General features: G+C 32.5%; 208 protein-coding genes, 8 pseudogenes, 2 riboswitches and 1 other annotated feature (1 of these 219 cut by a window edge). Of the genes and pseudogenes, 98 read left to right on the top strand and 118 right to left on the bottom strand.

The window, feature by feature from the left end; genetic code table 11:
* A protein-coding gene (locus I6L50_RS19605; protein ID WP_219302520.1) for an aldo/keto reductase family protein crosses the window boundary here: on the bottom strand, window positions 1-777 show its 5' portion. Its footprint begins 213 nt before the window's first position; only the first 777 of its 990 coding nucleotides appear in the window; its start codon is at window positions 775-777; its stop codon lies off the left edge, out of view.
* 512 nt (window positions 778-1,289) lie between these two features.
* On the opposite strand from I6L50_RS19605, the gene abc-f reads away from it, so the two are divergent.
* The 5 genes from abc-f (at window position 1,290) to I6L50_RS19580 (ending at window position 7,415) form a co-directional block, all read left to right on the top strand.
* Window positions 1,290-2,918 carry a ribosomal protection-like ABC-F family protein gene (gene abc-f / locus I6L50_RS19600; protein WP_219302518.1) on the top strand — a complete coding sequence of 543 codons (1,629 nt, stop codon included), beginning with the start codon at window positions 1,290-1,292 and terminating at the stop codon, window positions 2,916-2,918.
* A gap of 20 nt (window positions 2,919-2,938) precedes the next feature.
* Window positions 2,939-3,532, top strand: a complete 594-nt coding sequence (locus tag I6L50_RS19595; RefSeq protein WP_219302516.1) for a GNAT family N-acetyltransferase — start codon at window positions 2,939-2,941, stop codon at window positions 3,530-3,532.
* Window positions 3,533-4,000: 468 nt separating this feature from the next.
* The gene (locus I6L50_RS19590; RefSeq protein WP_002147481.1) at window positions 4,001-4,771 is read left to right on the top strand and encodes an ABC transporter ATP-binding protein; all 771 of its coding nucleotides are present in this window, start codon (window positions 4,001-4,003) and stop codon (window positions 4,769-4,771) included.
* Window positions 4,746-6,677 (top strand): FtsX-like permease family protein, encoded by a 1,932-nt coding sequence (locus tag I6L50_RS19585; RefSeq protein ID WP_113936349.1) that lies wholly within the window; start codon window positions 4,746-4,748, stop codon window positions 6,675-6,677. Before I6L50_RS19590 ends, I6L50_RS19585 begins: the two co-directional genes overlap by 26 nt.
* 54 nt (window positions 6,678-6,731) lie before the next feature.
* On the top strand, window positions 6,732-7,415 hold the full coding sequence (locus tag I6L50_RS19580; protein WP_088291903.1) for a lipoprotein BA_5634 family protein: 684 nt from the start codon (window positions 6,732-6,734) through the stop codon (window positions 7,413-7,415).
* 76 nt (window positions 7,416-7,491) lie between these two features.
* Here I6L50_RS19580 and I6L50_RS19575 read toward each other — a convergent pair whose 3' ends face one another.
* Window positions 7,492-7,833: a DUF3914 domain-containing protein gene (locus I6L50_RS19575; protein ID WP_219302514.1), complete on the bottom strand. Its 342-nt coding sequence runs from the start codon at window positions 7,831-7,833 to the stop codon at window positions 7,492-7,494.
* Window positions 7,834-8,112: 279 nt separating this feature from the next.
* On the opposite strand from I6L50_RS19575, the gene I6L50_RS19570 reads away from it, so the two are divergent.
* From I6L50_RS19570 to I6L50_RS19535, 8 genes are all read left to right on the top strand, one after another.
* Complete coding sequence (locus I6L50_RS19570; RefSeq protein WP_219302512.1) at window positions 8,113-9,354, top strand: esterase/lipase family protein; 1,242 nt, start codon at window positions 8,113-8,115, stop codon at window positions 9,352-9,354.
* A gap of 86 nt (window positions 9,355-9,440) precedes the next feature.
* Window positions 9,441-10,466 (top strand): homoserine dehydrogenase, encoded by a 1,026-nt coding sequence (locus I6L50_RS19565; protein WP_219302510.1) that lies wholly within the window; start codon window positions 9,441-9,443, stop codon window positions 10,464-10,466.
* Between the two features lie 96 nt (window positions 10,467-10,562).
* Window positions 10,563-12,011: a MocR-like pyridoxine biosynthesis transcription factor PdxR gene (gene pdxR / locus I6L50_RS19560; RefSeq protein ID WP_219302508.1), complete on the top strand. Its 1,449-nt coding sequence runs from the start codon at window positions 10,563-10,565 to the stop codon at window positions 12,009-12,011.
* 4 nt (window positions 12,012-12,015) lie between these two features.
* Entirely contained in the window at window positions 12,016-12,930 is a 915-nt protein-coding gene (gene ddlB, locus I6L50_RS19555) for a D-alanine--D-alanine ligase (RefSeq protein ID WP_002013134.1), read from the top strand.
* Window positions 12,931-13,003: 73 nt separating this feature from the next.
* A riboswitch (TPP riboswitch) is annotated at window positions 13,004-13,109 on the top strand.
* 124 nt (window positions 13,110-13,233) lie between these two features.
* Window positions 13,234-13,920, top strand: coding sequence for a thiaminase II (tenA, locus tag I6L50_RS19550; RefSeq protein ID WP_219302506.1), 687 nt, complete (start codon window positions 13,234-13,236; stop codon window positions 13,918-13,920).
* Between the two features lie 331 nt (window positions 13,921-14,251).
* A complete protein-coding gene (locus I6L50_RS19545; protein WP_219302504.1) occupies window positions 14,252-16,633 on the top strand; it encodes a pPIWI_RE module domain-containing protein in 2,382 nt (793 codons plus the stop codon).
* 210 nt (window positions 16,634-16,843) lie between these two features.
* The gene (locus I6L50_RS19540) at window positions 16,844-17,611 is read left to right on the top strand and encodes a DUF3959 family protein (protein ID WP_219302502.1); all 768 of its coding nucleotides are present in this window, start codon (window positions 16,844-16,846) and stop codon (window positions 17,609-17,611) included.
* 1,101 nt (window positions 17,612-18,712) lie between these two features.
* A complete protein-coding gene (locus tag I6L50_RS19535) occupies window positions 18,713-18,895 on the top strand; it encodes a hypothetical protein (RefSeq protein WP_219302500.1) in 183 nt (60 codons plus the stop codon).
* A gap of 127 nt (window positions 18,896-19,022) precedes the next feature.
* Here I6L50_RS19535 and I6L50_RS19530 read toward each other — a convergent pair whose 3' ends face one another.
* The 3 genes from I6L50_RS19530 to I6L50_RS19520 form a co-directional block, all read right to left on the bottom strand.
* On the bottom strand, window positions 19,023-19,301 hold the full coding sequence (locus tag I6L50_RS19530; RefSeq protein WP_219303758.1) for a hypothetical protein: 279 nt from the start codon (window positions 19,299-19,301) through the stop codon (window positions 19,023-19,025).
* Window positions 19,302-19,472: 171 nt separating this feature from the next.
* Window positions 19,473-19,928 carry a MarR family winged helix-turn-helix transcriptional regulator gene (locus tag I6L50_RS19525; RefSeq protein ID WP_002127658.1) on the bottom strand — a complete coding sequence of 152 codons (456 nt, stop codon included), beginning with the start codon at window positions 19,926-19,928 and terminating at the stop codon, window positions 19,473-19,475.
* Between the two features lie 237 nt (window positions 19,929-20,165).
* Entirely contained in the window at window positions 20,166-20,378 is a 213-nt protein-coding gene (locus I6L50_RS19520) for a hypothetical protein (RefSeq protein WP_002127657.1), read from the bottom strand.
* 286 nt (window positions 20,379-20,664) lie between these two features.
* Between I6L50_RS19520 and I6L50_RS19515 the strand changes: the two genes are divergently transcribed.
* From I6L50_RS19515 to I6L50_RS19490, 6 genes are all read left to right on the top strand, one after another.
* Window positions 20,665-21,672 (top strand): DUF1835 domain-containing protein, encoded by a 1,008-nt coding sequence (locus tag I6L50_RS19515; protein WP_219302498.1) that lies wholly within the window; start codon window positions 20,665-20,667, stop codon window positions 21,670-21,672.
* 150 nt (window positions 21,673-21,822) lie between these two features.
* Entirely contained in the window at window positions 21,823-22,227 is a 405-nt protein-coding gene (locus I6L50_RS19510; protein WP_061675032.1) for a hypothetical protein, read from the top strand.
* A gap of 160 nt (window positions 22,228-22,387) precedes the next feature.
* Window positions 22,388-23,623 carry a cytochrome P450 family protein gene (locus I6L50_RS19505; RefSeq protein ID WP_219302496.1) on the top strand — a complete coding sequence of 412 codons (1,236 nt, stop codon included), beginning with the start codon at window positions 22,388-22,390 and terminating at the stop codon, window positions 23,621-23,623.
* 267 nt (window positions 23,624-23,890) lie between these two features.
* Entirely contained in the window at window positions 23,891-25,174 is a 1,284-nt protein-coding gene (locus I6L50_RS19500; protein ID WP_219302494.1) for an MFS transporter, read from the top strand.
* Window positions 25,164-25,793, top strand: coding sequence for a Vat family streptogramin A O-acetyltransferase (locus I6L50_RS19495; RefSeq protein WP_219302492.1), 630 nt, complete (start codon window positions 25,164-25,166; stop codon window positions 25,791-25,793). The genes I6L50_RS19500 and I6L50_RS19495 overlap by 11 nt, the downstream gene beginning before the upstream one ends.
* Before the next feature lie 73 nt (window positions 25,794-25,866).
* Entirely contained in the window at window positions 25,867-26,022 is a 156-nt protein-coding gene (locus tag I6L50_RS19490) for a DUF1540 domain-containing protein (RefSeq protein WP_000046089.1), read from the top strand.
* 102 nt (window positions 26,023-26,124) lie between these two features.
* On the opposite strand, the gene I6L50_RS19485 is transcribed toward I6L50_RS19490, so the two are convergent.
* Window positions 26,125-26,529 (bottom strand): PadR family transcriptional regulator, encoded by a 405-nt coding sequence (locus I6L50_RS19485; RefSeq protein ID WP_257475419.1) that lies wholly within the window; start codon window positions 26,527-26,529, stop codon window positions 26,125-26,127.
* Window positions 26,530-26,747: 218 nt separating this feature from the next.
* Window positions 26,748-27,268: pseudogene (locus tag I6L50_RS19480) on the bottom strand (DinB family protein).
* Between the two features lie 256 nt (window positions 27,269-27,524).
* Between I6L50_RS19480 and I6L50_RS19475 the strand changes: the two are divergent.
* The 8 genes and pseudogenes from I6L50_RS19475 (at window position 27,525) to I6L50_RS19440 (ending at window position 37,026) form a co-directional block, all read left to right on the top strand.
* Complete coding sequence (locus I6L50_RS19475; RefSeq protein WP_000717614.1) at window positions 27,525-27,827, top strand: hypothetical protein; 303 nt, start codon at window positions 27,525-27,527, stop codon at window positions 27,825-27,827.
* 93 nt (window positions 27,828-27,920) lie between these two features.
* Window positions 27,921-28,787 (top strand): annotated as a pseudogene (locus I6L50_RS19470) (cytochrome P450); the annotation flags it as partial.
* 114 nt (window positions 28,788-28,901) lie between these two features.
* Window positions 28,902-29,480 (top strand): cysteine dioxygenase family protein, encoded by a 579-nt coding sequence (locus tag I6L50_RS19465; protein WP_219302488.1) that lies wholly within the window; start codon window positions 28,902-28,904, stop codon window positions 29,478-29,480.
* A 177-nt stretch (window positions 29,481-29,657) separates the two neighbouring features.
* Window positions 29,658-30,491 carry a Cof-type HAD-IIB family hydrolase gene (locus I6L50_RS19460; RefSeq protein ID WP_219302486.1) on the top strand — a complete coding sequence of 278 codons (834 nt, stop codon included), beginning with the start codon at window positions 29,658-29,660 and terminating at the stop codon, window positions 30,489-30,491.
* Window positions 30,492-30,842: 351 nt separating this feature from the next.
* Complete coding sequence (locus I6L50_RS19455) at window positions 30,843-32,630, top strand: PAS domain-containing sensor histidine kinase (protein WP_219302484.1); 1,788 nt, start codon at window positions 30,843-30,845, stop codon at window positions 32,628-32,630.
* A gap of 226 nt (window positions 32,631-32,856) precedes the next feature.
* Window positions 32,857-34,983, top strand: a complete 2,127-nt coding sequence (locus I6L50_RS19450) for a peptidoglycan D,D-transpeptidase FtsI family protein (RefSeq protein ID WP_219302482.1) — start codon at window positions 32,857-32,859, stop codon at window positions 34,981-34,983.
* Between the two features lie 77 nt (window positions 34,984-35,060).
* On the top strand, window positions 35,061-35,591 hold the full coding sequence (gene lepB / locus I6L50_RS19445; protein ID WP_219302480.1) for a signal peptidase I: 531 nt from the start codon (window positions 35,061-35,063) through the stop codon (window positions 35,589-35,591).
* 256 nt (window positions 35,592-35,847) lie between these two features.
* On the top strand, window positions 35,848-37,026 hold the full coding sequence (locus tag I6L50_RS19440; protein WP_219302478.1) for a macrolide family glycosyltransferase: 1,179 nt from the start codon (window positions 35,848-35,850) through the stop codon (window positions 37,024-37,026).
* A 49-nt stretch (window positions 37,027-37,075) separates the two neighbouring features.
* Here the strand turns inward: I6L50_RS19440 and I6L50_RS19435 are convergent, their stop codons facing one another.
* On the bottom strand, window positions 37,076-37,759 hold the full coding sequence (locus I6L50_RS19435; RefSeq protein WP_219302476.1) for an aspartate/glutamate racemase family protein: 684 nt from the start codon (window positions 37,757-37,759) through the stop codon (window positions 37,076-37,078).
* A 150-nt stretch (window positions 37,760-37,909) separates the two neighbouring features.
* Window positions 37,910-38,025: riboswitch (SAM riboswitch) on the top strand.
* Window positions 38,026-38,164: 139 nt separating this feature from the next.
* Here I6L50_RS19435 and I6L50_RS19430 point away from each other — a divergent pair.
* The 4 genes from I6L50_RS19430 to I6L50_RS19415 all read left to right on the top strand — a co-directional run bounded on the left by I6L50_RS19430 (window position 38,165) and on the right by I6L50_RS19415 (window position 41,451).
* The gene (locus I6L50_RS19430) at window positions 38,165-38,713 is read left to right on the top strand and encodes an ECF-type riboflavin transporter substrate-binding protein (protein ID WP_219302474.1); all 549 of its coding nucleotides are present in this window, start codon (window positions 38,165-38,167) and stop codon (window positions 38,711-38,713) included.
* A 10-nt stretch (window positions 38,714-38,723) separates the two neighbouring features.
* Window positions 38,724-40,424: an ABC transporter ATP-binding protein gene (locus I6L50_RS19425; protein ID WP_219302472.1), complete on the top strand. Its 1,701-nt coding sequence runs from the start codon at window positions 38,724-38,726 to the stop codon at window positions 40,422-40,424.
* Window positions 40,417-41,217 carry an energy-coupling factor transporter transmembrane component T family protein gene (locus I6L50_RS19420; protein ID WP_219302469.1) on the top strand — a complete coding sequence of 267 codons (801 nt, stop codon included), beginning with the start codon at window positions 40,417-40,419 and terminating at the stop codon, window positions 41,215-41,217. The genes I6L50_RS19425 and I6L50_RS19420 overlap by 8 nt, the downstream gene beginning before the upstream one ends.
* A gap of 135 nt (window positions 41,218-41,352) precedes the next feature.
* Window positions 41,353-41,451, top strand: a complete 99-nt coding sequence (locus I6L50_RS19415) for a YjcZ family sporulation protein (RefSeq protein ID WP_000007808.1) — start codon at window positions 41,353-41,355, stop codon at window positions 41,449-41,451.
* 99 nt (window positions 41,452-41,550) lie between these two features.
* Here I6L50_RS19415 and I6L50_RS19410 read toward each other — a convergent pair whose 3' ends face one another.
* Together I6L50_RS19410 and I6L50_RS19405 are read right to left on the bottom strand one after the other, a co-directional pair.
* On the bottom strand, window positions 41,551-42,870 hold the full coding sequence (locus I6L50_RS19410) for a sensor histidine kinase (RefSeq protein WP_219302467.1): 1,320 nt from the start codon (window positions 42,868-42,870) through the stop codon (window positions 41,551-41,553).
* Window positions 42,871-42,916: 46 nt separating this feature from the next.
* On the bottom strand, window positions 42,917-43,798 hold the full coding sequence (locus I6L50_RS19405; RefSeq protein ID WP_219302465.1) for a protein kinase family protein: 882 nt from the start codon (window positions 43,796-43,798) through the stop codon (window positions 42,917-42,919).
* 126 nt (window positions 43,799-43,924) lie between these two features.
* Here I6L50_RS19405 and I6L50_RS19400 point away from each other — a divergent pair, with 126 nt between their 5' ends.
* From I6L50_RS19400 to I6L50_RS19330, 15 genes are all read left to right on the top strand, one after another.
* Window positions 43,925-44,443, top strand: a complete 519-nt coding sequence (locus I6L50_RS19400) for a GrpB family protein (protein ID WP_002085248.1) — start codon at window positions 43,925-43,927, stop codon at window positions 44,441-44,443.
* 109 nt (window positions 44,444-44,552) lie between these two features.
* Window positions 44,553-45,083 (top strand): hypothetical protein, encoded by a 531-nt coding sequence (locus tag I6L50_RS19395; RefSeq protein WP_002085249.1) that lies wholly within the window; start codon window positions 44,553-44,555, stop codon window positions 45,081-45,083.
* A gap of 12 nt (window positions 45,084-45,095) precedes the next feature.
* Window positions 45,096-45,770 (top strand): response regulator transcription factor, encoded by a 675-nt coding sequence (locus tag I6L50_RS19390; protein WP_002032425.1) that lies wholly within the window; start codon window positions 45,096-45,098, stop codon window positions 45,768-45,770.
* Window positions 45,767-47,185, top strand: coding sequence for a HAMP domain-containing sensor histidine kinase (locus tag I6L50_RS19385; RefSeq protein ID WP_219302463.1), 1,419 nt, complete (start codon window positions 45,767-45,769; stop codon window positions 47,183-47,185). Before I6L50_RS19390 ends, I6L50_RS19385 begins: the two co-directional genes overlap by 4 nt.
* A gap of 145 nt (window positions 47,186-47,330) precedes the next feature.
* Entirely contained in the window at window positions 47,331-48,353 is a 1,023-nt protein-coding gene (locus I6L50_RS19380; protein WP_219302461.1) for a zinc-binding dehydrogenase, read from the top strand.
* Between the two features lie 240 nt (window positions 48,354-48,593).
* Window positions 48,594-49,193, top strand: a complete 600-nt coding sequence (locus I6L50_RS19375; RefSeq protein ID WP_002085252.1) for an undecaprenyl-diphosphatase — start codon at window positions 48,594-48,596, stop codon at window positions 49,191-49,193.
* A gap of 224 nt (window positions 49,194-49,417) precedes the next feature.
* A complete protein-coding gene (locus tag I6L50_RS19370) occupies window positions 49,418-51,556 on the top strand; it encodes a penicillin-binding protein (protein WP_219302459.1) in 2,139 nt (712 codons plus the stop codon).
* 191 nt (window positions 51,557-51,747) lie between these two features.
* Window positions 51,748-52,005 (top strand) — a binding site (T-box leader).
* A 65-nt stretch (window positions 52,006-52,070) separates the two neighbouring features.
* Window positions 52,071-53,309, top strand: coding sequence for an MFS transporter (locus I6L50_RS19365; protein WP_219302457.1), 1,239 nt, complete (start codon window positions 52,071-52,073; stop codon window positions 53,307-53,309).
* A 111-nt stretch (window positions 53,310-53,420) separates the two neighbouring features.
* On the top strand, window positions 53,421-54,446 hold the full coding sequence (locus I6L50_RS19360; protein ID WP_219302456.1) for a serine hydrolase domain-containing protein: 1,026 nt from the start codon (window positions 53,421-53,423) through the stop codon (window positions 54,444-54,446).
* Between the two features lie 64 nt (window positions 54,447-54,510).
* Window positions 54,511-55,041 carry a GNAT family N-acetyltransferase gene (locus tag I6L50_RS19355; protein WP_257475403.1) on the top strand — a complete coding sequence of 177 codons (531 nt, stop codon included), beginning with the start codon at window positions 54,511-54,513 and terminating at the stop codon, window positions 55,039-55,041.
* A 171-nt stretch (window positions 55,042-55,212) separates the two neighbouring features.
* Window positions 55,213-55,668: a CcdC protein domain-containing protein gene (locus I6L50_RS19350; RefSeq protein ID WP_016095464.1), complete on the top strand. Its 456-nt coding sequence runs from the start codon at window positions 55,213-55,215 to the stop codon at window positions 55,666-55,668.
* An 80-nt stretch (window positions 55,669-55,748) separates the two neighbouring features.
* Window positions 55,749-56,255 (top strand): DUF3189 family protein, encoded by a 507-nt coding sequence (locus tag I6L50_RS19345; protein WP_002085266.1) that lies wholly within the window; start codon window positions 55,749-55,751, stop codon window positions 56,253-56,255.
* Between the two features lie 196 nt (window positions 56,256-56,451).
* Entirely contained in the window at window positions 56,452-57,258 is an 807-nt protein-coding gene (locus tag I6L50_RS19340; RefSeq protein WP_219302455.1) for a DegV family protein, read from the top strand.
* A 146-nt stretch (window positions 57,259-57,404) separates the two neighbouring features.
* Window positions 57,405-58,628, top strand: coding sequence for a methyltransferase domain-containing protein (locus tag I6L50_RS19335; RefSeq protein WP_219302453.1), 1,224 nt, complete (start codon window positions 57,405-57,407; stop codon window positions 58,626-58,628).
* A 113-nt stretch (window positions 58,629-58,741) separates the two neighbouring features.
* A complete protein-coding gene (locus I6L50_RS19330) occupies window positions 58,742-60,046 on the top strand; it encodes an MFS transporter (RefSeq protein ID WP_219302451.1) in 1,305 nt (434 codons plus the stop codon).
* Window positions 60,047-60,251: 205 nt separating this feature from the next.
* Here the strand turns inward: I6L50_RS19330 and I6L50_RS19325 are convergent, their stop codons facing one another.
* On the bottom strand, window positions 60,252-61,121 hold the full coding sequence (locus I6L50_RS19325; protein ID WP_219302449.1) for an SDR family oxidoreductase: 870 nt from the start codon (window positions 61,119-61,121) through the stop codon (window positions 60,252-60,254).
* A 143-nt stretch (window positions 61,122-61,264) separates the two neighbouring features.
* On the opposite strand from I6L50_RS19325, the gene I6L50_RS19320 reads away from it, so the two are divergent.
* A complete protein-coding gene (locus I6L50_RS19320; RefSeq protein WP_002085280.1) occupies window positions 61,265-61,648 on the top strand; it encodes a winged helix-turn-helix transcriptional regulator in 384 nt (127 codons plus the stop codon).
* 91 nt (window positions 61,649-61,739) lie between these two features.
* On the opposite strand, the gene I6L50_RS19315 is transcribed toward I6L50_RS19320, so the two are convergent.
* Window positions 61,740-62,438 (bottom strand): hypothetical protein, encoded by a 699-nt coding sequence (locus I6L50_RS19315; protein ID WP_002085281.1) that lies wholly within the window; start codon window positions 62,436-62,438, stop codon window positions 61,740-61,742.
* 507 nt (window positions 62,439-62,945) lie between these two features.
* Between I6L50_RS19315 and I6L50_RS19310 the strand changes: the two genes are divergently transcribed.
* Both I6L50_RS19310 and I6L50_RS19305 read left to right on the top strand, forming a co-directional pair.
* Window positions 62,946-63,746, top strand: a complete 801-nt coding sequence (locus I6L50_RS19310) for a GNAT family N-acetyltransferase (RefSeq protein WP_219302447.1) — start codon at window positions 62,946-62,948, stop codon at window positions 63,744-63,746.
* Window positions 63,747-63,792: 46 nt separating this feature from the next.
* Window positions 63,793-64,665: pseudogene (locus tag I6L50_RS19305) on the top strand (glycerophosphodiester phosphodiesterase); the annotation flags it as partial.
* Window positions 64,666-64,771: 106 nt separating this feature from the next.
* Here the strand turns inward: I6L50_RS19305 and I6L50_RS19300 are convergent.
* Complete coding sequence (locus tag I6L50_RS19300; RefSeq protein ID WP_219302445.1) at window positions 64,772-65,239, bottom strand: DUF2306 domain-containing protein; 468 nt, start codon at window positions 65,237-65,239, stop codon at window positions 64,772-64,774.
* 175 nt (window positions 65,240-65,414) lie between these two features.
* On the opposite strand from I6L50_RS19300, the gene I6L50_RS19295 reads away from it, so the two are divergent.
* On the top strand, window positions 65,415-65,945 hold the full coding sequence (locus tag I6L50_RS19295) for a DUF4269 domain-containing protein (protein WP_219302443.1): 531 nt from the start codon (window positions 65,415-65,417) through the stop codon (window positions 65,943-65,945).
* Between the two features lie 45 nt (window positions 65,946-65,990).
* Here I6L50_RS19295 and pdxR (I6L50_RS19290) read toward each other — a convergent pair whose 3' ends face one another.
* Window positions 65,991-67,424 (bottom strand): MocR-like pyridoxine biosynthesis transcription factor PdxR, encoded by a 1,434-nt coding sequence (gene pdxR / locus I6L50_RS19290; RefSeq protein ID WP_219302441.1) that lies wholly within the window; start codon window positions 67,422-67,424, stop codon window positions 65,991-65,993.
* A gap of 152 nt (window positions 67,425-67,576) precedes the next feature.
* Here pdxR (I6L50_RS19290) and I6L50_RS19285 point away from each other — a divergent pair, with 152 nt between their 5' ends.
* The 13 genes and pseudogenes from I6L50_RS19285 (at window position 67,577) to I6L50_RS19225 (ending at window position 77,741) form a co-directional block, all read left to right on the top strand.
* Window positions 67,577-68,488, top strand: a complete 912-nt coding sequence (locus tag I6L50_RS19285) for a DMT family transporter (protein ID WP_219302439.1) — start codon at window positions 67,577-67,579, stop codon at window positions 68,486-68,488.
* Window positions 68,489-68,771: 283 nt separating this feature from the next.
* A complete protein-coding gene (locus I6L50_RS19280; RefSeq protein WP_219302437.1) occupies window positions 68,772-69,695 on the top strand; it encodes a nucleoside hydrolase in 924 nt (307 codons plus the stop codon).
* Window positions 69,696-69,772: 77 nt separating this feature from the next.
* A complete protein-coding gene (locus I6L50_RS19275; protein WP_219302435.1) occupies window positions 69,773-70,237 on the top strand; it encodes a GNAT family N-acetyltransferase in 465 nt (154 codons plus the stop codon).
* Between the two features lie 261 nt (window positions 70,238-70,498).
* Window positions 70,499-71,068 carry a DUF4256 domain-containing protein gene (locus I6L50_RS19270; protein WP_002085300.1) on the top strand — a complete coding sequence of 190 codons (570 nt, stop codon included), beginning with the start codon at window positions 70,499-70,501 and terminating at the stop codon, window positions 71,066-71,068.
* A gap of 372 nt (window positions 71,069-71,440) precedes the next feature.
* Window positions 71,441-71,887 carry an NUDIX domain-containing protein gene (locus tag I6L50_RS19265; RefSeq protein WP_219302433.1) on the top strand — a complete coding sequence of 149 codons (447 nt, stop codon included), beginning with the start codon at window positions 71,441-71,443 and terminating at the stop codon, window positions 71,885-71,887.
* A gap of 199 nt (window positions 71,888-72,086) precedes the next feature.
* Complete coding sequence (locus tag I6L50_RS19260) at window positions 72,087-72,338, top strand: heterocycloanthracin/sonorensin family bacteriocin (protein WP_219303726.1); 252 nt, start codon at window positions 72,087-72,089, stop codon at window positions 72,336-72,338.
* A 113-nt stretch (window positions 72,339-72,451) separates the two neighbouring features.
* Window positions 72,452-73,480, top strand: coding sequence for a serine hydrolase domain-containing protein (locus tag I6L50_RS19255; RefSeq protein ID WP_219302431.1), 1,029 nt, complete (start codon window positions 72,452-72,454; stop codon window positions 73,478-73,480).
* Window positions 73,481-73,511: 31 nt separating this feature from the next.
* Window positions 73,512-73,655 (top strand): hypothetical protein, encoded by a 144-nt coding sequence (locus tag I6L50_RS19250; protein WP_002013225.1) that lies wholly within the window; start codon window positions 73,512-73,514, stop codon window positions 73,653-73,655.
* A gap of 278 nt (window positions 73,656-73,933) precedes the next feature.
* Complete coding sequence (locus I6L50_RS19245; protein ID WP_219302429.1) at window positions 73,934-75,142, top strand: L-lactate MFS transporter; 1,209 nt, start codon at window positions 73,934-73,936, stop codon at window positions 75,140-75,142.
* A gap of 189 nt (window positions 75,143-75,331) precedes the next feature.
* Entirely contained in the window at window positions 75,332-75,775 is a 444-nt protein-coding gene (locus I6L50_RS19240; RefSeq protein ID WP_219302427.1) for an NUDIX hydrolase, read from the top strand.
* 30 nt (window positions 75,776-75,805) lie between these two features.
* Entirely contained in the window at window positions 75,806-76,936 is a 1,131-nt protein-coding gene (dnaN, locus tag I6L50_RS19235; protein ID WP_219302425.1) for a DNA polymerase III subunit beta, read from the top strand.
* A 22-nt stretch (window positions 76,937-76,958) separates the two neighbouring features.
* Window positions 76,959-77,456: pseudogene (locus I6L50_RS19230) on the top strand (NUDIX hydrolase).
* A 39-nt stretch (window positions 77,457-77,495) separates the two neighbouring features.
* Window positions 77,496-77,741: a hypothetical protein gene (locus tag I6L50_RS19225; RefSeq protein WP_219302423.1), complete on the top strand. Its 246-nt coding sequence runs from the start codon at window positions 77,496-77,498 to the stop codon at window positions 77,739-77,741.
* A gap of 58 nt (window positions 77,742-77,799) precedes the next feature.
* Here I6L50_RS19225 and I6L50_RS19220 read toward each other — a convergent pair whose 3' ends face one another.
* Window positions 77,800-78,762, bottom strand: a complete 963-nt coding sequence (locus I6L50_RS19220; RefSeq protein ID WP_219302421.1) for an MBL fold metallo-hydrolase — start codon at window positions 78,760-78,762, stop codon at window positions 77,800-77,802.
* A gap of 296 nt (window positions 78,763-79,058) precedes the next feature.
* On the opposite strand from I6L50_RS19220, the gene I6L50_RS19215 reads away from it, so the two are divergent.
* From I6L50_RS19215 to I6L50_RS19205, 3 genes are all read left to right on the top strand, one after another.
* On the top strand, window positions 79,059-80,060 hold the full coding sequence (locus I6L50_RS19215) for an LAGLIDADG family homing endonuclease (protein ID WP_219302419.1): 1,002 nt from the start codon (window positions 79,059-79,061) through the stop codon (window positions 80,058-80,060).
* 147 nt (window positions 80,061-80,207) lie between these two features.
* Entirely contained in the window at window positions 80,208-81,290 is a 1,083-nt protein-coding gene (locus I6L50_RS19210; RefSeq protein WP_219302417.1) for a hypothetical protein, read from the top strand.
* A 140-nt stretch (window positions 81,291-81,430) separates the two neighbouring features.
* A complete protein-coding gene (locus tag I6L50_RS19205) occupies window positions 81,431-81,826 on the top strand; it encodes a RidA family protein (protein WP_113769500.1) in 396 nt (131 codons plus the stop codon).
* A gap of 710 nt (window positions 81,827-82,536) precedes the next feature.
* Here I6L50_RS19205 and I6L50_RS19200 read toward each other — a convergent pair.
* The 6 genes and pseudogenes from I6L50_RS19200 to I6L50_RS19175 form a co-directional block, all read right to left on the bottom strand.
* Window positions 82,537-83,356: pseudogene (locus I6L50_RS19200) on the bottom strand (YwqG family protein).
* 78 nt (window positions 83,357-83,434) lie between these two features.
* Window positions 83,435-83,842 carry a DnaJ family domain-containing protein gene (locus I6L50_RS19195; protein ID WP_113936396.1) on the bottom strand — a complete coding sequence of 136 codons (408 nt, stop codon included), beginning with the start codon at window positions 83,840-83,842 and terminating at the stop codon, window positions 83,435-83,437.
* Window positions 83,843-83,863: 21 nt separating this feature from the next.
* The gene (locus tag I6L50_RS19190; protein WP_219302415.1) at window positions 83,864-85,060 is read right to left on the bottom strand and encodes an alpha/beta hydrolase-fold protein; all 1,197 of its coding nucleotides are present in this window, start codon (window positions 85,058-85,060) and stop codon (window positions 83,864-83,866) included.
* A gap of 79 nt (window positions 85,061-85,139) precedes the next feature.
* Window positions 85,140-85,505 carry a hypothetical protein gene (locus tag I6L50_RS19185; protein ID WP_113936397.1) on the bottom strand — a complete coding sequence of 122 codons (366 nt, stop codon included), beginning with the start codon at window positions 85,503-85,505 and terminating at the stop codon, window positions 85,140-85,142.
* A 283-nt stretch (window positions 85,506-85,788) separates the two neighbouring features.
* Window positions 85,789-86,160 (bottom strand): YxiJ-like family protein, encoded by a 372-nt coding sequence (locus I6L50_RS19180; protein ID WP_113936398.1) that lies wholly within the window; start codon window positions 86,158-86,160, stop codon window positions 85,789-85,791.
* Window positions 86,161-86,172: 12 nt separating this feature from the next.
* The gene (locus I6L50_RS19175) at window positions 86,173-87,024 is read right to left on the bottom strand and encodes a patatin-like phospholipase family protein (protein ID WP_219302413.1); all 852 of its coding nucleotides are present in this window, start codon (window positions 87,022-87,024) and stop codon (window positions 86,173-86,175) included.
* A 179-nt stretch (window positions 87,025-87,203) separates the two neighbouring features.
* On the opposite strand from I6L50_RS19175, the gene I6L50_RS19170 reads away from it, so the two are divergent.
* Window positions 87,204-87,581 (top strand): PH domain-containing protein, encoded by a 378-nt coding sequence (locus tag I6L50_RS19170; RefSeq protein WP_002065713.1) that lies wholly within the window; start codon window positions 87,204-87,206, stop codon window positions 87,579-87,581.
* A 121-nt stretch (window positions 87,582-87,702) separates the two neighbouring features.
* Here I6L50_RS19170 and I6L50_RS19165 read toward each other — a convergent pair whose 3' ends face one another.
* The 5 genes from I6L50_RS19165 to I6L50_RS19145 all read right to left on the bottom strand — a co-directional run bounded on the left by I6L50_RS19165 (window position 87,703) and on the right by I6L50_RS19145 (window position 91,470).
* Window positions 87,703-88,227 carry a GNAT family N-acetyltransferase gene (locus I6L50_RS19165; RefSeq protein ID WP_219302411.1) on the bottom strand — a complete coding sequence of 175 codons (525 nt, stop codon included), beginning with the start codon at window positions 88,225-88,227 and terminating at the stop codon, window positions 87,703-87,705.
* A complete protein-coding gene (locus tag I6L50_RS19160; RefSeq protein WP_219302409.1) occupies window positions 88,167-88,688 on the bottom strand; it encodes a YfiT family bacillithiol transferase in 522 nt (173 codons plus the stop codon). Before I6L50_RS19160 ends, I6L50_RS19165 begins: the two co-directional genes overlap by 61 nt.
* Before the next feature lie 23 nt (window positions 88,689-88,711).
* Window positions 88,712-89,233, bottom strand: a complete 522-nt coding sequence (locus tag I6L50_RS19155; protein WP_219302407.1) for a GNAT family N-acetyltransferase — start codon at window positions 89,231-89,233, stop codon at window positions 88,712-88,714.
* A gap of 63 nt (window positions 89,234-89,296) precedes the next feature.
* Entirely contained in the window at window positions 89,297-90,619 is a 1,323-nt protein-coding gene (locus tag I6L50_RS19150) for an NAD(P)-binding protein (protein ID WP_219302405.1), read from the bottom strand.
* A gap of 71 nt (window positions 90,620-90,690) precedes the next feature.
* Window positions 90,691-91,470, bottom strand: coding sequence for an undecaprenyl-diphosphate phosphatase (locus I6L50_RS19145; RefSeq protein ID WP_002085334.1), 780 nt, complete (start codon window positions 91,468-91,470; stop codon window positions 90,691-90,693).
* A gap of 132 nt (window positions 91,471-91,602) precedes the next feature.
* Here I6L50_RS19145 and I6L50_RS19140 point away from each other — a divergent pair, with 132 nt between their 5' ends.
* Window positions 91,603-91,809 (top strand): hypothetical protein, encoded by a 207-nt coding sequence (locus I6L50_RS19140; RefSeq protein WP_219302403.1) that lies wholly within the window; start codon window positions 91,603-91,605, stop codon window positions 91,807-91,809.
* Window positions 91,810-91,857: 48 nt separating this feature from the next.
* Here the strand turns inward: I6L50_RS19140 and I6L50_RS19135 are convergent, their stop codons facing one another.
* The 7 genes from I6L50_RS19135 to I6L50_RS19105 all read right to left on the bottom strand — a co-directional run bounded on the left by I6L50_RS19135 (window position 91,858) and on the right by I6L50_RS19105 (window position 101,456).
* Complete coding sequence (locus I6L50_RS19135) at window positions 91,858-92,238, bottom strand: nucleotide excision repair endonuclease (protein ID WP_002013261.1); 381 nt, start codon at window positions 92,236-92,238, stop codon at window positions 91,858-91,860.
* Between the two features lie 77 nt (window positions 92,239-92,315).
* Entirely contained in the window at window positions 92,316-92,879 is a 564-nt protein-coding gene (locus I6L50_RS19130) for a GNAT family N-acetyltransferase (protein ID WP_219302401.1), read from the bottom strand.
* 68 nt (window positions 92,880-92,947) lie between these two features.
* Window positions 92,948-93,520, bottom strand: a complete 573-nt coding sequence (locus tag I6L50_RS19125) for a YybS family protein (RefSeq protein ID WP_002013264.1) — start codon at window positions 93,518-93,520, stop codon at window positions 92,948-92,950.
* A 198-nt stretch (window positions 93,521-93,718) separates the two neighbouring features.
* The gene (locus I6L50_RS19120) at window positions 93,719-95,149 is read right to left on the bottom strand and encodes a PQQ-dependent sugar dehydrogenase (protein ID WP_219302399.1); all 1,431 of its coding nucleotides are present in this window, start codon (window positions 95,147-95,149) and stop codon (window positions 93,719-93,721) included.
* A 91-nt stretch (window positions 95,150-95,240) separates the two neighbouring features.
* Complete coding sequence (locus I6L50_RS19115) at window positions 95,241-96,959, bottom strand: alpha-keto acid decarboxylase family protein (protein WP_219302397.1); 1,719 nt, start codon at window positions 96,957-96,959, stop codon at window positions 95,241-95,243.
* A gap of 379 nt (window positions 96,960-97,338) precedes the next feature.
* On the bottom strand, window positions 97,339-99,213 hold the full coding sequence (locus I6L50_RS19110) for an ABC transporter ATP-binding protein (protein ID WP_219302395.1): 1,875 nt from the start codon (window positions 99,211-99,213) through the stop codon (window positions 97,339-97,341).
* Window positions 99,210-101,456, bottom strand: coding sequence for an ABC transporter ATP-binding protein (locus I6L50_RS19105; RefSeq protein WP_219302393.1), 2,247 nt, complete (start codon window positions 101,454-101,456; stop codon window positions 99,210-99,212). Before I6L50_RS19105 ends, I6L50_RS19110 begins: the two co-directional genes overlap by 4 nt.
* Before the next feature lie 802 nt (window positions 101,457-102,258).
* On the opposite strand from I6L50_RS19105, the gene pssA reads away from it, so the two are divergent.
* Complete coding sequence (gene pssA, locus I6L50_RS19100; protein ID WP_002085344.1) at window positions 102,259-102,750, top strand: CDP-diacylglycerol--serine O-phosphatidyltransferase; 492 nt, start codon at window positions 102,259-102,261, stop codon at window positions 102,748-102,750.
* Window positions 102,751-103,198: 448 nt separating this feature from the next.
* On the opposite strand, the gene I6L50_RS19095 is transcribed toward pssA, so the two are convergent.
* Window positions 103,199-104,314, bottom strand: coding sequence for an NAD(P)/FAD-dependent oxidoreductase (locus tag I6L50_RS19095; protein WP_219302391.1), 1,116 nt, complete (start codon window positions 104,312-104,314; stop codon window positions 103,199-103,201).
* 126 nt (window positions 104,315-104,440) lie between these two features.
* A complete protein-coding gene (locus I6L50_RS19090; RefSeq protein WP_219302389.1) occupies window positions 104,441-105,094 on the bottom strand; it encodes a YdeI/OmpD-associated family protein in 654 nt (217 codons plus the stop codon).
* A gap of 143 nt (window positions 105,095-105,237) precedes the next feature.
* Between I6L50_RS19090 and I6L50_RS19085 the strand changes: the two genes are divergently transcribed.
* Window positions 105,238-105,420, top strand: a complete 183-nt coding sequence (locus I6L50_RS19085) for a hypothetical protein (RefSeq protein ID WP_219302388.1) — start codon at window positions 105,238-105,240, stop codon at window positions 105,418-105,420.
* Window positions 105,421-105,439: 19 nt separating this feature from the next.
* On the opposite strand, the gene I6L50_RS19080 is transcribed toward I6L50_RS19085, so the two are convergent.
* The 3 genes and pseudogenes from I6L50_RS19080 to I6L50_RS19070 form a co-directional block, all read right to left on the bottom strand.
* Complete coding sequence (locus I6L50_RS19080) at window positions 105,440-106,207, bottom strand: arylamine N-acetyltransferase family protein (RefSeq protein WP_219302386.1); 768 nt, start codon at window positions 106,205-106,207, stop codon at window positions 105,440-105,442.
* A gap of 192 nt (window positions 106,208-106,399) precedes the next feature.
* Window positions 106,400-106,751 (bottom strand): annotated as a pseudogene (locus I6L50_RS19075) (DUF4180 domain-containing protein).
* A 171-nt stretch (window positions 106,752-106,922) separates the two neighbouring features.
* Complete coding sequence (locus tag I6L50_RS19070; protein WP_137077452.1) at window positions 106,923-107,597, bottom strand: HAD family hydrolase; 675 nt, start codon at window positions 107,595-107,597, stop codon at window positions 106,923-106,925.
* Window positions 107,598-108,059: 462 nt separating this feature from the next.
* Between I6L50_RS19070 and I6L50_RS19065 the strand changes: the two genes are divergently transcribed.
* Complete coding sequence (locus tag I6L50_RS19065; protein WP_000800741.1) at window positions 108,060-108,725, top strand: response regulator transcription factor; 666 nt, start codon at window positions 108,060-108,062, stop codon at window positions 108,723-108,725.
* The gene (locus tag I6L50_RS19060) at window positions 108,718-110,190 is read left to right on the top strand and encodes a sensor histidine kinase (protein ID WP_219303725.1); all 1,473 of its coding nucleotides are present in this window, start codon (window positions 108,718-108,720) and stop codon (window positions 110,188-110,190) included. The genes I6L50_RS19065 and I6L50_RS19060 overlap by 8 nt, the downstream gene beginning before the upstream one ends.
* 57 nt (window positions 110,191-110,247) lie before the next feature.
* Here I6L50_RS19060 and I6L50_RS19055 read toward each other — a convergent pair whose 3' ends face one another.
* Complete coding sequence (locus I6L50_RS19055) at window positions 110,248-111,540, bottom strand: hypothetical protein (RefSeq protein WP_219303724.1); 1,293 nt, start codon at window positions 111,538-111,540, stop codon at window positions 110,248-110,250.
* A gap of 469 nt (window positions 111,541-112,009) precedes the next feature.
* Between I6L50_RS19055 and bla (I6L50_RS19050) the strand changes: the two genes are divergently transcribed.
* Window positions 112,010-112,945, top strand: a complete 936-nt coding sequence (bla, locus tag I6L50_RS19050; RefSeq protein ID WP_219302385.1) for a class A beta-lactamase — start codon at window positions 112,010-112,012, stop codon at window positions 112,943-112,945.
* A 239-nt stretch (window positions 112,946-113,184) separates the two neighbouring features.
* Here bla (I6L50_RS19050) and gerXC read toward each other — a convergent pair.
* The 5 genes and pseudogenes from gerXC to I6L50_RS19025 all read right to left on the bottom strand — a co-directional run bounded on the left by gerXC (window position 113,185) and on the right by I6L50_RS19025 (window position 119,506).
* Window positions 113,185-114,344: pseudogene (gene gerXC, locus I6L50_RS19045) on the bottom strand (spore germination protein GerXC).
* On the bottom strand, window positions 114,331-115,809 hold the full coding sequence (gene gerXA / locus I6L50_RS19040) for a spore germination protein GerXA (RefSeq protein WP_219302381.1): 1,479 nt from the start codon (window positions 115,807-115,809) through the stop codon (window positions 114,331-114,333). The pseudogene gerXC and the gene gerXA overlap by 14 nt, the downstream one beginning before the upstream one ends.
* A gap of 56 nt (window positions 115,810-115,865) precedes the next feature.
* Window positions 115,866-116,945: a spore germination protein GerXB gene (gene gerXB / locus I6L50_RS19035; protein WP_002085360.1), complete on the bottom strand. Its 1,080-nt coding sequence runs from the start codon at window positions 116,943-116,945 to the stop codon at window positions 115,866-115,868.
* A gap of 441 nt (window positions 116,946-117,386) precedes the next feature.
* A complete protein-coding gene (locus I6L50_RS19030) occupies window positions 117,387-118,064 on the bottom strand; it encodes an ABC transporter ATP-binding protein (RefSeq protein WP_000447830.1) in 678 nt (225 codons plus the stop codon).
* An 11-nt stretch (window positions 118,065-118,075) separates the two neighbouring features.
* Entirely contained in the window at window positions 118,076-119,506 is a 1,431-nt protein-coding gene (locus I6L50_RS19025; RefSeq protein ID WP_219302379.1) for an ABC transporter permease, read from the bottom strand.
* A 513-nt stretch (window positions 119,507-120,019) separates the two neighbouring features.
* Between I6L50_RS19025 and I6L50_RS19020 the strand changes: the two genes are divergently transcribed.
* Window positions 120,020-120,481: a GNAT family N-acetyltransferase gene (locus tag I6L50_RS19020; RefSeq protein WP_002085364.1), complete on the top strand. Its 462-nt coding sequence runs from the start codon at window positions 120,020-120,022 to the stop codon at window positions 120,479-120,481.
* A gap of 394 nt (window positions 120,482-120,875) precedes the next feature.
* A complete protein-coding gene (locus I6L50_RS19015; protein WP_219302377.1) occupies window positions 120,876-121,877 on the top strand; it encodes an alpha/beta hydrolase in 1,002 nt (333 codons plus the stop codon).
* Window positions 121,878-122,265: 388 nt separating this feature from the next.
* Here the strand turns inward: I6L50_RS19015 and pulA are convergent, their stop codons facing one another.
* From pulA to I6L50_RS18990, 5 genes are all read right to left on the bottom strand, one after another.
* Window positions 122,266-124,836, bottom strand: a complete 2,571-nt coding sequence (pulA, locus tag I6L50_RS19010; RefSeq protein ID WP_219302375.1) for a type I pullulanase — start codon at window positions 124,834-124,836, stop codon at window positions 122,266-122,268.
* 482 nt (window positions 124,837-125,318) lie between these two features.
* Window positions 125,319-127,022, bottom strand: coding sequence for a M4 family metallopeptidase (locus I6L50_RS19005; RefSeq protein ID WP_219302373.1), 1,704 nt, complete (start codon window positions 127,020-127,022; stop codon window positions 125,319-125,321).
* Window positions 127,023-127,698: 676 nt separating this feature from the next.
* A complete protein-coding gene (locus I6L50_RS19000) occupies window positions 127,699-129,645 on the bottom strand; it encodes a bifunctional metallophosphatase/5'-nucleotidase (RefSeq protein ID WP_002085369.1) in 1,947 nt (648 codons plus the stop codon).
* 576 nt (window positions 129,646-130,221) lie between these two features.
* Window positions 130,222-130,737, bottom strand: coding sequence for a DinB family protein (locus I6L50_RS18995; protein ID WP_219302371.1), 516 nt, complete (start codon window positions 130,735-130,737; stop codon window positions 130,222-130,224).
* An 84-nt stretch (window positions 130,738-130,821) separates the two neighbouring features.
* Complete coding sequence (locus tag I6L50_RS18990; protein WP_181777901.1) at window positions 130,822-130,974, bottom strand: hypothetical protein; 153 nt, start codon at window positions 130,972-130,974, stop codon at window positions 130,822-130,824.
* A 299-nt stretch (window positions 130,975-131,273) separates the two neighbouring features.
* On the opposite strand from I6L50_RS18990, the gene secY reads away from it, so the two are divergent.
* The gene (gene secY / locus I6L50_RS18985; RefSeq protein WP_002069884.1) at window positions 131,274-132,578 is read left to right on the top strand and encodes a preprotein translocase subunit SecY; all 1,305 of its coding nucleotides are present in this window, start codon (window positions 131,274-131,276) and stop codon (window positions 132,576-132,578) included.
* Between the two features lie 97 nt (window positions 132,579-132,675).
* Here secY and I6L50_RS18980 read toward each other — a convergent pair whose 3' ends face one another.
* From I6L50_RS18980 to I6L50_RS18965, 4 genes are all read right to left on the bottom strand, one after another.
* Window positions 132,676-132,906 carry a hypothetical protein gene (locus I6L50_RS18980; protein ID WP_257475402.1) on the bottom strand — a complete coding sequence of 77 codons (231 nt, stop codon included), beginning with the start codon at window positions 132,904-132,906 and terminating at the stop codon, window positions 132,676-132,678.
* A gap of 161 nt (window positions 132,907-133,067) precedes the next feature.
* Window positions 133,068-133,733, bottom strand: coding sequence for a TetR/AcrR family transcriptional regulator (locus I6L50_RS18975; RefSeq protein WP_219302369.1), 666 nt, complete (start codon window positions 133,731-133,733; stop codon window positions 133,068-133,070).
* Window positions 133,734-133,757: 24 nt separating this feature from the next.
* Complete coding sequence (locus tag I6L50_RS18970; protein ID WP_219302367.1) at window positions 133,758-134,921, bottom strand: FAD-dependent oxidoreductase; 1,164 nt, start codon at window positions 134,919-134,921, stop codon at window positions 133,758-133,760.
* Window positions 134,922-135,147: 226 nt separating this feature from the next.
* Entirely contained in the window at window positions 135,148-136,065 is a 918-nt protein-coding gene (locus I6L50_RS18965; protein ID WP_219302365.1) for a DMT family transporter, read from the bottom strand.
* A gap of 148 nt (window positions 136,066-136,213) precedes the next feature.
* Here I6L50_RS18965 and pdxR (I6L50_RS18960) point away from each other — a divergent pair, with 148 nt between their 5' ends.
* The gene (pdxR, locus tag I6L50_RS18960; protein WP_219302363.1) at window positions 136,214-137,653 is read left to right on the top strand and encodes a MocR-like pyridoxine biosynthesis transcription factor PdxR; all 1,440 of its coding nucleotides are present in this window, start codon (window positions 136,214-136,216) and stop codon (window positions 137,651-137,653) included.
* Window positions 137,654-137,990: 337 nt separating this feature from the next.
* On the opposite strand, the gene I6L50_RS18955 is transcribed toward pdxR (I6L50_RS18960), so the two are convergent.
* The 5 genes from I6L50_RS18955 to I6L50_RS18935 all read right to left on the bottom strand — a co-directional run bounded on the left by I6L50_RS18955 (window position 137,991) and on the right by I6L50_RS18935 (window position 140,383).
* The gene (locus tag I6L50_RS18955) at window positions 137,991-138,413 is read right to left on the bottom strand and encodes a DUF3995 domain-containing protein (RefSeq protein WP_002085376.1); all 423 of its coding nucleotides are present in this window, start codon (window positions 138,411-138,413) and stop codon (window positions 137,991-137,993) included.
* Window positions 138,414-138,580: 167 nt separating this feature from the next.
* Window positions 138,581-139,114, bottom strand: a complete 534-nt coding sequence (locus tag I6L50_RS18950) for a TetR/AcrR family transcriptional regulator (protein ID WP_002032294.1) — start codon at window positions 139,112-139,114, stop codon at window positions 138,581-138,583.
* 242 nt (window positions 139,115-139,356) lie between these two features.
* Window positions 139,357-139,854, bottom strand: a complete 498-nt coding sequence (locus I6L50_RS18945) for a DUF421 domain-containing protein (RefSeq protein WP_002085380.1) — start codon at window positions 139,852-139,854, stop codon at window positions 139,357-139,359.
* Window positions 139,838-140,104, bottom strand: coding sequence for a hypothetical protein (locus I6L50_RS18940; protein WP_002085381.1), 267 nt, complete (start codon window positions 140,102-140,104; stop codon window positions 139,838-139,840). The genes I6L50_RS18945 and I6L50_RS18940 overlap by 17 nt, the downstream gene beginning before the upstream one ends.
* A gap of 75 nt (window positions 140,105-140,179) precedes the next feature.
* Window positions 140,180-140,383 carry a hypothetical protein gene (locus I6L50_RS18935; protein WP_000290880.1) on the bottom strand — a complete coding sequence of 68 codons (204 nt, stop codon included), beginning with the start codon at window positions 140,381-140,383 and terminating at the stop codon, window positions 140,180-140,182.
* 398 nt (window positions 140,384-140,781) lie between these two features.
* On the opposite strand from I6L50_RS18935, the gene I6L50_RS18930 reads away from it, so the two are divergent.
* Window positions 140,782-141,435 (top strand): CPBP family intramembrane glutamic endopeptidase, encoded by a 654-nt coding sequence (locus I6L50_RS18930; protein WP_219302362.1) that lies wholly within the window; start codon window positions 140,782-140,784, stop codon window positions 141,433-141,435.
* A 174-nt stretch (window positions 141,436-141,609) separates the two neighbouring features.
* On the opposite strand, the gene I6L50_RS18925 is transcribed toward I6L50_RS18930, so the two are convergent.
* Window positions 141,610-142,488, bottom strand: a complete 879-nt coding sequence (locus I6L50_RS18925; protein ID WP_219303723.1) for an SDR family oxidoreductase — start codon at window positions 142,486-142,488, stop codon at window positions 141,610-141,612.
* A gap of 345 nt (window positions 142,489-142,833) precedes the next feature.
* A complete protein-coding gene (locus I6L50_RS18915; RefSeq protein ID WP_219302360.1) occupies window positions 142,834-144,201 on the bottom strand; it encodes an aminotransferase-like domain-containing protein in 1,368 nt (455 codons plus the stop codon).
* A gap of 123 nt (window positions 144,202-144,324) precedes the next feature.
* Here I6L50_RS18915 and I6L50_RS18910 point away from each other — a divergent pair, with 123 nt between their 5' ends.
* Window positions 144,325-145,263, top strand: a complete 939-nt coding sequence (locus tag I6L50_RS18910; RefSeq protein ID WP_219302358.1) for a DMT family transporter — start codon at window positions 144,325-144,327, stop codon at window positions 145,261-145,263.
* 17 nt (window positions 145,264-145,280) lie between these two features.
* The gene (locus tag I6L50_RS18905) at window positions 145,281-146,972 is read left to right on the top strand and encodes a M3 family oligoendopeptidase (protein WP_219302356.1); all 1,692 of its coding nucleotides are present in this window, start codon (window positions 145,281-145,283) and stop codon (window positions 146,970-146,972) included.
* Between the two features lie 70 nt (window positions 146,973-147,042).
* Here the strand turns inward: I6L50_RS18905 and I6L50_RS18900 are convergent, their stop codons facing one another.
* Window positions 147,043-148,119: a helix-turn-helix domain-containing protein gene (locus I6L50_RS18900; protein WP_219302354.1), complete on the bottom strand. Its 1,077-nt coding sequence runs from the start codon at window positions 148,117-148,119 to the stop codon at window positions 147,043-147,045.
* 330 nt (window positions 148,120-148,449) lie between these two features.
* On the opposite strand from I6L50_RS18900, the gene I6L50_RS18895 reads away from it, so the two are divergent.
* On the top strand, window positions 148,450-149,427 hold the full coding sequence (locus I6L50_RS18895) for a phosphotransferase enzyme family protein (protein WP_219302352.1): 978 nt from the start codon (window positions 148,450-148,452) through the stop codon (window positions 149,425-149,427).
* 114 nt (window positions 149,428-149,541) lie between these two features.
* On the opposite strand, the gene I6L50_RS18890 is transcribed toward I6L50_RS18895, so the two are convergent.
* The 8 genes from I6L50_RS18890 to I6L50_RS18855 all read right to left on the bottom strand — a co-directional run bounded on the left by I6L50_RS18890 (window position 149,542) and on the right by I6L50_RS18855 (window position 156,671).
* A complete protein-coding gene (locus I6L50_RS18890; protein ID WP_219302350.1) occupies window positions 149,542-149,997 on the bottom strand; it encodes a cupin domain-containing protein in 456 nt (151 codons plus the stop codon).
* 246 nt (window positions 149,998-150,243) lie between these two features.
* Window positions 150,244-151,623: a dihydrolipoyl dehydrogenase gene (lpdA, locus tag I6L50_RS18885; RefSeq protein ID WP_219302348.1), complete on the bottom strand. Its 1,380-nt coding sequence runs from the start codon at window positions 151,621-151,623 to the stop codon at window positions 150,244-150,246.
* Window positions 151,624-151,826: 203 nt separating this feature from the next.
* Window positions 151,827-152,423 (bottom strand): TetR/AcrR family transcriptional regulator, encoded by a 597-nt coding sequence (locus I6L50_RS18880; RefSeq protein WP_219302346.1) that lies wholly within the window; start codon window positions 152,421-152,423, stop codon window positions 151,827-151,829.
* A 158-nt stretch (window positions 152,424-152,581) separates the two neighbouring features.
* The gene (locus tag I6L50_RS18875) at window positions 152,582-153,289 is read right to left on the bottom strand and encodes an aminoglycoside phosphotransferase family protein (RefSeq protein WP_219302344.1); all 708 of its coding nucleotides are present in this window, start codon (window positions 153,287-153,289) and stop codon (window positions 152,582-152,584) included.
* A 116-nt stretch (window positions 153,290-153,405) separates the two neighbouring features.
* Window positions 153,406-154,200 carry a VOC family protein gene (locus I6L50_RS18870; RefSeq protein WP_219302342.1) on the bottom strand — a complete coding sequence of 265 codons (795 nt, stop codon included), beginning with the start codon at window positions 154,198-154,200 and terminating at the stop codon, window positions 153,406-153,408.
* Window positions 154,201-154,317: 117 nt separating this feature from the next.
* Window positions 154,318-155,151 (bottom strand): alpha/beta hydrolase, encoded by an 834-nt coding sequence (locus tag I6L50_RS18865; RefSeq protein ID WP_219302340.1) that lies wholly within the window; start codon window positions 155,149-155,151, stop codon window positions 154,318-154,320.
* Window positions 155,152-155,287: 136 nt separating this feature from the next.
* Entirely contained in the window at window positions 155,288-156,040 is a 753-nt protein-coding gene (locus I6L50_RS18860) for a class I SAM-dependent methyltransferase (RefSeq protein WP_219302338.1), read from the bottom strand.
* A 292-nt stretch (window positions 156,041-156,332) separates the two neighbouring features.
* The gene (locus tag I6L50_RS18855) at window positions 156,333-156,671 is read right to left on the bottom strand and encodes a winged helix-turn-helix transcriptional regulator (protein WP_219302336.1); all 339 of its coding nucleotides are present in this window, start codon (window positions 156,669-156,671) and stop codon (window positions 156,333-156,335) included.
* 194 nt (window positions 156,672-156,865) lie between these two features.
* Between I6L50_RS18855 and I6L50_RS18850 the strand changes: the two genes are divergently transcribed.
* Window positions 156,866-157,582, top strand: a complete 717-nt coding sequence (locus I6L50_RS18850; RefSeq protein ID WP_219302334.1) for an SDR family oxidoreductase — start codon at window positions 156,866-156,868, stop codon at window positions 157,580-157,582.
* Between the two features lie 140 nt (window positions 157,583-157,722).
* Here I6L50_RS18850 and I6L50_RS18845 read toward each other — a convergent pair whose 3' ends face one another.
* The 13 genes from I6L50_RS18845 to yqeK all read right to left on the bottom strand — a co-directional run bounded on the left by I6L50_RS18845 (window position 157,723) and on the right by yqeK (window position 170,665).
* Window positions 157,723-158,535, bottom strand: a complete 813-nt coding sequence (locus tag I6L50_RS18845; protein WP_219302332.1) for a MerR family transcriptional regulator — start codon at window positions 158,533-158,535, stop codon at window positions 157,723-157,725.
* A gap of 130 nt (window positions 158,536-158,665) precedes the next feature.
* Complete coding sequence (locus I6L50_RS18840) at window positions 158,666-160,126, bottom strand: serine hydrolase domain-containing protein (RefSeq protein WP_219302330.1); 1,461 nt, start codon at window positions 160,124-160,126, stop codon at window positions 158,666-158,668.
* Window positions 160,126-160,638, bottom strand: coding sequence for a DUF1129 domain-containing protein (locus tag I6L50_RS18835; protein WP_088039424.1), 513 nt, complete (start codon window positions 160,636-160,638; stop codon window positions 160,126-160,128). The genes I6L50_RS18840 and I6L50_RS18835 overlap by 1 nt, the downstream gene beginning before the upstream one ends.
* A complete protein-coding gene (locus I6L50_RS18830) occupies window positions 160,635-160,976 on the bottom strand; it encodes a PadR family transcriptional regulator (RefSeq protein WP_219302328.1) in 342 nt (113 codons plus the stop codon). The genes I6L50_RS18835 and I6L50_RS18830 overlap by 4 nt, the downstream gene beginning before the upstream one ends.
* A 454-nt stretch (window positions 160,977-161,430) precedes the next feature.
* Window positions 161,431-164,601, bottom strand: a complete 3,171-nt coding sequence (locus tag I6L50_RS18825) for an ATP-binding cassette domain-containing protein (protein ID WP_219302326.1) — start codon at window positions 164,599-164,601, stop codon at window positions 161,431-161,433.
* A gap of 79 nt (window positions 164,602-164,680) precedes the next feature.
* Window positions 164,681-165,160, bottom strand: a complete 480-nt coding sequence (locus I6L50_RS18820; protein WP_219302324.1) for an SRPBCC family protein — start codon at window positions 165,158-165,160, stop codon at window positions 164,681-164,683.
* A 436-nt stretch (window positions 165,161-165,596) separates the two neighbouring features.
* Window positions 165,597-166,160: a class I SAM-dependent methyltransferase gene (locus I6L50_RS18815; protein WP_219302322.1), complete on the bottom strand. Its 564-nt coding sequence runs from the start codon at window positions 166,158-166,160 to the stop codon at window positions 165,597-165,599.
* A 190-nt stretch (window positions 166,161-166,350) separates the two neighbouring features.
* Window positions 166,351-167,199: a GNAT family N-acetyltransferase gene (locus I6L50_RS18810; protein ID WP_219302320.1), complete on the bottom strand. Its 849-nt coding sequence runs from the start codon at window positions 167,197-167,199 to the stop codon at window positions 166,351-166,353.
* Window positions 167,200-167,226: 27 nt separating this feature from the next.
* Window positions 167,227-167,967, bottom strand: coding sequence for a class I SAM-dependent methyltransferase (locus tag I6L50_RS18805; RefSeq protein WP_219302319.1), 741 nt, complete (start codon window positions 167,965-167,967; stop codon window positions 167,227-167,229).
* 14 nt (window positions 167,968-167,981) lie between these two features.
* Window positions 167,982-168,617 (bottom strand): SDR family oxidoreductase, encoded by a 636-nt coding sequence (locus I6L50_RS18800; RefSeq protein ID WP_219302318.1) that lies wholly within the window; start codon window positions 168,615-168,617, stop codon window positions 167,982-167,984.
* A gap of 16 nt (window positions 168,618-168,633) precedes the next feature.
* Entirely contained in the window at window positions 168,634-169,344 is a 711-nt protein-coding gene (gene mtnN / locus I6L50_RS18795; protein ID WP_002032255.1) for a 5'-methylthioadenosine/S-adenosylhomocysteine nucleosidase, read from the bottom strand.
* A gap of 24 nt (window positions 169,345-169,368) precedes the next feature.
* A complete protein-coding gene (locus tag I6L50_RS18790) occupies window positions 169,369-170,043 on the bottom strand; it encodes a DUF3885 domain-containing protein (protein ID WP_219302317.1) in 675 nt (224 codons plus the stop codon).
* Between the two features lie 13 nt (window positions 170,044-170,056).
* Window positions 170,057-170,665: a bis(5'-nucleosyl)-tetraphosphatase (symmetrical) YqeK gene (gene yqeK / locus I6L50_RS18785; protein WP_219302316.1), complete on the bottom strand. Its 609-nt coding sequence runs from the start codon at window positions 170,663-170,665 to the stop codon at window positions 170,057-170,059.
* Window positions 170,666-170,862: 197 nt separating this feature from the next.
* Between yqeK and I6L50_RS18780 the strand changes: the two genes are divergently transcribed.
* The 3 genes from I6L50_RS18780 to I6L50_RS18770 all read left to right on the top strand — a co-directional run bounded on the left by I6L50_RS18780 (window position 170,863) and on the right by I6L50_RS18770 (window position 173,903).
* Window positions 170,863-171,558, top strand: coding sequence for a response regulator transcription factor (locus I6L50_RS18780; RefSeq protein WP_002016575.1), 696 nt, complete (start codon window positions 170,863-170,865; stop codon window positions 171,556-171,558).
* Entirely contained in the window at window positions 171,548-172,705 is a 1,158-nt protein-coding gene (locus I6L50_RS18775; RefSeq protein ID WP_219302315.1) for a sensor histidine kinase, read from the top strand. The genes I6L50_RS18780 and I6L50_RS18775 overlap by 11 nt, the downstream gene beginning before the upstream one ends.
* A gap of 181 nt (window positions 172,706-172,886) precedes the next feature.
* Window positions 172,887-173,903, top strand: coding sequence for a D-alanyl-D-alanine carboxypeptidase family protein (locus tag I6L50_RS18770; RefSeq protein ID WP_219302314.1), 1,017 nt, complete (start codon window positions 172,887-172,889; stop codon window positions 173,901-173,903).
* A 57-nt stretch (window positions 173,904-173,960) separates the two neighbouring features.
* Here I6L50_RS18770 and I6L50_RS18765 read toward each other — a convergent pair whose 3' ends face one another.
* The 5 genes from I6L50_RS18765 to I6L50_RS18745 form a co-directional block, all read right to left on the bottom strand.
* Window positions 173,961-174,419: a DinB family protein gene (locus tag I6L50_RS18765; protein WP_219302313.1), complete on the bottom strand. Its 459-nt coding sequence runs from the start codon at window positions 174,417-174,419 to the stop codon at window positions 173,961-173,963.
* Complete coding sequence (locus tag I6L50_RS18760; RefSeq protein WP_219302312.1) at window positions 174,403-175,161, bottom strand: alpha/beta fold hydrolase; 759 nt, start codon at window positions 175,159-175,161, stop codon at window positions 174,403-174,405. The genes I6L50_RS18765 and I6L50_RS18760 overlap by 17 nt, the downstream gene beginning before the upstream one ends.
* Complete coding sequence (locus I6L50_RS18755) at window positions 175,154-175,714, bottom strand: nucleoside/nucleotide kinase family protein (RefSeq protein ID WP_219302311.1); 561 nt, start codon at window positions 175,712-175,714, stop codon at window positions 175,154-175,156. Before I6L50_RS18755 ends, I6L50_RS18760 begins: the two co-directional genes overlap by 8 nt.
* A 49-nt stretch (window positions 175,715-175,763) precedes the next feature.
* Window positions 175,764-176,282: a GNAT family N-acetyltransferase gene (locus I6L50_RS18750; protein WP_374108394.1), complete on the bottom strand. Its 519-nt coding sequence runs from the start codon at window positions 176,280-176,282 to the stop codon at window positions 175,764-175,766.
* Window positions 176,283-176,404: 122 nt separating this feature from the next.
* The gene (locus I6L50_RS18745) at window positions 176,405-176,761 is read right to left on the bottom strand and encodes a hypothetical protein (RefSeq protein ID WP_088009004.1); all 357 of its coding nucleotides are present in this window, start codon (window positions 176,759-176,761) and stop codon (window positions 176,405-176,407) included.
* 1,072 nt (window positions 176,762-177,833) lie between these two features.
* Between I6L50_RS18745 and I6L50_RS18740 the strand changes: the two genes are divergently transcribed.
* A complete protein-coding gene (locus I6L50_RS18740; protein WP_219302309.1) occupies window positions 177,834-178,202 on the top strand; it encodes an FtsB family cell division protein in 369 nt (122 codons plus the stop codon).
* A 197-nt stretch (window positions 178,203-178,399) separates the two neighbouring features.
* Window positions 178,400-178,456: pseudogene (locus tag I6L50_RS35865) on the top strand (exosporium leader peptide-containing protein); the annotation flags it as partial.
* A gap of 17 nt (window positions 178,457-178,473) precedes the next feature.
* Here the strand turns inward: I6L50_RS35865 and I6L50_RS34945 are convergent.
* The gene (locus I6L50_RS34945) at window positions 178,474-178,677 is read right to left on the bottom strand and encodes a hypothetical protein (protein WP_257475401.1); all 204 of its coding nucleotides are present in this window, start codon (window positions 178,675-178,677) and stop codon (window positions 178,474-178,476) included.
* A gap of 45 nt (window positions 178,678-178,722) precedes the next feature.
* Window positions 178,723-178,932, bottom strand: coding sequence for a hypothetical protein (locus I6L50_RS34940; protein ID WP_374108427.1), 210 nt, complete (start codon window positions 178,930-178,932; stop codon window positions 178,723-178,725).
* 423 nt (window positions 178,933-179,355) lie between these two features.
* On the opposite strand from I6L50_RS34940, the gene I6L50_RS18730 reads away from it, so the two are divergent.
* Entirely contained in the window at window positions 179,356-179,553 is a 198-nt protein-coding gene (locus I6L50_RS18730) for a hypothetical protein (protein ID WP_061690213.1), read from the top strand.
* A gap of 441 nt (window positions 179,554-179,994) precedes the next feature.
* On the opposite strand, the gene I6L50_RS18725 is transcribed toward I6L50_RS18730, so the two are convergent.
* The 13 genes from I6L50_RS18725 to I6L50_RS18665 all read right to left on the bottom strand — a co-directional run bounded on the left by I6L50_RS18725 (window position 179,995) and on the right by I6L50_RS18665 (window position 193,097).
* Complete coding sequence (locus I6L50_RS18725) at window positions 179,995-181,935, bottom strand: AMP-binding protein (protein WP_113936465.1); 1,941 nt, start codon at window positions 181,933-181,935, stop codon at window positions 179,995-179,997.
* 49 nt (window positions 181,936-181,984) lie between these two features.
* Window positions 181,985-183,526, bottom strand: a complete 1,542-nt coding sequence (locus tag I6L50_RS18720; protein ID WP_113936466.1) for an acyl-CoA carboxylase subunit beta — start codon at window positions 183,524-183,526, stop codon at window positions 181,985-181,987.
* Between the two features lie 2 nt (window positions 183,527-183,528).
* Entirely contained in the window at window positions 183,529-184,317 is a 789-nt protein-coding gene (locus I6L50_RS18715) for an enoyl-CoA hydratase (RefSeq protein WP_219302308.1), read from the bottom strand.
* A gap of 4 nt (window positions 184,318-184,321) precedes the next feature.
* Entirely contained in the window at window positions 184,322-185,233 is a 912-nt protein-coding gene (gene mvaB, locus I6L50_RS18710; RefSeq protein WP_219302307.1) for a hydroxymethylglutaryl-CoA lyase, read from the bottom strand.
* A 21-nt stretch (window positions 185,234-185,254) separates the two neighbouring features.
* Window positions 185,255-185,470, bottom strand: coding sequence for an acetyl-CoA carboxylase biotin carboxyl carrier protein subunit (locus I6L50_RS18705; protein ID WP_001985297.1), 216 nt, complete (start codon window positions 185,468-185,470; stop codon window positions 185,255-185,257).
* Window positions 185,471-185,496: 26 nt separating this feature from the next.
* Entirely contained in the window at window positions 185,497-186,834 is a 1,338-nt protein-coding gene (locus tag I6L50_RS18700; RefSeq protein ID WP_002136442.1) for an acetyl-CoA carboxylase biotin carboxylase subunit, read from the bottom strand.
* A 15-nt stretch (window positions 186,835-186,849) separates the two neighbouring features.
* Window positions 186,850-187,995, bottom strand: coding sequence for an acyl-CoA dehydrogenase (locus I6L50_RS18695; RefSeq protein ID WP_002032227.1), 1,146 nt, complete (start codon window positions 187,993-187,995; stop codon window positions 186,850-186,852).
* Between the two features lie 216 nt (window positions 187,996-188,211).
* Entirely contained in the window at window positions 188,212-189,180 is a 969-nt protein-coding gene (locus I6L50_RS18690) for a YbgA family protein (RefSeq protein ID WP_219302306.1), read from the bottom strand.
* A gap of 4 nt (window positions 189,181-189,184) precedes the next feature.
* Window positions 189,185-189,838 (bottom strand): TetR/AcrR family transcriptional regulator, encoded by a 654-nt coding sequence (locus I6L50_RS18685; protein WP_002065518.1) that lies wholly within the window; start codon window positions 189,836-189,838, stop codon window positions 189,185-189,187.
* A gap of 24 nt (window positions 189,839-189,862) precedes the next feature.
* Complete coding sequence (locus I6L50_RS18680) at window positions 189,863-190,882, bottom strand: ABC transporter permease (RefSeq protein WP_002085449.1); 1,020 nt, start codon at window positions 190,880-190,882, stop codon at window positions 189,863-189,865.
* Window positions 190,879-191,604, bottom strand: a complete 726-nt coding sequence (locus I6L50_RS18675) for an ABC transporter ATP-binding protein (protein ID WP_002032219.1) — start codon at window positions 191,602-191,604, stop codon at window positions 190,879-190,881. Before I6L50_RS18675 ends, I6L50_RS18680 begins: the two co-directional genes overlap by 4 nt.
* Window positions 191,605-191,786: 182 nt before the next feature.
* On the bottom strand, window positions 191,787-192,038 hold the full coding sequence (locus I6L50_RS18670; protein ID WP_002017002.1) for a hypothetical protein: 252 nt from the start codon (window positions 192,036-192,038) through the stop codon (window positions 191,787-191,789).
* 216 nt (window positions 192,039-192,254) lie between these two features.
* Entirely contained in the window at window positions 192,255-193,097 is an 843-nt protein-coding gene (locus tag I6L50_RS18665) for a metallophosphoesterase (protein ID WP_219302304.1), read from the bottom strand.
* Window positions 193,098-193,696: 599 nt separating this feature from the next.
* Here I6L50_RS18665 and I6L50_RS18660 point away from each other — a divergent pair.
* Complete coding sequence (locus I6L50_RS18660) at window positions 193,697-194,266, top strand: hypothetical protein (protein WP_002016999.1); 570 nt, start codon at window positions 193,697-193,699, stop codon at window positions 194,264-194,266.
* A 421-nt stretch (window positions 194,267-194,687) separates the two neighbouring features.
* On the top strand, window positions 194,688-196,103 hold the full coding sequence (locus I6L50_RS18655; RefSeq protein WP_219302303.1) for a phosphatidylinositol-specific phospholipase C: 1,416 nt from the start codon (window positions 194,688-194,690) through the stop codon (window positions 196,101-196,103).
* Between the two features lie 153 nt (window positions 196,104-196,256).
* Here I6L50_RS18655 and I6L50_RS18650 read toward each other — a convergent pair whose 3' ends face one another.
* Together I6L50_RS18650 and I6L50_RS18645 are read right to left on the bottom strand one after the other, a co-directional pair.
* Window positions 196,257-197,633 carry a lytic polysaccharide monooxygenase gene (locus I6L50_RS18650; protein ID WP_219302301.1) on the bottom strand — a complete coding sequence of 459 codons (1,377 nt, stop codon included), beginning with the start codon at window positions 197,631-197,633 and terminating at the stop codon, window positions 196,257-196,259.
* Between the two features lie 288 nt (window positions 197,634-197,921).
* On the bottom strand, window positions 197,922-198,497 hold the full coding sequence (locus I6L50_RS18645) for a TetR/AcrR family transcriptional regulator (protein WP_219302300.1): 576 nt from the start codon (window positions 198,495-198,497) through the stop codon (window positions 197,922-197,924).
* A gap of 147 nt (window positions 198,498-198,644) precedes the next feature.
* Between I6L50_RS18645 and I6L50_RS18640 the strand changes: the two genes are divergently transcribed.
* Window positions 198,645-199,772: an alpha/beta fold hydrolase gene (locus I6L50_RS18640; RefSeq protein WP_219302299.1), complete on the top strand. Its 1,128-nt coding sequence runs from the start codon at window positions 198,645-198,647 to the stop codon at window positions 199,770-199,772.
* A 179-nt stretch (window positions 199,773-199,951) separates the two neighbouring features.
* On the opposite strand, the gene I6L50_RS18635 is transcribed toward I6L50_RS18640, so the two are convergent.
* Window positions 199,952-200,245 (bottom strand): ArsR/SmtB family transcription factor, encoded by a 294-nt coding sequence (locus tag I6L50_RS18635; RefSeq protein ID WP_219302298.1) that lies wholly within the window; start codon window positions 200,243-200,245, stop codon window positions 199,952-199,954.
* Window positions 200,246-200,704: 459 nt separating this feature from the next.
* On the opposite strand from I6L50_RS18635, the gene I6L50_RS18630 reads away from it, so the two are divergent.
* The 5 genes from I6L50_RS18630 (at window position 200,705) to I6L50_RS18610 (ending at window position 208,311) form a co-directional block, all read left to right on the top strand.
* Window positions 200,705-201,028: a hypothetical protein gene (locus tag I6L50_RS18630; RefSeq protein WP_002085464.1), complete on the top strand. Its 324-nt coding sequence runs from the start codon at window positions 200,705-200,707 to the stop codon at window positions 201,026-201,028.
* Window positions 201,029-202,706: 1,678 nt separating this feature from the next.
* Window positions 202,707-203,750, top strand: coding sequence for a Fic family protein (locus tag I6L50_RS18625; protein ID WP_219302297.1), 1,044 nt, complete (start codon window positions 202,707-202,709; stop codon window positions 203,748-203,750).
* A gap of 838 nt (window positions 203,751-204,588) precedes the next feature.
* Entirely contained in the window at window positions 204,589-206,097 is a 1,509-nt protein-coding gene (locus tag I6L50_RS18620) for a spore germination protein (protein WP_219302296.1), read from the top strand.
* Window positions 206,084-207,187 (top strand): GerAB/ArcD/ProY family transporter, encoded by a 1,104-nt coding sequence (locus tag I6L50_RS18615; protein WP_002085467.1) that lies wholly within the window; start codon window positions 206,084-206,086, stop codon window positions 207,185-207,187. Before I6L50_RS18620 ends, I6L50_RS18615 begins: the two co-directional genes overlap by 14 nt.
* Window positions 207,184-208,311 carry a Ger(x)C family spore germination protein gene (locus I6L50_RS18610; protein ID WP_219302295.1) on the top strand — a complete coding sequence of 376 codons (1,128 nt, stop codon included), beginning with the start codon at window positions 207,184-207,186 and terminating at the stop codon, window positions 208,309-208,311. The genes I6L50_RS18615 and I6L50_RS18610 overlap by 4 nt, the downstream gene beginning before the upstream one ends.
* A 508-nt stretch (window positions 208,312-208,819) precedes the next feature.
* Here I6L50_RS18610 and I6L50_RS18605 read toward each other — a convergent pair.
* Complete coding sequence (locus I6L50_RS18605; protein WP_215560422.1) at window positions 208,820-210,256, bottom strand: MBL fold metallo-hydrolase; 1,437 nt, start codon at window positions 210,254-210,256, stop codon at window positions 208,820-208,822.
* A gap of 66 nt (window positions 210,257-210,322) precedes the next feature.
* Entirely contained in the window at window positions 210,323-211,522 is a 1,200-nt protein-coding gene (locus tag I6L50_RS18600; protein WP_088293788.1) for an NAD(P)/FAD-dependent oxidoreductase, read from the bottom strand.
* A 511-nt stretch (window positions 211,523-212,033) separates the two neighbouring features.
* Between I6L50_RS18600 and I6L50_RS18595 the strand changes: the two genes are divergently transcribed.
* A complete protein-coding gene (locus I6L50_RS18595) occupies window positions 212,034-212,300 on the top strand; it encodes a DUF5065 family protein (protein WP_085960736.1) in 267 nt (88 codons plus the stop codon).
* 681 nt (window positions 212,301-212,981) lie between these two features.
* On the opposite strand, the gene I6L50_RS18590 is transcribed toward I6L50_RS18595, so the two are convergent.
* The 6 genes from I6L50_RS18590 to I6L50_RS18565 all read right to left on the bottom strand — a co-directional run bounded on the left by I6L50_RS18590 (window position 212,982) and on the right by I6L50_RS18565 (window position 223,520).
* Window positions 212,982-215,189 carry a M60 family metallopeptidase gene (locus tag I6L50_RS18590; protein WP_219302294.1) on the bottom strand — a complete coding sequence of 736 codons (2,208 nt, stop codon included), beginning with the start codon at window positions 215,187-215,189 and terminating at the stop codon, window positions 212,982-212,984.
* 511 nt (window positions 215,190-215,700) lie between these two features.
* Window positions 215,701-216,834 (bottom strand): hemolysin BL binding component B, encoded by a 1,134-nt coding sequence (gene hblA, locus I6L50_RS18585; protein ID WP_088039396.1) that lies wholly within the window; start codon window positions 216,832-216,834, stop codon window positions 215,701-215,703.
* Between the two features lie 31 nt (window positions 216,835-216,865).
* Window positions 216,866-218,092, bottom strand: coding sequence for a hemolysin BL lytic component L1 (gene hblD / locus I6L50_RS18580; protein ID WP_219302293.1), 1,227 nt, complete (start codon window positions 218,090-218,092; stop codon window positions 216,866-216,868).
* Window positions 218,093-218,157: 65 nt separating this feature from the next.
* On the bottom strand, window positions 218,158-219,477 hold the full coding sequence (hblC, locus tag I6L50_RS18575; RefSeq protein WP_219302292.1) for a hemolysin BL lytic component L2: 1,320 nt from the start codon (window positions 219,475-219,477) through the stop codon (window positions 218,158-218,160).
* Between the two features lie 699 nt (window positions 219,478-220,176).
* Complete coding sequence (bla, locus tag I6L50_RS18570) at window positions 220,177-221,103, bottom strand: class A beta-lactamase Bla1 (RefSeq protein ID WP_374108426.1); 927 nt, start codon at window positions 221,101-221,103, stop codon at window positions 220,177-220,179.
* A 281-nt stretch (window positions 221,104-221,384) separates the two neighbouring features.
* Window positions 221,385-223,520 carry a peptidoglycan D,D-transpeptidase FtsI family protein gene (locus I6L50_RS18565; RefSeq protein ID WP_219302291.1) on the bottom strand — a complete coding sequence of 712 codons (2,136 nt, stop codon included), beginning with the start codon at window positions 223,518-223,520 and terminating at the stop codon, window positions 221,385-221,387.
* Between the two features lie 410 nt (window positions 223,521-223,930).
* On the opposite strand from I6L50_RS18565, the gene I6L50_RS18560 reads away from it, so the two are divergent.
* On the top strand, window positions 223,931-225,655 hold the full coding sequence (locus tag I6L50_RS18560) for a peptidoglycan D,D-transpeptidase FtsI family protein (protein WP_219302290.1): 1,725 nt from the start codon (window positions 223,931-223,933) through the stop codon (window positions 225,653-225,655).
* A gap of 46 nt (window positions 225,656-225,701) precedes the next feature.
* Here the strand turns inward: I6L50_RS18560 and I6L50_RS18555 are convergent, their stop codons facing one another.
* The 5 genes from I6L50_RS18555 to I6L50_RS18535 form a co-directional block, all read right to left on the bottom strand.
* On the bottom strand, window positions 225,702-226,529 hold the full coding sequence (locus I6L50_RS18555; protein WP_219302289.1) for an SH3 domain-containing protein: 828 nt from the start codon (window positions 226,527-226,529) through the stop codon (window positions 225,702-225,704).
* Window positions 226,519-227,052 (bottom strand): RNA polymerase sigma factor, encoded by a 534-nt coding sequence (locus I6L50_RS18550; RefSeq protein ID WP_002127457.1) that lies wholly within the window; start codon window positions 227,050-227,052, stop codon window positions 226,519-226,521. The genes I6L50_RS18555 and I6L50_RS18550 overlap by 11 nt, the downstream gene beginning before the upstream one ends.
* A gap of 203 nt (window positions 227,053-227,255) precedes the next feature.
* On the bottom strand, window positions 227,256-227,936 hold the full coding sequence (locus I6L50_RS18545; protein WP_219302288.1) for a lipoprotein BA_5634 family protein: 681 nt from the start codon (window positions 227,934-227,936) through the stop codon (window positions 227,256-227,258).
* Window positions 227,937-227,971: 35 nt separating this feature from the next.
* On the bottom strand, window positions 227,972-229,909 hold the full coding sequence (locus tag I6L50_RS18540; RefSeq protein ID WP_219302287.1) for an FtsX-like permease family protein: 1,938 nt from the start codon (window positions 229,907-229,909) through the stop codon (window positions 227,972-227,974).
* On the bottom strand, window positions 229,884-230,654 hold the full coding sequence (locus tag I6L50_RS18535) for an ABC transporter ATP-binding protein (RefSeq protein WP_002017024.1): 771 nt from the start codon (window positions 230,652-230,654) through the stop codon (window positions 229,884-229,886). The genes I6L50_RS18540 and I6L50_RS18535 overlap by 26 nt, the downstream gene beginning before the upstream one ends.
* Window positions 230,655-230,686 lie beyond the last annotated feature (32 nt).

Here is a 230,686-nt window from a genome sequence, read left to right as displayed (position 1 = left end):
GATCGGATTAAGTTTCTGAATTGCAGTGAGTACATCATCACTCATCCAACGTTGCACGAGTTTGTGGAAAAATGGTTTACCAGCATCTGAATTAGCACGTGATTGAGTCGGTATTGGTTTACCTGGTTGATATTTTCCAGAGAGAATACCTTGTGCGAGGGGAGACCATACAACTTGACCAAGTCCCTCACGTTGACACGTTGGTATTACATCAGTTTCGATAACTCGCCATAACATCGAGTATTGAGGTTGGCTAGCGATGAGTGGAATTTTCAATTCTCGTGCAAGCGCTGCACCGCGGGTGATTTGTTCCGATGTCCATTCACTTACGCCTAAGTAAAGGACTTTACCTTGTCTTACAAGATCAGCAAAAGCTAACATCGTTTCCTCAAGGGGAGTTGTTGAGTCAAATCTATGTGCATAATAGACATCAATGTAGTCTGTCTGCAACCGCTGTAACGATGCATTGCAATTTTCTATAATATGTTTTCTCGATAATCCACGATCATTTTTTCCAGGTCCGGTCGGATGGCATACTTTTGTACAAAGTTCTATACTTTCTCGGCGTATACCTTTCAAAGATCGGCCAAGTACTTCCTCGGCTATCGTGTCCGAATAAACATCAGCAGTATCGAACGTTGTAATTCCAACATCCAGTGCGGCTTTCACACAATCATTTGCAATATCTTCATTTACTTTCCCGCCATGGTTTATCCAGTTCCCATATGCAATCTTACTTACTGTTAATCCACTGTTTCCTAGTTTGCTAAATTCCATTGTAGTATCCTCCTTTTAAAATGATATCTTTATTATAAGAACTGAAATGTAATATGTATAATATATAATTAATGATAAATTTATATAAAAATTATATAAGAGGGAGTGCTTAGAAGTTTACTACTAAGGAAACCTAAAGCCAGTAGTACTACAGATGTTGTTTGTATCTGATCGATATGAAGTGAAGATAAATAGACCTAAAAGAAAGCAATCATTTTCACAGCACGTATAATCGCATTTACTCATACAGTACTACTATGGTACAATATGGTTACTAACGACGGAAAGGAATGATCGGTGGACGATGATTAACTAATCTTATTTTTAAATGTTGAAATTCAATAAATTTCAATTTATAAAAAATAGGATTAGTCTGCCCAATTTCCTTACAACGGTATTGCTATTTATTATGCGTAATAGCTTATTTGGGTATAAATATGTTAACGACTAATCCTGCCAAATTTATTTGGGAGGATTTTTTTTATTCTCCCTTAATGAAAGGGATCGGTATTATGAAAGAACTATTAAAATTAAATGATGTGTATGTTGAAGTAAAGGAAAACACTTTGTTAGAGAAAATGAATGTTACAGTAAGACAAGGGGATGTTATCGGATTAATCGGCAAAAATGGTGCTGGTAAATCAACATTACTTCAATTAATAAATGAGAAGATTGAGCCATCAAAAGGGAATGTTGAATGGCAGCAAATGAATATGACAACGGCATATGTTGAACAAGAAATAGAATCTTTTATTAGTAATGATATGATTGCAAAAGAAGCAGAACTTCTTGCGAAATGGAGCGTGCCAACGAATGATTTTCATACTTTAAGTGGTGGTGAAAAGCTGAAAGTTCGACTAGCAAAAGGATTTGCCGAAAATCCCAATTTATTAATATTAGACGAACCGACAAATCATTTAGATGAGATGAGTACGGAATTTCTCATTAAGCAAATAAAAAATATGAATGGTACAGTTATCGTCGTATCGCATGATCGATACTTTTTAGATGTTGTCGCAACGAAAATATGGTCAATTGAGGAAAAGAAACTAATTGAGCATAGCGGTAATTATACGAGTTACATGAAAGCACGTGAGCATACAAGAATGACGCAGCAACGTGAATATGAAAAACAACAAAAAAAGATAGAACAAGTAGAAACACATATAAAAGAATTAAGTTCATGGTCACAAAAGGCACACGCACAGTCTACAAAACAAGAAGGAGTTAAAGAGTTTTATCGTGTAAAAGCGAAGCGAATGGATGCGCAAGTGAAGTCAAAACGAAAACGTCTCGAAAAAGAGCTGGAGAAAACGAAAGTAGAACGTGTGAAAGAAGAGTATTCAGTGGAGTTCTCTATTCAAGCGAATAAAAAAGTAGGAAAACGCTTTTTAGAAGTAAAGAAATTAAAAAAAGACTTTCATGGAAAGACATTATTTGAAAACGTTAATTTTACAATCCAGCACGGTGAGAAGGTTGCGATTGTTGGACCAAACGGTAGCGGAAAAACAACATTACTGAAGATGATTATGGGAACGGAAACTGTACAAGGAGAAGTATGGATTTCACCATCTGCAAACATCGGTTATTTAACACAAGAAGTATTTGATTTACCACTGGATAAAACACCAGAAGATTTATTTTTTAAAGAGACATTTGAAGAAAGAGGAAAAGTCCAAAATTTAATGAAACATTTAGGATTCCAAGCTTCTCAATGGAAAGAGCCGATTGAGCATATGAGTATGGGGGAACGAGTAAAATGCAAGTTAATGACTTATATTTTAGAGGAAAAAGATGTACTTATTTTAGATGAACCGACGAATCACCTTGACCTCCCTTCACGTGAACAGCTTGAAAATACATTAGCTGAGTATAATGGAACACTCGTTATCGTTTCTCACGATCGATATTTTCTGGAGAAAACAACTAACACAAAACTTGTCTTTTTAAACAATACGATACAAAAGCAGCTAGAAGAACCTACGAAAACAAGAGATGAAATTGAAGAGATTCGTTTAACATTAGAAACAGAGAGACAAGAAGTATTAGGTAAATTAAGCTTTTTGACTTCTAACGATAAAGAATATAAAGAACTTGATGAACGATTTATAGAACTTACGAAGCAGATTAAGGCGCTTTAATGTAATTAAGGGGGATTAACATGGGAGAAGAGAGTTCGACTAATTTATTTAGAATAGACTGTGGAGATATATACTTGCAAGAGTTTACTGTGAAAGATGCGGAGAGTATTTATAAAATATCGAATCAACCGGAAATAGAACAGTTTTTACCAGACTGGAAATCAACGAAAGAACAAAGGGTTAATTGGGTTGCAAATTATGAAATACCAGAAAATAAAGCATTTCTTAATGCAGTGAGAACTACGACTAACATAGATGATCACATATTAAGACTAGGAATATTTAAGAAAACCACAAATGAATTTATTGGATGGTGCTGCACAGGTATGAAAGATGAGCTTCCTGCACCGAACAGAGAAATTATGTATGCTGTTTCAAGTGAATATCATAATAATGGCTATGCAACGAGAGCGACAAAAGGCTTGATCGGCTATTTGTTTGAAAATACAAATGTGGATGTCCTTAACGCAATTGCATTAATAAACAACGCACCATCAAATAGAGTTATTGAAAAATGTGGATTTACTTATATAAGCCAACAGACGATAGAAAACCAACTATATAATCATTATTTATTGAGCAAATCAGAGTGGATAAAAAATATCGCTCTTTAAAAGGAGTTATAATGGAATGAAATGATTTTAAAAAAGCTTAGAGCTAAAGCTCTAAGCTTTTTTATGTACTATTTACTTTTGGATTATACTTATGAATTATAAGTTATTATTCATCGTTTTGAAGTTCTATAGTTATTCTTTATAATATATTTTATGTTGCTAATAAAGAATACAAGGAATACAGCAACTTTTAATGATGATAATTGTTTCTTAAACTCACTTTTATTTATATATTTAATAGGTTTACAAGGTGTCCTGGCAACCAGAAATAAGTAGTATTGTATTTCATACTACTATATAGATATTATAAGATGAATAATCGTTAATTATAGTTTGAAAATAGGTTTGTTATCAGTTTTTTCAGAAATCTTACAAGCGTGTAAGATAAATGAAAGATGAATCAATATGTGCTATAAGACAATTCATTTACACTATATTGTGAGAAGTGCAAATGAAGGGAGAATATAAATGGAAATTCTACATGCAAAAAGTATTAGTAAAGTATATAAAGGGAAAGTACCTTTTAAAGCATTGGTAGATATTGATTTATCAATTCAAGAAGGTGAATTTATAGGGATTATGGGGCCATCAGGGAGCGGGAAAACAACGTTATTAAATATGGTATCTACTATCGACTCTCCAACATCGGGAGAAATATTAATAAATGGTACAAATCCTTTCCAGTTGACATCAGATAATTTGGCTTTATTCCGTAGGAAACAATTAGGATTTGTTTTTCAATCATTTAATTTACTTAGCACACTTACAGTAAAGGAAAATATCGTATTGCCGATGACATTAGATGGTGTTTCTGTACAAGAAATGAACAAACGAGTTGAAGAAATTGCAGAGAAATTAAATATTACAGATATATTGAGTAAAAGAACTTTTGAAATTTCAGGGGGGCAAGCTCAAAGAACAGCAATTGCTCGTGCAATTGTTCATAAGCCTCAATTATTACTTGCAGATGAACCAACAGGGAATTTAGACTCTAAATCTTCAAATGATGTAATGGAGATGCTAGATACTTTAAATAAAGAAGAAAAAGCTACGATGATGTTAGTTACACATGATCCGTATGCAGCGAGTTTTTGCAGCAGAGTTATCTTTATTAAAGATGGTCAATTATATAACGAAATTTATTGCGGTGACAGCAGGCAAGCCTTTTATCAAAAGATTATGGATGTCCTTTCTTTGTTAGGAGGGAAAAGGCATGACTTTTCGTCAGTTCGCATTTAATAATATTTTTCGTAATAAGCGTACATACGCTGCCCATTTTTTAAGTTGTGCATTTTCTATTATGATTTTCTTTACGTATGCCCTTTTATTATTTCATCCTGATTTACAAGGGGAATTAAAATCGACGAGTACAACAATAAGTGCATTTGGAACATTAGGATTTACAATTTCGCAAGGCTTGATTTTTGTATTTTCATTTTTCTTTATTTTATATTCAGTAAGTTCATTTTTAAAAACACGTAAGAAAGAATTTGGCATTTTAATGATGCAAGGAATGTCAATGAGGCAGCTTAAGAAATTATTATTAATTGAAAATATGTTAATTGGACTTGGGTCAATTTGTATAGGGATTTTCATCGGACTCATATTTTCTAAACTAGTGTTATTGATAAGCGCAAGTGTATTAATGATTAGTAATGGTTTACCTTTTTATATACCAGTGCAGGCGGTATTATTAACATTCATCACATTTCTTTTATTATTTTTAATTGTTTCGCTTGTTACTTTTAAAATGATAAAAGTAACGGAACTTGTGGAACTTATTCAAGCAGAGGAAAAGCCAAAGCCTGAACCGAAAGCTTCAATTCTATTATCGCTACTTTCTTTAATTAGTGTAGGCTATGGATATATTTCAGTATTTCGCTTTATCCCAAGTACTAATTTTATTACGCTCGGAATGGGTGTACTTCTAGTTATTATAGGAACGTACTTTTTATATACACAGTGTAGCGTGTATATATTGTATCTTGCTAAAAGAAGTGAATCATTCTTTTTAAAGCGAACAAATATATTAACATTTTCAGAACTAATTTACCGTATGAAAGATAACGCAACGATGTTTTTCATTGTATCTATTATTTCAGCAGTTGCATTTACAGCAATCGGTACAACAGCTGCTCTTGGTAATAGGAATTTAGTATGGATGACAAACCCATATACATTTCTGTATGAAAGCTCTGAAAACAACAAATTGGTAGATAAACATCTCTCTATTATAAAAAAACATCTTGAGGATGCAAATATTCCGTACCGAATGGCTTCATCTTCAAATAAATTTACAGAAAGTAACGTAAATGTATTGAAATTAAGTGAATATAACGAACTTACGAGAGCACTCGGGTACCAACAAGAAACGATTGAAAAAGAAGATGAAATTTTACTAATCCCTGGGAGGGTGTCACAAAAACAAGAATTTAAAAATGGTGACTATAAAAAAAATATTGAAGTCATTCAAGGAGATTGGACAAAGACATTTCGTGTGAAAAAAACTGTGGGAAATTTAGTTTTACCACATGATCCTAGTAGTATTTATATTGCTGTTCAAGATCATGTGTATGATGAAATTCCTCATACAAGTAATCCAAAAGATGAAAATATTCAACATCGTACTTACGGATTTGTTGTAGATGATTGGATAAAAACGAAAGAGATTTCAAATCAATTAAAGAATGTATTCGATAAAGATCTTAGGGACAGAGATTTCTACTTTGAAGCTTTAACATTAAACTTGTTGGAGGCAAAACAAAAGAATGGTTTATTACTTATGGCAAGTATTTTAGTCGGAATCGTTTTCTTTACATTTGCTGCTAGTTTTATTTATTTCCGATTATATACTGATTTGGATCGCGATCAACAGCAATATAAAATGATTTCGAAAATGGGATTAAGTAAACGAGAATTAAAAAAAATTGTAACGAGACAGTTAGTATTAATGTTCTTCTTACCGATTATCATTGCAGTGATTCATACTGTAGTTGCGTATACGGCACTGCAACAATTAGTCGATTTTTCTATTTTAAATAGCTCGATCGTTATTTTAATTTCATTTATATGTATACAAGTTTTATATTTCTTTATAACTCGTTGGCGTTACCTACAAAAGCTTTATAAAGTTATGGAGCAATAGAGTTTATTAGCTTGTAAGACTACATTAAAGTATGTGGAAAAAATGAACTGTATGATGAAAGGAAACGCGATGAAAAGAACTTTAACTATTTTTATGTTAACGATACTACTTTTAATAAGTTTTAGTGCATGCTCTAAAAAGGAAAATCCATTTCCTGCAAACGGTTTATTAATCATTGGAGATGAAAATAAAATTTCACCAATTATTAATCGTTATCAAGAAATTACGAAAGAAAATGAAGTGTTTTCTGTGAAAAAAGGTAAAGTTGGAAATGGACAGGTATTAATTTTAAATGAATCTACAGCACAAGCATTGATTAAAGAAAAAGTTTTTCGTAAACGAGATAATGGCTCCAATTATATTATAGATACGTTACCGAAATTCCCAAAAGAAGGTTCGCTGTTGTTTACACATGAAGACGAAAAGAATATGAAAAGTATTGAATTAGAAGGAAAAGAGATTCCAGTTTCATACGATAGTGACGCTTGGATAGGTAACACTCGTAAATATCCAACGCAATGGTATGTGATTGTAGCACAAAATAGTGTGTATAAAGAAATAAAGGTAAATGAAACGAAAATGCACCTTCTTCATCTGAAAAAATCTTTAGGAGATGAAAAACCTAAAATGTCGACAGATAATACATTGGTTAATGAAAATGTCAAAGTAACAAGGCTAATTAAAGGTTTGGAAGGAGAAGTATCTTTTCAATTTGTAACGATTGGAGAAAAATCTTAAAAAAGAGTTCAAGGTTGATAAAAACTTTATCAATCTTGAACTCTTTTTAGTTTATAGACCAATCAAATATTATGCTTTACATTACTTCATCTAATCGGGCCTCACTCGTTTCTTCAATCGTATTTGAATTTTGAACTGAATTATTTTGAGCTTCTTTTTCTTTACGAGACTTTTGTAGCATTTCAAGGATGATCCATAAAGGAACACCTTTATCCTTTAACATCTTCCATAAATCTAATTCGTTAAATTTATGCTCAGGCTGTTTCATTTCTTTTTCAGAGGAACGAATATCGAACTTGATAGGATCATCCGCTTTCTTACCTTCAAGTTTAGTAGAAGAGAGAGTATTATGCTCAAGAATAGATGGAGTTATTTTAGTAGGTTGAGATAATGTATGAATGTTTGATTCAATTTGCATGCTTTTTCCTCCTTTTCGAGTAATGAAATAAGTTTTCTTATGATTATTAAATCCATTTGACATGAGGAAACTATATTCAATTATAAATTCAAATAATCAGATTTACAAGTTGTATTGTAAAAAGTAAATGTTTCCTTGAATTAATATTTATCAACATTTGTGTATGTTGTCTATATATACAACGTATATAAAATACTTTACATTATGTTTAAGTTAAAAACTGATTGTGCCAATCTTTTTCACAGAAAAATGAAAGCGTTTAATTAGGGGGGAGAAAGTATGGGGAAGTTATTTTTAAAAGTATGTTTTTTTACATTAGTGACTGTTTGTTCATTCGCAGCGAAAACAACATACGCTGAAGAGAGACAACAAAATAATTATCCTATCATTTTAGTGAATGGATTTGCTGGATGGGGTAGAGAGGAAATGCTAGGGGTAAAATATTGGGGTGGTGTTCATGATATACAAGAAGATTTAAAAAGAAATGGTTATACAGTACATACTGCAGCTGTTGGGCCAGTTTCTAGTAACTGGGACCGTGCATGTGAATTATACGCGCAAATTAACGGTGGAACAGTAGACTACGGCGCGGCGCATGCTGAGAAACATGGACATAATCGTTTTGGTAGAACTTATAGTGGATTTGCACCGAATTGGAGTGAAACAAATAAAGTTCATTTAGTTGGGCATAGTATGGGTGGACAAACGACAAGAACATTAGTGCAGTTATTAAAAGAAGGCAGTTATGAAGAAAAAAATCATGTGAAAAATCATCCGAACGCAAAGATATCACCACTATTTGAAGGCGGTAAATCGTATGTTCATAGTGTTACAACTTTAGCAACTCCTCATAATGGGACAACACTTGCAGACGGGAGTCTTCTATTGCCATTCGTTAAAGATTTTCTCATTACAGCTGCGAGTTTAGGAGGAAACAATAATTTATCATTATATGATTTTAAATTGGATCAATGGGGTATGAAAAAATATGCTGGAGAGTCCTTTTTCCAATATACTGATCGTATTTTAAATAGTTCAATTTGGGAGAATACAAAAGATATTAGTCAATGGGATTTAAGTACTGATGGAGCAAAGGAGTTAAATAATTGGGTAAAGACGCAATCGGATGTATATTACTTATCCTATAGTGGACATGCATCGCAAGCAGCACCTATAACAGGTTTGCATCTACCGCATATAACAATGAATAAAGTGCTAATGGGGAATGCATTCTTCTTAGGCTCTTATGCAAGATATGAAGAAAACCGACCATTAATAGATACTTCTTGGTGGCAAAACGATGGTGTAGTAAATACAAATTCTATGATTGCGCCTGCGTCTAATACTTTTGTAAATAATAATGAGTCTTTACAAATTGGAAAATGGAATCATATTGAAACGAAAGCAAATTGGGACCATCTTGATATGGTAGGGCTTAGTGTTTCAGACACGTTAGGTTTTTCTAACATTCAAGAGTTTTATAGAACAATTGTTGGAAAATTATCACGTCTACCGAAATAGATAATATAAAGCGCTCTCGATGGAATTCGAGGGCGCTTTATATTATATTGAAAGAGGGATTTGGTATAAAGATATGGGGGGATATTATGAAAATTCAAATTGTATTATCAGGATACGGGACAGTAGGAAGAGAGTTTATAAAATTATTAAATGAAAAATATTTATATATAAATGAAACATATGGAATTGACTTAGTTGTTAGTGGAGTGATAGGAAGAAATATTGCAATACATAACGGGAAAGGTTTGCAGATTAATGATTTATTGACGTATGGTGATGGTTCTGCTGCAATTGAAAAATATATCGAACATTATCCAGAGGAACGCGGAACGATTAATATAAATGGTACTGTATTGGTTGAATCAACTGCTACAAATCTTAAAAATGGAAATCCAGGGAAACAGTATATGAAACAAGCTATTGAAAAACAAATGGATATAGTAGCTATTTCAAAAGGTGCACTTGTTACAGCTTGGAGTGAACTGAATACAGCAGCACGTATTTCAGGCTCACGCATTCGATATAGCGGTGCAACTGCCGCTGCGTTACCGACATTAGACATAGGACAACTAAGTTTAGCAGGTTGCCATATTGAAAAAATAGAAGGAATATTGAACGGGACAACAAATTATATTCTTACAAAGATGCATGAAGAATATAAGACGTTTGAAGAAGCATTGCAAGAAGCACAAAATAAAGGAATTGCGGAGACTAACCCGTTATTAGATATAAGCGGGATGGATAGCGCTTGTAAATTATTATTTTTGACGAATAGTTTAATGGGAAACGATTATTCACTCAAAGATATAAAAATAAACGGAATAGAGCACGTTACAACGCAACAAATTCAAAATGCAAAGAAACAAAATAAATCAATTAAATTAATTGCATCAGCATATAAAGATGATAATGGAAAAGTAAACCTTAGTGTACAACCTTGTAATTTAGAGAAAGAACATCCGTTAGCAAATATAAATGGCACGGAAAAAGGAATTACGTTCTTTACAGATACAATGGGACAAGTCACTACAATTGGTGGAGCTTCTAATCCACGCGGAGCTGCAGCTGCTGCTTTAAAAGATGTAATCAATTTATATCGAAATGATTTATAGGCTTTATAACCGTACCGCTATTAATAAAAAATACATATGTAGTGGACCTTTTGAGAATGAAATAAATATGCAAAAATAATTGCAGGGGGTAAGAAATTGTTTAAAGATTTTAAAGTTGTAAAAGATCGTCCCGTTTATATTCAATTAAAGGATTATTTAAAAAAGATGATTATGAAAGGGCATTTGTTGGGGGACCAAAAAATCCCATCAACAAGGGAACTGAGTGAATTATTATCAGTGAGCAGAAATACAGTACTCTCTGCATATGCGGATTTAGAACAAGAAGGACTCATTTATGCAGTTAAAGGAAAAGGAAATTTCGTTGCGAAGGTGGATATAAGTAACACCTCGTCTGTTGAAATAGATTGGAAAAATAAACTTAATACAGTTACCACATTAGCGGATGAATTAGACTTAATGAAGCATGGAGTTCGCTGGGAAAAAGGAATGATTGTTTTTAATAGTATAGCCCCGGACGAAAAGCTATTTGATGTTGAAAATTTCAAAAGAGCTTTTCTTACTCGTATGTCCATTGAAGGGGATATCGTATTGAACTACGGATATGCAAAAGGTTATAGACCGTTAATGAATTATTTACTTCATTACATGGAAATGAAAGGTGTAGATATTTCGAACAAAGATATTCTAATTACAAATGGATTTACAGAAGGATTAGATATTGTGTTATCTTCTTTATCGAAGAAATCAGGGCGTGTTATTTGTGAGAACCCAACTCACCATGCTGCATTGAAGCTTTTTCGTTTACATGGACTTGAAGTTCATGGAATTAATATGAATGATGATGGTATTGATACGAATGAAGTAGAAAAAAGTTTGCGTGAAAAGGATTTTGATTTCGCGTATTTAATCCCTTCTTATCATAATCCAACTGGTATTGTTACGAGTTCGGAGAAAAGAACGGAATTGATGAGGTTATTTTCAAAATACAAGATCCCTATTATAGAGGATGGGTTTAATGAAGAATTACGTTATTCGGGTTCACATTTATCGCCATTATTAACTTTTGCAGGGGCTGGTAATAATGTGATTTATATTAGTAGCTTTTCAAAGGTACTTTTCCCTGGTTTACGTGTAGGTTGGATCATTGCAGATAAAGAACTGATACATTATTTAGAAAGTGTTAAAAGAGCCAGAACCATTCACACATCTACGTTAGATCAAGCTGTTCTGTTTCAATATTTACATGAAGGATATTTTGAAAAATATTTAAAAAAAGCAAGATCTGTTTATAAGAAAAAATATGAGTTAGCTGTTGGGGCGTGTAATCAGTACATTCCGTTTAAAAGAATGACTGGAGACGGTGGACTTCATTTGTTTATAGAGTTGGAAGAAAAAATTCAAGCCCGCACACTTTTACAAAAGTGTTATGAGAAAGGAGTTACGTTTTCTCCTGGTGATGTTTTTTACTCTGATGGAGGAGGAGCGAACACATTCCGATTAGGATTTTCACGTTTGAAAGAACAGGAAATTGTTAGAGGGATTCAAATAATTGGTGAAACTTTAAAAAATGAAACTTGGAGTTGAGAAAATGAGAATTGGCGTTATTATGGGAGGAGTATCCTCTGAAAAACAAGTATCAATTATGACTGGGAATGAAATGATTGCACATTTAGATAAGAGTAAATATGAAATCGTTCCAATTACGTTAAATGAAAAAATGGATTTAATTGAAAAAGCGAAAGACATTGATTTTGCATTGCTAGCATTACACGGAAAGTACGGAGAAGATGGTACAGTTCAAGGGACGCTAGAGAGTTTAGGTATTCCTTATAGCGGTAGCAATATGTTATCTAGCGGTATATGTATGGACAAAAATATTTCGAAAAAGATTTTGCGTTATGAAGGAGTAGAAACACCAGATTGGATTGAACTTACAAAAATGGAGGATCTAAAGCTTGAGGAGTTAGATAAATTAGGATTTCCGTTAGTGGTAAAACCAAACTCTGGCGGCTCAAGTGTTGGAGTTAAGATTGTCTATGATAAAAATGAATTAATCTCTATGCTGGAAACTGTATTCGAATGGGATTCTGAAGTAGTAATTGAGAAGTATATAAAAGGTGACGAGATTACATGTTCAATTTTTGATGGGCAACAGTTACCTATCATTTCGATTCGACATGCTGCTGTGTTCTTTGACTATAATGCAAAATATGATGATACTAGTACAGTTGAAGAAGTTATTGAACTTCCAGCTGAAATAAAGGAACGTGTAAATAAAGCGTCACTGGCTTGTTATAAAGCATTAAAATGTAGTGTTTATGCAAGGGTTGATATGATGGTGAAGGAAGGAATTCCATATGTAATGGAAGTTAATACATTACCAGGGATGACACAATCAAGTTTACTACCAAAAAGTGCGGAAGCAGCGGGAATTAATTATAGCAAACTATTAGATATGATAATTGAAACTTCATTAAAAGTAAGGAAAGAAGAAGGTTTTTAAGATAGTTATATAATTAATTCTTTTGACAGTTCCATGAATTATGCTATGATAATTACAATACGACAACTAAATATTTATCCACTAGGGGGGCCTTTTATAGGCTGAGATCAGATGAAATTTTGAGACTCTTAGTACCTGATCTGGTTAATGCCAGCGTAGGGAAGTGGGAAAGACGTTGCTATTTAACGAATATATGCTGTCAATTTCACTTTCTTTACGCCTGTAAAGAAAGTTTTTTTATTTTACAGCTTTAATAATTGTGGATAAATACGTATATTTTTTACATTATTTGGAGGGATTTAAATGACTTTTTCACAAGCATTACGTAAAGAAGTAGATTCAATTTGGGAAGCAAGTTTTAACCATCCTTTTGTAAAAAAACTAGGCGAAGGAACATTAGATTTAGCTAGTTTTCGATATTATGTGCTTCAAGATTCTTATTATTTGAGTCATTTTGCTAGAGTACAAACGTTAGGTGCTGCAAAGGCTCTTGAATTAGAAACGACAGCTCGTATGGCACACCATGCACAAAATACGTATGAAGCTGAGTTATCATTACATGAGAATTTCGCAAAGAAATTAGGGATTACAAAAGAAGAAAAAGATAATTTTATTCCTGCGCCAACTGCATATGCATATACATCTCATATGTATCGTGCAGCTTATGAAGGGCATTTAGGAGATATTATTGCGGCTATTTTACCTTGTTATTGGTTATATTATGAAATCGGTGAACGATTAAAAGAATGTCAACCAGAAGAGCCAATTTATCAAGAATGGATTTCTGCATATGGATCTGATTGGTTCCATACGCTAGTAGAAGAGCAAATCACACGATTAGATACGATTGCTGAAAAGGTAACAGAGGCAGACCGTAATCGTATGAGACAACATTTTATTTTTAGTAGTCAATATGAATATTCATTTTGGGAAATGGCATATTCATTAGAAAAATGGCCGATGAATGAAGAAGTTAAAGGTGTTATTTAATTAAGAGTATATAAAAGGTATCGCTATATAAAGAGGCGATACCTTTTATTATATTTAGTTTCTGTAATTTTTTTGTAAATCATAGATAAAAAATATAATAATTTATTATAATGATTTTATAATATAAAGTCCCATAAGGAGGTAGTTATATGTTAATAGTTATTTTATATTAATTTGATTTTAATAATGTTTTATTTAAATAACTAAATGTAATTTAGCTATTTCCTTTAATGCGCTTGGTTAAAATTTGATTCGTTAATGCTTAAAAAATTGGTATCTTTTCTAGTATTATTCATGATCAATATAAATTAAGAGAGGAAGTATTAATAATATGGAAAAATTACAGTTATTAGCATTTAAAAATATAGTAGAACCCCTCTATAATGAGAAAGTATCGTATATTTATTTTCCTATTGAATGGCTTGAGATTGTAGAGATACATTATAGAACATTTTTATTAACGAGCAAATTAAAACTTGTAAATGAAAGATTGTATGAAATGTTTTCTGATATATTATTCATTCAGCATAATCCATATATATTAAAGGAAGATACACCTTGGATTGTGGCTAAGGAACCAATGAGACAAGAACAGTTAGACTATATTTTCCAAAGCTGGTATGAGGTTATTCGTGATTGGAAACCGAATAAATTAATAGATCCACCACATTTAGAATGGCAACATGATTTAATTAGTAATTTACCAGTATTACATGATAAAAAAACGTTTTCTAAATGGGTACCGGCTCTAATTACTCATATCTTTTGCGAACAGCCTTTACGTATGGAAAATAAAAATGAGGAAGAAATATATTTTTCGCCACTGCGATCACAACATATTTCTGAAGCGATGTCTGAGCCAATTAAAGATGAAGAAACACATGATTATTTCGCTTATGTATATCGGTTTGAATACATAACTCGTGGAGGTGAGAATATTCCGCTATTAAAAGTATCCGTAGGGATTAGGCGGTTTTATCAACAATATAATCATAAAGATATTTCTATACTTTTAGGGCGAAAGCGGAGCCAAATACTGATTTCAACTCCTGAATTTGAATTAAATAAGAAACAGCAAAGGTTTATAAAGTTAAAAGTGCAACAAGCTGAAAAAGGAATAAAGTGGATTAAACGTTTTAGAAATTTAAAAGATGATTATAGGATAGGGGGAGAAGTTAAATTAGAGCGCATTCTCCAATGTCCGAAAGAGTATATTAGAGGAACTAATGTAAGAGTACTTCTTCCATATAACGAAAATATATATAAAGTTCAAGGAACAAAAATAAAATTTGGTATAAAAGTAAGAGAAAAAGAGGAACTTTTTAATGAATTCCAACGAATATTCCCATACTTCACATTACTTCCAGAGGGTAAAAAAGTATTAACTAATAATGAGAATGAGTTATTACCTTTATTTGCACCAAAGGGATTAGACACAATTACGTTAGAAGTATGGTCAGATGATATAGTAATAGAGATAGAACAAGCGTTATTAGATAGCAAAATAGTTTTAGCTCAAAACGGAGATTCCTCCTATGTATTAAATGCAGACAATCCGGTGTTGTTAAAAATAGTAAGATATAACATTGGAAAATTGTTACAAAATCCATATAGAATGCAATATAGCCATAAAAACAAAAAGAAACTAGTAGGCGATGTCGTAAAAGCTGTACATGCTACGGCAGGTGAGCAAAATGAAATGAAATTAGCATTAATTGCAATAAAAAATTGTGATGGTCGCGAAAAAATTAATCCAAAGCAAATTATTCGGGAAGGATTCGCTCAAACGGAACGTATTTCAGCATTTATTAATTTATTTATCGGACAAAGTGTATCTAAAAAAGAAATTATTAATGCCATTCTTAGTTTGTTAGAACAAAAGGGGTTCTTAAAGTGTAGTTGGAATAAGATAAAATTACCGGGGATAATTGTAAATTTATCAATTGAGAAAATGTCTAAATATGATTTCTTACCTATTTTTTCAAAAATAAATGGGAGAGAAATATTATATAAATTATATGGTCAAGAAGAATGGGGCACAATTGATCATACTTTATTAAATATAGGTAATAATAAAGTGTTTTTACCACAACCATCAAAAAGGAATGATATAGGAGTCAGTTTTAAACAATTTATGTCAGAAACATTAGTTGAAATTTCACAAGATGCACATAAACAAAATAAAGAAGTTTATTTTATTGTAGATGCCAATATGAGGAAATATTGGCTAGAGGAATTGCAAAATAAAAGCGTTAATATTGGGGTTTCACCTGAAATAATCTCAAATTTAAAAGAGGATATAAACATAATTAGAATTAATACTAACTCAGATGTACCGAACTATATTGTTAGAGACCAAGAACATGTTATGAATGAAACGAGATTATTTGTAGATCAAATGGGAATTTACTATAGCACGGCTGCATACGAATTAGATTGTAATGAGATAGTACATCAGTACATACTCGAAGTTATCCCGCTTGGTGTAAAATCTGAAGAGAGAGAAGAAATCGCCAAAATGATACATTACATGTGCCGTAAATCAACCTTGCTGTCAGAACAAAATATTCATAATACGCATGTAATGCATATGGCTAAATTAATTAAAAATTATACTACCGATATTGATTCAAGGGAGTTTAAAGAATTCGATGACGAATTAGATGAAGATGTAATAATTTTAGAAAAAGAAGATACATTGATATTAATATAAAAAATAGTGTACAAATCCTGCTAGTAATAATGAGCAGGATTTGTCATTTTTCATTGTAAATATAGATATGATTTGTCATGTATATTTTCGGTTTCATATTTACTTTATTTACATACAGGATTAAGATGTTTTTTAGAAATACAAAAACTACATCATATGGAAAAGCGATTTTTATTAATTGAAAAGAAAATTTGAAAGGAATGGGGAATTGTGAAGAAATTAGATGTATTATTAATGCTACTGAGCGGCCTCTTTCCAATTGCAGGAATGTTAAAGCAAATCCCTCTTGAACAATCTTTATATATTGGAGGACTTTTATTTTTTACTAGTTTCGGTAGTTACTTTGCGAAAAAGATATATTCACGTATATGTAGCTGGATAGCCTATGCACCATTTATAACACTACTGTTAGTTATTTGGAATCAGGATATTTCAATAAGTTCAATAATAGCGAACGCGAAAATCGCCGCTTGCATTGCGTTAATTCCGTGTTTATTCCGGTTTCGTACATACGGGCTTACTTTGGGCTTATTCTCATTATGGGCCGCGTTACTATGGGATATAAAAGAAGTGCAGTCGTTAGTCATACTTGAGCGTATGATGAATTTAATGACAAGCCATTATTTATATATTCTCCTTTTAGTTGGAGGACTTATATTAGGTGGATTACTTGCGATGTTATTACACCGTAAAGAGAAAGACACTAATAAAGAAAATACTAATTTATTTAAACAAAAAAAGAAACGTAAAAGGCTATCATTTAAGATCCGCTTTCCAAGATTACCGAAATTTAAGATGAAATTATTTAAGTTTGGTGGAAAAGGTTCTAAACGTAAAAGGTCAGAAACAATGCATGAGCGTAATAACGAAGAACCAGTTGTAACATATGAAATGGCAGAGCAAATAGATCAATATAAAGAAAGTACTGTTCAAGGTCAAACTAGGATGGAACGTCGAAAAAATAGGTATAATGCATAATAAATTCCACTAACCCCTTAATGATTTATCGTAAAATTGATAAATCACTAAGGGGTTTTATATATTCCTCTGTGTGCTTTTTTATCTCTCACATGTTTATTAGCAATTATCCAGTGAAATATATAAACTACTAGTAGTTACATAATACATTTTAGTAATGAGAAGAAATTAATACTTAACAAATCTTTATGTATGGCGGTTTCTGGGTAATCAGAAACTGCCTATTTTATATGGTTGCAAACATCGACTATTTGGAAAATCCCTTTGTTTTATTTGATGGAGATATAGTACCGCATATTGGTCATTCTTATTTAGGGCTATTTATTTCGATGAAGAGGATAGAGTGATTCGAAGCAGTCAAAAAAGAGCGTATGAAATATAAATAAAAAAGGACAAGCAGTCGTACCTACTGTCCATTAAAGGAGAAAAACATTTTGGTTTAGAACTACGAATAAACAGAAAATCTGCTTGTAATTATTGTTAACCTAAGTGTATTTATCTATACAATAAAAAAGGGATAAGTAAAATATACTTATCCCAAGAAAGGAAATTCAAAACACCAAAATGGCTCGTATTGGTCTACAGGTTCAAAACTAGTATATGTAAAATATAAAATCTCATACACAAAGCAGATAACAATTTTAGTTGTCTGCCAGTTAGTCGAATGAGTTAGTCAATTGTGATAATTTGCTTTCCCATTACAAGAAGAGTGAAGCTGATAGTTCAAACAGCTTGTAGGTAGTGTTTACGATGTTTTTAAAAATATACAGAGAAAGCAGATAAGTGAAGAACCTATCTGCTTCGCTGTAACAAAAGAAAGAAGTACCAGCCGTGGATACAGCGGCTTGAAAATAGTATGTATTGTTTTTTTGAAAAGTATTCAAGGAGTGAAGTCTGGTGGAATATATTCTATATGGTGTATATGAAATCACCCAGTTAATCAGTGAAGCAAAGGAGAAAAAAATAATGAATATCACACAATTACGTGGAATATAAAAGACGCTAACTAATCGAAAGCACTAAATATGGCGATTAAGGTAGCCTTGTAGATGAATGATATGAGACTAATAAAAGAATAACGAACTCAAGTCACATACGAAATTGACGATATCATCGAGCGAAAAGATAGACGTTATTATTACAGTCATTCAGCTAATGAATAAAGCGTGCCCAACTGGTGAAGAGTTACACCAGTTGGATAGATCCCTTGATATACAACCGAAAAAAAGAGGTGGACAAGAAAAAATACCGATTTGGGAAGATAAAGAAGAAGTGGACAAGTGAAGGGAAACGGTATGAGAGAAATTAAATAGGATGAAGAAAATGCCTGAAACCGTTGACGTGAAAGTTATGTCGGATGATGAGTTTCTAAAGAAATATAAGGGCACATTTAAAAAGGAAAGACACCCATTCAAAAACTACTATAAAGATTGCAAGCAGAAACATAACGGTTTGTTATAGAAATTTCATTTTGGTCAGATAGATTTTTGTTTGGAGTTTTAAGACTGTTGCATTTTTTTATTTTTTTTGTTCCCAAAACACAACTAATAATTGCAAGTAATGCACTTGAGGAGATGAAATTAACGGTCCAATAAATTCCTGTTCCAGTAATTAAATCGATAATTACAAATTTTTTAATTGCCGAACTTTTTATTGTATGAAAAACAAATTGATTGTTATTGTTATCCAATGTTGTCACGTCCCTTATCTTTTTTAAAACATATGACAAGGTATGCTTGTTCTAGTCATTTAATCTCAAGAGAATGATAAAGAACCATAAAAAGAACAGCTAGCAAAAGCTAGCTGTTTCATAAATCAAAAACAAAAAATCAGATTGGTTTTGATTTATGATTGAGACGAATTATTTAAAATGTTGTAGAGAATTTAGTAAGTCATTATGGATACGTAATAAGGTTTGGATATCTTCTTCAGACAGTTGTTCTAGTGCTAGTTCCATTGCTTTATAAGAAGTAGAGTTTTCAATGGATCTCTTAGATATTTCTTGTCCTTTTGTTGTTACTTTTAATTGTATTTCTCTACGATCTTCATGTGATTGTTTTCGCTCAATTAATCCTAAATTAACTAACTCATCTACATTTACACTCATTGTGCTTTTAGGAACTGAAAGGCGTTCTGAGATATCTTTAAGAGTAGTATTAGGAGTTGCATAAATTGAATTTAAGATGCCCATTTGTTGAACTGTTAATCCTAACGTAGAAGCGTTTTGATGAGTAAACTTTATAATTTCTTTGTTTATTTTTACAAATGAATGGACAATTTCACTGGCTTGTTTGATACCTTGTTTATGTAGACTCAAAGTAATAACTTCCTTTCATTTTAAAATAATTCAACTCGAAATTGTTCATCGCTGAACTATTTTATTTTGAATCAAATTGTAGGGAAAGTCAATAAACGATATTGATAAAAAATCTAATGAAAAATTCATTTTGTAGAAATAAAAAAAGGTGATGAACGTCGCATCACCTTTTGATAAAGCAGAGCACTTTCAAAAATAAAGTATTCAAAATTAAAACAGAAGTTATCATAAATTTCTTTAATCTTTGACTTGAAACTTATCTTTAATATTAATAAATAATAAAAATAATATTATGGCAGATATTAAATTAGACAAGTAGAAATCTTGGTGGAACAGTAGTTCAAAGATGACATCGAAAGTGTATAATAAAGCAACAGCAGGTAATATGCAAATGAACATAAATCTCCAATTTTTTAAATAATGTTTGTAATAAGTATGTACTTTCTCCATAGATATTGCTCCTGTAATTTTTATTTTCTATATAAATATACATTTAAATAAAAGAATTTACAAAGCGTTTTAAAAATAAATAAAAAATACTGTGAAAGTGATGTGTAATAGAAGAAGTGTACTGAAATGTTAACATCTATACGAAATAAACATAAACTAACGCTAATATATCACTGTACTAATATGAAATTATAATTAGATATAATCTATAAAAAACTTTAAAACACCGTTACTAAAATGATACACTATAATCTACGTTATTTTAGTAATGAATAGAGGGATTTACATGATAGATAAAATCAAAAATGTTGTAGAGGATATGTACGAAGATGAAGCAAAACATTTACTGCAAAGCATTCTTATACAATTAGATTTATTAGAAGAGAACTATAGTGAAGATACGATTAAACACTTGATAAGTATACCTAAGCAACTAACGAGTAATACATCTTATAAAAAGAATGTAAAAGAAAGTACACACATTCATATCGCTTTTGATGATTCAACAACTGGGTGTTTAAAATATATGTTAAGTCAAGAAGAACTATTTGAGGAGAGTGTTGTTGCATTCTCTGAATTCTTTTCAATTGGACCGATTAATCAATTACATACGAATAAAGGGCAACTCGCAAGACAGCAATGGTTATTAAACAACTTAACTTCTTATGATAGTTATTTTGAAGAAGAATATTTACCGAAATTTATGGAAACTTTAGAAGAGCTACATTCTATTCCTAATGAAACACCGATTACCATTTGGAAGGCAGATAACGCACATGAACATGTAGGCCTTTGTTTTGTAATGGCGCAATTAAAAGGTAAGAAAAATATTCGAATCATTAATACATCTGAAATGAGTAGAGAAATATTAAACCAAGAGTATGATATACGTGGAACGGGAGAATTATCGCCCGAAAGTTTAGCTACTTTCCAAAATAGTTTTGCAGAATCACCGTTTTTAACTAAAAAAAGCAGAGTGAATCTTGAACACGAGTGGGATAGTTTATCGAATAGCATGGAATTTTTAAGAGTTTGGAAAGATAATGAAGTGCATTCTGTACAAGAAGAATATTTTGACCAATTCATTATTGAGTGTGCGAAAAAAGTAGGTGCTGATAAAGACTTCCTTAAAGCTCCGAGAGTAATTGGTGAAGCGCTTGGCCTTGTAGAGCAATTAGTTGGGGATACTTTCTTAGAGTATCGCTTGAAAGTATTAATTAAACAAGAGGTATTTGAATTTGAAGGTTTATTAGAGGAAATGCGTTTTTATAGTGTGAAGTTGAAAAAAAAATAATATATTCTGTTTATAAAAAAGCTCGTATTTTTGAAAAAAAGATACGAGCTTTTTTTTTAGTTTAATTTGGGCTATACATAAGCTTCCGATAGGTGTCATATCACATATGAATGTTAAAGGTAATGGATGAAAAGAAGGTGATTTGTTAATATGTATAACGAACAAAATTATCCATATGATCAAACGATGTATTATAATCCACAACAATACGGATATGAACCTGATATCGAAGTTAGAGAGGTTGAACTAGAAGACTATAGACCAGATGATGCGGAAGATGCTCCAACATCACCACCACCGTCACAAGCTCCGTCGTTACCGTCCACATTTGCTTCTCCAGCACAAGCAGGCAATATGAAATCTTGGATGTGTAACTGTCTAGGAAGATGGGGCTATTTACGTTTACATCGACCTGGTCCTTTCGGAAGAGATTTATGGTTCTTTCCAACCGAGGTAAGAAGAAGCGGGGTTTCAGGTTACACTTGGCAAGGTGGTCGTCGTCGTAAAGTAAGTTATCGATATCAACAAATTAGTAATTTTATGTGCTTCGCATAATAGGAAGTGAGAGAGTAGAATAATTTTACTCTCTCACTTTTTTATTTTTCAATATACGAAGTAAGATTTTAATTAAAAATTTACAATTTTCTAGTTTTCATTGAAGTATAATTCAAATGTTAGGTTGATTTACACAAATAATTGAGAGTGAGGGAATGTAATGTCAATAAAAAATAAGGTTGGCCGAAAAATAGAGGATGGCATTAATTTAGCTTCTGCTCAGTTTAAAGAAGATGCATATGAAATTTATAAAGAGTCACGAAAAATGCAACCTATATTATTTGTAAATGAAGTTGAAATCGGCAAAGAATGGCTCATTACAAGATATGAAGATGCTGTGCCACTTTTAAAAGATAATCGTTTAAAAAAAGATATGGCAAATGTGTTTTCTCAAGATACAAATAACATGTATCTTTCTGTTGACAATAGTGATCATTTAACAACGCATATGTTAAATTCGGACCCACCTAACCACAGTCGTTTACGATCTTTAGTTCAAAAAGCTTTTACACCAAAGATGATTTCACAATTAGACGGAAGAATTCAGAGAGTAGCGGATGATTTAATAAATGAAATAGAGCGAAAAGGTACATTAAATCTTGTGGATGATTATTCATTCCCATTACCGATTATTGTAATAAGTGAGATGCTTGGAATTCCAAAAGAGGATCAAGCGAAATTTAGAATTTGGTCTCATGCTGTCATTGCATCGCCAGAAACACCTGAAGAAATAAAAGAAACCGAAAAACAACTATCTGAGTTTATTACATATCTTCAATATATAGTTGATGTAAAACGGAAAAATCCAAAAGAAGATTTGGTTAGTGCGTTAATACTTGCAGAAAATGAAGGGCATAAACTTAGTGCTCGAGAGCTATATTCAATGATCATGTTATTAATTGTAGCCGGACACGAGACGACAGTGAATTTAATAACAAATACGGTATTAGCACTTCTTGAAAATCCGAAGCAATTACAATTATTAAAAGATAATCCGAAATTAATTGATTCAGCTATTGAGGAAGGATTGCGTTATTATTCTCCAGTTGAGGTGACGACTGCAAGATGGGCGGCTGAGCCGTTTCAAATTCACGAACAAACAATCCAAAAAGGAGATATGGTTATTATCGCATTAGCTTCAGCAAACCGTGATGAAACAGTATTTGAAAACCCAGAAGTATTTGATATTACACGAGAAAATAACCGTCATATTGCCTTTGGGCATGGTAGTCATTTCTGCCTAGGAGCACCACTTGCTAGGTTGGAAGCAAAGATTGCTATTACTACTTTGTTTAAACGGATGCCATCGTTACAAATAAAAGGTGAGCGTGAAAAAATTAATTGGCAAGGTAATTATTTAATGCGTTCTTTAGAGGAATTACCATTGTCTTTTTAGAATAGTTATATTGAGACATGCATACACGACAAATGATTAACATAGAGTATGTATGTGTTATTTAAATTCGAAACGGAAGGGTGAAAACATCCCAATGATCAACTAATTCTATTTGTAAGAGATCTTCGTTAAAAAACGAAATATTCTTCTGAATAGGATTAGTATGTGCATATATAGAAAAGGGATGTGTTTCGCACTGCGAATATATAGTCTTTTCATATGATTTGTGCTGCCTCCTGTTCAGAACACGAAATAGGAGGCTTTTTTATGTCGACGACTGCAGAAACGAAACAAAATCATGGGGTATCACAAGTATTAAAAAATCAATTTGTGCAAGGGATTCTAGCATCAGCATTATTTTTACAAGTTGGAATTTGGGTTCGTAACTTTGCGATATTACTTTATGTTATGGAAATGACGAAAGGTGATGCTTTTGCCATTTCGATGATTTCGGTTGCTGAATTTGCTCCCATTTTTATTTTCTCATTCATTGGTGGAACTTTTGCTGATAGGTGGAAGCCAAAGAGGACAATGATATGGTGTGAGACGTTAAGTTCTATTTCCGTATTCGCTGTATTAATTACTCTTATGTTTGGAACGTGGAAAATCGTGTTTTTTGTGACTCTTATTTCTGCAATCCTTTCGCAGTTTTCTCAACCATCTGGTATGAAGTTGTTTAAACAGCATTTATCAACAGAACAAATTCAATTAGCGATGTCTATATATCAAACAATATTTGCGATTTTTATGGTGTTAGGACCGATTATTGGAACATTTATTTTTCATAGTTTTGGAATTTATATTTCAATCATCATAACAGGCATCGCTTTTTTACTTGCAGCAGCTGTGTTGTTATTTCTTCCGAAAGATCTTGAGAATGATAATGAGAAGAAAGAAATCACGCTGTTACAGGAAATGCTGGATGGTATTAAATATGTAAAAAAGAAAAAAGCATTAACTTTGCTAGGGTTTTGTTTTATGGCAGCAGGACTAGGTATAGGTTTAATTCAGCCACTAGGCATCTTTATTGTGACTGAGCAGTTAGGGTTATCAAAAGAGAGTTTACAATGGTTACTAACAGTAAATGGTGCGGGAATGATTGTTGGCGGGGCTTTAGCGATGGTATTTGCGAAAAACGTTGCTCCCCAAAAGATGTTAATTGTAGGGATGCTCGGTCAGGCAATTGGAATTGGTATTATAGGCTACTCCACAAATTTATGGGTGACACTTACGGCACAACTTTTTAGTGGCTTAGCTCTTCCATGTATCCAAATTGGTATTAATACGCTCATTATTCAAAATAGCGATACCGATTTTATTGGTCGCGTGAACGGCATTTTAAGTCCACTATTCACCGGTTCAATGGTAGTAACGATGAGTATAGCTGGTTCCTTAAAGGAGATGTTTTCATTAGGTACGATGTACGAGGGAACGGCTCTACTATTTATAATTGGACTATTGTTTATTTTGCCTATATACAATTTAAAGCCAGTAATAGCAGTAGAAAGTGAAATGAATGGTAAAGGAAGTGCTGTGCAACATGAATCCTAATCCAAATGTTAAATACCCTATTGAAGGAAATCAAAACGTTCATTTTATAAAAAATACAATAACGAAATCTAATATATTTGTTGGTGACTATTCTTATTATGATGCGAAAGATGGAGAAACATTTGAAGATCGAGTATTATATCATTATGAATTTATTGGAGATAGGCCTACCATTGGAAAGTTTTGTTGTATTGCAAATGGAGTTATCTTTATTATGAACGGAGCGAATCACCGGATGGATGGATTTTCGGCATATCCATTTAATATATTTGGAAATGGGTGGGAGAAGTATACACCTAGTTTGTCTGATTTACCTTACAAAGGTGATACAGTTATAGGAAATGACGTTTGGATTGGTATGGATACAACTATTATGCCCGGAATAAAAATAGGGGATGGTGCAATCATTGCAGCTAAATCTGTTGTGACTAGAGATGTCGCACCATATACAATTGTTGGCGGAAACCCTGCAAATAAAATAAAGGAACGATTCACAAATACAATAATAGAAGAATTATTGCAAATTCAATGGTGGCATTTTGACATTGAAAAAATAACCGAAAATATAGATGCTATTGTACAAGGAGATATTGAACCATTAAGAAAGTTAAAAAGGTAATAAAAAATGCATGACAAAGAGTATCATACCTCCGAATTTTGTTAATGATAATAGAACAAGGAGGTGTGATACTATGGCACAAGACGTTTTATGTGAAGTAAACAACTGTAAATTTTGGGCTAACGGCAATAAATGTAGTGCAGATGCAATTTATGTAGTAAGTCATAAAGGTAAACATGCATCTACAACTGAAGAAACAGATTGCAAAACTTTTGATCCAGAAGTATAAATTTTTGAAGGGTAGCCAAATCGTGGTTGCCCTTTTATTAATTATAGTATTGATAATAAATCTCATTTTCATTCATTGTTTTTAACTTTTCTTTTTATTTTTTCATATTTTCTTCATAAGTGATGCAATCCAGAGCAATTCATGTTCAATACGTGATTTACTAAATTCAATGACTTCTGTAATAAAAGATGAGCTAACATGTAAAGATTGAATAGCAGTAAGTTGTTTATGTAGTACGTCTTGGCGTATTGTTAAAATTTCTTTTCTAGCTTCGTAATCAAGTTTTTCAAATAGCACGATACGCACAAGGAACTCAGCGTTATTTGTCGCAATCTTTTCGGGAAACTCTCTTAACATTTCAGAAAAAATTTCTTCTCCTGTTTCAGTTATGTTGTACATATTTCGATTTGGCTTTCCGACTTGTTTATGTATTTTTTTCGTTATAGCGCCCATATTTTCGAAGCGCCGAAGAGCGGGATACAGTGTATTATGGGGTTCAGCCGAGATACGTGTAAAAACGGGTCATAAGCTGTGATATATTTCCATTATTGGTTTTTTAGTTAAAAATATCTACCTCATGATTAACAAAAAGCTGATTACCTATGCGCTATAAATGAACTGCCCCCAATTGTTAAACAAAACCTAGCAATTGGGGGCAGTTCATAGTTATCATTTGACTCTTCTAGTGACTTTCTCAAGTAAAGCACCCTTTGGTTGAATAAGATTTATTTATTCATTCCCATCAATCGCTTAATTGTTCTTATTTGTCCACGATGATTAATTTCGTCTTCCATAACGTGAAACCACAAGTAGTAATTATTATAAGGCACACCATTATCCCACTTGTTTTCCTCGAATAACCAGCTATCTTGTTTTGATTTCAGATATGTTAGTGTATTTTCTCTAACTTGTGATAATTCATTCAAATAATAATCTAAAGATTGCTTTTTTATTCCTTCCCTTGCTTTGTCTCCAAGTTCTAAAGAAATTCGCCACTTTAGATATTCACTTTCAGTTAAATCTTTTTTTCAAACGAGATAACTTGATGAACAAACTCCATCGCTGCAATATGTGATAAGAGAGAACCAATAGTGTTTGAACTACCGTTTGGTAAGAAATCTAAATCACTTTGGTTTAAATTGGAGATTTCGCTCAATGTAACATCTCTTGTATGTTCAAGCATTGTTACAAGCTCTCCAATCTTATTTGAATAGTTTTCTCTTGAAATTATTCTATAATCTATCATATATATCCCTCCAATTCATGCTAAGCATAAGTTTACCAATAAAATAAAAAAACAAATTCTGGAAATTCATGTAAAATAATGATATAATTTAATTGAATATAAAGAAAAAAGAAACCTGTTTTTATCAGTGTGACCTTATCCAAGACTAAATTTTACCCATACATCATTTTTTTGATGTAGCTCTTGAAGATAAAAACTATTTAATTTTCAAGGAACAGTTATTAACTTAAAACTTATTATACGAGGAGGGTGTATCATGAAAAAAATATGCTTTGTATTAATTGTCGACGCTGGTATAAATTATGGTTCAATATTTTCTCTACCATTTTTAAGGAATCAGGATGATTTGAAGGAATATTTTTCTAAGTATTATGATGTTTCAATTAATTATATTAGGGATAAAAACTCAGTTGACTATTTGGTAGTTCCCAAACCGTGTCCACCTTTTGATAATGAAAATAATCTTCCAATAATTGAAGTACCAGCAATCTTATTTATGGAAAAGGATTTTGAAAAAATAAAGACTTATATAGACAATTATTTTTCTAATAACTCATAAAGAAAATAAAAGTACAGTAAAAAGAAGTCCGATAAAAAACGAGTGGCGTAGAATATTTCTATTAATCATTCGTTTTTTATTATATTTACATATCAGTCTATCGCAAATGAACTTGTACAACATATCGGGAAATATAGTGAGGTTAATATCGTTGAAGAGTTTGCTGCACCTTTACCTGTTACCGTCATATCCGATTTATTAGGAGTGCCAACAACTGACCGTAAAAAAATTAAAGAATGGTCTGATATTTTATTTATGCCATATAGTAAAGAAAAATTTAACGATTTGGATGTAGAAAAAGGAATTGCGTTAAATGAATTTAAAACTTACCTGCTTCCAATTGTTCAAGAGAAAAGGTATCATTTAACCGACGATATTATTTCAGATTTAATACGAGCTGAATATGAAGGCGAAAGATTAACTGATGAAGAAATAGTTACTTTTTCTTTAGGCTTATTAGCGGCAGGTAATGAAACAACTACAAATTTAATTATTAATAGCTTTTATTGCTTTTTAGTGGATTCACCTGGAATATATGAAGAGTTAAGAAAAGAACCTACATTAATTTCAAAATCGATTGAGGAAGTATTACGCTATCGCTTTCCCGTTACATTAGCTAGGCGGATTACAGAGGACACAAATACATTTGGACCTTTTATGAAAAAGGATCAAATGATTGTTGCATGGGTAAGTGCAGCAAATTTAGATGAGAAAAAGTTCTTACAAGCTTCTAAATTTAATTTACACAGAATAGGAAATGAAAAGCATTTAACCTTTGGTAAAGGTCCTCATTTTTGCTTAGGGGCGCCACTTGCACGTTTAGAAGCTGAGATTGCATTAACTACCTTTATTAATGCCTTTGAAAAAATAGAGTTATCTCCATCGTTCAATTTAGAAAAATGTATATTAGAAAATGAACAAACATTAAAATACTTACCTATTCTTTTGAAAACTAGGTAAAACGTTCAGCAAGGTACAAAATTACTGTACCTTGTTTTTTTATTTCTCAATTGTAAATTTTTAGTGGTCTATTTAGTATGGAAGTGTGTGAAAGAAGAGTGGAGGAGGATGCTTATGTTAACGTGCGATGGGAGTAAAACGTTTCAAATATTTATTAAAGCTGTAACTGATTTAATAGATGGTGATTTATTGGAAGAACAAATCGTGTGTGAAATTGAAACATTACTAGAAGAACTTTTAGAAAAGAAAACATGGCTTCCGTTAGATAAACAGAAGGTGAATTCGGCTCAATATGCACGACACTTACTGTATGAAGATCCGTTAAAACGTTTTGAAGTATTAGCTCTCGTATGGAAAGATGGACAATCTACACCATTACATGATCATGATGGCACATGGGGAGTAGAAGGCGTTTTTTCAGGAAGGATAATGGTGCAAAACTTTGTTCAAACGAAGCAACTTGGAAATTCACTTTCTTATTTAACACATACAGGAAATCTTTATTTGGGAGAAGGCGAAACAGATAAAGTAATTCCACCAGCTGATTGTCATATTCTAGAAATATCCGGAAATGAAAGCGCAATCACTATTCATATATACGGAAAACGTTTAGAAAAGTTTAAAGTATATGTCCCAACTGAAGAAAAGAATGTGTATATGTGTGAGACGAAATATATTAGTTATAGTTCATAGTTTAAAATCAAAAACTTTTCTTTAAAAAGAAAAGTTTTTGATTTTATTATTAATTATTTCTTGACCTGAAACGCTTTTCATAAATTATAAATAAGAAGTACTTAACGAGCTCAATATGAAAACGATACCTTTTTGTTAAATAGATCTCGTGTATTTATAGAAAGTGGTGAAGAAATAATGAAATTAATCGCAATTGATCTAGATGGAACCCTTCTTTCAGGGAATAAAATGATTAGTAAAGAGAATGCAGAAGCAATTCGGAAATGTCAAGAAGCTGGCCATGTTGTAGCAATTTGTACTGGACGTTCTATTGTGGATATTGAACGACTATTGTTAGAAGTTGATTTGGAGTGTCCGATTATCGCGGAGAATGGTGCACTTATATATAAAGATAAAAAAATGATGAAGAGATACCCAATTCAAAATATGCAGGCACTTGAGATTGTAGAATATCTTGAAGAGAATGGCTTGTATTATCAGCTTTATACTAATAAAGGTGTGTATGTACCGGATTATGGAGTAGAGAGTGTACGTAATGAAATCGAGTATGTGAGGAATGCAAAAGAGAATTTCGATTTGAAAGAGTTAGAAACGATTGCTGCATTATACCTTGAGCATACAGCATTTCATAGTACAGAAAGTTGTAAACCAATTGTAGAAATGGATATACATGTGCATAAACTTTTACCGTTTTCTTATGACATAGAGAAATTAAAAAAATTAAAAGAAACGTTTCTGCATAATACAGATTTAGCTATTACATCTTCCTATTGGCATAATTTAGAGATTAATCATCGAGATGCTCAAAAAGGAAATGGATTATATACTTTAGCAGAACATCTTAATATTCCAGTTGAAAACACTGTAGCAATAGGTGATATGATGGAGAAAGCAAATATATCAATTGCAATGGGAAATGCAGTTGAAGAAATAAAAGCGATGTGTCAATACGAAACGTTAACAAATGAAGAACATGGTGTCGCACATGCTTTATATAAATATGTAATGTAATAAAAAAAGAAAAAAGAATCCAAATAGATTCTTTTTTCTTTTTATTAGGGGTAAGGTATTCTATGTGATTCATAGAAGCCTTATTACACCTAATTATATAGAATATATTGGAATAAATGTTTATATTTTTCATGGAAGTTATGAAAAATTTGTGAACTTTATGTTTATTGTATTTTTATAGTGCTGTTAGCAGCGCGTAACACTCCCATATTATTTTCTGTTTTTAATTGAAAAATAGAATTTGTTCGAATAATTATTCTACAGCTATATACCTAGGAGCACTTTCTTCGTATAATGAAGAAGTATGAACTTTTAATTTGTATAAATTTTACATATCGAGGTGAAAAAGGAATGAATGCGCGGCTAATGGAACTTATTGATGTGAGTACAATAGAAACCATGGCAGAACAATTTTATAAATTAACCAACATATCACATCAACTTCTTGATGCTGAAAACGAATCTATATTTTCATTTGGAATTAATGAAATGAAAGTATGTAAACTTCCCAAAATTGAAATCCCCCTTTTCCTATACAATCAATATTTAGGATCTTTTGTTGTATGGTCCAAACGAAGCGAAATTTTCAATTGCCAAAAATATTTTGAAATGCTTTCTAACCTCATTATAACTGGGATGAAAAAAGCAGTTCAAAGTAAAAATACATCGTTACTTTCTCGAAAAGAGGAAGAACTACATACGATCTTACAAAACATGCCTGTTATGGTTGATGCGCTTGACTATAATGGAGATTTTGTTTTGTGGAATCGAGAATGCGAGATTGTAACAGGTTATACTGCTGAAGAAATAATTGGGAATCCAAACGCTCTTCAATTACTGTATCCTGACCATAATTATCGCAATCAAATACAAAATAAATTTTTGACTCGTGGAAAAAATTTTAGAGATTGGGAAATGAGTTTAACATGTAAAAATGGTGAAATTAAAACGATAATGTGGTCCAATATATCAGAGCAGTTTCCTGTAACAGGATTTAGTTACTGGGCTGTTGGGGTAGATATTACACATTTAAAAGCGATAGAAGAGCAATTAAAACAACAAACGTCTGAATTAGAATTAATTTTTAAAGCTTTACCAGATTTATGTTTTTTAACAGAAGATGATGGGACAATTATAGATTATAAAGCAGGATCCCCTACAAAATTTTACGTACCTGCAGAAGCTTTTATGGGAAAAAAATTTTACGAAATATTACCGTCTTCAGTAGCACAGCAATTTCAAGAAGCAATTCGCCAATTGAAAGAAGAAGGAAAGAATGTAATTGTAGAATATTTTCTGACAATTAATGGAAGTATCGATTTCTTTGAAGCTAGATGTTTACCATTATTACAAGATAAAATTATGATCATTGTACGCGATATTACAGAGCGGAAAAAGGCAGAAGAATTGCTAAATAAATCAGATACACTTGCGGCAATTGGTCAATTAGCAGCCGGTGTAGCTCATGAAGTGAGAAACCCATTAACTGTAATTAAAGGATTTATACAGTTATTCCAAATTAATAGAGAAGATCAAGAAAAATATTTTGACCTTATGCTTTCCGAAATAGAAAGAATAGAAGCAATCCTCCAAGAGTTTTTGTCGATTGCTAAAACTGATGAAATAAATACAGAAAAGAAAAATATTTATCAAATTTTTAAAAATGTCGTATCGTTAATTAATACAAAAGCAATCATGACAAATATTCAAGTTGAACTATTTACAGATTCCAAAGAGATAATCATTGAATGCTCAGAAAATCAATTGAAACAAGTATTTATTAATATTTTGCAAAATTCAATCGAAGCAATGCTAGATGGCGGGAAAATTTCAATCCATATAAAAGAAATACATAAAAAAGGTGTCATTATTAGTGTAATAGATGAAGGAATAGGAATACCTGAAGAAAGAATTAAAAGATTAGGTGAACCTTTCTATAGTACGAAAGAAAAAGGTACCGGTATTGGATTGATGTTAAGTTATAAAATAATTGAAGGTCATCAAGGAACAATAAGTATAATGAGTGAGGTTGGCGTCGGGACAACTGTAACTATTTACTTGCCGAAAATTCAGAGTAAACAATCTCTATCAAATTGTGATGATAGGTGTATTTCAATACGTTCTAATATTAACTCCTAAAATACTTAATACTTAATACCCAATAACAAAGCTAAGCTTTTGTTATTGGGTATTTTTATATTTAATTTAGTAAACTTTACCTTTTCTTTATGTTTGTTTTAATTTCTATTAAGTTTTAAACGTTATATTAATATGCGTACAAAGTAATGTATGGAAATTGTACATTATTTTTAATATAGAAAGCTTAAAATTATTAGAAATGTTGTAAGGAGGAGATTATGACAAGGTGAAAAAGAAAGAGAAAAAGAGTGGTAGAGCACTACCTATACGATTAAATATTTTATTCTTTTGTGTGTTTTTATTATTTTCTGGAATTATAATCCAGTTAGGCAAAGTACAAATTTTCGATGGAGAAACATATAAAAACGAAGTAGAAAAAAGAGAGAATGCAACTGTTAATCTTACAGTACCACGCGGCAAAATTTATGACCGTGAAGGTAATCCAGTTGTTGACAATAAGTCTTTACGTACGATTACATATACAAAGGTGAAAGGTGTAAAAGCGGAAGAAATGTTAAAAACCGCAAGACAACTTGCAGCAATAATTGAAATGCCGCAAGAAGATATTGATAAGTTAACCGAGACTGATAAGAAAGATTTTTGGATGCAATTAAATCCAAAACTTACTCAAAACTTAGTATCTAAAAAAGAAATAGATAAGTTCAGAGAAAAGGATATTAATGGAAAAGACCTAGACAAAAAAATAGAAGAGTTAAAAAGAAAGCGCATCACAGATAAAAATCTTCAAGAATTAACAGCCACGGATATAGAAGTGTTAGCTATTAAAAGTAAAATGACTTCAGGTTATCAAATGGCACCTCAAATTATTAAAAAAGATGTTAGTGAAAAGGAATATACTGTGATTAGTGAAAATTTAGCAAATCTCCCAGGTGTAGACGCATCAGTTGATTGGGAAAGGCTCTATGTAAATGATGGCTTATTCCGTTCAGTTCTTGGAAATGTTTCGAATGCTAATGAAGGATTACCACGTGAACGATTAGATTATTATTTAGTGCGTGAGTATAGCCGGAATGATCGTGTTGGGAAAAGTTACATCGAACAGCAATACGAAGATGTGCTTCATGGTACGAAAAAAGAAGTAAGAAGTATTGCTGATAAACAAGGTAATACAATTAGAACGGAAACAGTTTCTGAAGGAAAAAGCGGCAAGAATTTAACTTTAACAATAGATATGGAATTACAGAAAAAAGTAGAAGAGAGCATAAAAAAAATATTAAAGGCCTATAAAGGTTCAGAATCGATGTTGGACCGTGCTTTCGTTGTAATGATAAATCCGAAAAATGGTCAAGTATTATCAATGGCAGGGAAAAAATTAGTAGAAAAAGATGGGAAAACAGAAGTTGAAGATTATGCTTTAGGTACGATGACAAGTTCATATGAGCTTGGATCAACTGTTAAAGGGGCGACAATATTGACTGGTTTCGAAACGAAAGCTATAACACCAGGTACTTATTTTTATGATGCGCCTATGAAGTTTAAAGGAACTAAGGAGAAGAAGTCTTGGAAAGAGTTTGGGAATATTGATGATCTAAGAGCTTTACAAGTTTCTTCTAACGTTTATATGTTTAATACAGCATTAAAAATTGCAGGTGTGGATTATGTGAAAAATAGCTCATTAAATATTAAACAGGAATACTTTGATAAAATGAGGTATTATTTTAGGCAATTTGGATTAGGTGTTCCAACAGGTATCGATTTACCGAATGAAACAGCTGGACAAATTGGTAAAAAAGATAACCAGCCGGGTTTCTTATTAGACTACTCAATTGGCCAGTATGACACGTATACACCGCTTCAGCTTGTACAGTATATTTCAACAATCGCAAACGGTGGATATCGAATGAAGCCACAAATTGTTCAAGAGGTTAGAGAGCAAACCGCGCAAAAAGATGAGATTGGTAAAGTGGTGCATTCAGTAGAACCAATCGTTTTAAATAAAATAGATATGAAAGAGGATTATATAAATCAAGTAAAGGAAGGATTCAGGAGAGTATTCCAAGAAGGTGATGGAACTGGAGTAAGGGCATTCCAAAAAGCACCGTATAAACCAGCGGGAAAAACAGGGACAGCACAGACAGTATACGGTGGAGAAAGTGATATTGGAAGAAATGAAAAAGGTGAGCGAAGAGAATGTTATAATTTAACGTTAGCAGGATATGCGCCATATGACGATCCAGAAGTAGCATTTTCTGTTGTTGTGCCCTGGGTTATAAATGATAAATCAGGTATTAATTCTGATATTGGAAAAGAAGTTTTAGATGCTTATTTTGATTTAAAAAATAAGCGATTAACTGGCGAAGCACCAAAAATAGATGACTCTAAAGAGAATTAAAATATACGAAACGTCTCTAGCAATTATATGAACTAGAGACGTTTTTTACATACGAATAGTTTAGAAATGAGGTATATATGAAGCAATTGATTCTAAAGGATTGGAGAAAAATATGTAGCTATATTTTAATTATAATAGGAATTATTTTTATTAATAAGTTATTTTTATTTTGTATGGTAGAAGGAATTTCGATGCAACCTACTTTGAATGAGAATAATCGCATACTAGTTAATAAGGCTAGCATCTATTTTTCTTCTTTTCATCATGGTGATGTTGTAATAATAAAAAAAGAAGACTCGCCTACATACTACGTGAAGCGAATTATTGGATTACAAGGGGATAACGTACAATTAAGAAACGATGTGTTATATATTAACGGTAAAAAGCGAGATGAGTTGTATATACAGTTAGATATGTCACAAGTATCAAATCGTTTTTCAAACTTTAGAGAAATGAAAGTTCCCTCGCATAAATTATTTGTACTAGGTGATAATCGTAATCATAGTATGGATAGTAGGAATACACTTGGACTGATCAATGAGTCACATGTAATAGGTAAAGTAAAAATGGTATATTATCCATTTGATCAAATAAAATGGTTAAAATAATTCTATTAGATATGCACGTTTTACAAAATAAATCATATATTGATAGCATAGGACAAGCAGAAAAGCTTATCCTAACCTCACAGAACACTCCTTATCACAGTTAGGCATCTACATTTTATGTAGATGCCTTTTTCAATGTCTGATAATTATTTATCAACCTAAAGTAGTAAGTATATTGGGACTATTAAGGGGAGATTGCTTGTAATAATAACAGTACGATTAATAAGAACATTGAATTGTAAGGAGTGAGAAATAAGTGATGAATATTTTAATAGTTAATTTTCCTGCAGAGGGACATGTAAATCCTACATTAAGTTTAGTAAAGGCCTTTACTGAAAGAGGTGATAACGTACACTATATTACAACGGAAAGCTTTAAGGAAAGACTTGAAGTTTTGGGAGCTATTGTACATACTCATCCGGATTTATTAAAGGAGATTTCTATTGATAATGAAACTTCATATGGATTAAAATCTTTCTTTCATGTACATGTTCAAACTTCTTTATACATATTAGAAATTACGAAGCGATTATGTAAAAGCATTAATTTTGATTTCGTAGTTTATGATATATTTGGCGCTGGAGAGTTAGTAAAGGAATATTTACAAGTTCCAGGGATAGTTTCCTCTCCTATATTTTTAATTCCACCAGTATTATTGGAAACCTTGCCTTTTCATCCAAATGCAGAAATACAATTCCAACCCGATGAATTCTCTGAAAAGTTACTGTATCAAATGGAAAATGAATTTGGAGTAAAGCCTAAAAATAATCTTCAATTTATGCATAATAAGGGAGATATTAGTCTCGTGTATACAAGTCGTTATTTTCAACCTAATAGCGATTCGTTCGGAGAAAACAATGTTTTTATTGGACCGAGTATTATAAAGCGCAAAACAAATGTAAAGTTTCCACTTGAATTGCTTTCAAAAAAGAAAGTTATTTATATTTCAATGGGAACACTTCTCGAAGGGCTCGAACCATTTTTTAATACTTGTATTGATGCTTTTTCAGACTTTGAAGGGATAGTTGTAATGGCAGTAGGTGATAGAAATGATATTTCAAAAATAAAACCAGCACCGGACCATTTTTTAATAGCTCCATACGTACCTCAGTCGGAAATATTAAGCGAAGCAGATGTATTTATTACACATGGCGGAATGAATAGCGTACACGATGCAATCCACTACAATGTCCCATTTGTTATAATACCGCATGATAAAGATCAGCCTATGATAGCGCAAAGATTAACTGAGCTTGAGGCAGCACATAGATTATTGAAAGAGCATGTTAATGTGCAAACTTTAAAAAAGGCGGTAACAGATGTTCTTTCAAATGAAAAGTATAAACATGGCATTCGAAAACTGAATGAAAGTTTTTTAGAGTGTGGTGGTTCCAAAAGAGCCATTGCAGTTATTGATGCTCTTTTAAATAAATAGTTCGGACAATATAAAAGCATAGAGGCTCTACCTGTATGCTTTTATATTATTATCCAGCAAATTGTACAGCAGTATTTGCATGTAAATAAGCAGTATCAAAAACAGGAACAGTAAGGTCATTTTGGGAAATAAGCAATGGTATTTCAGTACAGCCTAGTAATATTCCTTCCGCGCCATTTTGAATTAATGAATTGGTAATTTGTATTAGTTTTTCTTTTGATGTTTCTGAAATAATTCCTCTACTTAATTCATTTAATATGACGTGATGGATAAAAGTTCTTTCTTCGTCATTTGGGATAATTGTCTCAATGTTATATTTTGCTAGTCGTGATGTATAAAAATCTTGTTCCATCGTTTGTTTCGTTCCTAATAATCCGATCCGTTTTATATTCTGTTCTGCCATTTCTTTAGCACTTACATCACCGATATGAAGAAGTGGGATTGATATTGCTTGTTCTACTTCCTCAGCAAATAGATGTACAGTATTAGAACACATTAGTAAACATTCAGCTCCTGAGTTTTCTACCTTTTTTACTATTGCGACTAATTCATTTTTCACTTCTTCATATTGATGATTTTGTAATAATGTAGTTACTTCACCAAAGTCCATACTATATAAAACAAGCTTCGCATTTTGATCATATTGAGAGAGAGTTAGTGTATTAATATGTTTATAATATAACGATGTTGATTCCCAACTTAGTCCGCCAATTAAGCCAATTACTTTCATCATGCATTCCTCCTGTAACAATTTTGAATTTATTATTTCATAATTCCGATAAGAATACAATGATTTAATTGAACTATTTATCGAAAAATAAAAATAGTAAGAAAAGTATTGAAATTATTTATTGTTAGTGCCATAATACAGATTACAAATACATACTTATCCAGAGAGGTAGAGGGAACGGCCCTTTGAAGCCTCAGCAACCCCTATGTAATTACATAGGAAGGTGCTAATTCCGCAGAGGACACGATGTGTCTTTTGAAAGATAAGGGGATTCTTGTACGTGAAAGAAAATGACCTCTTATTTAAGAGGTCATTTTTTGTTGTATAGAAAGGAAGTGTCGATGCATAATTCATTTTCAAAATAAATATAGAGTATTAAAAGTTGAATAATACGAGAGGGGAATTGTAATGAACAAATTAACGACAAAGCTAGTAGTAGCTATTGGAATTGGAGCAGCTTTATACGGGGTATTAGGGCTTTGGGGATTTTCTATCGCACCGAATACATTTATTAAACCCGCATTGGCTATTTTAACAGTTTTTGGAGCGTTATTTGGCCCAGTAGCAGGACTTTTAATAGGACTCATCGGTCATACCGTTACAGATACGATCGCTGGATGGGGTATTTGGTGGGGATGGGTTATTAGTTCAGGTATTATTGGTTTAGCAATGGGACTCATACAAAAAAGAGTTGGTTTTAGTGTAAAACATGGAACGTATAATAACCTTGATATTTCTTATTTTGCAATTGCAGGGTTAATTGGTATTGTCATAGCTATTATATTTGCTGGAGCATTCGATATTATTGTGATGGGAGAACCGTTTGACAAAATAGTTATACAAGTACTAGGCGCAACAATTGCAGACGTTATCGTATTTTTAGTTCTTGGCTTACCAATCACGATCGGTCTAGCGAAATCAAATAAGAGACATACACATTTAAAAATTGAAAAGTAGGGATGAATACATGCAACCAATTATTTCTTTTGAACAATTTACCTTTCAATATAGGCATACCACGCAGCCTACTTTAAAAGATATTACATTTCAAATATATCCTGGGGAAAAGGTACTTATCGCTGGACGAAGTGGTTCAGGTAAGTCAACATTAGCTCATTGTATAAATGGGCTAATCCCATTTTCTTACGAAGGGATAAGTACCGGTAACATTTTAATAGCTGGAAAGGATCCGAGAAAAGGTAGTGTTTTTGAACAGAGTAAACACGTAGGGACAATATTACAAGATCAAGATGCACAATTTATAGGCCTTACTGTCGAAGAGGATGTAGCATTTGCATTAGAAAACGATTGTGTAAATCAAATAGAAATGAGAAAGATTGTTACGGATTCTTTAAAAAAGGTAAGCATGCAGGACTTTCATACACAAAGTCCACATGAATTATCAGGAGGTCAAAAACAGACAGTCTCTCTTGCAGGTCTGCTAACGACAAATGCGGATATATTATTATTTGATGAACCGTTAGCTAATTTGGATCCTGCATGTAGTTTGAATACAATAGAACTCATTAAAAATATACATGAGAAATATAATAAAACAATTGTAATTATTGAACATCGAATAGAAGAAATATTAAACCTTGATTTAGATAAAATTATTTTAATAGATGAGGGAGAAGTTATTGCCGCTGGTTCACCGGATAGTATTTTAAATTCTGATATATTACCAAATATCGGATTAAGAGAACCTATTTATATCGAGGCGCTAAAGAAATTAAATTTTGACAGTAATAATGTTAGGGTATTTCCAATTGAAAATCTTCGTAATGCAGACGTTCATAGCCTATTAAAGAACTGGATGCAGAAGCAAGTTTCATCAAAAAACAAATATATTAAAAAAGCTTTATGCAAGATAGAAAATTTATCATTTACGTACAATAACAAACATACAGCCTTAGAAGATATCAACCTTTCAATAGGAGAGGGAGAAATAGTAGCGTTATTGGGTCATAATGGAGCAGGAAAATCGACATTAGCTCATACTCTTATAGGAATAAATAAAACAGAGAATGGGAGAATAACATTCGATGGAGAAAATATAAATTGTTGGTCTATTCGTAAACGCGGGGAAGTTATTTCTTATGTTATGCAAAACCCAAATCAAATGATTACACAGCCTACTGTTTTAGAAGAGGTTTCATATTCATTAAAATTAAAAAAGGTTTCTAAAGATGAGATTGAGACAAGAGTCGAAAAAGCTTTAAGAATTTGTGGATTATATCCATTTCGTAACTGGCCAATTCAGGCATTAAGCTATGGACAAAAAAAGAGGCTTACTATTGCATCTGTACTTATAACAAACCCAAAACTTATTGTATTAGATGAGCCAACAGCTGGACAAGATTATTATCATTACAAACAGTTTATGTCGTTTATTAGAAAACTGGCTAAAAGGGGCATATCCTTTATTATTATCACACACGATATGAATCTTGCTTTAGAATATGCAGATCGAGCGGTAGTTCTGCATGAAGGGAAAATTATTGCGGACAATACTGTATCTGCTGTTTTAGGGGATCGAGGAACGTTACAAAGAGCTAATCTACGGGAGATTTCATTAATAAAACTAGCTAAATTAAGCGGAATTCCAACTCCAGAAACATTTGTGAAACTTTATATTGAAGCTAATAGGAGGGAGGAATATGCATAATACATATTTTTATCGTATGGATGGTGCAATTAAATTATCTTTATTTATATTTTGTATGACACTTACTTTTTTATTTTTTGATTTTCGTATATTGCTAATTTTATTTATTGTTGGATGTATCGGCCTCTTAATTGCAAAAATTCAATTGCGTAAAATTATAGTTATTTTCAGCGTTATATTTACATTTAGTTTATTAAATTCCGTTATGATTCTTTTCATTACGCCCACCCATGGATCGGAATTAACGGGATCGTATACCTCTTTTTTTTATATAGGTTATGCAACAATTACATATGAAACTTTATTTTATGCAGCTACACTTTCATTGAAATATTTTACGTTATTACCATTTACACTTCTTTTTATTTATACAACTCATCCAAGTGAATTTGTGAGCAGCTTAAATAAATTTGCTGTTCCTTATAAAATTACATATGCAATAAATATTGCACTGCGTTATATACCAAGCATTCAATCTGAATATATAATCATTAGACACGCGCAGGAAGCAAGAGGCGTACCTTTTGAAAAAGGAGAAGCGAGCTTGTGGATTCGTATGAAAAACCGTGTTTTAATTTTTTGGCCACTTATTATTCATTCATTAGAAAGGATTGATACTGTTTCAAATGCAATGGATTTAAGAGGTTTTGGAAAAAATGATAAACGAACGTGGTACTATGCAAAAGACGCACAAAAGGAGGATTACATCACACTTTTTGTTGGTATTATCATTTTGATTATTGCAGTTTACTTAAAGCTGAATGTATTCCAAAGCTTCTGGTACCCATTTTAAAGCACTCTCAATAGAGTGCTTTTACTAATTTTTATGAAGACATGCTCAAAAAAGGGAGATATACATACTGTATAATACGAACCAGTTAAAATGATCAACTACCTATTAGTTTTCAAACCAAAAGGAGGAGAAAATATGAGTTTCGGCGGTTCTTGTGGTTTTGGTGGAGGTTTCGCTTTATTAGTTGTGTTATTTATTTTATTAATTATTGTTGGATGTAGTTGTTGGAGCTAAGGGTACTAATTTCTAATTAGTCTCTTCTAAATGTAAATTAAAAAAACATAGCAGATACTTTTTGTATCGAAATAAAAAAGGAGCCATTATGCTCCTTTTTTATTTATTATGCAACGTGCTCTCATTATTATATTTTGGGAATGTAATAGTTAAAGTAGTTCCTTTATTAACGATACTTCGGATTTTTAAACTGCCTCGCATCGTTTCAATAATTTTAACAGCAACCATCGTTCCTAAACCAGTACCTTTCGTTTTTGTACTAAAATACGGTTCGCCAAATCGATTAATTTGCTCTTGCGACATTCCAACTCCACTATCTTGAATCCTTATTATGACCTTATTATTGCTGACAGTTGCAGAAATAATTAGATTACCGCCACATGGCATTGCTTCTATACTGTTTTTTATTAAATTTAAAAAACATTGATGGAAGTGCTGTGTATTACCAATAATTGTTCCCTCTGAGAACTCTTTTGTAATATTAATATTATTCATGTTACAAAAAGGCAACATCATATTAATAACTCGATTTAACTCGTGCTCCACTGAAATATGATCTAGTTTTTCTGAAGCTGGTTTGGCAAAAGTTAAGTAATCATCAATAATTGCTTGTGCACGATTTAACTCTTCAAGAATATGTTCAATATACTCATCTTTGGATTGTTGAGTTATATTGGGTGTTTTTAAAAGTTGTGTAAATCCTTTTACAACAGTCAATGGATTCCTTACTTCATGTGAAATACTTGCAGCGAGTTGGCTGACAATCTCCATTTTTTCAACTTTTATTAATTTTGATCGCATAAATATTGCATCTTTTAAAACCTCATTAAAATAGACCATAAATAATATTAAAATAGTTGGTAATAGAATGAAATAAATAATGTACAAATTATTCACTTCAAAATCTGATAGAGTTAAAACAATTACTGTTGTAAATATTGCAAGGAAAAAAGTTAAAAACATAGATGAAGTTACTTTTATTTTCCTATTGTATGTATTAAATTTTGATGATGCGAATGCTGTAATGATTAACATCGTTCCATAAACAATGATTGTTAACAGGCTAAAACCATAAAACATAAAACGTATTATTAATAAAATCATGAGTAATACAATACCGACTGGAAATCCACCATAAAGTGTACCAATTAAAAAGGGGATTTGTCTTAAATCGTGAATATAATTTTCATCCATATAGATGGGATACCGCATACATAAAATTAGTGGGATACTCGTACAAAGAATGATAAGTAGTTTCTTATATTTCTTCCCGAAGTACCCACTATCATAAATAAAATAAAAAACAAATATACTGCTTAAAATATAAAGAAGATTATTTAAAACATTTTGATTAATGTAAACAAAGTTCATAATACATGCCCCGTTATCCTGAATTTCAATCCCATATGTATTATACATTATAAAAGTGCAAGTTTTACATGTACTTTTACAATGTATGTAGTTTTTATAGATTTTCAGTGTTATAGGCTTTTAACCATGCATTATTAAACTCTTCCATTGACGCATAGCGCTCACTACGATTTTCATTTACAGCACGGTATGCTACTTCATATAAGCCTTCACTAGCTTCCCATTTCATAAAGGAACGATCTTGCCCGCCACCTAGTAGTGCAAAAGCTATAGCCCCCATATTAAATACGTTTGTTTGTCCGTCTATTATAGAGTTAAGTTGAAACTCTTCAGGTGACATAAAACGAGATGACCCCCACATTCGTCCCATCTTATTTACATACGGTTTGTTACTGTATAAATCAATATCACAAATTTTTGTTTCATTAGTTTTAAAGTTGTACAAAATACTACCGTCATAAAAATCAATAGCTACATAGTTTTTGTGTTCAACGTAAGTATGGAAATTAAAAATAGAATTTAATGAAATTAGCCTATTTTTAACGGATAATTTCTTATATTTATAAAATGGTGAGTTAGGATCATTGTATTTTGCTGGGGGTGGGAAGCTCCAGTGCGGGTGAAGACATTCACCGTCAAACCAATCGAAAATTAAAACATATCCATGTTGTACAGGATAGTGATCAATTAAACTTATAAGAGAAACGTGTTTTAATTCATTGTATATAGTAACTGAGCTTTTTAATCTTTGTATAGCTTCATTTGTAGAAGCATTATATGCGAGTGTTTGTGCCCCTGCATATTTTATAAAGTTCTTTTTCCCATTCTTTTCAACACCAAAACTTATATTACCGGAATCTTGTTGGTCAAAAACCGCAAATACTGTACCTAGTTTTGTAAGCCAATCAAAATTATGATGTTTTTTTAGTTGGAATGTTATAGTATCTAACTGAATTTTAACTGGAATATCTTTCATAATTCACCTCAAATTTAATATAATTAAGTTGTCCATTACAGTATTCGACATATTTTGTGAAATCCCTATATTTATAAACTTAAATTTTATAAATATAATAATATATAGTTATAAGGAGGAAAGCAAATGGATGGAAAAATCATAATTAAACCGTACCAACAATATTGGCATACAGAGTTTTTAAATGAAAAAAATAAAATTGTGCCGTTACTCCATGAAGAAATTATTGCCATTGAACATATCGGAAGCACAGCCGTAGAAGGGTTAGGGGCTAAACCTCTTATTGATATGATGATCGGCGTAACAAATTTACAAATTACCGGAAATTGGAGGGAAGCCCTAGAAGAAATTGGCTATGAATATGTTCCTAAAAAAACACCTAATTGGCGTTTTTTTAGAAAAGGTAAATGGAGAGCTGGTACCCACCATTTACATGTTTATATTTATAATAGCGAGGAATGGAGGAACAACCTTTTATTTCGAGACTTTCTAATAAATCATGAGTGGGCACGTGAAGAATATAGAGTATTAAAAGAGATGCTTGCTGCTGCATATCCTTTTGATCGTGTTTCATATACAAATGCAAAAGCACCGTTTATTTGCAACATATTAGAATTGGCCAAAAAGGAGATAAATAAAATATAAGTAGTCTGCAGATTCTCATTTTATTTTAATCTTTCTCTCATGTTATTCTCTCTTTTACTTGATACACTGCTGAGTATAGAGCTTTTGAGTCAAAAGGAGATTATATAAAATGGAGAAAATACTTAGAAATAAATATTTCCATATATATGTTAAAATCATCGGTATTACTATTATTGTTTGTAGTGTAGAATTGCTATTTATTAATGTTTTGTACGGGAATGTATTAAATGTACAATGGCTAAATAAGAAATTAGGTTCTTTAGGTGAATACGGGGTAATTATAGCTGCATCATTATGGTTCTTACGTCATATATGGTTATTTTTAAAGAAGAAACATATTCACGGATTTAAAATAATTAAAGAGCTATATCTTTTTATAAAACATTTTCACGTATTAATTGGATACGCTGTAATAGCTGTTGCGACTACTCACGGTGTTTACTTTTTAATAAAAGGAAGTCGTCATATAATACTAATATACAGTGGTATATTTTCTCTTTTAACCTTAATAACATTAGGGGTTGCGGGATTTGTTTTACAGAAATCTAATCAGAAAACAAAATTGAAGATGTATCGAAAAGCACATCAAATTATTGCAGTCATATTCGGAATAGGATTACTTATTCATTTAATCGTATAGGAGGAAGTATCGTTGCAACATATACTAATTATTGAGGATGAGGAAAGCTTAGCAGATTTTTTAGAATTAGAATTAAAGTATGAAGGATATATAGTAGATATACAACTTGATGGAAGAAAGGGATTAGAAGCAGCACTTGAAAAGAATTACGATCTCATATTACTTGATTTAATGTTACCAGGATTAAACGGACTGGAAGTATGTCGTCGACTAAGAGCAACTAAAAGTACACCTATTATTATGTTGACTGCTCGTGATAGTATTATGGACCGTGTGACAGGGTTAGATAGTGGAGCTGATGATTATCTTCCAAAACCGTTTGCAATTGAAGAACTTTTAGCACGTATGAGAGTGATTTTTAGGAGAGAAGAAAATACAGAGCAAAAGCACGCATCATTTCTTTCGTTTAAAGATCTACAGCTTCAGATTGAATCTCGAACTATAACTAAAGGAAATGAAGAAATTGAACTTACAAATAAAGAATTCGAGCTACTGCTTATGTTTATGAAAAATATTAATCGAGTTCTTACCCGTGATATTTTACTGGACCAAGTATGGGGTTATGATGCAATGGTTGAGACGAATATAGTCGATGTATATGTTCGTTATTTACGTAATAAGTTACATAGTGTGGATAAGGAGGAGTATATCCAAACAGTCCGCGGTGCTGGATATATAATGAAATGATAAAAAACATTGTGCACCGAATTCGGAATTTACCTATAAAGTGGAAATTAACACTTTGGTCCACTACACTAGTATTCATTTTGTTTATTTTGTATAGCACGTTACAATTCATTGTAATTAATAAGTGGACTATAGATTATGAACAGAAACAAATAAACAGACAATTGACAGAAATAGCGGCATATTTTCAAGATAAAAACGAAACGCTCTCGAGCAAAACATTTGAAAATAGTAAAGAATTTCTAAATAATATGATTGATAAACATCAAATGATTCGTATTATCGGAAATGATGGAAAGCCCATTGTTACTGTTTCTCGAGATTTTAATGAAGCTTGGATAAAACCAAAACAGGTTACCCAAGATGAATCCTTAATAAAAAGACATATAGAAGATCGAATATTAGTTGAGCGCATACCAATTCAAACAAAAAAATTCACGGGAACTATTGAACTTACGAAAAACTTAGAGACATTTGATCATTTATTAAAAATTATCTTAGTGGTAATGGTCTTTGCAGGGATATGTGGATTAGTGTTTAGTTTTTTAGGCGGAATACTTATAACGAAAAAGCTTTTATCAAGTGTTCAAAACATAACGGATACGATGAAGCGTATTAAGAAAAACGGACTAAATGAAAGAGTTCCAGTACGAGAAAATAATGATGAACTCGCAAAATTATCGATTCTTTTTAATGAAATAATGGATGAAGTAGAAACTTCTTTTACACAGCAAAAACAGTTTGTAGAAGACGCATCGCATGAATTAAGAACACCATTAACAATTATTCAAGGGCACTTATCAATGTTGAATCGATGGGGGAAAAATGATCCAGCTATATTGGATAAATCTCTTCAATCCAGTTTAAAAGAAGTAGATCGATTAAATAAATTAGTTTCAGAATTGCTAGAACTATCAAGAGCTGAATCAGAACAGATGCATCCAATAGCAGCTGAACGAGTCCATGTTAATAGCGTATTAAAACAAGTTACACAAAACTTTGCAATACTGCAAACTGACTTTCAATTTGATATGAAATTGGATGCAGATGAAGCGTATGTTTCAATACCATCATCTTACTTAGAACAAATAATTATTATTGTAATGGATAATGCAGTGAAATATACAAAAGAAGCTACTAAGTATATTTGCATTGAATCAAGTATGCGGTCAGGAAAAATTAAAATCCGAATAATAGATCATGGGGCAGGAATACCTGAAGCAGATTTACCATTTGTTCTTAACCGTTTTTATAGAGTTGATAAAGCGAGAAGCCGAAAACAAGGTGGAAATGGGCTAGGTTTATCAATTGCAAAAAGGCTTGTAGAAAAATATAACGGAGCTATTCAATTAGAGAGTAAAGAAAACGAAGGAACAATTGTTACAATTACATTTCCTGATACTACACATGAATAGTTAAAGGTAAAAAATTCTTTTTGAAAATACTTTTTAAAAGGAGGAATACATTTTGTATTTCCTCCTTTTTTGATGCTTAGTAATCAAATTATTTTATTTATTTCGATATTTAAAGTACATTGAAAGGATTAAGGGGGAATAATTAATGAAAGCTATTGTACATCAACATAAAAAAGGGTTAGAAGGTTTAGAATATAAATTATCACCGGAGATAACTCCTAATGTGGGGGAAGTTAAAGTGAAATTAAGAGCAGCAGGTTTAAATCATCGTGATTTATTTATAATGAATAATAGAAAAGAAATGGAACTACCATTAGTTTTAGGGTCAGATGGTGCAGGTATTGTTATAGAACTAGGAGAAGGAGTTTCAAATATTTCACTACATACCGAGGTTATTATTAACCCTAGTATTGGATGGAATAATACTCATGAAATACCAGAGTTACCTGAAGTACTAGGTGGACCAGCCGATGGAACGTTTGCTGAATATGTTATTGTACCAGCAGAAAATGTAGTGGAAAAGCCATCATATCTTACGTGGGAAGAATCTGGCGTTTTATCTTTATCGGCATTAACTGCATATAGAGCGCTTTTTACAAAAGGTAGATTAAAACCTGAAGAACATGTCCTAATTCCGGGAATCGGCGGTGGTGTAGCTACTTATGCTATGTTATTTGCTAAAGCAATTGGAGCAAAGGTGAGTGTTACTTCAAGGATAGAGGACAAAAGAAAGGCTGCTGAAAAATATGGAGCAGACTTTTCTTTTAATAGTTCTGGTAATTGGGACGAGTGCCTACATGGGGAAAAAGTGGATTTAATTATAGATAGTATAGGTCCGGCGACTTTCTTAAAATATTTTGATATATTAAAACCAAATGGAAGAATCGTTAACTTTGGTGCAAGTTCAGGAGATAAAATCGAATTACCGTTACGAGCATTATTTTATAATCAAATCGATATTATGGGAACATCAATGGGGAGCAGTGAAGAGTTTAATGCGATGATTCATTTTATAGAGGAACATAATATTAAACCAATCATTGATAAAGTATATCCATTAGAAGAAGCAATTCAAGCTTTAAATCGAATGCAGCAAGGAGAACAATTCGGTAATATTGCCCTTCGTATGGAATGGAAATATGATTTCAGAGAAATTATATTTAAATGAACATGTTAAGTATTATATTCATGCATAAAGTGTTTACCATACTATTTAAAATGTTTTACAAGCTTTATACATACTTAGCTCTTGTAAATAGTTACACGATTGTCAAATGAATAGTAATAAAATGAGAATTAGATGAGAAAAGTTTAAGCCCATTTTCATATTGATGTTGTATACTGTGTAAATCAAGAACACTTGTATCTTTATTTAAAGTACAATGAGTAATAATAAGGGGAGAGTAATATGAATTACACAGTATTTCAATGGATTAATAACTTTGCTGGATCATCCAAGCTATTAGATACGCTAATGATCGCTATTACAAATAGTGTTCCATATGTAGCTATTCTATTCATGCTTATCCTATGGTTCAATAATGGAAAGAAAGAGAATGCAATTAGAAAACAATATACAGTGTTATATACGACACTTTCAGTTAGTATTGCATTATTAGTAAATGTTCTTATACATGCGGTATATTACCATCCGCGTCCTTTTATAACACATCATGTAAATCAATTAGTACCGCATGCAGCAGATTCATCATTTGTAAGTGATCATTCTGTACTCGTATTTTCGATTGCTTTCGTATTTATTCTAAGAGGAGAAAAACTTAAATATATCGCGTTAATATGGGCAATATTAGTCGGTGTATCACGCATGTACGTAGGCGTTCATTATCCTCTAGATATACTTGGTGCTGCGTTCTTAACATTTATTACAAGTGGATTAGTGATGCAAAGCGCACGTATATTTGAACCGTTAGCAAGTTTTATTTTCAAAATGTATGCACTAGTAGCAAAACGAGTTCCTTTTTTAGCGAAATATAACCACATAGCGTAAACTTAAGAACCTACCAAAAAGTAGGTTCTTTTTATTTGAAGATTCGAAAAATTTCACTCACCGTATTTAATATTTAAAAACATAAACAATCAGAAACAAATAGCAACTTAGATTGTTTTCTTATCGTTTTAGAGGAATTCACTGAAAAAACTACGAAAAATATAGTATCTAAAATAAAAAAGTGCATCTTCGCATTAATGCATTGTAAAGGAAAGGAGATTAGTATGCATAAACTTCAAACGAATAAAGGCGCTCGATATATGATGATTGCTTTTATTGTTTTGTTTCTTACTATGCTTTTACGTATATTTTATATTCAAGCAGTAGGAGTCGTGCATAATGTTAATGTAAAGGATCTTGCGAAGGAACAACAAAACAAAAATGGAGTTTTAGAGGCAAATCGCGGGACAATTTATGATCAAAACGGTAAAGTATTAGTCCAAGACTCAACGACATATCGCATCGTTGTAAACCTAAAAGGAAAAGATAAATTAAAAGATAAAGAAGATACCGCACAACGTTTAGCAGATGCGCTTGAAGTTGATAAAGAGGAGATCATGAAAAATTTTCATGAAGGACGTACGCAAGTTGAAATTGGTAAAATTGGACGGAATTTACCTAGAGAAGTGAAGGAGGAAATAAAAAAATTAAAAATACCAGGGGTGTCATTTACGACAGAAAAAGCTAGAGTATATCCAAACGAAGACTTTGCATCATATATCCTAGGTTTTGCTAGGCCAGATGAAAAAGGAAATGCAGAAGGTAAGTTTGGACTTGAACAAAGTCTTGATAAATATTTGCGCTCTACAAACGGAAATGTAAAATATGTAGGTTCACGAAATGGTATCCCACTTACAAATGATATAGGAAAAATAGAACCTGCTAAAAATGGAAATAACGTGTATCTTACGCTTGATAAACAAATTAATAGTTTTTTAGAAGACGCGATGAATAAAGCTGAGCAACACTATGATCCTTCTATGTTAGTAGGTATTATTGCGGATCCAAAAACAGGTAAGATTTTAGCAATGTCTAGTAAGCCTAGTTATAATCCTAACAAGGGAGACATTGAATATTTTTTAAACGATCCAATTGCGAATGCATTCGAACCAGGGTCTACAATGAAAGTTTTTACATTAGCTGCTGCAATTAATGAAGGTGTATATAACGGGAAAGAATATTTCCAATCAGGAAAATACGCAGTTGGTTCAGCAGAGATTAAAGATCATAATGGCGGCTATGGATGGGGCTCAATTACATTTGATGAAGGGTTTGAAAGGTCATCGAACGTTGCTTTTTCTATTTTAGAAGACCAGTTACTGAAACCAAATAAATTCAAGCAATATATGAATAAATTTGGTTTCAATCAAAAAACAGGGATAGATTTACCTGGAGAAAGTAAAAATACATTATTGTTAAATACTCAAATTCAACAAGTTACTACATCTTTCGGCCAAGGCTCAACTGTAACTCCTATTCAAATCGTACAAGCGGCCACAGCTATAGCAAATGACGGGAAAATGATGCAACCTTATATTGTTGATAAGGTTGTAAATCCAACAAATAAACAAGTTATTATGGAAAATCAACCTAAAGAAATAGGCAATCCGATTAAAAAAGAAACTGCAGATAAGGTAAGGAACTTAATGGAGCGAGTTATTACTTCATCAAAAGGAACGGGAACGATGTATAAAATTGATGGTTATCCGATTGGTGGTAAAACAGGGACAGCGCAAATTCCAAATCCTGAAAATGGACGATATATGGAAGGGAAAGATAATTATATTTTTTCATTCTTGGGAATGGCTCCAATTGATGATCCGCAATTAGTCGTATATTTAGCCATTAAGCAACCTAAATTAAAAGGGAATGAATACGGTGCTCAGCCTCTTGCTGAAATTTTTAAACCAGTTATGAAAAATAGTCTAGAATATTTAAAAGTGAAACCATATACAGAAAAGCAAATGGCAGATGCAACAAAGAAATCTGAAATAAAAGTACAAAATTATGTAAATCAAACAATGGATACCGTAAAAAATATTGCAGAAAAAGAGAAACTTCAGCCGGTATTATTAGGAGAAGGAAAGATAATAAAACAATATCCACAGACTGGCGAGGTAATGAGTGAAGGAGATCGCATATTTCTAGTAGGAAGTAATGTGAAAATGCCTAACCTAAAAGGTTGGTCAATGCGTGATGTTATGTATTTCTCTAAGTTGTTGAAATTAGATTTAAAAACAACAGGTACAGGGTATGTAACGAGTCAAAGCATTGAAAAGGAACAATATATACAAGAAGGTGATACTTTAAAACTAGATTTGGAACCGCCTCTAGAACCATTAGCAGAAGCGAGTACAAATTAATATCGAATTTTGTAAGAGTCTATAGTAGAATAGGCTCTTTTTGTTAGAGTTACAAGCAATTTCACGCACCGTATTTTTTAATAAATAAAAAATCAAGTTACAAAATTATAAAGGATGCTCACTTTTTAAAAAAACTGATTATTCTTTTTAATTATTTACAATATAAAACCTATGTGATAATATGGAAAAAACCAAATGCAGTGAAGAGAAGAGTAAATAAAATGAATTTTTCACAGAGAGCTCCATTTAGCTGAAAAGGAGCAAAAATTCTTTATTGAACCAAGCCTCTGAGCAGCACATCGGAACCTTTTAAAAGTGGATGGTGTGACGGGAGCTCCCGTTATAGAGCTAAGGTATAAGCATGAAAATAGTGCAGTACCTGATAAGGTTAATATGGCGACATATTAACAAACTAGGGTGGCACCGCGATGATAAATCTCGCCCCTAAGACTTTAAGTCTTGGGGGTGGGATTTTTTTATTGTTTTAAAACAATTTAGAAAGCGGGTGCCTAAAGTGAAAAAATTACTTAAAGATTTGAAATATCCTTTATTACTATTGTCCGGAGTTGGTATTGCGAATTTAGGTGCATGGATTTATTTAATCGCACTGAATGTACTTGTCTATAATATGGGTGGCTCAGCCTTAGCTGTCGCTACTTTATATGTGATAAAACCATTAGCCACTTTATTTACAAACGCTTGGTCAGGAAGTATGATAGATCGTTTAAATAAACGAAAGTTAATGATTCACCTCGATATATATCGAGTAGTATTTATCGCTATTTTACCCTTGGTTCCATCCCTTTGGATTGTCTATCTCTTAGTATTTTTTATAAGCATGGCCAGTGCGATTTATGAACCAACTGCTATGACATATATGACGAAATTAATTCCAGTAGAGCAAAGACAACGTTTCAACTCACTACGTAGTTTAATAGGATCAGGTGCATTTTTAATTGGTCCAGCAGTGGCGGGGATATTATTAATAACTGGTACACCAGAGTTTGCTATATATATGAATGCTATAGCATTTTTGCTATCAGGGTTCATTACATTACTTTTACCTAATCTTGATAAAAAAGACGATTTTAATACATCCAATGATAAATTGTCACTAACTGTATTAAAGAAAGATTGGAACATAGTTTTAAATTTCAGCAAAAAATCTGTGTATATAGTATGTGTTTATTTCCTATTCCAAGGAATGATGGTTTTAGCTACCGCTATAGATTCACTTGAACTATCGTTTGCGAAAGAAGTTTTATTGTTAACAGATAGTGAGTATGGCTTTTTAGTTAGTACCGCTGGTGCGGGTTTTATTTTAGGAGCAATAACAAATACAATTTTATCAAAAAAATTAGCACCTTCATTTCTAATTGGGATAGGATCATTATTCATTGCAATCGGATATTTGATTTATGCTTTTTCAAATGAGTTTTTAATGGCTGCTATCGGATTCTTTGTTTTATCTTTCTCTATGGCATATGCAAATACAGGATTTTACACATTTTATCAAAATAACGTTCCGGTTCATATGATGGGACGAATCGGGAGTATATACGGGCTCATTATAGCTGTTTTAACAATTTTCATAACGATTCTGTTCGGCGTTGCAACTCAATTCACTTCTATACAACTTGTAGTCATTGTAGGAGTATTGGTAATGCTACTTATTACTATCATATTGTGCGTGTTTACTTTATTACCATCGCAGTCTAAGGTATATTCCGCTGAATCAATAAATTCGAAATAGTTCCCTTGGTTTTTATTTGAAACTTAGGGGGTTGAATAGGAGGTTTCTTTCCCCTATATATGGAAAAATAATAAGGGGAAAGAACAATACCAATAAACAAGGGTGGTTATTATGATAAAAACAAAAGATCAAATAGAGAAAATTGTAAAAGAAATACATCAGAATATAGATTTTTCTGGGGTAGTCTTAATAAAAAAAGATGATGATATTATTTATGAAAATTCATTTGGATATGCTAACCGAAGTGAATGTATAAACAATACACTACAAACAAGATTTGGAATTGCCTCAGGATGCAAATTATTCACTGCTATCAGTATCTGTCAACTTGTTGAAAGAGGTGTAATTACTTTTCATACAAAGTTAAAAGATTGTCTACATATTAAATTTCCAAACTTTAATGAAGATATTACAGTACATCAACTTTTAACGCATAGTTCAGGTATTCCAGATTATTTTGATGAAAGTATCATGGATAACTTTGAAGACCTTTGGAAACAAACTCCTATGTATCTATTAAAAAGTTTAAAAGACTTTTTACCATTATTCCAAAACAGTAATATGATGTTTACACCAGGAAGTAAGTTTTACTATAACAATGCAGGTTTTATTATACTTGGATTAATTATAGAACAGCAGACAGGACTTGAATTTACGGAATATATAGAAAGAAACATATTTGTTCCAGTTGGTATGAATGATTCAGGCTATTTCTCTTTAGATAATTTACCAAAACATACAGCTCTCGGATATATAAAGGATGGAAATAGTCAAAAATGGAGAACAAATGGATACTCTATACCCATAAAAGGAGGTTCTGATGGTGGTGCTTATATTACTGCACCAGACATGGTGAAATTTTGGGAAGCTCTATTTAACAACGAAATATTAAGCCACGAATATACGAAGTTACTTTTAACTCCTCATATTTTAGTGAATAATAGCCAGTCTTACGGCTATGGAATATGGATTGAAAAAAGACAAGGAAATATTTTTAAATATCATGTAATGGGATATGATCCAGGCGTGAGTTTTCGCTCGGCCGTATACCCGGAATTAGGAATTACATTAGTTATTCCATCAAATAAAGGGGCAGGACCTGAAAAACTAATGGTAGAAATAGAAGGAGCGTTTTAATTACATGGATATAAAAATTAGAGCATATAAAAAAGAAGACGAAATAGGCTAGGTACGTTGCCGTGTGTTATCTTTTTTAGATACAGCATATTATGACAATGTACTTAGAGGGAAAGAAAAATATGAAAATCCTGCTATTGAATTAGTAGCTGTACACGAAGATCAAATAGTGGGTTTAATAGATATTGAATACGAATTAGAAGAACGTACTGTTTGTTCAAGAGGAACTGGTCTTGGCGGTATGATTTGGCATATTGCAGTTCATCCCGATTTTCGCAGAAGGAGAATTGGTAATCAACTATTAAATGAAGCAGAAAAGATGGCTAAAGAACTTAAGCTAAATCGATTGGAAGCATGGACTAGAGACAATCTGTGGGTACATGGATGGTATGAAAAAAATGCTTTTGTAAACGTAGATTCATATTTACACGTATATTCTGATCATACAGATGAAATAAAAGATGTAATAAAAAGTAATATAGAACAGTTAAATCCGGTTCAAACATTTACTCATTACACAGGTGAAAATAAAGAAGAGATAAGAAAACAATTTAAACGGGTTCATGAATGTACTCGTTTTGAATACAGGTACTAAAAGACGTACGAGTAAAAAGTACGTCTTTTTATTTTTATAAATAATGCTTAAGACTGATGTGAAAGAACACTCCATATTTTACAATTTAATGTAGATATTGTATTTCAAGTATCGAATAAAGAAAGAAGAATATAATTTTTAAAGGGAAACGTGTAAATAGGGGGGATTTTATTGGATATTATCGTTGTTATTCTTATTATCGTTTTAATGCAAGGGAAAGAACGTAAAGTGAAAATTAATCGTATTTGGCTTGTTCCAGCTTTATTGTGCTATGTAACAATTCAGTCCATTGTTCACATGGAGCAAGTAACTTTATTGCAAGGACTTCTCTTCGTTGCAATGTTTGGAATTGGATTGGCACTTGGGATTATTAGGGGGAAAGCTTTAACATTTCGGTTAGATAGTGAAACGGGTCATGTATTACGAAAAGGAAATTGGTTAAGTACAATTATTCTCCTTGTTATTTTAGGTGCGAAAATCGTGATTAAGCAAAGTATGTTTTCTGGCAGTACGCACTCCACATTAATGGTTGTAACGAATGCCTTCCTCTGTATCACATTAGGTACAGTAATTAGTAGACGATATTATATTTGGAAAAAATATAATGAATTAACACAAAGAGTATAAAAAAATTCATCCCTTGTTTAACAATCTTTTGAATGGTGATACTAATTAACATTGAACTTTTTACAATAAGGGATGATATTATGATTTTTATCTACACAGATTTCGGTGGAACGCATACAACCTCGCTAGCTGCAGCTTATCATTTAAATAAATTACCAACTGATCGGAAGTTAACGAAAGAAGAAATTTTAAATGTGGAGTACTTTAATAAATTGAAAACAGAAGATATGGGGAAAATTATTTTTCATGGACAAGATGAATATGGGAATCCCGTATATACAATTGGCTGCGGGGCATCAAAGGTCGTTGTACCTGCAATGAAGCATTTAGGAGAGATTCTGCAAAAACATTATCAAAACCATGATAAGATTATTTTTTCTAATACATCACCAACAGTTCCATTGCCAATGACTTTAGGCGGTTTGTTTTCTAGAAGATTTCATATTGATTTTATTGGTGTACCGTTACTCGTATGGGGAGCAAAGATTTGCTGTGATAACATCCAGCGACTTGTCAGTTATACGAAAGAAGCGGGGCGAATGACGAATGATTATGTTGTCATTTTAGATAACGAAACATTTAAGTAATTTAATGTTAAAAGAAAGCCGGAAAATTGTGTGGTTTTCTTTTTTTTGATAAATAGACAAAAAACATTCACATTTATTATACATCTACTATAGCCAAAATAATAAAGTCCTGTTACTATTACAGGGGATATTCTCTTTTCGTAAGATAAATATATAGAAAAGTCAGAAAAGAGGAACAGAATAAGGGAGGAACAACATGAAGCGTGTTGCTTGGTTTACTGATAGTACAACTGCGAGTTTTACAACAGATGGTGATAACTTTGTTATCCCAATTGAAGTTATTATTGATGGAGTGTCTTATAAGGATTGTGAAGAAGGAGTTCATAAACGTCTTTATGAAGCGTTAAATGATGGAAGAACAGTTACTACTTCGCAACCTAACATAGGGGAAATGGTAGAATTATTTACTAAATGCAAAGAAGAATATGAAGAAGGCTTTGCAGTTGCTATTAGCGGAAAAGTAAGTGGGACCTATCAAAATATGAAGTTAGCTGCTGATATGGCAGGTTTCCCTTTAACTGTATTAGATAGTGAAACGACAAGTTATCCAATGGATGAACTTTTGAGAAAAGCTAAAACGTTATACAATGATGGTATGACTTTACAAGATATACATAAAACATTAGTAGATGAAAAAAGAAGGCCTTTTTATGTATTTCCAAAAAGCTTAAAAGGTTTATATGCAAGTGGTCGAGTAAAGGGAGTTCAATTTTTACTTGGAAGTTTATTAAATGTCAACTTAATCTTAGAAGTAAAAGGCGGAGAACTTTTACTTGAAAAGAAAGTGCGTAAAATCCAAAAATGTAGAGAATACATTAAAAATGAGCTTGAAAAAGAATTACCAAAAGTACTTCATATGTTCTATGCTAACGATAAAGATGGAGCTGAAGAATGGATTTCAGATATTAAACAATCATTTCCTGAAATGGATTTCAAACTGTATCCATTGCCGATTTCATTTGCTGTACATGCAGGTGAAGGTACAATAGCAATTAGTTATTAAGAGGAAAACCCGTGAATGATTCGCGGGTTTTTTTATTTTTTTCTACAATTGCCCTATACTAGATAATTATACATAGATGGATAAAAGGATTTCCTACTATTAGAAAAGAAGTATTTATAAACAAATACTAAAATGGTAGTGATATTATGAAAATCGGAAAGTTTGGAGAAAAAAACAATATAAGTATAGATACAATTAGACATTATATGGATCTCGGACTAATTATTCCTGAAAAAAAGGGTGGCCATTATTTTTTTGATGAGTATTGTCAAAAAGATGTAGAGCTTATATTAGAGTACAAATGGCTAGGATTTAGTTTGAATGAAATTAAAGAACTTTTTCTTTATAAAAGTTTAGCAAAATCTATAAATTATGAAAAAGATACTTTTTACCAATCTTTATTTAAATTGAAATACGAAAAGATTGAACAAGAAATACAAATTTTAGAGGAAAGAAGAGATAAATTAAAGACAGCGTTAAATAATTTATCTATAACAACTGAGATTTCTAATTCAATTTTAGGGGTAGATTTAAGGGTGCTTAATTTTCTTACATGTTTTAAGTGTAGCGGAAATTTAATTCTTCAAGATGGAATTATTAATAGTAATCAAATTACGGAGGGGAAATTAACTTGTAATTGCGGCGAAGAATATGTTATTAATTCAGGGATTTTAACAGCAGATAAATCGTTTGAAACGTCTGACAGGGCTTCTTTTGAAGATCCTATTTCAGATTATATCCATGCAACTGATTCTTCTTATTTGGAGAATATACATAGAATAGGAGAATGGGCGAAAAAGAAACTAAAACAACTAGATTTAAATGACAAGGTAATACTTGATATAGGATCGGGTCTTGGATTCTTTTTACGAAATATTTATGAAGAGCTGCCAGAGGATTGCTTATATATTGCTGTTGATCGAGATTTGAATAAACTTCTATTTTTAAAAGATGTAATTGAAAAAAGAAATTCCAAAAGAAACATTCTTTTTATTTGCGCTGATTTTTTAAGTATACCTATTCAGAACCATTCTGTTGATATTGTAATTGATCAGTCTGGTACAAGTAATTACAGTTTTGAGCATGAAAAATTTTTATTGCACGAATTAAAATATCTATTCAAACCTGATTGTTATTTATTAAGTTCATTTATTGTATTTAAAAATTTTAGCATAAATAGCCAAATTACAACTAGATTAAGAGATAATTTTACGTCTTCAAAAGTCAAGGAAGAAATCCAAAAGCTACAGTTTAATTCCATAGATGAAAGAACTTCAGAATATATAGAACGAGGAGGAAAATACGAGGATTTCTTTGTTCAAGGAGAAGAAATTTATACATATTCATTTTTCGGAAAAAGATGGGGTTAACCCCATCTTTTTTAATTTTTCTTTTAAAAGTTTTTAATACTAGCATATTGATATTGGGTTGACCCGAGAACTTACACTGTACGTAATACAAAGTTAAGCGGGAGGGAAAAGTTATGGGGAGTTTACGATTACATTTACAAAATGAAAAAAGAAAACAAGAACTAAGAAATATTTGTCTCTATGTAATTTGGAAAACAGTATCAATATTTGGTAGCTCTATTTATAGTTTCGCATTAGGATTATATGTTTTACAAATAACCGGATCAGCATTAAATTTCGCAATTACACTCATTTTAGGAACGATTCCAATGATTGTTATGAATCCATTTGCCGGTGTAATTGCAGATAAGGTTGATAAAAAGAAGTTGGTTGTTTGTATGGATCTATTAAATGGAAGCTTATTAATCGCCGTTTATATAGTAAGCAGCAATTATAATTTAAACTTATTCATCATTTATACTACTACCTTTCTTATGTCGGTATTTACAACATTCTTTGGAATAGGGTTAGAAGCCGCAAAACCAAATATCGTCTCTGAAAAGAGGTTAATGAGTATTAACTCTATAAGTAAAATTATCGATTCTGTATCTTTAATTCTCGGTCCTATGTTAGGGGGCATCGTTTTTGCTGTCTTAGATATAAAAACTTTTATAATTATAAATGGTATTTCATTTATTCTTTCGGGCATATCCATATTGTTTATTCACTTTAACTTGTTCAAGTACAACATAAATGATGGATGTTCAAAAAGAGAAATTAATTTTATTAAAGATATAAAAGAGGGGTTTTCTTACTTAATTGAAAAGGAAAGCTTAAAGAATACGTTTAGTATTTTAACTTCACTTAATTTCTTCCTAGGTTTTGCTGTAACTGTTCCATTGCCATATATTATAAATACGGTTCTCAATCTAAGTTCTAAGCAATTTGGTATGATTCAAGGGACTTTTCCTGTAGGGATGATAATTGGTGCAATTTTAGTAAAAAAGATAACTGATCGTTTTTCTTACTCCTATCTTTTAAAAAAGTTAAGTTCAATGTTGGCAGTTTTTATGATTATTTCAGGAATTCCAGTTCTATTCAAAAGTTTTGAAGTAAATAATTTTGTATACGTTATTACGTATTGTGTTGTTATGTTCTTTTTAGGGCTAATAATAGCATTAATTGATATTCCTTTAATTTATTTCATGCAAAAAGAGATTCCTGATGAATATAGGGGGAGGGTACTCAGTATTGGATTAAGTATAGGTAAAATGATGCAGCCAATAGCATTGGCATTATCAGGATTATTATTAAATTATATCCCTGCTTACACGCTTCCAATTACAGGAGGGATAGTATTTCTTATTTTGAATAAGGCTTATTCAAATAAGTTGAACTTAGAAATTCATTCAAAAGATTATAGTGTTTTGCGTAGCTAAGTAAATTTGTTAAGTAACAAAAAGATGTTTATTTTGCAATAGAGTCCTTTAAAAAATAATAATGTTGTTTAAAAATCCTTCTTTAACTAAAGTGATAGATGGTCGAAGTAAAGGCAGTAATAAAGAAGTGCCATTCCTAATGTGGACTGGCACTTTGTAAGATACAAAATTTATTATTTGATCTCGGCTGTAGAATTTGATTTATCTATTTTGTATTTACTAATAAATGTGTTAATGCTTGCTTTAATGGTGTAGCCTGACGTTCTAATAAGAAATTCAAATGGGTATGTGTTGATTCTAATCCTCCTTCACGAATCCCTTTTTGAGTCATTACTAACATTGGAAGGTAGGCTTCAGGTACTCCAGCACCTTTTAACATTTCTTCATAAGAAGAGTCATCTACTTCTAATAAAGGAATTTCTTTACCTAATACTTCACTTAATGTATCAACAAATTGCTGTTGTTTTAAATTTTCACCAGAAAGTTCATAAATCTTATTTTTGTGACCATCAGCTACCAAAACATTCGCTGCTGCTTCAGCTAAATCCGGACGATATACCCAACCGATTTTCCCTTTTCCTGCAGAAGTCACCCAAGGGGCACCAGCCATACAGCTTTGAATTGTACCAAGTTCATTTTCTACATACCAGTTGTTACGCAGAATCACATAAGGAATACCTGATTCAATAATTGCTACTTCACGTGCTCTATGCATGCCTGCTAGGAAGAAGTCATTTCCTTCTGCTCTTGTAACACTTGGATAAATAATTTGTTTTACACCTGTTGCTTGGGCAGCTTCTACTGCATTTGTATGCTGACGTATAACTGTATCAAAGTCACCAAATGTTGACATGATGAATAAACGATCAACATCTTTGAATGCTGAAAACAAGGTTTCTTGATTTTCAAAATCCGTTACACGTACTTCTAAGCCTTGTTCTTTATAGCTTAGTGCTTTTTCAGACTTGTCATCACGTACACCAACAATTATTTCTTCAATTGATAATCTGGTAAGTAAATACTCAACAATTTTAGAACCTAAATTTCCGTTTGCACCTGTTACAAAAACTTTCATACAATCTCCTCCGTTACATACAGCGTTATTTTTGATTTTTGTATACATTACATATACTATTTCTTAAGAAGGATTTATGTAAGTAGGCACAATTTAATAACATAGTCATAAAAATAGTACTTAGCGAAAAAGGAGATTTTATTATGGCACGTTTTAGTTATCAAGATGAATCGGTTTCTGAAGAAACACAGCAAGAAATTTGTCCATTAACAGTTACCCAAAATGCAATTGCAGGAAGATGGAAAATCGTGATTTTGTGGCATTTAAGCAAAAATGAAATTATTAGGTTTAATGAATTATTGAGGATGTTACCTGGCATCTCAAAAGGAATCTTAACTAGACAATTAAGAGAGCTTGAAGAGGACGAGCTAGTACACAGAGAAGTTTATAAAGTTGTTCCACCAAAGGTAGAATATTCTTTAACAGAGCAGGGGGAAAAGTTTATACCTGTATTAGAAGCAATGCAAGCTTGGGGTAAAGATTTACTAAATAAAAAAATAGAGATGTATGAAAAGCGTCAGGACTAATAAATTATTAATACCTTCCTATTACCAATAGGAAGGTATTAAGTTCAAATTAAATACTGAACAATTTATTAATGTAAGTTGTACTGGAAAACTATCGTAATTCGGCTGTCTTTCTAATAACTATTTTATCAATATCATCTTCTTCATCACCAATAAATAATCCGCGCTCTTTTAAATATGTTTCGAAGTATAAATCTGCTTCTGCACGTTCATCATATGGCTTTACAGATAGAACGAAACCTAATTTATTTTGCTCCTCTAAATGAGAAGTGGAGATGTAAGCCGGTACATTGTGGCGTAAAAAGAGCTCTTTAACCGGAATAATCATATCTTTCATCAATTTCGTTAGCATACCCATTTCAAACTCAAAATTAAAGCGATCTATACTAGATAAATCCGCGAATACTACACCAATAAAACCTGTATTAAATACTTCTTGATATTCAATGTCTTCGTCACCATAAAAATTCTTTTCGATCAAATAATTTATAAAATAAGAAACACCATCACTTTGTTCAAACGGTTTTGTTGAAAGAACGAAGCCAATTTTCTGTTGTTTATGTAAATACACACATGACATGTATGCAGCGATATTATGTTCTTTAAATAATGCACTCGTTGCTCCAGATAGACCATCTAGTACGTGATGAACAATTTGAAGTTTTTTACGAGCGAAATAATAGGATTTCTTTTGTAACTCCAATGTATCAATAAAGACAGAGCCGATAAAGCCTGTATTTGAAATAATAGGTGTTTGCTTTTTTCTTCCTCTGCGCTTTGCTTGAGTCATTGTTAAAATCATCCCTTCATGTACAATTAAAATAAAAAGAACGTTTGTTCGTATATTTATATTTTACTATTAAAACGCTCTAAAGTAAAGGGTTTTTTATGAAAAAACAACAAAAAAGACACCTATAAAAGGTGTCTTAAACGCTGTAGGGAAGAGGGTTCATCCCAACTATTTATATTATGATACAGAAACAATCTCTTCTGTATCTTCTACATCTAAATGACAGTCCATAGTACGGACATCTTGATCCTCATGACTTCCGAAATAAATAGTAATTTTCATATGTATCGCTCCTTTATTCTAGGAATACCTAAAATAATTACTAGTAATGTTAATATTTATTATATACCACTTTTTTCATTCCGACAACGTTATATCATTTTTAATTCTTTTAGGGCGCAAAGAGTGATTTATAGAGATATTTTTATAGAAATAGGTACATTTCTTATATGTTATATTTAATACTGAAAGATTCGAATACGAATTTTTATGAAAGGAGCAAAATTAATGAATTATAAACAGTTACTAATAGACAATTTCACATATAAAACCTCATATATTGCGCGGCAGGTAAATGGAATGGATGTAAAAGAAACGAAGGATTACATTACTATCGACTGCGGATTACCTGCAGATACATTTAATATTATTACACTACTAAATAGTAATGTAACGGAAGGGATTGAGAAATTATATAAGGAGGTAGAATGCTATAATCAAAAGAAATTTCCAATGAGTGTTTGGTTTTGGGATGATAAACAAGAACAGACTATAAAAAGCGAATTAATCAAACTTGGTTTAAAAGAAGCAGAACAGAATATCGCGATGGTAGCAGACTTAAGAAAAATTCATCCAATAATAGACATTCCAGTAGGTTTTACAATACAAAAAGCAACATCGCCAGAACAAATACAACAATTTGGCGAAACGTTAGCGGCTTTATTCGGTACATCAGCAGAAGGTACTCACGTTCAAGCATACTATAATCAAATTTCTTCTTTAGATGTATGGAATAGCGATGACATGAAACTATACTTAGGTCTTTATAAAGGTGAGGTAGTATCTGTTGGCTCTTTAGTATGTACGAAAGATAGTGTCGGTATTTATGATATAGCGACTAAAGAAGAAATGAGAGGAAAAGGTTTTGGCTCTACTATGTTTAATTTCCTGCTGCAAGAAGCAAAACAATTAAAAAATATGTACTGCGTACTAGAAGCTTCACCTGATGGAATTAACATTTATGAAAAATCTGGATTTAAAGCTGTAGGACAAATGACTGTTTTTGAAAACCAGCATTTATTTGGATAATTCATCCAAATAAAATTGCTTTAAATATAGGAGTTAACATACCGTTATGAAAAAAATATCTCTAATTACACTCATATGCTTCTTTATGGTAATAAGCATCTTTGTTTTTCAGCAAATAAATGAACATAAATACATTAAAGCTACTAATACATTAAATCATATAAAAAACATTGCACATAGAGGTGCATCTGCATATGCACCAGAACATACAATAGAAGCTTACAAATTAGGACAACAATTAAAGGGAGACTATATAGAAATAGATCTTCAAATGACAAAAGACGGACGTTTAATAGCTATGCACGATGAAACATTGGATCGTACAACGAACGGTACTGGATTAGTAAGAAATCATACATTAACAGAAATAAAACAACTTGATGCAGGCAGCTTTTTCAATGAAAAATACCCCGATTTAGCAAAAGAAGAATTTAAAAATGCTAAAGTTCCAACACTAGAAGAAATTATTGAAACGTTTGGACATAATGCTAACTATTATATCGAAACAAAATCACCAGATGAATATCCTGGAATGGAAGAAAAACTATTAGAAATTATAAATCGCTACCAAATAAATGATAAAGCTATTATTCAATCATTTAGTGAAGAAAGTCTGCGAAAGATTCATAATTTAAATGCCAATATACCGTTAGTACAATTATTATCATATAAAAAAGCAGTTCAATTAACAGAACTAGAAATTGAGAATTATAAAAAATACTGCATTGGCCTAGGAATGAACTTTAAATATATTGACGCAGCCTATGTAAAAAAAATAAAGAAATATGGATTAGAAGTGCATCCATTTACAGTAGATAATGAAAAGGATATGAAAAAGTTACTTATATGGGGTGTAGACGGGATGTTTACTAATTATCCGGATCGTTTACATTCAATAAAGCCTTTAAAAAAACAGAAAAAAAAAGAATCCAATAAAACTTGGATTCTTTTTATTTTCTCTTCTATGTCTTTACTACATTAAATATCATTTTTACAAAACAAACTAGAAAGTAAACAAAATGTAATTAATTTTCCCTTTGTTTTTTATATTTTCTTGATACACTGGCTACGAGAGGAATACCAATTATAGTAGGTAAGAACCAAAACCATATTGGTGGAAGTAGATTTAAAATAGGGATATACATACCAATGTTTACTAAAAGTGCGGTAACTGCACCAATATAAGATCCTAACATACCTCTAATATGGTGTTGCAACCAATTTCTCCATCGTTTTTTTCTTGCAAGATATCCGTAAATCGCAAATGAATAGGAGATAATTGCTACATAAAATAAATATGCGATTTCATCCCACTTTATAATGGCCAATATAATTGCCGTCAGGGTTATGACAACATAAGATGCATGATATATTTCGCCCCATTCCGTATGTTTTCCTTTCTTTTTTTGAGCAACCATCGCTACAATACCAGTAATTAAACATATGGTTCCAAATAATATGTGTATGGTCAAAAGAATATTGAAAATGCTCATAAAAGTTCCTCCTTTTTTATTTTTATAGTATTGCAGTATAGGAGAAAAGTTGAAAAATATAGTTAGTTCGCCTTAATATATTGAAATAAAGGTACTCCTAGAACAAAATGAAATGATTAAATTTTTTCTCAAATTTAGTGAGATGAGTATTACGTTAAATGAAGGAGAGACTTCTATGTTTACATCTATCACATACTTACAATCCGGGAACGATAAACAACAAAAAGTTTACGACGTTATGAATAAGCTAAACATAATGGCGGATTTAGCTTTATATAGTCCTGTACTTTGCGGGACAATCCCTATTAGAATTGATACCCTTCACTCTGACTTAGATATTGTAATGGAAGTACATAATTATGATGTTTTTGAACAGGAAATTAGATCTTTGTATGGTTCATATGAAGGTTTTGAAATGAAAAAGAAAAACATTAGAAATATCTTAACAATAAAGGCAACTTTTCAATTTGAAGGTTTTGAATTTGAATTATTTGGTCAACCGCAGCCAGTGCGTAACCAAAATGCATATAAACATATGATAGTGGAGCACATGCTATTAATGCAGCATCCCCATATTAGAAAAAAAATCATCCAATTAAAAGAACAAGGCATAAAAACAGAACCGGCTTTTGCACAAGTATTAAAAATTGACGGAGATCCTTATGAAGAACTTATTTTATTAGGACAGGAAATGAGATTTTGGTAAATAGGGTACACATAAAAATCCTCTTTATATAAAAGAGGATTTTTATTATGCCATTAACTTACGAATTAAATTACTTAATATATAAATACCTTGAGTAATTTGTTCAGAGGAAGCATATCCATACGATAAGCGTATGCACTGATCCGATTCTTCTTCATAAATACGTCCTGGGTTTAAAAGAACTCCCTTTGATAGTGCTTCTGAAAACAGTTTTTTCATTGGAATGTTAGGTACAACCGTTAGCCATATAAAAAATCCACCACTTGGAATATCCCATGTAGCAATATCTGCACAATACTTGTCTAAAGCTTGTAACATCATTCGTCTCCGCTCTTTCAGGTGGATCCTTACGTTCGCAACGTGTTCTTCATAAAATCCTTTACTCAACCATTCTGCAGCAACTCTTTGTGATAAAGAACTTGATCCATAGTCAGTTTGCATTTTTATGTCTGACAATCTCTCAATAACAGGCTCTGGCCCGATAATCCAGCCAATTCTAAGTCCTGGGCTAAGTGTTTTAGATAGACTGCCGATATATAAAACATGTCCATGTTTATCCATCGACTTTAAAGGTAGTGGCGGTATTTCATCAATCCATAATTCACGGTAAATATCATCTTCAATGATAGGCAATTGTTCTTTTTCGCATATTTTTAGTATTTCTTTTCTTCGATCCTTGGACATTAATACACCCGTCGGATTTTGAAAACAAGGAATCGAATATAAAATATTTTTCTTTTGACTATAATTAATTCTTCTTAACAAATCATTAGGGATAATTCCATGTTGATCCATCTGTATTCCAGAAAGGTGAATATTAGCCGATTGAAATACGTGAAGAGAATATAAGTAAGAAGGTCGTTCAAGTAAAACAGTTGACTCTCTATGTAAAAGACCGATTGATATTAATTGTAATGCCTGTAATGCACCAGAGACTATTAATATAGAGCTTGGTGATGTATTTATTCCAAATGATTTTACATAATTACTTATTGCTTCACGTAAAGGGAGATATCCTTTTTGTTCTTCATATCCGAAATAATCTAGTTCCTCACATACGTTACGCATAATGAATTGCATAGTTTCTAACGGGAAAAGATGAGGTGCAAGTTCTCCTTTACTAAGATGAATCAATTTTTTATTTGCTTCTGCTTCATTTATTTCTCGTACCATTAACTTGCTTGGTTTATGAATACCAGCCTTTACATATTCACTCCAATCGGGCGGGGGATTGGTGGCTAATAATGACCATGTATTATTCGTTACAATTGTTCCTGACCCGATTTGCCCTTGAATTAAGCCATCTGCCATAAGTTCTTCTAGTGCGGTTATTACAGTACTACGATTTACATGAAATGTTTTCGCTAACTGCCGCTGGCTAGGAACCTTACTTCCAATCGGCCATTCTCCGTATTCAATTTTTTCTTTCATATAGTCTATTATCTGCCGATATTTAGGCAGTTTTTTATCAGTAGACATATTAAAAACTCCCTCATTCATTTTAAAAATGCAAAGTGGTTGGTTTTTTCGAGGATTAACTGGTTGAAGACATTGTATCAACTATTAAATATGATGAAAAGAAATAATTGGTAATTAGAAAATGGCTGGTTTATTGGAGGGGGCGAGAAAATATGCATAATAAAAAATGGGATTTTCGTATTGTATGTGCTCACGCTTTTACGATTCTTATATGGGGAACAGCTTTTCCAGGAATTCGGATGGGGCTTGAAGCTTACAGCCCTGAACACCTTACTTTGCTACGATTACTAATTGCTTCTTTGATTCTTCTTCTGTTTTCACTTATATACAAATTACGGTTACCTGATTTAAAAGATATTCCAGTAATTTTTATATTTGGCGCTCTAGGATTTACTATTTATCATATTGCACTAAACTACGGTGAACAGAGTGTAAATGCTGGACCTGCTAGTTTAATTGTTTCAGTAACACCTATATTAACGGCAATTCTTGCTTCTGTTTTTATGAATGAAAAAATGAAATTAAATGGTTGGATTGGTGGTGTAATTAGTTTAGTAGGAATTGCTTTTTTATCATTAAGTCAAGGAGATTCCATTCAATTGAATAGTGGGGTATTACTAATATTATTAGCGGCATTTTCAGAAAGTCTATTTTTCGTTTTTCAAAAGTCTTATTTAAAAAAGTACGGTTTCTTACCATTTACAATATATGCAATTTGGTCTGGTACTGTATGTATGCTTATTTTTTTACCAGGGATTTATCAAGAAATTGTAGCAGCTCCTATGGAAATTAGTTTGAGCGTTATATATTTAGGTGTGTTTCCGACAGTCCTTCCATATATTGCATTAGCGTATATTACATCTCATGCTGGGGCTTCTGAAGCAACGAGTTCTCTATATTTAACACCAGTTACTGCAGGTTTTATTGCGTGGATATGGTTAGGCGAGGTGCCAACCTTTGTTTCGATAATTGGAGGGATAATTACTATACTTGGAGTTGTGATTGCTCATTTAACATTTAAAAAAGATAATTATAAGCAAATCGAGAGCGAAAAAGTATGGTAAGACATCCCTGCGAGTATTTGCAATTTGAATGCAAAATTCCGGATTAATAACAGGCTTTCAATTCTATAAATATAGTGGGGATAATCTATATTAAAATCAGTTAGTCCAATATTTGTACGAGATTTAATTAAACCGGTAGATTATTTATCTGCAAAAGAACTAGCATAATGCTAGTTCTTTTTTATCAATACATTACTCACCATTAATATTTGCTTAGAACTGTATAGATTTAAATTATTTCCACATATACATAATTATCTTACCTATGAAAGGAGTGCATTTCTTGGAGAAGGTTTTATTTTTTGGAGACCCAGGTATTGATGATTCGTTTGCAATTATGTATGGCTTACTGCATCCTGAAATTGAAATTGTTGGTATCGTAACTGGATATGGAAATGTTGAACATATACATGCCGCTCATAATGCCGCATATATTTTACAGTTAGCAAACAGACAAGATATTCCTGTAATTAGCGGGGCAACAAAGCCACTTACAAATGAAATTACAACGTATTATCCTGAAATTCATGGACCAGAAGGATTAGGACCCATACATGTACCGGAAAGTGTGTTATCTATTCCGATATACAATTTTGGTAGTATTGCTGCGATTCTTGTAAAGTATGGAGAAGATTTAACAATTGTCGATGTAGGAAGATCTACCTCGTTAGCGATTGCTTTTAATTTATGGAACGACTTGATGTTAAATGTAAAAGGAATTTATTTTATGGGTGGTGTCTTTTTAGAAGCAGGGAATGTTACTCCATTAGCAGAGGCAAACGTGTACGGAGATCCTATAGCAAGTCAAATTGTATTTCAGCAAGCGAAAAATATAACGTTATTCCCTTTAAATGTAACAAATAAAACAGTTTTAACCCCAAATGTATTTACTTATATTTTAGCTAATACAAAAAATCCATTTAAGCCGATTATGAAACCCATGTACGATTATTATTTATCAGCATACCAAAAACTCAATCCATCTATTGAAGGGCCATTATTACACGATGTACTTGCTATAAGCGGTTTAGTGAATCCTACATTTTTAAATTATACATCCCGAAAAGTGACTGTGGATATTTGCGGCGAAACGAAGGGACAAACTTTTGCTGATTTTCGCCTACACTCTAAATCTGAAGGGGCGCGTATAGCGTTACAATTAGATGAGGAAAAATTTATTCAGGATTTTATGAAAATCATGTTATAAGTTGATGTCGAAAAAGGGAATCATTTCACTCCGTTGAATATAAAAGATAAATTCTCTTTTTAAAGGAGCTTAAAATAGTGAACGTCCAATTAAAAATTGTTACGAGAGAAAATTGGGAAGACGCATTAAAGTTACAAGTTAAAGAAAACCAAATACACTTTGTTCCGGCAGTGGCAGTATCACTTGCTAAAGTATACATAAAACCAGATGGTGAAAATGTCGAATATATTCCATTGGCTATATATGATGGTGACCTTATAGTTGGTTTTATTATGCATGCTTTTGTACGAGAGTCAACAGATATGTATTGGATTAACGGATTTATCATTGATGAAAAAGAGCAAGGAAAAGGATATGGAAAAGCAGCATTACAGGAAATCATTAACTTAATAAAAAATAACTTTAAAGAGTGTGAGGAAATTAGATTAACTGTCCATAAAGATAATATTTCTGCAAAGAAACTATATGAATGTTATGATTTTAAACCATTAGGAAATGTATATGACGGTGAGGAAGTATATCGCTTATTGTTGTTGAAATAAAGATGTACTGTTTTGAATAAAGTTATATCGTGTATTTATAGTGAAAAGGAAAAGAACATCTAGAATTGAAAGATCGATTAAGAAACTGTTTTGAAACAATAAGTTGTTCCGTTAAAGGGTCATATTGCGGAGAATTGGTTGTACTAATTCATATAAATTATCGCAAACTCAATTCACGCAATTATTTAAACATTTTATTATAAAACAGTATTTATATATACTTAAACTATCATTAATAAAAACATCAATGGAGGAACTAATATGAAAGAAAGCAATAAAAAAGAGTTGTCACTAGAGCAACGTGAAGAATTACTACAAACATTGAAAGATCGTTTTGAGAATAATATGAACCGTCATAAAGGTTTAGAATGGGCTAATGTTCAAGAAAGGCTGGATGCTAATACTGAAAAGTTGTGGTCGCTCAACGAAATGGAACGAACTGGTGGCGAACCTGATGTTGTTGATTTTGATAAAGAAAAAGGCGAATATATTTTTTATGATTGTTCAGCAGAAAGTCCTAAAGGTCGTAGAAGTGTTTGTTACGATCTTGAAGCGCTAGAATCAAGAAAGAAACATAAACCAGAAAATAACGCTATTGATATGGCAACTACCATGGGGATTGAACTATTAACGGAAGAAGAATATCGTACATTACATAATCTTGAAAATTTCGATATGAAGACGTCGAGTTGGGTGCAAACACCTTCTGATATTAGAGAACTTGGCGGTGCCCTTTTTTGCGATTATCGCTTTGGACACGTCTTTGTGTATCACAATGGGGCAGAATCTTACTATGCCGCAAGAGGCTTTCGTGGTTCGTTAAGAGTCTAAAATTTGTACAGGCAGGTAAATTTGAAGTAGAGAATAGATTTGCTTAGGGAATAGTAGTGATTGCATACTTTAGCTACGGCTTCGATTTTGAGGCCGCAAAGAATAGGGCTAATCAAACCTTAGTGTAAAAGAATGAATCAACTAAAAATATTAAGAGTATGTTTTGATAATTTTCTTCATAAACATACTCTTTTTTAGAATCGTTTATCAAAATTATTAGTTTTAATTAACGTATAAACGAGAACTTGTAAAAGGTACTCTTGCAATTATCAATGAAATTCACCCATATGAAACACCTATGATTTATATTATCCCGCTTTTAAATGAAAATTTTCGAGCAAGTATAAAGTGAATGATTAGGAGGAATACAAAATGAAAAGTAAATTCCATCATATTGTACGAGCTATCATGATAAAAGATGAAAAATTACTAGTTGCTGAATACATAGGACATCACTATTTTTTACCCGGTGGCCATGTTGAAATTGGGGAATCAGCAGAGAATGCACTAATAAGAGAGTTACGAGAAGAACTTGGAGTAACTTGCAGTATAAAACAATTTTTAGGCGTCATAGAAAATCAATGGCAAGCCAAAGAAACCCTCCACCATGAAATTAACCACATTTTTGAAATAGATTCAAATGAGTTAAAATCCGATTTAACTCCAATATCTAAAGAATCCCATTTAGCATTTCACTGGATTGATTTTAATAAAGAAAATATAAATTCCTATACAATAATGCCGACACCTTCAGTAAAAGAATTACTAGAAAGAAAATTAAGTGATGAACTATTAACTTGCTGGATTAGTAACTTTTAATTGTCTCTATTTATATTAATTCCGTCCACTAAAAGAATATAAAGAAAATAGGCTCATAAACAAGGTACATCACCTAGTGTAAAGTCATATTTTGTTGATGTACGCATTTAGTCTATAGCCTTATTTCTACTTTATTTTTAAAAGTAAATAAACTCGAAAATTTGGACGGAATTTACATTTGTAAATGGAGGGTTTCATAATGAATGAGTTTCAACAAGAACTACAAGCGTTAAACCTTAATGCTTATCAACCTGGTAATGTTGTGTATTGGGATCAGCAACAAAATCAATATCCATATTACTACATTCAAGACGATGCACGTCGTTGCGGCGGACGTTGTGGCGGTTGTGGTGGTCGCTGTGGTGGTTGTGGCGGCGGACGTTGTGGCGGTTGCGTAGGTTGTGTTGGTTGTTTCAGCTGTTCTAATTGCTGGAACTGGTGGTTTATTTAAGTATTATAGATCTATAATATTTCACATGAAAGAAAAGTGCAGATGCAAAGTTATAATGTATTGAAACTTTTCTTTCATGCTGTTATTTTTATATGTTTTAGGAGGATATTTATTTGTACAAATATGAAAAATTAATTTCATGGGTAGAAAACATTAAAGAGACAAATCAAAGTTCTACGGCAGCACTTTGTATTATGAAAGATAATAAGATTGTGCTAGAGCATTATAGTGGAACGCATTCAAATACTCCTACTAGTAAAAAAGTAACTATATCTTCACAATTCAATGTCGCTTCCGCAAGAAAAAGCTATTTAGGATTAATGGTAGCTTATGCAGTTTATGAGGGGAAAATAAAATCTCTTGATGACGAGGCTGTAAATTATTTTAAAGAATATGATCCTTCATTACTTGGAAAGACAACGATAAGACATTTAGTAACTCATTCACACGGTTTAAATGAAACCGATGATGGGACAGCTTTTCGTGAATTTGAGCCGGGACAAGCTTGGGCGTACAGAGATATTAATGTAAGAATGGTGACGCAGCTTATTTATCAGCTGTATAATAAGAGTTTTCCTGAATTACTAAAGGAGCGTGTATTCCTACCTGCCAACTTCAATGAAACTGGATGGAGAATAGAACATGATGAAAATTTAGTTAAGGTTATTGTAAATCCAAATGAAGATGCAATAAGTAGTGTTGGTGCAGTAGATGACGGCTCCGAGAAAAATCTTTTTGTCTCCGCGAGAGAATTTGCCTACTGGGGGAACCTGCATTTAAATAAAGGTTTTTTAAATGGTAAACAAATTGTGCCAAAAGAAGTTATAGCACTTGCTACGAGCTTACAAAGTCCAGAGTATACAAATAAAGAACTACCTCAAAACGGGTTGTTTTGGTTCGTTCAAAATGAACCTGCTTTATTTAGCGAACTTGGTGAGCGAGTTCCTAAAGGTTCCTATCAAATATTAGGAATTACAGGACCAACGATATTAGTCATTCCAGAATATAATGTCGTCGTTGCTAAAATGTACAATAAAAGATACAACTATGGTGGGGATAATTATTTATATTATTTACGTGAATTTAGCAATTTAGTCGCTGATACATTTAGTAGCAGTAAAAATAATATGGTTAGGGTATAACTACTCCTATAATAAAAAGGAGTGAACTTTAATGAAAAATGAAGTGAATAAAAATAAAAAGCAAAATATAAAGGATGTAAACACAGAACAAAACGCGATTTATAGCGATCCGAAAGATGCAGCTAATATGCAAACTGTACCGCAGCCGAAAGACTTTGAGGAAATTGAATATTAATTTTCTCTCCGACTTATTTATGAAAGAAAAATACGTCTTAAGTCTCATCACTTTCAGCGAATTATTTGATAACATATATACATAAGCATTCGAAAATGTCTTATCTTAACAAAGCTTTCTTTAAATGCTGTATATAACCTACAAAAAGGCACTTCTTGATGAAGTGTCTTTTTGTGTAAGCTAACTCAATTTCCATTTTCCGTACAGTATCTTGCAATTTATCATGGATATACTAACTGTGAAAATTCATGTCATGATAAAAGAAGGGGACAGTTAGCATGAAACAAACATCTATAAATCCATTGCTAATTGTTCTAGGTACAATCATTGTTCAAATTGGCCTAGGAACAATTTACACATGGAGTTTATTTAATCAACCCCTTGTAAGTAAGTTTGGATGGAATCTCAATTCAGTCGCGATCACGTTCTCAATTACGAGTTTTTCTTTATCATTCTCAACTCTATTTGCAGGAAAGCTACAACAAAAATTTGGACTTCGTAAACTTATCGCTACTGCAGGAATTGTTTTAGGACTCGGTTTAATACTTAGTTCACAAGTTTCCTCATTACCATTACTTTATTTATTAGCCGGTGTTGTCGTTGGATACGCTGATGGAACAGCATATATTACATCACTATCTAATTTAATTAAATGGTTTCCAAACCGTAAAGGGCTTATTTCTGGTATATCTGTTTCAGCATATGGAATGGGAAGCTTAATTTTTAGATATGTAAACGGAAATCTTATCGATAGTCTTGGTGTATCACAAGCATTTTTATATTGGGGTATTATCGTCTTATTTTTAGTATTAATCGGATCGTTCTTCTTACGTGAAGCAATTGTAAGTAACACTACGGCTGAAACATTACACAATGACTATACTCCGCGTGAAATGATGCGCACTAAACAAGTATATTTCTTGTTTTTTATGCTATTCACTTCCTGTATGGGTGGTTTATATTTAATCGGTATGGTAAAAGACATTGGGGTGCAGCTCGTTGGTCTTAGTACAGCGACGGCCGCTAATGCCGTCGCAATGATTGCAATCTTTAATACAATAGGTAGAATTATTCTTGGAACGTTATCAGATAAAATAGGTCGATTAAAAATCGTCTCGGCTACATTTATTATTATTGGATTATCCGTCTTCACTTTAAGTTTTATTCCACTAAATTACGGGATTTATTTTGCTTGTGTAGCAAGCGTTGCCTTTTGCTTTGGTGGTAATATCACCATATTCCCAGCCATTGTCGGGGATTTCTTCGGATTAAAAAACCATAGTACAAACTACGGGATTGTTTACCAAGGTTTCGGATTCGGTGCACTTGCAGGATCATTCATTGGAGCACTACTTGGCGGATTTCAGCCAACCTTCATTACAATCGGTGTTCTATGTGTTATATCTTTCGTTATCTCTATAGTAATCCGCCCTCCAAATGCAGAAAAGAAGAAAGAAATCAAATCGTTAAATCGAAAAATAGCTTAATGCTAAGAAAGAGTCCTTATACTAGGGCTCTTTTTCATTACAGCATAATGTCTAAACAATGGATGCCATTCAAAAAATCTAATTCGTTTCGTATTAGTTATTTACTCAAATTACTTTTTATGAATCCAAACAATTTAATGATAGAATAAAATAAAGACAGAAAATTTTTACCATTCAAGGGGGTTACATATGAAAAAAGTAAATGTTACATACGCACTTCTATATGATGAAACTCATGAAAAGCTATTAATGGTTAAAAACAAAGGGGAAAACGGTTCTTATTACACTTTACCAGGTGGAGCAGTTAAATTCGGAGAAACGTTAGAAGAGGCAGCAATTCGTGAAGTGAAAGAAGAAACAGGGCTAGATATATCCGTAAAAGGGGTTTGTTCCATTAGTGAAGCCTTTTTTGAAGAGAGAGGACATCATGCAATCTTCTTTAATTTTTTAGGAGAAATAATCGGAGGGGAACTCTGTATATCACGGCCAAAAGAGATTGAGGAGATTACCTGGATGGAATTAGATTCAGCAGAACCTTATTTACGTATACCAGAACACTTAAAAAGCCTTTTACAAAAGAAAGAAACAGTTCCTTATATTTTTAATGGAACTATTATTCATCAATCTTCATAAAGATAGTATTTCATTTAAGGCGGGGGAAAAATGGAGTTTATCGTTAATCACAAACAATTTACACAAGCTCTTTCAGAAGTAAGTAAAGCTATCTCAACAAAAACTTTAATTCCTATATTATCCGGAATAAAGATAACAGCAGATCAATCTGGAATTACTTTAATCGCAAGTAATTCGAATATTTTCATTGAAAAATTTATACCTATTTCAATTGAAGACGAACAAATTACAACTATTTTAAAAGCAGGGAGTATTGTTGTACCAGCAAAATATTTCATTGAAATTATTAAGAAAATGCCAAGTGAGATTTTAATAAAAAGTATGAATGAGCAGTTGATTACAATTCAATCAGATGAAATTACTTTAAACTTAAATGGACTCTCGGCAAATGAATTTCCTAATGTACCATTTTTAGACGCACATACAGAAATACAAGTAGAAACGGAACAGCTGATTGAGGTATTCAAACAAACTGTCTTTGCAACTGCTAAAAATGAATCTAGACCAGTTCTTACTGGCGTACATTTCGTTATTGATCATAACAAATTAATTTGTGCTGCGACTGATTCACATAGACTGGCTTTACGTGAAATATTAATTTCATCTCATGCGAAAGCAAATTGCATTGTACCAAGTTCCACTATTAGTGAACTACTAAAATTAATGAACAATAATTCAAATTTAGTATACATATATCTTTCAGAGAGTCACATTATTTTTAAATTCGGTACAATTACGTTGTATTCAAGGCTTATTGAAGGAAAATATCCTAATATATCCGGCCTAATTCCAAATGAATCCCAAACGGTTATTAATATAGATAGAAAAAAGATTTTACAAGGTGTAGATCGGTCAAGTTTATTGGCTAGTGAATGGGCAAACAACAACGTTAACTTAGAAATCATCGACGAATGCACAATACAAATCTCTTCTAACGCTTCTCAGATTGGTAAAATATGCGAGACACAACAAATAGATGCGATTCACGGTGAAAAGCAATTAAATATATCTTTCGATGGCCGATATATGGTCGATACTTTAAAAGCAATAAAAGAAGATAGAGTTACTTTAAGTTTTGGTGGTTCCATGAGACCGATATTAATTGAAGCAGGTGAACAATCTGCAGCAGTATATTTAATATCGCCTGTTAGAACTTATTGAGAACAAAGGAAGGAATTAAATTATATACAAGCACACTTTATGTTTTATAAAAAGAAATGAAGAAATACTTATGCTAAATAGAGAATATGATCCTGTAAAAGGATTATGGAACGGTGTAGGAGGGAAGATATAAAAAAGAGAAACACCGTTAGAAAATGCAATTCGTGAAATAAAAGAAGAAACAAATATAGATGTTGAACAAAATCAAATTCAATTTAAAGGCATTATTAAATGGGAGGATTCCTCATATTCTGGTGGCATGTATGTCTATTTAGTAAAGCTACTTAATGAATTTACATATCACACTCCAAAAAAAGTCTCAGAAGGAATTCTAGATTGGAAAGAGGTATCTTGGATTCTAAGTGACTATAATTACGGCGTAGGAGAGATGATACCTAAATTTTTAACTGAAGTACTTTATAATGAATTAATATTAGAGCACTCTTGCGTTTTATCAAATCATAAATTAGTAGAGTATGAGAATAAAGAATTAGCTAAACAGACCAGCATAGTAAAGTAGTAATTAGGGGAGTTTAGTATGTAATAGAAGGAGGAGCTCATGAAAAAAGGAAATCACTTATTTTGGATATGTATAACTAGTGTTACTATTATAATACCCTTAATTATTTACTTAGCATTGGCAACCTCTAGCGAAAAAGATACTCTTACTCAAGTGAAAAAAGCCCCCGGTATCCCATCTGCTATTCAAGATTCAAACGATATAGAAGACCCCACAGGATATTGGACAACAGAAAAGATGAAAAATGCAATTCCAGTAGATAAAACAAAAAATTTTAATAGATGAGTCATAAATGAATAAAAAGCGAACCATCAATATTAAATCGGTTCGCTTTTTATTATAATTATACTTCTCGCCACCAAGCTGACGTAGGATATTCTCTAGATTTTAACGTAATAGCTTCACCAATTTGTGGCGTTGCAATATTAACTCCTAAACGATTTGCTTCTTTTGTAACTCGCTCGATTGGATCACTCCAATCATGTAACGCTAACGTAAAAGCACCCCAATGAATAGGAACGAGCAATTCTCCTTTAACGTCAATATGAGCTTGTACTGTTTCTTCTGGCAACATATGAATTGCAGACCATCTCGTATCGTATTGCCCGCATTCCATTAAAGTAAGATCGAATGGACCATATTTATTACCAATCTCCTTAAAGTGCGGAGCATAGCCACTATCACCGCTAAAGAAAACTTTCGTTTCTTGACCAAGAATAAGCCATGAACACCATAAAGAACGATCTTTATCTGTCATACTTCGTCCAGAGAAATGCCTTGCAGGAGCGCAAACTAACTTAATATTATCAAACGTAATTTCATCCCACCAATTATGTTCACTAATTTTACTAGGTGAAATACCCCATTTAATAAGATATTGCGCAACTCCCGTTGGTACATAAAAGTACTTTGCGCGATCTTTTAACTGCATAATACTCTTGTAATTTAAATGGTCATAGTGATTATGAGAAATGATAATCGCATCAATTTCTTGAAGTTCATCATGTTCTAAAGAAAAAGCACCACTATACCGCTTACTATTAAACACAGGAAATGGGGAAGAGGCATCTCCAAACATAGGGTCTAATAACAATTTTTTACCTTCTATTTTCAAAAGAGAAGCAGAGTGCCCAAACCATGTCACACTCTCTAAAGACTCATTATTTTTATTCGATAAAACAATAGGTAAATTCTTTACAGGACGCAGCTTTGTTTTCATTTTAAAGTAATCAGTCATTAAACCAATAATATCTTTCGGATTAAAACTTACATCAGTCGGAATTTGATTCATATATTTCTTTTTCATTAGTTCTCCTTTTTACGTTTAACAATATACGTATGTTGTTATTGTAGCTAATTGTAGTTTAAACTATATCATTTTACCTTTCATCTTAAATGCAGTACATTTCATAAATTCTTCAAATTTATTATTTATATATAAAAAATAGAATTCATTTAGCAGCAGCTAAAACTAATATTATGTATTTGTGAATTGTTTTGTTTAAGTAAATTCTTTCTTATAAACAACAAAGACCGTATGTTTCTTTATATGTTATAGAAGCAGGTAGGTAACTAATTATCCAAAGGAAGGAGAGTCTATAAATGCTTGAAGAAAGAAAAAAGAAGTCAAAATGTAAACTATCAAAATCTGAAATGATTCAGCTTTATACAAAAGGGAAGAGCACCTCAGAAATAGCTGTACTTGCCAATGTGTCTGCTGGATATATTCGTATGGTTTTAAAAGAAAAAAACGTGCCCAGACGAGCTATAGATAGTTGGAAGAGAAAGTATGATTTAATAGAAGATTATTTTAAAACTTGGTCAAATAACATGGCTTATATTTTAGGATTTATAACAGCAGACGGTGTTATACCAAAAGAAAATCAATGTGTCAGTATCTCGCAAAAAGAAAGTGACATTCTAAACGATATAAAAAAAGAATTAAACACAAACCAGCCGCTTTATCAAAACAAAAAAACAGGCGTATATATGTTAAACCTCAATAGTAAAACAATTAAAGAAGATCTTATGAATATTCACGGAATCAAGCCTTGTAAATCATTTACTGTAGAATTTCCATTCGTACCAGATGAATATCTGCATCATTTTATTCGAGGGTATTTTGACGGAGATGGTTATGTCAATTATGAAGCATATACAGTAAGTTTTGTAGGAGGATCATATAATTTTATGAACTCTCTAAACCAAGTTCTGCAAAATTACAACTTAAATTCTAACCTTTTAAATCAAAATACACATTATCGTGTCATGCTGACTGGGAGAAAATCAATTCAGCTTTTTGCAAATTGGATTTATAAAGACAAAGATATATATTTGCATAGAAAATATGAAACATTTCATAAAGAACATGTAAGTTTAGAACAATTACAAGATCGAAAATTAAAAAGAACTCAAGCTGCAGTTATGCAAAGAAAAGAAAACTTCCTTAAAGATTATGAGAAAAACAAATGTATTACTACAGCATGTTCAAATATAAATATTAATGAATTAACATTTAAACGTTGGATAAAAAATGATAATCAATTTAAAAAAGAATATGAACAAATTAATTTGGCATATATAAATAGCAATAATACAATATAAAATTCTAGATAACCTTAGTATAGGTATTAACATAGCCATACTAAGGTTTTTAATTTGAAATCATTAAAGGATACTTATTTTTATTTACAGAACATAGTAAATACATAGATTTTACAATTAAATTACTAAAAAAGGAGGGATTTTAAAATGCTTGCTAATTATACTCCGGAGAAAATACTTAAAACAACTTATGAGACAAAAATGATTTCATCAGGTGACAATTATCCAACTTTAAAAATAAGCGGAACAAACCTTCAATATTTACTTGTAATGCTCCATCATGGAATTGAGTCAAATACTATAAAAACGAAGCTAAATTGGACGAACGAAGAATTCGAAAAACAAATACATGCATTAGAACTAGAAGGTTTATTGAAAAAGATAGGAGAGAGTTACTATCCAACGTGTATGGTTATAACAGCTACTGAAGGAGAAAAACTTTATAACCTATGTGAGCCTCTAATTAAACCTACACTTAACATAATTGAAAAGTATTCTAATCAAATTGATGCTATGTCTAAAAGAATCGAGACATTTAATTATTTATCTAAAGAATCGTATAGTCTTTTACTTTATAGCGGTGTGTTATTAGATTCTGGACAAATAATTAACATTGAAGAAAACTATTTAGAAACAGAACGGCCTTTGAGAAACAATAAAAGATATTATTATGCGATTCTAGAACAAGAACAAACAGACAAAGAGGCCTTTGGAATGTATGGTAATACGTATTTGGATTTAGGGGAATATCAAATTGGTCTTTATGGAAACACTCGATATACAACTTTGAATTTAATAACTGCGAATAAAGAAACGTTTGAAGAATATTTTCACGATGCTATTATCGATATTAATTATACGAAAAAGCAATTAGTTGAAAATTTTGTAGCAGTAGATAGACAAGTAGACTTAAATTCAAATGTATTATACGAAAAATTAGGCTTATATAAAAATTCGCAACCTGTTATCCCAGTGTTTACAGCCGCAGACTTATCTATACTTAACGAAATCGCGAACACGGTCAGTGAAGATTTGATTTTATTATGTAAAGAAAATGAGAAGCCTTTAAAAGAATACTTTGCAAGCAGCAGATACTCAAAAGAAATAACTTACGAAGAATTTTTTATTTGGTGGTATCACTTTTTCTATACAAAAATAACTGAAGAATTAATAAAACAAGGCATAATTAGTATCAGCGCTCAAGAAAATCAAACATATATAATCTATTAAATACCTAATTTTATAAATATAAGCAGCGTATTATAACTCCACATATGTAGCAGAAGGATATGTGGAAAATCATTTGTAAAATAGATAGTTATCTAAAATTAAACATGAAGAAAATACGATATAAATAGGGGAGATGCACCTTGCAAAAGAAATTTATCAATCCAGAAACAATGCCAGCAACTTTTGGATACTCACATGTAGTCGAAGTTAGTAATGCTAAACGAACCATTTACATATCAGGACAAGTAGCAATTAATACTGACGGTCAAATAGTTGGAATTGATGATTTAGCTACACAAACACGACAAGTATTTGAAAATATTAAAATCGCATTAAAAACTTCAGACTTAAATTTTAATGATGTAGTAAAATTAACATTTTTCTTGACGGACATTTCTCAAATGGCCATTGTTAGAGATATTCGAGATCAATACATCAACACAAACAATCCACCAGCAAGTTCAGCTGTAGAAGTTAACAAATTGATTAACAATAAATTATTAATCGAAATCGAAGCAATTGCTGTAGCAAACTAATTTTAAAAACTTATTCTTAATCATATCAACGCAATTCGTTCACTTTAAACGAATTGCGTTTTTTATTAACTAAAATATAAATTATACACGGAAACATTCTTATCAATAACACAACATAAATAACTTAAAAAACAAATAACCACACAATCTACAACACATTATGAACCCAATTAAAAAGGGGAGACTAACAACTATAACTAACATATAATAAGTTTATTACTTTTTACTAGTTAACATAATATATATTATACGAAGTTGCATAGAGTAAGTGTTTACCTGTATCAAAAACCAAGTAAACTATACTTAATGAGACGGAGCGGGTATTTTTAATGAGATTCACATAAAATCTTATCTAAATGAATTTCTACAGTTTTTATCGTTTATTTTGCTATAAATTAATCACAGCAAATCTTAATCGATTGATTATCGTTTAACGAGTCAAAAATAATTTTGATTAGCACGGAATTTTTTTATGCGAAATAAATTTTTCTATACAAATGATAAATTTTATTTTATGTTTTGCTTTATAGATTTATTGCTAATTACATATGTTTTATTATTTTATATTTTTGTTGTTATTTCTTTTATTTACGCTTGACTTTCATTGGATTCTTCATTCTAGTTAACATAACGTTTATTTTTAACGTGAAAAAATCCTCCTCACCTTCAGGAAGATTTCTTTTGCTAGCTAGTAATCCATTTCTCTATTTTTAGTAACAATCCCAATTGTAAATAACATTGGAAAAATCTAGGTTTAATAAATCTTCCTTACGTGTAAAGAAATTAGCAACACCAGAATCTCCCCACATAATATTTAATGAATCATCTGTATCGATTTGTAACAATAATATATCGTGTTGTTGGTATTTTTCTTCCCATTCCCTCGGATCTGTCTGTGTGAAAAATGGATAACCGCCAATTTTATGCCCTCGATCTTCGTATAGATCATCATACAGTTCGCCTAATTTTGTTTTATTTTCTTCATCAACAATTTCTTCCCGATCAATGTTTTCCTTAAAAATTTTTTCAAATCGATAATCTCTTGATGTTACCGGTTGATAATCCAATTCAAACTTTAGTTTAGCTGCTTCAGGTATGATAAAGTCCTCTAATTCTGAAGTGTTTAAATAACTAAAATCAGTAATAACCTTATTTAAATCTTCTATAATTGTAGAATGATAAATAATTCGAAAGTCTTTTTGGCTAGTTGGATGATCAAAATCTGCTCCGTAAAGCTCATCTTCAGCACTTACGAAAAACTGTAGCATACCCTTTTGAGGCATATATTCAACATGCGGCATTTCTTCAAAGTTTAGCTGCGCAAGTAACATCATAGGTTGTCCATTTGAGTCTTTAGGATGGATGCTCTTGATTTATAGGTACATACGGATAGCCACCAAACTTACTTTCAAAAAGAGTTGTTTCTGCTTGCGTTCCAGACACTTTAATATACGGTTTCACACTTTCTTCTAAAATACTTCGATACTGCTCTAGTTCTTTCGGTAATTGAAGCTGATACGTATTCTTCATTTCTTCTGCCTCCCTTTAAAGATAAATAATAAATGCCTACCTCAATTATATTGCAAAAGATGGTTTCATTAAAAAAAGCTAAAAATCCGTTTTAACCCTCATTTTTTGCGCACTTGGCGGACAAAGTAAATTATGTTCTGAGACCTTTTTATTAATAGTTGTAATTAACATAGCTGCTTCTGCATTATCCGTTAGTTCTTTTAAATTTTCTTTTAGATGATCTATTTCCTTTGAAAGTTCAATCCACCTAGGCAAAACATGATTATTTTTCAAAGTTCTATAAAGTTGCTTGTCAGGATTATACGAAAGATCTTTATCAAGATTAAGAGGTTTCCCTTTCCCAGGTAAATCATTAAACGCTCCTGTCTTTTCTGCCTGTTTAACGATAGAACTAATATGATCCTCATACGTGAACGACCAAACTTTTTCATCTTTAACTAAAATTTCTTGTTTTTTAAGTTTTTTATCTAGCTCATCTTGATTCATAAATTCTCTCTCCTTTTTATTTTATAGTGTGGTTTTTGTATGTTTTAATGCTCTCAATCCATCAAATAACTTTTCTCGCCACCAAACACTGTCATGACCGCCTTGAAACTCTTCATAAGTCATTTGGTATCCCTTATCTTTTAAAGCTCTATATAAGCGCTTATTAGCCGTTAAAAGGGGTTCGTTTTCAAGTTGTCCTGCTGCCAAATAAAAATGAGGTTGAGACGTATTGGGATTTACAGATGTAATTTGATTTTCAATCCACGGAATTTTATTTTCAAAGCCATCCTTTTTCCAATGTACGGATCCAGACATTGACAACACATTCCCGAAAATATGTGGATTTTGAAGAGCTGCATAAAAAGCTGCTAAGCCACCGAGACTGAAACCGGCAATTGTTGTATTCCTCTCTTCTTGATATACGTGATACTTAGCTTGAATCCACGGAAGTAATTCCTCCGTTAAAAATGTATTCATTTTATCGTTATAGGTTAGCTCTTCTAGCCGATCAACAGGATCTATAGCAACAGCTATACAAGACGGAATTTCTTTTTTATAAATTAAATAATTGAGTGTTCTTGTGATTGAAAGGTCTTTAATAAAAGAATTCCCATCAAATACAATGAGAAGTTCATGAAGGTGTGAAGTTTGAGAATAATTATGAGGAGTATAAATATGAATCTTACGTGTATTATTTAAAGTTGAACTATAGAAAGAATATGTTTCAATTTCTCCAGATGGATAATGATTAGAAGGAAATCGACTATCATACGGCACTTTCATATCTATTTCTAACACGGATGCTTTATTGGCATCTTCTCCAAATACATTTCCATTAAATCGGTCTAGTCGGTACTGCTCACTACGCTTTATCCAATCATTTTCGAAAAAATCATTTACTGAAAAATAGTAAGTTGAAATAAAACGCTTATCCGTTCTAAACGTTCGATACCAAATATCTGTATGTAACAACCGTTGCAATTGATTTACAGACAGATCCCAACCAGGAAAACTACCGAATACATAAACGTTTTCAGTTTTTCGGTCCCCTAACCATATATACGTTATAAGCTTATACCGATTATCTACTGGACACTGTTCTATTAATGGCGTATTATTTGACTTTATTTCATGCAAAAAAGTATAAAAAGCTTTCTCGTTTCCGTTTTTCAATTGATTATTAAGTTCCTCTAACTTTGGACTAATTATTGAAGTCATCCATCTTCCTCCTTTGTATTTCTTTTCACTAGATTGCTTTTATAAAATTTAAGATTAGGATGTTGTGTATTTAGATGAGTTATTTATTAGAAAGTTTATCAATTGCCTGAATAGAAAGCTCCAACGCTTTTATCCGTCTTGTTAAAAGCGTTCTTTGAGGACTACCATCTTTAGACTTATCATAGGCTCTCTCAATTGATGGGAGCAAACCAGCAAGGACATTACGAGCTTCTGCTAACTCTTCTTGGCTATACCGATGACTTTCTTGATTCCACACGTTCTCTAACACTGCTAGCCCTATGCAAACAGCTTTAAGCCTTTTTTTTACTAAGGTAGTATTTGCTCCTTTTTGAGTCATCTGTGAAAAAGCATTTTCAAGTTTACGAATTGTCGATTGTAAAGATTTTATTGATTCCAATTTATCTATCTTTGACACGTTTTCCATGTTAGTGCTGTCCCTTCTGCGTTTCTAATTTATTTTGTTTAATGTTTGATAAAATCGTTAAGAACTTGATTTTACTCGAAATATTTTAACATAAATAACTATATTCAAGTTGGACAATAACTTAAAGGAAAACGGCTACTAAACTTATTCTCTCTCCCTTAAAATCATTCTATATGTACTTCTTTCTTCTCATTAGAATTCCTATATAAACAAGTTGATAATATTGTATATTTTATGAACTAAAAAAACGCACAAGCTATATTTAACCTGTGCGTCTTCGTCTTTATTCAGTAAGATAGTAAAGTAATAGTTTCCGGGACTTCTCATAATTCATAAAATCTCTATGCAAAATAGGATACTTCACAATTTCTGTTTCTAGAAAACGATATTGTGGAAACCATTCAAAAAACGATTTTCTTAGCCACTGTATTTGCTGAAACGAAATATTCTTTTCTTTTTTATTTAGTACAGAATTTAAAGTTGCTGCTGTATGCATCCAATAATAATTTAAATCAGAACTTATGCAATCATCTTCTGTAAATATATTTTTATAATCTTTCCGTACTTTTAGAATGTCACAATTCGGAAATGGTTTATATAGAGGACTATGCATTTTCTGCAATTCATTAAAAATAACTTCTTTTCCTAATACCAACGTTCCACTCCTTTATTTCTCCATCCAATTCAATAAATTTTCATAATGATTATGAGCATCTTTATAGCCAAGATTATATAAATTAACGAGCTTTTCTTTATTTCTTTCTATTCCGCTTATAGGAAGCTGTGCGCTTGGCTGAATTACATAAAAATTATCTTTTTGTTCGTTGTGATTCATATAAGATACAGTTTCATTATAAAAACGATAATGTTCTACTAAATGCTCTGCGATTTTTGGATATCTTCTATATAAAATTTTAGCTAGTCCAAAAAATTTATTACGCTGCTTCTCGTATCCTTCTGGCTTTGTCATTATAACAACGTTTTTTAAATAACCATCATTTTGCGCTTTAAAAACTGGAATAGGATCTATAATCCCTCCATCTAACAATTTTCGATTATCATATTCTACAGCAGGTGCTATAAACGGCACAGAGCTTGATGCACGAATAATTTTTAAAATATCATTTCCATGTTCTGTTTTATTATAATAAACTGCCTGTCCTGATTCGCAATCAGTCGTTCCGATTACAAACTGTTCATTTGAATTTAGGAAAGTTTGAAAATCAAACGGTACAATTTTGTTTGGTACTTCATCAAATAAAAAATCCATTCCAAATAATTCACGTTTTTGAATTAAGTTTCGATAAGATATATACCTGTGATCTGCTACTAGCTCTGTATTTACTTTCTTATTTCTTCCTTTTTGACGCGACAAATATGTTGCTCCCATACACGCTCCAGCGGATACACCGACTACATACGGAAAGAATAAGTCCCTTTCCATAAAGTATTCGAGTACTCCTGCAGTATATAACCCTTTCATTCCGCCGCCTTCTAATACTAAACCGATATTTTTCATGCTATATCCCTCTGCTTCTGTTTTCTTAATTATATGTTAGCACAAGATTTTAGGATGAGGTTATATAAATTGGTTGCAATAATAACAAAAAACTATTGAAGCAATGTCATAATCTATTAGTCATTCGCATGGTACAATATAAGAAACTCATTCCACATATTATAAAGGAGGAATTTCATATGGGTTTATTTAGTGGTATTTTAGGAAATGCATCAAGTGCGAGTACAGAAAGCGTTGAACGTGATTTAGAAAAGATTATGCTAGATGATGAAAAAGTTGAGCATGCTTATAAATTAATTCGTGATTTAATCGTATTTACAAATCGTCGTCTTATTTTAGTAGATAAACAAGGAATATCAGGTAAAAAAACAGAGTATCATTCTATTCCTTATAAAAGCATTACACAATTTAGCATTGAAACAGCTGGGCATTTTGATTTAGATGCAGAGCTTAAAATTTGGGTATCTAGTATGGATGATCCAATTACGAAAGAATTTAAAGGTGACGATAGTATTTTAAGCATTCAAAAAGCGTTAGTAACATATACGACGAAATAGTTCATTTTTGTATATTTATTCGAATTCAAAATTACTAACCCGAACTTTTCGGAAGAATATACATTTAAATTGTATATTTAATCTAAAACAGTACAAAAAGGTAAAGCATTTAAAATGTGCTTTACCTTTCTTTTTTATAATAAATTAAAGTTGCTTTATCATTTAATTTCTTTTTAAATTCCGTTCTTATATATCCCATCTTTTCGTATAGAAAACAATTTCGCTCTTCCTCTAAAATTGTAGCAAGCTCCCAAGTCGTTATTTCCGGAAACATCTTCTCGATTAAAATTAATACTTTTTGAGCAATTCCGTTCCCTTGATAGTTTGGAATAATAAACATCGGGCTGATCCAAAATTTAGATGCCCTTTCTTTACGTGATATACATATCGCTCCGACAAGATTCGTGTTTACGAAAATTTTATAAAATCCACCGTCCAGATTATTTATTCTTGAAATTGTTTTTTCAATAAGTTCATTTGCCGGACTTGTTTCATAGTCCTTATACTTTTCTAATAATGAACTAAATGATTCTACTTGCATTTGAAATATAATCTCTGCATCAATTTCTGTCGCCTTCTCTAATGTTACCAATTTAAACGCTCTCTTAAAGAAGTAATATGAGCTGTATGATGACGACCGTGCCATGCATATAGTCCAATTGCAGCAGCAAGTTTTGTTTCTCCTGATTCAGGATGATTAAATGTCTTTTCTAAATCTGCTGGTTCTAAAGAATATAATAAGTTAACCCATCTTTTATGTAATGAATCTAGCATTACAAGTGAAACATCTACTGGTAATTTTGAGTCAGGTAGCTCTGCCCATTTTTCTTCTTTGTACGGTTTAATAGTTGGATTCTTTTCTGTCAGTGCTAATTTAAAGCGTATATAGCTATTCATATGACTATCAACAACATGATGAACAACTTGACGAACAGTCCATCCACCGACGCGATACGGTGTATCTAACTGCTTCTGATCTAAATTTTTTATCGCTCTTGCTAGTTCATTAGGTAAATCCTCAATTTCTTGAATCCATTTATCAATTATTTCTTCTGTAATAGTTCCTACATAAGTAAATTGACCTATTGGATAACGTAAATCCTTCATGTACATGTCCCTCCCTATTATCTTTAACCCTTAGCGGTCCTCCAAATATAATGTACGAAATTTACGTTTTCCCCGTTTAAATCTACAGTAGTTGTCTCCGCTTCCTTTTCACGAGAAAATCCGTTCTTTTCTAATACAATTTGTGAAGCTATGTTATTTGTTGTTGTCATAGCATGTATTTCATTAATTTCATAGACTCTTGCTTGAGCCAAAATCAATTTTACAGATGCTGCTGCAACTCCTTTTTTAGTAAACTTCTCTCCAACTCGGTAGCCTAACGACCCAATTCGTTTTTCCTTATCTACATCAACTAAATTGATACGTCCTACAATTTCTTTTTCTGTATTACGTATGAGATGAAAATAAGAAATCCCCTCAGTTTGTTCTTTTAATAGTTCGTCAAGTTGCTTTTGAAAGTATTCATACACGTAATAATTAGAGCCACGACTTGGTACCATTGTTTCAAAAAATGATTTGTTCGTGAGTTCAAATTTAAATAAATCTTCAGCGTCTTGATTCTTTAATTGCTCTATGTATATTTCCATCCCGTTTACCCCTTCTTGATTTACTAACTGTTATACATTCTTTTTTAACCGATAATTTTCCTGCTATTTCTTTCGCATCAGTAATACAGCGAGTAGCACTTTCGGATGAAATAGGTGAAATGGACTACGAATTAAATTCATCACTCTTACTAATCGGATATAAACTTCAGAGTCACTTGCAGATAGTTGATATATTTGTTTCGTATACCATAGCTGAAATTTTTGCTTTATCGTTAATTCTCTTTTTAACTGAGGATGACGTGATATTTCCGTTGTAGTCATTTCCCAAGGGGTTTGTATTATGTTAGCAGTTTCTTTATAAAACTGCTGTGTAAATGCATTATCAAGCTTTTGTCTCCGTTGTAAAAGCAACTGCAACTGGTAAGCTTCCATAGCCGCAACTGAAACTCCCTGACCGAAAACTGGATCAAAACGACATTGTGCATCACCGACTACTAACAACCCTTCTGGTAAATGATTAATTAAATCAAATCGCCGACGTACTTGATAAGGAATTTTGTATGTCTTTATATCAGTAATTCCCTCAGCTTTGTTTAGAAAATCTGTCACATTAGGGATTGATAGATTTTCAGCGAAATCATAAAACTCATCATCTGTTTGTGGTGCTTTCTCATTTGCGTATCCGCTGAAAGTAACAAAATAACGATTATCCTCAATCGTTTGAATAAGAACACCATACGGATTGTCAGGGAAACTTGGAGACATTAGCATATTACAGCAGTCTAATTTCTCATTTTCTTTGAGTTTAAACATTTTAGTTGCGTAGAATAAATCGATACGCACTTTCTCTTCTTTCACTTCGATATTGTATTCACGTAACCATGCTATACTTTTTGAACCGAATCCACTCGCATCAACAACAATATCTGCTTGAATTTCTTCTTGCATGCCAGTCTCTAAACACTTAGCTTTTACTCCACATACTTTGTTAAGCTTTACATCTACTAATAACCCTTCAACCAATGTTCCAAATTTAATGATTACATTTGAAATTTGATCCATTCTTTTTTGGATATGCCATTCAAGCAAAAGCCTACTTTGTTGAATCATATGCACTTCTCCTATGAATGGTTGTTTCCATAAACCAAATTGATGCCATTTTATATCACGAGTAAAGTTATTTACGATGCTGCCTGCTTCTATTAATTCATTAGTAATAGTAGGAAACAATTCCTCGATTGCATTTTCTCCACCTTTTAATAACACATGAGGATGATTACTTTGTGAAACTCTTTTTCTCAAAGCTTTTCCATCCCATCTTTCGCCGACTTCTATAATGATTACTTCTTTAAAAGAAGTTGATAATGCTTTTGCTGCGAGTTTTCCTGCTATACTTCCGCCAATAACGATAGCCTTATTAAACATATTTTCCCCCTTAATGAAAAAAGATCCTGCCTTGTATGAATGAAACAGGATCTAAACGAAGAATTACTAAATTAAAACACATGAGTAAATTGCAACGTTAAAATTAAAATACCTAATCCCCATACGTAATACGCGAATACTTTTAAGGAGTGACGTTTTAAATATTGAATCATCCATGAAACAGCTATGTAACCAAAAAACGCTGCTGATAACGTGCCGACAATTAAAGATGTACTAGAAATAGATTCTGCTTTCCCTTGATAAACATCTGCAAATTGCAAGATGATTGCTCCGACTATTGCTGGCGTAGATAATAAAAACGAAAAATATGCTGCTGTTTCACGGTCTAGTTTTCTCCATAAAGCAGCGACGATTGTCATACCAGAGCGAGAAATTGCTGGGAAAATAGCAGCCGCTTGAAATGAACCGATAATAAATGCATCTTTATATGTAATGTCATCCATTTTTTTACGACCGTTTTTTTGTTTATCGGCCATGTAGAGAAAGAAACCTGTCACTAAAAACTCCCATCCAATCGTAATACCTGTTTTTGAAATATCTTCAAAGAAGTCTTTAAATAACAATCCGATTACAACTGCAGGTATCGTCCCAACAATAAGCAATAACATTAGTTTTGAAAATGGATTTTTAATTAAGTATATAAATTCTTTTTTGTAATAAATAAACACTGCAAGCAAAGTCCCGATATGCAGCATCGTATCTAAAAACAATCCAGCTTCATCTAATTGAAACAAATGCCTTCCTAAATAAAGATGTCCTGTACTACTAATCGGCAAAAACTCTGTTAAACCTTGTATTATCCCTAATATAAAAGCTTCTAACCAATTCATGATGGTCCCCTTTCTCGTTTGCTTGTACCAATATATGAAGGTTCAATTTTCGATATGAAAAAAACTATTTTTCTCTATGAATTTACTTTTATTTCATGGATATATATGTAAAAAGGAGTGAGGAGGGTTACTATGTGGCAACATACGAAATTCGGCAATGTATTACTGTGGGCAGGACCTATCCTTGTGTTTATAGGGTTATGTATGACAAATGTTATTTCAGATATTCCTTTTTTTGAAGGCAAGCATAAAACGCTTGGAATTATAATATTATTTATAGGGCTTTTCTGTTTAATTGCTGCTAATCATTTTAAAAAAGGAGAAAAAAATGAAGAATGAAACACAAAAAAACAATCCTAGTATATGTGCTAGGATTGTTTTTTTTACTTATTTATAAAACACTTTATCAACGTTATATTTCGCTTTGTACTTATTAATGATGTATGTTTCGTAAATTTCTCTTTCAGTTGGATCTTCTACGATACATGCATCGATACGGTATACTTCATCACGATTATTTTTGATTGGTGAAACATTATCTTCAAAATGCTTTTTAATACGTTGTCTAATTTTACGAGCTTTACCTACGAAAAGAAGTTCGTCATTAATATTGTAAAACATAAAAATGCCGCCTTTATCTCTAGGGAACAAGTGGAAATCGATAAAACCGTTAATTGGAGTAATTAATGGCTCGTCTCCTTTAATAACTTGGTTACGTTCAGTAATTGAAACATCAGCTTCAGGAATATTAATTTTAATCAAGTTCATTCACGTCCTCTTTTATTATAAAGATAAATAATAGCATAAGTATGTAAGAAAAGCTATGTCAAGAGAGATATTTCATTTTATAATTCAAATATTATAGGTATATCATGTAAACTTTTTCTCCAAATCATATGATCGTTTGATTCGCCCCAATAATCCTTCAGCACATAACTAGGTTTTCCAAACTTTTTTGTCCATATACTTTGTGCTTTTTTGTATCCACTATCTAAACAGCATTCGGTTAGTCCTCTGCTAAGTAATATAAGATACATTGTATTTAGCAGTAAACTCCCTATACCTTTTCTTTGATACTCCGGAAGTATAAATACAGTTCCTATTTCATACAAATCCTTAAGTACACCGTCTGTACAACTATTAATCAATGTACTTGCTGGACCGATTTCAATCGTTCCAATGATTTTATCGTTACTTGTATCTATTGCTAATAAAAAGTAACGACTTTCTCCATTACTATCAAAATCATTTTTCAAATATTTCTTTTTCGAGTTAATTTCATTTTCTATGTCATCTAATAGATGTGATAACCCTTCGTTTTTAAATGTATTAGTAATAACAAGACGAAAAAACAAATGTAATTCATCTAAATCATTCGAATTCGGCCTTCTAATTTCAATGTTATACATGGCTTACATCTCCAATTTTTAAAAATATATGAGAAAGTGTATTCGTTCAAAAAGATTTTATGCAATTGCTAAGACCATACTTTATATACTCTATTCATTATTATTCTACACAACTCTGCATAGATCCAGCAGTATAAAAAACTCAGTATAAATATTAATGTAATAACTTTTATATCCATAGTCGTATGAATAGTAGGACCAAGTACAGGAAAGCGGAAGATATCGAGAATAATCATAATTCCTATAAGTAGACATATCGCTGAAAAGGAAATTACCCAAATCCTCCTCTTGAATTGTAAAAAGGATACTCCTAACGCTATACCTAATAAGCCTGTAGTAAAGGGAAAGACAATTAGTTCACTTGGCTCAATAATGAATAATAGGAAAATAGTAAGAATATAAGAAAGTACTCCCTCACGAATAGAATAACAAATAGCTAGAAAAATCGGTAGCGTCGCGAAAGGACTAATAAATAACCCAATTCCAGGGATTAAGTTCCCCGCAGATTGAAAAATAGCAGCAAATGAACCGAGTAATGCTGTAATGACTAACCTACTTGCAGGCGTCACCTTTCTTTTATGAACAAAATTCGCATCCTGCTCTATCATCCATTGATACCAATAGCTTCTAAAGCGATTCATCAAATTCCCCCCTAAAGAGACTTAATTCACCACTTTCTATTTTTATTCAAATACTTATTGGTTATGTTTTACTTTCTGCTTGTTAGGAATCACTATACAATAGATGTTTATCCATAGAAGGTTTTTTAAGAGGCGCTAAGTCGTGCGTTTGAAAAAGTATGAATTCCATATATTTTTAGACTAAGAGTTTATACCGTATCATGGAACAATTTCAAAAATAGTACCTTTGTTAAAATCCGTTACTTTCATAGATCCATAAACCCCTAAATATAATCTAGTTTGATCTCCGTTTGTTCCCAAGCTCATATAATAAGCTGCTTGAGAACCAAAATCATAATTGGTTTCAATAACATGAAAATCATTACGTTTCCCGTCTAGAGCTGTTCTAGTAAAAGCTAACACTCCCTTTACTGGAGATTGAAATTCTTCTTTCTTAGCAAGATCAGTAAACACGATACTACCAGTTAAACTAGGAATTGTAGTTCCCATATATGGTTGTACTCCTGTAAGTGAGGTTCCTCCAAACTTATCTGCTCTGGAATCTTTATGAAAATAACTAATTAGGGGCTGTATGCGCCTCACTGATGTTTCTATTGTTTCATTATAATAAGCCATTGTTCTCTCATCCAAAGTAGGATTCTCAGAACAGTGCCTTATAAAAGAAGTAGGAAATTCTCCTTCCCATCCTCGCCAACCAAAATTAATAAATCCATCTTGATTAGGAGTGGATCTCATTAAATGCGTTTGAACAAGTTCGGTAACTGGCATTGGTTTATAATGAACAAACGAAAAAATAGACTCTACAATATCCTGCCCGACATTTCCAGCATATTTGATATACTGATTATAAAACCTTTGAAATGAAATACCTGTTATATTCCGAACTCCTTTCGCAATTACTGTAAGTGTTTCTTGTATAGATAAAGGAAACTCATTAAAGCGTGTAACTACTGGAGGGTTATTTATGAATGTATTTTTACTTACATCAATTTCAATTATTTTACCCGCTATTTCTAAATCATCCTGGCTTAAATTAAATGGATCATAACCCGATCCACCATCTCCATTTGTAAAAACAAGTTTTCCACTCTCAGGTGAAAAGTTTAAACTATTGACTCCGTTATGATTAAAAAAGGGCCTTCTTATGTTAAGTAATGTCCGTCGTTTTTGAGGTTGACTATGTGATTGTAAAATCCATTCCTCAACCGTATCAATATGATCATATTGAGTATCTCTATTCACCCACTTTAAGTTTAAAGTTTTCGGATCACACGGATTAGCTTTAAAAGGTTCAGAAAGGGCACCCGGACCTTGAGTGCCAGCTACTGAATAATGAAGGTAAAATAAACCGTTTTGATTAAATTGCGGATGAAACGCTAGTCCTAGCAATCCGCGTTCATCATAACCGCTACTAGAAACACCTTCTTCAAACGTTCCTAGTTTAATAATTCGCGGACGAATATCTAAAAAAGTCCTTATAACTCCGTCTCCTATGTAAAAGATTTCTCCTACCTGGGTTACAATAAATAGTCTTTCAGCCGATTCACCTGGAAGTATGGCTGCTTTTATTACAGTTGGTAAATTTATGTTATGAACGATTGGCCGTAAACTAACCTTAACTTTTGTCAACTTACTTTACACCCCTTTAATTGCGTTTTATTAAAAGAGTATGATTAGAACTGTTCGATTAGTATTCAATTAGGGACTAGGGAATTGGATACTATTTCTGACCGCGCTGCTTTTCCTGCTTCTCCATATAACTGCGCATCCGTCGCATATATTCAGGTGCGTCCATTGGATTACCTACGATCATTTCAATTATACAGAGTCTTTCGGCGCTTTCCTTTTCAGCATGGATTATAGCCTGATCAAGCTCTCCATAGGTCCGGACCGTAACGGTAAACGCGTTACCTCCAAAAGCTTCGGCCAGCTTGGTGTAAGACCATCGAGGGATTTGGTTGTACTTTTGATCCTCTGTTTTGACATTTAAATATCTCTCGATTGTATAACCATCGTTGTTCAAGACAAAGATTATGGGCTTGCAACCGTAATAGAGCATAGAACTGATTTCCTGTGCCGTTAGCTGCAGGGCACCGTCACCTGTAAACACCAATACTCGGCGTTCCGGCGCGGCCATAATAGCACCAAACGCAGAAGGGATTGCGTAACCGATGGACTGCCATCCACCTTGTCCAATATATGTTACATTGCCCGGCAGTCTTACCTCTCCCATTCCATAATAAAACGTTCCGGTCTCGGCGATTACAATATCACCCTCTTTCAGCATACGCTGAAAACGCGGATAATAGCCGTCAGCCATTAGAGGTCCGTCGGCAGTAGTTGTGAATTGCTCATAAGGGAATGACAATTTTTTTGTCAAACCTTTGCCCTTATAATTCACCTTCTGAACGGCAAGTAGCATGTCGGCTGCAAGAACATTCGGATATTCCGCCTCAGCGATTTTAACTATATCTGGTTGAATATTGACAGTTATCAGTGGGTTCAGCTTTGCGGTAAAACTTGCGGTGTTTGTATCCGCCCATACCATACCAATCGCAATGATACAATCTGCATTCTCCACTGTACTTTGGACTTCAGTCCTCCCGAAAGAGCCTAAATACATTCCGATATAACTTGGATGGTTCTCGTCGAATCCGCCCTTCCCGTAAATCATCGTTACAACAGGCACATTCATTGCATCGGCTAGCTGCTGAGTCGCTGTCTGAAGGCCGAATCGCATCGTTTTCACATCCACCAGGATAACCGGTCGTTGGGCACGTTCCAAAAGCGGACGAACATGATTCACTGCAGCCTGAAGGGTATTCGGGTTGGATGTTGGACGTGGTGGTACCGGTTCTGCCCAGACTTTAATTGGCTTGGTCACTAAATCATTAGCCACAACCAGGTATACCGGCTTTTTCTTTTCCTTAGCAATGCGAATCGCAGTCTGAATTTCAATCTTGGCATTTTCCGGCGTAAGCACCGCGGTATATGCCGTAATCTGCTCATACACCTTGCGAAAAACGTCAAAATTCCCATCCATTAAGGTGTGATGCATAAGCTTATGCTCTTTTTGATCCTTCTCAGGAGGCGCACCCACAATGTGTATAATTGGCACATGCTCGCTGTTGGCTCCCGCTATCGCATTGCATGCACTGAGCTCCCCGACCCCAAATGTCGTAATAAGAGCCGATATTCCTTTGATTCTTGCATAGCCATCTGCAGCGTAGCCCGAGTTTAGTTCATTTCGTCCTTCTATAAAACGGATGCCGTTATAACACTCCAAAGTATCAAGAAGTGTAAAATTATAGTCCCCTGCGACACCAAAAATTTCGGTAATGCCCTCGATTTTCAGGCAATCGAACAAATACTGGCCAACCGTTTTTGGATCAGGTCCCCTTTGTAAACCAAAGCTGCCCGTATTAATCATGTTGTCCATCGCTTGCTCACTCCTTATCTATTTCTTTGGCTTGTTCTATTTTATAGTACCCTTTTTGATAATTCCCTTTAATTAAACCGGTTATCCGTTGTGCAACAATTAATCGGGAAGAAATGCTCCTTATCTTTGGAGAGATTCATAAAACAAGAGAAGGAGGAGAAATACTAAAACATTACAAGAATGTATTAATTAATCTTCTAATGTTCTTTTTAAATTGTTTCCCTTTAAAACATCCCATTTATCATGCTCCTCACTCTGTTTTGCAAATGTCTAGCTTACTTTTAAAAACTTTATAACAGAACCTTAAAAATGATAAAAACCCACGAAGAAAATGCATTTTCTTCGTGGGTTTAGTTATTTAAATGGACTTTCACCTAACTCAAGAAGCATCCGCACCTTCAAACTGACTATTGTAAAGCGAAGCATAGAAACCATTAGCTTTCAATAACTCTTCATGATTACCTTGTTCCACAATATCCCCTTCTTTCATGACAAGGATTAAATCTGCATCACGTATTGTTGATAATCTGTGAGCGATAATGAAGCTTGTTCTGCCTTCCATGAGGTTTTCCATCGCTTTTTGGATGAGTACTTCTGTACGAGTGTCAATGGAGCTTGTTGCTTCATCGAGTATTAATATTTTCGGATCCGCTAGAAGGGCGCGGGCAATTGTTAGTAGTTGCTTTTGTCCTTGGGATACGTTGCTTGCTTCTTCGTTTAGTTCCATTTGATATTTATTTGGTAATGTTTTTACGAAGGTGTGAACGTGAGCTGCTTTCGCTGCTTCAATTACTTCTTCGTCTGTAGCATCGAGTCTACCGTAACGTATATTTTCCATGATGGAACCGTTAAATAGCCAAGTGTCTTGAAGTACCATACCAAACATGCTGCGCAGGTCTTCTCGCGTGAAGTCTTTTATATCGTGACCGTCGATACATATTGCACCGCTGTTTATGTCATAGAAACGCATTAACAGTTTTACAATCGTTGTTTTACCAGCTCCGGTTGGTCCGACGATTGCTACTTTTTGTCCAGGCTTAATGTTAGCTGAGAAATTATTGATGATGATCTTATCTGGATTGTATCCAAATTGAACATCTTGGAAGGTAACTTCTCCTTGAACTTTTTGCAGCTTCACTGGATTTTCTGCTTCTGGCACTTCCTCTTCTTCTTCTAAAAATTCGAAGACTCTTTCTGCAGCAGCTGCAGTAGATTGAAGTACGTTCGCGATTTGTGCTACTTGAGCGATTGGTTGCGTAAAGCTTCTAACATATTGCACAAAGGCTAAAATGTCTCCAACTGCGATGGTTCTCTTTACCGCAAGCCATCCACCTAAAATAGATACAGCGACGTAACCGATATTACCGATAAATGTCATAATCGGCATCATCATTCCAGATAAAAATTGAGATTTCCATGCGGAATGGTAAAGGGTATCATTTACCTTTTCGAATTTTTTCACTTCTTCTTCTTCTTTGTTGAAGGCTTTTACGATATTGTGACCACTATAAATTTCTTCGACCTGACCGTTTACGTGTCCTAAATATTCTTGCTGGGATTTGAAGTATTTTTGTGATCGTTTTACGACTGCCATGATGAGAATCATCGATACTGGCAATATTAAAAGCGCCACTAATGTCATTTGCCAGCTGATTGATAACATCATGATAAGTACACCGATGATTGTAATAACGGATGTGATGATTTGCGACATACTTTGGTTTAAAGTTTGGCTCACCGTATCTACGTCATTTGTAATTCTCGATAATACTTCGCCATGCGTTGTTTTATCAAAGTATTTCAGCGGCATACGGTTAATTTTTTCAGCGATTTCTTTTCTGAAGTTATAAGATACTTTTTGAGCTACTCCAGAAATAATGTACCCCTGGATAATACCAAACACAGTGCTCAGTATATATAATCCAAGGAGTAAAATGACAATGTTTCCGATATAGGTAAAGTCAATGGCCGCACCGGGTGCTCCTGATACTTTGCTTACGAGTCCTTCGAAAAGTTTTGTTGTCGCGTTTCCTAAAATTTTTGGACCAACGATTGTAAAGGCCGCACTACCGATTGCGAAAAGGATAACGACTAAGATTGATAATTTATAGGGCTTCAAGTATTGAAGGAGTTTATTCATCGTTCCTTTGAAGTTTTTTGCTTTCTCAATCTTTCTCATGCCGCCGCCCATAGGACCGCCACCGCCAGGACCAGGGCCGCTTTGTTTTCTATTTTCTATTTTTCTATCACTCATGATGACAACTCCTCTCTTGAAAGTTGTGATAAAGCAATTTGCTTATAAACTTCACAGTTTCCCATAAGCTCTTCATGAGTACCAGTTCCAATTATTTTTCCTTCGTCAAGTACAATAATCTTATCGGCATTCATGATTGTACTGATTCTTTGGGCAATAAGTAAAATAGTACTTCCTGTAATCTCATTGTTTAAAGCTCTGCGCAATGCTGCGTCTGTCTTAAAGTCAAGAGCTGAGAAACTATCATCGAATATGAAGATTTCCGATTTTTTCGTAAGAGCACGCGCAATAGAAAGTCTTTGTTTTTGACCACCGGAAACGTTCGTACCACCTTGTGATATTTCTGTGCGGAAGCTTTCAGGCTTCGCGTTAATAAACTCCATAGCTTGCGCGATTTCCGCCGCTTTTTCGAGTTCTTCTTCAGTTGCTTCTTTTTTACCGTATTTCAAATTACTCTCGATTGTACCTGAGAAGAGAACTCCTTTTTGCGGTACATAACCAATTTTCTCTCTTAATTCCTTCTGAGATACTTCTCTAATATCCGTGCCATCTATTAATATTTGGCCGCTTGTGACATCGTAAAAGCGTGGAATTAAGTTGATTAATGTTGATTTACCACTACCTGTACTTCCGATGAAAGCTGTCGTTTCACCAGGTTTTGCAGTAAAGGTGATATTGGAAAGCACATCTTCTTCTGCACCTGGGTATCTAAAGCCAACATTTTTAAATTCAACGTAACCTTTCTTGTCTGAAGCAAATGTTTTCGGCTCTTTTACATCACTAATGGTAATGTCAGTATCTAAAACTTCTGCGATACGTTGTGCGGAAACTGAAGCACGTGGAACCATAATAGATACCATTGAAATCATTAAGAAGGCCATGATGATTTGCATTGTATATTGCATAAATGCCATCAAATCACCAACTTGCATATGTCCCATATCCACTTGGTGTGATCCAACCCAAATAATAAGTACAGTAACCGCATTCATGATAAACATCATCATTGGCATCATAAATGACATTAAACGGCTTACAAATAAATTTGTTTTTGTTAAATCTTGATTTCCTTTTTCAAATTTCTTTTCTTCATGTTTTTGAGTATTAAAAGCACGAATAACGAGCATACCGGTTAAAGATTCACGAGTGATTAAGTTAATTTTATCTACTAACTTTTGGATACGCTTAAACTTAGGAATCGCGATGCTAAATAAACCAATGACTAGGCTTAAAATCGCAATTACCGCAACTGCGATAATCCATCCCATTGAAAGGTCTGTAGTAAGTACTTTAATAATGCCGCCGATACCTAAAATTGGTGCATAGAATACAATGCGAAGCATCATAACCATAAGTGTTTGAACTTGTTGGATATCATTTGTACTTCTTGTGATTAGAGATGCAGTGGAAAACTTATCAAACTCCGCATTCGAGAAGTTTGTAACTTTCCGGAATACTTTCTTTCTAAGGTCTCTGCCGAGTCCTGCAGCTACTTTTGCAGCAAGTAAACTCACGATAACGGTAGCTGCCATACTTACTAAGGATAAAAGCAGCATTTTCCCGCCGGAAGTAAGGATAAAATTAGATTGAAGTTTATCAGTATTGATACCGATTTTCTTATACTCATTCTCAATGTATGAAACAGCTGATTGTGTTACCATGCTGCCTGGCATATTCTTAAACTTTTCATCTGCCTTTTCTTTCATTGCATTGATTTGATCTTGAGGAAGTTTCGCAATGACTGCAAAAGGATCTGTATTTGGCGGAAGTTTCGCTGGTGTGTTGTTGTTACCTGTCGCAGCAGGAGAGAAAGCAGATGAGCCACCTTTTTCAATTCCTTGTGTAATTAACATTGGTTTCCCAAAGATATCGTTAAGTTCGTTAATTATTTTTTTATCTTCTGTATGTAACTTATAAAGTGGCTCTTTATCAAGCTGCGGATAATCTTTTAAGTCATTTTTCAGTTCACTTTGAGAGAGGTCGTTCTTATCTAAAAGCACATAGTTGTCAGTAACTTTTTTCTTCTCGTTTTCATTCATAAAGAGCGTAAGTTTATCCATTTCACTTTTACGAATAACCTCAGGTACTGCATTTTCTACACCTTTTTGTTGAATCCCTACATTGACAATGTTAGACATGTAGTCTGGCAGTGATAGATCGCATACTGCCTGTACAGTTAAAAGACATACAACCGCAATGATGGAAGCAATAAATGGTTTTAAATGTTTGATGATCTTTAACATTTAGTTCATCTCTCCATTTTCTTTGTCTAATTTTTTTAGTTTTTACTCCGCTTCTCTCCTTTATTCTTCGTATTCTCAGTAATTCATTCTAGCAGCTCTTTACGTATTTTCGACTACAGATTAATTTTATGACTATATGAAGATATGATGCATCTTTTAGTGTGTAGATGTTGTTTTATAGGACTTAAATCCAAAAATAGAACGCACATGTTTCTTAATAAAACGATGACCTTGTTCCACTATATAATTAATATATCTAACTAATCTTTTCTGGCGGAAAACCAGAATTTCGTAAACTACCTGAATTGATTGATGAATATCGGATTAATATGTTTCCTGTAGTCTTAGGCAGTGGACTACCTTTATTAAAGAAATTACGGACAAAATCAATCTTAAACTTATAAAAAACAATACATTTAAAACTGGAGCGATTGGTCTTATTCACCAACCGGAGGAAAATGCTTGACTACTCGGCACTTCAACTATCGAGTGCTAATATTCAACAACGTGTACCGAAAATAATCAAACATATTTTATAAAAAGTGATTCTATAAAATATGTTTAGAGCCTATTTTGATAACTCTTTTTTTCAAAAACAGTTTTTTTATATTAGATAAATCAGCAGTAATAGACTTACCTTTGATCAAACATGTTTATAAACCAACATAACGTACAGGAAATTGACTTTTCTCTTGCCGAAATTTACTTAGCATACAATGGTCATATATTTTCAAGAATAACGGAAGAATATATAGAAAATGCTACATAAACGTGAAGTTTGATCAACTTAGGGGGGACAACCTTGTTCAATCAAATAGTAAAAGCTGTACCCAATTTATTTACGATTGGAAATTTATTGTGCGGTGTTTTTTCAATTACCATGAATATGAGTGACTATTTGGAAGTAGCCTCCATTTTTATTTTCTTTTCAGCTGTTTTAGATCTCCTTGATGGAAGAATTGCGAGAAAATTAAAAGTGAACAGTGAGTTTGGTGTACAATTGGATTCCTTAGCTGATATTGTTAGTTTCGGAGTTGCTCCTGCACTTTTATTTCATTCGATAGCAACACCATCTATTTTAACTTCTTTGGCATTTATCCTTTTCCCAACGATGGGTGCTTTAAGATTAGCTAAATTTAGTGTAAAACCAACCATTGGATATTTTAAGGGATTACCTATTCCAGCTGCTGGATTACCATTGGCCGGTATGGGATTGTTTTCATATAGCAATGCATGGATTACATTAATCCTCGCTCTCTTAATGGTAAGTCCAATTAGGTTTAAAAAACTTTAATTGGGATCCCGTCTATCGCTTTAATTTCATTTGTGGAACGGTTCGCTAATATCCATCAAGTTGAGGGTTTTGATGTTATTCATCATTTTACGAATGCAGCGATGGGACAGGCTTTAAAGAACTTACCTATTGTAATTGCTCATAATAGATTGTGAAATTGAATAGCCTCCAGTTTTTGGGGCTATTGTTTATATTTCTGATATGTATTTTCGCCTCTATATTGAATGAATGAATGAATGAACGAACGAATCAATCTTTCTTCTCTAGTACCTCAAACGATAAAAATGCACTTCGTTGCTATAAAGGGCAAAAAATTTTCGTTTTGTGGATTATTTATTTTCTTAGCTTGATAGCGGTGTGGTGGTACCCCTTGTTTAAAAGAACTCCTACCGCCTAAATAACATAATAAAAAGATTAGGAAATCACTCCTAATCTTTTTTGTTTATTACTATTCCATTGCCCCAGCAACGTCATAATCATTTAAATCTAATTCAATTGGTTGTCCTAATGCCAGTTTAGCAAGTTGAGATCCTAAGTATGGTCCCGCAGTTAAACCTGAAGCACCTAATCCGTTCGCAATGAGTATGCCTTCAAATTTAGGGAGTGGGCCAATAACAGGTAAGAACCCTGGTGTAAACGGTCTAAAGCCAACTCTAGTTTCAATCATTGTACCATCTTCTAAACCGGGCGCTACTGTTAACGCTTTATGGAATACTTCATGTAAACCACCTGCAGTTACACGGTGATCGAAACCAGTATCATTCTCATGCGTTGCACCAATTACGACATGGCCATTGTCAAATGTTAAAATATATTGATCGTTCGGTGGCATAACAACTGGCATATTTTCTGTTGCTGTATTTTCCATTTGCAAATGAACAATTTGTCCTTTTTGGAACGTAACTAAGAAATTAATTCCTAATGGGTTCAAGATTTCGTTCGCCCATGCGCCTGCAGTTACCATTACCTTTTCCGCTACAATTGTTTCGTCATTTACTTTAACTCCCGTGATATGATTCCCTTCACGGACTAATACTGCATCACCTTTTATGAAAGTTGCACCATGTTTTTTCGCAGCGCTTATTAATGCGTTGCGTAATAATCTTCCATTTACTCGTGCAGCGCCACTAATATGAACAGAACTATATTCTTCCGATAATGCTGGGAATAATTTTTTCGTTTCTTCAGCTGATAAACGAGTGATTTCACCAATCTCCGGTGCATCTTCACGGCGTTTATACGCTCGCTCTTCCATTTGATCTAGTTTTTTCTCATCAGTATGTAAACTAATTGCGCCTACACGGTTGTAACCTGTATCCGTTTCACCGTCTTCTTCTAATTGCTGAATTAACGAAGAATAGTAACGTGCACCGCCTTTAACGATTTTATACCATGCTTTATTACGACGTTGCGACAGCCACGGACAGACAATACCTGCTGCTGCATCAGTTGCTTGACCTAAATCTTGACGATCTACAATAGTAACCTTCGCACCAGCCTTAGCAAGATGATAGGCAGTAGATGCCCCTAAAATTCCAGATCCAACTACAATATACGATTTCATTTCAAACACCTTTTCTCTTTTACTAATTATTTAAATATAAGAACATATTTTAGTATACTGAAAGGAATCCTCTTTTCAATGTACTCTTTGCAATTAATTGTTGCATCATTGTGACGTTCCTAATTATTATTTTTTCTTCTTACGGAATAATTCAATTGTTTTATAGCCTTGTGAAAGTATTTCAATCATTTTCTCAAGACGTTTATCGCGTGTTTTTTCTTGTTTCACTGAAAATAAATTACGTGCCCAATCTTTTTGATAACCAGGAGTTAAACTTTGATAAAACTTAAGTTCAGCTGGATGATTAGCCAATAATGCTTCGACATCTTGAATACGATCTGCATAATCAGCAACACATTGACTCGCTGCAGGTGTTTTCTTCGCTTTTTTCTTTTCACGTTTTAAACCTACAACTGTAAAGACATCATCCATACTTACCATTCGCGCAAATTTAATTTCGCTTTCCCACACATATCCATCATCTCCAACGTTTAATGCCGGAAACATCTCATCACGGTGAATAAACGTACTGTAACGAGAATTACCTTTTTTCGGATATGCGAAGAATATATAGCCTTTTTCAATTAGTAATTCTTCATTACTAATAATAAAATTCGTTTGTTTCACCATTTCATCAAGTGTTTCCACAAAAATAAAAATGGCATCGTGTTCTTTTGAAAATGCAGTTTCTTTACCCGTAAAAATGTCATAATCACTTGGTTCGTTAATAACGATCATATTTGTATACTTATTTAGTTTCAATTTATCAATAACTGACATTATAATCTTCCTTTGCATCCAATATTCATTTTATATACTTCTTTATACTGTTCTAGTGTATTATATCTATTAAGAAAATTAAACTTGAAATCGTATCATTCTGTTTCAATAGACCATAATTTTTTACTATAAGGAGTGGTTTTATGTCGTATGTAATCCGAGATGAAGGGCTAGTTTTGCAAGGAGATAATGGAAAAGAGCCAGTCTTTCATACATATGAAGAAGCTGAGGAAACGTTAAAAACGTTAACTATACCGCAGTTTCCGAAACATATTAGACGAAAACCATTTAAACCAAAAATAATAAAAATAGCCGATTCTGAATAAGAACCAGCTATTTTTATATTCACAACTCAATAGCAAATAAAGTATATAAAAGCTCTTTATATTGATTTTCTGTAATTTCACGCTTCGTTTTTTCTCCATAAATAATTTCAGTTAAACTAGTATTCGTTAATGAGACATGGCCAAAGTTCGTCAATTTTACTGCAATGGGTCCTTTATTGAAAATAGATTTCTCATCTTCTATCACTCTTCTTTGAACATCGTTTACTACTGCCTCATCAATAATATGTTTATAAAAAGCATGACAAACTTTCCATTCTCCATCAACATCTATTCTTTCTAGAACATAGTTTCCTTTACTCGTATCTTTTTGTCTTACTCGATACGAACCGTTTTTAGAAGAAACAAGTTCGCCAGTAAACGGTACTGGCACAAGAGGTACTAATGAAGCAATACCTACATCAATTAAGTACCTTACGTTTTCGTAATTTAAATTAATTGTTATATGCCCATCTTCAAGTGCCCAAGCGTTTATATCATTTTTATATACGGTACCTAGTGCGAGTTGTACATCATAACCACTATCTTTTAAAAAATAGTAAAAAAGAGTATTTAATTCATAACAAAGCCCACCTCGAGAACTAGTTAAAATTTTCTCTTGTAAGTTTTTCATAGAAATTGTATTCGCATTACTTGCTATTACATTTAAATTCTCAAACGGGATTGTGTGGGCAAATGCAAAGAGTATTGTACTTAATTCTTCAAATTTTATTTCAGTACGTTTTTCAAGGTTTAATCTTGTAAAGAGTTGATCTTGTAACTTTGTCATATTCAGCACCCCTCTTAATAAGTTATAAATTAAAATAATATATGCTGATTGTAAATTTGAAGGGATATAGTAACAATGTACATTTGCAGTTACTGTACCGGTACAAAATTTAAATTTGAAAAACATATTTATATAAAAATACAAATAAGAGGCACCTTCACGGATGCCTCTTTCGAATTACATTTTATATCTTTATTTCAATGAGCTTAATTTTTCAATTGCTTGTTGCTCAGTTGCTAATAAAAAAATATCCTTACCTTTATTACATTCATAAATAAAATCCTTTAAGCTTTTACTCGTATACATAGAGAAATCTCCAATAATAGTTTATAAACTTTTGAAGAATATCACCCGCAAGCCGTGTTTTTAAGTCAAAGAAGCTTTCACTTATTAATGATTTATTGATAGCAATCCGCTTTGAATCCACTTCATATTGAACTGTTGCCATGAGATCTAATGCAGATTGAACGTCGGATATTAATACTGTATCGTTTCTGACGACGGCAATATTTATTCCGCCAATTACTACTTTCTTTATTTCCATAGTCTCACCCCTCTATAATTTATAAAGTATATATTAAACACGCTGTGTAGATCTTCATTAACACACATAAATGATTTGCCCCTGGCTCAATATCCTTTATATCCTCGTAATTAAATATTGTTTTAAAACTTCTCATACGGTCAATGAAATTAAAGGTAATCTATCTTTTTACTATTTTTGAAAATTTATCTCTCCACAATAACTTAATAAATTATCAAAAGAAGTAATCTCGGCATATGGTTTAGTGTCGGTATTATTCTTAATCATATTAGGATTGAACCATATGCCCTTTATATTTGCATTTTGACAACCAGCAATATCCTTTTCTAAGTCATCTCCAACAAATAATACATCTTCTGATTGTACATTTAGCTTATTTAATGCTAGTTCGAATATACGTTTATCAGGTTTACTAAATCCCACTTCTTCAGAAATAATAATCGTATCAAAATACTCATTTAAACCCGTATTCATTATTTTAGCTTTTTGCCTCTGAGTTGAGCCATTTGTAATAATTCCAACTTTAAAGTGCCTCTTTATATGATTTAAGAAAAGAATAGTATTTTGGTCAATTGAAAAACATTTAGGCAAGTTTTCATTCCAAAAATCTTGGATATAATTGCGTGGCAATCTATATTTCGGCGCGAATTCATCAAATAATGATTCTAAAACTATTGTTTTATCACTAATGCCATATTCTCTTTTATCATATTCTTTGAATTTCTGTAACATATTGTTTTTGACTGTATCACTAACATCCTCATAACACTTCTCTAAAACTAATAAAAACAAGTTATCTACTGCCTTATCCCTATCAAGTAACGTATCATCTAAATCAAATAGCATAGATTTATAACTCCTCAAATAATTTCACAACCTTTCTCACATGATTTAAATAATCCCTTGTTCGCACCTTAGGCCTTTACTAAATTAGCAAAAAAACTACAAAGTTTGTGGCGTACGCTCTAGAATTTCGCTGGCTTCTTTTATATTTAAATTTATCTCCCTTTCCCCTTCTAGTAAAGTATCGAAAGTATATTTTCAAACAGTTAAAAAAGCCACATACATTTTACATTATTATACATTGGTTTTTTGTAAATATTAATCGTTCATCTTTTTATATGATAAGTTTTTTCAAGCACACAAATATTTCTCCATAAAAAAGGAATGTGGGTAATAATCCTTTTTTACGGAGAATACACAATCTTGAAAATGGAGTTAATACGTTAAACGTCCTATTAAGTTTCCTACTGTATCTCCACATAAACTCCAGATAGTAAGGCTATAATGACTACCAGAGGTGATATTATGAAAAACTATCATATTCTCGTGGTAGAAGACGATCAAGAAATTCAGGAATTAATTAAACAATTTTTAATGACACAACAGTATACAGTGGTAGTCGCATCAGATGGATTAGAGGGTATGACACAATTTAATAAGCAATCCTTTGATTTAATTCTTCTAGATGTAATGATGCCCAATCTTAATGGATTTGAAGTATCCAAGATGATTCGAAGTCAGTCAAACGTACCAATTATTATGCTAACTGCATTGGAAGAAGAGGAAGATCAAATGAAAGGGTTCGATCTTGGAATCGATGATTATATAACAAAACCCTTTTCGTTTCATGTTTTGATTAGACGAGTCGAAGCTGTACTTAGAAGAAGTTATGATAAAAATGTAAATAATCATTTGGTATTTAAAGAAGTGCGTATCGATGTTGATGCATATAGAGTATATGTAAATGACGTTGAAATTTTATTAACGACAAAAGAGTTTGAAATTCTACAACTACTATTTCAAAATGAGAGAAAAGTACTCACAAGAGAAAATATCGTAGAAAAAGTTTGGGGGTACGATTATTTTGGAGAAACACGAATAATTGATACACACATTAAAAACCTACGTAAAAAGTTAGCTATCCCTTACATTAAAACAATAAAGGGTATTGGTTATAAAATTGATGAATAGTATTGTGAAAATCATGAAGATGAAGCAAATTACTTATAAACTCTTTATGACTACCTCTCTCATTTTGTTATCCTTTGCAGTATTGATTTATTTAACTTTATACTTCTTTCTCCCTACGTTTTATGAGCAATACAAAACAGATCAACTTCAAACAGGGATAAAAGAAATCATTGATAAATCTAAAGATCTTACGTTTCAAGATGCGATACCACTTTTTGATGAATATGCAAAAAAAAATAATGCGATGCTTTATCTTCAAAATAATGAGGGAATAATTAAATACTCTCCTTCATTTTCTTTTACTCAAAATGGTTCGCAAACAACAGTAGTTACTAGAGCCACACGGTTCGAGAATGCAGGTACCCTTAGCAATTCATATAACGTTACGCAACCAATTCAATTCCAAGATGGTAGTTTAACGCTTATAGTCTTTGCTACATTTCAACCCATTGATGAAGCTTCACAGGTTTTAGTACGCTTTCTCCCCTATATTAGTATCATTGTACTCATAATTGGTGTAGGGAGTGCTTATTTCTATTCCAGGTTTATTACAAAACCACTTATTTATATTAATGAGGGTGCACAAAAGATGGCAAATTTAGATTTCTCCGAAAAAATTGAGGTTCGCTCTACAGATGAGTTAGGAGAATTATCTAATAGTTTGAATGACATGTCTATTAACTTACAACAAGCTATGTTTGATTTAAAAAAAGCAAATCAACAATTAAAAAATGATATTGAAAAAGAACGAGAAATAGAAACAAAACGCAGAGAGTTTTTTGCGATTGTAGCACATGAATTAAAGACCCCTCTTACTGTAATGAAAGGATACTTAGAAGGGATGATATACAATATTGGCCCTTATCAAAATCGTGATCAATATTTAAAGAAAAATCATCAAATTATTGAAAGTATGGAACAATTAGTTCGTGAAATTTTAAGCATGTCGAAATTAGAACAACACACCTTTAAACTAAAAGTAGAAGAAGTTAATCTTTCGAAGTTAATAGATACAATCACAAAAGATCTCGAATTTTTCGCTTCTCAAAAAAGCATCCAAATAATAAAAGAAATTGATTCTGATCTTTCTGTTTATACAGATCGTGTTCTTTTTGAAAAAGCATGTAAAAATATTATCCATAATGCAGTTATGTATTCACCACATAATGAAAAAGTCTATATAAAGTTAAGTGAGGATTCTAAACAAGGTCAAATCAAAATGCAAATTATGAATACAGGTGTCAATATTAAAGAAGAGGATATACAACAAATTTTCAAACCATTTTATCGAATTGAAAAATCAAGGAATCGAAATACTGGAGGAAGTGGTTTAGGGCTATATATTGTTAAACAAATTTTCGAAACGCTAGATATAAAATATTCTATAAAAAATATGGAACATAGTGTACAATTTTGCATGAACATTCCATTATCTAAACAAAAAACAAACAAACTCCCCTCTTAGTAGGACGAGTTTGTTTGTTTTTTGTAGTTTTAGTATTGATATTTTTCGAGTTACTTTTTAAGCAATATTGGGATTAGCTTTTTTACCAATCCACATACCTAAGCCCACCATGCCAAGCCAACAGCAAATTGCTAACATAAACATCAATCGTTGTACGGATAACCCTTCAATCTGCATTTGACCCTTCCCAACAATTGTTTGGAAAAGTTGCGACCATTCGACATCGTAAAACACTCCTACTCCCACAATCACAATCAATATAAAAAATTGTAAAAATATATTCCCCATATTTCTCCATGTTGTGTAAATGAGTAAAGAAAGCTCTCTATGTGTAGCATTCACCATATATACTTTCATATTATTTTGAGAAGAAATACTATTAATGGCATAGCTCCCAAATGTAACGCTAAGGACTATAAATATTGGAGAATAAAACCCGAATATCATGATTAAAGTACTTACTAAAAACAAATGGATTGGATTAACTTTCTTAGCAGCTTTGATATCTAAAAATATGGACATCAAAATCCCTAATAGGTATGGTCCAACTACAATGAAAATACAGGTTAACATGTTATAGAAAGTAAAACTATAAAAAATACCCATCAAAAATAAATATCCATTTCCTAATCCAAGTAAAAATGATTCTGCCTTTAAGCGGATTGGTAAAGAAGATGAAAGTTTATGAAAGAACTTTCCTTTCAACAAACTCAAAAACATGAAACAAATAAGCGCTATAGAAAGTAGAAAAAAATAAAAAATATATTGTTCATTATTTATGTTACGACTTGTTCGAATCAAAAGAATAAGCATTGAGACAAAAAGAAACTTTCCTACAACCGATACGATGGAGATAGGTAAAAGCCCTTTGGCTAACTCTGTTCTCGGCATTTTTTTTATAGCAAAAAGGATACTGATTAAACAAATCCCATATATGCATGTTATCAGCGGCGGCGATAAAAAACTAATCGCTAACAATACGATTATTAGTAAAAGAAAAACGATACAAATAATAATCGCTTGTTGATTTTTAGTATAAATCTTTCCCCCGCCTTCCACATGTAGAAACAATAAAGTACTCGTCATGGTAGAAATTGTACTAACTGCAAAACCAGAAAATAACGCACTTATTTCTAGCCATCTTAAACTCCAGCCAAGGAAAGTAACACTAAGTAATGATACTATCAGAATAGAAACAGTCCAATATAAGGAGCGGTGAATCCCAGCCTTATTCACAATAGGTATCCAGATAAACACACCCGTCATATAAGTTGTATAAAACAAGATTGATGGCCAGTATCCCTCAAAGCCTTTCGAAATCTGTAATCCATAAACAATGTAAATAAGCATGGGTGTAAAGATAGTCGTTATTAGTAGACTAAATGTAGTTATACTTTGCACCACAAGTCTTTTTTGCTTTGTCGTATGTATCGTATAACACCTCACTTAAAATGAAATCAGTAGTTGTTATTACTTATTCTGTCCGAAATGAGGTTGTTATATATGCGCAATCCGATTGAAATTCCCATTACGAGGTAAACTCAATCTAAATCCACATTAAATTAAGTGGCGTGCAAAAAAGGTGGATTTTGTGATTCTTATAAATAAAATTAATGGACATATTCAAAACCTTAATCATAAATGGAACAAATGTGTTACTTAGATTGTCTATTACGTATAAAAAAGGTGCTTTTGGTAGTTCTCTCATTTTGTAATGCAAGAAACACAAGATGAGTGCTATCTGGTACATTTATTAATTGTATCGGTATGTAAAATACCTAAACAAAATCCATATATTCTTGAAAGAGGTTGAAAATGTATGCTAGTTTCAAAGAAGTTTTTTCACATCGCACATTATAAAAAGATGCTCCCTGTAGTATTACTTTCATGTGCAACGCTTATAGGCTGTTCCAATAGTAATATTCAATCCGAACCACCGAAACAAACCAAACAAGAAAATACAGGTAATCATTCTTTTGTAAAGCTTGAAAAAGAATATGATGCTAAACTTGGTATTTATGCATTGGACACAGGTACGAATCAAACTGTTACTTATCGTTCAGATGAACGGTTTGCATACGCATCTACCCACAAAGCCCTTGCTGTTGGAGCACTGTTACAAAAGAAATCAATAGAAGATTTAGATCAAAGAATTAAGTATACTAGCAAAGATCTTGTGAATTACAATCCAATTACTGAAAAATATGTAGATACAGGTATGACTCTGAAAGAGCTTGCGGATGCTTCCATTCGATATAGCGATAATACTGCACAAAATCTTATTCTTAAGCAATTAGGTGGGCCAAGTGAATTCAAAAAATCACTGAGAGAAATAGGAGATACTGTCACAAATCCTGAACGTTTTGAACCAGAATTAAACGAAGTGCAGCCAGGAGACACTCGTGATACTAGTACCCCAAAGGCATTAGCTACTAGTCTTCAAGCATACGCGCTAGGCGATATACTTTCCATTGAGAAACGGAACTTTTTAATAGATTTGATGAAAAGAAATACTACGGGGGACAACTTAATTCGTGCTGGAGTTCCAGGAGAATGGGAAGTAGCCGATAAGACCGGCTCTGGGTCTTATGGAACAAGGAATGATATTGCAATCATTTGGCCACCAAATAAAAAGCCAATTATTCTTGCGATACTTTCTAATCATGCGAAAGAAGATGCGAAATACGATGATAAACTTATTGCAAATGCAACTAAAATAGTGTTAGACGCTTTAAAAGTAACAAATAAATCATAGTAATGAATTTAAGCTGCTCCTACTTTACGGCACATATAGTTTTAAATACTTGTACTTATCTAAACGCTAAGAAATGTAAGCGTGTTTTCAGGCAAAGAAGGAGGCAAAAGCCTCCCTCTTCTCCTAATCGAACTCTCCTCCCATTCCTAAAGAAGACGACGCCACATCGTAGTGGTCTTTCAAGTTCGAATCTCCTATTTAGAGTTAATATTTTACGTTTCCTTTCATCTTCAACCATTCTAATGCTCAATCATATTACGCATATTTTTAGATTTTCCATTTGTAGCTATATTAATCGAGACATTTAAATCTAATTCTTTATTTTGAAGGGATATCCCCCCTCTTTTTTATACTGTTTCCACAATTTAGAATTCTGCCGATATAAGGAATGTGATAACTGATACGTGTCAATCCCTCTTTCGATTCCTTTTCGGTACGTTTTTTTAATTTCTTTTTCAACTTGGTCCTCTGCAATTTTTTTAATATCATTTACAGGCATAGAATTTATTAATTGAAAAATATCAGCATCGAAATGGATGTTCATAAGTATACGTAATTTTCCATTTTTAATAACATGCTTTGTATCTATCTTTGGATTTTTTAATACTATATGTCCAATGATTTTCTTGTTAAATTTTAATAGTAATGGAGCTCGTTTGGTATTTTCATCCGTCCATCGAACCCCAGCAATATCATGGCTGTTTAAATGATTTATATAGGATTTATCGTTTATAAAACCATAACCACTAAATTTTAACATTGGAAATGATGTATGTCCTTTTTTCCAATATGTTTTAGTCGTAGATAAGAATGGAATGCGAGTTGTCATCCCAGGTTCATAATAATTTCTTTGGAATTTATATAAAGGTAAAGGATCTATTATTGTATATTGCTTGGTTATCTCTTTTGGTAAATTAATGATTGTATATAATTGAGAAATATTTAATATATTATTGTTCGCTAATATATTTTCTAAAGGCTCCTTAGTTCCAAATATCCACATAGTATCTCGAAATTGAAAAAAACGAGAAAAAAAATCATTAAATTGATTTAAGTCACCATGTTTTAGAAATCTCTCTGTTACAACAATTGTTTTGAGATGCTCCCATGAGATTTCTTGTTGAGCACCCTTATAAAAATCAAATGCTGCCTCATCTAAAATGGGGCCTTTTCCCTTTCCGATATAGGCCTGGCTATAATTACGGGTAGTGCTCCCTTCTTGTTTAGCTATGTTAGAAAAATTAATAAATTGCGGACGGATGATATAGTTATTATCTTTAAAATCGATACCTAGACTATTTATATACAAAACGTGATGCAACTCTCTTTGATCCCAACACCCTGTTAGAAACGTACACATCATAAAAAGAAATATAACTATTCTTTTATTTTTCTTCATCGGTACTCTCTCTTTTCCTTGTATTATCTTGCGTATGCAATTCTTCAGGTCTTTTTTTCATATACGTGAAAGGAAGTCTAAATGTGGCTGCTAGCATACTTTTAAACACAGGGGGTGAATATGGTGTAAAGAATGGAACTCCAAAAGAGCGTAAATTTACTACATGTATCACCATCACAAGGACACAAAAGATAAATCCTACTATGCCTAATAAAGAAGATACTAAGAATACTACATACCGCAATATACTTATTATTCCTGTTACTGACTGATTAGTTAAAGCAAATGTCGAAACAACCGAGATTGCTATTATAATGACCATAGATGCTGAAACAATGCCTGCACTAATAGCAGCTTGTCCAATAATTAATCCCCCTACAACAGATAATGTTTGACCGAATACGGCAGGAACACGCAATCCTGCTTGTCTCAAAATTTCAAATAAGGTCATCATAATTAGCCCTTCTAAAGGAGCTGGAAAAGGAATCCCTTCTCTTGATAAGCTTAATGTAGCTAGCAACGTATAGGGAATCTGATCTGGATGATATGTAATTAGTGCTATCCAAATTCCTGGAAGAAATATAGAAATTGCTATCCCCAAAAGACTTACAAGTCGTACAAAGCTACCGAATATGTAGAAAAGATCTTGATCTTCAGATGTATTCACAAAAAAAGGAAATGTAACTGGTGCAATTGTCGCTGTTGGTGACCCTTCAACTAGTAAAATAAAACGCCCATATAGCAAACAATTCACAGCATAATCAGGGCGCCCTGTATATTCAACTAAAGGAAATACACTAAATTGATTGTTTGTAATTAACTCTTCAATTTGTGCACTTGAAACAACCCCGTCTATTTTAATTTGTCTTAATTTTAATCGAACTTGATTAATGATATCTTGGGATGCGACATCTTTTAAATACAGGAGTGCTACTTTAGTTTGTGTTCTTTCTCCAATAATAAATTCTTCATAACTAAGAGAACTCGTTTTTAGTCTTTTTCTAATTAATCCTATGTTTGTGTTTAACTCTTCAACAAATCCATCACGTCCACCACGAATGGTCATCTCTGTATTTGTTTGTTCAACTGATCTGGTAGGTATTTGGGCAATATCAACTATATATCCATGTTTAGATTCTTCAAATATAATAAGTAGGTTACCTTCAAATATAATCTGAGAGATAGTTTCATTCGAATTTACCATATCTAATTTCTGTACTGATAACTGGGGAATTAATGTTGAGAGGTTAAACTCTTCTATCGAATTACTTGAAAGCTCTTTGCAAACATGGGATGATGTGGCTTGTTTTAATTTTGTATTGTCAATTAAGTTTTGACAATACATAAACAATACTGAATTCTTTTTTTCTTTCTCATCCAAATCACGCTTTATTACTTTTACATCGTTGCATCCTTCAAACCACTCTAGTGCTATCTTCTCATTTATTTCTAGTCGTTTGTTCATCTACGTTGTCTCCTTCAAACTCAGCAACCTTATATAAAATACATCCTCATACTCTTTTAAGAGCTTTTCTTAAATTTAGCAACCCATACAAACACTATTAGTAAGATAGAAAACAAAAATAGTCCTAATGCTGAAACTGGTAAAATAAATTGAGATACAAACCAATAGAAACTAGAGTCACTGATGGGTAGTATACTTATAAATAAAATACATGAAAGTATTGCAAACATAACCCCATTTCTCGTTTTCCGATTTGTAATTGATAACAAATCTGGAATAAGAAAAACAACAAGTGATAAACGAATAAAGATCCCTACAAGCCACTGATACACGGAGAGAAAGTCTAAATTTTCAATGTACCTTCCTATTGACACAAGTCTCCATTCTTCAAATGCTGGATACCGTTGGTTTGCTGCTACGAAAGGTCCAAATTCTATAATAGCTGCCATAACTGGGCCTATTGTGATACCAATAATAACCATTCCCAAAGCAATCAATTGATATAATTTTACTTTTGAACCAATGTGATGTTGTAAAAAAAGAATAAAAATTAACTCTAGAAATCCTGCTGCAGGATAAACCATCCCCCTAAATACTGGCTTCATTCCATTTTCCATCATTGGCTGAAGTAAAGAATAATCTTTATGCGGAACATTTGCAAACATTACAAAAAAACCAAGTAGGAATACAATAGGTAACAAAACACCTGTTGTAAGTGCAATAGATTGAATTCCTCTTGTAGCATTATAGAGACAAATCATTGAAAAAAGTATTCCTAATACAAAGTGAGGTGTTTCTGGTAAATAAAAAGAGAAAAAGGTTAATGTTTCTTTTAGTGCAACGACACCAATTGTTATTAAATAAATCACAACTATGAATATGATTGGATATACACTGAGTTTCCCAAAATTATTTTTTAACCACGAAAACAAGTGTTCATTTTTTATGTTTCTATATATGATGAATATTAATGAAATCCAAATCAAGTATATAATGCTTACTAATATGATAGAGATCCACGAATCTCTACCTGAGGTATCTAATAACATAGGAATCATAATGACATGATTAATTATCCCAATACTACCAATGAGTATCATAGAAACTTGAAATAAAGTAATTGTTTGCTTAGTCATACATACCACCATATTTTGTAATGAATAAATATTACATAGTATAACTGATACATTGCATCTTTATTCCAAATGGTTAGTGCTTAGAGCCATGGACAATTAAACGCTCTTATTTATAAAATCTATCACATGAGATGTAAGCTAGTTCCTTTTTACAAATAAATAATTAAACGGGACAGTATTTAGATCATACATCTAGATACTGTCCCATTTTTTACATGCAATTCTTCAATGATATAGTAAACCGATCATAACAAAAAGAACCTGTAGAATATACTACAAGTTCTTTTTCAAAAATTGTTAAAAAGGGATTAACAAACTATCTTAACATTCAATACAGGGAGACCATTTTGATTATGGCTTGGTTATATTGTATATCAAATATAAATATTTGAAGAAACTGATTTCGGAAATTATGTGAATTAAAAAACTAGGGTGTTTATATTAAATTTCGTTTACTACCAACTTCTTCTTACTTAAATAGACTGCACGGTCTGATTTTTTAGCAACTTCCTGTGAGTGCGTCACAACAATAATACATTTATTTTCTTTATGTGCAAGTTCTTGAAACAGTTCTATTATATCCATTGCCGTTTCTTCGTCGAGGTTTCCTGTCGGCTCATCCGCAATCAGTAAATCAACATTACAAGATAACGCTCGAGCGATTGCAACACGCTGCTGTTGCCCGCCACTTAGTTGCAGAACATTTCGTTTCGCTTCTACTTCTGTAAGTCCTACTTTCTCTAATAATTCTAACGCCCTTGCCGTTTTATTTTGCACTTTAACACCTGTAATTTCCATTGCTGTTAAGACATTTTGAAGAGCAGTCATATAGGTAATCAAATTATACGATTGGAAAATTACCGATACATTTTGATTACGGTACCGATCCAAACCAATTTTTCGAATATCCTTTCCATTAAATAGTACATAACCATTTTTAGGTATATCTAGCCCACAACCTAAGCTAAGCGTAGTGGTTTTACCAGATCCGGATGGTCCTAGAATCGTGTAGAAATGTCCTTTTTGAAAAGAAAAGTTAACATTTTCTAGTATCGCTACTTTTTTTCCGTTACTTTCATAATAATAATCTAAGTTTTTAAATTGTAAAATCGTCTCCATATCGAGCCTCCTTATTCATCTTTTAAAAGAATTTGTTTTGGATTCAGGCGTAGAATAGATAATGCTGGAAGAAGCGTTGCTAATATAGCAATAGCTAGTCCAATCCCCCCCATTTTCCCTACATCTTCGCCTGTTACACTTACATTAATTTTATCAATGGGATCCTCTTTTTGATTTTGTACAGTTCCACCAGGTCCAGCTACCATTACAGTTCCATTTTGTGGGGTGTTTGTTTCTTCTCCTGCTGTAGCAATTTCACTCGAAAGTAAATTATTCCCTATGAATTGAGAAATTTTTGCTCCTGTTGTTATGGATAATCCAAATGCTAAAATAGCGATACATACTACTTCTACTACGAACTGCGCCATCAGTTTCCACTTTTTCTCTCCAATGGACAATAGAATCCCCATTTCCTTACGACGTGCTTTAATCGATAACATAATGATTAACCCTAAAATAATCGCACCTGCAATTGATACAATATAAATAATCATTTGAGAAGTTGATGAGATATTTTCGATAGGCCCAATCATTTGTTTGTACAACGAATCATGTGCATCTAATTTATAATAATTAAAATCAATATCAGATTTTTTTGCTTCTTCTTTAAATGCTTCAATGTTTTGTGGATCTTTCAAGAAATACACGACTTGAATGCTACTTATACCTTGATCTATTTCTAATTTTTTCATAGTTGAATGCGGCATATATAGTTTATTAGCTGGATCCATTATAGGAGGAGCTTGTTGCCCCATTGCTTGCTCATTCGTTTCATAAATACCGATAATTTCAACCTCCAGGGTTTCCTTCTTATCCCCTGATTGCACTTTAACTTTGTCTCCTACTTTCAAGTTGTTTAATTCCGCTAATCGTTTTTCCATTAAAGCTACATTCTGATCTTTCATCTGTTCTGTAATTGGTTTCCCATCAATGATTTTACTTTTTCCATTCTTAAAGCTTTCTTGTAATGCAGTTTTGCGAACTCCCTCAATCATAAAAGAAGAATTCATATCTATTTCTGTACCGGAGCCTGAACCGCCTCGTACAGCCGCCATTCCCGCCTTACCTTTTCCTTCTTCTTCTCCTTCTGAAGCCCCTACTAGTTTAAGTCCGTCAGAAATTCCCAGAGTGCTAGTTATGTAATTATAGTCTTTTACATACTTTGACTTCGCTAATTGATCTGCTTCTTTTGTATTAAGCTTCGGTGGATTAGGCATCTCTCCAGTTTCCCTAGCTTGTTGACCTAATTTGTCAAAATCAAGACTTAAAGTAACATCTGCACCGAGTTTTTTTCTTGCTGCATCAGCAGCTTTTTTTGATGCATTTTGGATTGCGAATCCTGCCAACACTAAATTTGTAACAATTAGGAAAACTGCCATCAAAATTAATGATGTTCCTACTCTTTTTTTCATACTGAGAATTGCTCGTTTCATAAAGTTCATTTTTTCTTACCTCCTTGATAACTTGTATTCTATATAGGTTATCTAGAGTCTATATGGAGCTAATCGGTAGTTTATCTAGAGATATAAGGAGTTTATGTGTAGTTATTCATTGACCTGGTCAAGAAAGACCGGAACACATATTCAAAAACGTAATCGTTTTTGAATATTGGCAAGGAAGTTATGGCTTTAGATAGCATTGAATGAGAGCATACAAATCCATGCTTATTACGTAATTTCTATACAACAAATAAAAACCACCCTATTTGGATGGTTATATGTGTACTTGTTAAATATGAAAATTCATTAAAGAATATGGAGGTTTATTGAAGTTGGTCGGATTCTCTAATAATAATATTGTGTTAAAAAGCCTAACTTGTAATTTTATAAGTTAGGCTTTTATGCTATCTATAAGAAAAAGTTATAGAGACTCATAATATTTTATAATTTAACCTTTTGTATTTAAACAAGTAAAATAAAAGTAACAAGTGCATACATTAAGGAGGTTTTTTGATAGTGACAGAAACTATAACATTTAGGATTGCAACGGCAGATGATTTAGATGAAATTGTAAAAATGCTTGCTGATGATGTTTTAGGAAATAAAAGAGAGCGCTATGAAACACCACTCCCTGATAGTTATATAAGAGCATTTCATGCTATTGATTGTGATCCAAATAATGAGTTGATTGTAGCGTGTGATGGGATGGAGATTGTCGGTATTCAACAAATTACATTTACGCCTTACATTGTACGTCAAGGGGGGTGGAGAGCTACAATTGAGGGTGTACGGACAGCCTCATCAAAACGTGGTAAAGGTATAGGAAGTAAACTTATTAAATGGGCTATTCAACGTGCTAAATTACGGGGATGTCATTTAGTACAGTTAACAACAGATAAAGAACGACAAGAAGCTTTACACTTTTATAAGAAATTAGGTTTTAAAGATTCTCATGAAGGATTAAAACTCTTTCTCTAATGAATATAGCTATTCATATACCAAAAAGACGTATATTGTAAGGTTAATTAACTATAGGCTTCGAAAATTATGGTAACTATCACTGTATTAAATATACAAATTGACACATTGTCTTTCATATAAATTACGTCACTTCAAAAGGTGTACCTTTTGATACGAAAATAAGCAAGTTAATGTTCTCTTTTATGAATGAGAATATTAACTTGCTTTTTAGGTTTTTGTAAAAGATATTTATAGTTTTATTTTATTGATAGCTTTATAATATAATATACAAATTCCCCACCTGTTTTATAATTCAAGCATCTACTATTAGGAAAAGAGAATATTTTACAATTAATTTACAGCATAAATTTTGTCCATCTTTTAGACGATATGTATTTTGGAGGAGGTTAATTTGATTTTTTCAAAACTCATTGATCGATACGCCTTGTATGATTTGCACAAAAAAAGAAGTGTAAAGTTTCAGTATACTTCTCTTTCTAACACCTCACTATATATAAAGGACATAGAATTTTTTTATAAAGTAAAACCATCTCATATTCATTTTAACATTAAGCATTTAAAACAAGAAAAGGAATACATGGTTGGACAATTCAAATATAAAAGCTCGGTTCAATCTGGTGATTCACGCAACGATTCTGTCACTGGGGAATTATTTTTACATAAAAATGAAGATGCACCTCATGTCATCTTTGTTCATGGTTGGAGAATGGATTCTAACGAACGTGTAAAAAAAATATTCCACGACCATATGACCAACTTGAAGTGGAATATGTATTATTTCACTTTACCATATCATTTTGACAGAAAACCGAACCAATCCCTATATAGTGGAGAGTACATGGTAAGTGCCAATGTTGAACGAACTGTAGAAGCAACTAAACAAGGGGTAGCTGATTTACGAACTTTGATCAAATGGATTAAAGCAAATAAAAATGGTCCCTTGATTTTAATAGGAATCAGTTTAGGTGGAGTTATTACTAACTTAACATCTCTTGTTGAACCAGAAATTGATGTGTTAGCATCCATTTTCTACGCGAATCGACTCTCTTATTCAATTTGGAAGACAAATCCAGGTAAATTTATTAGAGAAGACTTGGAACATCATGGTGTTACGTATGATGATTTAATAGCTTATTGGAAAATCACTGAACCGAGTCAAGCATTACCAAAAGTAAAAAAAGAAAATATTTTATTAATTTCAGGCAAGCATGATCTTTATGTACATTCTGAGGATACGGACTATTTGTGGGAATCCTGGGAAAGACCTACGCGATATATTTATACATGTGGGCATGCCGGGATTGTCCTTAAACGTAAAAAAATTGCAACTGATACTATCAATTTTATTCAGAATCGATTGAACTCCCAAAACTTCCCCAAAGACATACCTTAAAGTGAGGGATTACTAAGTATAGAATCTTATACTTGTAATCTTTCATTTTATACCAAGTTCATTTCATATGGAAAAGGGTTACTCATCATTTTCACCAGGGGCTTATTTTTATGAAAAGAAATTATTGTTGTTTACCCTTTATATGCAATATTACATATAAAAATCTTTAATTGTTCTGTTATAATTTTAAGAGTAAATTATTCATCCATTAATTTACACCATCCATATCTACAGTTATGGAAACCCTAATTACACATAAAAAAGAGAAGAACCTTGGTGAGTTCTTCTCTTTTTGTTTATTAAATTGTAATATAATTACAGTATGTGAAATTATATTAAGTTAACTTTTAAAGCGAAGTGAAAACAACCGTCACTTCGCTTTTTGCATTTATTTAATCGGTTTCTCTGTTTTTAAAACTAGTGAACTTAATGCAGAAACTTTAATTTTATTGTCATGGACAACGTAAAGTGTTTTACTTCCCGCCTGATTCCCGTTTACTAGCACTTTCCATGGACCTTTCGATGGAAGTGTTATGTCAACGGCTTCCCTATTTGCATTGTGAGCCACCATAAAGTATTCGCTTTTATTCCCACTTCCCTTTCCATCTATTGTATAAGCTACAACATTTTTTGGAACATCGATAAAAGCTACATACTTTTTAATTTGCTCTGCAGATGTCATTCGAAAAGCTGGGTATTTTTTGCGTAAATCTATTAAGCCCTTCATGTACTCTACTTCATTATTAAATGCTGCACGGCGTAACCAGTCCATCTGGTTAATTGAATCAGGAGATTTGTAACTATTATGATCACCATATTTTGTGCGCATAAACTCTTGTCCTGCATGTAAGAATGGAATACCTTGTGATGTTAATAAAATAGAAGAAGATAATTTGTGCATTTGTTTTCGCATTTCTTCACTGTCACCTGAATTAGTCAACTCAAGTTTATCCCATAAAGTATGATTGTCATGTGCTTCCACATAAGTTAGCACCTGCTCCGGATCTTGATAAGTAGACGAATTTGTATCATAGTCAATACCGGCTGTAATGCCTTTTTTAATACGGTCTTCCATGTTTTGTTTTCCATTTACAAAACCATTTTCTTTCTCCTCAAATACACTACCTTTCAATCCATCACGTATATTATCGTTAAAATGAGCAATCCCTTTCATTTTCTCTGCATTTTTTTGATTTGCTTTCAATTCAGCCGCAAGAGGTGTATTTAAATCCCATCCTTCTCCATGCAGAATAATAGAAGGATCAATTTGATTAACAGCTTTACGTATCTCATTCATCGTCTCATAATCATGAATACCCATTAAATCAAAACGGAACCCATCTAAATTGTATTCTTTTGCCCAGTATGTGACGGAATCCACCATAAACTTCCTCATCATTTTTCGTTCCGAAGCGGTATCATTTCCTACACCAGTTCCATTTGCTAATGTTCCATCTTCATTGTAACGATAATAATAACCAGGAACTAACTTATGAAAATTAGATTCAGTGGCATTATACATATGGTTATATACTACGTCCATCACTACACGAAGATTATTATCATGCAGAACTTGAATCATTTGCTTTAATTCAGTTATTCGAACAGTCGGCTCATAAGGATTTGTAGAATAGGAGCCCTCTGGGACGTTGAAATTTTTCGGATCATATCCCCAGTTATATTGTGGTTCATTTAAAGTTTCTTCATTTACTGAAGCATAATCAAATATCGGTAAAAACTGAACGTGAGTAACACCAAGATCTTTCATATGATCAAGTCCTGTTTTTACACCTTCAGGCCCTTTTGTTCCTTTTTCTGTTACACCTAAATATTTCCCTTTTTGCTTAATACCACTTTCAGGTTGGATGGAAAGATCGCGTACATGCAATTCATAAATAATAGCATCTTCCGGATTTTTAAATTTTGGCTTTTTGTTTGCTTTCCATTTTTTCGGATTTGTTTCTTCTAAATCAACAACTGCACCTTTATCTCCATTTACAGAAGCAGCACGCACATACGGATCAACCGCTTCAGTCCACTTATCCCCAATTTTCACCTTATACGTATAAAAGAGACCTTTTTGGTTCCCTTTAAGTTCTGCTTTCCAAGTTCCCTTTTCACCTTGTTGCATGTTTATTTCAGTACCTATTTTATCGCTCCATTTTTTATATGTAACTAACTTCGCTTCACTCGCAGTAGGAGCCCATAAACGGAACTTTGTATGTTGCGGAGTATATATATTCCCTAAATCATTACCACCATAATAAAATAAATTATCAAATTCCTCACTACGAATGACTTTACCGATTTCAGTATTCGCATCAGCTAAGTTTGCTATTTTAACTTTGTATGTTTGTTTTAAATCAATTTTCTGTTCCGTAATTATTTTAACCTTATTAGTAATATCTCCACTATTTTTATCATAAGGACTAATTCCCTTAATTTTAACGCCTTCAATTTCAATTTTCTGTTCCTTACTATTAAACGGAACATTAGTCGTTACAGTAATTTCATTAAAACTATCAATAGTAGCTTTTTGAATTGAGAGATCCGAAGAAGGCTTAGAGTTATATACTTTTTCATCACCCGAAAGGATCCATACTTCAGCACGACCATCCCTTATATTTTCAACCCAGTGATCACCTCCATCTTTTTCCCATTCATTGGTACGAACTATAAATCCTACACGATTATAGTCACCATCTATTTTTATCTTAGCGTATTTTCCAAATTCATCTTCACCAGTAAATTCATAAGATTTACCGTTTGCATTTTCTCCCCATACCCAAAGATTCCAGTCTTTTGTATTTCCAGATTTCTCTTTGTAATGAATGATAACTTCAGTTGTTTTCGAATTTGAAACTGCCTTCACACTCTGAAAAGAGAAAACAGATGATAACATAACGATTATGGCAAGTAATAAAAATGATTTGTTAATTAATCTTTTTGTCATTTGCACCACATACACCCTTTCTTTATATAGTACGAGCTATTTATTATGCTCATACTAAATTACACTGCTTAAATTAATGTAGAAATCCCTTTTACTTCACCCCCATATTGACTATTTTCACGTATGTATTTCAATGATCTTTTAATACGAAAACGTTTGCATTAATGCTTAAAAAAATAGATTTTTTTTGCCTTCATATAGTTGTAAATACTAAAAGATCAGGGAAATCATTTTAAAGCAATCGTTTGTTATCGCTTTCATTCTATAGCACTTACTATTAAGAGGTCAATATATTATTAATTTTCTGTTTTTACACCCTTGAAATCTTATATATTTGTCGTAACTTATTGAAGATAGATGCCTGATTATTGCTTAGTAATTTTATTTTCACTAATACATTGCCACGTAAAAAAACAGCTAATATCTTAATATGATATTAGCTGTTTTTTATAATGTATTAAGATATGAATAAAAACTATATTTCTAACTTACTTAATTTTTGCTGCATCAAATGCTTTTTGCACTGCTTGAACTTCAGCTGTATTCGCCCCATATTTATTAGTTGCCACTCGAATACATGCTGATTTCAATTCTTTGAAATTAGATGTCATGTTTAACTCATCTGTATTTGCATAATAGAAAATATCAAACATTTTATCTTCACCAATTCCTTTAACAGTTACTCCGTTATGAGTTCCGCCTTTTGCAATGAGATACGCAACTTTATTAATAATACTTGAATTAAAATGAACGCCACCTTGATCCCATCCATTAAAATCGTTAAATTCACTGTAATCATCTGGATACGGTACTCCAAGTGAAGATGGAACAGAAGCTGGGTTTTCCATATCACGGAAAACAGATCCAGTTTGTTCGCCCATTGTCCAGTTAAAGCTTCCATTATTTACGTATTTCTCAATAGATGTTCCCATAATATCAGATAGCGCCTCATTAATCGCACCAGATTCACCGTAATATTCAAGATTAGATTCGCTAGAAGTAACAGCATGTGTAAATTCATGTCCAGCTACGTCATATGCCTTGACAATAGGATCGCCATATACAAGCATACTTCCATTATTAGCACTTAATGCATTTTGCCAATTTTTCGGATCGTTCGTATCTTCAGAATCCCAAGCATGTACAACTGAAACTACCTTTTGTCCCTTATTATCAAAACTATTACGCTTATATTTATCTTTATAAAAATCAAATACCTTTGTTGCTAAGTAATGAGCACTTACTGCTTTTGAATCGTTAAATGTTGTTGAAGTGCTGGTTGCTAGTGTACCAGGATAATAGCTTTCTTCTTTAGTAATATCTCTGTAATTCACATCATATGTTTCAATTCCTTGCCCTCTTGTATAATCAGCAAGTGCATATTTGCCATTACTTTGTTTAGAAATACCAAATGAACGAGATATACCTAAATCATCTTTTCCTGTTCCAGTTAATGATGTAAGACTACTTTTTTTACTTTCCTTTAAAGCTCCAACTAGTTTTTCACTTGCTTTTAAGTTAGATTCTTGTACCATATTTTTTAACATATCACCATTTTGTGCATTTACTAAATAAGTTCCGGAAACATAGTTTGGTGTTGCCGCTTCAAAGGTAACTTGGTATGCATTGCTAGCTTGTCCATTATTTTCATCAACAAAAATAACTTCCTTAACTTCTGGCTCAGAAATAAACTTGATATCGTTCCCGTACTTCGTATAAATATATTGTTTCGCTCCATCTTTTGATAGATTAATAGGCTTTTTCAATTCTTCTTGTTTTAAATTTTGCGCGCTATCGCCTGAAACACTTTTAATAACACCCTTATTATCTACGTGTGCAGTTAATTGATGGCCATATGCTTCTTTTCCTTCGTATGTTTGCTGCATACGCACAAGTGTTGTTCCATCATACGAACCACGTTTTTGAAGAACTTTATAATCTACTCCTGTTTCTCCATTGACTTGATTTGGAGAAAGAGCTTGTTCAGCTTTCTCCTTAAGAGCATCTTTTACTACATTCTCTGGTGTTTTTTGTGACGGTTGTGTAAGTTCACCTGAACGGAATGAGTCCTCCTGAATTTGAACTTGAAGTTGATCTGTTTCCTCTGCATGACCTATTCCGTATGGTGCCACAGCTGTTAAAGCTAATCCTGTTGTTAATGCTACCTTAGTTAATGTCTTTGTGTTTTTCATTTTTTCACCTCGTATAATTTTTGAAATAGAAAGCTTGTACAAAGCATACTGTCTACTTATGTCGAAAAAAAGAGAAAATACAAAATTTATGTAATATTATGCAAAATTACATATATGTGGTCGATAAAATAAAAAATGAGCCCTTTTAGGTGCTCATCCAATTGGTTAGTCGTTAATTATCTATATTCATTCTAATCAAAGTACACTTATATCTTATTAACAACATAAAAAACCACTCTTTACTATTTTAAGAATAGTAGATAAATACTTTAGTGAGGCAACGCATATACAAGTTAGATTTTTCAATATAATTTTGTTATTTATGTCTATAGCTGCATGGATTGTAACGTTTTGAGACTGCTGAAGTCTTATATGAGTTTCATCTTGTCAAAAATATCTTTCAAAGATAAATTTGTCTCCCCATTTAAATATAGAAAAGGACATATCTATTGCATGTTATTAACTTAAGGTATGTTCTTTTAAAGCATATTATAAATATACATAGTGAGAAATGAAACAATAATTATTTAAATGAAAAATCCCCTAAATCTTCAAAGCGATTCAGGGGATTTTTTACCGATGATTCTCTATATTTCCATACCGATCACAAACTTTTTTAGGTTAATGGTATGTCCAAGTTTAATAGTTTTTTGCACGAGAGCCATCTTTTTTATATTTATTTAATTATCCTACTAAGTTTTTTGTAAAATTCACCTTTTCTTTTTACATGATTAAACTGATTTGGATTAATATTAGCTTTTTGTGAGAGTGCTACAATCTCTTCTTTTGTAATTGAATCTTTAGTATTTATAGATGCTATATTTGTATATTTTCCATCTTCTGTTTTTGGGATTTCTAAAATCCCTTTATTTATAAGATCAACTACAGCCTTATGCTCTGAAGAATGTGTATCTACACCAGTAATTTTCCAATTATGCATAACTTTTGGCGTGTATACACCGTTCTTTACCTCTTTTAAATATGTAATAGCAAGGTTACGAATGGTTCCACCTGTTTCTCCGAATGCATTCTCTTGTTTAGATGACCAAGTTTGTTCAAATTTACGTCCCTCTAAAGCTCCCCCTTTTGCCTGAAGAGCCTCCATTCTATACGCATTCATTCCTAGCGTCATAACATCGCTCATTTTGATTGGTTTATTTGTACGAATAGAGCGTAAATTTGTAATTCTACTACCATATGGTTTTGTTAAGTCAATTTCGTATTTTACGCCTCCAAAGAAATCGTTCGTACTGTATTTAGACGCACGACGGTTTTTATCAAAGCTAACTGTTACATCTCCGGCACGAGATGAGTTAAAATATCCTGCTGCCCATTCCATATAGTCTTTTAAATCTTTTCCAGTTATCTTATATACTGTAATTTCTCCCAAAGCATATTGATAATTATAAGCAATATCTTTCTTCTTTATAGGACCTATATCCAAACGGGCATAATCATTATCAATTTGATGGGCTACTACATCCGCCTTGCTGTAATGGAGCATGACTTCATGAAAGAAATCAGATAAAGGTGTCTCTTGAATCTGCACACTTGGAATACCCTTTATTTCATTTTCAGGAACAAGGTTTCTACCCTTTAATTGAGCGACTACAACATTTGCATCTCCTCTCGCATACTCATGAAAAGGTGTTAGTGTTTCTTCAAGTGTAGAATCAGATAATACTGTAGTTCCATCAGCATTTTTTACAGGTATAGCGGTAGCTGTTTTATCTTTTAAAACAAGCTTCCCATCTTGCTTTGTAAAAGTAAGGTCAATACGTGAAATATGCGTTCCGTATTTATCTGGTTCTGTAATAATTACGCCATTTACAACTTCTTTTTTTACAAGTTTATGCATATGAGCCGCAAAAATAGCGCTTAGTTCCGGACAAGCATTCGCAATATCTTGAACACCAGTACCTGGGATTCCATTCTCATTTTCTAGTCCCATATGCATAACCCCTACCATTACATCTACTTTATCTTCTAATTCTTTAATAGCCTTTTTTGTCTCTTCTACTGGATTTTTCACTACTAAACCATCCAAATGATCTGTCCCTTTTTCAAAATCACTAATCATTGGTGTATTCATACCAATAATCCCGACTTTAATTCCACCTTTTTCAACAATCGTATATGCAGGAAGAAAACGCTCTCCATTTTCCTTATAAATATTTCCTGCTAACGTCTTTCCCTTGTATTGCTCACTAACTTTTTTCAATGTATCTAATCCAAAGTTGAATTCATGATTTCCAAATGCCCAGGCGTCATATCCCATTGTATTCATTGCTACCATCATTGGCGATTGTGGCTTATCGTTGAATAATTCTACTGAGTTTCCTTGAATTGTATCCCCGGCATCTACTAATATGGTATTTGGATTTTCTTGACGTACCTTCTTTATAACCGTATAAAGCTGCGTCAAACTTCCACTCATATTTGCTCCATCAAGCGCATAATCCCAAGGCATAAATCTACCATGAATATCTGCAGTACCTAACAATGTAATATTAACATTAGATTCCTCAGCCTTAGAAATAGCTGGTTTGACTGTTACTGCTGTTACAAGAAGCATAAGAATAATAAAATAGCATACATAGTTCTTCCATTTCGTTTTTTGCATAATATCAATATTTCTCCCCTTTTTGTACTGTCATAAAGTTGCTTGAACTTTAAAAATATAACTTGTTATTCAGAAAACTTCAACTACAAAAATAAAGAGAATAAAATGCATATATCCCTTAATAGAATTGTATTTTATCGTTTTCTGACAAAATACTTATTCCTCAAACGCGTGAAAGGTGCTTACCCAATGGTAGGTGTAAGATTACTTTCAAAAATTTGGACATATAGCTCATTTCCGAAAATCATTATAACTTAAAGATATAGTGTGTAATGCTGATTACATTTTCGGATTTCATTGCCAATTTATTTCCTTCTAAATGAAAATGCTGAGATCACTTCCAAAAATAATAACCCCGCTCTTCATTTAAGACGGGGTTACACTTATACAGCAAAACGGATTCAGATTTTTTTGAATGTTCGTTTCCTCTTCAGGGGTAAGATCTACTAGTTTCGTAATTTCTTCAGCTTATTGGTTGCTTTCAACTAAATTCATCATAATTTTAATCAGGATTTCTATTTTATCACTCGAAAGCTTGATGCTATCCCAAATCGCTCAAAAAATAGATAATGATGTTTACTTTTCAACTCCACAAAGCAATTTTATCTCTTTAATTTGTTCTATATGACGCTGTTCATGCAAATAGATCAGTTCTATCCACTGATCAAGAAGTAATTCTCCAAGAGCTGGATGCGTCACTGATTTTTTCGCTAATATAGATTCATCTTCTATTGTACTCAGGAAACGCATCAATTCTTTTCTAGAGTCGTTTAACAAATCAACCATTTGCTGCACTTCAAATGGTTTTATACTTGGTTCAATCATTTCTGGGGCTATAAATTTTATCGATCTATCTAATAAAATAGTGTGAATTTCTTTACGCTCATTTAAGATACTATCCATCTTTTTTAATCCCGATGAAATAACTGTTATAACTCTCTCATCTAATAAAACTAAGTGATGACAAACTTGTGCTATACTCCATTTATCCTTATCTGGTTTCCTATTAAATTGAGCATCACTTAACAAAGTAATTTCCTCAAATAATTGATTTCTAGTTTCATAAAACTTGTTATTTACAAATGTATTCATGTGAACTCTCCTTTCATTAGAACCTACATACTTAGATTCCTACGCTAGAAATATTCTCTATGGAAAAAAGATTTTCCTTCACTATTATTCCAATCCAATCTTTTCTTTCTTTAGTAGGTTCTCTAATTCATGCTGAAACGTATGAGTTCTCTCAACATCCTTGAAGATTTCCTTGGGGTTATTATGCGCTACAGCTACATCATAATACTTTCCACGGAATCCCTTCAATATAACCACATAAAACGTTCCTAATTATCAATCTAGCATTAAATATATGTAAAAAATCATCCTATTCATTCATTTTTAATGCTTATGTATGTACATTTGTTAATTTATTAGTTATATTATGGGTATTGAATGATTACGAAAAGTCAATAAATCGCTTGTATAACACCTTATATTTTTATATCCGTGAAAACTACAAAATGTATAAAATTCCATTTGTCAAATGAATTTAATGCGGAAGGAGGTTTGTGGTTACTTCATCGGGATATAATAATCAGTTTTGAACTGATAAAAATATAGGAGGCGACATAATGTTTCGTACGATTTCAAATTTCATGAGAGTAGCTGAGATAAGAAACAAAATTCTTTTTACACTAGCGATGCTAATTGTTTTTCGAATTGGCACGTTTATTCCAGTTCCTCATACTAACGCAGAGGTATTAAAAGTACAAGATCAAGCCAACGTTTTAGGTATGCTAAACGTATTTGGCGGAGGAGCACTGCAACACTTCTCAATCTTTGCTGTAGGTATCACACCATATATTACAGCTTCTATCATTGTACAATTACTACAAATGGACGTTGTACCTAAATTTACAGAATGGGCAAAGCAAGGAGAAATGGGCCGTAAGAAATCAGCTCAATTTACTCGATACTTTACAATCATTCTCGCATTTATACAATCCATTGGGATGTCTTATGGTTTTAATAATATAGCAGGTGGACAATTAATTACAGATCAAAGCTGGACTACATACTTATTTATTGCGACAGTTTTAACTGCTGGTACTGCATTTTTACTTTGGTTAGGTGAACAAATTACCGCTAATGGCGTTGGTAATGGAATCTCAATGATTATCTTCGCAGGACTTGTTGCGGCGATTCCGAATGTCGCTAATCAAATTTATTTGCAACAATTCCAAAACGCAGGCGATCAGTTATTTATGCACATAATAAAAATGGTTTTAATTGGACTCGTAATTTTAGCGATAGTTGTTGGTGTTATTTACATCCAACAAGCAGTTCGAAAAATACCGATTCAATATGCAAAAGCTGTTTCAGGAAACAATCAATATCAAGGAGCAAAAAATACTCATTTACCTCTTAAAGTAAATAGTGCAGGTGTAATTCCTGTTATCTTTGCTTCAGCCTTTTTAATGACGCCGCGTACAATTGCGCAGCTCTTCCCTGATTCAAGCGTATCTAAATGGATAATTGCGAATCTTGATTTTGCACATCCATTTGGAATGACACTATATGTGGGTCTTATCGTTGCCTTCACATATTTCTACGCGTTTATTCAAGTAAATCCTGAACAAATGGCTGAGAATTTGAAAAAACAAAACGGATATGTCCCGGGTATTCGCCCAGGTAAATCTACAGAACAGTATGTAACAAAAATTTTATACCGTTTAACATTTATCGGTGCGATTTTCTTAGGAGCAATTTCAATATTACCACTTGTATTTACAAAAATCGCTACATTACCACCATCTGCTCAAATCGGTGGTACAAGTTTACTAATCATCGTAGGTGTTGCATTAGAAACGATGAAGACGTTAGAAAGTCAACTTGTGAAGCGTCATTATAAAGGTTTTATAAAAAAAGTGAATTAATTACAAAAACACACTAGGATATAAAGACCTAGTGTGTTTTTTATTCTATAAAAATAAAACCCTCATTTTCTCGCTTCATATTTTTATCTTTATTTTATTACCATAAAAGTAGCTCCTTTCTCTCACCTTCAATATATCCCTCGGTGGTTATAAAAAGTCTCAGCATGAATTTATCTATAATTAAATAGTCTGGTACAAAATCTTTTAATGTTATTACTTGCTTTCTAACAATTCTTTTGTCACCTTTTATTCCAAAAACTTTAGCTTCTAAATAATCAATTTCACCTAAAAATAAATCTATCCCTTGATATATAGGGATTCTAACCAATCCTTTAACTTCTGGTTATATTGTGTAAGTTGTCTATTACTATCGTATAAAAAGAGATGTTGAAATTCATTAACAATGTAGTTTGTAGACACAGGTATCATATTTTTCTTTCAAAAAAACAGAGTGCCGCTCAACTAGCTCTCTGTTTTAAACTAATTATATTATTGCGTATGTAAAATACCTTGCAAAACAACTTCTAATCCCCAGCGGAATCGTTCTTCTCCACCAGATAACATATCTTCTTTTAGACTTACAATCATTGGATACCTTGCTGTATCTAAAGCCTCATACGAAGCACGAATTGGGTCAAGAGTGGTACCTTTTTCTTTGCGAGCTGTTTGTTCATATGCGACCGAAGCAGCATATAACAGTAAAATATCTACTCCCCATGCTGATGCTCTTGCATTCACTCCACCTTCATGTAATTGACGCAAAATCTGTTCAGTAAGGGCTAAAGAATTTGGCCCAATTGGAATTGTCATTAAAGCTAATTCTGCCATTCCAGAAGAGTCGAATAAAATTCGAAAATATGAATGTACAAGTGCAAATAGTTCTTTTTTCCATGGTTCATTTTTCTCATCCGTTATTTCAATTTTCCCTAGACCATAATCTAATACATACGCTCTTAATTCATCAGCATTTTTTACGTATACATATAAAGAAGACGGACCTGTATCTAATACTTTTGCAATTTTACGCATACTAAGGCCAGAAATACCTTCAGACTCTAATAGGTCATAAGCAGTCTTAACAATGATTTCCTTACTTAACGGTTCTTTTGCTGGTCGTGAACGACGACTAGTAATTGTATTCGTTTGTTCTTCCATAGTTCTCCTTTAGTAAATATATTTTTATTGTTGCTCATGAAGTTGATTCATAAGATTATACATTTTCATAGTAGCATCCTCTGAGAAACAAATCTCAAGATTATCATTTGACACTTCAGCGGATTGAGAAGAATAATCGTACATTTTTTCTTCGTAATTTCCAATTGCCTCGTTCAAATTATCATGTTTTACAATAGATAATGCAAGTTCTGCCGCATCACGCATCGCTAGATTCACACCTTCTCCAGCAAATGGAGACATTAAATGTGCAGCATCACCAATTAAAGTAACACCAGGCGTACTTTTCCAAGTTAGTCCAACAGGTAACATATAAATTCGTCTAGGAAAAATCGCACCATCTGCACATCTAATATAATTTTTAAGTGTTTCATCCCAGTCTTCGAAATATTGTAGAAGTTGATGTTTTGCTTCTTCTAAATTTTTAAATGGAATTCCACAATTATCAAGCCATTTTTTATCTGTTCTAAAACTTAAATACACGCGAATACTGTCATCTCCATTTAATTGCGCAAGAATTCCTTTATGCTCCGCAAGTGCAAATACTTTGCCACGTCGATTAAATTTCGCCATCTGAGGATGATTTTTCGTTACATTTTTCAAATTCAATTCTACCATGCTAATACCAGTATATTGCGGTATAGAATTTGTGACAAGTGGACGAATTCGAGAGAAGGCACCATCTGCTGCTACCACTAAATCAACAGTGTCTACATGTTCATTTTCAAAATGAAGTTCATGTATACCATTTTCTACAGGAATGGCTTTTGTTAAGTTATAGCCCCAATGTATACATTGCGGATCAACAGAATTTAAAAGTAACTCACGTAAAGTGCCTCGATCAATTTCCGGACGATTTCCGCCATTAGGATCCGCTACTTCATCTAAATATATTTTCCCGTTCTTATCACATAAACGAAAATCTTCTCCCTCATATCTAGCAAGTTCATTAAATTGTTCTAACAATCCTGCTTCTTTAAGCGCCTCTTGTCCGGAATCATGATGAATATCTAATGAACCTCCTTGTTGCCGAATCCATGGTGATGTTTCTCTTTCATATACGACACATTTTAAACCATGTTTCTGTAATATACGAGCTAATGTTAAACCTCCTGGTCCAGCACCTATAATTGCAATACGTTTTTCTCCTTTATTTTTTCTTTCCATCATTTATCACACCTTATATTTTATTGAATTACTTGTTTTATTTATAACATAACGTACACTGTTCGTAAAGTACATCGTTCGTTAATTACTAAGCAAATTATGTTAAACTTAATGTGTAAAAATAAAAAGCATGTTACAAGTCAGTAGTAACATGCTTTTTAAGTTGATAAAGTAATAAACTTTTATTAACTTAATAGTCCAATGATTCCATTTGTATTATTTGTATTATTTACATTTCTTTCTTCAATAACTTCCCTTGCTTAAAATAAACGCCCAGCGTAGAACGATTTGCTAAAAATACACCAATCAAGATTAAACAAGCACCAATTCCCATTGCAGGATTTAATGGTTCTCCTAATACAAAATAACCTACAATAACAGCAATTAACGGAGATACATACAACCAAGTCGATGGAAATACTGGATTTGTTTTTGATAAAAGCCAGTAATATAAACCGTGTCCACCGATAGATCCTACAAATATAAGATATAAAATTGGCCATTGTACATTCCAAGATGTTAATACAGCTAAATTCGGCTGTTCCATTACAACAGATACAATTAATAGCAACACTCCTCCATAAAACATTTGAATGCCGTTAATGAGAAATGGTGATACGTTAGGTAAATCTGAAAGTATCTCTTTAGAACGAATAGAACCTATTCCATAAAACAACTCTCCTACTAATATAACAAGGCAAGCGATACTCCATATGAATGTAAGTTCTTGATGCATTCCAGGTAAAGAAATGCAAAAAACACCAAGGAGTGCTATAACTAAAGCGACAAGTTGTTCTTTTTGCAATTTTGTTTTATTTCTCTTTGATTGTAATAGCAAAATCATCATTGGGGCTGTTGCAGATAGAACTGCAGCTAATCCAGAAGAAATATATTGTTCAGCCCAGTAAAGGGTCGCGAATGTCATAAATGTTAAACAAAAACCAGCATATATAATACGTTTCGATAATAAGTAAGGCATAATATCCTTTCGCTTTAATTTAAAAATAATAATGAGAATAAGGCCCGCCAAAAAGAAACGAATTCCAGCTGAAAATAATGGTGGTGCCCCCGCTTCTATTCCAATTTTTATCGTTAAAAATGTCGTTCCAAAAATAATACATACTAAAATATAATTTAAAATGACCATTTTCCTTCCTCCTTTTTACTCTTGAAATGAGTATAGAGGATATGGTGTATAACAGTGTATCCGCGCATATAACAGTTGAATAAAAATATAGTTGATTGTCAGACTGTTTTTCGCTTTAATTAAATTAAAAAGAAAAACAGGTGATTCTATGAAGATAGTACTGCGTAAAGAATCCAACATACCATATTACCAACAAATATATATGCAAATTGTTGAGAGAATTCAAAGCGGGATGCTTTCACATGGCGATTACCTCCCTTCTTTACGTTCTATGGCCGATGATTTGCAAATTAGTTTATTAACTGTTCGTAAAGCTTATAAACAGTTAGAAACGAAAGGTTATATACGAATTGAACAAGGAAAAGGTGCCTATATACATAAACGTATGAATAAAGATTTCAAACCAATTCCATATCAATGGCAACAAACGAAATCCATTAATGTTATGCGTTCTCAATATGTGATGAACCAACACCGTAAATATTTCGATTTTTCACAGGCGGTCCTTTATCCACGTTTATTACCAAATCCGTTTCTTTCAGATGAAATGCACAAATTACTTAATAAAGATCAAATGATACTAGCAACTTACGGACCTGTTCAAGGCGATAAAGAACTTAGAGTGGAAATAACAAACTACTTAAAAGAACACCAACAATTAGTTACAGATCCATCTCAATTATTAATTACAAGTGGTGCCCAGCAAGGAATCGATTTAATCGCCCAAACATTATTAAAGCCTGGAGACATAGTGTTAGTAGAAAGTCCGTGTTATGGAGCGGCGCTTGATGTATTTGTTAATAAAGGAGTTCAAATTATCCCTGTTAGTCTTGATAACAACGGCATTCGCTCAGATTTAATCGATGATATTTGTCAAAGAAAGAATCCTGTTTTGTTATATGTGAATCCTACTTTTCAGAATCCAACGGGTACAGTAATGAGTAAAGAAAGAAGAATGGAACTTGTAGAACTAGCAGAGCTTTATCAATTTTTCATTTTAGAGGATGATTCTTTCGGAGAGATATATTTTGAGGATTTTAAAATTCCCCCTCCAATAAAAAGCTTTGATACAAATGGTCATGTTATATATTTAAAAGGATTTAGTAAAACGTTAGCACCAGGTCTTCGCATCGCGGCACTTATAGCTGAAGGTCCTATCTTTGAATGGTTATACGCCGTGAAGGCTTCGATGGATATTGGTAGTCCCTTATTGACACAAAAAGCACTACTTCCTTTTTTACGAGCGGAACGAATGAAAAATCATTTAGAAAAATTACGTACTGCTTTACAAATTAGACGCGATTTAACAATTGATATATTATCTCCATTAAAAGAATTAGAATTTGAAATACCTAATGGTGGATTTAACTTATGGGTTACACTCCCGCAGTCAATCGATCCTTTTACATTATTACAAAAAGCGAATGAAGTAGATGTTTCTTTTTTACCTGGAACAGCTTGTTTGTTAAGCCATGAAACTCAATATAATCATTTACGAATTAGTTATTCAATGTTAAATGATAAAGATATGTTGATTGGATTAGAAAGATTACATGATACAATTGCTAAGTTTAAATCAATGATTTAAACTCCAAAACAACAACTAACCTCTTATTCACACAATAAAAAACCAACACTTTAAAATTTTATTAAAAGTCAAGATATAAGCTGAACCTATTATTAATAGTGAATTCTTATCTAATTTCATACATTAGATTTATAAAAATTAAAAGGATAGAAGAGCTTGAATAAATTCGCCCTATCTATCCTCTTTTTAAACACAAATGACTAATCATAGCGGACTTCGCTGTCACCAGAACCCGTATTGCTCTATTGCTATGCTCAAACTTTTTATTACTACTTGTTCAATAAGAGGTGTTTTCTTCCTGCATAAAATTTATTTTATAGGGAATTCATTATACTTATTAAAACAACAACATGATATAGACAAAACCAAAGAATAAACATAATGGACTATAGAACCAAGTGTCATATCTAGCAAACTGCGAATGTTTAATTTTTTTGAAAAATCCAACAAACTTAAAATCACCAATTGCCCTAATAATGAAAACTAAAGCACAGACAATACTTCCGATTTTAGATAAACTATTTGCTTCGAACCCCTGCAAATAACCTACTTGAACAACAATAATGACACTAGCTAATAGAATAAGAATGGCTACGAATAATGTTCCCCATATTCTCGGAGTAAAAGCAGGCTTATGTTCTCCCTCTTTTACTGGGATAACAGCAGCAGAACCCCATCGACCTCCAAAAGCCCAATAAATATGCAAAAAACTGATAAACCACAGAAGCCCCACAGCTACTACTATTAATAGTAATTTCATTTATTCGCCCCCAATTTCGTAACTTCAAAGATAACATACACTACCGTATGTTATAGTGAAAATTTTGTCCCTTCAGGTTTTATAACCATATTAGGGACATTTATTATCTAATAATCAATTATGCCTCAGCATAATTCGGTGACATCCGCCGGAGGCTTTCACTTCTTTCAGTGGATGTTTGGACACCCGCTGAAAGAAGTGAAAAGCTCAACCATTTTATCAATATCAAAATTAGGATTTGCTTCAAACCTTGTCATCCATCCTACATACGTTAAATAGGCAAGTCTCGCTCGATCAATTGATTCAGTTTCGTCTACGCCCATTTTTTGATACAATTTTGCAACACAAGAAATTCTTTGTTCTTCTATATCTACTAAACGTGTTGCCACAACAGGATCATATTTAGCCCAAGCATAAATACCATTCTCAATTTTTTTATCTCGATTAAAACTAATCTGTAATAGCTGTTCTAAAGAGGCATCCTGTTGCTCCATACTTTGAACAATCAGCTTTGTTGCATGTACTTCCCAAAAGTCGAGCATAGAATCTAAAAGCTCTTGATGGTCACGAAAATAGTGATAGAAGCTTCCTTTGCTTATTTTTAGCAATCGAGCAAGTGCTTCAATACGAACTTTATGTATACCTTCATTAGCTAATTGTTGTAATCCTACTTTTATCCAGTCTTCTCTCGTTAATTGCATATTATCTCTCCAATAAAATACGCTAGCGTATGTTTTACGTTAGATTACTACTATTCTCATTTTTTGTCAATTATTCATTCTGTTTATTTTTATGAACTTTAACGTTGTTGTTAATCGTAATATTGATCGTCATCACCCTCGGTAAATTGGATAACACGAAAGTCCCTTCAGGGTTACTGAAGGGACTTTTACACGTTTGCGAAAAGTGCCTTTATGTACAAGAAGCACTTTTCAGTCTAAAACTATTTTTTCAGATTGCATTGCTCTAGAAGCTTTTCTAGCATTTCCAAAGTAACTGGTTGTGCCTTAGTAGTTAGTTGATACCCAATCCGTCCATTCGTTTCTACAGTTGCTTGTTGTAAATTCTTGATTTCATGTATACCTTTTTCTCTCAGATGCATAAATAATTGTTGTTCTGACATTTTCGCGCGTAATAAATTCTTTTTTAAGATTTCTCCGTTTTCTATAACAATAATGCTATTTCCATTTAGAAACTTTTCTACTTTTCGTGATTTCAATTCAAAAAAATGAATAATAAGTAAAACACCCGCAAAAATAAACGCAGCAAAAATAGATGGGCCTACTTTCCTACTTAATATAGGTTCTACAATAATACGTCCTATAGAAACCACAATAATAATTTCAGCTCTCGTCATTTGGCTAACAGATTTACTACCTGTCAATTTTAAAACAATAATTCCAGTGAGGATTAAAATAATGCTTTCAAAAAGTATATTCATTACAGCCCAATCCTTTAATAGTGAATGTTACTAGTATTCCCATTAAAGGATTTTTATGATATTTTAAAGTATCCATGCTCTTTACGTGCCTTATTCTTTGAGGCACCTCTCTCCCAGCTAGTACTGGTAAAGCATCAATTTTCTTCATTGCTTCTACTTGTGATTCGTTACGAATCATTGCATACACAGTATGACCTTCTGAAAACATTCCAAAATCATTACAAGAAGACATTAAGACCGATGTCGTCATTGACTTAGATACGGACTATATTTATATCCCTAATAGATAACAATAACCCAGTAAACTAAAATGGTTTAATGTAACTTACGATTCAGACAAGAATTTAATAAAATAAGTAATTGCCCAAATAGAAGTCGCGAATTGAGTGACAAAATACATTGTCCATTCGAAAGAAGTCAGTTTTCTCTCTCGTTTAATCTTCTTTAAGTATCTGTAAAATATTAATGTACTCAAAAACATAAGTAATAAAGAGAATTGTTGTAAATCATCGACTATACGTACCGCCATAGACTCCATCACCCTCCTATACAAAATATAGACTATACTTTAAGGATATCATTTTTTTGGTAATGATTCCCTATATATTTAATGAAGTTAAAAAATGTTTTATGCGATATATGTGTAAAGATAATAAAGTTGTTTAATTTTGTTCTTAGAAATACATTAATCGCCTACTCATAAATTTGATGGGCGATTATTATTTTTGTTTAATAATTGCTTTATTTCAATCACGACATTAATAATAGGTTTTGGTCTAAATGATTCTTACAAGGAATCTCCTAATCTTGGACTTACTGATTTGGAAAAATAAAATTATTATGATCGTCTCAATTACCATTATTTTAGAGAACAATGTGCTATTATATATTCGTAATCAATGAAATAATAAGAAAGAAGGGGCTGTTGTGGAAACAAAGATTATAGAAACAGAGAAGAAAATTGATTCAAAATCCCTTTTGGCTTTGGGATTATTAATTATTTCCGGGATTGTATATCAACTTTTCGCAGTGTTAGGAGATAATATACCTGAAGTATTGGGAATGATTCTTGAAGCTTTATGGAATCTTGTATTATGTGGAATTATAGGATACTATTTTTTAGGAAAAATATCATTAGAGCAATTTAAACATTTTAATATTAGGACATTACTTTGGGGTTTGCCTTTAACAATTATCGTAGGTATGGCTTCCAACTTAATATTCAGTTACATTTTTGAACCTGCAACTAAAAATTCCGTTGCTGAAGTAATAAGTATTTCTATGATTTTATTCCGTGTACCCTTTATGTTAATGGGTGAAGAGTTGATTTGCACTAATATAATTATCGCATTACAAAAATTAGGATTAAAATTTGGCACGGCATCATTAATATGTAGTTTGTTGTTCGCTTTGTGGCATATTCCAGCTTATGGTTTTGTGCCAATGCAGTTATTAATAACTATAATCCCAATTAGATTAGCACTAAATTATATATGGAAAAATTCAAAAAGTATTTGGGTAAGTTGGATTTGTCACTTTATTTTTGACTGTATTTCATTTGTACCAATGCTTTTTAAATAACTATTTTATCCCTCTATTTGTGGGCAGTAAACGCCCAATTGGTGAAGGCTAATAATCAGTGGAGAATGGACACCTCCACACTGATTAAAGTTTCACTTTATTTTTAAGAGGACTTTATTATTTATGTACAGTATAAAGAAAAAGAGCACTCAGCTATTGAGTGCTCTAAAAACATTAATTTTGATTCAAAACATTCTCCTCAAAATATTTCCCCCAATCTGGGCGTCTTCCATCCATATCTGTAAATCCATACTCTCTTCCTAATTCCCATGAACTTAACGCTCGTCCAGTTTTTTCATGAACAGTTGGATCACTTGCTAAAGATGCAATTGCTCTTCCAACAAAGAAAGGAGTTTCTGATGCGATAAAATGAGGGTCTTGTTTAGCTCCTTCTCGCCAATTCTCCTCTGTTACACCAAATATATCTAACATCGCTTCTGAACGAAGGAATCCTGGACTAACTGCGACAGCTGTAATATTGTGTTGTTCTAAATCTTTCGCCATAGCTTCTGCTAAATGAATTGTTGAGACTTTTGCTAAACTATAGTACAAATTACCTCGATATTGATAATCGACGCCATCTGTAATTTCAATAACAAGTCCCATTTTATTTTTCACCATTAATGGTACACCGTAATGGCTTGTCATTATATGAGAATGAACAGCTCTTTGTTGCATAAGTAGTCCGTTATGTAGGTTGTGTTCCCAGAAAGGTTTCTCCCATTCCGTTAAAGGATCGCCGCCCCAAACATCGTTTACTAAAATATCAAGCTGTCCATTTTGTTCTTCTTGAATCTTTGTAAATAAAGCTTTAATATCTTCTTCTACTGTATGGTCAACACGAACTGCGATTCCTTTTCCGCCTTGCTTTGTAACAAGCTCTGCCGTTTCTTCAATCGTTTCAGTTCTCCCCATACAGGATAAATTCCCTTTTGTACTTCTTCCTGTTACATATACAGTTGCACCGGCTTCACCAAGCATCATCGCAATACCTCTTCCGGCGCCTCGTGTTGCTCCGGCCACAACTGCTACTTTACCTTGTAATGGTTTCATATCATTCTCCTTAATTATTTTTGGTACACTCTTATTATCATATTTTTTATATAGATTTCTCCATGTGGAGTAATAAATTTTAACGTAATTACACCACAAACACCATTATAAAACTGAAACTCACCTTGCATATTTGATATAGAGACTTCCTTATCTTTAAATGAGCTTCACATTTGATATAGGAATGTTGTTATGATCGACAATAACAGCCTTCGTATGAATTGCAACTGTTAAACATTCTTTACTTTTCTTATTATATATAGTAATTGTAATCACTCCAATGACTACAGCAACACATACATAAAGCCATTATTTTTCTATACACAACAAGACCCTTTATAAGCACTATTCTTTTTTGAACTGAAAATCTACACGGTTCATTCGCTTTATTTCCTCACTTACTTTGCGAATCCCTTCTTCAATCTTGTCTTCTTTTACATTTGATACGTTTAACTTTAACAATCTCTCTTTATGAAAGTTACTTAAATAATTTTTATCAATAGAATCTATGCTTATTTGACTCTTGCTTAAATTTTTAATAAATGTGTCCGTGACTATATTTCTGTTCAACTGTAAGCAAGTATGTATCCCGATTGGATCAACTGTTCTATAAGTAAACAAATGTGGATTTTCATTTTGAACACCTTCTACTACTGCCGCTAGTTTTTTTGACCTATTGTAGTAAGATGCTTTTATTTTATGTTTATGCCGATCAAACATTCCGCTCTTTATGTAAATTTCTAAAGCAGCTTGCGAAATCATAGGACTATCGATATCTAAAATCTTTTTATACTTATAAAAGGCATCTGTAATGGATTGCGGGATGACTGCAACACCGACTCGCAAACCAGGAAAGATGATTTTCGAATAACTTTTTAAATATATAACATGATTACAATTATCTTGGCTGTAAAACGTATCTACTTTTGAATCAGTTTCTAAATCTGCTAAATAGTCGTCTTCCACTATAAATACATTATATTTCTTCGCAAGTTTAATAATCTTTTCTCTCTCTTTTTTAGAATACGAAGTTCCAAGTGGATGATGAAATCTTGGAGTTGTATAAAAGAATTTAATTTTTTCTGTGCTAAATATCCGCTCTAGTTCATTTAAATCTATCCCTTCATGCGTACGCTTTATTCCGATCACAGGGATCTTATTTATTTCTACATATTCAATATATAAATGATAACTTGGCTGCTCAATTAGTATCGTTTCGTTTTCATTCGGAAATGGTATTGAAGTTAATATAGCAAGCGCCTGCTGCACACCTGACGTTATAAATATATTATCTTCCTTTGTGAAAACTTGATAGTTTGCTAATTGTTTTTGCACAACCGAAATTAAAGATGGTAACCCTTTCGGTGTTCCGTATATAAACAAATCATTCTTATATGTATCAATCGCTTTATTAATGCAATGCTGAAAATCTAAGTATGGAAAATCTGGATCTGGGGCCGAAGAAGCGAAATCAATAATCTCGTTACTTTCTACGTAACTTCCAGATTTCTTAACAACGTAGTATCCACTTTGAGGTACAGAATAAATAATATGACGCTTTTCCAATTCATGCAGCGCTCGTATTACAGTCGCCTTATTACATTCATATTGTGTAACAAGCGACCGTATAGACGGTAATTTCTTTCCTTCTTTTATCTCACCATTTTGAATCATACTTTCTAAGTCGTTCAAAACATGTAAATATTTATACATCATTACACCTCCTATTTTTTGTACCGGTACAGTTTGCATTTGTTCACATTGTAGCACTAGATCATAAAGATTACTATGTACGTATACTGGCCAGTAAGAAATTAACTACTATGAGGTGAAATTATGAAAAATACAACAAAAGCATATTTATCAGCGTTACTCTATTCTTTAATTATTGGATTTTCATTTATGTTTGTGAAACTAGCATTAACCATTACGAGCCCTCTTGATACTCTTGCTCATCGTTTTACAATTGCTTTCATAGCAGCAAGCATTCCGATTATTTTCGGTTTTGTAAAGTTAAATATATCATTTAAAAACATACTTACACTTTTACCACTCGCAATATTTTATCCAGCATTGTTCTTTGCTTTCCAAGCATTTGGCTTAGTATATACAAGTTCATCTGAAGCTGGAATTATACAAGCAGCGATCCCTATATTTACGATGATACTAGCTTCCTATTTTTTAAAAGAATATACGAATACATGGCAAAAAACATCAGTATGTATTTCTGTCATAGGTGTCATTTATATATTTGTTATGAATGGTATAGGGGCTCATGAAACGAGCTTCATCGGTGTTATCCTCATTTTATTATCGGCATTATCATCTGCTTGCTATAATGTATTAGCTCGAAAAATGACAAAGAAATTCAAGCTAATGGATTTAACATACACAATGACAGCAATCGGTTTTATTAGTTTTAATTTCATCGCAATCATTGACCATATGAACAAAGGTACAATAACTGTATACTTTAAGCCATTTACGAATGGAACATTCCTTATCTCCATTTTATATTTAGGATTATTATCTTCCTTACTAACAGCATTGTTATTAAACTATTCATTATCTTATATTGAAGCAGCGAAAATAAGTGTTTTTAGCAACTTATCTACACTTATTACCATTATCGCAGGCGTTGTATTCTTACAGGAGCAAATTTCCTACTATCATATTGTCGGTACACTTATGATTGTTCTTGGAGTAATAGGCACAAATTTTCTAGGCAAAAAAGGAATCATAGCGAAAAAGAAGAATACCTCCTTGAGTAAATAAAAAGTGAGGGGTAAATAATGCAGAACTCTAATACGATCGATATCCGTAATATACATGAGCTAGAAAACGAATTGTCTACTTTATTAAGTAAACCCATTTCTTCAGGAGAAGATTTAGAAAATTGGCTGAAAATACAGTCGAAATTAATATGGGAAATCGAAGAACAATTAAGATCACACTATATTGACTTTCAATGTAATACAGATAACAAAGAAATAAAAGATACGTTTGAATATGATCAACAATATGTAAGGCCTCTTTTGAAACGTTATCAAAATTCATTTGATAATAAATATTTAGAGTCACCATTTCGAATGCAACTTGATCCAAAAACTTATAGCTTACTAGATAAAAAAATAAAAAATGCGCAAACATTATTTTGTGAAAAGAACATTGATTTAGAAATAAAAGAAGACAAATTAGTAACCGAGTACTTCGAAATTACAGGCAGTTTGACTGCACTATGGGATGGCGAAGAAAAAACAATTACTGAACTACAGTCTTACTTACAAAATCCGAATCGTGATATACGAAAAAAAGCAAAAACGCTCATTTCCGAAAAATTTTTATCTGTTGAAAATAATTTACAACATATTTTAAATGAATTAATTGCAATCCGTCACCAAAAGGCCAAAAACATTCAATTAGATAATTATCGTGATTATATGTTTAAAAAATATGAACGTTTTGATTATACGGCTGATGATTGCTATGAACTTGCAGAATCCGTTCGTAAATACGTTGTGCCACTTATTGATAATATATTTAATGAGAAAAAAGCTGAACTTCAAGTAGATACACTTCGTCCGTGGGATCTAAAAGCAGCCGCACCAAATCAAAAAGTGTTAAAACCCATTGAAGACGAGAGTGATTTAATCGAAAAAAGTTCTCATATTTTACAAAAACTAGACCCAGAATTTTCTGCATTATTGAGCCGTATGCATAAAAATGATTGCTTAGATTTAGAAAGTCGTAAAGGAAAAGCACCTGGAGGATTTTGCGAACACTTACCTGCTTCTCAATTATCTTTTATTTTTATGAATCTCAATCATACACATTATGATGTTACTACTTTCCTCCATGAAATGGGCCATAGTATTCATAATGAATGTATGAAGCAGCTAAAGCTACAAAAATATTTAGAAATCCCTTCAGAATCAGCTGAGCTAGCCAGCATGACAATGGAATTGTTTTCGATGGAGTATTGGGATACATTTTATGAGAATACAGAAGAATTTATAAAAGCAAAATTAGATTTCTTTAAAGATATTGTTAAGTATTTACCACAAATGCTTATCGTTGATCAATTCCAACATTGGATGTATGAAAATCCAAATCATACTGCTAAAGAAAGAAATGAAAAATATTTAGAATTACATAACACTTACCAATCGAATGTGGTAAATATTGAAGGTTATGAAAACTGGATAGCAACTGGCTGGTTACCTGTACTACACATATTCGAAATACCATTCTATTATATCGAATATGCAATCGCGCAACTTGGTGCATTGCAAATGTATAAACAATATAAAGAGAATCCTAAACAAGCACTACAAAATTACAAACAAGCATTATCCCTAGGTAGCTCTGAATCCTTACCAGAGGTATATGAAGCAGCTGGAATTCGTTTTGATTTTTCTAGTGAGACAATAAAAGAATTAATGGCATTTGTAAAAGAAGAATTAAATTTACTTGAACAAATATAAGTAAAAAAGATGCACCTATACTTTTAGGTGCATCTTTTTTACTGTATTCTCTTCTAATTAGTTTCAATTTTCATCTCGCTTTATTAATAAGCTCTATATATTGTAAGTCCCCATATCCTATTGTTGGAAAAAGATTAAATAACCTTTTTAATAACTCTTGTGTTGGTAAATCTTTATTTTTGGAGATATACTTTACTACTACATTATTTTCTTTTAGCATTTCTAAATATAAATCTATCGCCTGATACATTACAGGTAGTACCTCATGAGATGGCTTTTTATGATTTACTAGAACTTCATTGTAAACAGAAAAATAGTTCCCTAATTCAAGTTCAATTTGACTAACTTTAAATTCATCTTCTCTGAAGCTATTTAAGTATACTTTTCCCTTATAACCAGACTGTTCAAGGTAAGAAAGTACTGTAAGTAGATTCATTTGGCAAAACATATCTTCACCGAACCATAAAACAATACATTTATACTCTTTCTTAAAAAGATTCTCTAAAGGATGAATAACCTTTTTCGTATAATTTTCTACAGTACCTTGGTGTCCTTCTGCCCTTGTTTTAATAAACTCATCATCAAAAATCTGTGCAGTAGTCGTATTTACACACATATCTTCATTAAATGGAGCGTAATCAGACTCCCCCATTAGTTTTTCACTTTTAAATTCTTCATACATAAATTGACCATTTAATATATTTAGTACATCTTTATCAAACAGCTCACTCTTCGCATTTCGTAACTGATCAACTTCAATTTTTCTAGAAAAATTCATTCTATCCCACTCCTTTCCATCATTGATTGAGAGTTTAATAAATGATTGAACCGGTATTTTGTTAAGTTGGAATTTTCCTGGGGTTATACCAAAAACAGTTTTAAATGCTCTACTATAAGCCTCTTGCGAAGAGTAATCGTAATCAAATGCGATATCAATTATCTTTCTATCATTCGTCAAATCTTCCGTTGATAAATACAATCTTCTAAGAAGAATATATCGTCTAATACTTATCCCTGTTACTTGATGAAATTTAAACGAACAGAAGTAAGGAGAATATCCCATATAATTAGATAATTTATCTAATGAAAACTTCTTTTTTAAATTGCCCTCAATCCATTCAATCATTAGCTGTATATGTTCATTCATTTATCCCCCTCCTCACTAAATATTATAAGAAGTATCCACTTCTCTCTTTTGATATTTCTTGTGGTTTATAACATTAACCACCCTCTAGAACCTTTAAATATCATATGTAATTACTCATTTCATATTTTTTCAGCTATCTTATTTTTCCATACATTTACTTAACTTTCTAATAAAGTGAAACTTTAATCAGTGGGAAGTTTGTTCCTCCCCACTGATTATTATCCCATACTAATCGGACTTTTACGGGATAAATCTTTTTTAAAGGATTCTACCAAATAAAACACGAAATTTGTAAGTTAAGGAACTAGTAGTTTTGTAAGTGGAAAATTTATGTTTGGAAAGGAAGTTAAAATGAATAATATAGAAAAAGAGATACTTAAACTAATTAATAAACTATATCCATTGGATTTTATTGAAATGAAACCAATAACAAATGAAATGTATCAATGTCTCACAGCACAAAGTACTTACTTCGTTAGAATTACAAACTATAAAACATATGAAGAGCAATTAGCAGAAGTTACATATACGAACTTTTTATATCAAAAGGGCTTAGGAGTCCCTCTAATAATACCTTCTTTAAAGGCGAATTTAGTAGAGAAAATAACCTTAGACAAAGAAGTTTTTGCTGTATTATATAAAGCTGCTCCTGGTATACATTTACCAAGAAACGAATGGAATTCTAATGTATTTAAAAAGCTTGGTCAACAAATTGGTAAATTACATCGTGCATCTAAAAATTTTGAAAGTATTGAACCAGTAAAACATATAAACGACTGGTATGAAAATGAAGAGTATAATTTTCTTAACTATATCCCAAAAGAAGAGACTACTATAAGAGAAATTGCATCTGACGTTTTAACTTCTATAAAGGATCTGCCAAAGTCCACTTCAAATTACGGCTTAATTCATGGAGATTTATGGTTAGAAAACATATTAGTGGACAATGATTTAAATTTAACAATGATTGATTTTCAAGACTGTGAAAAACATTTTTACATATTCGATTTAGCTGTTCCAGTCTATAGTGCGATAGAATATTCTTTCGTTGGGAATGGCAACATAGTCGACTATGAGGATTCTATTACAAAAGCAATAATCGACGGATACCAGGAGGAAAATGATCTACCTAAAGAAATGATAGAGCAGCTTCCATTGTTTATTAAATTAAAGGAGATATTCGAATATAGTTTAATGCATATGTATTGGAATAAAGAAGAGTTAACTGAGGAGCAAGTACGGATAATGAACCTTTATAGAATAAAGATTGAAAAAAGCCATTCTTTAAACACAGTTGGTTTCCTATGAAGTACACCCAATTGTTACATTCAGTTTAACAATTGGGTGTACTTTTCTATAGATAAGTTTTCTTCAAAAGACAAAATACAAGCAGCGAAACGATATTTAATCGTACAGTGGCACCTATTTTTCAATCCATTCAACGGATTTATCTAGCTTAATACCATCCTCGATATTACTTTCTTCCAAAGTATTTGCCCTAGCTTGAATACAAATAAAATAAAGAGGTTCACTTGAATTGTTACGCCAAATTCTTTCCCCCTCTTGTGCCACCCTTATGACAGTACCCTCTTTGATTTCAAGGATTTCATCATCAATCTTGAATTCCCCTTGTCCTTTGACGAAGATATACAGCTCTTCATTTTCTCTATGCTTATGATAAAAGGGCATTGAAATGCCTGGAGGGAAAACATTTAGTGAAGCTTCCATCCCTGTACATTGTAAGTCATCTTTAAGAAATACCTTTCCAGGAGCTTTAAATGGATTTCCATTTTTATATTGAAGCAGATCCTCCCACTTTCCTACTTGAACAGCACTAAAATTTTTACCTTCCATTGTTGAATTAACAAATTGACTCATTTGTATTCTCCTCTCATATTTATTTTCCATAATTTCACTTTTTATTCTCTAATAAATGAATAAATCCTCTCACAAAAAGAAACCGAATAGTCTCTTTTTTGCGGTAAAAAAACGGCTCAATTAGCCATAATATGTTATTAAGAAGTTTATTAGTAAAGATTGTTTTTTACATATTTATTTATCTCTACATTTATTTTATTTAGAATTTCTAAAAAACGAAGCAATCCAATTTTTATTAATTAATATTTATTTAAAATTGTAAATTATGGCCTCAGCAGCTTCCATCACAATCTCACTTAAAGTTAGTTGAGCATGTGGTGTTAATGCAATATCCTCAACTGTCATGCCTGATTCAATTGCTAAACCCATTTCGGCAATTATTTCTGATGCACCATTTCCCACGATTTGAGCACCTACTAATACACCATCTTCTTTACGCACCAATAGCCTCAAGAACCCTTTTCCTTCATTTGATACAAGTGCACGACCGTTTGCTGAAAATGGGAATTGAATCACTTTTACTTCCATGCCTTCTGCCTTTGCTCGCTCTTCAGCATAACCAACTGTAGCTAATTCAGGATTTGTGAAACAAACTGCTGGAATTGCCAAGTAATCAACACATGATAGTTCACCAGAGATAGCTTCGGCAGCTACTTTCCCTTCGTAAAATGCTTTATGTGCAAGCTGTGGACCAGCAATGATATCTCCTATAGCAAAAATGTTCGGAAGGTTAGTACGACATTGTTGATCAACTTTTAATAAACCGCGGTCAGAAAACTCAATACCGATTTTTTCAAAACCCATATTTTCAGTATTAGGACGACGGCCAACCGTTACTAATACGTAATTAGCGTCAACTTTCTTTTCTTCACCACCAATTTCGTAGGTAACAATTACACCATTTTCAACTTCTTCTACACCTTTAGCGGATGCATCTACTATTACTGTAACACCTTTGTTTATAAGGTCTTCTTTCACAATTTGAGTCATTTGTTTATCGAAGCCAGTTAAAATATCTTTACCTCCTTCAATAATTGTTACTATAGAACCGAGGGAAGCGTAAGCAGAGCCCAATTCAGTACCAATGTAACCACCACCGATTACAACCAATTTACTTGGAACTTCAGTTAAACTAAGTGCACCTGTAGAGTTAATCACACGTTTTGTAAATTTAAATGTTGGAATTTCAACTGGGCGTGATCCAGTAGCTATAATTGCATTTTTAAATGTATATGTTTGAGTTGCATCTTTATTGGTTACTCGTATAGTGTTAGCATCCATGAAATAAGCTTCACCTTTTATCACTTCTACTTTATTGCTTTTTAATAACCCTTCTACACCACCTACTAATTTCTTTACAACGTTGTTTTTAAATTCTTGTACTTTTGCAAAATCAACATTTACACCAGAAGAAAAAATACCCATATTTTCTGAATGCTTTGTTTCCTCAAAGCGATGACCTACAGAAATAAGTGCCTTAGATGGAATACAGCCAACGTTAGCACATACGCCACCAAGATTCTCTCTTTCTATAATTGCCACTTGTTGCCCTAATTGTGAAGCTCTTATTGCAGCAACATATCCTCCAGGTCCAGAGCCAATTACGATTGTTTCTATTTCTCTCATATCCTTTTTCACACTCCTCCAAAAATTAGAAACAGGTAGGCCGAAATTGTTCATACTCTACACATTTTTCAATTTACTATTTTGTATTAGTACCATTCTTCTCTCATCCGTTTTTTCATAGTTCCATCATGGAATTTCTATTAAGTGATCACCCCCTCAAAAAAGAAACCGAACAGTCTCTTTTTAGCGATAAAAATTACGGCTTACTTGGCCGTAATTTGTTTTTCCAATTCATCTAAAAGTCGTGACGATACTGTATCAATATAGACTGTATCTTGGTATAAGCGTGACAAGGCAAGTGCTCCTTCAAGAGAAGAAATCCAGATGATAGCAATCTGCTTTGCTTGAGTATCTGGTTTTAACTCTCCTTGCTCAATTCCATACGTAATAATCTTTTCAATTATTCCAAGTAATTGATTCATCGCTATCTGTGCTTGTACTGCCATGAGAGGATGGGAATCATCTGCTTCTAACGTTACGTTCATGATTGGACACCCTCCAGGAAGAGGATCATTATTAATGAGAGATGTAAAAACTGAAATAAAAGTTTTTAACTTATCCAACGTATTGGATGCTTTTTTCATCTCTTCGACATAACGCACTCCCATTTGTGAAGTTGCGTGCTGAAAGACTTGAACAGCCAAGTCATCTTTATTTTTAAAGTGACGATAAATACCACCCTTCTCCAGCCCAGTCTCTCGCATAATATCAGAAATTGAAGAACCACTATAGCCCTTTACATTAAACAGAGCAGAGGAACGATCAAGAATCATTCTTTTTGTTAATTCACCTTTACGCATTGTGTCCTCCTAAAAGAAAACGTTTAGTCTCTTTTAAGTATATGACAAACCGAAAAGAATTAGCAAGAAAAAATAACAGGGAATATCAATGAGTAAAAAAACAAATGATACACCATCCTTACAAGAATCAGAATAAATACATGAAAAACATCTTTTATTTACAGAGGTTTAGTCTCTGCCAGTCTAGCTGCACTAATTATAGGAGCCCACTGGAAAATTTCATCTCTTAATAAACCTGTTTTTTTGCAATATATATGTAAATACATTTCAGCTAATTCCACTGAATTCTGTGAATACAATAAGTATGTCCGAAACACATCTGCACGAATATCACCTGAACTAGCATCAACCCAATCTATAATTTTCACATCACCATTACTCATAATTAAATTAAACGGATGTAAATCACCATGACATAATCTAGGTTCAAATGTGATTAAATCTAACTTTTTTAATATATTTCCCTTTTGTTTTTCATCCAGATCATGTACGGAGTTAATTTGACGATAAAGCCTTTCTTCCATCGGTTCTATTTCATCCGAGCTCACAGATATAGCATGAATTTTTTGTTGTATACTTACACAAATACTTATGAAATACTCCGCTTTACTCAAATTATTAAGCAAAAGCTCACCAACACTTTCTCCTTCTACATATTCCATAATAATAGCTTGTCTGCCTTGTATCTCTGTAACTTCAAATACTTTAGGAACGTGTAAACCACATGAATATGCATACTTTTGTTTTTGTGCTTCGTATAGAGATTCTGTATTAGGGAGGCATTCTTTAAACAATTTCACAACTTTATTATCACAAAGATAAATTTCAGCCGTATTTCCTTTGGCTATCGGATTTCCTAGATTCAATTCATTTCTCTCCTTACAGTAAATTAGAATAACGCTTTATAGTCCTCTATAAATTCAGTGTAATTATACTGAAACCCTTCTTCATGAAAATAAAAAAAACTTACCCCTCCCTATAATTATATAGAAAGTGGTAAGTTTAATTTTCTAGGAATATCGGAATGAAAATCCGGTGTATGCAAAACAGAAAATGAATACCCTTGTTGAATAAACACTACTTCAGTATGTTTACTTTCAAATGGAACACCATTTTTCTTAAAGTTATTTTGGATTTGTTGTAAAAACGCATGATCCGGTGTTCCGAATGAAACATGTACTTTCGGTGGTAAAGCTTTCATCGCGATTGGAATCCACGGTCGCTGCCACCAGGTTGCAACGATATATGCAGTGCCACCTATAACAAAGTTGAAAATATCCCCATCTTCCTTCGTTTTCATGTCTAGATTTGATTTCAACCATTCCGTAAATACAGGTACACTTTTAACCGGAAGACCAATTTCCCTTACGTATAAAATGTTTAACGGTGAATGCGGGACTAATACCTCTTCTTTAACATAACTATGTGCAATAATTTCGAGAAGATTTCCATCACCATCTTTAAAGTATAAATTGAATAGACCATTCTCCTCACCAATTGTATGACCATCTTTCCATTTCACAATGAGTAATCCAGACTCTTTAAGCCATTTTGCTGTTTCATGAAACTTTGAATATGGGATCTCAAAAGCGAAATGCGCAGGTGCAATTGGTTCATATACTTCTTGAAAACTAATTGTGGTATACGGTGTTACTTCAAATTGAATATATGATGCGGTTTCTTTTTTTATTGGAAAAGATAATATGTCTTTATAAACTTGTTTTACCCCTTCTATGGAAACCGTTTGTAGTTTTATATCTGATATATGTGTAATCACACTACATTCCCCCTTGTTTCTTACTATCTATTCTTATTGTATTACACTTATAAATAGATAAAATCAAACCGAAGGGTGGATTTTTCGTGTAAAAACTACAACTTTAGTATGAATATGTTAGCTCCAATTACTTTTTATTTCCTCTATAACAACTTCTGGTTTATCCCAGTGTAATAAATGTGTAGTATCAGAGATTAATTTTACTTTCGCGCCAGTTTTTAACTTAAAAATTTCCACTGTTTTATCTCTATATTCATCCCATATCTGCGGTAGTGTAGCTCGAAGCAATATAATATTAGATGGTAACTTCTCGTAAATATCTATCGTTTCATCTTTATGCATACCTCTTATTATATTACCAGCTGTTGTACCTCTCGCATGCCAACATACTTCATTATCCATTTCAATCCCTAGGTCTTTTACAGCAATTTCTAATAATGGAGACCACCTAGTATAGGCTTCTTTTTCACTTTTGAAAAATCCATCCCAATTATTAAAAATATATTCTTCAAAATCCTTTTCGTAATACGCGATTTCCTCTTCAAGCGTTTCTTCTTTAAGCCTTTTTGTTTGATATCCTCCATCAATAAGAATGCTTTCTAGTACTTTTTCTGGATTATTTAATAAATAAAATAGTGCTACAAAACTTCCCCACGAATGTGATAAAAAATAGAAATGTTCAATTCTCAGTTCATTTATTATTTCATTTAACCAGTTTGCTAAATTCAGCATCTCATAATCTTCCGTTCTTTCAAAGGGCGGTGTTTTACCATGCCCAGGTGCATCAATGGAGATAAATCTATACTCTTTCTTTAATTCTTCTGCAATTTCTATAAAACTTAAACTCGTACTACCTAACCCATGTAAACAAAAGATAACGGGCTTTTCATTATTTCCCCACTCAGTAATATGTGCGTTTATTTTTTCGTTGTTAATATAGTAACGTTTCAAAATAATTATCCCCTATATTTCAATTTTCAGATTACTACTTTACCTATTTCTATGATTTTTAAGTTTTCCCTGCATTCTTTTCCACAAAAAAAGCTGATTTTCTTTTAAAGAAAATCAGCTTTTACGTTAAAATACACTATGATTTAACAGCAATAATCATAAACCTTTTTGAATTCGTACGAATACCTTTTTCGGAACTATTAGCGTCAATGAACTTTTGTAAAATATTAAAATCCTCTTCCTCTTCTCCAAATCTAGGAATAATAGGCGTATGTTTTAATAAGAAAATGAGATCTTCAGGAGTACTGTAATAATCGGTGACATCGTATTCACGCACTTGCACGAGTTCAAATCCCGCACTAATAAGTTCACCCATATACTTTTCTTCTAAAGTTCCATCTCTTTCACCTAAGCATTGTCCTCTGCCAAATGCTTCTTTAAGGTTTAATTTATCATGTTCACTAACTTGTTGTGTTAAGAAAAAAGTACCTTTTTTCATTACTTTTGCCAATTCAGATGCTACAAACGGCGCATGACAACTTGAAGCAATATCAAAATGAGCATGCGGAAACGTTAAAACTTCAGAATCCATTTGGAGAAATTCAACGTTTTGTACACCTGCTTTATTCAAATTAAAATGTGCTGTTTTGATCATTCCATTAGAATTATCTATTCCAATCAGTAATGCAGCTGAAGATGCTATTTTTAGTACATTCTCGCCTCCACCTGTACCAACATCAAGTAGAATATGTGATGGTTTACATCTTACTTTCACTTCGCTATAAAAGTCCCAGGTGTCTCCTACAGTCTCACATTTTAGCTTACTAAAATCCCAGCCGTTTTCACTTCCCACTTTATCATAAAAGTTTTTGTACTCTAATTCATTCATTTTATTATTTCCCCTTTGCAAAAATGCATCAAATGTTTAATTATGATAATCCTTGAAATAGACTCATAGTTGATTTTATCGTAAAAGGGCCTATGTCTCCTTTTATATCTGCTACGTATTTTTTCAGCACCGAACAACTAGTTACTTCGAACGATACAGCATTTCATCTATATCACCTCATCCGGAAGACTGCCTATATAATAACCTATAGTACTATTTAATTATATATTATAAAATACAAATTATTAAAACGATATGTTTCGACACATCACATTTAGTTTACATAATAATATTATAGTTTGTTTTTATCGATATATTCTAAATGTCCTCTTCCCCAACCACACATACTATCCAAAACAATACTGACTGTTTTTCCCTGCTCAGTTAAGCTATATTCCACTTTAGGTGGTATTTCTTGATAAATTTCGCGTTTTATTAGTTGATCGTGCTCTAATTCACGAAGCTGCTTCGCTAATGTTCCTTGAGAAATGCCTGGGATTAATCGCTTTAATTCACCAAACCGTTTCGTTCCATCTGTTAATAATATAAATAAAATGAGTGGCTTCCATTTACCCCCGATTATTTGTAATGTCGCTATTACCCCTTTTAATTTAGGTTCTTGTAAATCCATCTTCTCACCTCTTCCATCCCATCATAGATCATAATAAATAATTTTTCATGTTATTTCTCCGTTCACTGATTCATTAGTACGAAAGTTGCGACTAAGTACAAGTAAAGTGTGTACTTTTCAATAATCATTTTTTAACGAATAATAAAAGCAACACAGATTTTTTTAAAATTTTATATTAAGGGAGAGGCTTAATCATGACTTTTACTACACTAAAAGGTAAACAAATCGTTATTATTGGTGGAAGCTCTGGTATTGGATTAGCAACAGCAAAACAAGCAATCGAACAAGGCGCACATGTTATTATTGCAGGACGCTCGGAAGAAAAATTAAAAATTGCTCGAGAATTAATAAATAACAACCATCTTCAAACTTATGTATTGGATAATCAAAATAAAGAGCAATTACAAGATTTTTTCAAGACAGTTGGGAATTTTGATCATTTATTCACACCGGGAGCCTCTTACACACTTGGACCAATAACCGCTACAGATGATATTGCTGAAAGCAGCTTTATCGGAAAGTTTTGGCCACAATATTACACCGTAAAATACGCGATTCCTTTTCTTTCAAACTCTGGATCTATCGTGTTAATGTCCGGTGCATTTAGTCAAAGACCACTTAAAGGTGCACCTGCTTATGGAGCTTGTAATGGCGCTATTGAAAGTTTAGGAAAAGCTTTAGCTGTTGAATTAGCTCCGATTAGAGTTAATGTTGTTTCTCCTGGAACGATACGAAGAGAGAATGAACAAAATGAAAAAAGAATGGCTGCTTATGAAGATTATAAATCTCGTTCTCTTGTTCAGAGACCTGGGCATAATGATGAAGTTGCACATACTGTCCTATATTTAATGCAAAATGGGTTTACTACAGGTAGTGTATTATTTCCTGATGGAGGATACACATATCATTGATTTATAACAATTCAATGCCTCCTTAGATTAACTAGTATTAAGGAGGCTATTATGGTTAATCAACGAGTCCTTTGTGCTAAATATTTTCAGATGGAAATACAGTAAAAAAGGCATATACGATGCCTTTTTTACTGTATTGTTTATTTGTTTATCGGATAACAAACCTCTGTAACCCACTTATTAGGATCCGATTCCATCGCTGGGCTAACGTGATAAATATTAAACATCGGGCCTGCTATTTCATATTCTTCCGCCTCAATCCATTTTGCGGCTGCTTCATTTACGGTTGTCATTTGTTCATAACTTCCGTTTACTGTTATAGATGCTACCTTGATTGGATCTATCTTTTTGAAATTAACATCTTTTGTATTTTCATGCTCCCCTAAAATATTTATCTGTATTTCTACATCCACATCATTTTCCTTATATTCTTGATCATGGAATGTAGCAATACTATAACTCGGATTAGCTATACTAATATTTTTAACATTAATTTCTTGCATCAATATACTCCATAAATCCCCTTCGCAATTATACGATGGAATAACCTTTCTAACACTTGCTACATTTCTTTCTGGAATTTCTTTTAATGAAACATGATAGTTCATTTCAATAACATCCTCTCTCATCGTTTTCATTGAGTCTTCGAGGAGACGTAATTGTTTTTTGAGATCGTCCATTTCTTCCTTTACTTGAGCACTACGATTTTCAAATTGTGACTTTATTACTTCAATATTTTCACTCTCTACTAATTCTTTAATAGTGGCAATATTAAATCCCATATCTTTTAACACTTGAATTTGATTTACTTTCTTTAATTGGGCTGCTGAATAAAATCGATAACCACTTTGCTCATCGACTTTTACTGGTTGTAATAATTCCACTTTATCGTAATGTCTCAACATACGTATACTAATGGAAGATAGTTTTGAAAAATCCCCTATTTTGAACATTAGTTCCTCCTATTTATTACAACTATTCGAAGCTCAACTTAAGCTTAAACAATGACATTGTGTGAGAGTCAACTATTTATAACAGTTTAAACAATTATTTAATGTGTTATATTTATATAATTAAAAGCTCTTACGACTTATTTACCAATTCGCTTTTCAACGCAATATATATTGATATTAATCCATTTACATTCAATAAAGTAACTATAATACTAATGAGCAACGCTACATCTGCAGAAAACATTTTAATCGTCTGCCACGGTGAATTTGTACTATAAATAAGAAGTGGAATTAAAGTAATAGATAATATTAGAAATAAACTCCCTAGAAAAATCCAGGTTATTTTTTTACAAATTTTCTTACGTTTATACTTTATTATTAACATAATTGCTGTAATGAAAAGTGCGAATATTAATATTGACATAACAATTTGAACTATCGGTATATTATTTGGTATATCAACCGGTTCTTCACCATTCAAAATATTAATAATCCCTTTTTTAAATTCTGGTAGTGATGCTTCTTCTAAAACATGATTTTTATTCGTTAAAATCACAACACCCCAGCCAGTTTCATTTAAAATAAATATTTCTGCATGTGAATCAGGAGTTGAGCCTGAATGCCAAACCATCTTTTCGTTTTCATTTATATTTGTTGTCCTCAGTCCAAAACCATAATATTTCGCTGAATCTATTTTATATAATGGAGATAAATAAAGATCCATACTATCTTTATTTAAAAATTGTGTATGCTCTTGGTGATTCAAAAACTTAATGAATTGAATCATATCTTCTAGATTTGCTGTAATATATCCATATGGTGTCCCACCATTATCATACGACACCGTACTTTTTCTTGGTATTCCAAACCATGATTGATAACCTGTTAAATAACCCTTTTTATAAGACTCTTCACTATTTGCTGCTGCACCATTCATTCTTAATGGCTGAAAAATTTGCTTCTCCATATAAGTAGAGTATGTCTCTTTTGAAACTTCCTCAATAAGTGCACCAAGAACGAGATAATTTGCATTACTATATTGATATTTTTGTCCTGGGGGAGCAGTTAATGTTACATTCGACAGTTTCATTACATTTTCTTTTATAGCCGTAGTAGTCTTTGATTGCTTATCTGATAATGCTAAACCTTCATAGGTACTCATTCCACTTGAATGTGTTAGTAGATGTTGGATTGTTATATTTGAGGCCGATTGATTATCTTTTACTTTAAACCAAGGAAGATGTTGTTGAACTGAATCCTCTAATTTTATTTTTTTATCTTCTATTAACTTGACTATAGCTAAAGCTGTTAAAGATTTACTTATTGAGCCAATCGCAAATGGGGTTTTACTAGTTACCTTTTTTTCAGACTCCCCAGTAATCCCCCATGTTTTTGTAAAGAATACATCTTTATGATGTACAATTGCAACGGAAGCTCCAGGAATGTTCTGTTCCTTTATAAATTTTTCAATATACTTATCTAATGTAACTTTAATATTTTGCTGAGCATAAACTTTTGGATGTACGATACATAATATTAATACATTACAAAGAATACAAATTTGAAATAGTTTATAGATAGTTTTCTTCATTATACTTTAGATAGCTTTCTTTTTTTATAACTTACTAGGCTAATAAATACTAATATAGAGAGCGTAAAACTAAATATTATTAATACATAGTTCCACCATTGATTCTCTGCTATACGATATAAAAGATTATAATTAAATGTATTTTTGCTATTAGTTCCGTTAAATGATTCAGTTAAAAATAGTGAAAGTGTAGTTTGTGAGATGAGGTAAGTAATAACTGCGATGAATATGCCACCTAAGATAAATGTGCTCGAATTTCCCTTTTCATTTTGAAGTTGTCTCATTTTAACTTGTAGGTCAATTTCATTTATTTCTAAAAAATCTTGAACAAATAATTGAGGCGTACCTAGATCATTTATACTATCCTCCCCATTTTCACGACATTCTTGAATATGCTCTAAAATTTGTTGTTTAATATTTTCCCTTTCTTCTAAACTTATATCGTATTGCTTTAATTCCTTAAGTACGTCAGTTAAAAATTGATTTTCTTTACCGTTTAATTCATTCCTCATTTTAGAAGGTCTCCTTTCAAACCACTTTTTAATAATGTTTGAATATCAAATTGTAATTCTAACCACTCATTAATTTTCTTCTCAAGACGTATTTTCCCGTTTTCATTAATTTCATAATAGATTCTAACTTTACCACTGTCTGTTACTTCTTGATAAGTATTTACCCACTCTTGATTTTTTAACTTAGTTAAAATAGGGTAAATACTTCCTACTCCTTTCAATTTTAAATTGTATACTTCAAGTTCTTTCATAATTTCATAACCATAACTTTTCTTTTTCGACAAAATAGATAACACACACATTTCTAAATGACCTTTAATTAAACTTGTTTTGTCCATAGGATAAATTTAACAGAAATATATACTTCATTCAAGTATATATTTCTGTTAAATTTAAAAATTCTAATAATTATGCAATCACTAAAAAAGTAGCATATTCCTTTTGTTATTATCCAAATAACCTAAATTATTATCCCAAAAAAACATTTTTATACGTCAATAATTATATAATAAATGATCATAATTAACGATTTAAAACTAACCCTAACAGATAAATGTATTTACATCTTAGAAATACTAACAAAACTTAAACATAAATGCCAACCTGTAATACCTTTCAGTTTAAAATTTAAGAATAATTTATATTGGTATTACAAATAGATTTTTCTTGCTCTATTATTTATCTACCTTAACACGTTTAAAGAAACTCTTCTTCAACATAAAAACTCATTTGCAGATTATTGCAAATGAGTTTTTAATCCCTAACTAATCCCTATTTTTTATTCTTCTTAATTTAATTATTTTTCTCCAGACATTCATAAACCGCCATCATATCTCGCTTATTCAACTCACGAATTCGATTAAATATTAGAATGTCTGCAACATCCTCAGTTCGTAAGCTTTCATCCACAACATCACTAACTTTTCCAGTTAACCATGTTTGCACATCTATTCCATCAACGATTTCTTTAAGTCCTTCATCGTTAATACCACTTGCATTACAAGTTATACATGGAATTGTTAATTTAAACACACCATCATGTAGATTATCTTCGGTTATAACTTTCTTTCCGTTACAGAATGGACACGGGTTGCTTTTTTTAATTTTATTAATTTGGGTAACTAATTTTTTGTAACCAAATGCTTCGTATACATATGTTAGTTTTTTATATTTACCATTTGTGAAATACTTATCTAGAATTGTTTCTCTTGTTTCATAAACATTAGGAAAATCACAAATAGTTACTTGATTGTTGAAGCAAATGGATTCTATATTTCCTTTTATTTCGTCCCAGAATGGTAAAACATTTTGTAACACCATTTCATAATTTGAAAAGCTTGCTTGTTCTAATTCAAACATTTTCAGTGCGACTTGTATATTTCTAGGTAATAAAGAAACATCTTCTGTCATAATCATATCGTCACCTACGATAGATTTCAATTTGACGAGTACAGGCAAATCTCCTACAATTTTTAATACTTCGTTAAGCGGCTGATTAATAATTTCACGAATATCTGTATCTCCAAAATTAAGTGGTTTATAGTGATTTAATAAAGTCCCCTTACAAATTGGACATGTCATCATTTCTTTAGAAGTCTTAATATCTTCTTTAATAGCTGCTTTTGAAATAACAATATACCCGCCAATAATCGTATTAAATCCTACCCATGTTCTACGTGTCTTTCCTTTCTTATCATAAAAGGACTTATCAAAATAGCCGTACCAAAATGTATGTTTCTCTTCCTCAGACATATCATTATAGCTTTTCGTCAAATCATGACCAAGCTCATTTTTAATTTCTTCAAATAGAAATTCTATTTTTTCATATTGATAAAATTTTAATACTTTCATGATTTCCGGATCGAATAGACCATCCCAAAATGGAACGTTTTTATCTTGAATTGTAATTTCTTTATCAAAAACTTCAATTTGAAGACGTCCAGAACAAGATGGGCAATGATTATCCTGAGAATAGAAATCGAAACTTCTCGTATCTTTATTAGTCGGATGAGCAGCTACAATATGATTGATTAATCCACCAATTTCATATAAGAAACTATATTGACTATACAAATGTCTTTCAAGATCAATAGCAACTACAGGTGCAATTGTATCAGATTCGTATTCACCGTAAATTAAACGAGCCATTGATGATAAGCTTTTTAAAATACCGCCCTTATAAACGTTTTCAGCATTTTTAAAATAGTTAATATGATTTTCTTTTAAATAGTGAACTCCTTCTTTACGCTTAAGCGTTGAAGAAATGTGTATTTGTTCAGCATTATTCACACTGCTTTTTTGACGATAATAATCCTCATGACTTACTACATCAAGATGCTTTATAGATTCAACCTGTCTTTTTCCAAAATCGACAATATAATCAGAGCTTTCTAGCATGTAACTGTTATGCTCAATCATTATGATAGAGACTGATTCATCTTGCAATATCCCTCTAACACTATCTATAAATTGATTTAAAATATTTTGAGATAAACCTTTTGAAGGCTCATCAAAAATAAACAATGTATGTGGATTTCTTGTTTTTGCAAATAACTCAGAAACTAGATGAACACATTGAAACTCACCCGTTGATAATGTTTGTGTTTTTCGTTCTAATGTTAAATATCCCAGTCCTAATTTGATTAGTAGGCTCAAGCGTTTATACGCAATATCTTCATTTGGAATTTCATCGATAATATCCTCAATTGAGCGCTCAAAAATATCATCAATTTCTTCACTATACTTTGTCAGTTTCTTTTTAACATCTAGGAAAGTTGCTACAGTTGATCGACTTGTAATCGATTGGTTTCGATCTTGCCCTACCATAACTAGTTTATCTTTTGGATATCGTTTCAAGAAATCTGTAGCTAAACACTCATTGACAAGTGTAGATTTCCCGCATCCAGACTCTCCTGTAACAGTTACAAGTCTATTTTTAGGAATTTGAAACTCCACCATTTGGATATTTCGGCAATATAATTCATGGAATGCATAATATTCTGTTGGCATTTCGTAATTTCGTTCCGATAGTATTGGTTTTGGTCTTGGTGATTCTTTCACGATTTGTCCACCATATTTTCCGCTACCAGGTCCGAAGAACATTTGCTCATCTGTTGTATCCAGTACTGTATCTGAATGATCAATGAGCCAGATTTGATTTTTACACCCTAATTGCTTGATCTCTTCTAATATTTGTAATAATGTTTCATTATCAAGTCCAACTGAAATCTCATCAATAATAATTACAGTATTTTCACTAACTGCCATGAATTCAGCTAAGTAAAGTCGTGTTAATTCTCCACCTGACAACGTACCCATAATTCGATTTAATGTTAAATAACCAATGTTCATATTGATAATATTTTGCAATATATGTTGTTTTGCTTCACTAATATTTAATTCTTCTGCTAATGAAAGAATAGATTCAACACTTAAATCGTTAATATCCGAAATTGTATGTGATTTAGCAAATAACTCAATAGTACGTTGTTCAACTTCTTCACTATAACGTTTCCCCTTACATTTTTTACACTCAATATTTTTAGTAGTACCACGCCCTTTACAGCCAGCACACCAACCTAATTGATTATTAAATGAAAAGACTTCAGGAGAAAGATTAAATTCTTCCGCTAGTTTTTCACGAATCTCTTTAAAAACACCTGTATGAGTACCAATCGTCGAACGCGGATTAGAAGAAATTGATGATTTCCCTAAAAAAAGTACTAAAGGCATTTCCTCCATCTTAATGGCACTAAAATTAGTTTCCATAATATTAGGAAATAAATATTGATATTCAGCCTTTGGCAATAAGGAAACTAGACGCTTCTTTGATTCTTCACCAATTGTTTGACAAAGAGTTGTTTTTCCAGATCCAGATAAACCAGCAATACCAAGTGATTTATTAAACGGAATAACAGTATCAAGTTTATTTATGTTATTAGCAATTAATTGATTTACTTTCATATTGACCTCTATTCTTATTTTTCCACAAAATCATTTTTATAATATAATAATTATATAATAAATACCATGAATTTAATCCCTAATCTTTCAACTCATCAACCTTAACCTTATAATTATCAAACCAATATTCCCACTCATCTTTTGAAAACACCTTCTCTTCTCCTTCTAAAACTGAAGAAAAAAGGTCAAGACAAATATGCCAACCAGCTATATCTTTCGGTGTATGGTCAGTTAATTCATGAATGTATTCTTTAAATAGTAAAAGAGAACCATTTTCCTCTTTATGTATTTCAAATCGGACACGATCTTTATCCCATGTGAATTCAAGTATTGAATTTAGTTGGCACTCCAAAATATCAATATTTAAAAATGAACCATCCATCATGTCGAACTTTATAATTCCACCTGTTTTAAGATTTTCAATCTGTAAATTAGACATCCATTTTTTAAGCTTGCTGTTTTCAGTTAAAACAGACCAAACTTCCTCTATTGTATAAGAAAATTGGCGTTCAAATTTCACAATATAGCCGTCAGTTTGTTTCTCTATTTCAGCCAACATATTTATTGCCTCCTACTTGTATATAGAATATATGTTCTTATTTTACACGAATTTATGTATAAAAGAAATCTCTATGGCAATGAAATATTAATTTAATGTGTGAATGATAATTTGAACATTGATTTATTATATATTCTCTCCATATGTTTATTACAATAGGCGTACCTCAACATTTTCACAAAAAAATTCAACATGAGAAAACGTTGATTTATTTATTTTATATAATATTTCCATTAAATATTTAAAAGCAATTTCCTTTAAGATAAATGGTGTTAATAAGAGCTAATATAGTATTCAAATCAAGTTATGTAATGTTCAAAATCACTTATTATGTATGTTTGCTTCCATGTTAAACGTAGGTTTACAAAACAAATAAAAAAAGCCGCATTTGCGACTCATGAACGGATAGAACTAATACCTATTTTAGGTGAATGACTTACCTTTTAATCGCGTCAACAATTAGCGATGGAAAACCAAGTTTATCGCCTCTATTTCTAGAATCATACCTTTTTGAACGGAAAATAACGCCGCCATTCGCATCCCATTCTGTGTAATAAAATTGACCATTTTCATCACAATATTCAAGTAAAACTACCTCAAATCCAGCAATTTCAAACATTTTCGTTAATGTTTTATAATTATGTACGATTTTATGGCTTGCAGCTGGGTGATCTTTCGGACCAGGCCCGCCTATTTGAACTATATTTTGATATGCTTCATCTCGGAAAAACGCATCAGGAACACCACACCGAATATGCCCTGCTGGCTTTAAAAATTTATAACAAATTTCAGCTGCTTTTACACCTTCTTCAAACGTAAGGTGTTCCCATACATGCTCAGCTAAAATAGCTGAAATGGAATTGTATTCAAATCTTTCTTCCCAAGTGGTATTCTCTAGTAAATTAAGTTCATCTTCTTGAGTTTGAACCCAACCTGGATTATTATTAAACACTCCAGCTCCGACTACTACTTTAATTTCGTCTTGCTTAATTGCCATCACTTTCACCCCATAAATCTTTTAATGTATTAATATATTCTATGTTTACTATATATTTTCCTTTTCAACTAAAGTGCCAGTTAGCTCAATAAGATAGGTGACAAAACTTCTGTTGTTTTTACTTATCCTCCCACATACAGCAAAAACGTTTATAGTGCAAAATAAAAAGCGCAAAGAATAATTCCTTCCGCTTTTATAGCAATAAATACATTTCATATTGTGCTAAAGAATTCTTTTCAAATCCAAATTTCTTTAAAAACCCTTCCAGTAAATTGTTGTTTGGAAACCCAATTGATAAACTTGATAACTTTAATTCTTCACTTGCTACCTGTAATAATTTCGTCCCAACACCAATATTTCTATAGTCTTTGTCTATGAAAATAAAACTAATTTTTCCTTGTTCATTTACACATACAGAACCTTTTATATCACTATCAACATATGCACCGTAAGATGTATGATTTGTTTTTTCGATATAATCAATATCATTTTGCCAATTTATATGGAAGTTTAGCCATTTCTGAATCTCAACTTTAAATGTTGGAAATTCTAATTGTTTTACTTCAATATTTTTATTACCTTTATTCATTATTTTAGTTAAATCATTTAAATTATAATAAGAAAGATCATATACTTTTTCATAACCTAATTTGTTGTAAAAATGAATCGCCCGATCGTTTCCTACAATAACTTCAAGAAAAAGCTGCTTACATTTATTTTGTGTCGCTTCTTCTTTATGTAACTCAAATAACTTTTGACTTACACCAATGCCTCGAAACTCTGGATGAACAGCTAATGTTCCGCAGCGCATTGTTTTTATACTTTCATAAACCTTTATACCACCAAGTATTACACCAACAGATTTGTCACCGTCTAACGCAATAAAGGAGTGTTCCAGTGAATTCCCTTCTGGTCCAAAAAATCTTTTAATAAAATCTTCTTTTGAAACTTCCATTTTAATAATGTAATCTGAAAATCTATCCTTAAAAGCTTTATACACTAAATCTATACTTACTTCACTACATCTTTTGTATTGAATCATATAAGTATAATCCCCCGCTTTGACTCGTTATAAACTGCATTCAAATACATGAAATGGATTACCTTCACTATATCCATCTTTTATTTCATGAACAACAATTTGACTAAACCCATTAGTAATAAGTATATTTTCAAATTCTTTTAAATCATATAGTCTTATAGGAAAATCCATAATCTCTGTTTCTACTATTTTCTCATCATGAATGATTTCATATTTCAGTATAATATTTAGAAGTTTTTGCGCCTTATCACATGAAACTTTTCTATACTCAACAATTAATTCATCGTTAATTTCTTTTCTATTTGTCTCCATCCAATCTAAAATTTGTTCTGTCTCACTTCCACCTTGTACAACTGTAAGAAGTAATTTTCCATTTTCCTTTAAGTTGTTTTTCATATTTTGAAGACTATTGTCTACTAAATTATTTGGTAAAAGTGAAAATGAACCGATAGGAATCATAATAAGATCGTATTTTTTATCACTATGATATTCTTCTATTCTTCCTTGTGACACGACCGGTTTTAAGTTTAATTTTTCTGCTTTATCTTTACAAACTTTAAGCATATCTTTCGAAATATCGAATCCCTCTATATTCACACCATTTTGCATAAAAGGAATTAACATTCTACCATTTCCGCACATTGGTTCTAACACATGTATATTTTTATCTTTTGCAAAAGAAAGATAAAAATCCAATTCTTTTCCGGCTGCAATTGATTTATCACTTTCATATATCTTTGTACAAAGTTCTCCATAATACGTATGCAATTATAATTCACCTCTTAATTTGAAATGAGTGGACATTTTCCTACATATGTCTCACTATTTACTTGTTTTATAACAAACGGTGCAATATCCCCATTTTGAATTTTGATTCCTGGCATATCTACTAAACTCTCTTTAATATCACCAGTACCATTTCCTTCTATAACAAAGGGTAATCTAACAATTGTCCAAGCTACTTCACTACTTTGTATAATTTGCAATTCTTTATATTTATCCTGCATCATCTTTGGAAGAAATAATCGAAACAAATTAGCCCCTATTTTATTTGCAATTCCCTTCTGATCTCCTTTTACATTTAAGGAGCCTCCAGAAATAAGAATATAGCGCTTCATTTCATATTCCTTCATTACTTTTAAAATATGCTTCGTAACTGTACTAAAAATATAAGGTTCATTTTTCGGCTGACCCACCGCATTAATCACAGCTTTACACCCTTGAAGTAATTCCTGTATGACTGAAAAATTGCGGGCATCCCCACTGATAGTCTCTATATTTTCATTAGTTATCGTCATATTTTTAGAATTTCTCGTTAATATTCGTACTTGATAGCCCTTTTCTAACGCTTGATTTACGAGGTATTTTCCGACTTTTCCATTCGCACCAAGAATCGCTATTTTATTTGTAGCTTTCATCACTATACTCCTCTTACTATACATTGTTAACTACAGTAATCTCATAAACACGTAAAAAAGTAATTAAATGCTCACACGCTCGTTCACATGCTAACATTTTAAAAACCTTTTGTTCTTCTTTCGTTTTGTCATTCGCTTGATCTGAGGCAGCTTTCAAACATAGAAATGGTTTGTTATTTACACGACATACATAAGCAAATGCTGCCACTTCTTGATCAACGGCTAAAGCACCGTATACAGTATGAAGTAAATACCTCATTTCTGAACTTCGAATACGTTGATCTCCAGATAGAAATGTACCAAAATGGACCGGGTCATACGAACGCAATTTCTTCATTCGTTTTACGAGTGATTTAGTTGTTTCAATAGGTGCTGTTCTACCATCATATAGATTAAAACTATCTTCTCCTGAACCAGCCGCTGTAACATCATGCTGTAAAGTATTAAGAGCTACAACGATGTGTCCATTTTTCACCTTATCTGATAAACTCCCGCAAATCCCTGTCATAAATAACTGGTCTGGCTGGAATTCACTTATTAATAGTTGTACACAACTAGCACAACTTACTTTACCGACACCAGTTACAACTGAAATAACTTCTAATTCATTAATAGAATGAAAATGAAATTCCCAAGCTGCTATTTTTTCTACACGCTCACTTGGATAATGTTGATGCAAATACGTAAGCTCTGGTTCCCATGCAGATACAATTGCGATCCTTTTCATTACACACTTCACTTCCTCCTATTTTCATGTAAATAAGTCATCTATACTCTCTCGTTCATATTCTGGTATCCACTCTTTATACTTCTCATATAAATCCCGTATCTTTTCTTTATTCTTCGCAATTACTTCACATCCTCTATCTTCATAAATAAACATGATAATATCCTTTGTTACATTTATAAAAAATACATCTGGATATGAAATTTCTTTTTTTCGCCCTAGACGTGGACGTAGGTCAGGGAAATCTTCATGATTAACAGCTTCAATAAGCGGTTCATATTTAATATCTTCTGCAAAACATTGTAAAGAAAATTGATATGTACAATATAAGTCAGCTTCTTCATCTTCAAATAGAAAAGGGAATGTTTCTTGTCTTATATGAAACTTTAAATCCCTCTTTTTAATAAACCTATTGTATACATTTATTTTCTGCGCATTTTTTATATTTTCCTGTTTAAATCGATAAACATTTGTGACTAAAAAGACGGTATCTTCTTTTGAAAATATATCTTTAAATAGACTTTTATTATACCTATATAGTTGTGTGAAATATTCCATATTATACGTGTTACCATCTTCTTTGAATTGATATTTATCTTTCCCAAAATCAAAATGAAGATGATTTTCCCACTGAAAGTATATGGACGGTACTAATGTAACTCCTGGGAATGCTTGATTCATATATTCTTTTAATTGCATTTTTATACCCTTTCTACTCTACAATTTCTTTTAAATACCAATATGCTTCTTCTAACCACGGGTGTATGACTTTTAATGTATCTTTTCGTTCCCACAAATATGAAATATATACAAAAGCAGCATGTTCTAAAGAGTTTCCTAAAGCTTTTTTTACATTTATCAAATATGGAGGTGTCCCTATTTGATCCCATTCTAATTTATCAGCAATAAATAATACTAAATCCATCTTCGTTGCATGTTTATGCAAAGTAGTGTGGCAACAGATAGCATTTAAAACTTCTTCATCCTCTATTTTAAATATCTCTTTTGCAATTACTCTCGATAATTTTTGATGAATAATCATTGGAAATTCTCTTTCTTCTTGTAATATTTCTATTCCAAATTTTTCAGCAACTGCAATCCGCTCCTCGTTCGGAAAGATTGCACTAATATCATGTAAACATCCTGCAATCGCTGCTTTTTCTTCATCTTCATAAAATATTCCCGCAATTTTTCTTGCCTCATTTGCCACACGAATTGAATGTTTATATGTAAATTCTTTATTGTATTTTAATAGAAAAGCTTTAATATCATTTTCTATTTTTCCAGTTGGAGTAAATGAATATATATCATTATATAACATAGCAAGCCCCCCTTATAACTATCTTTCAGTATAATGTGGAGTTTAAATATCCTTCTTATTTTATATTCGTTATGAATGTTTTAATTCCTTTTTAATACGATACATGAAATTTTATGTAGAAACATTACTACAAAATACATAAATGTTTGATATTATAGTAATGTTGATTAATTGTAAGGAAAGGAACTAACTATAAAATGAATAAAAACATATTAATTATTGATGATGATAAAGATATTGTAGAATTACTGGCTGTTTATTTACGAAATGAAGGCTATAACATTTATAAAGCTTATGATGGTGATGAAGCATTACAAATGATATGTACATATGAAGTTGACCTTATGCTTTTAGATATTATGATGCCAAAACGAAACGGATTGGAAGTTTGTCAAGAAGTGCGTGAAAATAATACTGTACCTATCCTTATGCTTAGTGCAAAGGCTGAAGATATGGATAAAATTTTAGGACTTATGACCGGTGCAGATGATTATATGATTAAACCGTTTAATCCACTAGAATTAGTGGCTAGAGTGAAAGCTTTATTACGAAGATCCTCTTTCCAAAATGCTACTTCCCAAAAGAATGAAGATGGTATTATTCGTATTCGTTCTGTTGAAATACATAAACATAATCATACTGTTAAAGTAAATGGAGAATATATTAAACTCACCTCTATCGAATTTGATATTTTATATTTACTAGCGAGTAATACTGGAAGAGTATTTAGCTCTGAAGAGATATTCGAACGCGTTTGGAATGAAGACGGTTATGGTTCTAATAAAACGGTAATGGTCCATATTAGTAATTTACGCGATAAACTTGAAACCGTAATGAATGGTGAAAAACTAATTCATACGGTTTGGGGAGTAGGATATAAAATTGAGAAATGAAGCATTTGATATATTAAAAGATATACCAAAGTGGAAGCTTATTTTTTGGCTTTTATTAGCTATCACTCTTACACCAATTACCGAATTAATTATATTTCGCCTCGTAACGAGTGTAATTGAGAGTTCACTTACTCTAAGCGAACTAGGAAAAGAATTCATTAGAATTTTTGGCCATGAAAAATATATTGGATTAAAAGAGTCTTTATGGATGATGATTGTATCTTATTTGTTTTTATTTTCTATTTTCTCATCCTATTTATACATTTTTTATCGTCATGAAAGAAAGGTTTACTATGAAACTTGTATAAAAAAAATGATTGAAGAAATTCGGTATATTGCAAGTGGAAACTTTAATCATAAAGTTTCCATCGTACACCATAATTATTTAGAAGAACTGGCAACTGGGGTCAATCAAATTATTGAGCAATTAAAAGTATCAATTGATGAAGAAAGACAGGCAGAACAAGCAAAAAGCGAACTTATTACAAATGTATCACATGACTTACGAACCCCTCTTACATCTATAGTTGGATACGTAAATTTAATCCATCATGATAATTATAGAGATGAAGTAGAATTACGATACTATATTCAAGTCATTTACGATAAAGTAACTCGTCTTAATGCATTAATGAATGACTTGTTTGAATATACACGCGTTCAAAATAAAGAGTTAAGTTTATATTCTGTTCCTATTGATATTGTAGAATTGCTTGGACAATTAACTGTCCAATTTCGGATACAGCTTCAAGAAGCTAATATTGAATGTCGCCCTTCTTTCCCATCTCAAAAGCTAATGGTACTAGCTGATGGGGATAAATTAGTACGTGTGTTTGAAAATCTAATCATAAACGCTATTACTTATGGAAATGATGGAGATCATATTGATATTACTGCTTACGAAAGCAGTAACATGATTACAATTGATATAACAAATTACGGACAACCTATCCCTAGTACTGATTTACCTCATATTTTTGAACGTTTTTATCGTGTTGAAAAATCACGTTCAACAAACACTGGTGGATCTGGGCTCGGATTAGCAATTGCAAAAAGTATTGTTGAATTGCATAAAGGAACAATTGAAGTATATAGCGATGATAAAAAAACAACTTTCACTGTAAAATTACTCCCTTATAAAGCTTAATACCACATATTTATAGGTTCAATTTTTTATCATATAAGAAATTGAACCTTTTATATTCCATCAATATCCAAAATTAAAGAATTCCTTAAAATTCTTTAGAAATTCTTTACCTTTTCTTTCTTCCTAATTAAGCATTCCTTTTTACAATAATATTATTGATGTAATAGTAGGAGGATCGCTAATGCAATTCTTAAAAAAAATAACAGTTTTATTATTATCTTTTCTTATTACTGCACTTATCGTTTTATATTTTTATCTTTATGTAAATGGTCCAATTATTCAAGCTAAATCAGCTATTTTAATAGATACTAATTCTGGTGAGATTGTTTATAAAAAAAATGAAGAAACTCCTATACAATCAGCTACTTTATCTAAATTAATGACAGAGTATATCGCACTGGAACAACTGAATGAAGGAAAAATACAGTTAGATGAATTAGTAAAAATAAGTAACGAAGTTTTCCGAGCAGAAACGAGTCCTATACAAGTAACTTCCAAAGATAAAACGACGGTTCGTGATTTACTTCATGCATTGTTTTTGACAGGGAATAATCGTTCCGCACTTGCCCTTGCAGAACACATTGCTGGAAACGAAGATAACTTTACACTTTTAATGAATGACAAAGCAAAACAACTAAAGTTATCACAACCATCCCCGTTTCTAAATGCTACTGGAATTAATAACGATACGAATAAACAATCAACTACAACATCGATAGACGTCGCTAAACTAGCAATACAATTAGTAAAAGACTTTCCAGATGTATTGAATGTTACGAAACTAACCTCTTACCAATTTACCTTCAAAGATTCAAAAGTTTTCAATACAAATAAAATGATATATTCCCTTAATAAAAACATTAAACTCCAAGGTGTTGACGGCTTACAAACTAGTTTTTCAACTAATGGTAATTATAGTTTTGTCAGTACAGCCACACGAGGAGATACTAGACTTATTTCAGTAATATTAGACGCCGGTGATGAAAACAGTACTTTTATTGAAACAAAAAAGTTACTTCAGTACGGTTTTGATCCTTCCTCGTACTCTGCACTCCAAGCTTTTAAAGATGCTGTTACATCTTGGACAATATTGTTTCAGTTTAAAAATTTAATCATACAAACGATTATGATCTTTTTCATCATTACAATCTTAATGTTTTTATATATACGTCAAAAAAAAGCCGAGGATTTTAATTAAAAATTCTCTTTAATATAAAAACCGACTTGCAATACAAATGCAAGTCGGCCTCTAAATTTATAATCGCCTTCCAATTAAATTTGCTGAAACAGGCTGAAGATTTAGTTCTCTCACCCATATAGATATCTGACCAATATGATGAATTTCATTTACAATTACATGCCTTAAAACTTCACCGTATTTATATGTTTTATCTGTCCATGAAGCTTTTAATATCTTATATTCTAGGTCACCAGACCATATTTGCAAAAACTCTTCTAATTCTCGTCGATATGAATTAGATAGCGCTTTCACTTTTTTGATTGATTGATAATCTTTAAACTGTGGTTCGTTATCCTCTTTTTCTTGAAGCGCACTAATCCAGCTATACTCAACATCTACAATATGGAAAAGTGTTTCTAAAATACTCCCAACACCTCCAACACGTTTGCGAAGCAATTCTTCCTCTGTAAGTTGTTCACACCATTTAAACCAATCCTGTCTTACTTGCCAATTATACCTAAATAAAACTAGCACATTTATCACTCTCCATATCTATTATCCACTTCACAGCATCGATTACATAATGTGGCTCATCTTTTTGAATATAGTGACCGCTATTTTCTGCAATAATAAATTTATTACTGGTTGATAATTGTAATAATTCTTCTTGCAATTGTAACCATTTCAGTTGTGCAGCTGCTGAATAAAAATCTTTTTTTCCAGCAGCTAACACGACAAGTGGAATATCTCTCATTGACTTACAATGTCGATCTGCTTCACCTAGACTAAACATAAACTCTTCATATGAACTTTCATATACAAATTGTTTGTAGTAAGCTTCTTGAAATTCTGGAGACATTATTGGCAAAAAATCTTCTTTATAATTTTCTGTTGTCGAATCAACTAAAACTACTCCCATCGTATCTTCAGGATAAAAAGTTGTAAATAAACGTATATTTATACCCCCAAAGGAATGTCCTACAAAAATATAGGGTGGCTTAAGTTGTAATTGTTTTAAGCAAGCTCTTAATTCTTTTACCATTTCAGAACTAACACGCCGCTTGGAACTCTTCCCGCTTTTTCCTAATCCAGCTCTATCATATGTAAGTACCGTCCCATATTCCGTCAGCCCTTCCGCAATACGATCCCATGCCTTTGAATAATCACCATAACCTGCTTCCATTATAATAACAGGCTGCAGCTTTTTTCCTTGGAATATTTTCGTATATATTTTAAAGTCATCAACTTGCACATATTCTTCTATACATTTAATCATTGACGATCACTTCTCTCAGATTAAGTTCCTCTACAATTTGATCAATTATTTCACCGACAGGTAAAGATCCATCCAGAACAATATCTGAATTTGGCTTTACAGTATGAATCGCCTCCAAATAAGCTTTTCTAGCATATGTTATATAATGCTTTAAATCATTATGTATTTCGTCCATTGTACCTTCTTTAAAATCTCGCAAAATTCTTCTAGCCATTGCGATATCTAAAGGCGTATCGATAAATATAGTTACATCAATGAATTGTCGCATTTCACTATTTAAGTATGCAAAAGGATAATCTACAATAATATAATCTACATTACCATCTCGTATAAGATGCTGAATATCATGAATTAATGGTGTAAGTACCCATTCATCATAATTAGCTCCATCATCAATCCATTTACAAATATCTGCGGGACAGTTATCAAATTTATATCTATCAAAATATAGAGCCTTTGAGTTTTTCAACTCATGAGCTAAACTTTCTGTAATGGTAGTTTTACCGCCCCCTGAAACAGCTGCAATTGAAATTATTTTTGTTTTTTTATTCACGATTCCGGCTAAACCCCTTTTGTTAACATAATATAATTATAAAATACTATTATTTATTGTTCCATTCATATTCTAACATACTCATTTCCCATAAATTCCAATACGTTTCTCCTACTCTTTTTGACTCTCTTAATAAACCTTCTTTTACAAAACCTATTTTTTCATAACAAGAAATAGCTGACTTATTAAAGTCATAAACACCAAGAGTTACTCTATGTAGTTTTAATTCTTCAAAAGCAATACAAAGTACGGCTTTCATCATATGTTTCCCTATAGAACGCCCTCTCATTTTCGTATTACCAACTAGCACTTTTCCAATTCTAGCAGACTTATTTATATTATCTATTTGTCCAAGAGAAATATGACCAATAACTGCTTTAGTCTCTTCATCTATTATTTTGAATGCCAGTGTGTTTGCACTTTCTGTATATTTCTCTAATTGCTGTTCATTTAAAGGATATGTGAATGCATTTCCCGACCATTGTATTAAAAATTCTTCGGAATTAATCCAATTTATTAATTGTTTGAAATCAGATTTTTTAAAGGGCACTAATTGAATCACTCTCATTCTCCTTTCGTACATCACTCTTTATAGCCTCAAACCTATTTCTATATAAAGAATATATTCTCCTTTTATACGAAATTAAAATAAAGCCATTCATAAGAATGGCTTTACAAAAAACAGCATAATTATGCTTTATTTGCTACGTCAACACCATTAAAATCAAACTCAGCGGTAACCGTTGTAACAGGAGGGAAAATTGCTTCAATTTTGCAAATGGAGATAATTACTCCAACAGATCCAGGAATAGCTGCAAGCTTAACAACATCACAACTTACAGACAAAACAGTACCTACATAAGTACGTCCCTCTGTATTAATTTGAACTGTTTGATTAATTAATTTCTTAAGCTCATCTCTAATTCCTTGTACACAAGAATTATCACATTTCTCATGCTTTTCTTTTTTACACTCTTCGAATATTTCCAAACAATCATCCTGTTTACATGTACACTTCTTTTTACAATTATTAAATCGAGAACCCAAAACCTCACCCCCTAATCCTTTCTATTAGTAAAGTATGTCCAATAGCTTAAAAGTGTACGAGACGAAAGCATAAAAACAAAAAAACAAACACTTGTACTAAACCTTCTTTTTATATACTAAAAACGAAATTGCGTCATTTATAAAAACACCACTGATCTATTTTGTTAATAAAAAATAAAAAAGCGGACACCAAACTACAGAGCAATATAACAACGCCCTTTTTAGTTTGATGTGCACTGGTTCTTCCAGTAGGACTAAATGTATAATTATTATTACAGCATTTTCTCATATTTTAGTATATTTCTTATTAGAAAAGAATTATTTTATATAGATTACTATAAGCATCCATAAAGCCAAGGCGCAAATGATAGCGAGCGCTATACGTGTAGATAGAACCCTTAATTCAAAGTCTGTTTTCTTGGAGGATTCAGGATATGCAATTATGTAGATCCCCTTTAGAACAATTCCAGCACCTTTATATAGGCCAAATTCTGCTCTTTATTCATACAAACATGGCATATTCAATGCCCATCCTTAATCAACATATTTCTCTACGAAATGAAATTTTTATATCATTCTTCATTATCATCTACCCGAATCGACCGCAGTCGCTATGTACTATCACCGTACACTTTTTCATAGTTTGGAGCTAACATGCACCGAAGCCAACCTAATGATTTATTCACCCTTTCACTAACCTCTAAAACTGTCCCCTCTTTAATAAAATAATCACCTTGATAAAACGTTTACTCGTTTGTCCCATGGAATCATCATTATTCCCGACCCTATTAAAATAGCGTTTTTGTTTCAAATGATGCTCTTATTAATTTGGACGCATTTACCAGTATATTTACCAAAAAATTCATGATATCGTTAACTAGTCGAGTACGTCATTACTTGACGATTACCCTTAGGAGCCCCGCAGACAATCGGGGTTCCTTTTATTTAAATAAGGATTTTGTTTAAACTTTACAAAACTCACCTATATTAAAATATCTTCTAAAATTCCCATTGAACATTTATAATACTTTTAAACGATTTAAATTCTACAATCAGTAATGGAGGCATTTTAATGGGAAACATCCCAAAAATATCATCACAACAATCAAATCCTAAGATACCCTCACAGCAAGTGAACCCTAATACCCAACAAGGTCATATTAAAAAAACAAGACGCCGTATTATAATTACTTTGGCTATTATATTACCTATAATTTTTGCCCTTCAATATTCTCTGAATAACCAACAAGAAATGATTAAAGAAAAACAAATCACACTGAATACGGAGCAACAAAAATTATCTTCTGTAAAGAAGGATGGTCATTCCCTTAAGAATGATGTTAAAGTTTTAACAGGTAGTGAAGAAGAAATTTTAAAATTCGCAAGGAAACTGTATGGATTTTCTAAACCGAATGAAACTATATTTCAAATAACTGAATAAAATTACACTGCATTACCCAAAAGGCGATTTGAAGATAATCGCCTTTTTATATTTAATTTCTAAAGTAATCATACTAATCTCTCTTTCTATCAAATAACTATTTTGTTTAATTTATTAAAATACAACCGCTTGTCCATTTCACTTTGCTCTATCATTACATTTACTATTAGTAATACGATTTTTAGAGGTGATATATAATGGACGAGTTTTTATCTTTTGCTGCACTTAATCCGAGTTCTATTGGACCTACACTTCCACCTGTTCAACCCTTTCAATTCCCTACTGGTCCCACCGGTTCTACAGGAGCTACTGGTGCTACCGGTTCAACTGGTTCAACTGGACCAACTGGACCAACTGGACCAACCGGACCAACCGGACCAACCGGACCAACCGGACCAACTGGACCAACTGGACCAACTGGATTTAATCTTCCTGCTGGGCCTGCATCTATTACCTTGACTTCTAACGAAACCACAGCATGTGTATCCACTCAAGGAAATAATACTTTATTTTTTTCGGGTCAAGTATTAGTAAACGGTAGTCCTACTCCAGGAGTAGTAGTCAGTTTTTCATTTAGTAACCCTTCTCTTGCTTTCATGGTTCCTCTTGCTGTCATTACCAATGCTTCAGGTAACTTTACCGCTGTATTTCTAGCCGCTAATGGGCCTGGAACAGTAACCGTTACTGCTTCACTTCTTGATTGGCAAACGTCACTATTACCATTGTGAATTGTCCGTAACGGTTTTATTTTTAAGGACTAAGCAATTTCTGATAAGATGAGCACAGATTTACAGTGCTCATCTTATCATTGGGATGTTCCTTTCAAATGAAATTTCGTAGCATCCAACGAATGGGATCTAGTTACCACTAATAGAAATGTTCAAGTAACCCCCATTCATTATCTGTTGTCATTTTTGAAAGGACTTGTTCCATACAACAGGTCCTATTTAATCTACACCATACTAAAATAACGCTTTCATTAAGGACTAATGATCTTTATATTTCTTAAGCTTGTCATCACAAGTACTTTTTATTATTAGTTAAATTCTCAATATAGTTTGTGTATATAATTCCATTCAAAGATACATAATACCCACGTAACTATTTAAAAAACATCGTTTTTATATCTAAGTTCAAAAAGGAGCTACATAACATGGATAAGAAAAATCTATTAAGTCAACAACTTGATTATGTGTCATCGGATGCGCTGAATACTCCTAGTAAAGCCCAAGAGCAAATGCAAGAGGCATCTCAGGAGGCACATGATTCAAATAAAAAGGACAGTACTCAAGCTTTACATGGCGAAGATTTACCAATTTCTGATGTATATAGAACAACGAACAAACAGTAAATTTAAAAGGGAAAAATCTTAAGAACGAGTGAACTTAATTCTTTTCCCTTTTCCTATTTAAATAATATTTTTATATGAAACACGTACACATTTTTGACACATCCACTATCACAATCTCCTGAAAATTCGTGATAATATTAATTTGTCGGATACGCCAAATTTCGACATTGAACGACAATATTATCTCCCTTATCGAATCCCTGTCCCCCAGGGATTTCTCCTTTTATTCATTACTTTTTCTTCACTAAATTTTCATTCTTAACAAAATTCAATCACTCCATTGAATAGACAGTCTCAGTATCCTATTTTGATAAAAACTAAAAACAAACAGACATACTTACCACTAATAGTAGATTTTTTAACTTCAAATTTACTTTTTTTCTCTTATCTTTTTGTGAACATTAAAAATGAGCTCTATTTACATAGAGCTCATTCGTAATGTTATAGTTTGCTAGACTGTAGTCCTTGAATGAAGGGTACTACTTCGGGATTTACTAGTGACGATAAATCGCCTAACTCTTTTCCTAAGTAAGCTGCTTTAATAACACGTCGCATTACTTTAGAATTACGTGTTTTTGGTAAATCTTCTACAACATGAATATCTTTTGGACATAATGCTTTTCCGATATGAGAATTTACTAAACTCATTAATTCTTTCTTTAATTCTGCTGTAAATATTACACCGTCTCGTAATACTACAAAGCAATGACAAACCTCACCTTTAACATCGTCAGGTACACCAATTGCAGCTGCTTCTATTACATTATTATGTTTCACAAGAATAGATTCATATTCAGCAGGTCCAATACGTTTTCCAGCAATGTTTAACGTATCATCTGAACGGCCTGTAATGATATATTGTTCACCGTCATAAATGACCCAGTCACCATGAACCCATTTATTTTCAAAGCGTGACCAATATGTGTTTACATAACGTTCATCATCTTCCCAGAAACTTTTCGTCATACCTACCCAAGGTTTTTCTAAACATAATTCTCCGACTTCATCTCGAATTGGTTTACCTCGATCATCAAGTACAACCGCTGCCATTCCTGGTAAAGATGCGTTAAAACTAATCGGTGCGATCGGCTTAATTAGGACATTCCCGAAAATCCCACCTGAAATTTCAGTTCCACCTGAATAGTTACAAATTGGTACTTTACCTTTACCAACTGTATTAAATAACCACATCCATGGGTCTGGATTCCAAGGTTCTCCTGTTGATGCGAATACTTCTAAACTCTTTAACGAGTGTTTATTTACATATTCATCACCTTTTGCCATTAATGCACGGATTAACGTTGGCGAAATACCGAGATGAGTAATTTCATATTTATCAACTGTCTCCCATAAGCGATCTGCTTCTGGGAAGTCTGGAACACCTTCGTACATAACCATTGTTGCGCCATTAATTAAAGAGCCGAATAGTAAAAATGGTCCCATCATCCAGCCCATATCAGTTACCCATAATACGCGGTCGCCTTGTTTTATATTCATTCCAAATCCTGCATCAAATGCAGATTTTAGCGGGAAACCAGCATGTGTGTGTACTGTCCCCTTCGGCTTACCAGTCGTTCCAGATGTATATATAAGCATTAATGGATCATCACTGTTCATTTCTTCAGCATGTCTAAATGGTTTTTCTTTTTCTAACGTACTCCATGAAAAATCATAATTATGCGGTGTAAAATCATTTCCTGCATGACGAACAATTACCACCTTTTCAACAGTTGGACAATGTTCACAAGCTTTATCCACTTCATCTTTTAATGAAACAATTTTCCCACGGCGTGAAAAGCCATCTGCGGTAATAATCATTTTTGAACCAGCTGCTTGTACACGTGTCATTACTGCATCAGCAGCAAAACCTGAGAATATTGGTGAAATAATCGCTCCAATTTTCATTACCGCTAACATAGCAACAACTGTTTCAGGAATCATTGGCATGTAAATTGTTACACGATCACCTTTTTCAATACCAGCATGTTTCAAACCGTTGGCAACACGGCTTACCCAGCTATCAAGCTCTTCATATGTAAATGATTTTGAAGTTCCGTTTTCCCCTTCATACATAAGTGCTGCTTGTGTTTTCATTTTATCGTCTGCAAGCCAGCGAGATAAAGCAGATTCTACAACGTTACAAGTTCCCTCAGTATACCACTGTGCAAACGGTGTACCATTTTCTAAATCTAACACTTCTGTATATGGTTTCATCCACTGATAGCCAACTGCTCTCTCAGCTTCTCCCCAAAACCATGCTGTTTCTTCAATTGACTTATTATAAAAAGCTTCGTAATCTTCATAGCCTAATGATTTCATCCAACCAAATAAACGCGTTTTTTCTTTATATTCTTCTGTTGGAAACCAAACTGCTTGTTTCAATGTTTTCCCCTCCTTGACTTTTTGAGCAAGAAAGCCCTAAATAGGGCTTTTAAACTGGATATACAGGATGTTTACGATCCGTGAATACTTGATATTTACTCATATACATTTCGAATCGTCCTTTTAACTCTTCACGTAAATTATTTGGATGAACAATACCATCGATCACCATCTCTGATGCTAAACGGTAAATATCAATATCTTTCTTATACTCTTCTCGTTTTTCAGCAATAAAGCTTGCACGCTCTTCTTCTGGTAAAGCTGCAATTTTATTTGCATATACAGCATTGACTGCTGCTTCTGGACCCATTACTGCAATAGAAGCTGTCGGTAATGCTAAGCAGCAATCTGGTTCAAACGCTGGACCTGCCATTGCATATAAGCCAGCTCCATATGCTTTTCGAACGACGATAGAAATTTTCGGTACAGTTGCTTCACTCATTGCAGAGATCATTTTTGCACCGTGACGAATAATTCCGGCACGTTCTACTTTTGTACCAATCATAAATCCAGGTACATCTGCAAGGAATAATAATGGGATATGGTATGCATCGCATAAATTTATAAACTTCGCTGCTTTATCAGCTGAATCGTGGAATAAAACGCCGCCCTTCATACGCGGCTGATTTGCAATAATGCCAATTGGCTTACCATCAATACGCGCTAAACCTGTAATTAGTTCTTGAGCAAATAATTTTTTCACTTCAAAGAAAGAACTTTCATCAATAATTCTGTTAATGAGATCTTTCATATTGAAAGGAGCATTTTGATTTTCTGGAATGATTTCTTCTAACGTTTTATCGAACTGTTTCGGTTCTTGAGGTGTAATCAAAGGAGTCTTTTCTAAATAGTTACTTGGAAAATAAGAAATATATTGTCTTGCTTGCGTAATTGCATCTTCTTCTGTTTTACATAAAACATCTCCGCATCCTGATACTGAGCAATGCATACGTGCTCCGCCCATTTCTTCTAAAGTTACCTTCTCACCGATAACCATTTCAGCCATACGCGGAGACCCTAAATACATAGAAGCATTTCCTTCAACCATCATAACAACGTCACAAAATGCTGGAATATACGCACCACCAGCCGCTGAAGGTCCAAATAATAAACAAATTTGTGGCACTTTACCAGATAATTTCACTTGGTTATAAAAGATCCTTCCTGCACCGCGGCGTCCAGGGAACATTTCAACTTGATCTGTAATACGTGCCCCAGCAGAGTCAACTAAATAAAATAACGGTACACGTAATTTCTCAGCCGTTTCTTGAATACGTAAAATCTTTTCAACTGTACGTGCTCCCCATGATCCAGCTTTTACAGTTGAATCATTTGCCATTACGCACGCAGTACGACCATGTATTTTACCAGTCGCAGTTACAACGCCGTCAGCTGGTAATCCAGTTTGTTCACAATTTGCAAATAATGCATCTTCCACATATTCACCATTATCGAATAAAAGAGCTAAACGATCTCGAACAAAAAGTTTTCCTTTTGCTTTGTTTTGTTCATGATATTTCGGTGCCCCGCCTTGCTTAATTGTTTCAACCCGTTCTTCAAATGAATTAGATTGTTGTTTTTGATCTAACATATTTACTCCCCCTTATACATTGGTTTGCGTTTTTCCTTGAATGCCTGTAATCCTTCTAATCTATCTTTCGTATCGATTACGCCCTCATACGCCTGTTTTTCCATTTGTAAGCCGGTATGTAAATCTACTTGAATACCATTTGAAATTGCTTCTTTTGCTAATCGAACGGCAATTGGACCATTATTAGCAATTCGATCTGCAATTTTAATTGCTTTCTCTTCTAGTAAATCAGCTGGTACTACGAATTCCACTAAACCATACTCTTTCGCTTCTTGCGCCGAAATACGTCTTCCTGTATAAATTAATTCTTTCGCTCTACCAACTCCAATTAATCTAGGTAAGCGCTGAGTACCACCCGCCCCAGGTATAATTGCAAGGGAAGTTTCCGTGAGACCTAGACTTGCAGTGTCAGAAGCAATTCTAAAATCACAAGCTAAGCTTAATTCAGTACCTCCACCAAGTGCGATTCCGTTAATAGCAGCAATAACTGGTTGTGGTAATTGTTCAACCATCTCCATAGTAGAACGAATCATACCCACAGCATGGCGAACTTGTTCTTCACTCATGTTGGCACGCTCTTTTAGATCAGCACCAGCGCAAAATGCTTTTTCGCCATCCCCTGTTAAAATAACAACGCGCGTATTTGATTCTTCGTTTATTTGAGTTAATATAGTTTGTAATTCTTCTAATAATGCCAAAGATAATGAGTTTGCTTGTCTTTCACGATTTAACGAAATCTTTACAACGTGCGGTGTAACATAGTCAACTGAAATGTTTTGTAATTGTAGCATCTTCTCACCTACTTATCGTTTTATGTTGGAGCGCTCTATACACATGACTCGGTAATTGGATATTTAACTTACTTTGAATAAACTGACTAGCTCTCAATAACTTTTCTTCATCAATATTAGTTTGGACTCCCAGCTTATGGAGCATATGCACTAAGTCATCAGTAGCAACATTACCCGATGCTCCTGGTGCATAAGGACATCCTCCGAGTCCACCACAAGAACTATCAAACGTTGTAATACCATATTCTAAAGACTTAACTACATTCGCCAGAGCCATTCCATACGTATTATGAAAATGCATTGCAAACTGCGAAGCATCATACTTCTTTAATAGATGTTCTAATACTTGTTCTACTTGTAACGGATTCGCTACACCAATCGTGTCACCAAGAGAGATTTCATAAATACCGTATGAAAATAGTTGATTACATATTTCGTCAACTGCTGTGGCACTTATATCCCCTTCATAAGGACATCCAAATACAGTAGAAACATAGCCTCTTACCTTTTTACCTTCGAACGTTGCCTGTTTTGTTATATCTTCAATTACAGCTAATGCTTCTTTAATAGATTTATTAATATTACTTTTATTGTGAGATTCACTTGCTGATAAAAAAACATTCACCTCATCTACATTTTGCAAAAAAGCTCGTTCCAAACCATTTTGATTCGGAACAAGCGCTGCATATGTAACATTTGGATCCCTTTTTAGCTCAGAAAATACATCACTTGCATCTGCTAATGCAGGAACCCATTTAGGGTGAACGAATGAGGAAACTTCAACGTACGACAATCCCGCTTCTGTAAGTAGTTGAATCCATTTTACTTTATCTTTTGTGCCAACAATCTTTTTTTCATTCTGTAAGCCATCACGCGGCCCGACTTCTTTAATGACAGCAAAATTAGGTAGTTTCAATTCGCTTCCCCCTATATCTCCCTATTCAATTTCTAGTAATACATCTCCTTCATTTACAAAATCGCCTTCTTGTACGTTAATTTTCATAACAGTTCCGGCTTCTTCTGAAACGATTGGAATTTCCATTTTCATAGATTCCAAAATGACGACATCCTGCTCTTCCTCTACTGTATCTCCTACTCCTACAACAATTTTCCAAACATTTCCTGCCATCGATGCATATACTTTCGTCATCATTTTTTCCCCCTTAATATTCATAACTCTTATTTTTTAACAAGTTGTTTCGTTACAAAACCTGTTGTATAAATACCACTTTTGAACACATCGTCTCCGAGTACTTGCAGTAACATTGGTGTGTTTGTTTTAATACCTTCTACTTTTAACTCTTCTAGTGCAATTTTCAATTTTGAAATCGCTTCTTCACGAGTTTCACCATGAGCGATTACTTTCGCAATCATTGGATCATAGAAAGGTGTAATCGTTACTTGATTCTCCAAAAAATGATCAATACGTATATTTGTTGGTAACGTTAAATCTGTAATTTTCCCAGGTGATGGGAAGAATGTTTTCGGATCTTCTGCATAAATACGAGCCTCAATGGCATGACCACTACGTTTTACATCATCCTGTGTAAATGATAGCTTCTCACCATATGCGATAAGTAATTGTTGTTCAACTAAGTCTAACCCAGTAATTTCTTCTGTAACTGGATGTTCTACTTGTAATCTCGTATTCATTTCTAAGAAATAAAAGTTCTTTTGATCATCTACAAGAAACTCAACTGTACCTGCATTTGTATAACCAAGTGCTTTAGCAGCTTGTACAGCAACTTCTCCCATAGCCTTTCGTGTACCCTCATCTAAAAATGGTGAAGGTGCTTCTTCAATTACTTTTTGATTTCGGCGCTGCACTGAACATTCGCGTTCCCATAAATACACTGTATTACCATGTGTATCTGCTAAAAGCTGAATTTCAATATGATGTGCATCTGCTATATAGCGCTCTAAATACATTTCTCCGTTACCAAAGAAATTTTGCGCTCTTGTTTTATTACTTTCAAATGCTTTGGTGAGCGTTTGCTCAGTTTCCATCAACTGCATTCCAATGCCTCCGCCGCCCGCGGATGCCTTAAGCATTAATGGATAACCAATTTGTTTCGCAATTTCAATTGCTTCTTCAGCAGTTTCAATATTTGTAGTAATGCCTGGAACTACTGGCACATCTGCTGCTTGCATCGCTATACGTGACTCAATTTTACTTCCCATCTTAGTAATGATTTCTTCTGAAGGACCGATAAATACGATTCCTTCTTCTTTACAGCGAATCGGAAAAGATGGATTCTCTGATAATAATCCGTACCCCGGATGGATTGCTTCAGCATTTGTCTTCTTAGCTATTTCAATAATTTTTTCAAGGTTTAAATAGCTTTCTTGGACACGTGGACCGCCTACTAAGTAAGCTTCATTTGCCAATTTTACATGAAGGGCATTTTCATCAGCCTCAGAATAAATAGCAACGGTACGAATGCCAAGTTTTTGACAAGTTTTCATAATACGAACTGCGATTTCCCCGCGATTAGCAATTAATATTTTTTGAAACATAGTGACTCCTCCTTTTTATCTACATCCTAAATGTCTTGCAATTACGAGACGTTGAATTTCAGAAGTTCCTTCACCAATTTCTAACAGTTTTGCATCACGAATATATCGTTCAACTTCATATTCGCGCATATAGCCATATCCACCATGAATTTGTACTGCATGATTTGCTATACGACTTGCAGCTTCAGATGCAAACAACTTTGCCATAGCCGCTTCTTTACCGAAAGGTTTATCGTTATCTTTTAACCAAGCTGCTTTATGTACTAAATTACGCGCTAATTCTACTTCAGTCGCCATATCAGCCAATTTAAATTGAATCGCTTGGAAATTAGAAATCGGTTTTCCAAATTGTTGACGTTCTTTCGCATATTGTAATGCACGTTCAAATGCAGATTGTGCAATACCTACTGCTAATGCTGCAATTGAAATACGTCCTCCATCAAGTGTATATAAGAATTGTTTAAATCCTTTATTTACATCACCAAGAATATTTTCTTTCGGTACACGTACACCATCAAGTACGATTTCACAAGTATTAGAAGCACGAACACCCATCTTATCGTAAGGGCTTGAAATCGTTAATCCTTCACTAGTAGTCGGTACGATAAATGCAGAAATACGTTTTTTACCATTGTCTTCAAAACCGTTGATAGCGGTTACAATAATTGTGTTTGCATACTCTGCGTTTGTAATCCAGCACTTTTCACCACTAATAACATATTCATCACCATCTAAAATTGCTTTCGTTTGTGTGCCCCCTGCATCAGATCCAGCATTTGGCTCCGTTAATCCGAAAGCACCTAACGTTTTACCTGACGCCATTGGAACTAAAAATTTCTGTTTTTGTTCTTCTGTACCGAAATAATAAATTGGAGAAGCACCTAATGAAATTGTTGCAGCATAGCTTAAACCTGTTCCACCACAAGCACGACCAATCTCTTCAACAGCTAACGCGTACGATAACGTATCGCCACCTGAACCTCCATACTCTTCCGGGAATGGGATACCTAACAATCCTAGTTCGCCCATTTTTTGAAATGTTTCATATGGAAATTCCGCAGTTTTGTCATAATATACAGCTTTCGGTGCGATTTCCTTTTCAGCAAAGTCACGTACCATTTCTTTAATCATTTGTTTTTCGCGAGTTAGAGTAAATTCCATTCCGCTACACACCCCTTATCGAATATTGAGTTTCGACAGCGTGCGAGTTTCTACTACAAACATTACTTCTTAAAAGACACGAATATTAGTTAGACAATTGCTATAATTCTGTCATAACTTAATTTTAAAACAGATTCTGTACCAATGCACAAAAAAATTCCTACATTGTTCTACAACAACATAGGAGGTTTTGTGTCGAATTATGTAATTTATTGTTTAATAATCTCTACCTTTTCCCGAATCAGAAATTTCTACTAACCCTTCAGGGTATGGCTCAAAATATGTTTGTCTTAATAAATACTTTTCATCAAATCGAATGGCCCATGATTTTAAAATTGTAAGCAAACTACTAAGTGGTATTTTCTTTTCTGCATATTTTTGTATCAGTTCTAGAAAATGATCTTTTTCTTGTTTTTTTAGCTTTGTTTTAAAATATCCGAAAATGTGCTCACATACATTTACATTCGATGTATAGCGAGGCGCGCGCATAAATAATTCATATAAAGTCTTCTCATAGTTATCAAATACGACTTCCATTGTTTCATTTTTTTGATTTGCAATAATACGCCCTAATTCTTTTTGTTTCACCTGATTATATGCCATAAATAAATACTTATAATCTGATTGAAACGCTACGAGTTCTTTTATGTTTTTAGTATGTTTAATCATTTTGTAATGCGCGATTGTAAACAATCTTGTAAAGAAATGCTCTCTAATAATAAAATTCGACAATCTACCTTCTTCTTCAATTGGAAGATGCGAAAATTTTTTTATTACTGCTCCGCCAAATAATCCAGTTCCTTTTCCTTTTATTGGCCCTTTTTCAAAACCAGAATAGATTTTCACATCACGAGTTCCGCAACTTGGCGAACGATTCTTCAAAATAAAACCGTCAACTTCAGGTAATGTTTGTAAAAATGCATTTGAAAATTCATTCATTTTTTCAGTTACATCTTCTTGTATTGACGGCTGTACAAGCATATTCGCTCCATTTTTTTCTACAATACGTATCGTTTCACGAGGAGTCCCTAAACCAATTTCTACTTCAGGACATACAGGTATAAATGTAACAAATGGCTGCAAGTTTCGAATTGTTAAATCTGGAACCATCTCTCCATTATAACGACAGGCATCAAATTCTAAACATTTACTTACAACAATTATCGGTTTAGCAAATTGTCGCATCACATTACCTCCGTGGCGTTAGTCCATACAATATAAATTGAATCGTATTTTCAATTTCCACTTCATCGTCCCATTTCTCTTCCGGCAATAATAAAAACCTCGTTAAGAGCAACCCTAATACAGCTGATAAAGTAAGACGTAATACGGAAGATGGCGGAAGTTCAATAATTTCCCCTTCTTCTTGAAACTTTGCAATCAGTTTTTTAAAATGTACAAGCAGTTCTGTTTCTATTAATTGTTGTATTTCACTTTTTAGTTCCGGCTGAAATGGTACTTCTTGAATTAATATTTTTATCATTGGAAAGTGCTTTTTAGCAAATTCAAATCTATTTTGAATTATTACTCTTAAAAGCACTTCATACGATTCATACTCTGTTTTAAATATTTCTTTTGCAAAGGCTTGTACGAAAAATGGTGCAGCAAACTTTGTTAAGGTCGGCATCACGACTGCAAACAATAAATCTTTTTTCGTTTTATAGTAGCGGAAGATTGTTCCTTCCGCTACACCAGCTCGCTTTGCAATTTCACTCGTTGAAGTTGAGGCGTACCCTTTTTCTCCAAACATATCAACAGCTGCCTCTAATATACGCATTTGACGTTCATTACGTTTATCAGTATTCGTTGCGGCAACTAATTCTTCCAGCCAATCCTTCTTCATTTATTGTGCTCCTTTTTATCATCATTATATTTTGCGATGTTTCTTTAATGCAAATACATTTCCTACTGCAAATAATAGTGAAAAAAGTAGTAATACAGTAAGATCTAATGCAATCTCTGTAAACCCTTGATTCCGAATCATTACTTGTCTCATAGCGTCAGCACCATATGTGAGTGGAAATAATTTACCTAACATTTGTAACCATGTATTCATGGATTCCATTGGAAACAACCCAGAAAAGAAGACTTGTGGCACGATAACAAGCGGTATAAATTGAATCATTTGAAATTCATTATTTGCGTATGCCGATAAAAATGTGCCTAATGTTAGTGCAGTTAAAGAAAGCATACATGTTATAAGTAGCGTTAGCCATATTGAGCCAGCTACATATAAATCTAAAATATAAACTGAAAAACTTACAATTATAATAGATTGTATAAATGCAAAGATTCCAAAACCAATAATATATCCTAAAACTATTTCCCATCTTCTCACTGGTGTGGACAATAATCTCTCTAATGTACCACTTAAACGTTCTCTTACAAAAGATACTCCGGACAATATAAATACAAAGAAAAATGTAAAGAAACCAATTAATACGGGACCAAGCCCATCGAACATCGTAATGTCTTTAGAGCCATGTAAATAATCCACTTCAGGCTTCATCATTGATACATCATTCTTCTCTGTACTCTTTTGCAATACTTGAAGTACCGCACGGTTTTTTGATGAATCACTGCCTTCTAATAGAAGATTCATTTTTCCATTTTCTAAATGAATTACTGCATCTACCTTTTGCTTCTCTAATTCCGAAATTGCTTTGTCTTTACTATATTCATAAATTGATGCTTCTTGATTTTTCATTACTTTTACTATAGGAGCAGGTACATCGACTACAGCAATATGCGGTATATAGTCTTTTTGTGTAAATACTAGCGACAATAACCAAAGTAATAACATTGGTGCCCCAAACATCATTGCTAAAGAACGCTTATCTCGAAAAAATTGACGAATGATACGGATGACTACACCATTAACTCTCATGATTCAATCACTCCTTCTAACATAAAGACATCTTCAATTCGTCCAGAAGATGTTTGTTTTTTCAATTCCTCCGGTGTGCCAATCGCAACTAAATTCCCTTCTCTAATTAGCCCTAGACGTTCGCAAAATTCAGCTTCATCCATAATGTGCGTTGTTACAATAATAGTTGTTCCTTTCTTTTTAAGGTCATAAAACTTCTCCCAAATCGATTTTCGAAGTAGAGGATCTATCCCAACTGTTGGCTCATCTAAAATTAATATTTCTGGTTCATGAAGGAGTGCTATCGCCAATGATAAACGTTTTTTCATTCCACCTGAAAAATGCTGTACTTGCTTTTTCATATGCTCTGATAATTGCACAAGTTCAAAAACTTCTACGATTCTCTCCTTCTTACGCTTACCTTTTAACCCATACATCGTTGCAATAAAATCTGCATTTTCATATGCCGATAGTTCTTCGTATAATGCATCAGCCTGAGCCATATAACCAATTCTTTTCATTTCATTTAGATTAGGCATGTTTGTATTAAAAACAATTACATCCCCTGTAGTTGACTCATTAATACCTGCAATCATTTTAATGAGTGTTGTTTTCCCTGATCCGGAAGGTCCAACCAAGCCAAAAATTTCTGCTTTTTCTACTTGCAGCGAAAGGTTATGCAAAACTTCTTTTTTCCCAAAACTTTTTGATACATCTCGTAAAATAATTGAAGGTTGCTGCACTAAAAATCCCCCTTTTCTTTAAAATGAGTGAGTACTCACTTTTATTTTACTCTCGAATTATTATATGTCAAACTTTTCAAACATATTTTTTCTGTTATTTACTAAATCAATGAAACAGAGTCGACATTAGAATATCTTTTCTTAAAGTCGACTCTGTTTCATTGTAAATTATTCGATTTTTGTTATGTTTTTAAATTTAAATACCTTCTAATTCTAGCAACATCTAAAGAATATTCGATAACTATTTGCTGTATTGGTAATATAACCGTTTCCGGATATAAATGTGCATATTGTAACGTTTCTGCATACTTTTCCAACCGTTTTTCTAAATACTTTACAATTTGCTCAGGATGACTTACTAATAAAGACGTACTATAATAATGAATTTGCTCCTCAATCGCCGTATATTCTTCAATTTCAAATTCTTTATGCATTTGTACACCCCTTTATATTTTTAATATTGCTTAATAATAACTATTTTAACTCGACTAATTTTTAAGTTTTTTGATTATTTACACTATAACAAACTCAATAGGTCAAATTTTGTTACTTTATGTAACCTTGAAAAATTTTAACAAAATTGTAATGGAAACTTGTACTCAAGAAAAACTACCTTTAAATTATTCTCCTGAACAAAAAAGCCATACAGATTAATTTAACTGCACGACTACAATCTCAGGTCTATTAAAAACTCTTTGCGGAATGATACTATTGCCTAATCCTCTACTAACTATCATAGACGTATTTTGTTGTTCATATAAACCCGCTGTATATTTGGGCAGTATTCCTTGATTAGGAGCAACTAATCCCCCGATAAAAGGTAACCGAACTTGTCCCCCATGTGCATGACCCGATAACACTAAATCTACTTTCTCCTCAGCATACTCTTCTAGAAATTCAGGCCTATGGGATAATAATACATTATACCTATCTGGCTGCGTTTCAATTTTTGCTTTTACAATTGCATCTTTTACAATACTTCCTTCATCAATATCTCCAGTATTAAATTCCGGATCATCAATTCCTAACAAGTTTATTTCGTGTCCTCCCTTTTGTATTATTACATGTTCATTTCTTAAAACAGTGACATGCTGTTTCTTTAATTTTTTTTCTAAACTGTTATATTTTCCTGACCATTTTTCATGATTTCCTGTCACAAAATATACTGGATATTCCTTCACAAGTTCTCGTATTACTTGCATACTCATTTCTGCATCGTACGATTTACTGTCTATTAAATCACCCGTAATAGCAATAATATCTGGATTTATGCTTTTTACTTTTTGAATTAAAACGTCTTGATTATCACCAAATTTTTTATTATGTAAATCTGAAATTTGTAGTATTTTATATCCTTTAAAAGAAGAGGGAATTTTACTAGAGGTTATTTTAACCTCAGTTATACTTATTAAATTGTTTTGTAAATATAAAAAGATACTAATGCCTACTAATATACCAATAATTAATATGATTCTTTTAGTCTTCTTGTTCATACTTCCTCCTAAAATCTTAATCAGTACTACAGTTCACAATAAATATTACGTGCCCTTCGCATTCAGAATAACTGAAATTTTTTAATTGATTTGTAGTATTTGTTATAGTTTTATACGCCACTTATAAAATTTTTCAATCGCATGTGTGTATGATGTCATGCTCATTTTTCAGTAATTTTATAGCAGATCACTGGAATATCTTCATAATATTAACATTTATCTTACTTAGTTTGATAACTATATCATGATATTTCCTATGGTTTTTTATAAAAATATTGTGTACTTTTCTCGAAGTATATACGACATTTGATTACAAATATATTATTACCACTACGATTTTAATTTATTTAAAACGTACAAAGAGAGAATTGAAACACTAAATTGCCTTATGAAAAGGTATTACTGTATCATTTGTTAGAAAATTGAAAAAACGTGTGTAGATAGCTATCATTGTAAGTGCATATATAATTAACTTTAATTTTCTGACATAATTTCACATAATTCTTAAACTATTTTTTTCGTGCATTATGAAATAAAATATTGCCCCATGTCAGTCTTTAAAAAATTATATATCATAACTTTAAGGGAGGAAGAAAACTATGAAGATGAAAAGAAAAATCATGATGACGACAGCACTTGCAGCTACATTGGCTACAGGTGCACTACCAAGTACATCGGTGTTTGCTGCTGAAAAAGAGGCTCCTATCCAACAAGAAGAGACACAGATGAGTATTCAACCATTTGCACAAAATAATTTGGAAACAGCAGTTAAAGCTGCCTTAAATGGTCCAGAAGTTAAAAAAATTAAAGTATTTGAGCATGAATTTAATGTAAAACCAATTGAAGTAGTAAATTTAGGTGGCGGTAAAACATATGTTAAGGGACAAATTTCTCATCATTTAAGTTTTCGTCCAGATGATCAATTTTATTATGAGTTTACAGTGCAAGATGGAAAGGTAATAGATAAGCCTGTATTTAATATTGATAGAGGTGGTTGGACACCATTTGCTGCTCCACTTTTATCAATTCTTGCTGCGTATAATGGGATTCCAGTTAATCCAAATGATTTAAATGCACTTGGTCAACAGATTGGAAAAGTGATAGATGGAAGCTGGGAACATGCAGCCCAATCTATCGCAACTGTAGTTAGTTTAAGTTTTAATGAGTAGAATTTCTTAATTTTTGTTAGCCTAACAGAGTCCCATTTTTCATAAGTAACCTTGTTATAAAAAATTCTGAAACAGCTATAAATAGATTTTTACCACTCAGTCACATTATCTTGATTTGTTAACCACCTTATCATTCATTATATGTCACAAAATAGAAGTCTTTTTTAAGACTTCTGTTTTGTTTGTATACAGTACAGCGGAAAGTTTGTTTTTTACCTATCTATGCTTCAATTCTTTAAGAATCCGTTTGACTATTAGATGCAATTTATTACAATAAACTATTAAAATCTCAAATAACTTCCTACCCTATTTTGATTTTTTCAAACACAAAAATTCATTACTTTAAGAATGAAAACAATAGATGTAGTAAAAAATCATCTTGTTTTATTATATCTATTGTTTAAAAGTCAGGAGAGATAAAATGAACAAAATAAAAATGAGGAATTTTTTTAAAATTAGTATCCTTACTTGTTTCACACTAGCAAGTTTAAGTACACCATCTACTATTTTTGCTGATAGTCATCCAGGTTATTCCTATGAATCCAATATAGGCTATCAAAACCCAGCATGGATGTCGAAAGTAGCAGATTCAACAAAATTGAGTGAAATATCTATTCCAGGGACTCACGGTACAATGGCTTTACATGGAGCAAGTTTTCTTGATGAAAATTTGACAAGAAATCAAACTATGAGTCTACCACAACAATTAAATTCCGGAATTCGATATGTAGATATGCGTGTTAAATGTGTAAAAGATTCTTTTGCAATGTACCATGGGATTGTAAATCAAAAAGCAATGTTTGAAGATGTATTAAAAGAGGCAATTCAATTTTTAAAAGATCATCCTACAGAAACAATTTTAATGCGCTTAAAAGAAGAAACTACTCCTGAAAGTGGCTCACTATCATTCGAGGAAATACTTAATAAATACAAAGGCCTTAATTCTTCCTATTTTTGGGATCCGAGTTCTGTACCAACTTCAAAAAGAAATAATCCTACTCTAGGAGACATCCGAGGGAAAATTGTAGTCTTACAAAACTTTACAGCCTCTCAGCAATATGGTGTTAATTACGATAGCTTAAATATACAAGATACATTTGAAATTGAAAACGGACCGGACGGAATGTATGAAAAATGGAATGCGGTGAAAACCCACCTTCAAAATGCAAATAATAATTTTAACAATGATAAAATCTATCTTAACCATTTTAGTGGCACAGGTGGTGCTGCTGCATTATTAAATAATGTTTATCCTTGGTTTGTTGCAAGTGGTAAAGAGAGCAGAAATACTGATAGTAACCCCAAGATGATTCAAAAAGCTACAACTAATGCGTGGGAAGATTTCCCTCGTGATATAAATGGTCAAGTATTTTATGGTGGAATGAATACACTTGGGACCGAACTCTTGCAACAAGGTGGAATTAAACATTCTGGTATTATCGCAGCTGATTTTCCTGGTCCAGGTTTAATTGATAGTATCATTAAATTAAATGGTATACATTCGAATGAAAAAGAAATATTAATTTCGCAAATTTCATCCGAATCTAGCCCTTTATCCGGACAACAAAATCGATCCAGTCAAAACTTTAAAATTGATAGTTTACCTGTAGGTACTAAGGAATTAAAATGGATTATTGAGCCTTCAGAAAAAGATCATCCTTCTTCTATCTCTTTCAATGTAATGATTGACGTTTCCCTAGGTACAGATTCTACTCGTTGGAAAAATATTTCACATGGATCTAGGACTGAAGCTTATACGAATGCTAAATATTATATTGCAAGCCCACTTGGTGCCACTAACAAATTTACAGTGAAAATATACGCTATTACAAATTAAAAAATAAAGAATCCCAATGGAATTCCTTTTTGATGGAATACCATTGGGGTTCTTTAATAATTTCATTTCGTATATATTGGGATGAAGAGTAAAAATTGCACCCCTGTTCCGGTATTGCACATAGAATAAGTGATAACTACCCTTTTCCACTTATCATTTATTTAAAACTGGCTTCCAAAGCGATAGTGCAAAAATCCAATTTGGATCGCCGTTCCCTTGATAACTTTGAATCGCTTCATACACTTTTCCCTCATGTACTACTTTATCACCTTTATTGTATGCTTTTCTTGCATCCCATTTTTCATAAGTAGAGTCCTCTAGTTTTGTTGCTACAGTTAAAACATCACTTCTACTAGACTCATTTCCAGCTAAATCAACCGCCGTCACTACATATTTATACGATGTATTAGTTTTTAAATCTTTATCCATAAAGGATGTATTATCCGCTGTCCCAATTTTATTCATAACCCCAGTGCTTTCTCTATATACAACATAATGATCAACACCTACATTATCTTCAGACGCACCCCACATCAAATCAACAGTTGTCGCTGTTGTACCCATACTATGTAATCCTTTTGGTTGAGTCGGAGCCTCTTTATCTGGAGTTTCATTCGTTGTCTTAACCTTTAGTTTTTCACTTTCTTTTGATATGTTTCCAGCAGCGTCTAATGCCTTTATTGTATAGGTATATTCCGTATTTGCTTTTAGTTTTTTATCAGTAAAAGTTGTACTTAGTACCGTACCAATTACTTCTCCATTACGTAACACTTGATATTCTTTTACGCCTATATTATCATTTGAGGCCTTCCATGTTAGTTCAACACTATTGGCAGAAACTTTAGACGCATTTAATCCAGTTGGTTGACTTGGAGCTACTGTATCGGGAGCTTCATTATTTACTAGATTTACATCAATTACATTATAAAACGCATTTGACGTATCTGCTACATCCCATACAGCTAAAATAACATGATAACCATTGCGATCAGTTGGTACATTAATTGTATGTGTTAAATTATTTGATGCTGCCGAACCGTCATGTTTCACAGTTCCAATTGGTTCTAATTCAGCACGTGTTAATGGTTTATTAGGATCCCATCCCTTTTTGGTAATGTAATAATGCCATTTACTTGTAGAATGTGCCGCTGTGTATTTCCATGTAAATGTATTTGCTCCCCCCTTTATTGTGTTTTTGAACCAGCGATTTGATGTTTGTTGGTCAAGAATCCCTCCAAACAGTCCTCCTGCCGAAGCGATTTTCCCATCAATCGGTCCACCATCTGGGAATCCTTTAGGTGCTTCTAGACTTTGAGGTTCGTACATTACATTTCCACAATTTAAATTTAATGCTCCATAATTCTGACTACATAAAGCAGCACGACTACTCGGCTTTTCAACAAACCCATGTGCATATGCACTTTGAGGAATCATTGTAATTGCCGTCACCCCTACAGCTAAAACACAAGCACCAATTCCTTTTTTACTTTTTCTTAATATTTCTAACTTAGATGTTAACTTCAAATTCATACTTGTCCCCCCAATATATTGTTTATGCTAATATAATAGCAATATAGGGATAAACGAACAAATCACCTACTAATATATTAATAGTTCAATAACATAAACACATTTAGTTTATTTATTAACCTGATATGGGGATAAATTAAGCAAATTAATTCTATTTTGTAACATTATGTAGTAAAGAGTTTATAAAAAACCAATAAAGATTCACAAAAAATCCAAATATCGATTACTTAATTTTTTACAACCACACCCCACACGATAACTACATTATTAAGCAGGTTTCATGATTTATTACATTCTCTCGCCACCTGACAAAATCAGATCAAAAACATATCCCTGCATATTATCGATTAATTCAACCACATCTGGATTTTTATCGTTGCTCAGCGACCAATTGATTGACACCATTGCATTTGCTGTATACAACTGAGCTACAAAGTCAATCGGCACACTTACTTCAACCTGCTGCTCTTTCAAATAGGAATAGCAGGCATTATATAAAATGGATTCTAATTCTAAACGTAAATCCGCTGAGGGAACACGTACATGGAGTAAAGTTGCAATCTCTTTTTTTCGCGCTGAGATCTTATCGGTTATCATATTAATAGCTTGAGCCACATTTCCATTCTCTATTAAGGCGAAACGAAATTCAATTTCTTCCTTGAACCAGCAGACATAATTTTGCACTAATTTTTCCAAAAGATCATATTTATCTGCAAAATGGCTGTAAAATGTGGACTTACTCACCATAGCATTTATGCAAATATCTTTAGTTGTAATTCGCCCAAACTCTTTTTCGTTCAAGAGGGTAATAAGTGTATTAGAAATATTTTTCTTCGTTTTATAAACGCGAACATCCTCTCCCATTAATAATCAATCTCCTTCCCAAAGTTGCTTATCAAACCATTTATATCCTTATGGTTCGATTTCGTACTTCTTACCCTCTCCTGCTTGTTGTTTCTTTAATATACTTCTCTTATCCTTACCTTGTAGTCAAATATAAGGAGGGATTTTATGTTTAAACAGTATGTAAACAACGAACAGTTCAATTTGCAAATTAACCGTTTTTTCAACGATTTCTATCAAGACGATGAGCGGGCAAATCAGGATTTGCAAGCCATCATCCCAAGACTTACAGACACGGACAGCTGGTATAACACTTGGATAGAATATGCAGCAATGCGGGAGCATCAGAAAGACTTCGATCTAGCTTCGGTTTATTATCAGGCTGCCGAGTTTTATATGGAATCCTCCGATCCAAAAAAAGAAAAAGTCTACCAAAAATACCGTGAAACTTTTTATAAGGGCTTTCATGACTTTGAGTATGAAACCTATCAAATTCCTTATGAAGATTCCTATCTTCCTGCAATCAAATTCATGACACCAGGCGCATGTAATACACTACTTTTCTTTGGAGGCTACGATTCCTACATGGAGGAAATGATGAAAATGATGAACTACCTCATAGGAATCAATTATAATATTATAGTTTTTGATGGACCTGGACAAGGAACAGCACTGAAAAACGGCTTAAAATTCATCCACAACTGGGAGAAGCCCGTTTCCACAGTCATTGACTATTTCAAACTTGACCGTGTTAGTATTCTCGGAGCTTCTTGGGGCGGCTACTTGGCAATGCGTGCCGCCGCTTTTGAAAAACGAATCGACAAAGTCATCGCCTTTAATATTTTTTATAGTGGCCTTGATGCACTCAAGATGCGCATGCCGGATAATATCTGGAATAAATTGACCACGCTTCTGGCTACTAATGAAGCTGACAAAATTAATACCATGTTTAAACACATGATGGCCACCAGCATCGACCTGAACTGGAAAGTTAAAAAAGGTATGGAAAATACAGGTGAAAAAACGCCATTTAACTTACTTAAAAACTTTGAAAAACATACGATGGCAGGAATCGGTCAGTTCATAAATCAAGAAGTATTGCTCCTGGCTGGTGAAGACGATCAGTACGTTCCAATTAGCCGATTACCGCAAATCGAATCGGAGCTATGTAATGCAGCCTCCATCACTTCTGTAGTTTTCACTAAGAAAACTGGTGGTGAACAACATTGTCAGGCCGGTCATCGTCACTTAGCTTTTGATGAAATTAAAAGATTTTTGCGACATAAATTATATTGAAAAATATGAAGCGTTTTAGCACTTTCAAAATTTTTCTTTTATTAGCACATTAGAACATGGTGACCATCGTGTCACTACTCAAAAAAACTGATATTATTTTCATAAAAGAAATCCCCCACATATTTGTGGGGGATTATTCTGCGTTTTACTTATAATGAAATATGTGAAGTTTTGTTTATTTACAAACCTAAAATTCCAACAATCTGACTCGCCTTTAAATTAGTAATATAATAGTACATCTCTAAACCCTTTTTTTCAGCCTTTAGCACCTTACCCCTCATTTTCGATAAATGTTGGGAAACAGTGGATTGTGGAATTTTTAAAAGCTTCGTCAATTGTGTAACATTACATTTTTTATACTGAATTAACTCGTTTATAATTTGCAATCGAATTGGATGTGCCATTATTTTTAACATATCTACATCCTCTTCAGTTATTACACTCTTTTTCATTTCACTTTTATACATTTTCATAAGAAATTCTCCTTTATTATCCGTGCATTTCCGCACGTCTTTTAATTAGAAGTACATTCTAAAATTATTACGGTTTAATATTCTTACTTTTTGGTATATTGAAGTTTATATTTTCAAAATAATATAATTCTAGAAACGCCTTACACACATATTGTAAAATTCCAATATGTGATTCATATGAACTTAATATACGGTTTAAATGAATCTTATATAATGAATCTCACTTCACTACGGAGACACTGTTGAAACTTTACTTCAATAACTCTGTAGGAAACTTATAAACAACTAAAAAAGGACACACCTATAGCATATGTATGCGTAGGTGTGTCCTTTTCTAAGATAAATTTTAGAGTATTAACTTCTTTTTATCCCATCGTATAAGATAACTATTTAAATTTCAAAATATATAGTATAGAATAGGAACATTCGCTATATTTATGTATGAAAGGATTTTCGGAAATGGACTTGTTGCAAATCAAGAAAATGGAAAATTTAATTTGGACTATTGAACATAGTAGTGACCTCTCAAAAAGGTTTTACATAATAAAATTTTTTGATAGAGAAAATACAATTAAGCCAATTGAAACATTAGAATTTGGAAATAGAAATATCGAAAAATTTGAATGGGTGTTTATTAATATATTTCCAAGGGTAGTAACAACTTATGTCCCTTCCACTGGAAGGAAACCTGATGAATCATTAATAGATACAACTAGAGAAAACAGTAAAGAATCACTTATTTTACAAGGAATACGAACCTACACCAAGTTTTGGTCATGTTAACCCCCACCCTTCTATAGCAGCAAATATAATTTTGCATAAAATGTGTTTTTTTGAGTTAAGGTGAATTCTATATGTAAATTCTTCTGAGAGTTTCATTCACATTGTATTGTTCGTTATTTGAAGAACAAGGAGTTTTTTATAATATACGATATATCAATTTTTAAAATGTATGCTTATACTTATTTTTTTAGGCATTTTATTCTCTTAAGAGCATCCACGCAAATACATGCTCTTAAGAAAATAAAAGTAGTACGCATGAGATTGAATGAATATTAAATAAAACACTTTGGATCTGGAACTTACCTTACACTTTGTTTTATATACATAAAAGAAGAGTAGAATATCCTTTTTTATTTTTAGATTTGCCTACTAACACTTCAAACAATCTATCAGGACGTTAAGTAGTGAATAATTCAATTTAAGGGGATTGTTTTAGTCTCTACTAATTTAGCAGAAAATTCAGTTCCACATTTAACCTTTCTAAATTCTAGATGATTAAATCCTTGATTAGCGCCTCATCGGTTGAATCAAAAAGGGTATGCACTTTTATACACCTAGTCCAACAAACGTAATTATTACTCCTACCAAATTTGAGTAGCCCCCTATTTATTGCACTAATTATAACTAGAGCTAGCCCTTTCCTTTTCTTTAAATTCCTACTTTAACTAGACCATACGGACGTTAAGTGATATGAGGTTCATTTTATAATGGGGGAAATTTTCACCTTTTCTAAACAACTTATTATATTATTTTTATCTAATAAGGCACAGAAACAAATTAAAAAACTTTAGTGCTCCTGAGAAAAAATCTCTTGAGGAAAAACGTTTTTAGGGTGAAACGTTTTTCAGGGTACTTTTATACTGACTCTTTTCCTTAAAATGTTTCTGTACCTAATATTTAAATTAACTTATGTCAACATATTTCGCAATACAAGTACTAAATGCTACATGGATATATAGAAAATGACACTTTTTATCACCATACCCCCTCAAATACTTATATTAAATATAGAAAAGTCACCTTACTATTATTAAATTTGTTAAATTAAATAATGAAAATGGAGAATACTAACTTTATAATTGTCACAATTTAATATATATCTACTCTTTTATTACTCGTAAAAATCATTTGATAATTCCTTCAATATTAATTTATGAAATGCAGAGACCATCTAAAGCAACAATTTTCTTACATTAGATTGTTTTTCTATTTAATTTATTTTGTCGAAAAAAGTCGATATTTTCATATTTTTTTCATTTAATTATTGTACATTTGCACATTTAATGTTAGGATTATGCCTATTCAAATTAGATCCTATTGATTCCTCTTTAAGATTTCTTTATTTTATTTGTGAAAATTAGTTACTTTCTAGTAAATTCCCAGCAATAATACAGCAAACTACACTAATAATAATTCTAAAATTATATTTTCACCTCGTAAATTCATAAAAAGGAATTTAAGTCAAACTATATTTTCTATCTGTGTATATTCATTCTTTATTCAAACATGATTAATTATAAGTTCTAACTCGTTAATCAAATTTAAATAACAATTTTGATTCTAAAATAAGTTCAAAATCAAAATAAATATATTGTCATTTCAAAATAATGTTGTAAACTATCTTTAGAATGGAAAGATTTATGTAACAGCATGTTAAGGGGTTACAGGGGGAATAAAAATGAGAAATTTTTTCGATGACAGGTATAAAAATATTGAATTAAAAAGGAGACTATTAAATATAATTAGTGAAATTAGTGAATTAAAAGGAAAATTAGCTGCTTATCAGGAACAAAATCCTGATATATTTACTAGCTTAGAAAAAACCATACCACTTCATTACATAAAAAACTTTACTACTACCTATGAAGATATAAAAGTCCCTAATAAAAGATTAAAAGAACTTATTTTAGATGATATAGTACCTCAAAATATTTCGGAAGATGCTATCTTTTGTTTTTATCAAACACTTACTTTTGTACATAAGAATTCCTGTGATTTATTAATCAATCCAGAGACTATACAGGAATTACATTTTCAATTAATACATTACATTACCTCCGACAGTGCCAAATGGCGCGAAAAACCGTTTACTATTCCAGGTATTCCTGAAAACGGAATGCACTTAAATAGTTACCGCATTCTTCCACATGAGCTTATTCCACAAGTAATGGAACAATTATGTGATCAATATAACTCATTAAATTCTAGTAAGGGCCATCATTCACTTTTATTAATAGCTCGTTTTATATTTAATTTTTATTGCATAGTCCCTTTTAATCAGGGTAACGGCAGATTGGCACTTATGTTAATGCAATTGCTATTAATTAAGAGTGGAAATACATTTGTAAAATATGTATGTCTGGATAAATACATTAAGAAAAATGAATCTGAATATTACAATTCGATTTATAAATCTTCGGTAAATTGGTACTGCGAGGAACATAATAGTAGCTTTTGGTTAAAAACGTTTTTAACTATTATATTAGAGGCGTACAAAGATCTTCATAATACAGTTCTAGATTCTATATGTAAGCATACTAAAGTGGAGAGAATTCAGGATTTTATCCTTAAACAAAAACACCCCTTTACTAAGGAGTGTATTCGTAACACATATCCAGACATAGCAGAGAGTACAATCAGTAAGGCTTTAAATTCCTTGCAATTGTTTGGCCATATTAAGCTAGTGACAAAAGGAAGAAATGCTAGTTGGATTAAAGTTTAACTATACTTGTAAAACACTTACAGTTCAAAAAAAAAATTATAACTTTATCATTTAAATTCATGCCTTTGGACTCTTATTCATTGAATTTCACTTTAATTAAGCTATTATTACTAATTTAGTTATTTCTAATTCCTACAAAACGTTTTATAGGAATATTTGTCGAAAAAAGTCGCATTTTAATATTTTTTCTTTATTTTCTGGTTGTAAACGTTTCATTTTCGTGTTACCATCTTAATCAAACAATAGATGGTAATAAAAATGAAAATATTTCTTTCCCTTAGAAACATATAAACGTACGGTCATATCAAGAAAATAAGGCCAAAGAAATATTTGATACCTATCCAAATTACCAATAGGAATTTTGCCGCATTAACTTTCTGTTATTTCAGAATAAAACTTCACATTTTGTCCCTAAACAAAATTTGTTAGCGTGCAAAATTCAAATACACTAAAACACCCAAATAAATGAAATGTCCTTTTTTATTGAGCATTGAGGTATGAAAAAATAATTCTTCCTACAAAATTCAGCTGAGTAACATAAAGACATCTAAATTACTACCTTTATCGCCATCTATTGTTGACAACATATTTACCAACTATTAAAAAGAACCTATCAATGGTTCTTTTTTATTATAATCATTCAAATTTCACTTCTATCTTGATACTTAGATTTCTACACAAATTACATCTACTTTTTTACTCTCAATTATTGAATTTATAATATAGTACTTCAATTTTAGTTATTCTTGATCTCCATCCGTTTAAATTAGTGAATAAAATTCAAACATATAAAAATAATAACTACAACTAATCGTTATATATTAAAGAGGTGTCAATTTTGTCCTTAAATGAAAAGACCCTAGAAACAAAGACAGATAAAGCCATTGAAAAAATCCAAACCAGTAACTTAAAAGAACTTAAAAATACATTAGATAACATCTTTGATATTAGTGCAGATTTGATTGAACATCCCTTGCAATTAAAAACAAACACGAATATTTTACTATATTATTTTGAAGGCCTTACAGATGGTGTTGCATTAAAAGGAAATGTTGTTACACCATTATTACAAGAAGTGAATGAAGACAGTCAAATATTTAATTCTAATATTATTGCTACTCATACCAAAATAGTATATACGTGGAATGAAATTAAAGAAGGATTACTTGAGGGACAATGTGTACTGTTTATGGAAGGAGAAAAGAGGTCCCTTCTAATAAATACAAAAGGCTGGGCAGAAAGAGCGATTCAAGAACCCATTTCAGAAGTTACTATTAAAGGCTCACATGATGGGTTTATTGAGAATGCCACAAAAAACATAGGCTTAATTCGTCGATATATCCCTTCTACTGAATTGAAAATTAAAAAAATGACAATTGGAGAACGCGCCACTTCTTTAGTCTATTTAATTTACTTAGGGGATGTAGCAAACGAAGATGTGGTCCAAGAAATAGAAACTAGAATCTGTAAAATTAAAACGGATGCGGTATTGAGCATTGGAGAACTATCTAATTTTACAAAGGATCAAAATTGGACTCCTTTTCCACAGGCTTATTTAAGTGAACGCCCAGATGCCATTTCTAATCATATACTTGATGGAAAAGTAGCAGTGTTAATTGATAGATCTCCTGGTGCGATGATTGTCCCAATGAATTTAATTGGATTTTTTCAGACTCCAGATGATTATAATATACATTGGCTCATTGCATCATTTTTTCGCTTATTACGATTTGCAGGATTTATTATAGCTATTTTTTTACCCGCAATTTATATTGCTATAGTCTCTTTTCACTTTGAAATCATTCCTTTAGATCTATACACTTCTATTGCAACGTCAAGAGTTAAAGTCCCTTTCTCTCCTTTATTGGAAGCTTTTATAATGGAAATCACACTAGAAATGCTACGTGAAGCTGGTATTCGCTTACCACAACCAATTGGACAAACAATTGGAATTGTTGGAGGGATTGTAATTGGGCAGGCGGCTGTTCAAGCTGGTCTTGTGAGTAACGTTATGGTTATTATCGTATCTATTACCGCCATTGCATCATTTATTGTTTCTAATTATGATTTATCAAGTTGTATTCGGCTTATTCGTTTTCCAATGATGTTATTAGCCTATTTTTATGGGATTGTAGGTATTGTTAGTGGATTAATGCTCTTATTTGCTCATTTTGTTTCATTAACTTCCTATGGTTCACCATATGGATTGCCAATTGCACCATTTCGTCTCCAAGAGTTAAAAGATTCTTTTGTAAGATTTCCTATTTCCATGATCACCACCCGCTCGAGTACAGGACAGCCGGAACAAAAAAAGAAAAAAGAAGGTGGTTCGCATGGGGAATCTTAAATTTCAAAACATAACTTTATTTGAATTTATTGTTTTCATCCATTCACTGCAACTTGCATCAGGTATGTTAATTATGCCAAGCCCACTTGCTACTACCGCTGGCACAGATGGCTGGATTTCTATCATTCTGGGATGGATGGTTACTTCTATAATTGGCGTATTTATTGTATTAATGTTACAAAAAAGTCCTAGCAAAAATTTCTCACAGATTTTAAAAACATACTTTGGTAAATGGCTAGGAACAATTTTTCTTCTTTTATATGCCTTTTATCTATTTTTTGCTGGTTTTAATACTTTATTAAAGGCAACTGACATTATAAAAGTGTGGATATTCCCTTCCACTCCTGCTTATCAAATCGCCATATTATTACTATTGCCTTTTATTATTTTATCATTGAGTGGGATAAGGGCTCTTACTAGTTATTCTATGCTTGTTTTCTTCTTCACTGCTTGGATGCCACTATTTCTTCTTTTTTCATTAAAGAGTAACTACAATCCTTTACACCTACTACCTATTTTTAAAGATGGCATATCCCCTATTGTAAAGGCAACAAAAGAAACAATTACCCCTTATGCTGGCTTAGAAATTGCATATTTTATTTATCCGTTCTTACAAAAAAAACAAAAAGCCATAAAAGGAATACTAATAGCGAATACTGGAACCATGTTTTTCTATCTATATGTGACTATTCTTTCTTATATATACTTTAGTCCGGAGGGGATAAAAGACGTAATTTGGCCAGTATTTCATTTGTTAAAAGGGGTTCGTTTTTCATTCATAGAACGATTAGAAATTATATATATCGCTTACTATTTGATTGTATTTTCTACTACAATATATCCGTATTTATTTTTCAGTTTTGAATCTGTGACCATTTCACTTCAAAAAAATGCTCGCAATTGGGTGCTCGTTAGTTTTATGTTTTTAATAGTCGGCTTATTTATTTTTCTAAATCCCGACGTGGATCAATATTTGTTTATATATTCTCTTATGGATATCTTAAATATCATTTTTTTTATTCTATTACCAATCTTTTTTTTCGCATACAGCATTCTTTTCACTTGGTTAACTAGGAGGAAACAACTTTGATTCGAAAATGGATATGGATTGTAACTTGTTGTGTATGTTTAATCGGTTGTAGTCAAAAAATCCCTCTTGAACAGGTTTCATTAATCCTGTTAATCGCCTTAGATAGAACTTCTAATGGAGACATAAAAGTGGGCACAAGCATACCACTCTTTCATCATAAACAGCAAAGAAGTACTATAGAGCAATGGGCGCGGGCATCCACTGTATATAATGGATTCAGTAAAATAGATACGAAGTTAACGGGCTATATGACAGCCTCAAAAGCTGAAATCATTTTAATTGGGAAAAAATTGGCCCAAGAAGCAAATTGGATGCAGGAGCTTGATTCTTCTTACCGTGATCCTTACGCTACCATTAATGCTAAAGTAGTACTTGTTGATGGACCTGTAGAAGAAATTTTCACAATTAATAAGCCCGATAAACCATCACTACCATCTTACATAAGTAGTGTAATCGAATCCTCCATTCAAAATAATCAATCCGTTTCTTCCACGATTCAACAATTAATGAGAGAAAAAAATGAAGAAGGAATGACACAAGCTGTTCCAGTTATAAAAAAAACAAAGAATGAAATCGACACGGTAGGAATTGCACTTTTAGATCGACAAGGTAAATATTTAAGCCGTATCCCTAAAAAAAATGTTAAGTTCTTCAATCTTTTAAATAAGCCCAAAAATAAAGGCCGGATGATACTACACCTTGCGCTTCCACCTAAAAAATCCAGCCAAAAACCAAACACTTCTATATTAATACAGAATGCGACTAGGAAAATAGATGTTAATTTTCAAAAAGGAAAGTTTGTATTTAATTTCGATATAAACGCTAATGTAGCTGTAATAGAAAAAACTAACGCACATTTAATTAAGGAGCATTATGATAATAAAAAAAACATACATAATTTAGAAAATGAGGTTCAAAAAGAAATTAATAAGAAATTACAAAATATGTTGTATGAATTACAAAAGAATAAAATTGATCCTATCGGATTATCCTTATATGCTAGAGCTTTTCAATATAACGAGTGGAAAAAACTAAAAGGAGATTGGTTGCAAGCGTTAGCAGAGGCTAAAATAACTGTAAAAACACACGTCAAAATAAAAGATACTGGGACCATTAGAAATTAGATTAGCCTATTCTTTTATTTGACAGCATTTCTCAGTCGAATTTCCCTTCCTCAATAATTATGATGTAAAAGACGCTAATTCAAAGAAAAATCTTTCGGTTAAATGCTAACCAATAGATTTTTCTTTTTTCTCTAACCAGTTCTTTTAAAAGGGCAACAATTTAACTACGGTAATCAAGTACAAGTTTCTAATTTAAGGAATTTAAGAACTTATAACTCTATTGCAGTAAACATGCCAGATACCATTATCAAAGCCGAAATTCCTAAGTTAAGGGGTTTCGGCTTTTTGAGTTCGTTCGAATATCTTAGTCTTAGTTTTAGTTTTATGTACTTTGATAGAATAGATACACATCAGCATATTTGTGCTTAATTTTATCGTTTAATGCGGCTTTAATAAATCATTTTTAGTTTATATATCCCATACTGATAGCAATTGAATTTTATTATTTATCCCCTTAGATTATTTCAAATGATTCTATTTTCTTTCCATTTGACTCTTTTGATATATTTCAAATTTCTTGATTACATGTTGTATAGGGGAGCCCTTCTTTTTTCCACGTAAGAAATCCCCCCTTTAAATTAACTACTTTCTTTATATCAGCTTTTTGTAAAATGCTAGCTGCTATAGCGGAACGTAACCCCGTTCGACATTGTAAAACTATTGGACAATTTTTCGGTACATCATCTAGCCGTTCAAGTAGATTACCTAAAGTGATATGTATTGCATCATGAAGATGTCCTTCATCCCACTCTTTTTTACTACGCACATCGATAACCTTTACACTTCCATCTTTTATTAACGGATATAATTCATTTGATGTTTTTTCCTTATAAATCTCTAAACTATGGAATCTTTGAATTACCTTTGAAGGTGCAAAAGCAATAATATTATCTAAGCCAATGGACTCAAAGTCTCTAATAACTTCCTCCACTTTAACATTTTCCGCATCTAAAATTATTAAAGTTTCTTTTTTATAATCTAATATCTCCCCACACCAAGTTGTGAAAGAATTGTTATAAGGTATGTTAATTGACTTCTCGATGTGGCCAGCAGCAAAACACTCTACATCCCTTATATCAACTATTTGCTGAACACCCCTCATCACTTCTTGAAGTTCTTCTATTATATAAATAGCAGTAATCTCTCTCTTCTTACGAGTTGGTGGACCATACTTATTTAAATGCTTCATTAATGGAAAATACTTTGGAGGCTCTGGCTGTCCCGTCAATAAATTCGATATAAAATTATCTTCATCATTACATTGAAACGCCCAATTAAACATCTTTTCATAACCTAATGTGGAAGTTGGAATTGCTCCTAATGCTTTTCCACATGCACTTCCTGCACCATGTGATGGCCATATTTGCAAATAATCGGGGAGTATTTTTATTTTTTGTATAGAATCAAATAATTGTTTCGCTCCTATTTTTGCGGTATCTTTAATACCAACAGCAATTTCTAATAAATCGGGTCTACCTATATCTCCTACAAATATAAAATCACCTGTGAATATTCCTATCGGTTTATCATTCATATAATTATTTTGACTTGTATCGGTTACTAAAAAGGAAATACTTTCAGGCGTATGCCCTGGGGTATGAATGACATTGAATTTTATATGACCAACCTTAAACTCTGTTCCCTCTCTAACCAAATTGTATCGGCCCTCGTTAAGATTTTGATATTTCCAATCACTATCTCCTTCATCTGATACATATAAATTTGCATTAAAAAGAAGGGAAAGTTCTCTAGACCCAGATAGAAAATCTGCATGAATATGAGTCTCAGCCGCAGCAATTACTTCCATTCCCTCTTTCTTAGCAAATTCTATATATTGTTCTATATAGCGGCTGGGATCAATAACAATTGCTACGCCTTCCTTCTGACAACCAACTAAATAGGAAGCATGAGCTAATTTTTCATCATAAAAATATTTTAAAAGCATAGCTATTCCCTCCAAATGCTTATTTCAAATTACTTCTCGGTTGTTACAACAACTCTCTATCTTTCCTTATAGAATCCCTTTCAACATCAAATTCCAATACATATAGGGCAACATATACCTTTTAAGTAAAAACATACTATACCGTTCTTTCGCTTGATTAAACGGAAACGTTTCTTGAGGCTCATGTTCATAGTTAAATTCAGCGAGTATAAGACTTTTATATCCTGTAACAATCGGACAGGATGTATACCCATCATAATTAGCCTGCAAGTCTCTTCCATTAAGTACGTCCAAAATATTTTGTTTTAAGACAGGTATTTGTTTTCGAATTGCCGCTCCAGTTTTAGATGTAGGTAAATTGGTACAATCTCCAAGTCCAAAAATATTCTTATATTTTACATGCTGCAAAGTATAAGGACTTATATCTACCCACCCCTGATGATCACTTATCTCACTTTCTTTAATAAAGTTAGGTGGCCCCATTGGTGGAACAACATGTATCATACTATATGGTACTGTTTCTCGCTTCAGTGTTTGCGTATCTTCAAAAATTGCTTCTCTCTTTTCAGCGATAATTTCTACTAAGTTTTTATTATAGTTCGTTATAATTTGCTTTCTTTCTAGTACTTGTTCTAATGTTTCAGCATAACGCGGTACCTGAAATATGTTAGCGTTCGCAGAATAAAACATTACTTCACTTCTGTTTTTCAAACCGCCATTACAAAAATACTCTTCTGCTAAATACATAATTTTTTGTGGGGCGCCACCACATTTAATAGGAGTATTGGGGTGGGTAAAAATCGCATTTCCTCCTTTGAATTTTTCAATTTCTCTCCAAGTAGAATCAACATATTTATAAGAATAATTGCTACAAACCCCATTAGTCCCAATAGACTCCTTTAAGCCTTTAATACCACCCCAATTTATTTGTATACCGGCTGCTACAATAAGAATCTCATATTCAAGTAGCATTCCATCATCTAAAAGTATCTTATTTTGATTTGGAAACAACTTAACAACACTTTTAGGAATCCACGTTGCTCCTTTTGGAATAAGTGATTCTTGATCACGCATCGTACATTCCTTTGAAACAATTCCTCCCCCAACTAAACTCCATAGTGGTTGGAAGTAATGTTTTTTAGATGAATCGATAATAGCTATACTTTCTTTCAATAGGGATACATTTCGTAACAAATGTGCAGTAGAAGATAGTCCTGCAGTCCCAGCGCCAATCACAATAATTTTATAATTATCTCTGGTCTTCATTATCCTCTTCCTATCTGAATTTAATTTTTAAGTTAACTAATTATTAGCCTTATTTCATCGTAGTAACAATATTATAAGATAAAAATACTATTATTTTATCTTATTAAAATGAATATTCCGTTAACTTTATCCGTCGACATTACTATATGCGTAAATCCCTTATGTTACTTCTTTAATTTGTTTCAAACTCTACAAACTTTACATTTCTCAATATTAGCCTGTATCCTATCTCACTTTAATGACATTACACTTCTATAGATAATGAAATGCAAGTTTCTTTGGTATGGTTTGTCCATCCTCCTTTTCAGGAGATAGACAAAAACAATCTTATTCCAATAGCTATATTACCTATTCTTTTTTGAATCTTTGTTATAAATATCTATACATGCATTTGAGAACGTCTTTGTTGTTTTTCCAGTCCCTCAATAATGTGAGAATTGCTATTACCATATTTCCCGTAGCCTTTGATTTATAGGGAGCTGAAAATAGTACATACCAACCCGACTGGAATATTGAACACCTCATAACAGGAGATAATTTCTACTTAACTCAACGTTTTGGTAGAGCGCATTTTGGTGCCAAAATGAAGATTTTCAAGGTTCACCCTGACGGTACTTTACAACGCTTTATTACAATTGAACCAGAATTTATTACTACGCCTAAAGGGTTAGAAATTTGGAGAACACCAATTACAAATGTATATACTAAAGGGACATATATTGCAGTAATTAAGTATAACGGAGAATTTACCTACTCAAATCATTTTCAAATTAATTAACTCTTTCCTACTCAGTAGCTAAAATTGATTAATTAGGTAGCTATGAAGAATTAAGATCTTAACCAGCTTCAATTGGATTTTAAGCTTTTTAATATAAACACATTTTACTTTTAATAGAAGTAAGTTAACTATTATATCCACCTACTCTTCGTATGCAATATTGCATACGAAGGGCCTTAAATATTTTGGTATACTATGCATGTGGATTTTTCATCCAAAATTCCACTCAAACGCATATTTATGTATATGCCGACCCTAATTGCTAAAAGTGAGAAGAATGTTATTCATTCTTCTCACTTTTTTTATTTAAAATGTGTGCTTGTACTTAGGTCTTTAGATATTTTACATTTTGAATCTTAATACTAATCCACGTATGTGAATTTCCTTATAAAAATAAACTCCAAAATAGAATTAATCTTCCAAATTCCACCTATGGATTCAGTTGTTTTCTAAAAAACATTCCAGCGTTTTTATCAATTGATTTTAGAATAGTTAAATAATAATACCATATACAAGCTCTGCATAAATTATTCATTTTCTTTTATATAATACCTACCTTTTTACTTCTGATAAATCATTAAACATTGGATTATATTTCACTTTTATATAAATAAAAGCCAAATAGCCGTTCATAATGAACGACTATTTAGCATCTTACTAATAATTTGAATGTTCTTCATGTTAATCTATTTTGTGTAAACCTGTTGAAGTAACTTGATAGGTTCTTTTCTTACCTATATATTCCTGTTTACTATTCTCAAGGTTAATAAGTGTAGCCCGTGTCTTTTCCTTTACTGCTTCCCCTTCTATATGGGTAAACTCGATATAATCTCCCACTTTGACTGGCACAGTTTGTCTTTCAGCAGTTTGCTGTCTATTTCCCACTATTTCCTTATTGTACACAACACTACCGGATGAATTCTGTACTTTGATACTTGCATACGTATTATTAAAATAAGAATGTGGTACGCCTGCTTCTAAATTCACCTGCATTTTCTCTGTTACCCTATTATAATCTACTTTTGCGATTTCTCTATCACTATATCCCTTTAAAGACCAACCAAATTGATTTCCGTCTAAAACCGTTGCTTCTGGCATTTTTTCTACTTTCTTCAAGCCTTCTTTTGTGACTTCATACATTGCTTTTTTTCCAAAGCTTTCTTGTTTACTGTTGTCTACATTTGTGAAAGTAGCTCTATGCACACCTTCTAGATGTGTTAACTCAATATAATCGCCTACTTTGACTGGAACTTTTTGCAATTCAGCATTTTGTTGTTTGTTTCCATAAATATCTTTATTGTATACTACTTTTCCTGATGCATTTTGTACTTTAATACTCGCATATGTTTCATTAAAATAATGATGCGGTACGCCTGCTTGTAAGTCAATTTGCATTTCTTCTTTCGACTTATTGAAATTGATTTTAGCAAACTCGAAATCACTAATTCCTTTTAGGGACCATGCAAATTGGCTTCCTTCTAAAATATTATTTTCATTAGGCACATCTGGTTTAATTGGATTAGAATCCGTACCCTTCCAAATCTCTGCTGTTAAAATTGGATATCCTAATGCAGCCACTTTTTGAATGGTATCGTTATTTGGACGCAATCCCCACTTCTCAAAGAAAGGTATCAAATTTTGTTTAGCTACTTTTGATGCCGAAATCATAAATAATTGTTTTTTATTTTCATCAGTTTGTGGAAGTTCACTTGAAGACATGTCTCTATACAATTGATGCAATTTAGGATAGAAGTCCTCTCCATATGCTAACTGTAGTTGCCAAAGCATAACAAGCTTAACAAAAACATCACTAACTTCGTCATAATTTTTATTAGGTTGTTCTAAGTATTGAAATGCCTTAGTATAAGCGCCCTCCTGTTGCAATCTAAAAGATTGATTAGATGTAAATGCTTTTTCTACAGAAAGGCTGTAAATATTATTTTGTACTTCTGTCATATTATAAAACTTCCAAGGTGATTGCTGTCTCAAATGCCCTGCCTCATGCCAAGGACCCCAGCCATCTTTTATAAATTTATTAATATCTAACACGTATTGGATTGCATCTCCTACATATGCGGTTCGATAAGAAGTTGCATACATATAATAATCGGGAGAATGATTTTCTTCTACGTAATGAATATAATGTTTATCTACTTGTTCCTCGGATAAACCAGCTACTTTGTCTTGAATTCGAGTAGCTTCATCCATCTTTTTTAAGAGTTGTACAGGATCTGTATTAGAACCTAACAAATATTTCTTAACACGTGCAGGGCTGGCCGTAATTAATACACGTTCTCCTTTTAACTCCACTGCATGTGCATTGGGATATTGGTCCAGCATGTTTATTAAATCTTGTTTCGTATGCTTTCCTAGTTCAAAAAAAGGAGTAGTCGTTCCACCTGTTGTGACTGTTGTTCGAATGGTACCACCTTGTTGTTTATTATAAAAATAAATCATCCCCCCATTTGGAGATTGGATTGTGTTTATACCAGGTTTTAATGTAAATGATTTTATTTTAGAATCTTCTCTCCAAGAAGCATCATACGAATACGTTCCAATGTATGCTTGAATATTTTGATTTCCTTCTACATTAATCGTTATTTGTTCATTTGGCTTTGCATATAAACCAGTGGGTTCATATGGACTAAATGCCATACTTTTTCTTTCCTGTTGTTTCAGTACCTCAACATCCCCTTTTCCTGGGACTGTATATCTTCTGTTTTCTGATTTAACTGACTTTTCTTCTTGCAGTGATGTCGATATTTTTTTTTGCTGCTTTGTTTCCTCTGCAAAGACATCTGATGAAGAAACCATTCCAGTCGTAAGCATAGTTACTGTAGCGGTAGCTGCAAGTATTTTTCTAGTTTTATATTTTGAGTTATTCCCCATATTATCTCCCTCATTTTCCCTTAGTACATTTAAGGATTATTATTTTATTTATTACGTTTTTACACCAAAAATTTTTTACGCTATTTATGTTGTATCTAATACTCTATTTTTTCTCATAATAGTCTCCTTTTCTTTATTTCTAATTGTTTATAAATGTTATTTGATGACACATAAAATAACAACTTTACGATAAACTCATCAATAACAACCTATTATGTTTTGATTTAGTATTGTTAACTTCCATCTAATTGTATAAAAGTATTCAATTAGGAAAATAAGAATATAAAGCTCACTAATCATAGATTAGGTTTTATGGAAAAATTCATAAAAATCATTCACCTTAAAAATTCAAACTTGTATAACTACTTTCTACATATAGGATGGAATTATAAAAATATTTCAATAAAATAAAAGACAGAGGCCTGATGATACCTCCGTCTTTTCAATTTATAAAGAACAAAAAATCATTTTATAACTGTATAAATGCCCTTGCAACAAATACTGTATTCCGCTATTTTTTTGAAGAAACAGGATCCATTTTTAATGTTTTTATCCCTTCTTTTAATGTAAACGCATCCGCTCTCAATGTTTTCCAACTATCTTTCGCTGCATTCAAATTAGGTTTTAGGAATTTGAATTTATTTTGATCCGCTTTTTGGGATGCTTTATCAATATGACTAAGCACTCCCGAATATTGAGAATCTAAATCATGCCATTGTGCAGACATATAGGTAAGTGCATTAATAGCCGATCCAATCGCATTGTGCATTTCATTAATATTATTATACGCAACACCAACTACACGATTTAATGTTACTTTATAATCTATAGTCTGACGTAATTGTGCTAACAACGGCTCTAACGTACCTAAATTATTTCTTGCTACCCCTATCATTACACCACCAGCAATCCACGTAGGAATTGAGGGAATTGATACAGTTATTATTCCATCTGATTCTACTTGTTTAAAATGTCTTACTTGCTCTAAAACTTCATTTAGGCGCTTTTCATCTTCATCAATTCCAGATGCTTGGTTTTTCAGAATCGAATGCAAAATATCTTTATGACCTGCAAATGCTCGGACATCTTCTCCAATACTATCTCTTAACTTAGCTAGTTCTTGTATTAAATTCTGTGTATATGCTTGATTTTGTTTAATCTCACCTTGTAAATCTGTCATGCCTTCTTTTAATGTGTCTGCATCCCCTTCATTAATCGCTTCTACTAATGTGTCATAATAATTGTCGAATTTAGTATCATACTCTACAATCCCCGTCAGTGTATCTAAAAGTTGTTTTTTTATGTGTGAATCCCATTTCGTAGCATGCTCTCTTGCATTCTTTTGATCTTGTAGAATTTGACTAGGTAGATTTGTATATCCTTTAATGTCAATTCCTTCAAAGTTAACATCTGGGTTTTTAATTAACAAATAAGAGTAATCATTCATGGATTTTGCAAATACCCCAGCATCTTGCAAAGCTTTTTTCATCTTTTCGCTGTTTACAGAAAGAGATATATCTTCGGTACTAGTTTGTTCCATTTTACTTTCACTTGCGAAGGCTGCCACTGGAGAAACTACAGTAGTTGTTGTCAGAGTTAAAAACGTCGATACAGCAAGTAGTTTATAAGGAAAGCTTTTATTCATTTTAATTCCTCCCATACATATATATTGATTTTTAATTTGTTTTTTCTTGTTTAAAAGCAATGTCTTTTGAAATGAATTCTGCATCCTTATGAATATCATTCCAACTTTGTTTTGCAGCCTTTAAATCATCAGGTATTAAAGAAAGTTTATGTTCTTGCATTTGGTCGATATTATCATATAGATCTTTATAATTCGCTCCCATCGTATTCCATTGTTGCTGAATACTTGTTAGAGACATAATTGCTTGATCAACTGTTTGATACAAATATGTTAAAGTGTCTTTTGTATTAGTAAGTGAAATAACTGCTTGGTTAGCTAAATCAGCTTTCATACTTAATTCTCCAATTTTATTCGAAATTTCATTATAGGAGTTCATATGATTAGATGCCTCAACACCAGCTGCTGTTCCTAAACCGATACCAGCTGCCCCTAGAGCTGTTAGACCACCAACAACAGCTGGTGTCGCTGTGCCACCGGTCACAACAATTACTACCGCTCCTGCAATCGTTCCAATAACTAAAATAGCTGCTCCTAATCCACCACCAATTGACCAGGCTAATACATTATCAAAATGTGCTTTCTGCGTAGAACGTAAATTCTCAATTTCGGCCTGAAGTTGTGGGACTAGTGCTTGTTTTCCCGCTAATATAGCCGTTAATCCCCCTTGTCCATCTGGACCTCCAACATTATTTTTAAAATCTACAGTATTTGTATACAACTTTGTTTTGAAAGCTTCTAACATCTTAATAACTTCCGTAACTTCATTTGAATTTGTATGAATTGTACCGATTAAATCCCCTATTCCTTCTTTGAGGCCCGCCTTATCTTTCTTTTTTACAGTATTTACTAGTGTGTCGTAATAATTTTGAAATTGTTCATCATAATTTACAATATTACGTGCTGTCTTTTGAATGTTTGGCTTCGCTGTATCTAGCCAGTAATTTGCATTGATTCGTGACAGTTCCTGATTCAGGTGAATGTTTTTGATTAATTCTCCCCCTCCTGAACCTAAATCAATGTTGGATAAATTTACATTCGGTTGCTTAATCATTGTTTTTGCGTACAAATCCATTACAAGAATATGAGAGCCTGTTTCAGCCAACACTTTCTTTAATCCTTCAGGTCCTAACGTATAATTTTCTATTTTCTGTTCTTGTGCTGTCTGTTCTTGTGCAAGTGCGTGAATAGTACTACCATTCGTAGCAGTTATAACCGTTGCTAAAGTGGCCAAAGTTATGACCTTAAGTGGAAATTTCATTTTTTGATTCTCCTCCTTATTTTCAGTTGCGTTATAATTTTTTCATTAAACCTTATTTCTTAATATTAAAATTTATAAACTTGTTCTTCGAGTTGATTTGTTACATTTTTTAGTCGTCTTAATGTATCTTTTTGAGACTGAGTGTTACTAGTATCAACTTCAGTCAATAATTTTGTAATACTATTATTTATTAGATTCAAATCCTCTTTATAACGTTTCATTAGCTCAATTTCTCCATCTACTTGATTAGCAAATGTATGCAAATCATTTTGCATGAAAAGAATCATTGATTTTTGTAAATCTGCTACTGTTAATTTAGTTGTTAAGTCATATAATTTTTGATTTTGTTTCTCTAGATCATCTAAATGCGCTCGTTGCTCTGCTGTTAGTTTATTAATTTCGGCAAAGGTACTATATGTTTTTTTAATTTTTTCAGGATCAATCACTTTCATAAGATCATACTCTTTCGTTTTTGTAACTGCAGCTGCAGCAATTTCACCTTTTTTACTTTTCTCTATCGCTTCACGTACTTCTTTTTTGGCAGCTTCAATTTCTATAGCTGATTTTCCTTTTTCTGTTGCTTCTTGCTCTGCTTTCTTCTCTGCTTCTACAATAGCATTGTTTATTTCTTTTCCTTTGCTATACGCTACTACCGCTGTTTGAGCAGCCGGTTCAATGATATCTTTTGATAGGCTATAAATTTCTTGGAATACCTTTAGCCCTTGTTCATTTAAAGCTCCTGGTAATAATGCTATTTGCTCTAAATCATTTTGAATTGATTTTTTTGTATTTAGCATTTCATTTTTTAACTTGTCTATTTTTCCTGTTCCCTCTGAACTAAGTACACTCTGTGCTTTTACCACATCTGTATCAAGATTTTTCAGTTTCTTATCTACCTGTAGTTTAAGATCTGTTAACTCATTAATCTGACGTTGCACGTTTTCTTGGTTTGTTATAGTCATATCTTGAAGAACTTCCAGTCTATCTATAAACCCTTCTTTATCTTCCTTATTATCTACAAATCCTTTTAATGTTGGATAATAGCTATTAAATTTGGTTGCAAATCCTTTACTTTTTGAATTTAGTAGAATTAATTTTGGATATAGTTCTGATGACCACTCTTTCATATCTTGTTTAATTAGAAATTGAGTTGTATTTAAAGATGGAACTTCTTCAAGTTGCACATTCGGACTTGCTAAGGCTCCATCTATAAAGGTTTGTGTTAATTTGGAGTGTGCACCTATTTTTCGTAATGCTGAGGAAATATCTATATTTTCTTGTTTCATTTCTGCCTGAACGATTGGCGTTGCGAGAGTATTGATAGGAATAGTCGCTCCAGTAACGATTGATGTTATTAAAAATCCTGTCATAATTTTATTCTTCATTCCGTACACCTCTTCACTATTGTCTTTTACAGTTTTAATCGTAAATTTTGTACAACCTAACGTTAGGATTTCTTCACATATACTTGAGGATAAAGATTTTTCCAAAAAAGTAATTACATCTCGTTTTTTATTTATTTTTGATAGAATATAAGGACCTTACTTCCCCCTCATTTTAAACACTATGTTTTTCATAAGTAAACCAGAAAATCGCTTTGATTAAATTTGATTTTTCAGATATTAATTATTCAAATTATAAAATATTATATTTAAAAAAGTTAAATCCAAATTTCATTTCATAAAGTGAAATAATTATACTATGATAATTAAACATAAAAATCCTTTTATTCCCCAAATCCTATATGAATCCCTCATCCGAAAATGATTTTAATATAATTTAATAGTGATTGACGCATATGTGTCTTTTATATGGATATGTAAAATTACATATTCATATAGGAGTAACTAGCATACATACGCCAAAATATTATTATCGTATATATAATAATCATGTTACTACGAACACCACAGGAGAAAACTCCCCTCATGAACTTTAGAGGATAAATTATCCATGAAATAATAATTTTTGCTTATATACTTACTATTATTATAGGAATACAAAAAAGCGATTCTTTTCACAGTAAAAGAATCGCTTTCTAGGTTCCTATTTTCAATTACATTACATAAAGAATTGAGAAATTATCATTTAAGAGCCTTAACTATCACTTCAGTTGCCTCTGCAATTAATTTATTATCATAGGTAGCTTCTTTCTCATCTTTACTAGATAAGATTGCAATGATAATAGGTGCCCTGTTCGGCGGCCAAACGATAGCAATATCATTGCGTGTCCCATAACTTCCAGCTCCTGATTTATCTCCAACTATCCAGTCAGTTGGTACGCCTGCACGAATAAGTTTGTCTCCTGTAGCATTTCCTTTCATCCACTCTGTAAGAATGTTACGTTTATGAGCTGGAAGCGCATTTCCGACCGTTAAAGCTTTCAGATTCGTAGCAATTGCTTTCGCTGTACTAGTGTCACGAACGTCTCCTGGAGTAGCTTCGTTTAACTCTGGCTCAAAGCGATCAGCCATAGTAACCCGATCACCCATCTGTCTAAGTGCTTTTTCATATCCTTTAGGTCCGCCTATTTTATTAAATAAAATGTTCCCGGCGGTATTATCACTGGAACGAACAGCCGCCTCTGCAATTTCCCCAAGTTTCATGCCTGTATCTACATGTTTCTCTGTAATGGGTGAATATTCAACTAAGTCGTCTTTCGTATAAGTGATAACTTCATTTAATTTATCAATTGAGTTTTGCTGTAGCAATACTCCTGCCGCTAATGCCTTGTAGGTTGATGCAAAGGCAAATCTTTCGTTAGGTCGATAAGCAATTGTTCGATTTGTACCAGTATCAATAGCATACACACCTAATCGAGCATCAAATTTTTTCTCAAGTTGAGAGAATTCTTTATACGTCGCATGATTTTTATGTTTAACTGGTCCGGTCTTTTCTTTCGCTTCAACTTGCAATGCCCCTCCTGTAAAAGCTTCTAGGCTTGTAAGACTTAAACCTAATATACCAACACATAAACCTATTTTTAGCATCCTCTTGTTTTTCAAAATCATCATTCCTTTCAAATTTTCAATACTGAAAACAAGTAGTAAATTCAATACACTGTATCCTATTTGAAAACCTGTTTTTATACGTACACATAATAGACCATCTAAGAAACAAGTTTGTTCCATAAATTTAAAACCTTTTTAACTAGTAGCCAAGATATTAACAAAAGTAAGAGATAGCAACTATGATAGCCGCTATCTCTTATTTCAAATTTCCTTTTTCTTTAACTTATAAAGGCTTTTATATAAACAGGGTCTCTTCCCCTGAGAAAAGTGCACAAATTTTACTAATTTTGATTCGAACTATCTGTACTAGCAGCTTCACTATGTATACGTTGCTTTTTTAAATCAAAGTATACATCTAAAATTTCCTTTCCAATTATAGAATTAATTCCATTTTTATCATCATGAAGCCATGGGACTACTACAGAAAATGCTACTTCTGGATTATCATATGGAGCATATCCAACTAATGTTAAGTTGTAACATTCCATACGTTCTCCTTTTGCATTTCTACCAATTGGATCATCTCCACCATATACAGTTTGAGCTGTCCCTGTCTTTCCTGCTGGTTTATATGGCGCATTTTTGAAATACTTCACGCCAGTTCCATCACCTTCTTGGAATACCCATCTAAAACCTTCTTTTATCCGATCAATATGTTCTTTCTTCATATCAACTCGATTTAATACGACAGGCTCTATAGAGCGTATAACTTTACCGACCTCTTCTTCTTTTATTGATTGCTCTCGTATTTCTTGTACAATTTGGGGTTGCATTCTATATCCACCATTTGCAATAGTTGAAATATATTGTGCCAATTGCAATGGCGTATACGTATCATACTGACCGATAGAAAAATCTAGTAGAAACCCAGGTTGACTATCTACTTTTCTCGTTTGCCCAATTATTTCATTCGGTAAATCAATACCTGTTGGTACCCCTAAACCAAATTGTTTAAAATAATAACGCATTTTATCAAATGCTTCTTGTTTAATATCCAATGAACCATTCGGTACGTAATTAACTCCCGCAATTTTTAAAGCTGTCTGGAACATGTATACATTCGAAGATACTTGTAAAGCTCGTAAATCATTAATATTACCAAATCCGGATACATTCCATGATTTCTTGGCTTGTGTACCTTTAAATTTCATCGGTGCATCATAAAATTGATCTCCTGGCTGTATTGCCCCTGTCTCATATCCAGTTAATAACGTTGCGCCTTTTACAGCTGATCCTAGCTCATACGAAGTTGTCATGTTACCTAATGCCAAGTCCTCAATCTCTATTTTCCCTTCTTTTTCTACAATCTTTTTGCCTGCCATAGATAAAATCTGTCCGTTATTTGGATTTGTCATGACGACAAACGCTCGGTCCAACAATGGCTCTGAACTCTTAAAAGCTCTCAAATTTTTCTCTATACTTTCTTCCACTTTCTTTTGTAATTCCATATCAATCGTTAATGTTAAACTACTACCACTTTTTCCTTTAGAGATTATTTCTGTGTTTATAATGTTTCCTGATTTATCAGTAATGTTTTTCACTTCTTCTTTTGTGCCGTGTAATACATCTTCATATCGTTGTTCAATATAACTTTTTCCTACACGATCATTACGGTTATATCCACGTACCAAATAAGAATCTAAGTTTTCTTTCGGTAATCCTTCTTCACTACTTGTAATATTACCTAACACGGAACGAAATAAATTACCATTTACATAATTACGTTCCCAATCAACTGTTGTATCTACTCCTGGAAACTCCGCAAGTTTTTCACTTATCCGCGCATATTCTTGATCTGTCACATCTTTTTTTATAATTTGTGGTGTCAGTTGATAACCTGAACTCATTTTACTTTTAATAGCTAACACCTTTAAATCTTGTGCTGTTAATTCTGCCAATTCTACTTCTGTAACGCGACTTCGTCTTAAGTCTTGAATTTTTTTGTCTAGTTCTTTTCCCTCTATTCCCTTTTCTTTAAACTTTCCTATGTCGTTTTTAGTAATCTTTGATTCCGCACGTTTCGTATTCAATTGCATCCAGAAATCTTTTTTATCGATATCAGTTAATTTATTTATATCTTGCTCAGGCATTTCAAGTACCTTCGCCAAGTCTTTTGCTGTTTTTAAAATATCTTCACTCGTAATCCCCTTCACCCTTGTATACGTAATTGTGCGAAGAGATTTATTATTAACGACCGTTTTCCCTTCTCGATCTAGAATCTGTCCACGTGGAACTGGTATACTAGTTATTTCATTTTGACTGTTTTCCACTTGGTTCTTATAAGCCTCTCCCTCAACGATTTGTACTTTTCCTAGCTGCATAATAATAGCTGAGAATAGTACAAATATGCAAAGGAACATTATATTCAATCGAATAGATATATATGTCTTCTGTTTCTTTACTTTTTGTTCTTTCATAAATCCTCCATATAATCCTTCAGGAAATCCTCACTAATACTTAGTAAATAAATATACTAAAAGCGTTCCCTATATATTAGAAACCACTATTCAGTTATAATAGTGTCTTATCTTTTTTGTTAAATCCTTGTAAGCATACATTCCTTTTGGTTTAGCCGCGTAATTGATAAATCTCCCTTCCTGTTTTTTTCTCTATTTTTTTGTCGCCTGCATTAGAAATGCTAAACTGTATAATGACTCATATTAAACTTACACATAGACTTACTATTAACATGTACTTTTTTTCATACTGATTGTTCCTTTCTTCATGCTGTAATACTTAATAGACAATCTAAATCATAAAGTTGTTCCACATTTACAAAAAAAATAATTAACTATAAGATGGAATAGGCTACATAAGGGAGGGTTATATGTTACATACGAAAAGATGGAGATTTTTTGCGGTTCTTTCTATTGTAAGTGTGATTTTACTAATTTTATTAAAAATCAACTTCATTTCAATTACTATCGCAACTTCTTCAGCTGAAAGAGGAAAAATTCTTGATCAAAATGGTGTAATACTAGCTACAAATAAGAAAGTTAAGTCTCTATATTGCACTTCTAATGATGAAAAACTATCGAATAAAGATACATCAAACACATTAGCTTTTTTCAATCAATTTTCAAACGAGTTTCAACATGACATTTCTACAGAGGACATAAAATCTCAATTACAACAATCCTCTAATAAGCAGACTATGAATGAAATATCCTTATACTCTGATATAAATGAAAATGAAATTTCATTCATAAACAAGAATAAACCTAAAAATGTAGTGATCAAAGACGAATTCATTCGATATTACCCAAAGAACGAAATTGCTTCACAAGTAATTGGGTATGTAGAAAATGACCTTAATTCTAAAAATGTACCCGTTGGAAAAAGCGGGATTGAACTGCAATATGAAAATGATTTAAAAGGAAAACCCGGAAAAACTCTTATTTTTAAAATGAATAATAAAAAGTTCTTATGGAACATGCAACAAGTACAAAAAGGAAAAGATGTCCGGCTAGCTTTAGACTCTAAGTTGCAGCAAAAAACAGAGGAGGCATTAAGATCTCAAATCAAGAAAATAACTGATGTTAATGCTGGTTACGTTGTGGTAACCGATGTGAAAACTGGCGCAATTTTAACTATGGCCAACTCAGCAGTGTTTGATCCAAATACATTATATGAACAAGTATCATCTAAAAAAGAAAACATCAAATCACTTTCGCAAAATAAAGCAATTCAAAAATTAAAGTATGGTGAATCTTATGTAAATATGGCCTCTACTATAAAGCCACTTACTATTTTAATTGGATTAAACGAAAAACTTTTTCAACCTGAAGATACTTATTTAGATAAAGGTACTTTTCAGTATGATAATCAAAATAACATTACGAATGCACCTGGAACGCCAACAGGTGAGATTACACCGAGGCAGGCTATCATTAATTCATCTAACACATTTATGACAGCCAAAGTAGCTCTACCCTTATTCAACCAAAATAATGGGAATATAGAAAAAGTTGCACATATATGGACAGAGTATTTAAAGCAATTTGGCCTTCGTTCTAAAACCGGGGTTGATTTACCTTTTGAAGAAGACGGGCAATATGAATTTCATCCAACAAACAAGTTTGAAAATGGTATCTCCGCCTTATTAAATGCCTCTTGGGGAGGAAATGAAGTACACACTCCTCTTCAACTTGCTCAATATGCAGCAACTTTAGCAAGTAAAGGTGATAAATATAAACCTCAAATCGTAAGTGCTATTATTGATCAAAATGGTAAGGAAACAAAGAAATTCAAACCAATTATAGAAAGTTCAAATCATTATCCAATGGACTTTTGGAATGTCGTGCAAGGTGGAATGAGTCAAAATATAGAGGAAATTAAAAACTTACCCTTCCATGTCGCAGGTAAAACAGGCATAACAGGTGCTCCGAATGAGCAAGAAAGAATGATAAACCATTCTCTTTTCATTGCATATGCTCCTACCGAAGATCCACGAATTGCCGTTTCTGTCGTTATTCCTGGTAGTAATTCAGAAAAAAACATTGCTGCTCTCGTTACATCAGAAATTTTAGAGTACTGGAATACTCTTCAATAAGAGAATAAAAACATAGAGGAAGGTTCATTAAAGTGAACCTTCCTCTTTACCATATAGAATCTATATTCGTTATTTTCCATTTACCTTCATGATCCTTTTCGAACATGAAAGAATATTTAATATCAGTTAAAACATACTCTTTTTGTACATATCCAGTATTACCGCTAATTGTCGATACTTTTATATATCCATTATTCTGCACTTTTTCTGGAATCCAAGCTTTTACCATTTCATTAGATACTTCATATAAAACTTGTGATTCTCGCTTTGGTTCAGCTAAAATTTTCGTTTTATTTCCAGTAACAGTTGCATATATATAATGCGCTTGCTTTGGTTCGTTACTTTCTGTCAATCCACTTGGTACTTTGTATGCTCGCTTTGTATCATTTGTAAATGCTCCCCCCATTGTAAGAGCAATTTGCAACTCATGAAAAATATCTTCATCAAATTTCAATTCATCCTTCTTATAACTCTTCCCTTTAAATAGAACTTCATCATTTAACGCTCTATACAGGTCATTTTCATTTTTTGAATTTGTACTTCGATATAACTCATTCATAAATTGTTTTAATGATGGATCTTGAGCAGACTCATCTTTTGTTTTAGGCTTAATTTGAGTACTACTTTGTACCGGTGATTTATTATCATCAAGCCAAGGTTGTTGAACAATAAAAAATAACATTGTACAAACCAAAACAACTACAATAGGCAATGCTTTTTTACGAAATGGTCTCTTGTATGGTACAGAGTCTATTTCACTATTTTGGTATATCGATTGCTTTATTTTATAAATAAATGCTTCTTCATCTTTACGACGCTCCATTGGTCCATTTTTTAATTTGCTATACCAATCAGGATTTTTTTTACTGTTCATCACTTCTACCCTCCCCTATTAATTTTGAAACTTTACTTCTTGCTCTGCTTAACCTAGATTTGACTGTTCCAATGGATACACCTAATGTTTCAGCCATTTCTTCATAAGATAATTCATATTTCGCGTCCAATATTAGTATTTCGCGGTGTTTTTTAGGTAGTTTTAATACAACATCCCACACATCATTCATTTCCTCTTGATTAAAAAATTCTTGTTCTGCCGATGGAGATTGCTTATCGTCACTAAAAAATCCCACTAAAGATATCCTTTTAAAATAAGAGGATTTCAAATAGTTTATTGCCGTATTTCTTGTAATTTTTAATATCCACGTTTTAATAGATGACTCCTTTCGAAACGAATTCCAATGTTTAAAAACCTTAATAAACACATCTTGTGTGATGTCATCTGATAAGTGTGGATCTTTCGTAATAATAAATGAATAATTCCATACATCTTGCCAATAGTCTTTTATAACATAGTCAAGCTCATCATGATTACATTTTTCAATAAACTTCTGTTCCATTTCCACACCTCAAACTTATTTGAATAAACATAAAGCTGCCCTCACTTTTAATATGGTTTCAATATATAGACATGATACAAGTTTCATTTGTTCCATTGTTTATCTTTTTTTCGACAGATGATATTTCTTAAAAAAATGTAATAAAAAAGACCAGGATAAATTCTTAAAATCATCCTGGTTTTTCTGTATTAAATATATTTTCATTATTTTTTTATAATAGAAACCGCATCTAATACATCCACTTGACTCTCCATAGTTTTAGTGAGTTTTTTCCATTCAGTTTCTGCTTGTGCAGCTTTAACATCATCTGAGTTGTATGGTCTATCTTCTCCATACGATTTATTGAAATGTAGGATTTCCATTGATGTTTCATTTACAGGAATCTGATTGAAAGTTGCATTATCAACAATTACAATCAATTCCTCGTAATTTGGATTACGATAGTGACCGAACCAAGTATCACTAGCATACTGGACATCTATTTTCTTTTCATTAATTGTTAATTCCTTGATTTTTTTATTTTTCTTACTAGCTAGTAAGACAGCTTTACCTTTTGGAGCTGAAGGTACTGACTTAATTGGGTCTGAACTCCATACTTCATCATCATTATCTGACTCTCTTAATACACCTAACCCAACCATTTTTTTCGCTGTTTTTTGATCCATCATTAATACTTGTTTACCATCAATTTCTGCTTGCTTCACTTTATACAAAGTGTTGGTCTTAATTTCACTTTTATGTTGATTTACTATTCCTTTTAATGATTGTTCTCCTCCAATTAATAAAGCGGCATTCCTTGGTTCCTCTTTCTTCCCAAAAGAACAAGCTCCTAACATAGAAATAGATACAATCCCTGCCACGCACACTTTCATTACTTTTTTCATTTCTTTTTCTCCTCTTTGCTTGTTTTATCAATACGTTACATGATTTTTTTATATAACCGTTGTAAATAACGCCAACGGACAGTGAAAAAGTACACACTTTGAATGGATATAAAGGCTAGTATAATTAAAATCGAAATCTTTAAAACAGAGTAGTCAATTAGCTGTTGCAAGGCTATAAAAGCGACCCCGCTATGAATAATCGCTATAATGATAGGCAAGAAGAACATTAGTATAAGCTGTCGTGTTACGATTTTCTTTAGTTCTTTTCTACTTAGACCGACCTTTGCAATCATTTCGTATTGTTGTTGTTCTCTTTCTAAATCTGCATATAGCCTGAAATATAATAGGCTGGCTGCAAACGTAAAGAATACAATACCTACTAAAACACTGACGATAAGTAAAATGCCGTTCTCTTGTTTCGAAGAAATCCATTCAGAATACAACGCTTTAAAATAATAATGTGCTTGCCCCGAATTATGATTACCCATTGTTTCTTCTAATTTTTTTGTAACCACTCTTGATTTCTCCCAATTTTCCACGACAAAACCATATTGACTTTTCATTACGTAAGAATCATCTTCCGTCTTTCTGTTAGGGATTTTATCGTACAGAGAATCCGAAACAACAATAATGGCTCCAATTGAATTTGGGAGAACTATATGTGGGACCGCCTTCTTGACCCGGAGGGACATTTCTAAGTTTTCCTGTACTACATCTATTTTTTCAGGTATATCTTTTCCTCTTGCATACTTTTCTTTTTGCGAAATGATTGAGGGTACTATGGTCGCTTCTTGATCGTTATCCATCTTTTCCATTTCATATCCGAAAATTTTTGCAAACTTGTTATACTCTGATACTTTGATTAGCACTAAATTATTTTCCGTGAATTTAGGATTCGTAACCGCTACCTGATAAGAGAAATTTGAGCGAGTAAGTTGTTTTTTCATTTCTGTAATGTGCTCTTCTTCTTGTGCATTTTCTCCTAACGAAGTATAGGTAAATGCAAATGGGTTGGTCATTTCGGTTAATCCCTTATTTCCCATTGCTAGGCATGTACCAATCCCTGTGAAGGCCACAGCGGAAACAATCGCTAGCATAAAGAACATAGTTGCATTATCCTTCATACGATAGGTCAATTCAGATATAGTAAGAAGGTTTGTTTTATTAAAAAACAAAGTGTCTTTTTTCTTTAAGACACGTATTACATACACGCTCAACTGTGAAAATAGAAAATATGTCCCTATCACTACAAAGACTACCCCTCCAAGTAAGTAAGGCATAATGAAGTTTCTTTCTAGTACGAAATAGAACACACATCCATACCCTAACCCAATTAATAATACGGAAAGGAATGCTAATGATTTTGATGCCTTTGGCTCTGGTTTTGGCTTTTCCTCTGATTTCATCAAATCAATTAACTTGTTTGCTTTTACCATTTTAGAAGTAAACAACGAAATGACTAGAAACAGAATCAAAAATGCGCCAGTTGTCGTAAAGACAGCTTTTATAGGAACGTAAAAAGGAAGACCCTTATCAATCGCTAATATATTTTCACTTGCCAATAAATTGAGCTTTGAAAATATTAAACCAATTAAGATACCAAATGTAATTGAAGCGACTCCAATTAACATATTTTCTAAAAAAATTAATTTATTTAACTGCGCCGGTGTCATACCATGCATGATTAAAATTCCAAATTCTTTTTTTCTTGTTTTTAAAAAAGAACTCACCGAATATAAAAGAAAGAAGAATGAAAATACAAAAATGAGATATTGAGAGATTTGCATCCCCATTGTTCCTAAAAGGCTCATTGTTTTACTTGTGGAGGCTAGTTCTCCTTGTAAATCAGGATGAAAAAGTAAGAGTGAATATGTAAAAAAAACCATAACTGAAAATGAGCTACTTAGAAAGTGTGCAGCATAAGTCCGCTTACTTCGAATGATATTATTAAAAGCGAATCTTTGAAAAGTCATGCTTACGACCTCCTAGTAATGCAAGTACATCTATAATTTTTTGATAAAACATTTGTTGGTTTTCTCCGTTATAAATTTCGTTATATAATTTTCCATCTTTAATAAATACAACGCGATCACAAAAACTTGCAGCCACTGGATCGTGCGTAACAAGCATCATTGTTGCATCTTGTTCTTTATTTAATCGTTTTAATAACTCCATTACATCATTAGCCGCTTTTGAATCTAAGTTTCCTGTCGGCTCATCTGCAAGTAATAATTTAGGTTTATGAATTAGAGCACGTGCAATTGCTGTTCTTTGTGCTTGTCCGCCCGATATTTCATATGTTCGTTTATTTAATATATCTTGAATGCCTAATTTTTCTGCAATACCTTCTACACGCTGATTCATATCCTCAACTTTAGTACCATCTAACGTCAGAGGAAGAACAATATTTTCTTTTACAGTTAATGTTGTAAGAAGATTGAATGCTTGAAACACAAAACCTAATTCACGTCTTCGAAATAATGCCAGTTCATTTTGAGATAATTGATATGGATTTTCTCCATTAATCAATATTTCTCCTGATGTGGGAGAATCAATAGTAGAAACCATGTTCAACAAAGTAGTTTTTCCACTTCCTGATGGTCCCATTATTCCTACAAACTCCCCTTTTTTCACACTCAAATTAATGTCGGCGAGCGCTTCATAAGATACCTTTCCTGTATAGATTTTACTCAGTTCACAGACCTTTAATATTTCCATATCGTTTTGCTCCTTTTTATCTTTTAATAACC

It is taken from the genome of Bacillus sp. FDAARGOS_1420 (assembly GCF_019344915.1).
In the GTDB taxonomy this organism is placed as follows: Bacteria; Bacillota; Bacilli; order Bacillales; family Bacillaceae_G; genus Bacillus_A; species Bacillus_A mycoides.
This window is presented reverse-complemented; position numbering and strand designations above follow the sequence as displayed.

What these genes read in the sequence shown, in the direction of transcription:
- abc-f (WP_219302518.1), top strand. Translation starts at nt 1,290, where the DNA reads ATGAAAGAACTATTAAAATTAAATGATGTGTATGTTGAAGTAAAGGAA.
- I6L50_RS19595 (WP_219302516.1), top strand. Translation starts at nt 2,939, where the DNA reads ATGGGAGAAGAGAGTTCGACTAATTTATTTAGAATAGACTGTGGAGAT.
- I6L50_RS19590 (WP_002147481.1), top strand. Translation starts at nt 4,001, where the DNA reads ATGGAAATTCTACATGCAAAAAGTATTAGTAAAGTATATAAAGGGAAA.
- I6L50_RS19585 (WP_113936349.1), top strand. Translation starts at nt 4,746, where the DNA reads ATGACTTTTCGTCAGTTCGCATTTAATAATATTTTTCGTAATAAGCGT.
- I6L50_RS19580 (WP_088291903.1), top strand. Translation starts at nt 6,732, where the DNA reads ATGAAAGGAAACGCGATGAAAAGAACTTTAACTATTTTTATGTTAACG.
- I6L50_RS19575 (WP_219302514.1), bottom strand. Translation starts at nt 7,833, where the DNA reads ATGCAAATTGAATCAAACATTCATACATTATCTCAACCTACTAAAATA.
- I6L50_RS19570 (WP_219302512.1), top strand. Translation starts at nt 8,113, where the DNA reads ATGGGGAAGTTATTTTTAAAAGTATGTTTTTTTACATTAGTGACTGTT.
- I6L50_RS19565 (WP_219302510.1), top strand. Translation starts at nt 9,441, where the DNA reads ATGAAAATTCAAATTGTATTATCAGGATACGGGACAGTAGGAAGAGAG.
- ddlB (WP_002013134.1), top strand. Translation starts at nt 12,016, where the DNA reads ATGAGAATTGGCGTTATTATGGGAGGAGTATCCTCTGAAAAACAAGTA.
- tenA (WP_219302506.1), top strand. Translation starts at nt 13,234, where the DNA reads ATGACTTTTTCACAAGCATTACGTAAAGAAGTAGATTCAATTTGGGAA.
- I6L50_RS19545 (WP_219302504.1), top strand. Translation starts at nt 14,252, where the DNA reads ATGGAAAAATTACAGTTATTAGCATTTAAAAATATAGTAGAACCCCTC.
- I6L50_RS19520 (WP_002127657.1), bottom strand. Translation starts at nt 20,378, where the DNA reads ATGGAGAAAGTACATACTTATTACAAACATTATTTAAAAAATTGGAGA.
- I6L50_RS19515 (WP_219302498.1), top strand. Translation starts at nt 20,665, where the DNA reads ATGATAGATAAAATCAAAAATGTTGTAGAGGATATGTACGAAGATGAA.
- I6L50_RS19510 (WP_061675032.1), top strand. Translation starts at nt 21,823, where the DNA reads ATGTATAACGAACAAAATTATCCATATGATCAAACGATGTATTATAAT.
- I6L50_RS19505 (WP_219302496.1), top strand. Translation starts at nt 22,388, where the DNA reads ATGTCAATAAAAAATAAGGTTGGCCGAAAAATAGAGGATGGCATTAAT.
- I6L50_RS19500 (WP_219302494.1), top strand. Translation starts at nt 23,891, where the DNA reads ATGTCGACGACTGCAGAAACGAAACAAAATCATGGGGTATCACAAGTA.
- I6L50_RS19495 (WP_219302492.1), top strand. Translation starts at nt 25,164, where the DNA reads ATGAATCCTAATCCAAATGTTAAATACCCTATTGAAGGAAATCAAAAC.
- I6L50_RS19490 (WP_000046089.1), top strand. Translation starts at nt 25,867, where the DNA reads ATGGCACAAGACGTTTTATGTGAAGTAAACAACTGTAAATTTTGGGCT.
- I6L50_RS19475 (WP_000717614.1), top strand. Translation starts at nt 27,525, where the DNA reads ATGAAAAAAATATGCTTTGTATTAATTGTCGACGCTGGTATAAATTAT.
- I6L50_RS19465 (WP_219302488.1), top strand. Translation starts at nt 28,902, where the DNA reads ATGTTAACGTGCGATGGGAGTAAAACGTTTCAAATATTTATTAAAGCT.
- I6L50_RS19460 (WP_219302486.1), top strand. Translation starts at nt 29,658, where the DNA reads ATGAAATTAATCGCAATTGATCTAGATGGAACCCTTCTTTCAGGGAAT.
- I6L50_RS19455 (WP_219302484.1), top strand. Translation starts at nt 30,843, where the DNA reads ATGAATGCGCGGCTAATGGAACTTATTGATGTGAGTACAATAGAAACC.
- lepB (WP_219302480.1), top strand. Translation starts at nt 35,061, where the DNA reads ATGAAGCAATTGATTCTAAAGGATTGGAGAAAAATATGTAGCTATATT.
- I6L50_RS19435 (WP_219302476.1), bottom strand. Translation starts at nt 37,759, where the DNA reads ATGATGAAAGTAATTGGCTTAATTGGCGGACTAAGTTGGGAATCAACA.
- I6L50_RS19430 (WP_219302474.1), top strand. Translation starts at nt 38,165, where the DNA reads ATGAACAAATTAACGACAAAGCTAGTAGTAGCTATTGGAATTGGAGCA.
- I6L50_RS19425 (WP_219302472.1), top strand. Translation starts at nt 38,724, where the DNA reads ATGCAACCAATTATTTCTTTTGAACAATTTACCTTTCAATATAGGCAT.
- I6L50_RS19420 (WP_219302469.1), top strand. Translation starts at nt 40,417, where the DNA reads ATGCATAATACATATTTTTATCGTATGGATGGTGCAATTAAATTATCT.
- I6L50_RS19415 (WP_000007808.1), top strand. Translation starts at nt 41,353, where the DNA reads ATGAGTTTCGGCGGTTCTTGTGGTTTTGGTGGAGGTTTCGCTTTATTA.
- I6L50_RS19410 (WP_219302467.1), bottom strand. Translation starts at nt 42,870, where the DNA reads ATGTATAATACATATGGGATTGAAATTCAGGATAACGGGGCATGTATT.
- I6L50_RS19405 (WP_219302465.1), bottom strand. Translation starts at nt 43,798, where the DNA reads ATGAAAGATATTCCAGTTAAAATTCAGTTAGATACTATAACATTCCAA.
- I6L50_RS19400 (WP_002085248.1), top strand. Translation starts at nt 43,925, where the DNA reads ATGGATGGAAAAATCATAATTAAACCGTACCAACAATATTGGCATACA.
- I6L50_RS19395 (WP_002085249.1), top strand. Translation starts at nt 44,553, where the DNA reads ATGGAGAAAATACTTAGAAATAAATATTTCCATATATATGTTAAAATC.
- I6L50_RS19385 (WP_219302463.1), top strand. Translation starts at nt 45,767, where the DNA reads ATGATAAAAAACATTGTGCACCGAATTCGGAATTTACCTATAAAGTGG.
- I6L50_RS19380 (WP_219302461.1), top strand. Translation starts at nt 47,331, where the DNA reads ATGAAAGCTATTGTACATCAACATAAAAAAGGGTTAGAAGGTTTAGAA.
- I6L50_RS19375 (WP_002085252.1), top strand. Translation starts at nt 48,594, where the DNA reads ATGAATTACACAGTATTTCAATGGATTAATAACTTTGCTGGATCATCC.
- I6L50_RS19370 (WP_219302459.1), top strand. Translation starts at nt 49,418, where the DNA reads ATGCATAAACTTCAAACGAATAAAGGCGCTCGATATATGATGATTGCT.
- I6L50_RS19360 (WP_219302456.1), top strand. Translation starts at nt 53,421, where the DNA reads ATGATAAAAACAAAAGATCAAATAGAGAAAATTGTAAAAGAAATACAT.
- I6L50_RS19345 (WP_002085266.1), top strand. Translation starts at nt 55,749, where the DNA reads ATGATTTTTATCTACACAGATTTCGGTGGAACGCATACAACCTCGCTA.
- I6L50_RS19340 (WP_219302455.1), top strand. Translation starts at nt 56,452, where the DNA reads ATGAAGCGTGTTGCTTGGTTTACTGATAGTACAACTGCGAGTTTTACA.
- I6L50_RS19335 (WP_219302453.1), top strand. Translation starts at nt 57,405, where the DNA reads ATGAAAATCGGAAAGTTTGGAGAAAAAAACAATATAAGTATAGATACA.
- I6L50_RS19330 (WP_219302451.1), top strand. Translation starts at nt 58,742, where the DNA reads ATGGGGAGTTTACGATTACATTTACAAAATGAAAAAAGAAAACAAGAA.
- I6L50_RS19325 (WP_219302449.1), bottom strand. Translation starts at nt 61,121, where the DNA reads ATGAAAGTTTTTGTAACAGGTGCAAACGGAAATTTAGGTTCTAAAATT.
- I6L50_RS19320 (WP_002085280.1), top strand. Translation starts at nt 61,265, where the DNA reads ATGGCACGTTTTAGTTATCAAGATGAATCGGTTTCTGAAGAAACACAG.
- I6L50_RS19315 (WP_002085281.1), bottom strand. Translation starts at nt 62,438, where the DNA reads ATGACTCAAGCAAAGCGCAGAGGAAGAAAAAAGCAAACACCTATTATT.
- I6L50_RS19310 (WP_219302447.1), top strand. Translation starts at nt 62,946, where the DNA reads ATGAATTATAAACAGTTACTAATAGACAATTTCACATATAAAACCTCA.
- I6L50_RS19300 (WP_219302445.1), bottom strand. Translation starts at nt 65,239, where the DNA reads ATGAGCATTTTCAATATTCTTTTGACCATACACATATTATTTGGAACC.
- I6L50_RS19295 (WP_219302443.1), top strand. Translation starts at nt 65,415, where the DNA reads ATGTTTACATCTATCACATACTTACAATCCGGGAACGATAAACAACAA.
- pdxR (WP_219302441.1), bottom strand. Translation starts at nt 67,424, where the DNA reads ATGTCTACTGATAAAAAACTGCCTAAATATCGGCAGATAATAGACTAT.
- I6L50_RS19285 (WP_219302439.1), top strand. Translation starts at nt 67,577, where the DNA reads ATGCATAATAAAAAATGGGATTTTCGTATTGTATGTGCTCACGCTTTT.
- I6L50_RS19270 (WP_002085300.1), top strand. Translation starts at nt 70,499, where the DNA reads ATGAAAGAAAGCAATAAAAAAGAGTTGTCACTAGAGCAACGTGAAGAA.
- I6L50_RS19265 (WP_219302433.1), top strand. Translation starts at nt 71,441, where the DNA reads ATGAAAAGTAAATTCCATCATATTGTACGAGCTATCATGATAAAAGAT.
- I6L50_RS19260 (WP_219303726.1), top strand. Translation starts at nt 72,087, where the DNA reads ATGAATGAGTTTCAACAAGAACTACAAGCGTTAAACCTTAATGCTTAT.
- I6L50_RS19250 (WP_002013225.1), top strand. Translation starts at nt 73,512, where the DNA reads ATGAAAAATGAAGTGAATAAAAATAAAAAGCAAAATATAAAGGATGTA.
- I6L50_RS19245 (WP_219302429.1), top strand. Translation starts at nt 73,934, where the DNA reads ATGAAACAAACATCTATAAATCCATTGCTAATTGTTCTAGGTACAATC.
- I6L50_RS19240 (WP_219302427.1), top strand. Translation starts at nt 75,332, where the DNA reads ATGAAAAAAGTAAATGTTACATACGCACTTCTATATGATGAAACTCAT.
- dnaN (WP_219302425.1), top strand. Translation starts at nt 75,806, where the DNA reads ATGGAGTTTATCGTTAATCACAAACAATTTACACAAGCTCTTTCAGAA.
- I6L50_RS19225 (WP_219302423.1), top strand. Translation starts at nt 77,496, where the DNA reads ATGAAAAAAGGAAATCACTTATTTTGGATATGTATAACTAGTGTTACT.
- I6L50_RS19220 (WP_219302421.1), bottom strand. Translation starts at nt 78,762, where the DNA reads ATGAAAAAGAAATATATGAATCAAATTCCGACTGATGTAAGTTTTAAT.
- I6L50_RS19215 (WP_219302419.1), top strand. Translation starts at nt 79,059, where the DNA reads ATGCTTGAAGAAAGAAAAAAGAAGTCAAAATGTAAACTATCAAAATCT.
- I6L50_RS19210 (WP_219302417.1), top strand. Translation starts at nt 80,208, where the DNA reads ATGCTTGCTAATTATACTCCGGAGAAAATACTTAAAACAACTTATGAG.
- I6L50_RS19195 (WP_113936396.1), bottom strand. Translation starts at nt 83,842, where the DNA reads ATGAATCAAGATGAGCTAGATAAAAAACTTAAAAAACAAGAAATTTTA.
- I6L50_RS19190 (WP_219302415.1), bottom strand. Translation starts at nt 85,060, where the DNA reads ATGACTTCAATAATTAGTCCAAAGTTAGAGGAACTTAATAATCAATTG.
- I6L50_RS19185 (WP_113936397.1), bottom strand. Translation starts at nt 85,505, where the DNA reads ATGGAAAACGTGTCAAAGATAGATAAATTGGAATCAATAAAATCTTTA.
- I6L50_RS19175 (WP_219302413.1), bottom strand. Translation starts at nt 87,024, where the DNA reads ATGAAAAATATCGGTTTAGTATTAGAAGGCGGCGGAATGAAAGGGTTA.
- I6L50_RS19170 (WP_002065713.1), top strand. Translation starts at nt 87,204, where the DNA reads ATGGGTTTATTTAGTGGTATTTTAGGAAATGCATCAAGTGCGAGTACA.
- I6L50_RS19165 (WP_219302411.1), bottom strand. Translation starts at nt 88,227, where the DNA reads ATGGCACGGTCGTCATCATACAGCTCATATTACTTCTTTAAGAGAGCG.
- I6L50_RS19160 (WP_219302409.1), bottom strand. Translation starts at nt 88,688, where the DNA reads ATGAAGGATTTACGTTATCCAATAGGTCAATTTACTTATGTAGGAACT.
- I6L50_RS19155 (WP_219302407.1), bottom strand. Translation starts at nt 89,233, where the DNA reads ATGGAAATATACATAGAGCAATTAAAGAATCAAGACGCTGAAGATTTA.
- I6L50_RS19150 (WP_219302405.1), bottom strand. Translation starts at nt 90,619, where the DNA reads ATGTTTAATAAGGCTATCGTTATTGGCGGAAGTATAGCAGGAAAACTC.
- I6L50_RS19145 (WP_002085334.1), bottom strand. Translation starts at nt 91,470, where the DNA reads ATGAATTGGTTAGAAGCTTTTATATTAGGGATAATACAAGGTTTAACA.
- I6L50_RS19140 (WP_219302403.1), top strand. Translation starts at nt 91,603, where the DNA reads ATGTGGCAACATACGAAATTCGGCAATGTATTACTGTGGGCAGGACCT.
- I6L50_RS19135 (WP_002013261.1), bottom strand. Translation starts at nt 92,238, where the DNA reads ATGAACTTGATTAAAATTAATATTCCTGAAGCTGATGTTTCAATTACT.
- I6L50_RS19130 (WP_219302401.1), bottom strand. Translation starts at nt 92,879, where the DNA reads ATGTATAACATTGAAATTAGAAGGCCGAATTCGAATGATTTAGATGAA.
- I6L50_RS19125 (WP_002013264.1), bottom strand. Translation starts at nt 93,520, where the DNA reads ATGAATCGCTTTAGAAGCTATTGGTATCAATGGATGATAGAGCAGGAT.
- I6L50_RS19115 (WP_219302397.1), bottom strand. Translation starts at nt 96,959, where the DNA reads ATGGACAACATGATTAATACGGGCAGCTTTGGTTTACAAAGGGGACCT.
- I6L50_RS19110 (WP_219302395.1), bottom strand. Translation starts at nt 99,213, where the DNA reads ATGAGTGATAGAAAAATAGAAAATAGAAAACAAAGCGGCCCTGGTCCT.
- I6L50_RS19105 (WP_219302393.1), bottom strand. Translation starts at nt 101,456, where the DNA reads ATGTTAAAGATCATCAAACATTTAAAACCATTTATTGCTTCCATCATT.
- I6L50_RS19095 (WP_219302391.1), bottom strand. Translation starts at nt 104,314, where the DNA reads ATGAAATCGTATATTGTAGTTGGATCTGGAATTTTAGGGGCATCTACT.
- I6L50_RS19090 (WP_219302389.1), bottom strand. Translation starts at nt 105,094, where the DNA reads ATGTCAGTTATTGATAAATTGAAACTAAATAAGTATACAAATATGATC.
- I6L50_RS19085 (WP_219302388.1), top strand. Translation starts at nt 105,238, where the DNA reads ATGTCGTATGTAATCCGAGATGAAGGGCTAGTTTTGCAAGGAGATAAT.
- I6L50_RS19080 (WP_219302386.1), bottom strand. Translation starts at nt 106,207, where the DNA reads ATGACAAAGTTACAAGATCAACTCTTTACAAGATTAAACCTTGAAAAA.
- I6L50_RS19070 (WP_137077452.1), bottom strand. Translation starts at nt 107,597, where the DNA reads ATGCTATTTGATTTAGATGATACGTTACTTGATAGGGATAAGGCAGTA.
- I6L50_RS19065 (WP_000800741.1), top strand. Translation starts at nt 108,060, where the DNA reads ATGAAAAACTATCATATTCTCGTGGTAGAAGACGATCAAGAAATTCAG.
- I6L50_RS19060 (WP_219303725.1), top strand. Translation starts at nt 108,718, where the DNA reads ATGAATAGTATTGTGAAAATCATGAAGATGAAGCAAATTACTTATAAA.
- I6L50_RS19055 (WP_219303724.1), bottom strand. Translation starts at nt 111,540, where the DNA reads ATGCTTATTTACATTGTTTATGGATTACAGATTTCGAAAGGCTTTGAG.
- bla (WP_219302385.1), top strand. Translation starts at nt 112,010, where the DNA reads ATGCTAGTTTCAAAGAAGTTTTTTCACATCGCACATTATAAAAAGATG.
- gerXA (WP_219302381.1), bottom strand. Translation starts at nt 115,809, where the DNA reads ATGAACAAACGACTAGAAATAAATGAGAAGATAGCACTAGAGTGGTTT.
- gerXB (WP_002085360.1), bottom strand. Translation starts at nt 116,945, where the DNA reads ATGACTAAGCAAACAATTACTTTATTTCAAGTTTCTATGATACTCATT.
- I6L50_RS19030 (WP_000447830.1), bottom strand. Translation starts at nt 118,064, where the DNA reads ATGGAGACGATTTTACAATTTAAAAACTTAGATTATTATTATGAAAGT.
- I6L50_RS19025 (WP_219302379.1), bottom strand. Translation starts at nt 119,506, where the DNA reads ATGAACTTTATGAAACGAGCAATTCTCAGTATGAAAAAAAGAGTAGGA.
- I6L50_RS19005 (WP_219302373.1), bottom strand. Translation starts at nt 127,022, where the DNA reads ATGAAAAACACAAAGACATTAACTAAGGTAGCATTAACAACAGGATTA.
- I6L50_RS19000 (WP_002085369.1), bottom strand. Translation starts at nt 129,645, where the DNA reads ATGCAAAAAACGAAATGGAAGAACTATGTATGCTATTTTATTATTCTT.
- I6L50_RS18995 (WP_219302371.1), bottom strand. Translation starts at nt 130,737, where the DNA reads ATGAATACATTTGTAAATAACAAGTTTTATGAAACTAGAAATCAATTA.
- secY (WP_002069884.1), top strand. Translation starts at nt 131,274, where the DNA reads ATGTTTCGTACGATTTCAAATTTCATGAGAGTAGCTGAGATAAGAAAC.
- I6L50_RS18975 (WP_219302369.1), bottom strand. Translation starts at nt 133,733, where the DNA reads ATGGAAGAACAAACGAATACAATTACTAGTCGTCGTTCACGACCAGCA.
- I6L50_RS18970 (WP_219302367.1), bottom strand. Translation starts at nt 134,921, where the DNA reads ATGATGGAAAGAAAAAATAAAGGAGAAAAACGTATTGCAATTATAGGT.
- I6L50_RS18965 (WP_219302365.1), bottom strand. Translation starts at nt 136,065, where the DNA reads ATGGTCATTTTAAATTATATTTTAGTATGTATTATTTTTGGAACGACA.
- pdxR (WP_219302363.1), top strand. Translation starts at nt 136,214, where the DNA reads ATGAAGATAGTACTGCGTAAAGAATCCAACATACCATATTACCAACAA.
- I6L50_RS18955 (WP_002085376.1), bottom strand. Translation starts at nt 138,413, where the DNA reads ATGAAATTACTATTAATAGTAGTAGCTGTGGGGCTTCTGTGGTTTATC.
- I6L50_RS18950 (WP_002032294.1), bottom strand. Translation starts at nt 139,114, where the DNA reads ATGCAATTAACGAGAGAAGACTGGATAAAAGTAGGATTACAACAATTA.
- I6L50_RS18945 (WP_002085380.1), bottom strand. Translation starts at nt 139,854, where the DNA reads ATGAATATACTTTTTGAAAGCATTATTTTAATCCTCACTGGAATTATT.
- I6L50_RS18940 (WP_002085381.1), bottom strand. Translation starts at nt 140,104, where the DNA reads ATGACGACATCGGTCTTAATGTCTTCTTGTAATGATTTTGGAATGTTT.
- I6L50_RS18935 (WP_000290880.1), bottom strand. Translation starts at nt 140,383, where the DNA reads ATGGCGGTACGTATAGTCGATGATTTACAACAATTCTCTTTATTACTT.
- I6L50_RS18925 (WP_219303723.1), bottom strand. Translation starts at nt 142,488, where the DNA reads ATGAAACCATTACAAGGTAAAGTAGCAGTTGTGGCCGGAGCAACACGA.
- I6L50_RS18915 (WP_219302360.1), bottom strand. Translation starts at nt 144,201, where the DNA reads ATGTATAAATATTTACATGTTTTGAACGACTTAGAAAGTATGATTCAA.
- I6L50_RS18910 (WP_219302358.1), top strand. Translation starts at nt 144,325, where the DNA reads ATGAAAAATACAACAAAAGCATATTTATCAGCGTTACTCTATTCTTTA.
- I6L50_RS18905 (WP_219302356.1), top strand. Translation starts at nt 145,281, where the DNA reads ATGCAGAACTCTAATACGATCGATATCCGTAATATACATGAGCTAGAA.
- I6L50_RS18900 (WP_219302354.1), bottom strand. Translation starts at nt 148,119, where the DNA reads ATGAATGAACATATACAGCTAATGATTGAATGGATTGAGGGCAATTTA.
- I6L50_RS18895 (WP_219302352.1), top strand. Translation starts at nt 148,450, where the DNA reads ATGTTTGGAAAGGAAGTTAAAATGAATAATATAGAAAAAGAGATACTT.
- I6L50_RS18890 (WP_219302350.1), bottom strand. Translation starts at nt 149,997, where the DNA reads ATGAGTCAATTTGTTAATTCAACAATGGAAGGTAAAAATTTTAGTGCT.
- lpdA (WP_219302348.1), bottom strand. Translation starts at nt 151,623, where the DNA reads ATGAGAGAAATAGAAACAATCGTAATTGGCTCTGGACCTGGAGGATAT.
- I6L50_RS18880 (WP_219302346.1), bottom strand. Translation starts at nt 152,423, where the DNA reads ATGCGTAAAGGTGAATTAACAAAAAGAATGATTCTTGATCGTTCCTCT.
- I6L50_RS18860 (WP_219302338.1), bottom strand. Translation starts at nt 156,040, where the DNA reads ATGAATGAATTAGAGTACAAAAACTTTTATGATAAAGTGGGAAGTGAA.
- I6L50_RS18855 (WP_219302336.1), bottom strand. Translation starts at nt 156,671, where the DNA reads ATGGATTTACAAGAACCTAAATTAAAAGGGGTAATAGCGACATTACAA.
- I6L50_RS18850 (WP_219302334.1), top strand. Translation starts at nt 156,866, where the DNA reads ATGACTTTTACTACACTAAAAGGTAAACAAATCGTTATTATTGGTGGA.
- I6L50_RS18845 (WP_219302332.1), bottom strand. Translation starts at nt 158,535, where the DNA reads ATGTTCAAAATAGGGGATTTTTCAAAACTATCTTCCATTAGTATACGT.
- I6L50_RS18840 (WP_219302330.1), bottom strand. Translation starts at nt 160,126, where the DNA reads ATGAAGAAAACTATCTATAAACTATTTCAAATTTGTATTCTTTGTAAT.
- I6L50_RS18835 (WP_088039424.1), bottom strand. Translation starts at nt 160,638, where the DNA reads ATGAGGAATGAATTAAACGGTAAAGAAAATCAATTTTTAACTGACGTA.
- I6L50_RS18830 (WP_219302328.1), bottom strand. Translation starts at nt 160,976, where the DNA reads ATGGACAAAACAAGTTTAATTAAAGGTCATTTAGAAATGTGTGTGTTA.
- I6L50_RS18825 (WP_219302326.1), bottom strand. Translation starts at nt 164,601, where the DNA reads ATGAAAGTAAATCAATTAATTGCTAATAACATAAATAAACTTGATACT.
- I6L50_RS18820 (WP_219302324.1), bottom strand. Translation starts at nt 165,160, where the DNA reads ATGTTGGCTGAAATAGAGAAACAAACTGACGGCTATATTGTGAAATTT.
- I6L50_RS18810 (WP_219302320.1), bottom strand. Translation starts at nt 167,199, where the DNA reads ATGATTCAATACAAAAGATGTAGTGAAGTAAGTATAGATTTAGTGTAT.
- I6L50_RS18800 (WP_219302318.1), bottom strand. Translation starts at nt 168,617, where the DNA reads ATGAAAGCTACAAATAAAATAGCGATTCTTGGTGCGAATGGAAAAGTC.
- mtnN (WP_002032255.1), bottom strand. Translation starts at nt 169,344, where the DNA reads ATGAAAAGGATCGCAATTGTATCTGCATGGGAACCAGAGCTTACGTAT.
- I6L50_RS18790 (WP_219302317.1), bottom strand. Translation starts at nt 170,043, where the DNA reads ATGCAATTAAAAGAATATATGAATCAAGCATTCCCAGGAGTTACATTA.
- yqeK (WP_219302316.1), bottom strand. Translation starts at nt 170,665, where the DNA reads ATGTTATATAATGATATATATTCATTTACTCCAACTGGAAAAATAGAA.
- I6L50_RS18780 (WP_002016575.1), top strand. Translation starts at nt 170,863, where the DNA reads ATGAATAAAAACATATTAATTATTGATGATGATAAAGATATTGTAGAA.
- I6L50_RS18770 (WP_219302314.1), top strand. Translation starts at nt 172,887, where the DNA reads ATGCAATTCTTAAAAAAAATAACAGTTTTATTATTATCTTTTCTTATT.
- I6L50_RS18760 (WP_219302312.1), bottom strand. Translation starts at nt 175,161, where the DNA reads ATGATTAAATGTATAGAAGAATATGTGCAAGTTGATGACTTTAAAATA.
- I6L50_RS18750 (WP_374108394.1), bottom strand. Translation starts at nt 176,282, where the DNA reads ATGAGAGTGATTCAATTAGTGCCCTTTAAAAAATCTGATTTCAAACAA.
- I6L50_RS18740 (WP_219302309.1), top strand. Translation starts at nt 177,834, where the DNA reads ATGGGAAACATCCCAAAAATATCATCACAACAATCAAATCCTAAGATA.
- I6L50_RS18730 (WP_061690213.1), top strand. Translation starts at nt 179,356, where the DNA reads ATGGATAAGAAAAATCTATTAAGTCAACAACTTGATTATGTGTCATCG.
- I6L50_RS18720 (WP_113936466.1), bottom strand. Translation starts at nt 183,526, where the DNA reads ATGTTAGATCAAAAACAACAATCTAATTCATTTGAAGAACGGGTTGAA.
- I6L50_RS18715 (WP_219302308.1), bottom strand. Translation starts at nt 184,317, where the DNA reads ATGCTACAATTACAAAACATTTCAGTTGACTATGTTACACCGCACGTT.
- I6L50_RS18705 (WP_001985297.1), bottom strand. Translation starts at nt 185,470, where the DNA reads ATGATGACGAAAGTATATGCATCGATGGCAGGAAATGTTTGGAAAATT.
- I6L50_RS18700 (WP_002136442.1), bottom strand. Translation starts at nt 186,834, where the DNA reads ATGTTTCAAAAAATATTAATTGCTAATCGCGGGGAAATCGCAGTTCGT.
- I6L50_RS18695 (WP_002032227.1), bottom strand. Translation starts at nt 187,995, where the DNA reads ATGGAATTTACTCTAACTCGCGAAAAACAAATGATTAAAGAAATGGTA.
- I6L50_RS18690 (WP_219302306.1), bottom strand. Translation starts at nt 189,180, where the DNA reads ATGCGACAATTTGCTAAACCGATAATTGTTGTAAGTAAATGTTTAGAA.
- I6L50_RS18685 (WP_002065518.1), bottom strand. Translation starts at nt 189,838, where the DNA reads ATGAAGAAGGATTGGCTGGAAGAATTAGTTGCCGCAACGAATACTGAT.
- I6L50_RS18680 (WP_002085449.1), bottom strand. Translation starts at nt 190,882, where the DNA reads ATGAGAGTTAATGGTGTAGTCATCCGTATCATTCGTCAATTTTTTCGA.
- I6L50_RS18670 (WP_002017002.1), bottom strand. Translation starts at nt 192,038, where the DNA reads ATGCATAAAGAATTTGAAATTGAAGAATATACGGCGATTGAGGAGCAA.
- I6L50_RS18665 (WP_219302304.1), bottom strand. Translation starts at nt 193,097, where the DNA reads ATGAACAAGAAGACTAAAAGAATCATATTAATTATTGGTATATTAGTA.
- I6L50_RS18660 (WP_002016999.1), top strand. Translation starts at nt 193,697, where the DNA reads ATGAAGATGAAAAGAAAAATCATGATGACGACAGCACTTGCAGCTACA.
- I6L50_RS18655 (WP_219302303.1), top strand. Translation starts at nt 194,688, where the DNA reads ATGAACAAAATAAAAATGAGGAATTTTTTTAAAATTAGTATCCTTACT.
- I6L50_RS18650 (WP_219302301.1), bottom strand. Translation starts at nt 197,633, where the DNA reads ATGAATTTGAAGTTAACATCTAAGTTAGAAATATTAAGAAAAAGTAAA.
- I6L50_RS18645 (WP_219302300.1), bottom strand. Translation starts at nt 198,497, where the DNA reads ATGGGAGAGGATGTTCGCGTTTATAAAACGAAGAAAAATATTTCTAAT.
- I6L50_RS18640 (WP_219302299.1), top strand. Translation starts at nt 198,645, where the DNA reads ATGTTTAAACAGTATGTAAACAACGAACAGTTCAATTTGCAAATTAAC.
- I6L50_RS18635 (WP_219302298.1), bottom strand. Translation starts at nt 200,245, where the DNA reads ATGAAAATGTATAAAAGTGAAATGAAAAAGAGTGTAATAACTGAAGAG.
- I6L50_RS18630 (WP_002085464.1), top strand. Translation starts at nt 200,705, where the DNA reads ATGGACTTGTTGCAAATCAAGAAAATGGAAAATTTAATTTGGACTATT.
- I6L50_RS18625 (WP_219302297.1), top strand. Translation starts at nt 202,707, where the DNA reads ATGAGAAATTTTTTCGATGACAGGTATAAAAATATTGAATTAAAAAGG.
- I6L50_RS18615 (WP_002085467.1), top strand. Translation starts at nt 206,084, where the DNA reads ATGGGGAATCTTAAATTTCAAAACATAACTTTATTTGAATTTATTGTT.
- I6L50_RS18605 (WP_215560422.1), bottom strand. Translation starts at nt 210,256, where the DNA reads ATGCTTTTAAAATATTTTTATGATGAAAAATTAGCTCATGCTTCCTAT.
- I6L50_RS18600 (WP_088293788.1), bottom strand. Translation starts at nt 211,522, where the DNA reads ATGAAGACCAGAGATAATTATAAAATTATTGTGATTGGCGCTGGGACT.
- I6L50_RS18590 (WP_219302294.1), bottom strand. Translation starts at nt 215,189, where the DNA reads ATGGGGAATAACTCAAAATATAAAACTAGAAAAATACTTGCAGCTACC.
- hblA (WP_088039396.1), bottom strand. Translation starts at nt 216,834, where the DNA reads ATGAATAAAAGCTTTCCTTATAAACTACTTGCTGTATCGACGTTTTTA.
- hblD (WP_219302293.1), bottom strand. Translation starts at nt 218,092, where the DNA reads ATGAAATTTCCACTTAAGGTCATAACTTTGGCCACTTTAGCAACGGTT.
- hblC (WP_219302292.1), bottom strand. Translation starts at nt 219,477, where the DNA reads ATGAAGAATAAAATTATGACAGGATTTTTAATAACATCAATCGTTACT.
- bla (WP_374108426.1), bottom strand. Translation starts at nt 221,103, where the DNA reads ATGATTTTGAAAAACAAGAGGATGCTAAAAATAGGTTTATGTGTTGGT.
- I6L50_RS18565 (WP_219302291.1), bottom strand. Translation starts at nt 223,520, where the DNA reads ATGAAAGAACAAAAAGTAAAGAAACAGAAGACATATATATCTATTCGA.
- I6L50_RS18560 (WP_219302290.1), top strand. Translation starts at nt 223,931, where the DNA reads ATGTTACATACGAAAAGATGGAGATTTTTTGCGGTTCTTTCTATTGTA.
- I6L50_RS18555 (WP_219302289.1), bottom strand. Translation starts at nt 226,529, where the DNA reads ATGAACAGTAAAAAAAATCCTGATTGGTATAGCAAATTAAAAAATGGA.
- I6L50_RS18550 (WP_002127457.1), bottom strand. Translation starts at nt 227,052, where the DNA reads ATGGAACAGAAGTTTATTGAAAAATGTAATCATGATGAGCTTGACTAT.
- I6L50_RS18545 (WP_219302288.1), bottom strand. Translation starts at nt 227,936, where the DNA reads ATGAAAAAAGTAATGAAAGTGTGCGTGGCAGGGATTGTATCTATTTCT.
- I6L50_RS18540 (WP_219302287.1), bottom strand. Translation starts at nt 229,909, where the DNA reads ATGACTTTTCAAAGATTCGCTTTTAATAATATCATTCGAAGTAAGCGG.
- I6L50_RS18535 (WP_002017024.1), bottom strand. Translation starts at nt 230,654, where the DNA reads ATGGAAATATTAAAGGTCTGTGAACTGAGTAAAATCTATACAGGAAAG.